This is a genomic window from Bordetella tumulicola (assembly GCF_054779135.1).
Genome location: NZ_BAAGYU010000007.1, coordinates 745,686 through 976,371, shown reverse-complemented (window position 1 = coordinate 976,371; position 230,686 = coordinate 745,686). Strand labels below are relative to the sequence as shown.

202 protein-coding genes, 1 tRNA gene, 2 pseudogenes and 1 riboswitch (2 of these 206 only partly in view) are annotated in these 230,686 nt (G+C 60.0%); of the genes and pseudogenes, 98 read left to right on the top strand and 107 right to left on the bottom strand.

Annotated elements, in window-relative coordinates; genetic code table 11:
• The 4 genes in view from ACYVDM_RS12855 to ACYVDM_RS12840 are tightly spaced (at most 14 nt apart) and all read right to left on the bottom strand, a layout consistent with a single transcriptional unit that may run on beyond the window.
• Positions 1 to 403 carry the 5' portion of a 3-oxoacid CoA-transferase subunit B gene (locus tag ACYVDM_RS12855; protein ID WP_415785205.1) on the bottom strand. Its footprint begins 281 nt before the window's first position, so the window shows 403 of its 684 coding nt (coding positions 1-403); it begins with the start codon at positions 401 to 403; its stop codon lies beyond the left edge, outside the window.
• Entirely contained in the window at positions 387 to 1,067 is a 681-nt protein-coding gene (locus ACYVDM_RS12850; protein ID WP_415785207.1) for a 3-oxoacid CoA-transferase subunit A, read from the bottom strand. The genes ACYVDM_RS12855 and ACYVDM_RS12850 overlap by 17 nt, the downstream gene beginning before the upstream one ends.
• Positions 1,068 to 1,081: 14 nt before the next feature.
• Complete coding sequence (locus ACYVDM_RS12845) at positions 1,082 to 1,981, bottom strand: SDR family oxidoreductase (protein ID WP_415785209.1); 900 nt, start codon at positions 1,979 to 1,981, stop codon at positions 1,082 to 1,084.
• A 9-nt stretch (positions 1,982 to 1,990) separates the two neighbouring features.
• Positions 1,991 to 2,749, bottom strand: coding sequence for an enoyl-CoA hydratase-related protein (locus tag ACYVDM_RS12840; protein ID WP_460475418.1), 759 nt, complete (start codon positions 2,747 to 2,749; stop codon positions 1,991 to 1,993).
• 247 nt (positions 2,750 to 2,996) lie between these two features.
• Between ACYVDM_RS12840 and ACYVDM_RS12835 the strand changes: the two genes are divergently transcribed.
• The 3 genes from ACYVDM_RS12835 (at position 2,997) to ACYVDM_RS12825 (ending at position 5,985) form a co-directional block, all read left to right on the top strand.
• Positions 2,997 to 3,839 carry an IclR family transcriptional regulator gene (locus tag ACYVDM_RS12835; RefSeq protein ID WP_415785213.1) on the top strand — a complete coding sequence of 281 codons (843 nt, stop codon included), beginning with the start codon at positions 2,997 to 2,999 and terminating at the stop codon, positions 3,837 to 3,839.
• A 255-nt stretch (positions 3,840 to 4,094) separates the two neighbouring features.
• Entirely contained in the window at positions 4,095 to 5,081 is a 987-nt protein-coding gene (locus ACYVDM_RS12830) for a Bug family tripartite tricarboxylate transporter substrate binding protein (protein ID WP_415785215.1), read from the top strand.
• Between the two features lie 109 nt (positions 5,082 to 5,190).
• Entirely contained in the window at positions 5,191 to 5,985 is a 795-nt protein-coding gene (locus tag ACYVDM_RS12825) for an SDR family NAD(P)-dependent oxidoreductase (protein ID WP_415785217.1), read from the top strand.
• Between the two features lie 59 nt (positions 5,986 to 6,044).
• Here the strand turns inward: ACYVDM_RS12825 and ACYVDM_RS12820 are convergent, their stop codons facing one another.
• Positions 6,045 to 8,294, bottom strand: a complete 2,250-nt coding sequence (locus ACYVDM_RS12820) for a DUF3604 domain-containing protein (protein ID WP_415785219.1) — start codon at positions 8,292 to 8,294, stop codon at positions 6,045 to 6,047.
• 113 nt (positions 8,295 to 8,407) lie between these two features.
• Between ACYVDM_RS12820 and ACYVDM_RS12815 the strand changes: the two genes are divergently transcribed.
• From ACYVDM_RS12815 to ACYVDM_RS12805, 3 genes are all read left to right on the top strand, one after another.
• Positions 8,408 to 9,331, top strand: coding sequence for a LysR family transcriptional regulator (locus ACYVDM_RS12815; RefSeq protein ID WP_415785221.1), 924 nt, complete (start codon positions 8,408 to 8,410; stop codon positions 9,329 to 9,331).
• Between the two features lie 100 nt (positions 9,332 to 9,431).
• A complete protein-coding gene (locus ACYVDM_RS12810) occupies positions 9,432 to 10,400 on the top strand; it encodes a Bug family tripartite tricarboxylate transporter substrate binding protein (protein WP_415785223.1) in 969 nt (322 codons plus the stop codon).
• A gap of 118 nt (positions 10,401 to 10,518) precedes the next feature.
• Complete coding sequence (locus ACYVDM_RS12805; RefSeq protein WP_415785225.1) at positions 10,519 to 11,664, top strand: alpha-hydroxy acid oxidase; 1,146 nt, start codon at positions 10,519 to 10,521, stop codon at positions 11,662 to 11,664.
• A 221-nt stretch (positions 11,665 to 11,885) separates the two neighbouring features.
• Here ACYVDM_RS12805 and ACYVDM_RS12800 read toward each other — a convergent pair whose 3' ends face one another.
• Positions 11,886 to 12,836 (bottom strand): dihydrodipicolinate synthase family protein, encoded by a 951-nt coding sequence (locus ACYVDM_RS12800; RefSeq protein WP_415785227.1) that lies wholly within the window; start codon positions 12,834 to 12,836, stop codon positions 11,886 to 11,888.
• A 41-nt stretch (positions 12,837 to 12,877) separates the two neighbouring features.
• Positions 12,878 to 14,002, bottom strand: a complete 1,125-nt coding sequence (locus ACYVDM_RS12795; RefSeq protein WP_415785229.1) for a mandelate racemase/muconate lactonizing enzyme family protein — start codon at positions 14,000 to 14,002, stop codon at positions 12,878 to 12,880.
• Between the two features lie 153 nt (positions 14,003 to 14,155).
• Between ACYVDM_RS12795 and ACYVDM_RS12790 the strand changes: the two genes are divergently transcribed.
• Positions 14,156 to 15,052: a LysR substrate-binding domain-containing protein gene (locus tag ACYVDM_RS12790; RefSeq protein WP_415785231.1), complete on the top strand. Its 897-nt coding sequence runs from the start codon at positions 14,156 to 14,158 to the stop codon at positions 15,050 to 15,052.
• A 65-nt stretch (positions 15,053 to 15,117) separates the two neighbouring features.
• Here ACYVDM_RS12790 and ACYVDM_RS12785 read toward each other — a convergent pair whose 3' ends face one another.
• Positions 15,118 to 18,681 carry an AAA family ATPase gene (locus tag ACYVDM_RS12785; protein WP_415785233.1) on the bottom strand — a complete coding sequence of 1,188 codons (3,564 nt, stop codon included), beginning with the start codon at positions 18,679 to 18,681 and terminating at the stop codon, positions 15,118 to 15,120.
• A 394-nt stretch (positions 18,682 to 19,075) separates the two neighbouring features.
• On the opposite strand from ACYVDM_RS12785, the gene tssA reads away from it, so the two are divergent.
• The 20 genes from tssA (at position 19,076) to ACYVDM_RS12685 (ending at position 46,216) form a co-directional block, all read left to right on the top strand.
• Positions 19,076 to 20,620 carry a TssA family type VI secretion system protein gene (gene tssA / locus ACYVDM_RS12780; protein ID WP_460475394.1) on the top strand — a complete coding sequence of 515 codons (1,545 nt, stop codon included), beginning with the start codon at positions 19,076 to 19,078 and terminating at the stop codon, positions 20,618 to 20,620.
• Between the two features lie 26 nt (positions 20,621 to 20,646).
• The gene (gene tssB, locus ACYVDM_RS12775) at positions 20,647 to 21,165 is read left to right on the top strand and encodes a type VI secretion system contractile sheath small subunit (RefSeq protein ID WP_415785235.1); all 519 of its coding nucleotides are present in this window, start codon (positions 20,647 to 20,649) and stop codon (positions 21,163 to 21,165) included.
• Positions 21,166 to 21,168: 3 nt separating this feature from the next.
• On the top strand, positions 21,169 to 22,656 hold the full coding sequence (tssC, locus tag ACYVDM_RS12770; protein ID WP_415785237.1) for a type VI secretion system contractile sheath large subunit: 1,488 nt from the start codon (positions 21,169 to 21,171) through the stop codon (positions 22,654 to 22,656).
• Between the two features lie 99 nt (positions 22,657 to 22,755).
• Positions 22,756 to 23,241, top strand: a complete 486-nt coding sequence (locus tag ACYVDM_RS12765; RefSeq protein WP_415786997.1) for an Hcp family type VI secretion system effector — start codon at positions 22,756 to 22,758, stop codon at positions 23,239 to 23,241.
• 48 nt (positions 23,242 to 23,289) lie between these two features.
• The gene (tssE, locus tag ACYVDM_RS12760) at positions 23,290 to 23,709 is read left to right on the top strand and encodes a type VI secretion system baseplate subunit TssE (protein WP_415785239.1); all 420 of its coding nucleotides are present in this window, start codon (positions 23,290 to 23,292) and stop codon (positions 23,707 to 23,709) included.
• Between the two features lie 2 nt (positions 23,710 to 23,711).
• A complete protein-coding gene (gene tssF / locus ACYVDM_RS12755) occupies positions 23,712 to 25,436 on the top strand; it encodes a type VI secretion system baseplate subunit TssF (protein WP_415785241.1) in 1,725 nt (574 codons plus the stop codon).
• Positions 25,400 to 26,449, top strand: coding sequence for a type VI secretion system baseplate subunit TssG (gene tssG / locus ACYVDM_RS12750; protein WP_415785243.1), 1,050 nt, complete (start codon positions 25,400 to 25,402; stop codon positions 26,447 to 26,449). Before tssF ends, tssG begins: the two co-directional genes overlap by 37 nt.
• On the top strand, positions 26,446 to 29,319 hold the full coding sequence (locus tag ACYVDM_RS12745; RefSeq protein WP_415785245.1) for an AAA family ATPase: 2,874 nt from the start codon (positions 26,446 to 26,448) through the stop codon (positions 29,317 to 29,319). The genes tssG and ACYVDM_RS12745 overlap by 4 nt, the downstream gene beginning before the upstream one ends.
• 4 nt (positions 29,320 to 29,323) lie before the next feature.
• The gene (locus ACYVDM_RS12740) at positions 29,324 to 31,792 is read left to right on the top strand and encodes a type VI secretion system Vgr family protein (protein ID WP_415785247.1); all 2,469 of its coding nucleotides are present in this window, start codon (positions 29,324 to 29,326) and stop codon (positions 31,790 to 31,792) included.
• 7 nt (positions 31,793 to 31,799) lie between these two features.
• The gene (locus ACYVDM_RS12735; protein ID WP_460475393.1) at positions 31,800 to 34,442 is read left to right on the top strand and encodes a DUF2169 family type VI secretion system accessory protein; all 2,643 of its coding nucleotides are present in this window, start codon (positions 31,800 to 31,802) and stop codon (positions 34,440 to 34,442) included.
• Positions 34,435 to 35,379 (top strand): pentapeptide repeat-containing protein, encoded by a 945-nt coding sequence (locus ACYVDM_RS12730; RefSeq protein WP_415785249.1) that lies wholly within the window; start codon positions 34,435 to 34,437, stop codon positions 35,377 to 35,379. Before ACYVDM_RS12735 ends, ACYVDM_RS12730 begins: the two co-directional genes overlap by 8 nt.
• A 21-nt stretch (positions 35,380 to 35,400) precedes the next feature.
• Positions 35,401 to 36,093: a DUF3540 domain-containing protein gene (locus tag ACYVDM_RS12725; protein WP_415785251.1), complete on the top strand. Its 693-nt coding sequence runs from the start codon at positions 35,401 to 35,403 to the stop codon at positions 36,091 to 36,093.
• 11 nt (positions 36,094 to 36,104) lie between these two features.
• Positions 36,105 to 36,506, top strand: a complete 402-nt coding sequence (locus ACYVDM_RS12720; protein ID WP_415785253.1) for a DUF4150 domain-containing protein — start codon at positions 36,105 to 36,107, stop codon at positions 36,504 to 36,506.
• An 11-nt stretch (positions 36,507 to 36,517) separates the two neighbouring features.
• Positions 36,518 to 37,342 (top strand): type VI secretion system lipoprotein TssJ, encoded by an 825-nt coding sequence (gene tssJ, locus ACYVDM_RS12715; protein WP_415785255.1) that lies wholly within the window; start codon positions 36,518 to 36,520, stop codon positions 37,340 to 37,342.
• Between the two features lie 21 nt (positions 37,343 to 37,363).
• Positions 37,364 to 38,758: a type VI secretion system baseplate subunit TssK gene (gene tssK / locus ACYVDM_RS12710; RefSeq protein WP_415785257.1), complete on the top strand. Its 1,395-nt coding sequence runs from the start codon at positions 37,364 to 37,366 to the stop codon at positions 38,756 to 38,758.
• A 3-nt stretch (positions 38,759 to 38,761) separates the two neighbouring features.
• Positions 38,762 to 39,433, top strand: coding sequence for a DotU family type IV/VI secretion system protein (locus tag ACYVDM_RS12705; RefSeq protein ID WP_415785259.1), 672 nt, complete (start codon positions 38,762 to 38,764; stop codon positions 39,431 to 39,433).
• A gap of 30 nt (positions 39,434 to 39,463) precedes the next feature.
• A complete protein-coding gene (locus ACYVDM_RS12700) occupies positions 39,464 to 43,357 on the top strand; it encodes a type VI secretion protein IcmF/TssM N-terminal domain-containing protein (RefSeq protein ID WP_415785261.1) in 3,894 nt (1,297 codons plus the stop codon).
• A gap of 64 nt (positions 43,358 to 43,421) precedes the next feature.
• A complete protein-coding gene (locus tag ACYVDM_RS12695) occupies positions 43,422 to 44,315 on the top strand; it encodes a LysR family transcriptional regulator (RefSeq protein ID WP_415785263.1) in 894 nt (297 codons plus the stop codon).
• A gap of 180 nt (positions 44,316 to 44,495) precedes the next feature.
• Positions 44,496 to 45,476 carry a Bug family tripartite tricarboxylate transporter substrate binding protein gene (locus tag ACYVDM_RS12690; protein ID WP_415785265.1) on the top strand — a complete coding sequence of 327 codons (981 nt, stop codon included), beginning with the start codon at positions 44,496 to 44,498 and terminating at the stop codon, positions 45,474 to 45,476.
• 68 nt (positions 45,477 to 45,544) lie between these two features.
• Positions 45,545 to 46,216, top strand: coding sequence for an isochorismatase family protein (locus ACYVDM_RS12685; protein ID WP_415785267.1), 672 nt, complete (start codon positions 45,545 to 45,547; stop codon positions 46,214 to 46,216).
• Positions 46,217 to 46,383: 167 nt separating this feature from the next.
• Here ACYVDM_RS12685 and ACYVDM_RS12680 read toward each other — a convergent pair whose 3' ends face one another.
• Positions 46,384 to 47,361 (bottom strand): Bug family tripartite tricarboxylate transporter substrate binding protein, encoded by a 978-nt coding sequence (locus tag ACYVDM_RS12680; protein WP_415785269.1) that lies wholly within the window; start codon positions 47,359 to 47,361, stop codon positions 46,384 to 46,386.
• A gap of 64 nt (positions 47,362 to 47,425) precedes the next feature.
• Positions 47,426 to 48,868, bottom strand: a complete 1,443-nt coding sequence (locus tag ACYVDM_RS12675) for an amidase (protein ID WP_415785271.1) — start codon at positions 48,866 to 48,868, stop codon at positions 47,426 to 47,428.
• Between the two features lie 133 nt (positions 48,869 to 49,001).
• Here ACYVDM_RS12675 and ACYVDM_RS12670 point away from each other — a divergent pair, with 133 nt between their 5' ends.
• On the top strand, positions 49,002 to 49,685 hold the full coding sequence (locus ACYVDM_RS12670) for a TetR/AcrR family transcriptional regulator (protein ID WP_415785273.1): 684 nt from the start codon (positions 49,002 to 49,004) through the stop codon (positions 49,683 to 49,685).
• Positions 49,686 to 49,731: 46 nt separating this feature from the next.
• Here the strand turns inward: ACYVDM_RS12670 and ACYVDM_RS12665 are convergent, their stop codons facing one another.
• A complete protein-coding gene (locus ACYVDM_RS12665; protein ID WP_415785275.1) occupies positions 49,732 to 50,496 on the bottom strand; it encodes an IclR family transcriptional regulator in 765 nt (254 codons plus the stop codon).
• A gap of 226 nt (positions 50,497 to 50,722) precedes the next feature.
• On the opposite strand from ACYVDM_RS12665, the gene ACYVDM_RS12660 reads away from it, so the two are divergent.
• From ACYVDM_RS12660 to ACYVDM_RS12620, 9 genes are all read left to right on the top strand, one after another.
• The gene (locus tag ACYVDM_RS12660) at positions 50,723 to 52,051 is read left to right on the top strand and encodes an NAD(P)/FAD-dependent oxidoreductase (protein WP_415785277.1); all 1,329 of its coding nucleotides are present in this window, start codon (positions 50,723 to 50,725) and stop codon (positions 52,049 to 52,051) included.
• 84 nt (positions 52,052 to 52,135) lie between these two features.
• Positions 52,136 to 53,158: a membrane dipeptidase gene (locus tag ACYVDM_RS12655; RefSeq protein WP_415785279.1), complete on the top strand. Its 1,023-nt coding sequence runs from the start codon at positions 52,136 to 52,138 to the stop codon at positions 53,156 to 53,158.
• 17 nt (positions 53,159 to 53,175) lie between these two features.
• A complete protein-coding gene (locus ACYVDM_RS12650; RefSeq protein ID WP_415785281.1) occupies positions 53,176 to 54,201 on the top strand; it encodes a Bug family tripartite tricarboxylate transporter substrate binding protein in 1,026 nt (341 codons plus the stop codon).
• A gap of 38 nt (positions 54,202 to 54,239) precedes the next feature.
• The gene (locus ACYVDM_RS12645) at positions 54,240 to 55,259 is read left to right on the top strand and encodes a Bug family tripartite tricarboxylate transporter substrate binding protein (protein WP_415785283.1); all 1,020 of its coding nucleotides are present in this window, start codon (positions 54,240 to 54,242) and stop codon (positions 55,257 to 55,259) included.
• A gap of 63 nt (positions 55,260 to 55,322) precedes the next feature.
• Positions 55,323 to 57,086, top strand: coding sequence for a gamma-glutamyltransferase family protein (locus ACYVDM_RS12640; RefSeq protein WP_415785285.1), 1,764 nt, complete (start codon positions 55,323 to 55,325; stop codon positions 57,084 to 57,086).
• 106 nt (positions 57,087 to 57,192) lie between these two features.
• Positions 57,193 to 58,374, top strand: coding sequence for a hypothetical protein (locus ACYVDM_RS12635; protein ID WP_415785287.1), 1,182 nt, complete (start codon positions 57,193 to 57,195; stop codon positions 58,372 to 58,374).
• Positions 58,375 to 58,399: 25 nt separating this feature from the next.
• On the top strand, positions 58,400 to 59,992 hold the full coding sequence (locus ACYVDM_RS12630; RefSeq protein ID WP_415785289.1) for a serine hydrolase: 1,593 nt from the start codon (positions 58,400 to 58,402) through the stop codon (positions 59,990 to 59,992).
• A gap of 271 nt (positions 59,993 to 60,263) precedes the next feature.
• Positions 60,264 to 60,668, top strand: a complete 405-nt coding sequence (locus tag ACYVDM_RS12625; protein ID WP_415785291.1) for a DoxX family protein — start codon at positions 60,264 to 60,266, stop codon at positions 60,666 to 60,668.
• 24 nt (positions 60,669 to 60,692) lie between these two features.
• Positions 60,693 to 61,259 (top strand): peroxiredoxin, encoded by a 567-nt coding sequence (locus tag ACYVDM_RS12620; protein ID WP_415785294.1) that lies wholly within the window; start codon positions 60,693 to 60,695, stop codon positions 61,257 to 61,259.
• 54 nt (positions 61,260 to 61,313) lie between these two features.
• Here the strand turns inward: ACYVDM_RS12620 and arsC are convergent, their stop codons facing one another.
• The 3 genes from arsC to ACYVDM_RS12605 all read right to left on the bottom strand — a co-directional run bounded on the left by arsC (position 61,314) and on the right by ACYVDM_RS12605 (position 63,641).
• The gene (gene arsC / locus ACYVDM_RS12615) at positions 61,314 to 61,667 is read right to left on the bottom strand and encodes an arsenate reductase (glutaredoxin) (RefSeq protein WP_415785296.1); all 354 of its coding nucleotides are present in this window, start codon (positions 61,665 to 61,667) and stop codon (positions 61,314 to 61,316) included.
• 81 nt (positions 61,668 to 61,748) lie between these two features.
• Positions 61,749 to 63,197, bottom strand: coding sequence for a CoA transferase (locus ACYVDM_RS12610; RefSeq protein WP_415785298.1), 1,449 nt, complete (start codon positions 63,195 to 63,197; stop codon positions 61,749 to 61,751).
• 117 nt (positions 63,198 to 63,314) lie between these two features.
• The gene (locus ACYVDM_RS12605; protein ID WP_415785300.1) at positions 63,315 to 63,641 is read right to left on the bottom strand and encodes a tetratricopeptide repeat protein; all 327 of its coding nucleotides are present in this window, start codon (positions 63,639 to 63,641) and stop codon (positions 63,315 to 63,317) included.
• Between the two features lie 175 nt (positions 63,642 to 63,816).
• Here ACYVDM_RS12605 and ACYVDM_RS12600 point away from each other — a divergent pair, with 175 nt between their 5' ends.
• Positions 63,817 to 64,308: a glutathione peroxidase gene (locus tag ACYVDM_RS12600; RefSeq protein WP_415785302.1), complete on the top strand. Its 492-nt coding sequence runs from the start codon at positions 63,817 to 63,819 to the stop codon at positions 64,306 to 64,308.
• 11 nt (positions 64,309 to 64,319) lie between these two features.
• Here the strand turns inward: ACYVDM_RS12600 and ACYVDM_RS12595 are convergent, their stop codons facing one another.
• On the bottom strand, positions 64,320 to 64,799 hold the full coding sequence (locus ACYVDM_RS12595; RefSeq protein WP_415785304.1) for an Lrp/AsnC family transcriptional regulator: 480 nt from the start codon (positions 64,797 to 64,799) through the stop codon (positions 64,320 to 64,322).
• Positions 64,800 to 64,928: 129 nt separating this feature from the next.
• Here ACYVDM_RS12595 and ACYVDM_RS12590 point away from each other — a divergent pair, with 129 nt between their 5' ends.
• From ACYVDM_RS12590 to ACYVDM_RS12565, 6 genes are all read left to right on the top strand, one after another.
• Positions 64,929 to 65,840, top strand: a complete 912-nt coding sequence (locus ACYVDM_RS12590) for a DMT family transporter (protein ID WP_415785306.1) — start codon at positions 64,929 to 64,931, stop codon at positions 65,838 to 65,840.
• 106 nt (positions 65,841 to 65,946) lie between these two features.
• Positions 65,947 to 66,642: a glutathione binding-like protein gene (locus tag ACYVDM_RS12585; RefSeq protein ID WP_415787003.1), complete on the top strand. Its 696-nt coding sequence runs from the start codon at positions 65,947 to 65,949 to the stop codon at positions 66,640 to 66,642.
• A 137-nt stretch (positions 66,643 to 66,779) separates the two neighbouring features.
• Positions 66,780 to 67,277, top strand: a complete 498-nt coding sequence (locus tag ACYVDM_RS12580; RefSeq protein ID WP_415785308.1) for a GNAT family N-acetyltransferase — start codon at positions 66,780 to 66,782, stop codon at positions 67,275 to 67,277.
• A gap of 17 nt (positions 67,278 to 67,294) precedes the next feature.
• Complete coding sequence (locus tag ACYVDM_RS12575) at positions 67,295 to 67,570, top strand: biotin--protein ligase (protein ID WP_415785310.1); 276 nt, start codon at positions 67,295 to 67,297, stop codon at positions 67,568 to 67,570.
• Positions 67,567 to 68,346, top strand: coding sequence for a lipoate--protein ligase family protein (locus tag ACYVDM_RS12570; RefSeq protein ID WP_415785312.1), 780 nt, complete (start codon positions 67,567 to 67,569; stop codon positions 68,344 to 68,346). The genes ACYVDM_RS12575 and ACYVDM_RS12570 overlap by 4 nt, the downstream gene beginning before the upstream one ends.
• A gap of 31 nt (positions 68,347 to 68,377) precedes the next feature.
• Positions 68,378 to 69,208, top strand: a complete 831-nt coding sequence (locus ACYVDM_RS12565) for an RsiV family protein (protein WP_415785314.1) — start codon at positions 68,378 to 68,380, stop codon at positions 69,206 to 69,208.
• A gap of 121 nt (positions 69,209 to 69,329) precedes the next feature.
• On the opposite strand, the gene ACYVDM_RS12560 is transcribed toward ACYVDM_RS12565, so the two are convergent.
• The 6 genes from ACYVDM_RS12560 to mltG all read right to left on the bottom strand — a co-directional run bounded on the left by ACYVDM_RS12560 (position 69,330) and on the right by mltG (position 75,341).
• Positions 69,330 to 70,619, bottom strand: coding sequence for a Glu/Leu/Phe/Val family dehydrogenase (locus ACYVDM_RS12560; RefSeq protein WP_415785316.1), 1,290 nt, complete (start codon positions 70,617 to 70,619; stop codon positions 69,330 to 69,332).
• A 265-nt stretch (positions 70,620 to 70,884) separates the two neighbouring features.
• On the bottom strand, positions 70,885 to 71,787 hold the full coding sequence (locus tag ACYVDM_RS12555; RefSeq protein WP_415785318.1) for an ankyrin repeat domain-containing protein: 903 nt from the start codon (positions 71,785 to 71,787) through the stop codon (positions 70,885 to 70,887).
• Between the two features lie 85 nt (positions 71,788 to 71,872).
• Positions 71,873 to 72,643 carry a TatD family hydrolase gene (locus tag ACYVDM_RS12550; RefSeq protein WP_415785320.1) on the bottom strand — a complete coding sequence of 257 codons (771 nt, stop codon included), beginning with the start codon at positions 72,641 to 72,643 and terminating at the stop codon, positions 71,873 to 71,875.
• Between the two features lie 9 nt (positions 72,644 to 72,652).
• Positions 72,653 to 73,705: a DNA polymerase III subunit delta' gene (gene holB / locus ACYVDM_RS12545; protein WP_415785322.1), complete on the bottom strand. Its 1,053-nt coding sequence runs from the start codon at positions 73,703 to 73,705 to the stop codon at positions 72,653 to 72,655.
• Positions 73,702 to 74,334: a dTMP kinase gene (gene tmk, locus ACYVDM_RS12540; protein WP_415785324.1), complete on the bottom strand. Its 633-nt coding sequence runs from the start codon at positions 74,332 to 74,334 to the stop codon at positions 73,702 to 73,704. The genes holB and tmk overlap by 4 nt, the downstream gene beginning before the upstream one ends.
• The gene (gene mltG / locus ACYVDM_RS12535) at positions 74,331 to 75,341 is read right to left on the bottom strand and encodes an endolytic transglycosylase MltG (RefSeq protein WP_415785326.1); all 1,011 of its coding nucleotides are present in this window, start codon (positions 75,339 to 75,341) and stop codon (positions 74,331 to 74,333) included. Before mltG ends, tmk begins: the two co-directional genes overlap by 4 nt.
• Positions 75,342 to 75,516: 175 nt before the next feature.
• On the opposite strand from mltG, the gene ygfZ reads away from it, so the two are divergent.
• Positions 75,517 to 76,524: a CAF17-like 4Fe-4S cluster assembly/insertion protein YgfZ gene (gene ygfZ, locus ACYVDM_RS12530; protein WP_415785328.1), complete on the top strand. Its 1,008-nt coding sequence runs from the start codon at positions 75,517 to 75,519 to the stop codon at positions 76,522 to 76,524.
• Here ygfZ and ACYVDM_RS12525 read toward each other — a convergent pair.
• The 6 genes from ACYVDM_RS12525 to ACYVDM_RS12500 form a co-directional block, all read right to left on the bottom strand.
• Positions 76,521 to 76,889, bottom strand: a complete 369-nt coding sequence (locus tag ACYVDM_RS12525; RefSeq protein WP_460475417.1) for a PaaI family thioesterase — start codon at positions 76,887 to 76,889, stop codon at positions 76,521 to 76,523. The two genes, ygfZ and ACYVDM_RS12525, sit on opposite strands and share 4 nt — an antisense overlap.
• Before the next feature lie 110 nt (positions 76,890 to 76,999).
• On the bottom strand, positions 77,000 to 77,890 hold the full coding sequence (gene mmsB, locus ACYVDM_RS12520; RefSeq protein WP_415785330.1) for a 3-hydroxyisobutyrate dehydrogenase: 891 nt from the start codon (positions 77,888 to 77,890) through the stop codon (positions 77,000 to 77,002).
• A 57-nt stretch (positions 77,891 to 77,947) separates the two neighbouring features.
• Entirely contained in the window at positions 77,948 to 79,108 is a 1,161-nt protein-coding gene (locus ACYVDM_RS12515; RefSeq protein ID WP_415785332.1) for an enoyl-CoA hydratase/isomerase family protein, read from the bottom strand.
• Entirely contained in the window at positions 79,105 to 80,259 is a 1,155-nt protein-coding gene (locus tag ACYVDM_RS12510) for an acyl-CoA dehydrogenase family protein (RefSeq protein WP_415785334.1), read from the bottom strand. The genes ACYVDM_RS12515 and ACYVDM_RS12510 overlap by 4 nt, the downstream gene beginning before the upstream one ends.
• A gap of 159 nt (positions 80,260 to 80,418) precedes the next feature.
• Positions 80,419 to 80,763, bottom strand: a complete 345-nt coding sequence (locus ACYVDM_RS12505; RefSeq protein ID WP_415785336.1) for an RnfH family protein — start codon at positions 80,761 to 80,763, stop codon at positions 80,419 to 80,421.
• A complete protein-coding gene (locus tag ACYVDM_RS12500) occupies positions 80,753 to 81,187 on the bottom strand; it encodes a type II toxin-antitoxin system RatA family toxin (RefSeq protein WP_415785338.1) in 435 nt (144 codons plus the stop codon). The genes ACYVDM_RS12505 and ACYVDM_RS12500 overlap by 11 nt, the downstream gene beginning before the upstream one ends.
• Positions 81,188 to 81,277: 90 nt before the next feature.
• Here ACYVDM_RS12500 and smpB point away from each other — a divergent pair, with 90 nt between their 5' ends.
• Positions 81,278 to 81,745, top strand: coding sequence for an SsrA-binding protein SmpB (gene smpB, locus ACYVDM_RS12495; protein WP_415785340.1), 468 nt, complete (start codon positions 81,278 to 81,280; stop codon positions 81,743 to 81,745).
• Positions 81,746 to 81,793: 48 nt separating this feature from the next.
• Here the strand turns inward: smpB and ACYVDM_RS12490 are convergent, their stop codons facing one another.
• Both ACYVDM_RS12490 and ACYVDM_RS12485 read right to left on the bottom strand, forming a co-directional pair.
• Complete coding sequence (locus ACYVDM_RS12490; protein WP_415785342.1) at positions 81,794 to 82,723, bottom strand: SPFH domain-containing protein; 930 nt, start codon at positions 82,721 to 82,723, stop codon at positions 81,794 to 81,796.
• A gap of 203 nt (positions 82,724 to 82,926) precedes the next feature.
• The gene (locus ACYVDM_RS12485) at positions 82,927 to 83,346 is read right to left on the bottom strand and encodes an NfeD family protein (RefSeq protein ID WP_415787007.1); all 420 of its coding nucleotides are present in this window, start codon (positions 83,344 to 83,346) and stop codon (positions 82,927 to 82,929) included.
• Between the two features lie 76 nt (positions 83,347 to 83,422).
• On the opposite strand from ACYVDM_RS12485, the gene ACYVDM_RS12480 reads away from it, so the two are divergent.
• Positions 83,423 to 84,187: a glutamine amidotransferase gene (locus ACYVDM_RS12480; protein WP_415785344.1), complete on the top strand. Its 765-nt coding sequence runs from the start codon at positions 83,423 to 83,425 to the stop codon at positions 84,185 to 84,187.
• A 375-nt stretch (positions 84,188 to 84,562) separates the two neighbouring features.
• Here the strand turns inward: ACYVDM_RS12480 and ppsA are convergent, their stop codons facing one another.
• Positions 84,563 to 86,926 carry a phosphoenolpyruvate synthase gene (ppsA, locus tag ACYVDM_RS12475; protein ID WP_415785346.1) on the bottom strand — a complete coding sequence of 788 codons (2,364 nt, stop codon included), beginning with the start codon at positions 86,924 to 86,926 and terminating at the stop codon, positions 84,563 to 84,565.
• A gap of 159 nt (positions 86,927 to 87,085) precedes the next feature.
• On the opposite strand from ppsA, the gene ppsR reads away from it, so the two are divergent.
• Positions 87,086 to 87,916 (top strand): posphoenolpyruvate synthetase regulatory kinase/phosphorylase PpsR, encoded by an 831-nt coding sequence (ppsR, locus tag ACYVDM_RS12470; RefSeq protein WP_415785348.1) that lies wholly within the window; start codon positions 87,086 to 87,088, stop codon positions 87,914 to 87,916.
• Between the two features lie 20 nt (positions 87,917 to 87,936).
• Here ppsR and ACYVDM_RS12465 read toward each other — a convergent pair whose 3' ends face one another.
• The 16 genes from ACYVDM_RS12465 to rpsB all read right to left on the bottom strand — a co-directional run bounded on the left by ACYVDM_RS12465 (position 87,937) and on the right by rpsB (position 103,577).
• Positions 87,937 to 88,725 (bottom strand): TrmH family RNA methyltransferase, encoded by a 789-nt coding sequence (locus tag ACYVDM_RS12465; RefSeq protein ID WP_415785350.1) that lies wholly within the window; start codon positions 88,723 to 88,725, stop codon positions 87,937 to 87,939.
• Positions 88,726 to 88,731: 6 nt separating this feature from the next.
• Complete coding sequence (rnhB, locus tag ACYVDM_RS12460) at positions 88,732 to 89,337, bottom strand: ribonuclease HII (protein WP_415785352.1); 606 nt, start codon at positions 89,335 to 89,337, stop codon at positions 88,732 to 88,734.
• Positions 89,324 to 90,511 carry a lipid-A-disaccharide synthase gene (lpxB, locus tag ACYVDM_RS12455; RefSeq protein ID WP_415785354.1) on the bottom strand — a complete coding sequence of 396 codons (1,188 nt, stop codon included), beginning with the start codon at positions 90,509 to 90,511 and terminating at the stop codon, positions 89,324 to 89,326. The genes rnhB and lpxB overlap by 14 nt, the downstream gene beginning before the upstream one ends.
• Positions 90,508 to 91,302, bottom strand: a complete 795-nt coding sequence (gene lpxA, locus ACYVDM_RS12450; RefSeq protein ID WP_415785356.1) for an acyl-ACP--UDP-N-acetylglucosamine O-acyltransferase — start codon at positions 91,300 to 91,302, stop codon at positions 90,508 to 90,510. The genes lpxB and lpxA overlap by 4 nt, the downstream gene beginning before the upstream one ends.
• On the bottom strand, positions 91,303 to 91,758 hold the full coding sequence (gene fabZ, locus ACYVDM_RS12445; protein ID WP_415785358.1) for a 3-hydroxyacyl-ACP dehydratase FabZ: 456 nt from the start codon (positions 91,756 to 91,758) through the stop codon (positions 91,303 to 91,305). It abuts the gene before it with no gap.
• 60 nt (positions 91,759 to 91,818) lie between these two features.
• Positions 91,819 to 92,970 (bottom strand): UDP-3-O-(3-hydroxymyristoyl)glucosamine N-acyltransferase, encoded by a 1,152-nt coding sequence (gene lpxD, locus ACYVDM_RS12440; protein WP_415785361.1) that lies wholly within the window; start codon positions 92,968 to 92,970, stop codon positions 91,819 to 91,821.
• Between the two features lie 13 nt (positions 92,971 to 92,983).
• Complete coding sequence (locus tag ACYVDM_RS12435; RefSeq protein ID WP_415785366.1) at positions 92,984 to 93,544, bottom strand: OmpH/Skp family outer membrane protein; 561 nt, start codon at positions 93,542 to 93,544, stop codon at positions 92,984 to 92,986.
• 120 nt (positions 93,545 to 93,664) lie between these two features.
• Complete coding sequence (bamA, locus tag ACYVDM_RS12430) at positions 93,665 to 95,995, bottom strand: outer membrane protein assembly factor BamA (protein WP_415785368.1); 2,331 nt, start codon at positions 95,993 to 95,995, stop codon at positions 93,665 to 93,667.
• Positions 95,996 to 96,050: 55 nt separating this feature from the next.
• Positions 96,051 to 97,382 (bottom strand): RIP metalloprotease RseP, encoded by a 1,332-nt coding sequence (gene rseP, locus ACYVDM_RS12425; protein WP_415785370.1) that lies wholly within the window; start codon positions 97,380 to 97,382, stop codon positions 96,051 to 96,053.
• A 24-nt stretch (positions 97,383 to 97,406) separates the two neighbouring features.
• Positions 97,407 to 98,606 (bottom strand): 1-deoxy-D-xylulose-5-phosphate reductoisomerase, encoded by a 1,200-nt coding sequence (locus ACYVDM_RS12420; RefSeq protein ID WP_415785372.1) that lies wholly within the window; start codon positions 98,604 to 98,606, stop codon positions 97,407 to 97,409.
• Positions 98,603 to 99,460: a phosphatidate cytidylyltransferase gene (locus tag ACYVDM_RS12415; protein WP_415785374.1), complete on the bottom strand. Its 858-nt coding sequence runs from the start codon at positions 99,458 to 99,460 to the stop codon at positions 98,603 to 98,605. Before ACYVDM_RS12415 ends, ACYVDM_RS12420 begins: the two co-directional genes overlap by 4 nt.
• Positions 99,461 to 99,478: 18 nt before the next feature.
• Entirely contained in the window at positions 99,479 to 100,243 is a 765-nt protein-coding gene (gene uppS / locus ACYVDM_RS12410; RefSeq protein ID WP_415785376.1) for a polyprenyl diphosphate synthase, read from the bottom strand.
• 157 nt (positions 100,244 to 100,400) lie between these two features.
• On the bottom strand, positions 100,401 to 100,961 hold the full coding sequence (gene frr, locus ACYVDM_RS12405; protein WP_415785378.1) for a ribosome recycling factor: 561 nt from the start codon (positions 100,959 to 100,961) through the stop codon (positions 100,401 to 100,403).
• Between the two features lie 14 nt (positions 100,962 to 100,975).
• Positions 100,976 to 101,692, bottom strand: coding sequence for a UMP kinase (gene pyrH, locus ACYVDM_RS12400; protein ID WP_415785380.1), 717 nt, complete (start codon positions 101,690 to 101,692; stop codon positions 100,976 to 100,978).
• 95 nt (positions 101,693 to 101,787) lie between these two features.
• Positions 101,788 to 102,663 (bottom strand): translation elongation factor Ts, encoded by an 876-nt coding sequence (gene tsf, locus ACYVDM_RS12395; protein ID WP_415785382.1) that lies wholly within the window; start codon positions 102,661 to 102,663, stop codon positions 101,788 to 101,790.
• A gap of 164 nt (positions 102,664 to 102,827) precedes the next feature.
• Entirely contained in the window at positions 102,828 to 103,577 is a 750-nt protein-coding gene (gene rpsB / locus ACYVDM_RS12390; RefSeq protein WP_415785384.1) for a 30S ribosomal protein S2, read from the bottom strand.
• A 423-nt stretch (positions 103,578 to 104,000) separates the two neighbouring features.
• Between rpsB and map the strand changes: the two genes are divergently transcribed.
• The 3 genes from map to ACYVDM_RS12375 are packed head-to-tail and all read left to right on the top strand — an operon-like array spanning position 104,001 to position 107,601.
• The gene (gene map / locus ACYVDM_RS12385; RefSeq protein ID WP_415785386.1) at positions 104,001 to 104,822 is read left to right on the top strand and encodes a type I methionyl aminopeptidase; all 822 of its coding nucleotides are present in this window, start codon (positions 104,001 to 104,003) and stop codon (positions 104,820 to 104,822) included.
• 21 nt (positions 104,823 to 104,843) lie between these two features.
• Complete coding sequence (locus tag ACYVDM_RS12380) at positions 104,844 to 104,969, top strand: hypothetical protein (RefSeq protein ID WP_415785388.1); 126 nt, start codon at positions 104,844 to 104,846, stop codon at positions 104,967 to 104,969.
• 19 nt (positions 104,970 to 104,988) lie between these two features.
• Positions 104,989 to 107,601, top strand: coding sequence for a [protein-PII] uridylyltransferase (locus ACYVDM_RS12375; protein WP_415785390.1), 2,613 nt, complete (start codon positions 104,989 to 104,991; stop codon positions 107,599 to 107,601).
• A gap of 117 nt (positions 107,602 to 107,718) precedes the next feature.
• Here ACYVDM_RS12375 and ACYVDM_RS12370 read toward each other — a convergent pair whose 3' ends face one another.
• The 7 genes from ACYVDM_RS12370 to ACYVDM_RS12340 all read right to left on the bottom strand — a co-directional run bounded on the left by ACYVDM_RS12370 (position 107,719) and on the right by ACYVDM_RS12340 (position 114,962).
• A complete protein-coding gene (locus tag ACYVDM_RS12370; RefSeq protein WP_415785392.1) occupies positions 107,719 to 108,513 on the bottom strand; it encodes a putative hydro-lyase in 795 nt (264 codons plus the stop codon).
• A 25-nt stretch (positions 108,514 to 108,538) separates the two neighbouring features.
• Complete coding sequence (locus tag ACYVDM_RS12365) at positions 108,539 to 109,897, bottom strand: amidase (protein WP_415785394.1); 1,359 nt, start codon at positions 109,895 to 109,897, stop codon at positions 108,539 to 108,541.
• A gap of 63 nt (positions 109,898 to 109,960) precedes the next feature.
• Positions 109,961 to 110,647 (bottom strand): DUF2848 domain-containing protein, encoded by a 687-nt coding sequence (locus ACYVDM_RS12360; RefSeq protein ID WP_415785396.1) that lies wholly within the window; start codon positions 110,645 to 110,647, stop codon positions 109,961 to 109,963.
• A gap of 34 nt (positions 110,648 to 110,681) precedes the next feature.
• Complete coding sequence (locus ACYVDM_RS12355) at positions 110,682 to 111,965, bottom strand: TRAP transporter large permease (protein ID WP_415785398.1); 1,284 nt, start codon at positions 111,963 to 111,965, stop codon at positions 110,682 to 110,684.
• The gene (locus ACYVDM_RS12350) at positions 111,962 to 112,582 is read right to left on the bottom strand and encodes a TRAP transporter small permease subunit (RefSeq protein WP_415785400.1); all 621 of its coding nucleotides are present in this window, start codon (positions 112,580 to 112,582) and stop codon (positions 111,962 to 111,964) included. The genes ACYVDM_RS12355 and ACYVDM_RS12350 overlap by 4 nt, the downstream gene beginning before the upstream one ends.
• Positions 112,583 to 112,684: 102 nt before the next feature.
• Positions 112,685 to 113,731, bottom strand: a complete 1,047-nt coding sequence (locus ACYVDM_RS12345; protein WP_415785402.1) for a TRAP transporter substrate-binding protein — start codon at positions 113,729 to 113,731, stop codon at positions 112,685 to 112,687.
• A gap of 328 nt (positions 113,732 to 114,059) precedes the next feature.
• Positions 114,060 to 114,962 carry a LysR family transcriptional regulator gene (locus ACYVDM_RS12340; RefSeq protein ID WP_415785404.1) on the bottom strand — a complete coding sequence of 301 codons (903 nt, stop codon included), beginning with the start codon at positions 114,960 to 114,962 and terminating at the stop codon, positions 114,060 to 114,062.
• A gap of 103 nt (positions 114,963 to 115,065) precedes the next feature.
• Between ACYVDM_RS12340 and ACYVDM_RS12335 the strand changes: the two genes are divergently transcribed.
• Positions 115,066 to 116,040 (top strand): DMT family transporter, encoded by a 975-nt coding sequence (locus ACYVDM_RS12335; protein ID WP_415785406.1) that lies wholly within the window; start codon positions 115,066 to 115,068, stop codon positions 116,038 to 116,040.
• A gap of 46 nt (positions 116,041 to 116,086) precedes the next feature.
• Here ACYVDM_RS12335 and ACYVDM_RS12330 read toward each other — a convergent pair whose 3' ends face one another.
• On the bottom strand, positions 116,087 to 116,755 hold the full coding sequence (locus tag ACYVDM_RS12330) for an ABC transporter ATP-binding protein (RefSeq protein ID WP_415785408.1): 669 nt from the start codon (positions 116,753 to 116,755) through the stop codon (positions 116,087 to 116,089).
• Between ACYVDM_RS12330 and ACYVDM_RS12325 the strand changes: the two genes are divergently transcribed.
• Complete coding sequence (locus ACYVDM_RS12325) at positions 116,754 to 117,440, top strand: arylesterase (RefSeq protein WP_415785410.1); 687 nt, start codon at positions 116,754 to 116,756, stop codon at positions 117,438 to 117,440. The two genes, ACYVDM_RS12330 and ACYVDM_RS12325, sit on opposite strands and share 2 nt — an antisense overlap.
• Here the strand turns inward: ACYVDM_RS12325 and ACYVDM_RS12320 are convergent.
• A complete protein-coding gene (locus tag ACYVDM_RS12320; protein WP_415785412.1) occupies positions 117,437 to 119,410 on the bottom strand; it encodes a SurA N-terminal domain-containing protein in 1,974 nt (657 codons plus the stop codon). The two genes, ACYVDM_RS12325 and ACYVDM_RS12320, sit on opposite strands and share 4 nt — an antisense overlap.
• Positions 119,411 to 119,710: 300 nt before the next feature.
• Positions 119,711 to 119,890: riboswitch (yybP-ykoY riboswitch) on the top strand.
• A 3-nt stretch (positions 119,891 to 119,893) separates the two neighbouring features.
• On the opposite strand from ACYVDM_RS12320, the gene mntP reads away from it, so the two are divergent.
• A complete protein-coding gene (gene mntP, locus ACYVDM_RS12315) occupies positions 119,894 to 120,466 on the top strand; it encodes a manganese efflux pump MntP (protein ID WP_415785414.1) in 573 nt (190 codons plus the stop codon).
• Between the two features lie 28 nt (positions 120,467 to 120,494).
• Here mntP and ACYVDM_RS12310 read toward each other — a convergent pair whose 3' ends face one another.
• The 5 genes and pseudogenes from ACYVDM_RS12310 to ACYVDM_RS12290 all read right to left on the bottom strand — a co-directional run.
• Positions 120,495 to 120,974, bottom strand: coding sequence for a VOC family protein (locus ACYVDM_RS12310; RefSeq protein ID WP_415785416.1), 480 nt, complete (start codon positions 120,972 to 120,974; stop codon positions 120,495 to 120,497).
• Positions 120,975 to 121,290: 316 nt separating this feature from the next.
• Entirely contained in the window at positions 121,291 to 122,415 is a 1,125-nt protein-coding gene (locus tag ACYVDM_RS12305) for a zinc-dependent alcohol dehydrogenase family protein (RefSeq protein WP_415785418.1), read from the bottom strand.
• A 16-nt stretch (positions 122,416 to 122,431) separates the two neighbouring features.
• Positions 122,432 to 123,184 (bottom strand): SDR family oxidoreductase, encoded by a 753-nt coding sequence (locus tag ACYVDM_RS12300; RefSeq protein ID WP_415785420.1) that lies wholly within the window; start codon positions 123,182 to 123,184, stop codon positions 122,432 to 122,434.
• A 25-nt stretch (positions 123,185 to 123,209) separates the two neighbouring features.
• A pseudogene (locus ACYVDM_RS12295) lies at positions 123,210 to 124,569 on the bottom strand (aldehyde dehydrogenase family protein).
• 227 nt (positions 124,570 to 124,796) lie between these two features.
• Positions 124,797 to 124,979 (bottom strand): annotated as a pseudogene (locus ACYVDM_RS12290) (ABC transporter permease subunit); the annotation flags it as partial.
• Between the two features lie 259 nt (positions 124,980 to 125,238).
• Here ACYVDM_RS12290 and ugpQ point away from each other — a divergent pair.
• Both ugpQ and ACYVDM_RS12280 read left to right on the top strand, forming a co-directional pair.
• Complete coding sequence (gene ugpQ / locus ACYVDM_RS12285; RefSeq protein ID WP_415785422.1) at positions 125,239 to 125,985, top strand: glycerophosphodiester phosphodiesterase; 747 nt, start codon at positions 125,239 to 125,241, stop codon at positions 125,983 to 125,985.
• A gap of 15 nt (positions 125,986 to 126,000) precedes the next feature.
• Positions 126,001 to 126,858, top strand: coding sequence for a 23S rRNA (adenine(2030)-N(6))-methyltransferase RlmJ (locus ACYVDM_RS12280; RefSeq protein WP_415785424.1), 858 nt, complete (start codon positions 126,001 to 126,003; stop codon positions 126,856 to 126,858).
• Between the two features lie 21 nt (positions 126,859 to 126,879).
• Here the strand turns inward: ACYVDM_RS12280 and ACYVDM_RS12275 are convergent, their stop codons facing one another.
• The 6 genes from ACYVDM_RS12275 to argC form a co-directional block, all read right to left on the bottom strand.
• Complete coding sequence (locus ACYVDM_RS12275) at positions 126,880 to 127,347, bottom strand: disulfide bond formation protein B (RefSeq protein WP_415785426.1); 468 nt, start codon at positions 127,345 to 127,347, stop codon at positions 126,880 to 126,882.
• 96 nt (positions 127,348 to 127,443) lie between these two features.
• The gene (purF, locus tag ACYVDM_RS12270; RefSeq protein WP_415785428.1) at positions 127,444 to 128,964 is read right to left on the bottom strand and encodes an amidophosphoribosyltransferase; all 1,521 of its coding nucleotides are present in this window, start codon (positions 128,962 to 128,964) and stop codon (positions 127,444 to 127,446) included.
• Between the two features lie 25 nt (positions 128,965 to 128,989).
• The gene (locus ACYVDM_RS12265; RefSeq protein ID WP_415785430.1) at positions 128,990 to 129,478 is read right to left on the bottom strand and encodes a CvpA family protein; all 489 of its coding nucleotides are present in this window, start codon (positions 129,476 to 129,478) and stop codon (positions 128,990 to 128,992) included.
• On the bottom strand, positions 129,475 to 130,302 hold the full coding sequence (locus ACYVDM_RS12260) for an SPOR domain-containing protein (RefSeq protein ID WP_415785432.1): 828 nt from the start codon (positions 130,300 to 130,302) through the stop codon (positions 129,475 to 129,477). Before ACYVDM_RS12260 ends, ACYVDM_RS12265 begins: the two co-directional genes overlap by 4 nt.
• Before the next feature lie 51 nt (positions 130,303 to 130,353).
• Entirely contained in the window at positions 130,354 to 131,661 is a 1,308-nt protein-coding gene (folC, locus tag ACYVDM_RS12255; RefSeq protein WP_415785434.1) for a bifunctional tetrahydrofolate synthase/dihydrofolate synthase, read from the bottom strand.
• A gap of 43 nt (positions 131,662 to 131,704) precedes the next feature.
• Positions 131,705 to 132,682, bottom strand: coding sequence for an N-acetyl-gamma-glutamyl-phosphate reductase (gene argC, locus ACYVDM_RS12250; protein ID WP_415785436.1), 978 nt, complete (start codon positions 132,680 to 132,682; stop codon positions 131,705 to 131,707).
• A gap of 109 nt (positions 132,683 to 132,791) precedes the next feature.
• On the opposite strand from argC, the gene ACYVDM_RS12245 reads away from it, so the two are divergent.
• The 3 genes from ACYVDM_RS12245 (at position 132,792) to ACYVDM_RS12235 (ending at position 135,289) form a co-directional block, all read left to right on the top strand.
• A complete protein-coding gene (locus tag ACYVDM_RS12245; protein WP_415785438.1) occupies positions 132,792 to 133,676 on the top strand; it encodes a LysR family transcriptional regulator in 885 nt (294 codons plus the stop codon).
• Between the two features lie 129 nt (positions 133,677 to 133,805).
• Complete coding sequence (locus ACYVDM_RS12240) at positions 133,806 to 134,225, top strand: cupin domain-containing protein (RefSeq protein WP_415785440.1); 420 nt, start codon at positions 133,806 to 133,808, stop codon at positions 134,223 to 134,225.
• Between the two features lie 92 nt (positions 134,226 to 134,317).
• Positions 134,318 to 135,289 carry a Bug family tripartite tricarboxylate transporter substrate binding protein gene (locus tag ACYVDM_RS12235; protein WP_415785442.1) on the top strand — a complete coding sequence of 324 codons (972 nt, stop codon included), beginning with the start codon at positions 134,318 to 134,320 and terminating at the stop codon, positions 135,287 to 135,289.
• Between the two features lie 196 nt (positions 135,290 to 135,485).
• Here ACYVDM_RS12235 and lpdA read toward each other — a convergent pair whose 3' ends face one another.
• From lpdA to aceE, 3 genes are read right to left on the bottom strand one after another with little or no spacing between them, the layout of a single operon-like run.
• Positions 135,486 to 137,282: a dihydrolipoyl dehydrogenase gene (gene lpdA / locus ACYVDM_RS12230; RefSeq protein ID WP_415785444.1), complete on the bottom strand. Its 1,797-nt coding sequence runs from the start codon at positions 137,280 to 137,282 to the stop codon at positions 135,486 to 135,488.
• A gap of 10 nt (positions 137,283 to 137,292) precedes the next feature.
• On the bottom strand, positions 137,293 to 138,993 hold the full coding sequence (aceF, locus tag ACYVDM_RS12225) for a dihydrolipoyllysine-residue acetyltransferase (RefSeq protein WP_415785446.1): 1,701 nt from the start codon (positions 138,991 to 138,993) through the stop codon (positions 137,293 to 137,295).
• A 12-nt stretch (positions 138,994 to 139,005) separates the two neighbouring features.
• A complete protein-coding gene (aceE, locus tag ACYVDM_RS12220) occupies positions 139,006 to 141,714 on the bottom strand; it encodes a pyruvate dehydrogenase (acetyl-transferring), homodimeric type (RefSeq protein WP_415785448.1) in 2,709 nt (902 codons plus the stop codon).
• Positions 141,715 to 142,027: 313 nt separating this feature from the next.
• On the opposite strand from aceE, the gene ACYVDM_RS12215 reads away from it, so the two are divergent.
• The 5 genes from ACYVDM_RS12215 to ACYVDM_RS12195 all read left to right on the top strand — a co-directional run bounded on the left by ACYVDM_RS12215 (position 142,028) and on the right by ACYVDM_RS12195 (position 148,595).
• Positions 142,028 to 143,782, top strand: a complete 1,755-nt coding sequence (locus ACYVDM_RS12215; protein WP_415785450.1) for a PAS domain-containing sensor histidine kinase — start codon at positions 142,028 to 142,030, stop codon at positions 143,780 to 143,782.
• On the top strand, positions 143,779 to 144,405 hold the full coding sequence (locus tag ACYVDM_RS12210; protein ID WP_415785452.1) for a response regulator transcription factor: 627 nt from the start codon (positions 143,779 to 143,781) through the stop codon (positions 144,403 to 144,405). The genes ACYVDM_RS12215 and ACYVDM_RS12210 overlap by 4 nt, the downstream gene beginning before the upstream one ends.
• On the top strand, positions 144,402 to 145,289 hold the full coding sequence (gene folD, locus ACYVDM_RS12205; protein ID WP_415785454.1) for a bifunctional methylenetetrahydrofolate dehydrogenase/methenyltetrahydrofolate cyclohydrolase FolD: 888 nt from the start codon (positions 144,402 to 144,404) through the stop codon (positions 145,287 to 145,289). The genes ACYVDM_RS12210 and folD overlap by 4 nt, the downstream gene beginning before the upstream one ends.
• Positions 145,290 to 145,700: 411 nt before the next feature.
• A complete protein-coding gene (locus tag ACYVDM_RS12200) occupies positions 145,701 to 147,767 on the top strand; it encodes a M3 family metallopeptidase (protein ID WP_415785456.1) in 2,067 nt (688 codons plus the stop codon).
• Between the two features lie 213 nt (positions 147,768 to 147,980).
• Positions 147,981 to 148,595: an SCO family protein gene (locus ACYVDM_RS12195; protein ID WP_415785458.1), complete on the top strand. Its 615-nt coding sequence runs from the start codon at positions 147,981 to 147,983 to the stop codon at positions 148,593 to 148,595.
• 65 nt (positions 148,596 to 148,660) lie between these two features.
• On the opposite strand, the gene ACYVDM_RS12190 is transcribed toward ACYVDM_RS12195, so the two are convergent.
• Positions 148,661 to 149,134 (bottom strand): Lrp/AsnC family transcriptional regulator, encoded by a 474-nt coding sequence (locus ACYVDM_RS12190; RefSeq protein WP_415785460.1) that lies wholly within the window; start codon positions 149,132 to 149,134, stop codon positions 148,661 to 148,663.
• Between the two features lie 116 nt (positions 149,135 to 149,250).
• On the opposite strand from ACYVDM_RS12190, the gene ACYVDM_RS12185 reads away from it, so the two are divergent.
• From ACYVDM_RS12185 to ACYVDM_RS12170, 4 genes are all read left to right on the top strand, one after another.
• Positions 149,251 to 150,717 carry an aminotransferase class V-fold PLP-dependent enzyme gene (locus ACYVDM_RS12185; protein ID WP_415785462.1) on the top strand — a complete coding sequence of 489 codons (1,467 nt, stop codon included), beginning with the start codon at positions 149,251 to 149,253 and terminating at the stop codon, positions 150,715 to 150,717.
• 342 nt (positions 150,718 to 151,059) lie between these two features.
• The gene (locus tag ACYVDM_RS12180) at positions 151,060 to 151,311 is read left to right on the top strand and encodes a GlsB/YeaQ/YmgE family stress response membrane protein (RefSeq protein ID WP_415785464.1); all 252 of its coding nucleotides are present in this window, start codon (positions 151,060 to 151,062) and stop codon (positions 151,309 to 151,311) included.
• A 409-nt stretch (positions 151,312 to 151,720) separates the two neighbouring features.
• Positions 151,721 to 154,111, top strand: a complete 2,391-nt coding sequence (locus tag ACYVDM_RS12175; RefSeq protein WP_415785466.1) for a catalase — start codon at positions 151,721 to 151,723, stop codon at positions 154,109 to 154,111.
• 54 nt (positions 154,112 to 154,165) lie between these two features.
• Entirely contained in the window at positions 154,166 to 154,624 is a 459-nt protein-coding gene (locus tag ACYVDM_RS12170; RefSeq protein ID WP_415785468.1) for a hemerythrin domain-containing protein, read from the top strand.
• A gap of 52 nt (positions 154,625 to 154,676) precedes the next feature.
• Here the strand turns inward: ACYVDM_RS12170 and adeC are convergent, their stop codons facing one another.
• From adeC to ACYVDM_RS12155, 3 genes are all read right to left on the bottom strand, one after another.
• Complete coding sequence (gene adeC / locus ACYVDM_RS12165) at positions 154,677 to 156,158, bottom strand: AdeC/AdeK/OprM family multidrug efflux complex outer membrane factor (RefSeq protein WP_415787009.1); 1,482 nt, start codon at positions 156,156 to 156,158, stop codon at positions 154,677 to 154,679.
• Between the two features lie 182 nt (positions 156,159 to 156,340).
• Complete coding sequence (locus tag ACYVDM_RS12160; protein WP_415785470.1) at positions 156,341 to 159,544, bottom strand: efflux RND transporter permease subunit; 3,204 nt, start codon at positions 159,542 to 159,544, stop codon at positions 156,341 to 156,343.
• A gap of 9 nt (positions 159,545 to 159,553) precedes the next feature.
• Positions 159,554 to 160,735 (bottom strand): efflux RND transporter periplasmic adaptor subunit, encoded by a 1,182-nt coding sequence (locus ACYVDM_RS12155; protein WP_415787011.1) that lies wholly within the window; start codon positions 160,733 to 160,735, stop codon positions 159,554 to 159,556.
• A 236-nt stretch (positions 160,736 to 160,971) separates the two neighbouring features.
• Between ACYVDM_RS12155 and ACYVDM_RS12150 the strand changes: the two genes are divergently transcribed.
• On the top strand, positions 160,972 to 161,886 hold the full coding sequence (locus ACYVDM_RS12150) for a LysR family transcriptional regulator (protein WP_415785472.1): 915 nt from the start codon (positions 160,972 to 160,974) through the stop codon (positions 161,884 to 161,886).
• A 147-nt stretch (positions 161,887 to 162,033) separates the two neighbouring features.
• Here ACYVDM_RS12150 and ACYVDM_RS12145 read toward each other — a convergent pair whose 3' ends face one another.
• Positions 162,034 to 162,765, bottom strand: a complete 732-nt coding sequence (locus ACYVDM_RS12145; RefSeq protein WP_415785474.1) for a pseudouridine synthase — start codon at positions 162,763 to 162,765, stop codon at positions 162,034 to 162,036.
• 196 nt (positions 162,766 to 162,961) lie between these two features.
• On the opposite strand from ACYVDM_RS12145, the gene ACYVDM_RS12140 reads away from it, so the two are divergent.
• Positions 162,962 to 163,537, top strand: a complete 576-nt coding sequence (locus ACYVDM_RS12140; protein WP_415785476.1) for a chorismate--pyruvate lyase family protein — start codon at positions 162,962 to 162,964, stop codon at positions 163,535 to 163,537.
• A gap of 130 nt (positions 163,538 to 163,667) precedes the next feature.
• Here ACYVDM_RS12140 and ACYVDM_RS12135 read toward each other — a convergent pair whose 3' ends face one another.
• The 6 genes from ACYVDM_RS12135 to ggt all read right to left on the bottom strand — a co-directional run bounded on the left by ACYVDM_RS12135 (position 163,668) and on the right by ggt (position 171,693).
• The gene (locus ACYVDM_RS12135; RefSeq protein WP_415785478.1) at positions 163,668 to 164,204 is read right to left on the bottom strand and encodes a YaeQ family protein; all 537 of its coding nucleotides are present in this window, start codon (positions 164,202 to 164,204) and stop codon (positions 163,668 to 163,670) included.
• A 438-nt stretch (positions 164,205 to 164,642) separates the two neighbouring features.
• Entirely contained in the window at positions 164,643 to 166,535 is a 1,893-nt protein-coding gene (locus tag ACYVDM_RS12130) for a dipeptide ABC transporter ATP-binding protein (RefSeq protein WP_460475392.1), read from the bottom strand.
• 5 nt (positions 166,536 to 166,540) lie between these two features.
• On the bottom strand, positions 166,541 to 167,419 hold the full coding sequence (locus ACYVDM_RS12125) for an ABC transporter permease (RefSeq protein WP_415785480.1): 879 nt from the start codon (positions 167,417 to 167,419) through the stop codon (positions 166,541 to 166,543).
• The gene (locus ACYVDM_RS12120) at positions 167,416 to 168,360 is read right to left on the bottom strand and encodes an ABC transporter permease (RefSeq protein ID WP_415785482.1); all 945 of its coding nucleotides are present in this window, start codon (positions 168,358 to 168,360) and stop codon (positions 167,416 to 167,418) included. The genes ACYVDM_RS12125 and ACYVDM_RS12120 overlap by 4 nt, the downstream gene beginning before the upstream one ends.
• Positions 168,361 to 168,461: 101 nt before the next feature.
• The gene (locus ACYVDM_RS12115) at positions 168,462 to 169,976 is read right to left on the bottom strand and encodes an ABC transporter substrate-binding protein (protein ID WP_415787015.1); all 1,515 of its coding nucleotides are present in this window, start codon (positions 169,974 to 169,976) and stop codon (positions 168,462 to 168,464) included.
• An 88-nt stretch (positions 169,977 to 170,064) separates the two neighbouring features.
• Positions 170,065 to 171,693 carry a gamma-glutamyltransferase gene (gene ggt / locus ACYVDM_RS12110; protein ID WP_415785484.1) on the bottom strand — a complete coding sequence of 543 codons (1,629 nt, stop codon included), beginning with the start codon at positions 171,691 to 171,693 and terminating at the stop codon, positions 170,065 to 170,067.
• Between the two features lie 107 nt (positions 171,694 to 171,800).
• Here ggt and ACYVDM_RS12105 point away from each other — a divergent pair, with 107 nt between their 5' ends.
• The 10 genes from ACYVDM_RS12105 (at position 171,801) to gspN (ending at position 178,874) form a co-directional block, all read left to right on the top strand.
• Positions 171,801 to 172,703, top strand: coding sequence for a LysR family transcriptional regulator (locus ACYVDM_RS12105; protein WP_415785486.1), 903 nt, complete (start codon positions 171,801 to 171,803; stop codon positions 172,701 to 172,703).
• Positions 172,704 to 172,791: 88 nt separating this feature from the next.
• Positions 172,792 to 173,235 carry a hypothetical protein gene (locus tag ACYVDM_RS12100; protein WP_415785488.1) on the top strand — a complete coding sequence of 148 codons (444 nt, stop codon included), beginning with the start codon at positions 172,792 to 172,794 and terminating at the stop codon, positions 173,233 to 173,235.
• Positions 173,236 to 173,329: 94 nt separating this feature from the next.
• Positions 173,330 to 173,773 carry a type II secretion system major pseudopilin GspG gene (gspG, locus tag ACYVDM_RS12095; protein ID WP_415785490.1) on the top strand — a complete coding sequence of 148 codons (444 nt, stop codon included), beginning with the start codon at positions 173,330 to 173,332 and terminating at the stop codon, positions 173,771 to 173,773.
• Complete coding sequence (locus tag ACYVDM_RS12090; RefSeq protein ID WP_415785492.1) at positions 173,745 to 174,236, top strand: GspH/FimT family pseudopilin; 492 nt, start codon at positions 173,745 to 173,747, stop codon at positions 174,234 to 174,236. Before gspG ends, ACYVDM_RS12090 begins: the two co-directional genes overlap by 29 nt.
• Positions 174,223 to 174,669, top strand: a complete 447-nt coding sequence (gspI, locus tag ACYVDM_RS12085) for a type II secretion system minor pseudopilin GspI (RefSeq protein WP_415785494.1) — start codon at positions 174,223 to 174,225, stop codon at positions 174,667 to 174,669. Before ACYVDM_RS12090 ends, gspI begins: the two co-directional genes overlap by 14 nt.
• Entirely contained in the window at positions 174,669 to 175,391 is a 723-nt protein-coding gene (locus ACYVDM_RS12080; protein ID WP_415785496.1) for a prepilin-type N-terminal cleavage/methylation domain-containing protein, read from the top strand. Before gspI ends, ACYVDM_RS12080 begins: the two co-directional genes overlap by 1 nt.
• A complete protein-coding gene (gspK, locus tag ACYVDM_RS12075; protein WP_415785498.1) occupies positions 175,388 to 176,341 on the top strand; it encodes a type II secretion system minor pseudopilin GspK in 954 nt (317 codons plus the stop codon). The genes ACYVDM_RS12080 and gspK overlap by 4 nt, the downstream gene beginning before the upstream one ends.
• The gene (gene gspL, locus ACYVDM_RS12070) at positions 176,320 to 177,417 is read left to right on the top strand and encodes a type II secretion system protein GspL (RefSeq protein ID WP_415785500.1); all 1,098 of its coding nucleotides are present in this window, start codon (positions 176,320 to 176,322) and stop codon (positions 177,415 to 177,417) included. Before gspK ends, gspL begins: the two co-directional genes overlap by 22 nt.
• A gap of 42 nt (positions 177,418 to 177,459) precedes the next feature.
• Entirely contained in the window at positions 177,460 to 178,128 is a 669-nt protein-coding gene (gene gspM, locus ACYVDM_RS12065) for a type II secretion system protein GspM (RefSeq protein WP_415785502.1), read from the top strand.
• Positions 178,125 to 178,874, top strand: coding sequence for a type II secretion system protein N (gspN, locus tag ACYVDM_RS12060; RefSeq protein ID WP_415785504.1), 750 nt, complete (start codon positions 178,125 to 178,127; stop codon positions 178,872 to 178,874). Before gspM ends, gspN begins: the two co-directional genes overlap by 4 nt.
• A gap of 176 nt (positions 178,875 to 179,050) precedes the next feature.
• Here gspN and gspE read toward each other — a convergent pair whose 3' ends face one another.
• Complete coding sequence (gspE, locus tag ACYVDM_RS12055) at positions 179,051 to 180,481, bottom strand: type II secretion system ATPase GspE (protein ID WP_415785506.1); 1,431 nt, start codon at positions 180,479 to 180,481, stop codon at positions 179,051 to 179,053.
• Positions 180,478 to 183,102: a type II secretion system secretin GspD gene (gene gspD, locus ACYVDM_RS12050; RefSeq protein WP_415785508.1), complete on the bottom strand. Its 2,625-nt coding sequence runs from the start codon at positions 183,100 to 183,102 to the stop codon at positions 180,478 to 180,480. The genes gspE and gspD overlap by 4 nt, the downstream gene beginning before the upstream one ends.
• 247 nt (positions 183,103 to 183,349) lie before the next feature.
• On the opposite strand from gspD, the gene gspF reads away from it, so the two are divergent.
• Entirely contained in the window at positions 183,350 to 184,558 is a 1,209-nt protein-coding gene (gspF, locus tag ACYVDM_RS12045) for a type II secretion system inner membrane protein GspF (protein WP_415785510.1), read from the top strand.
• 3 nt (positions 184,559 to 184,561) lie between these two features.
• Here gspF and ACYVDM_RS12040 read toward each other — a convergent pair whose 3' ends face one another.
• The 3 genes from ACYVDM_RS12040 to ACYVDM_RS12030 all read right to left on the bottom strand — a co-directional run bounded on the left by ACYVDM_RS12040 (position 184,562) and on the right by ACYVDM_RS12030 (position 188,006).
• A complete protein-coding gene (locus ACYVDM_RS12040; RefSeq protein ID WP_415785512.1) occupies positions 184,562 to 184,900 on the bottom strand; it encodes a P-II family nitrogen regulator in 339 nt (112 codons plus the stop codon).
• Between the two features lie 64 nt (positions 184,901 to 184,964).
• Positions 184,965 to 186,614, bottom strand: coding sequence for an NAD+ synthase (locus ACYVDM_RS12035; protein WP_415785514.1), 1,650 nt, complete (start codon positions 186,612 to 186,614; stop codon positions 184,965 to 184,967).
• A gap of 36 nt (positions 186,615 to 186,650) precedes the next feature.
• A complete protein-coding gene (locus ACYVDM_RS12030; RefSeq protein ID WP_415785516.1) occupies positions 186,651 to 188,006 on the bottom strand; it encodes a mechanosensitive ion channel family protein in 1,356 nt (451 codons plus the stop codon).
• 152 nt (positions 188,007 to 188,158) lie between these two features.
• On the opposite strand from ACYVDM_RS12030, the gene argH reads away from it, so the two are divergent.
• On the top strand, positions 188,159 to 189,580 hold the full coding sequence (gene argH, locus ACYVDM_RS12025; RefSeq protein ID WP_415785518.1) for an argininosuccinate lyase: 1,422 nt from the start codon (positions 188,159 to 188,161) through the stop codon (positions 189,578 to 189,580).
• Positions 189,581 to 189,585: 5 nt separating this feature from the next.
• On the opposite strand, the gene ACYVDM_RS12020 is transcribed toward argH, so the two are convergent.
• Complete coding sequence (locus ACYVDM_RS12020; protein WP_415785520.1) at positions 189,586 to 190,170, bottom strand: nitroreductase family protein; 585 nt, start codon at positions 190,168 to 190,170, stop codon at positions 189,586 to 189,588.
• A gap of 77 nt (positions 190,171 to 190,247) precedes the next feature.
• Positions 190,248 to 190,682 carry a Cd(II)/Pb(II)-responsive transcriptional regulator gene (cadR, locus tag ACYVDM_RS12015; protein ID WP_415785522.1) on the bottom strand — a complete coding sequence of 145 codons (435 nt, stop codon included), beginning with the start codon at positions 190,680 to 190,682 and terminating at the stop codon, positions 190,248 to 190,250.
• A 155-nt stretch (positions 190,683 to 190,837) separates the two neighbouring features.
• Here cadR and ACYVDM_RS12010 point away from each other — a divergent pair, with 155 nt between their 5' ends.
• The 4 genes from ACYVDM_RS12010 (at position 190,838) to ACYVDM_RS11995 (ending at position 195,676) form a co-directional block, all read left to right on the top strand.
• Complete coding sequence (locus ACYVDM_RS12010) at positions 190,838 to 193,240, top strand: heavy metal translocating P-type ATPase (RefSeq protein ID WP_415785524.1); 2,403 nt, start codon at positions 190,838 to 190,840, stop codon at positions 193,238 to 193,240.
• A 175-nt stretch (positions 193,241 to 193,415) separates the two neighbouring features.
• A complete protein-coding gene (locus ACYVDM_RS12005; protein WP_415785526.1) occupies positions 193,416 to 194,195 on the top strand; it encodes an amino acid ABC transporter substrate-binding protein in 780 nt (259 codons plus the stop codon).
• Positions 194,196 to 194,252: 57 nt separating this feature from the next.
• Positions 194,253 to 194,933: an amino acid ABC transporter permease gene (locus ACYVDM_RS12000; RefSeq protein ID WP_415787017.1), complete on the top strand. Its 681-nt coding sequence runs from the start codon at positions 194,253 to 194,255 to the stop codon at positions 194,931 to 194,933.
• A complete protein-coding gene (locus ACYVDM_RS11995) occupies positions 194,933 to 195,676 on the top strand; it encodes an amino acid ABC transporter ATP-binding protein (RefSeq protein ID WP_415785528.1) in 744 nt (247 codons plus the stop codon). The genes ACYVDM_RS12000 and ACYVDM_RS11995 overlap by 1 nt, the downstream gene beginning before the upstream one ends.
• Positions 195,677 to 195,768: 92 nt before the next feature.
• Here the strand turns inward: ACYVDM_RS11995 and ACYVDM_RS11990 are convergent, their stop codons facing one another.
• The 9 genes from ACYVDM_RS11990 to ACYVDM_RS11950 form a co-directional block, all read right to left on the bottom strand.
• Positions 195,769 to 196,398, bottom strand: a complete 630-nt coding sequence (locus tag ACYVDM_RS11990) for a flavin reductase family protein (RefSeq protein WP_415785530.1) — start codon at positions 196,396 to 196,398, stop codon at positions 195,769 to 195,771.
• A gap of 83 nt (positions 196,399 to 196,481) precedes the next feature.
• Entirely contained in the window at positions 196,482 to 197,450 is a 969-nt protein-coding gene (locus tag ACYVDM_RS11985; protein ID WP_415785532.1) for a Bug family tripartite tricarboxylate transporter substrate binding protein, read from the bottom strand.
• Positions 197,451 to 197,514: 64 nt separating this feature from the next.
• On the bottom strand, positions 197,515 to 198,600 hold the full coding sequence (locus ACYVDM_RS11980; RefSeq protein WP_415785534.1) for an iron-containing alcohol dehydrogenase: 1,086 nt from the start codon (positions 198,598 to 198,600) through the stop codon (positions 197,515 to 197,517).
• Positions 198,601 to 198,701: 101 nt separating this feature from the next.
• A complete protein-coding gene (locus ACYVDM_RS11975) occupies positions 198,702 to 199,781 on the bottom strand; it encodes a CaiB/BaiF CoA transferase family protein (RefSeq protein ID WP_415785536.1) in 1,080 nt (359 codons plus the stop codon).
• 5 nt (positions 199,782 to 199,786) lie between these two features.
• Positions 199,787 to 200,572: a citryl-CoA lyase gene (locus ACYVDM_RS11970; protein ID WP_415785538.1), complete on the bottom strand. Its 786-nt coding sequence runs from the start codon at positions 200,570 to 200,572 to the stop codon at positions 199,787 to 199,789.
• Positions 200,573 to 200,578: 6 nt separating this feature from the next.
• Positions 200,579 to 202,729, bottom strand: a complete 2,151-nt coding sequence (locus tag ACYVDM_RS11965) for an acetate--CoA ligase family protein (protein ID WP_415785540.1) — start codon at positions 202,727 to 202,729, stop codon at positions 200,579 to 200,581.
• Positions 202,726 to 203,238 (bottom strand): MaoC family dehydratase, encoded by a 513-nt coding sequence (locus ACYVDM_RS11960; protein WP_415785542.1) that lies wholly within the window; start codon positions 203,236 to 203,238, stop codon positions 202,726 to 202,728. The genes ACYVDM_RS11965 and ACYVDM_RS11960 overlap by 4 nt, the downstream gene beginning before the upstream one ends.
• 8 nt (positions 203,239 to 203,246) lie before the next feature.
• Positions 203,247 to 204,392, bottom strand: a complete 1,146-nt coding sequence (locus ACYVDM_RS11955) for an acyl-CoA dehydrogenase family protein (protein WP_415785544.1) — start codon at positions 204,390 to 204,392, stop codon at positions 203,247 to 203,249.
• A gap of 39 nt (positions 204,393 to 204,431) precedes the next feature.
• Positions 204,432 to 205,181, bottom strand: coding sequence for an SDR family oxidoreductase (locus ACYVDM_RS11950; RefSeq protein WP_415785546.1), 750 nt, complete (start codon positions 205,179 to 205,181; stop codon positions 204,432 to 204,434).
• A 252-nt stretch (positions 205,182 to 205,433) separates the two neighbouring features.
• On the opposite strand from ACYVDM_RS11950, the gene ACYVDM_RS11945 reads away from it, so the two are divergent.
• Positions 205,434 to 206,201, top strand: coding sequence for an IclR family transcriptional regulator (locus ACYVDM_RS11945; RefSeq protein WP_415785548.1), 768 nt, complete (start codon positions 205,434 to 205,436; stop codon positions 206,199 to 206,201).
• Positions 206,202 to 206,271: 70 nt separating this feature from the next.
• Here the strand turns inward: ACYVDM_RS11945 and ACYVDM_RS11940 are convergent, their stop codons facing one another.
• The 6 genes from ACYVDM_RS11940 to ACYVDM_RS11915 are packed head-to-tail and all read right to left on the bottom strand — an operon-like array spanning position 206,272 to position 212,096.
• Positions 206,272 to 206,994, bottom strand: a complete 723-nt coding sequence (locus tag ACYVDM_RS11940) for an ABC transporter ATP-binding protein (protein WP_415785550.1) — start codon at positions 206,992 to 206,994, stop codon at positions 206,272 to 206,274.
• Positions 206,991 to 207,746, bottom strand: coding sequence for an ABC transporter ATP-binding protein (locus ACYVDM_RS11935; protein WP_415785552.1), 756 nt, complete (start codon positions 207,744 to 207,746; stop codon positions 206,991 to 206,993). Before ACYVDM_RS11935 ends, ACYVDM_RS11940 begins: the two co-directional genes overlap by 4 nt.
• Entirely contained in the window at positions 207,743 to 209,023 is a 1,281-nt protein-coding gene (locus ACYVDM_RS11930) for a branched-chain amino acid ABC transporter permease (RefSeq protein ID WP_415785554.1), read from the bottom strand. Before ACYVDM_RS11930 ends, ACYVDM_RS11935 begins: the two co-directional genes overlap by 4 nt.
• A gap of 4 nt (positions 209,024 to 209,027) precedes the next feature.
• Complete coding sequence (locus ACYVDM_RS11925) at positions 209,028 to 209,969, bottom strand: branched-chain amino acid ABC transporter permease (RefSeq protein ID WP_415785556.1); 942 nt, start codon at positions 209,967 to 209,969, stop codon at positions 209,028 to 209,030.
• A 28-nt stretch (positions 209,970 to 209,997) separates the two neighbouring features.
• On the bottom strand, positions 209,998 to 211,245 hold the full coding sequence (locus tag ACYVDM_RS11920; RefSeq protein WP_415785558.1) for a branched-chain amino acid ABC transporter substrate-binding protein: 1,248 nt from the start codon (positions 211,243 to 211,245) through the stop codon (positions 209,998 to 210,000).
• Between the two features lie 53 nt (positions 211,246 to 211,298).
• A complete protein-coding gene (locus tag ACYVDM_RS11915; RefSeq protein WP_415785560.1) occupies positions 211,299 to 212,096 on the bottom strand; it encodes an SDR family oxidoreductase in 798 nt (265 codons plus the stop codon).
• 273 nt (positions 212,097 to 212,369) lie between these two features.
• On the opposite strand from ACYVDM_RS11915, the gene ACYVDM_RS11910 reads away from it, so the two are divergent.
• The 7 genes from ACYVDM_RS11910 (at position 212,370) to ACYVDM_RS11880 (ending at position 220,135) form a co-directional block, all read left to right on the top strand.
• A complete protein-coding gene (locus ACYVDM_RS11910) occupies positions 212,370 to 214,385 on the top strand; it encodes a helix-turn-helix domain-containing protein (RefSeq protein WP_415785562.1) in 2,016 nt (671 codons plus the stop codon).
• 46 nt (positions 214,386 to 214,431) lie between these two features.
• Complete coding sequence (locus ACYVDM_RS11905; protein WP_415785564.1) at positions 214,432 to 215,280, top strand: NADPH-dependent oxidoreductase; 849 nt, start codon at positions 214,432 to 214,434, stop codon at positions 215,278 to 215,280.
• A 277-nt stretch (positions 215,281 to 215,557) separates the two neighbouring features.
• Entirely contained in the window at positions 215,558 to 216,340 is a 783-nt protein-coding gene (gene xth / locus ACYVDM_RS11900; RefSeq protein ID WP_415785566.1) for an exodeoxyribonuclease III, read from the top strand.
• A 79-nt stretch (positions 216,341 to 216,419) separates the two neighbouring features.
• Positions 216,420 to 216,495: transfer RNA gene (locus ACYVDM_RS11895), tRNA-Ala, on the top strand.
• A gap of 182 nt (positions 216,496 to 216,677) precedes the next feature.
• Entirely contained in the window at positions 216,678 to 217,892 is a 1,215-nt protein-coding gene (locus tag ACYVDM_RS11890; protein ID WP_415785568.1) for a tyrosine-type recombinase/integrase, read from the top strand.
• A 97-nt stretch (positions 217,893 to 217,989) separates the two neighbouring features.
• Positions 217,990 to 218,697 carry a hypothetical protein gene (locus ACYVDM_RS11885; protein WP_415785570.1) on the top strand — a complete coding sequence of 236 codons (708 nt, stop codon included), beginning with the start codon at positions 217,990 to 217,992 and terminating at the stop codon, positions 218,695 to 218,697.
• Positions 218,698 to 219,070: 373 nt separating this feature from the next.
• The gene (locus ACYVDM_RS11880; protein WP_460475391.1) at positions 219,071 to 220,135 is read left to right on the top strand and encodes a replication initiation factor domain-containing protein; all 1,065 of its coding nucleotides are present in this window, start codon (positions 219,071 to 219,073) and stop codon (positions 220,133 to 220,135) included.
• 247 nt (positions 220,136 to 220,382) lie between these two features.
• On the opposite strand, the gene ACYVDM_RS11875 is transcribed toward ACYVDM_RS11880, so the two are convergent.
• The 3 genes from ACYVDM_RS11875 to ACYVDM_RS11865 form a co-directional block, all read right to left on the bottom strand.
• Complete coding sequence (locus ACYVDM_RS11875) at positions 220,383 to 221,687, bottom strand: tetratricopeptide repeat protein (protein ID WP_415785572.1); 1,305 nt, start codon at positions 221,685 to 221,687, stop codon at positions 220,383 to 220,385.
• 142 nt (positions 221,688 to 221,829) lie between these two features.
• Complete coding sequence (locus ACYVDM_RS11870; protein WP_415785574.1) at positions 221,830 to 222,720, bottom strand: ankyrin repeat domain-containing protein; 891 nt, start codon at positions 222,718 to 222,720, stop codon at positions 221,830 to 221,832.
• Positions 222,721 to 223,028: 308 nt separating this feature from the next.
• Positions 223,029 to 223,919, bottom strand: coding sequence for a LysR family transcriptional regulator (locus ACYVDM_RS11865; protein WP_415785576.1), 891 nt, complete (start codon positions 223,917 to 223,919; stop codon positions 223,029 to 223,031).
• Between the two features lie 97 nt (positions 223,920 to 224,016).
• On the opposite strand from ACYVDM_RS11865, the gene ACYVDM_RS11860 reads away from it, so the two are divergent.
• Genes ACYVDM_RS11860 through ACYVDM_RS11845 form a run of 4 tightly spaced genes read left to right on the top strand, consistent with a single transcriptional unit; the run spans position 224,017 to position 227,772 of the window.
• On the top strand, positions 224,017 to 224,955 hold the full coding sequence (locus ACYVDM_RS11860; protein WP_415785578.1) for an alpha/beta fold hydrolase: 939 nt from the start codon (positions 224,017 to 224,019) through the stop codon (positions 224,953 to 224,955).
• A 19-nt stretch (positions 224,956 to 224,974) separates the two neighbouring features.
• Positions 224,975 to 225,856, top strand: a complete 882-nt coding sequence (locus ACYVDM_RS11855; RefSeq protein ID WP_415785580.1) for an alpha/beta fold hydrolase — start codon at positions 224,975 to 224,977, stop codon at positions 225,854 to 225,856.
• Between the two features lie 39 nt (positions 225,857 to 225,895).
• On the top strand, positions 225,896 to 226,870 hold the full coding sequence (locus ACYVDM_RS11850) for a Bug family tripartite tricarboxylate transporter substrate binding protein (protein ID WP_415785582.1): 975 nt from the start codon (positions 225,896 to 225,898) through the stop codon (positions 226,868 to 226,870).
• Between the two features lie 53 nt (positions 226,871 to 226,923).
• On the top strand, positions 226,924 to 227,772 hold the full coding sequence (locus ACYVDM_RS11845) for a polysaccharide deacetylase family protein (RefSeq protein ID WP_415785584.1): 849 nt from the start codon (positions 226,924 to 226,926) through the stop codon (positions 227,770 to 227,772).
• A gap of 85 nt (positions 227,773 to 227,857) precedes the next feature.
• On the opposite strand, the gene ACYVDM_RS11840 is transcribed toward ACYVDM_RS11845, so the two are convergent.
• The gene (locus ACYVDM_RS11840) at positions 227,858 to 229,927 is read right to left on the bottom strand and encodes an ABC transporter permease (protein WP_415785586.1); all 2,070 of its coding nucleotides are present in this window, start codon (positions 229,925 to 229,927) and stop codon (positions 227,858 to 227,860) included.
• A protein-coding gene (locus ACYVDM_RS11835; RefSeq protein ID WP_415785588.1) for a quaternary amine ABC transporter ATP-binding protein crosses the window boundary here: on the bottom strand, positions 229,924 to 230,686 show its 3' portion. Its footprint extends 266 nt past the window's final position; only the last 763 of its 1,029 coding nucleotides appear in the window; its start codon lies beyond the right edge, outside the window; the stop codon is at positions 229,924 to 229,926. Before ACYVDM_RS11835 ends, ACYVDM_RS11840 begins: the two co-directional genes overlap by 4 nt.

Below are 230,686 nucleotides of genomic sequence, written 5' to 3'. Positions count from 1 at the left end.
GATCCATGGCGCCACCTACGCCGGGAATTTGGCCTGGCGCGTCAACCGTCCAGTTAGCCATGTCGCCGTTCTCCGCCACCTGAAAGGCCCCCAGGCAGGCGATCTGAATATGGCCGCCACGTATCATCAGGAACGAGTCGCTGTGACTGAATACGGATGCGCCTGGCAGGAGCGTGACCGGGGATTTGCCGGCGTTGATGACGTCGTAGTCTTCCTCGCCCGGTGCGGGCACGGGGCCCAGGCCCAACAGGCCCTGTTCGCTATGCAGCATCAACTCACGGTCGGCCGGCACATAGTCGGCGATGAGCGTGGGCAATCCAATCCCCAGATTGACGCACGCGCCATCCGGGATATCGTGGGCCGCGACGCAGGCAATGTCCTGACGACTAAGCTTTACGTTCATTGGACACCTCCACTAGACGATCCACAAAAACACCCGGCGTAATGATGTGTTCGGGGTCGAGCGCCCCTAACGGTACGATCTCTCGCACTTGTGCGACGACCAGTTTGGCCGCGCCCGCCATGACGGGGTTGTTGATACGCGCGCCACGGTGATAGACCAGGTTGCCCCAGCGATCGCCGCGCAGCCCCTTGATTAACGCGACATCGCCCTTGATGGGTTTTTCCAGGACATAAGTCTGGCCGTCAATGACGCGCGTTTCCTTGCCCTCGGCCAGGCGCGTGCCGGCTGCCGTGCGCGTGAAAAACCCGCCGATGCCTGCCGCGCCGGCGCGGATGCGCTCGGCCAATGTGCCCTGTGGCACCAGTTCGAGCTCGATCTTGCCGGTACGGTGCAATTCGTCAAATACCGTACGGCCTTTCAGGCCGCGCGGGAATGAGCACACCACTTTGCGAATGCGGCCAGCGCTCATCAATTCGCTGACGACGTCGTCGCCCACGGTGGCGTTGTTGGCCACAATCGTCAGGTCTTTGACGCCGCGGTCCAACAGTCCTTCCATGAGGTCTGCCGGGCGTCCGGATGATCCGAAGCCCCCGACCAGAATGACGGCCCCATCCTCAATGCCGGCGACGGCATCGGCCAATGAACTTACACGCTTATCTATCACGACACGTCCTCGGTTCAGTCAAGATCATGGCCTTTCATATCGACATTGCGACGCGCCTTGTGGGCGAGATCGCGCATGACCGGGCCGATGGCGGTGACGTCATCCATCGGTTCGGCCGACGGGCCACGGCGCCACCCTTCCATGGCCGCCAAATGGCCACCACCTAGCTCAAATATACGGCCGGTCACGTCCTGGCTGTCCGCGCTGGCCAGCCAGACGACAGCGGGTGCGATCCAGCGAGGGTGACGCGACGCGATTTCCTCGGCGGAGCGTTCGCGTATGCCCTCGGTCATCCGTGTCTGCGCGTGCGGATTGATGGCGTTGACTGTCACGCCATAGCGCTTGAGTTCGCGTGCGGCGATGATCGTCATGGCGGCGATGCCGGCTTTAGCCGCGCCGTAGTTGATCTGGCCGATGTTGCCGTACAGGCCCGACGATGACGAGGTGTTGATGATGCGGGCGTTAGTGGATTCACCCGTCAGTTTGTGCTGATTACGCCAATAGGCGGCGGCATGATGGGTAGGGGCGAAGGCACCCTTCAGGTGGACATTGATGACAGCGTCCCACTCTTGTTCGGTCATATTGCAAAGCGTGCGATCGCGCAGAATGCCGGCGTTGTTGATCAGGCCATGCAAGGCACCGAAGTGCTCGATCGCCGCGTCAACCATACGCTTGGCGCCCGCGAAATCGGCCACGTTTTCGTGATTGGCAATGGCCTGCCCTCCTTCGTCGATGATCTCGCGCACGACCGATTCGGCCGTACTTTCGTCGGTGTCTTCGCCGGAGCGCGACACACTCAGATCATTGACGACGACACGAGCGCCCTCACGGGCCAACTGCAACGCGTATTCGCGGCCAATCCCACGGCCCGCGCCCGTCACGATGATGACGCGGCCTTCACATAGTGTAGACATGACACTCCTTTATGTGTGTTGAAAGTTGGGAGGACGTTTTTCCACAAATGCGCGTGCGGCTTCCTTGTGATCAGGACTGTCGACGCACTGGACATGACGCACGCACTCTCGATCGAGCATGTCGGCCAGACTCAATGTCAGGCCGTCGTTCAAGTTGGCTTTGATATGGGCAATGGCGGGTTGTGGGCCTCGGGCCAGGGCCTGCGCAATGTCGGTGACCTCGGAGGCCAGTTGCTCAGGGTCGAACGCCTGATGCAACAGCCCCAGCTCGGTGGCTTGTGCCGCTGACAACATGGGAGAACGTAGGTACAGCTCCCGCGCCTTGGCCGGGCCAACGATGCGGGGCAGAAAGTAATGGCCGCCAAAATCGCCCGGCACCCCGACGTTCGCAAAACCGGTGCGCATGCGCACGGACGTGTCGCCGTAGCGCAGGTCGCACGCCAATGCCAATGAAAGCCCTGCACCCACGGCGGCCCCACGCATCATCGCGATGGTGGGTTTGGGCATGCTGTGCAGGATCTCAACGATGCCGGTACGCCGGCGTAGCGCCGCCACCCGTTCGGCTTCGGAGGCTTTCTGTGCCTCAGATGACCGACTCATGCGTGCCACGTCGCCCCCCGCGCAAAAGCTCGCACCCGCGCCGGTCAGTACGACCGCGCCAATGGCCGTATTGGTCGCCGCGGCCGCCAAGGTCTCCAGCAACGCCTCGTAGAGCGTCGGACTAAGGGCGTTGTGCCGAGCCGGGCGGTTGAGCGTTAGCCACAGCACCCCGGCCTCTGTCTGCGTAATCAGTTCCTGATCATCCACGACGGCGTTTCCGTACAAGGTTCGAAGGCTTGTATGTTGCGGGGTTTTAGTCCTGGGCTGGGCGCGGGTCGATTCGATGAGAGAGAAAACGAGTCCGTATTATGAACTCTTGATATATTCCTATAGGAAACAAGGGCACAATTTGGCAGACAGATATGTCCATTATGTAGACTATTGATGGATGTCGCAGAACGACAAGGAGACCCTCGTGACGGATTCGAAGCAAAAAATCGTGCAGCCCGCCGCAGGCACGCAATCGCTGCAACGCGCCATCGCGCTGCTACGCATCATTGCTGGGAACAATCGTGCGGGCAGTCGTCTGGTCGAACTGTACCGTCGCACCGGGCTGGAGCGGCCCACCGTGCACCGGTTGCTGCAGGGCATGGTTGCGGAAAAGATGGTCCACCAAGATGCCCAAAGCAAACGTTACTACTTGGGGACGTTCGCCTACGAGCTCGGCCTGGCCGCTGCGCCTAAAGTCGCCATGCGTGATATCTGTTTGCCCCATCTGGACGCCATCGCCGAACACACGGGCGATACGGTGTTCCTGACGGTACGGTCGGGGTTTGACGGCATTTGTGTCGCCCGCTCGGATGGCTCGTTTCCGATCAAGATGTTTGTGCATGACGTCGGACGGCATCGTCCGTTGAATGTGGGGGCCAGTGGTCTGGCCCTGCTCAGTGCGTTACCCGACGACGAAATAGATCGCGTCTGCCGCATCAATGTCGAGCGCACCCGCCGCAAGAACCCACGTTTCACCGAGGCAGCCTTGCGCGCCAGTATCGAAAGCACGCGTCGCCGTGGCTACGCGACGACCAAGGTCATGGACGAACCGCCCGTGCATTCGGTGGGCATGGTGATCCGCTCGCCGGATGGCACGCCCGCAGCGGGGGTCAGCGTCTCGACCCTGGCATCGCGTCTGGGCAACAATCGCCTGGAGATGGTGGTGCATTGTCTCAGCGATGCCATCGCCTTGATCGAAGCCGAGTTGCGCAAATACGTGGATCAAGACCGCGTCCCCTATGCCATGCCCACCCTGGCGGTGATTTAACGGGCGGTGGCACGCACACATAGTGTCCAACACCGGGCGTCCAATATGCGGACTTACAGTGGATAATTTTCACGCGTGCCTCAGGGAAAGTGCGACCTTTCCCAGGTATTCCATAACGTGGACTTGAAACTGCGCATCCTGTGCGTGAAGTGATCCGGGGGTATGGACCCCCGCTTAGACTGCGGTCAACACGAGTCGAATCATGCACGACTCAGAACAACAATGATGATGCGCACTATTTAAGGAGACACGCTCATGCTGCACTTCCGCCCTCTCAGGAATCAACTCGTTCGCGGTCTTGGAATCGCAATGCTCGCCGTCGGCATTTGCCAGCCGTCGATGGCGCAATATCCCAACGACCGTCCTATCGAGTTCATCTCGCCGTATGCCGCTGGCGGCGCTAACGATTACCTGACGCGCCTGATGGCACGCTATATGGGCGAGGAGCTCAAAGCCAATATCGTTGTCGACAACAAGAGCGGCGCCAATGGCATGATCGGCGCGGCTTATGTTGCCAAGGCCAAGCCGGACGGCTATACGTTGCTGATGGGTAATAGCGCGACGCACGGCACAAATGCCACGCTGTACAAGAAGCAGCCCTACAACGCCAGCAAGGACTTCAGCCCCGTCGCCATGGTGGGCTCCGTACCCATCGTGATGGTGGTCAATAGCAGCCTGGGGATCAATAGCGTCGATGAACTGCGCGAATACGGCAAAACGCACCGTTTGTCGTTCGGCAGCAGCGGCGTCGGCGGAACCGGTCATCTGACGGGCGAGGCGTTTAAAGCCGAGAGCGGCCTGGACATGGTGCATGTCCCCTACAAGGGCGACAGCCCCGCGGTCGTCGACGCCATGGGGGGTCAGGTCGATCTCGCCTTTGTCGGCACGGCGTCAGCGACCTCGCAACAAGCCTCCGGCCGGATCAAGATCCTGGCCGTTGCACACCCCAAACGCACGCGGGCACTGCCTGATGTGCCGACGATGGCAGAGGTCGGTTTTCCGGGAATTGAGTTTTCACAGTGGTATGCCCTCTTCGCCCCTGCCGGCACGCCCGAGCCTGTGATTCAGCAACTGAACGCGGCAAACAAAGCAGCGCTGGCTAATCCCGCCGTGCAAAAGAGCCTGGATGCACAGTCGGCCGAGGGCACCTATCGCACCCCCGAGGAGCTGGAAGCGTTCTATCAGTCCGAGATCAAGCGCTTTGGCGAATGGATCAAGAAGCTGAATCTGTCTGTCGATTGAGGGAGTCCGGCCGCAGACCGAAAATGACCGACCATTTTGGTTAGCGTGAATTTATCGTTTACCCGACTTGAGAGTAATCTTGTGCCCTGTCTCAGGAAAAGGTGAAAACATGTTCAGGCTGGATGGCAAAGTCGCTTTGGTAACGGGCTGCGGCACGATAGAAAGTGGTTGGGGAAACGGCAAAGCCACGGCAGTGATGTTGGCACGACAGGGAGCGACCGTTTATGGCTGCGACCTCAGCCTGGATGCCGCACAAGGAACGCGCGACATCATTGACGAGGAAGGCGGAACGGCGACCGTGCAGTCATGCGATGTCACGCGTTCGGCCGATATCGCTGACATGGTCGCCAATTGTCTGGCAACGTACGGACGCATTGATGTGCTGGTCAACAACGTAGGCAGATCGGAACCCGGCGATCCCGTCACGATGGATGAAGACGTCTGGAACGAGCAGTTGCAGGTAAATCTCACGTCGGCGTTTCTCTGTTGCAAACACGTCATTCCGGTCATGGAAAGCCAGGGCGGCGGCTCGATCATCAATGTATCGTCCGTCGCCGGTCTGCGTTATATCGGCAAACCCCAGGTCGCCTACGCTTCGGCAAAAGCGGCCCTGATGCAAATGACGGCGACCACGGGCGTGATCTACGCCGAAAAGAATATCCGTTTGAACTCGGTCGTGCCCGGCCTGATTTTTACGCCACTCGTTGAGCGGCTGGCGAACAAATATGCCGGTGGCGATTTGGATAACTTTGTCGCGCATCGCCACCGCCAGGTTCCCATGGGCAGAATGGGAGATGCGTGGGACGTTGCGCATGCGGTGCTGTTTCTGGCCAGCGACGAAGCTCGCTACATTACCGCACAGCAAATCGTGGTGGATGGCGGTTTCACCATGGCGACGCGTTAAACGGGACAGAAATGATGGCGGTGCGTCTTTACCTACTGTCCTTATGCTGAGATCAACGGCTATTTGTTCTTCTCGATGTAGATCGGGCTTGAATAGATAAAGAAGCCGTCTTCGGTTGTCACTCTCACATAGATCGCATTGTCCTTGCCTGTGTGCAGGGGCACGCGCACGCGTTGGCGTATATGAGTGACCTTGTTTTCATTAGGCAGGCGGTAAATATGGAGGCGTCGTTTAATCCCGCCATTTTCATGGACGATGGGCTCCAGGCCGATCTCTTTCACGGACACGGCAACATCGATCAACGGCGTCTTCACCTTTAACACGCCGGCCTGTGCGTCTTTTAGCTTGACGTCGATCCCGCTGAAGCCGCCTGTCGTCAGGGATTTCCACTGAAGATGTTCGGGCGTCAGTTGATCCAGTGTTTTGTCCAGGTTCCAGAAGTTGATGGGCCGAGGATCAATAAACGTATTGTCTTCTAGTGTGGCGTCGCCGTCCCAAACGGTCTGTCGCCCTCGCCCACGATAACCCGACCCTTCCCAAATCATGCGAATGCGGTTTCCAAGATCTGCTTGACCATATGGACGTATCGTCGTCACGACTTCCATGAGATTGCGGATCTCGATGCTTTCGATGGCCCCATGGGTTGCCACATCGAACTCGAACTCAACGGTATCGCCGTCATAGGACAGAATGGATCCCATATCGGCGCTATTCACGGTGCGCTGGGTGACGGGCAGACCCATCTTAGGATCGTCAGACCATTGGGAGGCCGGCGTATCAAAATGCGCTTTGACATCTAGATAGGCACGACACCCGGTGGTCGCGTAATGGCGGCGCTGCCGCAGGCACTCCGCAATAGACGAGCGGGTGAGTTCGTCCGCGATCAGGCAACTGAGTCCGCCGTAGGCGCCAAAGAGCGACGCGCCTGGGTGGCTGGCGCCATGTCTACCCTTGTGCCCATCACTATTGGCGAGAATCCCTACCCGGTAACCTAGCTTGAATGCGTCCTCTAATAGCCATTCGAATGTGCCCCAGTCGGAATGGATTTCTACCGATCGTTCAATTCGTGCATCGTGCGACAAGGTAATGTCGGCGTAGCGGCCACCGATGTGGGCGAAGACAACGACCTCTTCGTCCGACAGCGCGTCAAAGAGTTGCGCGGCACTATTACAATCGCTATCGATGTCCGTCAGATCATCGATCAATGCGTGCGACGAGCGATGTATTTGTCGGCCTTCTTTCAAGTACATCACATTACGGTCACCACCTAGGCCGGTATTGCCTGACCATTCGTACCCGGGAAAAATAATGAAGCGACCGTCTTCGTTATATTTCGCCGTCAGCGTATTTAAATGCTCCCAGAATTCTGTCGTGATTTGGAAATCATTGCCCTGATGGCTCATGACATCAAGGAAGGCTCGGTCGCGTGCAAAAGTGATCAGATCTTCAGCTGAGTTGGTGCCGATCGTTTCTTCGGATTGGCCGTGAAGGTCCGCCCAGTAGTGGCGGCGTTGAAGTTGACTCACGACGCGGCATGGCGTGCTGCGTGCAACGACAACGCCGTTCAGAAGCACCTGAATTTCCAGATCACCCTCCTCTACTGGAGTTAGCCCATCGATGGCTGTTGCGTACTCGCCGTCCTTCATGGAGAAGGATTCCGGTAGTCCGGTGACCGCGAGATTCGCCCGCAGATTGTAGTTACCGGCGGCGCGATGCGAGGGGTTGCCCCATTTGTCTTCGCCCTTAAATCCCAGGCGTATGGGTTCGCCTTGCTTGGCCAGGCTTGGCAACAGGGCTTTATAGGCGACCGGTGGCCCAGCGATAACGGAGATGGTGGGTGACGATTCCAGTTCTACGTAGTGGTAGGTCGCGAAGGCGTCCACCAGCACCCGGAACTCAAAGCTGGGCTCGTGAAACGTCTGTACGCGCATGCCGGGAGACCCCTGGCGGGTGTCTCCAAAACGAACGACGATTTGGTCGCCCTCTTCCAGATAGCCGCGCACGACGCGAATAAACAAGGTCTTGTCCCACGGGCGGATGTTGCGCTTACCGTCGTATTCGATTTGCAAAATGGCGCCGTTGCTGGCTTCTACGGTTGTATAGTTCCAGCCCTTGGGATCGTCGAACTGGGGCTTTCCCATGTCGCTCGCAAAACGATGGACGATTTTGAGCGAACCTGTGTCGTCAATACCGAAGTAGCCCGCCGTATAGGTCAGGGTAAAGCAACCGAAACTCCCCGCCTCGAACTCTCCGGTCGGGGTGATGGTGGCGGAACCCATGAGGTGGCGGGCGTACTGGGAATGCGGCATGGCGGCCTCGCAAAGAGAAGACGGTTTTACGGTAACGATGATTACCTCCAATGCTATCGCCCGCCTACTCATGCTCCTATGGTATATAGGCTATTTCGGTATGACATCACGTTATGCAAGATCCTGTTGATATCGTTTCGCTACGGCAGCTTCGTGCACTGGTATCGGTCGCCGAGACGGCAAGCTTTACAGGCGCGGCCGAGCAATTGGGTATGTCACAGCCATCCATCAGTCATCTGATCCGACGGCTGGAGGCCGAGGTCGGCCAGACGCTGGTGGTACGCGGACGTGAGATCCAGTTGACGGCGCAGGGCCAGTCGGTGGCCGACGTTGCAAGGCGCGCAATTCTATCGATCGACAATGTCCTGCGCGAATGCCGGGACTTGGCCACATTGAAGGCGGGTTCCGTCAGCATTGCCGTAGGCCATGTCAGCGCCGCGACCTTATTGCCGCAGATCTTGTATCGATTTCAGAAAAAACATCCCGAGATCGAGTTGAGCGTGATGGACTGTATGGCGGAGCAGATTCGGATCAAGCTGCTATCACAAGAAGCAGATATCGGAATAGGCGCTGTCCTGGTGCCCGAAGATTCAAAAATCCTCGTAGAAACCGTCTGGGACAGCGGTGTCTCGTTGTTCATGCGCGAGGATCATCCGTTGGCTCGCCGCAGCAGCGTTGAGGCGAAAGTGCTTGCCGAGTTGCCCTGTATTCAACTCAATCCCAATTCGCCGGCGTGGTTGGCGATCAGCCGCAAGTTAATTGCGGCCAATATCTATCCCTGTGTCGAGCAGCGGGTCGTTCTGGTTTCAACGGCGGTCGGCATGATTCAGGCGGGGATGGGCGTTGCAATGATGCCGCGGATCGCTGCTAGTCATATGCCAGCCGGCATTCGGGGTATTCCCCTACGCAATCCCGAGCTGGAGTGGCCGATCTCGATCGTGAGACTGGCCAATTTCCCCTTGTCGCCCGCGGCGCGGGCGTTCGCGGGCGTGGTGCGGGCCACGATTGCAGAGATGCGCCAAGCACAAGGCGTATAACGCGACGTCATGATGGTATAGGTTGAGCGCTCTATGGTCGACGCTCGCCAATGAATACGCTTAAGTGTATTTCCCATCAGCACCAACCGTCGGAGCCATTATGAAAAAAATATTAGGGGTATGCCTGGCCGCTTTGGCCGGGGGTGTATTTTCGGCGCATGCACAGACCTATCCGTCTCGCCCAATCACACTTGTTATTCCACTCGCTGCAGGCAGTACCGCGGACATTCTTGCCCGCGCTATTCAACCCGGATTGTCCAAGCAGCTTGGGCAAACCGTGATTGTAGATAATAAGGCAGGTGGCAGCGGGTTGATCGCCATGCAATATGTGGCGAACGCGAATCCGGATGGTTATACGCTGGTGATGGGGTCGAATAATACGTGGGCAATCAATAAGGGATTGTTCAAATCCCTTCCCTATGATCCTCAGAAGGACTTTAAGCCGGTGGCGTATCTTGCCGGCGCTTCCAACGTCCTGATTGTTAAGCCGGATAGTCCATACGATTCGGTGAAGGCTTTGGTCGCGGCCATGAAGGCACAGCCGGAAAAATTGACGTTTTCGTCTGGCGGCAACGGTACGACCCATCATTTGTCCTCCGAGTACTTAAAAGCGTTGGCGGACACCAAGGCTACGCATATTCCGTATCGTGGCGCGCCTCAGGGGGTGACGGCGGTCATGGCCGGTGAGACCAATTTCGGTTTTTACAATACGCCCAGTGTGTCCGGACTGGTCAACGACGGGAAGCTGAAAGCACTTGCCACGACGGGCGAGGCACGATCATCGCTATTGCCGAACGTCCCCACCATGGCTGAAGCAGGCGTGGCGGGATACGTGATTTCGGTCGACCTCGGGATTCTGGCGCCGGCGGGTACCCCAGACGCAGTCGTAGAACGTTTGAATCAAGCGGTGCGCACGGTCATGAACGAGCCCGCATTTCACCGCAAACTGCAAGGGCTGGGGTATGAAGTGTTCAGGGATGACAGTCCGGCCCAGTTCGGTCAATTTATCCAGACGGATATCGATAAGTGGGTGCCGTTGGTTGTGCAGTCCGGTGCGCGGGTAGACTAACGATAAGTAGCGTGGTTCCCGCGCCCTACCTTGCGTCAGGCCAGGGTTATCGAGGCGCGGGATTGAGTTTCAGGCACAATATAAAAAGAACAAACCCGTTACCCTGGGACTTGAGAACATGCGCCTGAAAGACTGCCACAATTTTCATGATTTTCGCGCGTTGGCCAAACGCCGGCTGCCCGGCCCGATTTTTAATTACATCGATGGTGCGGCTGACGATGAGGTCACGCTGCGGCGCAACGCGGCAAGCTTCGAGCAGTGTGACCTGGTGCCCAATGTGTTGCGCGGCGTGCGGGATGTGGATCTTTCGGTGACGGTGATGGGGCAAAAGCTGGCGCTGCCGGTGTATTGCTCACCCACCGCGCTGCAGCGCTTGTTTCATCACAGAGGCGAACACGCAGTCGCCGAGGCGGCCTCGAAGTTTGGCACCATGTTCGGCGTATCGTCGCTGGGCACGGTCAGCCTGGAAGAGATCCGCAAGACATACAGCGGTCCGCAGGTCTACCAGTTCTATTTTCACAAGGATCGTGGCCTGAACCAGGCCATGATGCAACGCGCCAAAGAGGCCGGCGTCAATATCATGATGTTGACTGTCGACAGCATTACGGGCGGCAACCGTGAGCGTGATCTGCGCACCGGGTTTTCGATTCCCTTCAAACTGAATCTCGCAGGGTTGTCCCAATTCGCCATGAAACCGGCCTGGGGATTCAACTATGTGACCCACGAGCGCTTTCAGTTGCCCCAGTTGCAGGAGCATGTCGACATGAGTGGCGGCGCCATGTCTATCGGTCGATATTTCACTGAAATGCTTGACCCCGCGATGACATGGACGGATGTGGCCGATATGGTTCAACGCTGGGATGGTCAGTTTTGCCTTAAGGGCATCATGTCTGTCGAGGACGCCAGGCGCGCCGTCGACATTGGCTGCACGGGCATCGTTTTGTCCAATCATGGTGGACGTCAATTGGATGGATCCCGTTCGGGTTTTGACCAACTGGCCGAGATCGTCGACGCGGTCGGCGACAGGATCGACGTCATGATGGACGGCGGGATACAGCGTGGCACGCATGTACTGAAAGCGTTGTCCCTGGGCGCCAAGGCGGTCGGTGTCGGTCGATACTATCTCTACCCGCTGGCCGCGGCCGGACAGGCGGGTGTCGAGCGTGCCTTGGGCCAACTGCGCACCGAGATCGAACGGGATATGAAGCTCATGGGCTGCACTTCCGTATCGCAGCTGACAAGAGAAAATTTACGATTTCGTTGATACCCGCGTTAAGCCAGGAAGGAACCGTGCCGCAAGACAGCATCGCCAGCGCAAGCCTGCTGCTGTTTGACCCTTTCTGGCCCTGACGCGCCGCCCGGGAGTTGACCGGGAAACTGCAGATCCCACGGCAGTACTTGCGTTCGCTGCCATCCGGGACGGACATCGCCAGGGGGGTGATTATTCCGAGTGATTCCCTATGACCTTTATTTGAGGCCCGTGACTCACTTGGGCAAGGCCAGGGATTGGACCCCGGGGATGTCGAATTGCGCGGCGGTCAGGCCGGTTTCCAACGCATCGCGCTGTGCGGCCGTCAGCTCAACGAGTGGCGGGCGCACAGTGGCCCATCCTTCATCGCCCGAGCGCTGTGCGATGGCTGCTTTCATGGCGGGGATCATCGGGAATTGCTGGAAGATCGCCCGTACGGCATCCAGGCCCTGTTGCAGGTCGTCGGCCTGGCCGCTTTGCCATTCGCGATACAGCGCGGCAATCGGACCGGGGTTCACGTTGCCCGTGGCAGTGATGCACCCTGCTCCGCCGCCCCGCAGCGTCTGCAGCAAGAACGTTTCGCTACCGGCAAATACGTCAAAGCCCTGAGGTTGAAACTGCTTGAGCATGGCGTCGGTATTCGTCCAGTCCCCAGAGCTATCCTTGATACCGGCGACGTTGTTGGGATAGGCCTTTAATAGGCGCTCGATCAGCGCCAGGCTGATCCCGACCTGGGCGACGGGTGGTATGTGATACAGGTACACGCGCAACCGATCGTCGGCGACTTGTTCGATGACTTGAGAGTACGCGCGGTACAGTCCCTCATCGCTGACGCCCTTGTAGTAGAACGGCGGCAGCATGAGTACGCCGGCGCAGCCCGCCGACACGGCATGGCGCGTTAGCTCAATGGCATCCGGCAACGCGCAGGCGCCCGTGCCGGGCATCATGCGGGCGGCAGGCAGGCCGGCTTCCAGCAAGGCGTCCAACAATGCGCGTTTTTCCGCCACACTGAGTGAATTCGCCTCGGAGTTGGTGCCGAACACGGCCAGGCCGACGCCCTGCTCTACCAGGTTTCGACAATGCGCCACGAACCGCGGCGCCGACGGCGTGTAGTCGGCGTTGAACGGCGTAAGAACGGGGGAAAGCACGCCACGCAGGCGCGGCATATCGGGGGGTAAGGAGGACATAGTGAGGTGGACTCCAGATAAAGGCGAGGAAAAACCGGGTGTCAACGTACGGTGCGCCATTGCCCATAGCGTTCGACGGCGGATTTGTCGAAGTCGAATCCCAGGCCCGGATCCTGCCGCAGCAGGACGCGACCGTCCTTGTGTTCCAGTTGACGATCAACCAGTTTGCGAAAATTCAGCACTTGATCATCCCAAAAGAACTCGACATAACGGGCGTTGGGTGTGGCCGCCACGAGGGGCGCATGCAGATCGTGGAACCAATGCGGACACACTACCACCCCATAACTGGCCGCAGTAGCGGAAATTCGTCTCCATTCGGTGATGCCACCGCAAACCGCGGCGTCGTGCTGCAGAATAGCGGCCGCATTCTTGTCCAGCAATTCCTTGTGATACCAACGGCCATAGCCGATCTCGGCCGTGGCGATGGGAATGCGCGTCAGTTTTGCGAGCTTTGCGTGGCTGTCCACGTCGTCCGGTGAAAACGGTTCTTCCAGGAAGTAAGGGTCGTATTGTTCAAAGCGGCGCACGTACTGCATCGCCTGCGTGGTATCGACCCAGGCGTTATTCAGATCCATCATGATTTCAATATCCGGCCCCACAGCCTCGCGGGCCGCACGCAGGCGTGCTTCTTCTTCTGCCGGCGACAGGCGGCCGGATTTCATTTTGACGGCGTTGAAGCCCTTGGCGACGTAGCTGGCCATTTCCTCGCCCAGCATTTCCGGGGTTTTGCCATCCAGGTAGTAACCGCCACTGGCATAGGCCGGCACGGAATCCAGTTCGTAGGCGCCCAGGAATCGATGTAGGGGCAGCTTTGCCGTGCGCGCATTCAGATCCCACAGTGCGGTGTCCAACGCGCTGAGCGCTCGCATGACCGTACCCGCACGCCCTTGCAGCAAGGACTCCTGATACATGGTTTCCCACAGGCGCTCAACGGCATGAGAATCCTGGCCGATCAACACGGGCGCCAGCAGTTGTTCGACCGCGTTGACGAACAGATCGCCCGCTGCGCTACCCACATAGCAAAACCCGATACCTTCGACACCATCAGTCGAGCGCACTTTGACCAAGCCGTAATAGCGGGTACTGACCGTGCGGGTGGAAAAGGAAGTGACCTTATCCAGCGGTACCGCGGCGGCGCAAACGTCGACGGAAAGAATCTTGGGCACGTGGATCTCCTTGTATGCCGTGTGGTTGATTATGAAGTAAGAAGCGGATGATCGTATTCTGAGCCGATAAAACAAAAAGAAAAATAATGTTCTGGCTTCTTGTGAAGTTATAAAATCCATCTTTTAAAGGGGATGGCCCAAGGCTCCAACACCATGGATACACGGTTTCTACAAAGCTTTATTTATGTCGTGGAAACGGGATCAATCGCCGCCGCCGCGCGCCGGCTGGACCTGACGCCGGCATCGGTCGCACAACGGATCAAAGCCCTGGAAACCGACGTCGGCAGCCAGTTGATCGTGCGTGCCGGCCGCACGGTCAAACCCACACTGGCCGGCAATCGCATTCTGCAGCACGCACATACCGTGCTGAACGAAGTCCGCGACCTGCGTTCTGTCGCGTCTGAAACCAGCTTGCCAGCAGGTCCCCTGCGCCTGGGCGCCACGCCCACGGGATTGACGCAAATCTTGCCTGGCGTGCTAAAGCAGTGGGTGTTGGCTCACGCGCATATCGAGATTTATATCGAACCGGCACCCAGCACGGTGCTGTATCAACGCCTGCTCAACGGCCATTTAGACGCCGCTGTGATGGTGCATCCTCTATTCGATTTGCCTAAAAGCTGCGCGTGGCATGGCTTGCGCAAAGAGCCGCTGACGCTGGTCACCCCGTCCACGATGCTTGTGAGCGATCCGATCAAAACGCTGGCAACCGAGCCCTTTATTCGATATGACCGTCAGGTGGTGGCTGGAAAGTTGGCTGACGACTACCTGCGTCATCACGGGGTGCGGCCGCGTGTTCGCTTTGAGTTGGACGGCATCGAATCCATTGGAAAACTCGTGGCCGAAGGTCTGGGGATCTCTGTGCTGCCGGACTGGAACGTCGGTGGTCCGCCCGATTTCGCGATCAAGCGCTGGGCGTTGCCACCGCCCCATATGGAACGAGAAGTCGGCATCGTGTGGACTCGCGCGGGCGTGCGTGCACAATTGGCGCAAACGCTGGTGGCGTTGGCCGCACCGTTATTCAAGTTGGAAAGCGTTACCGGGCCTTCATGATGGTGAACCGTTGTGACCGGATCCGGCCGCTTACCTGCCTTACAGGGCAATTGTCATTGCTTTGCTCAGGCGGCACGTTGCGGCGATTCACTGTTTAACCGCGCTTCGGCCTTGCGCGCTGCCAGCGTCAGGCCCAGTCGTCGGCTTTCGGTGATGGCGGTCTGCCAGTGTTCGCGTGCCTTGGCATGTTGGCCTTGACGATCGGCGACGTTGCCTAGCAGGCAGAGATATTCGCCCCGCATGAAGTGGCTGCCGAATTTATCCATTTGCACTGCGGCCCGGCGTACGGCGCACGAGGCCCGCTCTGTTTGATTGTGCTCCAGGTAGGCGCTGGCCAGAAAGAGTTCCAGCGCGGATTGCAGCACGGGCATACCTTCGCGTGATGCATCGATGGCTCGCTGGATCTCGTCGAGTCCGGTGGGTTCCCCGCGGCACGCGTGTACCCAGCCGGACAGGCCTTCAGCCAGCCCATACCACAGCGCAAAATCGCCACTGGTGGCGGCCGAGCGCAAGGTGTTGGCGGCGTGCAGGGCTTCGTCGTCGTCGCCGCGTTGGCGGTGGATTTCGGCGAGCATGGCCAGGCATAGTACCCGGCTGGCCAAATGGTCCAGGCTATTGGCGTCGTCCAGACCGGCCTGGGCAAACGCCAGCCCCTCTTCTTCGCGGCCCTGTAGTGTGAGCGCCCAACCCAGGACGGCTTTTGCGGCGCAGACGCCGTCGGCACCCCAGCGGGCCAGCCGCATACTGTAATCCGGTTGACCATTCAGGCTGGTGATGCTGTGGCGCAGCCAGCGTTCGGCGGCCACCATGTCGCCGGTCAGCAGATAGCTGAAACCGCAAGCGTACTGCGCCCAACCGAGCAAGACGCTGTCACCGTTTTGCTCGGCGTAGCGATAAAGCCCGTCTGCCAGTTGCAGGCTTTCGGTATGCGTGCGAGTGCTCAGGGCCACACTCCAGGCGCCCCAGAGCATGAGAAACTGCGTGCTCGGGTCGTCGTCATCGTTGATCTGCAATTCGGCGATGCGCGCGTAGGCCTCGAAGGTCTCGGTCGCGCCGCCGCCTTTGAGCGACGTGAATACCGCGCCGCGCAGCAATTGCACATCGAGCTCGGTTCTGCGGCGCACGGCGACATCGTCGATATGGCGCAGCGCGCGCAAGGCGCGTTCGGTCAGCATCTGCGCCTCGGTCACTGCCGACTGGGCCAAGGCGTCGCGGGCTGCCAGGCACCACCAGTGCGAAGCGTTGGCGTGCAGCGCAATATCGAAGTGGCGCGCGATGTAGGCGGACTCTACGGACTCGGCGCGCGACTCTTGCTCGATCAGATAATTGGCGACTTTCTCGTGCGTGATGCGGCGCTGGCCCGGGCTGAGCGTTTGATAAATCGCGTCACGCACCAGCGCATGGCGAAAATTTGCGGGAATGCCATCCTCGATCAGACCGCGCTGGCGCAGTTCAAGCAGGATCTCGGGCATCCTGTGGGGAGACATCCCCATGTCCTGGGCGGCCCGATGCATCAATATGTCGTCCACCTGCCCTACGACGGCGGCGAACTGCACGAGCTTGCGAGCAGCGGGCTCCAGATCCGACAGTCGGGCGGCTATCAGATCGGCAATGACGGGCGTCACGCCGATATCCGCGCCCAGCGTGACCTGACGCACCATTTCTTCGGCATAGAGCGGGATACCATCCGCGTCGTCCACGATCCTGGCGCGCAGCTTCGGCGAGAGGCGCTGCCCCTTGGCTCGATGCGCAACGAGCTCCGCGATGACCTGGCGTTCCAGGGGTTTGAGTTGCAGTTCATGGGCAGACCAAGGGCAATGAAACTCGTCACGCACCGTCATCAGCATCATGGTCGCTGCGGACTGCTCGTGCTGCATCAGCATTTCGATCAATGCCAGGCTGGAGTGGTCCGCCCAGTGCAGGTCTTCCCAGACTAGCAACAGCGGGCGATTGGGTTGACTTCGATGCGTCAGGATGGTCGCCAGCGCCTGGATTAGCGACTCGCGTGGCAGATCGCCAGCGGCTGCGCGTTCGCTTTCTGGGAACAGGACGCGTCGCAGGCTGGCACAGACGGAGGCGTCCAGTCCCACGCGACGGCAGACCGTGTCGATCAGCTGATTCTGGGAGCTGGGGGATTCGAGGATATCCTCTACGCCCCCCCACTCCAGGGATAGACGCCGCATGACGAATTCGCGTACGGCATAAAACGGTGTGTGATCGTGACCCTCTTGGCTGGCCAGCAGACAGACGTCGCCGCCGGTATGGCGCACGTATTCCGCCATGACGCCTGCCAACAGCGACTTGCCGATGCCGGCTTCGCCACGCACGGTCATAGCGGTGGGCCGTTGAACCACGGGCAGATGCGCCCACAGACGGACCAGACTGTCGAACTCGCGCACGCGGCCAAACATCCGTCGCACGACTTTGGCCTCGAGCGGAGAGTCCAGCACGCACAAATGTCTACCGTGGCGTTTTTCGGCATGTACGGCGAACTCGCCCACGACGCGATCGCGGGTGGCCGCACTGATCAGGACTTCTCCGGTATCGGCCAGATAAGCCAGTCGCATGGCACTCTGACTCACGAGTGCACCCGCGTCGGGGCGCGTTTCCGATTGCACCAGGGAAATCTCGGCGTGAATACCCTGGCCCAGCCGTACCCCTGTCGGTAGAGGCAGGGCGCGGATGGCACACGCGAGTTTGCAGGCGATATGGGCCGGGCGTTCGGTCAGCTTTGGATAGCCGAAGACAATCGCCAGGCTGCTGTCTACGCCGACCAGGACGTGTCCGCCTTCGTTGCGCGCAAGTTTCAGCAGGCGCTTGCGCGCCATTTGCAGGCTTTGCAATGATTGTTCGGGATAGTCTTCGGATTCCTCTAGCGACAACGCAACCGCGAGTACCGCCAGCGGATGATAGTGACGCTGTTCGATCGGTCGCAGTACGTCCAGATCCAACGCGGACTGCCCCTGTTCGATCAGCGTGCGCGTTTGCTCCGAGGGCTCGGAGTCAAAGCGTTCGCGCATGATGCCGACACAGTGCTCGTAGGCCAGCATGGCGGCCTCGCGATTGCCACTATTGAGCAGCAGGCGGATCAGGTGGCGATGCGCGCCCTCGTCTTCGGGATGTTGGTGAACCCATTTTTTGGCCGTATCCAGCGCCTGATCCTGCAGGCCCTGGTCCATTAACTGGGCCAGTACCGTTTTGCGGGTGCCGGAAATATCGCGCTCGATACGCGACTGCCAGCTCGTTTTCCATGCGGTGAATGCTCCGCTTTCGGGCAGATCGGTGTACTCCAGCAACTTGCCGCGGTCGTACTCCAGCCGCTGTTCGAGCGTCAAGGATTCGTAGCCAGGGGCGCCAATGATGGCCAGCGCGTCAACCATGATGACGTCGGGATTCAGGGCCAAAGTGCCGGCCGTGGCTATCCAGGCATCGGGAACCGGCTCAAACAATCGGCGTAACACGAATAGCGAGTGGCGCAGGTTGGCGCGTCCATCTTGTAGATCAGCGGGCCAGAGGGTGTTGGCCAATTCTGCGCGGGTATAGGGTTTTCCTTGTGCTAGCGCCAACATGGCGAGCAACAGTTTGGGTTTGCTATAGCTGAATGCCCGACGACCGCTGACATTGGACACGGTGATATCGAATTCACCGAGTAAACGAAGTTGAACTGGTCGTATCAGGCTTAGGTGCATAGGGATAGATGGCGAGAACAATATGACCCGCCAGGACGACATGCGGAAATGCACATCGGAACTGCCCTGCCTCGTACCTTGGTTAGGTCTTTGCTCTCAATTGATATCGATTCGATACAGAAATAGCGTTGTAGCGCAAAAAGCGTTGAACAAACGTTAAATCGATTACAGACAATGACGACATTTTTGCGCTTTGCATCAACGCTTGATAAACGTCCGATCCATAACATGCATCAATACGCGGCGAAACACCACTTTCTTCGTAAAACAAGATAGTACGAATGTATGCAAATTATTTCGAACATGCGCCGCGTCCGCATAGGAATCGTCGACAGTGCCAATCAACGGGTTCGATCGCAACGTGGGCGCCAGCCCAATCCGCGCCGACCAGCCGGCGGGTGAAAACCCGCGTGACGGCGAGGCCTATACGGCCATGCGCAGCCAGATCGACCTGTTGACAGATATCCATGCCAGTACGGTGGCAGTGGACTGGAAGGCCATCATACGCCTGGGCGCACAGGTGCTCGGCCAGGAAGGCAAGGACCTGGCGGCCGGTGCGTGGCTGACCGTCGCGCTGTTTCATACGCACGCGTTGGTGGGTCTGGCCGAAGGCATTCACGTATTACGCGATTTAGTCGCGACTTATTGGGACGAAATGTCTCCACCTGCTGCACGATTGCGGGGGCGTCGTAACCAGATCCAGTGGATGCTGGACCACTTGAGCGAAGGCCTGCAAGACTCAAGCGCCGAATTCACGCCGCTGCAACCCGACGTGCATAGCGAGTTGCTCGCTGACTGGGAAGCGCTGGATGCCGCCTGGCAGGCGCACGACGATGAGGCCCCTGCTTTCTATGGCCTGCGTGCGATCTTGGCGAGTCTGCCCGTCGAGCGGCCGGCAGAGCCCAAACCCGAAGCATCGACGTCAGGTGCCGCGCCCGCCGCAGGCACAGCCGCCGCGGGCGCGGTCGCCGTGCCTGCGGCGGGCAGTGATCCGGAGACCGTTGCCGAGAACGCGCTGGCGGGGCTGCGTCCGCTGATCGATTGGTATTTGCAAGAGCACACTACCCTGCCCTTGCTGTATCGGTTGAATCGGATCTGCGCCTGGAGCACGCTGGAGCACGCGCCGCCGGCCCAGAACGGCGCGACGCGTCTGCCCGCGCCCCCTGATCAAGTCGTGGTGGGTTTCGAAAAAATCGCACAAGGTGGCGATCCGCAAGCGGTGATTCACTTTGCCGAATCGCGTCTGATCGGGCTGCGCTACTGGCTGGATCTGAATCGTGCCAGCCACGCTGCCCTGAGCCGCCTGGGGGCCACGGATGCCGCGACGACCGTCGCATTTGAGACGGGGCGCCTGCTTTCGCGCTTGCCTGAACTGGCGCAGATGCGATTCAGTGATGGCCGTCCATTTGCCGATCCCGACACCCAGGCGTGGCTGGAGGCCCTGGCCAGTGACGGGCCACATGCATCGGGTGGCGCGGGTGCGGCGGACGCCGTCTCCGAGCTCACAAAGGCCGCCGATGCCGATGCCGTCGCCGGCAAGCTCAATGACGCCCTGGATAACCTGCAGGCCGCCGCGCGCCATGCCGGCAGCCAACGCGACAATTTTCGCTTACGACTGGCGCAATGCGCCCTGCTTCAACGTTTTGATGCGCGTGCCGACATGCGTCCGCTGCTGGCCACGCTGATTAAAGAACTCGACGCCCACCGCCTGGCCACATGGGAGCCCGATCTAGCGCGGCAAGCCCTGAAGTTGGCAGCGGCCGTCGAACTGCGATACGGCGCGCCTGACGCCGGGTCCAACGAGTCCATGCTGGCCCGCCTGGCCAGCCTGGATCTGCGGGCCGCTTGGCAACTTTCGCAGTCTACTGCCGCCGCTTAACCCATCCGTTACCAAGGAGAACCGCAATGGCCAATGATGGATCCGTAGCCCCAAAGGAACGTGTCAACATCGTCTACAAACCGGCTACCGGCGATGCTAAAGAGCAGGTCGAGCTACCGCTTAAGCAACTCGTGTTGGGCGATTTCACGCTGCAGGAGTCCGATACGCCCCTGGATGAGCGCAAGCCCATCCAAGTCGACAAGGACAACTTCAATGACGTGCTCAAAGCTCAAGGCCTGAACGTCACGATGGCGGTGCCTAATCGCCTGTCCGAAGGCGAGACCGACGAGTCGCTGCCCGTCACGCTCAAGTTCGAAAACATCCGCGATTTCGAGCCGGATGCCCTCGTCGAGCAAGTACCGGAGTTGCGCCAGTTGATCGAGCTGCGCGAGGCGCTGAAATCCCTGAAAGGCCCGTTGGGCAATCTTCCCGAATTCCGCAAGAAACTGCAGGCGCTGATTCAAGACGAAGGCGCACGCGAACGCTTGCTGGGCGAATTGGGCGTGCAATCGGCGGACGCTGAGTCCGACAAATCCAAGGAGTAATCGATGAGCCAGGAATCCCCCCAGCAACAGGCCGCGGCGCAGGCCGCCGAACAGGCCGGCGGATCGCTGATCGACCAACTGATCGAGTCGACTCGCGTCAAGCCTGGCGACGATGCTTACTCGATTACCCGCCAGGGGCTGGAAGCCTTTGTGGCGGAGTTGCTCGAGCCCAGTCGCGCAACACAAAAGGTCAGCCAGGGTCTGATCGACGAAATGATCGCGGGCCTGGACAGCAAGCTATGCCGCCAGGTCGACGCCATCATGCACCAGGATCAATTCCAAAAGCTGGAATCGGCTTGGCGCTCGTTGAAGTTCCTGGTCGATCGCACGGATTTTCGCGAGAACAATCGCATCGAAATCCTCAATGTCTCTAAAGAGGCGTTGCTGGAGGATTTCGAGGACGCCTCGGACATCACGCGCTCGGGCTTGTACAAGGCGGTCTACACGGCGGAATTCGGCCAGTTTGGCGGTGAACCATTCGGCACGATCATCGGCAATTATGAGTTCACCCCGGGTGGGCAGGACATCAAGCTGCTGCAGTCTGTGGCCAGCGTTGCCGCGATGGCGCACACGCCATTCATCGCATCGGCCGGCCCGCAGTTTTTCGGCATGGATTCGTTCGCAGGTTTGCCAAATCTGAAAGACCTGGGCGCGGTCTTCGAAGGCCCTCAATACACCAAGTGGAATGCGTTTCGGCAGACCGAGGACGCGCGCTTCGTGGGGCTGACGCTGCCGAACTTCTTGCTGCGCGTACCGTACGGCGACGATACCGTTCCCACCAAGCAGTTCCGTTACAACGAAGACGTGTCCAATGGCAGCCGCGAGTTCCTGTGGGGCAATGCAGCGTTTGCGTTTGCCAGCCGTCTGTCGGAAAGCTTCGCCCAATACCGCTGGTGCGCCAACATCATTGGCCCTCAAGGCGGCGGCACGGTCAATGATCTGCCCGTCTACAACTACGAGGCGATGGGCGAGACGCAGAGCAAGATCCCCACCGAAGTCTTGATCTCGGAACGTCGCGAGTTCGAGCTGGCCGAACAGGGCTTTATTGCGCTGACCATGCGCAAGAACACGGACAACGCGGCGTTCTTCTCTGCAAATTCGGTCCAGAAGCCCAAGTTCTTCGGCAACAACAAGGAAGGCAAAGAGGCTGAGCTGAACTACAAGCTCGGCACCCAACTGCCGTACATCTTTGTCGTGAGCCGGCTGGCGCACTACATCAAGGTAATCCAGCGGGAAAACATCGGCACCTGGAAAGAACGCAACGATCTGGAAACCGAGTTGAACAACTGGATCCGCCAGTACGTCGCGGACATGGACAGTCCGGCGCCAGGCGTGCGCGGCCGCCGTCCGCTGCGTCAGGCTGAAATTACTGTGTCGGATGTCGAAGGTGATCCGGGATGGTATCGCGTGGGCCTGAAGGTACGTCCGCATTTCAAGTACATGGGGGCGTCTTTCACGCTGTCTCTGGTGGGCAAGCTCGAAAAGAGCTGATCCGCCGGTTAGCGGAATGGGCGTGCCGGCTGCCACCGGCACGCCACAGGGTCTGCATGTCGTGCAGACCGTCACTTCAACAACAAGGAGCAATTTACCATGGCTATGCCGTGCTACCTGACCTTGGTAGGTCAAAACCAAGGCAATATCGAAGGATCGTGCGAAGTCAGCGGACATGAGGGCAAGATCCTCATCCAGGCGGTCGATCATTCCATCGAGCTGCCCAAGAACCCGCAAACCGGCCTGCCTTCGGGCAAGCGCCAGCATTTGGGCATCACGCTGGTTAAAGAAATCGACAAATCCTCGCCGAAGCTATACCAGGCGCTGTGCTCGGGCGAGCAGCTCAAGAGTGTCTTGCTGGAGTTCTACCGCATCAGCCCAAAGGGGATGGAAGAAAAGTACTACACCATCCAATTGGAAAAGGCGGTGATCGTGGGAACCCATCTGTGGGTACCCAATTGTCTGCAGCCTGACAACCGTCAACTCGGACACATGGAAGACGTCGCCATGACCTACGAGAAAATCGTATGGACATGGGAACCGGACGGCATCGAATCGGAAGATTCGTGGCTGGCGCCGAAGTAATAGCGAGAGAGAGAGCGGGTCCGCACGGGCCCGCCCTCCCCGTGTCTCATGAGAGAGCGTCGCCTACTGGAACGCATTGCCGGCCTGGGTACCGACGATCAGCGTTCACACGTTACCCGCGCCGAGATCCTGGTTGACTCGATCCTTAGCCACTTGCGGCGGATCCTGAATACGCGCCAGGGCAGCGTGCCTATAGACCCCCTGTTCGGCGTGCCCGATTTCACCAACCTGGCGGGGTCGTTCGCCGCCGGCACCACGGGACAGATTATCGAAGACATGAATCGCATGATCCTGCGCTATGAGCCGCGTCTACGCCAATCGCAGATCATTTTTGCCGAGTCCCAGGACGAGGTGCTGTCGCTGGCATTTTCCATCACCGGCCTGATCGCCGTGGATGACCAGGAAATACCGATACGTTTGACTTCGCATGTGGCCGCGAACGGCCGCGTGTCCTTAAAAAGGCAGTAGACATGCTGAATCGCTACTACGAACAGGAACTGGGCTATCTGCGCACGCTTGCGGCTGAATTCGCCGCAAGCAATCCCGCGCTGGCTCCGCTTCTGGGGTCGGGTAACGCCAGCGATCCTGACGTGGAACGCCTGCTGGAAGGCGTCGCGTTCATGACCGGCCTCATGCGCCATCGGCTGGACGACGATTTTCCGGAGTTCATCCAGAATCTGGCGCAGTTGTTGTTTCCACACATGCTGCGTCCCCTGCCTTGCATGACGATCATGCGCTATCAGCCTCGTGCGGCGCTGGAAGCCCCCGTCACGATCCCGGCCGGCACCGAGTTTGCCTCCGTGCCGGTGGATGGATTGCGGGCAATCTTTCGGGCCTCGTTTGCGGTCACCTTGGAGCCCGTGACATTGAAGGGAGTGCAATGGGAAGGCGGCGGGACGCAGCCCCGGTCACTGCGCCTGCAGTTCACGCTCGCCGGCGTGGCCGGTGCGGATTGGACGAGTGACCGTCTGCGGTTTTTCCTCGGTGATGCGCACGCGGATGCGGCGCGCCTGTATCTGCTGTTGTTGCGTCACGTGCGCGAGGTTCGCATCAGCGCCGAAGGCGGCCCGATAACGGTGTTGCCGGCCAGCAGTATCCAGCCGGCCGGCCTGCGCCCTGATCTGGAGTTGTTGCCGTGGCCGCGCGGCGCGCACCCCGCCTGGCGTGTGTTGTACGAGTATTTCGCCCTCCCGGAAAAGCTGCTCTTCCTGGACTTTACCGGTATTTCGCAATGGATCTCGCGCGGTAAGGGCGGCGAATTCTCGGTGCAGATCATGTTCGACGAGGTGCCAAGCTGGGCGCCCTCGGTCGACCCCTCGAGCTTCATCCTGAATGCGACGCCGGCCGTCAATTTATTCAGCCATGATGCGCATCCGATTCGGGTGGATCATCTCCAGCCGGATTACCGCATCCGTCCGATCACGCGTGGTAATCGAGCCGTGGAGCAGATTTTTTCGGTCGACAGCGTGAGTGCGCGCACGGCCGCCGGCGCCGAAGAGGAATATCACGCGTTTTCGGCGATGCACGACGAGAGCGCCGCGGCGTACAACCTCAGCATACGCGCGTCGGCCCTGCATCGTGGCTATGATCATTTTCTGAGCCTGCCCTATGCCACCGGCGAAACGCCCGAGCCCCTGACGCTTTCCACGCGATTGACCTGCACGCATGGTGATCTGCCGCAAGGCCTGCGGCTGGGTGACATCAGCGAGCCGACTGACAGTTCGCCGGCCCGGGTGGCCTTCACCAATATCCATGGCATTACGCCGCATAGTCCGCCGGTTGTCGATAGCGCCCTGCTGTGGCGGGTGCTGTCGCATTTGAATGCCAACCATCTGGCGCTGGCCAACGAAGGGCAGTTGCGCGACCTGTTGTCGCTATACGTCCCGGCACGTCAGGCGGATGCTCAGCGTCATGCCACGGCACGCCGCAGTGTCGAGTCGATTGGCAATGTGACAGTGGAGCCGGCACGACGCATCGTGCAGGGTATGTCTGTCCTCGGCAGCGACGTGCGCATCGAGTGTCGTGGTGACCATTTCCCGGGTCGTGGCAGCTTGTTTCTGTTTGGCACGGTGCTCGATGAGTTCCTGGCCGGTACGACCGCCCTCAACACCTTCAGCGCCCTGACGCTGGTGGACATCGTTAACGGAGATACCTTGCAATGGCCCGCGAAGATCGGTCGCTATCGCCTGCTATAGCCCAGCCATCGCTCGACGACCCGCTGTTGGCGCAGGGGCATCGCTACGCCTTTTTTCAGGCGCTGCGATTGCTGCGGCTGCGCAGTGCGGACATTCAGGCGTTTTCGCAGAACGTGCGGGTGCGCCCGTCTGTCACGCTGTCGTTTCCGGATCGGGATATCGAGCAAATCGAACGCGATGCCGAAGGCAAGTACCGGATCACCGCGAATTTCTTTGGCTTGTATGGCGTCACGTCGCCCCTGCCGACGTTTTACACCGAAGACCTAATCGAAGAGCACTTGCAAGGTGGCTCGACGGCGCGCGATTTCATCGACATCCTGCACGCCGCGCTATACCCATTGCTGTTTCGTGCCTGGGAGAAAAATCGTATCTGGCTGGCCGTAGCCGAACGGCAGGATTCCACTCGCATGGAGCACCTGTATGCGCTGGTGGGCATGGCCGGCGGCGCGGCGGCGCACCATCCGAAGGCGCGCGGGCTGCTGCCGCATGCGGGCAATTTCAACCAGTTTCCGCGTTCGGCGCTGGGCCTGGAGTCGCTGGTCGAAGGCTTGCTGGAGGCGCTGCCGGTAGACGTGGAACCCTGCGTCGCCGAAATCGTATCGATTCCCGAACCGGCCCGCTGCCTGCTGTCGGAGCAGGCCTGCGTATTGGGCGAAGACGCGATGCTGGGCAGTCAGATCGCAGAGCGGGCCGGTGGCCTGGTCGTGCATATCGGTCCGATTCCGGGCGATCGTTTGCACGATCTGTTACCGGGCGCGGCGCTGCATGATCGCCTGGTGCGCGCCGTAGCCCTGTATTTGCGTGCGCCGTTGCGTTGTGTGCTGGGCTTGCGTGTCGAGCCCGAGCAGCGTCTGGGCGCTTGTCTGGGCGAAGGCTGGTGCCAGTTGGGCCTGAACACCTGGTTGCCCGAAATAAAACCCGGAGATCTGGCCAATCCCTGGCCCCGTTACGACGAAATATTCCTGCCGATCGATACCGATCCCACACGTATTTCCAAAGAGGTCCTGCAATGATGCTGGTAGAACTGAAACCGCTGTTCGCGCGCTTGAATCCGTATTGTTCGGCCGCCCTGGAGGGCGCCGCGGGCTTGACTTTGGCCCGCAATCATTACGAGATCGCGGTTGAGCACATGTTGCGCCGCCTGATCGAGTCGCCCGACGGCGACGCGGCACGCATCCTGGCGTTTTTCGATATCGATGCATTGCGCTTGACGGCCCAATTGGATGACGCGCTGGGGCAACTGAAGAACGGCAATCCCGGGCGTCCGGTATTCGCCGGCCTGTTGACCGAATGGGTCCAGGAATCGTGGCTGATGGCCTCGATCACGCTGGGGCAGAGTCGCGTGCGTAGCGGCGCCCTGCTGCTGGCGCTGATTGCGCGCCTCAGCTATTACGGCGCGGGCACGCGCTACGCCGAAACGCTGCGCGCGATCTCGCGCGACAAGCTAGTGGCCGAGTTCGACACTATCGTCGACGGCTCCAGTGAAACGGATTTGCGAGTGTCCGAGGGCGGTGGTGCGGGGACTGGAGCAACTGCCGGTGCGCCAGCGGGCGATTCGGCCATTGGGCGATTCTGCGAGGACTTCACCGCCAAGGCCCGGGCCGGCAAGATCGATCCGGTGTTTGGTCGTGATAATGAAATCCGCCAGATGATCGATATTCTCGCGCGTCGTCGCAAGAACAACCCCATTTGCGTGGGTGAGCCCGGCGTGGGCAAGACGGCCGTGGTCGAGGGCCTGGCCCTGCGCATCGTCAACGGAGATGTGCCCGAGTTTTTGCGTGATACGCGACTGGTGGGCCTGGACCTGGGGTTGCTCGAGGCGGGCGCAAGCGTCAAGGGTGAATTCGAGAACCGGTTGCGCGGCGTCATTGACGAGATCAAGGGCTCGGTGCAACCGATGATCCTGTTTATCGACGAGGCGCACATGCTGATCGGCGCGGGCGGTCAGGCGGGCGGATCAGACGCTGCCAACTTGCTCAAGCCCGCCCTGGCACGTGGCGAGCTGCGTACCGTGGCGGCGACGACGTGGTCCGAGTACAAAAAGTACTTCGAGAAAGACCCAGCACTGGCACGTCGCTTTCAGTTGGTGAAGCTGGACGAACCCGATTTGCCGACCGCAGTGCAGATTCTGCGCGGTCTGAAGGACCGGTATGAGGCCGCTCATGGCGTGACGGTGCGCGACGATGCCATCGTGGCCGCCGCAGAGTTGTCCAATCGCTACATCACAGGGCGTCTGCTGCCGGATAAGGCGGTCGATCTGCTGGATACGGCTGCGGCGCGGGTGCGTATTGGCTTGGGCATCAAGCCGGCCGAGCTCGAAAATCTGGAAAGCGGTCTGGCAGGTCTGGAGCGCGAACGCGTGGCGCTAGCGCGTGACGTGCAGTTCCAACCGGGTGCGTATAGCGATCGACTAAGTGAGATCGAGGTCGAGCGCGCGGACCTGGAGGCGCGGCATGCCGACCTGGAGGGGCGCTGGAAGGCCGAAAAGGAAGCCGCCGAGGCTGTGTTAGCGTTGCGACGCCAACTTGGCGCCGCGCAGAATACGCCGACGGAACTGCCGATTGAAACACCGACTGAGGACGCGTCGGCACAGGAAACGCCGGCTCAGCAAACATCGGCTCAGTCGTCGGACGACACGCCGGCGAAGACGGCGGACGAAGCATTGGTCAAGGCACGGACCGAGGCCGCAGCGTCGACTAGTGTGGCCGCATTTGAAGCGCCGATTGCGCCGGCACCTGTCGCCGCATCGGCTGCCGCGCCCGTCGATGCCGGCACTGACGTCGTGGCCACACCCGAGGCCCTCGCCGCGCAGTTGGCCGAGGCACGCGACAAGCTCAAGAGTCTGCAGGGTCAATCGCCGTTAGTCTTCATTGAAACCGATCCCGACGCCGTGGCGCGCGTGGTGTCCGATTGGACCGGCGTGCCTCTGGGCAAGATGCAGCGCGATGCCGTCAGTGGCGTGCTGGCGTTGGCCGATCGCATCAAGGAACGCATTCGCGGGCAGGATCATGCGGTGGATCAGATTGCCGCCACGGTCAAGGCTGCGCAATCGGGGCTGCGGGATCCACAGCAACCCTTGGGTGTCTTCTTGCTGGTAGGCCCCTCCGGCGTGGGCAAAACCGAAACCGGTCTGGCGGTGGCCGATCAATTGTTCGGTGGCGAACATGCGCTTGTGTCGATCAACATGAGCGAGTTCCAGGAAAAGCATACCGTCAGCCGCCTGGTGGGTTCGCCGCCGGGCTATGTGGGATATGGCGAAGGCGGCGTGCTGACCGAAGCGGTGCGCAAGCGCCCCTACTCCGTGGTGTTGCTGGACGAGGTCGAAAAAGCCCACTTGGATGTCGTGAATCTTTTCTATCAAGTCTTTGACAAGGGTACCCTGGCCGATGGCGAAGGTCGGGCTATTAATTTCAGCAATACGGTGGTGTTTCTGACCAGCAATCTGGCGACGGAGGAAATCACCCGCCTGTCGCGTGACGGTCGGCCCGATGTCGAATCCCTGACCGCCGCGATTCATCCGGTCCTGGCCAAGCACTTCAAGCCGGCGCTGCTGGCGCGCATGACAGTGGTGCCCTTCTATACCCTGCCGCCGTCCGAGTTAGCTGGCATCGCCGATCTGAAGCTGAACAAGTTAGCGCAACGCCTGGAGACCGCCAATCGCATCAAGCTGAGCTTCGAGCCCTCGGTGCGTGACACCATCGCCGCGCGGTGCACCGAGGTCGATAGTGGTGCCCGCAATATTGATTTCATTTTGCGCAAGAGCCTCACGCCGCTGCTGTCGGATACGGTGCTGTCGTCGTTGGCCGATGGCCGCACGCTGAGTGCTATCCACGTGGCGCCGGACGACAGTAATGGCTGGGCCGTCACCACCACCGAGGGCTGACCGTATGTCGAATGCCGCCTACGACTTCCAGATTGTGTGTCCGACGCTGCAGGGACTGGTGCCAGGCCAGGACATCCATGTCACGTATTGGAAAGGGACCGAGGCTGTCTCGCAACTTTATCAATTCGAGATCAAGTTCGCGGTTCGCCAGGCGAACCTGGCCCTGGAAAAACTACTGAACGAGCCCGCCACGTTTATTGCCCATAAACCGGATGGTTCCGTACTGTGCTGGCACGGCATCGTCACGGGCGGCTCGCAGCAGGGGCGTGATGAAACGTTTGACTACTATCAGGTCATATTGGAACCGCGTTTGGCGAAACTGCGAACCCAGTTTTGGTCGGATATCTATCTGGATAAACAACTCGACGACATCATTCGACAGTTGCTGCGATCGATTGGTCTGGACGAGCCTTACAGTGTGCCGGGCGCGCCCTACGATTACCATATCGCGGCGAGCAAAATGGTCAACACCAAGCGGCCATTTGTCTGCCAGTTTGAGGAAACCTGCCTGGCTTTCCTGATGCGCAAGCTCGAGTTCTATGGTGTGTACTTCTGGTTCGAGCAAGGAAAAGACCACGAGTCAATCGTCTTTGCCAACAGCGTCGATCAGCAGCCATCCGACCCGGATATTGCGGTTTATTACCCCAAAGGCGTCATCGACCCCGACGCCCAGGAAGTGGTCATCACACAATTGAATCGGTCCGTGAACATGCTTCCCGGCAGCGTCACCCTGCACGATTCCACCACCTGGCAAAATACGGTGATGTCGCTGGACAGCAGCGCTACGGCGCCGGGGCCGATCCCAGCATTTGGCGACGAGCATCGCTACAGAAATCATTATGAGACGGTGACCGACGAGGACGCTGCCGGCAATCCCGTGGTTGGCGGGGAAACCCTGGCAACCTGGCGCAGCCAGGAAATGGCTTGCGAACGCGAGCGCATTTGGGGTGAGGCGCAAACGCCTGGTGTGCGTGCGGGCCGCATGCTAGAGGTGTCGGAGTACTTGCGCGGCGCGTCTCCCAACCAGTATTACGTGATTGAGGTGACCCATAAGGGCCAGCAGCCGCTAGAAACCGCACCCGACGCGGAAGGAAGCGCCTATTTTTCGCAATTCGTGGCGTTGCCGCGCTGGCTTGACGCGAGCGACGAGAATCCTCAGCCGCTGCAATTCAGGCCAGCACGCTCGACTCCTGTGCCGGTCATATCGCAGATGGTCAATGGCTTTGTGGACATCGTCGACCCAAAGAAACCGCAACTGTATGCACAGATGGACGCAGAGGGCCGATACATGGTGAGGTTGCCCTTTGCCAAGAAGCGCTACCCAGGCGACCAAAACTCTGCTCACTTGCGTATGGCCACTCCCTACGCGGCCGGTACTTCCACGTCGGACATGAAACTGCAAAACGCCGGCATGCATTTCCCGTTGCGCGAAGGCACCGAAGTGATCATTGCCTTTTTGAATGGCGATCCAGACCGGCCGGTCATCATGGCCGCCTTGCCCAACACGGAAGCTCCCAGCGTGGTGACCTCGGCGAACCCGGGTGACCATATTGTCCGGACCCCGTCAGGCAACTTGTTCGCCATGCTGGATAACGCCCCAAATCCCAAGAATTACGAGCTCGACGAAAAATCGTCCATTCTGTTGAATACGACATCGCCGAGTGCAATGTTGAGTTTGGGACAATGCGGTTCAGCGAATCCAGGCTTTTACCTGACGACAGAGGAAAACGGCACTGTCTACGCTGGACAAAGCATGAAGATGGAAGTGCCAGGTCACTGGCGCATGTCGGCGGGTACCGCGCCTGATGCTAATTCGACCACAAGTAACTTTATCAGCAGCCAGGCCACCGGCTTGGATCAAGGGATCAACGTAAGTCAAACTGGCGGAATCGTCGTCTCGAACTTCTTGGGTATGAAGATAGAGGCGGTGGAGAGCGTATCGCTGAGCCAGTTTTTCGGCGCGAAGATTAACTTGGCCGAAGCCGCTGAGTTTTCCATGACATTGGGCCTCAAGTACAACGTGAGTTCGGTGAAGACATGGAACGTCGATCCTGTCCAGTGGGTAAGTACCGCGCTCAAGCGTGCGTTTACAGCCGCGGAGGTGGTCAATGTCGCAGAAAGCGTGGAGAGCACGTACGTGGATAAAACCGAGAACGTGGGGGACTATTCAATTACGGCCGTAGGCTCCTTTGATTTAGAAACAGTCGGCCCGTGCCAAATTGATGCGACTGCGGCTTTGGCAGTTTCGAGCGGGGCGACCATCGATATGGATGCACCCGCCATTGAGCTAGCGGCTGAAGCGACGCTAGACCTAACCGCGCCGGACGTGAGTATCGCGGGTGAGGCCATTGAACTGGACAGCACAGCGACCATAGCCCTCACGGCCCCGACCATAGAGATAACTGCCGAGGCGACTCTCGATCTTGACGGGGCCGAGATATACATGAACAGCGCACTGATCAGCTTAGCGTGACTCAGCCATGAAAATTGCTAAGCCCGCCGACGTCATGGTGCTACTGGGCCGCCAGTCTCGTGGTGGACAACCCAGTTTAACCATCACCGTTGGTTACGCGTGCGCCATCGACGGCACACGCTTGACAGACCGACAAGCCTGGGCCTGGCTGGCGCCTATGTTCAACAAAGAACCCTTCGATCTGGGCGAAAAAAAAGAGCGAGGGTGTTTTGCGGTCGGGGGTATGGCGTGCGCGCCAGCCGGCCAGACCGTGACGGGCTTGACGGTGCGTGCGGGCGTGGGCGATCTGCAAAAAAGCGTGCTGGTGCAAGGTGATCGAACCTGGACGCGCGGGATCACCGGCTGGCAGACCAGCGCGCCACAGCCATTCGAACGGATGCCACTGAGCTTGGCTCATGCCTATGGCGCCGCGGGGTGGCCACACAACCCGCACGGTCGGGGGCATTGCGCCGATCCGAATCAGGCCGATGCGATAGCGCTGCCGAATATCGAGCATCCTCGGCATCCGGTACTCAAGCCCGCGGACGTTCCCCCACTGGCGACCCTGGGCCCGCTGCCTCAAGGCAGTCCGGAACGTGCCCGCTGGCTGGGGACGCTGGACGGACACTGGCAGCGTCACCGGCTGCCCTGGTTACCCGACGATACGGATCCACGCTGGTTTGACCGCGTGCAGCAGGATCAATGTCAGGATGGCTATTGGCGGGGCGACGAGCCGTGGTTTGCCGAGCACATGCATCCGAAACACGCGGTCTTGCGAGGCAAGCTACCCGGCTTGCGCCCTCGCCTGTTGCTGCGCGGCGATCGTGCGCCGGAGCATCGCGCCGAGGTGCCGCTGGACCTGGATACCGTGTGGCTGTTTCCCACCGATGAGCGCGTCCTGGTGTTATATCGAGCCAGCGTGGCGGTCAGGCGCGAGGACGCTGTCGACATACTGGGCCTGGCCGTATTTACGGAAACGCAGGATCAAGCGGCGCAGTCTACGGAACACTGGGCGGAGGTATGGCGTCAACAACAAGAAAAAAAGGCGAAGCCCGCTATCCGTGCGACACCCGTTGCCGCGCAAGCAGACGCCGCTCGTGCAGCCGTCACCGCCGCTGCGGCTGAAGCCGCAGCGCAAGCGGCGAGCGCGCACAAGCAGACCGTCCTAAAAACGATCGCCGAGGCTAGGCAAGCGGGCATAGACGAGGCCGATCGCGTCCTGACTCAGTTGAGGCAGCCGACACTGAGCAGTCGTCTTGCGCAAGCCGAAGCATCTGCCGCGGACGACGCGCCTTTGGCGCCCGCAACTTGGCCACGAGAACCTGCGGCATTCGCGCTAGCCGTACGGAATTATGTCAAAGCGCAATTAGCCGCCGGCGAAGCACACGCCCGCGCGACATTAAAGCAATATGGTCAAGATTTTGATGAAATAGTTGCAAGGTCTCAGACCCATTCCCCCAATCAGGTCGACGATCCGGCGGCTATATTGGCAAGTTTGCCTTTGACACCTGAGAAAAAACAGGCGGTGCTGCAGGAGTATCAGGCATTCCAGTCCAAAATGAGCGCCTTGGAGGCCAAGGCCGCCGATCTGCGGCAACGCGCCGAAGCCGTGCGTTCCGCGAACGCGCCACCCGCCCCGCCCACCATCAACGAGCCTCTCCCTTCCGGGGCGCGCACCCTGCTGGATCGCGAGACATTGCTGGCACGCCACGCGGTGGGCCAATCCTGTGCATGGGCGTTGCTGCAAGATCTGGATTTGACCGGGGTATCGCTACGCGGCGTGGACCTTTCACGGGCACTCATGCAGCGCTGCATCTTGCGCAATGCTGATCTGGAAAACGCGAACTTTCAGGAAACCGAGTTGCAGCAATGCGATTTCGTCGGAGCTCGGCTCGACCAATCGAGATTTAGCCGAGCCCAGTTGACGGAGTGCATGATGGATGGTGCGTCGGCGTCAGGCGCCGACTTTACGCAGGCGCGACTCAAGGCCGTCAGCTTGGCCAACGCGGGATTGACCAAGACCCAATGGCGCCATGCGCAGGTCGAGCAATGCGGTTTTGACCATGCGTTCATGCAGGGCGCGCAGGCGGAGCGCGCGACATTCAAGGCCTGCCGCCTGTCAGGTGTCAACGCGGCACGGGCGCAGCTTCAATGGGTCATCTTCAATCAGTGCGAGTTGACCAATGCGGTATTTGATGAGGCCATATTGGCCAAGACAACGTTGTTCGCCAGTCAGGCCGCCGGCGCGAGCTTTGTGAACGCTCGTATGCCGGGCCTGCGCACCCAGAAAGGCGCGGACCTGAGCCGCGCACGTCTGGATCGCGCGCAGATGGACGGCGCGAGCCTGCAAGACAGTTGCTTCGTAGATGCCTCGTTGCGTGAAACAAGACTGGATCGCGGCCTGATCAAGAACTGCGATTTAAGCGGTAGCGATGCTTGGCATCTGGTGGCGCGTGGGACGAACTTCGTCGGCAGCCGCGTCGCCCAGGCGAGTTGGCGCGGCGCCAACCTGATGAAGTCGCGCTGGAGCGAAGCCGTACTGGAGGACGTCGATATGACTGGCGTCAATTTACATGCGGCCGACACGCGCCGGGTGCAAGCACAAGGGGTACAACTGGAACAGGCTCTGCTGACCCGTTGCCGTCTGATCGAGGACTACGCTCGTGACTGACGCCACCTTGAACGCCACGCTGGAGTTGCTACGGGCCGGTAAAAAAATCCCGGCGAATGCGCTGGCGGGTGCCGACCTGCGTGGCGTAGATCTGAGCAACGTTCGACTACAGAACCTAGACCTGCGCGGGGCGCGCCTGGATGGTGCCAACCTGACACGCACTACGTGGAGTGCATGTCATCTGAACGAGGTTCGATTCGATAAGGCAGTCTTGAGCCGTGCATCGTTTACCGCGTGCCAGGGGCGCGGTCTGTCGTTGCGTAGTAGCCAGGCAGACTGGGTACGGATGAAACAATGCGCCTGGGAGGATGGCGATTTTCAGCAGGTGAATCTGACCCGGCTGTCGGCCAGCGGCGTCACGTTTGTGGGCTGCCGTCTGCAAGGATCCACCCTGTTCCAGTCCCGCTTGTCGGAATGTGACCTGTCGGATCTGGATTTACGTGGTGTGGCGTGGGCGCAGTGTCATTTTCCGGACTCGCGGTTGCGCGGTACGCGCTTTACCGGCGCCACGTTGACCCAATGCACGTTCAACCGCGTCGACGCCAGCAACGCCGATTTCAGTGGGGCTCAGGCCCCCGCCGCCTCGTTTTACGCAGCACAACTAGCGGGCGCAAGGTTCGAGGCAGCGCTACTGGATCGTGCCATTTTTGATCAGGCTCGACTCGATAAAACCAATTTTGCGCGGGCTTCGTTGAATGGTGCTCGACTGTATGGCGTTCGTTCGCTAGGCGTGACATTCACGGGTGGCAAGCTCGTCAGAGCGGACTTATCGCACCTGCAGGCCACTCATGCGGATTTTTCACATGCCGACTTAACGGGTGCACTACTGCATGCCGTGCAATTGCCCGATGCCTCGTGGCACCAAACGGTGCTGGCTGATGTGCGCCGCGATGATCCCGAACTGCGTGCCGCCGAATTGTGGCGCCCCCCTGTGTAACTGGATAGGAATTTCTGAACCATGTCTCAACTACTAGCCGCCCCCCTACCCGATGACACCGAGACGTCGCTATCTGCCGACGCAAAAGCGCATCAAGAGGCCAGCCTGCAGCATGCCCGCCTGGTCATGAGCGACGGCAAGCGCTACGCGGCATCGACCCGTCAGGGAACCCAATGGGTCACACCGGCCGCTGGATGCCTGTTGCAGCCCGCAGTGGGTGATCTGGCGCTGGTCAGCCTGATGGACGGCCAGGGCTATATCTTGACCGTTCTTGAACGCGGCGCGCCGGACTCCCCGGCCGAAGTCGCGTTGCCGGGCGACTTGCAGCTCTCGCTGCCACAAGGCCGCCTGGCGTTGACGGCCGCGCACGGAATCGCACTGAATGCCGGCCCGATGTTGAATCTCGCCGCTCAGCAATTGACCACCGTGCTGCAAGACGCTGATGTCGCCTGCCAGACGTTGAACCTGACGGGCGATGAAGCGTACACACAATGGAATAGCCGAACCGATGTATCGGGTAGCCACCTGGATATTGCCACGCGTAGCGAAAGCCATGCCGAACACAGCGTGCGTCGTGTCGCGGGCCACGAAGAGGTCAGCGCGCAATCAATGCGACAGATCGTGGAACACGATTGGTCGGTCCAGGCGGACACGGCCGATCTGCAAGCAGACGATCGCGTGGCGGTGAATGCCGCGTCAGTGCAACTGGGCTAAGGAGCGCAATCATGTTTATGCTGAATATTGGAGGCGCTATGACCTCCGCCACCGTGCCCGATGTCTGCTGGACACCGGCCGCGCCGTCTCCGATCCCGATGCCCTACCCCAACTTTGCCATGAGCGATATGGCCGACCCGGCCAGCATCGTTGAGAACGTACTGGTGGTGGCTATGCCCGCCCTGAACATGGGCAGCATGCTGTTGCTGAGCCAGGGGGACGAAGCCGGCACGGCCGGCGGTGGTGTGGCCTGCGCTGAGATCATGGGCATGGCGGAGTTCGTCGATGGCAGCCCCAACGTGATGGTGGGCGGCATGCCGGGCGTATCCCTGACCGGCATGACGACCCAGAATGCCAACAACACCATCGGCCTGGTAGTCAGCCCCAGTCAGGTCATCGTGATGCTGATGTGATGAGAGATGCCATGTCGATTGCACCTTCCTTCATGACAGGCCGCCCGGCCGCTCTGCGTCTGCTGCCGGCGGCACTGTGCGTCGGCATGCTGGCCTCGTGTAGTTCATTGAACAGCATGATGGGTGGCTCATCCGAACAATCGGCGCTGAAGGATCTGAAATGGACCTATGCCGCCAATGGCGTGCAGATCGAGGTCACCGCCGATCCACAGTTGAACCGCTCTACCAATCAGCCGCATATGCTGGCACTGACCGTGGTGCAGTTGGCAGATCCCAATGCCTTTACCGCTGCCACGGCGAACACGGCCAAGCTGACCGCGTTGCTGTTGGCCGATAGCCCGCCGCCCGGCATGCTGGCCCTGAATCGCGTGTTCGTATCGCCGAGTGAGAAGCGCACAGTGACGCTGCCGCGCGTCGAAAAGGCCCAATATGTGGGCTTGGCCGCTGGCTATTACCACCTGGATCCTGCCCGCAGTGTCCGCCTGTATCGTATCGGCGTGGAGGTGGATTCCTCCGGCATCATCGTCACCAGTCGCAGCGCTTCGCCAGAGCCGTTGCAGATTGACCTGCGCCTGGGGACGAGCGGCATACAGGAGTCGCCCGGTGTCGGCGCGCCACCCGTCACATTGACCAAGCCCAAGGCGGGACCCGTCCCTCCGCCAGCCTCGACGCCTGCGCCTGCGACAACACCGGCACCTGCCACGACTACTCCCGTCCCCTCGACGCCCCCACCTGCGTCAACGCCGTCGTCCGCCACACCCGCACCGGCGACGACACCACCACCGACCACGACGCCCGCCACGGCACCGACCTCCACACCGGCGCCTGCCCAATAACCTCGACCAGCCTCACCGGACATGACACAGCCACTTAACCAACCCCTGTTCTGGCACCAAGGCCTGTTTCTGCAGCCGCATCATTTCCAGTACCAGGATGCCTGGACGGTACGGAATCTGGCGCGACAGCTGGACATGATCATGCCCTGGGGATGGGGCTTCGGCGCCCTGCAGATTGACGATGCCGCACTGGCGGCCCGCCATCTGGTGATCAATCAACTCGCGCTGCGCTGGCCCGACGGTACGTTGACAGAGGTTCCCGGCAATGCGCGCATTGAATCCATGCGTTTTGAGTTGGCGGACTTTTCTCAGGGGCCTCGCACGCTCTATGTCGGGCTGCGCCGCCATGTCGAGGGACAGCCTAACGTGCAGAAATTCGCCAATCTGGATGACGCGGCCCGAGCGGATACACGGCTGGCGGTACCAGCGGATCCGCAGCAGGTCCCTGACCGTTATACCCCTGGACCCTCCGGCCGCGTCACGCTCATGACCTATGTGTTGCGCTTGTTTTGGGAAGAAGAGCTGGACCACCTGGGAGACTACGACCTGATGCCCATCGCGCGCCTGGAACAAGACGGCGAAGTGGTGCGCCTGATGCCGCGCTTTGTGCCTCCTTGCCTGAATCTGGCGGCGTCCCCCCCCTTGCAGCAAATGCTGCGCGAATTGCGCGACGAGATTATCGGGCGGGCCCGTCAGTTGGAGGTCTTCAAACAATCGGTCACCAGCCGTGCCGACGACACGCAATTTTCACCTGTCCTGGCACTGTCGGTGTTGAATCGCTACGGCCCGCAGATCAACCATCTGGCTGAATCTCTGCAAACGCATCCGTGGACGGTGTATGGGGTGCTGCGGCAATTAGCGGGCGAACTGAGCACGTTCTCGGAGTATTGCGATTTGCTGGGCGAAACGCGCGACAACCAGCAATTGCTTCCCCCTTACAAGCACACCGACATCGGTGCGGCCTATACGACGGTGACCGACCTGATACGCCGATTGCTCAATGAAATCACCATCGGGCCTGAAATGATGGTGCATTTCGAGCAGGACGGTACCGCCGCCACGCTGTATCGCGCCGAAATGCCGGATACCTTCTTTGGCCCACGCCACCGCTACTACCTGATGGCGCGCAGCGCCGCGACCGAGCCCAAAGAACTGGGCGAACTGATGGCGCTAGAGGCCAAGCTGGGTACGCCAGAGCAAATCGATACCCTGGTTACGCGGTCTCTGCCCGGAATCGAAATGCTGCCGCTGCAAACCATGCCCCTGGGTATGCCGCGTCGCGCAGGGGCGGCGTATTTCCGACTGGAGAGCCTGTCGGATTCGTGGGACGAGGTGGTGCGCGATGGGCGGCTGGCGTTTTTCATGCCCGATGCACCGGCTGATTTGCGGCTGGAACTCATTGTGATCAAAGGATAAGCCGTGCGCCTGAGCAATTTCTGGATTCCGGTAATCGACTCGGTCCGAGTGGCCACGGCGCAAGCCGACCAGGACGCGTCGTCGTTATCGGAACAGCTGAAAGTCACGCTGGATGCGGCAGTCTCGCGCGCACTCGGTAGTGGATCGGATCCCAACGACGTGCAACTGGCGCTGTTTGCGGTGGTCGCGTGGATCGATGAGCGCGCCATGTCTCGCGACTGGCCCGGTGCGGCAGCCTGGCGACTCGCACCCTTGCAGCGCCACTACTTCGGGACAACGCGCGCCGGGGTCGCCTTCTTTGAAAAACTCGAGGCGTTGCCCGACGAGGCCACGGAGGTCCGAGAGGTCTATGCCCTGATGCTGCTGGCCGGTTTTCATGGGCGATATGCCCATCGGCCAGTCGGCGAGGTGGCCGAGTATCGCCGGGCGTTGCTTGAACGCGTAGCCCAGGAACGCCAGATGGATCCGCTGAGCGCGGATCAACCCTTGTTTCCAGAGTCGGGCGCAGGCGCTCGACGACCCTTGCGTCGTGCGCGCGGCCTGATGCCCTCATTGGCCAGTCTGCTGTTGATCGTATTGCCCCTGTGCGTGCTGCTGGGCCTTTATCTGTTTCTGGATTTCCGTCTGGCGCAGACCGCGACAGCCTTGCTCGCGCCGCTGGCCGGTCGTCTTTGAACTTAATTGGGCTATGCCCCTGATTCCACGATGTTCAAGAAATTACTGATATTCATCGCTTGGCTGTTGGTCCTGATCCTGCTGGCGTTGGGATGCTGGCTGGTGGGCCTGTATAACCAATGGCCACTATGGCAATCGGCGGCCTTGTTTGCAGGCGTGATTGTGGGTGCGTTTGTGCTGGCCTGGCTGCGTCGTCGCTGGCTGGCGTGGCGACTGCGCCGGCGGTTGGCGCGCCCGGTCAATGACGAAACGTTCAATACGCGCCGTCTGGACGCGGACTGGCGCGCGGGACTTAGCGCGCTGAAGCACTCGCGCTTGTCGCGCTTTGGTTCACCGCTCTATGTGCTGCCATGGTATCTGGTCCTGGGCCCGCAAGGGACAAGTCAATCGGAACTGATGCATCGCGTGGCCGGGGCGGACCCCGTGCAAGCACGCGGTGACGAGCCTCCCGTGCTGCAGTGGTGGTTGTTGCGTCAATGCGTGATACTGGCCCCCACCGCCGCCATGGGAGACGAGTCGCTGGTGCCGATATCAGGCAACTGGCGACGTCTGCTGCACTGGATGATGCGTACGCGTCGGCGTGAACCGCTCAATGGGTTGGTTCTGGCCTTTAGCGCCAACTGGTTGATGCAAACTGACGAGGGGGAGCGCGGCGTGGCCGGGCAGCATTTGCGCAAGCGCCTGGATGAGCTCGCGCGCGTCTACGATGCCCGCATTCCGGTCTATATCGTCCTGACGGACTGTCATACCCTGCCCGGCTTTGCGTCATGGGCCGCGAATCTGGGCCCGGATGTCAACCAGCAGCCGATGGGCTATCTGAATCCGTCGTCGGGCACCGGTGTGGGTGAGTTCATCAGCGATGCCTTCAACAGCATCGTGCATCGCATGTTCGACCTGCGTGTCCTGCAAGGTGCTTACGCGCGTCCGGACGGTGAAGCCTTTGCCCTGCCCGAACGCATGGCGCCATTGGCGTTGCGACTGGCGAATGTCTTGCGGCCGGCCTTTCAGGCGACGCCCTATGCCGAGACGCCGCTGCTGCGCGGCCTGTATCTGACGGGTAATGCCGGGCCTGCCGAGCGCGGCGAGCCGGACTGGTTCAGCACGGGCCTGTTCGAGCAGGCCCTGCCGGCGCAGCGGCACGCCTGGCAACCGCTGGAGCGCTGGCGCCATTGGCGTCGTCTGTTGCGTCACGCCACGGTCGTTGCCTGGTTGGTCATTTGCGTGGGCATCGGTGTATTCCTGCTACATGCCAGCAACGTTGCCGAGCGACAACTGCACGCGGCGAATCTGCCGGGGTTGGACAAACAGTTGGATCTTTCCGGATCGGTATCCGCTAGTCTGCACAGCCTGCAAGCCGTACGCGGCGCGGTGCATGGCCTGATGGCGCGCCCGTACTGGGAACAGCATTGGATGCCGTATCAACGCCGAGTGAACGAGGTTCAGCAAAAACTGGCGGACAGCTATGTCCGCGACTTTCACCAGGCGATCATTGTCGGCAAGGTGGATCCCTTGCTCACCGCCAGCCTGCCGGCGCTGAATGGCGACCCGGACAAGAAAGTACTGGCTGCGTGGGTGCAGACACTGGTGCGTCGCATCAACTTGCTCAATGCCATCCTGGACGGGAAGAATATCTACCCGCTTCCCGCGCCTGGCAACGAAATGACCTATTTGTTCGCCCACACCAAGAACGGGGTCGCCAACCCCGTCGATGGGGCGTTGTTGGGGGGTGCATACCAAGACTATCTAGCTTGGCAACCTAATCGCGAAGTCCTGGTCTCCGAGCGGCGCGCGCTGCAGCAGGTATTGGCCAATCTGGAGTTGGACAAGCGATCACGTGACTGGATGTATGCCTGGGTAGCGCTGCAGGGCAATCTGATGCCGGTGCGATTGACGGATTTTTGGAACATTCCCGCGCTACCCGATCAACCCTTTATCCCTGCCGCACTGACGCCGGCTGGCGAACAGGCTGTGGGTAATTTTATGCGTGAACTAGGTCAAGCGTCGGGCGACAGTGCGCTATGGGAGCAGCGTAGCCGGGAGTTGCGTCAGCGCTTTCAACAAGCCGGTCTGGACGCCTGGTACGCCTTTGCGGATGCCTTTTCGTCGGCGCCCACGCAGTTGGCCACCGGCACGGCACGCCGTGCGGCGATGACGACGCTATTCACCGTCGATGATCCGTACCGTCGTTTGATAGGCCAACTGTCCCAGGTGGGACAACGCTGGTCGGCCGCCTCCCGTCCTGACTGGATGCAACAGGCCATTCAGGCCGATGCGCTGCTGACGCTGGCCGACAAACAGAGCCAGCAGCAGAGCACGGGTGCTGCATCAAGCGTAAAGAAACAAATCGACGTGGTGCAGGAATTCGGCAGCAACATGATTCGGCACCTGCCTGATGGCGGCTCGATCTCGGACGGGCTGGCTCAGCTACGCACAGACAACGACGCCTTGACGCTGCTGAACACCTATCGCCAGGGCGTGCTGGCGACCATCGTGCCCCTGCAACAAGGCGACGGCAACGCCATGAAGGCCGCCATTGATATCTGGTCATTCGGGCATGATCCCAATGTCAAGGCAGTGCCGCTGATTGATGCCAATACGGCGTTGACCAAGCTGAAAGCGAAATTGGGCAGCAAAGTCGGACCTCGCAGCAACGTCGTCTGGCAACTGCTCTCTGGGCCGCTGGATTTCACGCTGGACTACGCGAGCCGCAGTGTCGCTTGCCAACTGGAACAAGGCTGGCAAAACTCGGTACTCAGCGCAGTCCAGGGCGTCAACGATGCCGAGCTGGCCAACGAGATGCTGTTTGGCGATCGGGGACAAGTGAAGGCATTCATGGGAGGCGATGTTAAAAACTTCATCGATCAAGACGGCACACGCTATCAGGGTCGCGCCGCGCTCGCACGCACAGTGCCATTGAATGGTCAGTTTTACGCCTTTGCCAGCCTGGCTCAACTGCGTCAAGTCACACTGGCCGGCCATCAAATGCAATCCAAGCGGTCGCAGGACGAGGCGCAGGCCCTGACCAAGCAACAGCAAGACTTAAGCACTCAGATCGCCAAGCTTGAGACCACCACGGCCAGCGTGACACTCAGTACGGTGCCGCCCCAGACCAATCCCGGCGCAAACCTGTTGCCCGAGAGTGTGACCCTCAGTCTGCAATGCGCCAGCGGCCGCATCACCCTGGAAAACCTCAATTTTCCGAACAAGGCCGTGTTCCCATGGTCGCTGACACAGTGCGGCGACACGGCGCTCAGCATCCGTTTTGCGGATTTTGAGTTGAATCGTCAATGGAGCGGCGCGCGGGGCTTCATCGACTTTTTGAGGGAGTTTTCCAGCGGACAGCGGCGCTATACGGCTGCCGATTTTGGCGATCAGGCCGCATCGTTGCAGCAGGCTGGCGTGCAGTGGATCATCGTCACGTACCAGCAGCAAGGACAGGCCGGCCTGCTCTCGGCCTTTGCCGAGGCCGACAAGCTGACCGAGCAAGCCACCGAGGTTCAGAAACGCACGGAGCAGTTGCAACCCGGCACCGCGCCCGGTTCGAGCGTGCCGGCGGTCGGGCCGGCTCCGCCGCTGCCGCAGCACATCATCTCGGTCTGCATGGGGCCGACCGCGCTGCCCACGCCCCAGCCCGCACCCGCGCCGAACCCTAAGGCCAAGCCGGCGCCCGTTCCCGTGCCATCGGCACCCGGCAGCTACGATGTGCAAGTGGGCATCTTTTCGCATCCCGATCCGGTCCGTGCGCAACTGGCGCTCAACGGCTATGAGGCCGCCGAAGACAGCATCACCCTGAAAAACCGTCCCTACACGCGTATCCGGATTCATGGGTTTGCCACCCGGGCACAAGCCGAGGTGGCGGCCAAGAAAATCGGCCAGTTACTCAAGCTCAAGCCTGAGGTGCTACGCGACGGAAAGCGGGAATGACAACGGGATAAAATAAGGATCTCCCTGTCGGACCTTGAGCCACCCAACGCGTGGCCGTGATCGCATGAATCTGGCTTTCTTTGTCACCTTGAACGCCGTGATCAAACACGGCAGCTTTGCGCGCGCCGCGGTCGAGGTGAATGTGTCGCCCAGTACGGTCAGTTTGCAAATGAAGCGGCTGGAGGAGTATTACGGCCAGCCGCTGTTTGACCGCAGCACGTCGACAGTCAAGCCCACGCCTTTTGCCTACGACGTCGCCGGATTGATCAGCGGCACGCTCGAGCAAATGGAATCATTGCGACGGCGCGGCTCCAGTGTCATCGAAGGCCGCGTTGCCTTGGGGGCCATCGAAAGCATGCAGGCGTATATCCTGCCGGAGGCCATGCGCTATCTGCGCCAGCACACGCCCCGGCTTGAAGTGCGGCCAGTGCGCGACACCAGCCATGGCCTGCTCAATGCCCTGAAAGAAGGCACCATCGACGCGGCCATCGTGGCGCTGGCCGACGAGGAGCGCAATAAAAGGCTGGATTGGCATCCCCTCTTTCAGGAGGAGATGTTCATGATCGCGCCCAAAGACGCCACGCAAGACAACGCCAAGAACCTGCTTGATGCGCACGATCTCATCCGTTTTGGGCGTGGCTCCAATCTGGCCATTGCCATCGATCGCTATTTGGCGACAACCGGCCATACCGTACGCGGTACCGTGGAAATGGACTCGACGCTGGCGATATTGTCGATGGTGTCGGCGGGACTGGGTGTGTCCATTCTGGCGTGGCCCGACCGTCGCTCATTGGTGGGCTATCCCGTACGCGAAGTTCGTCTGGGTTCGCACGCCCCGCATATGTATGTCTCGCTGGTGACGCGACGCGACGACGGCTCTGATCGCGTGCTGGCGGTCGTCAAGGACGCCGTGATGCGCGCGGCCAATGTGGCGGCCGGCCGTAATCGCTGGCTATAGGGCGCACGGCGGGACGTGCGGCGCAATACCAGGCCCAGCACGTTCGCATTCGATTTTCCTCGTTTGGACGTTTGAAATACTCGCTGCAGGGTCGACCACCTCGTGCCTAGAATGCAGGTGCAGTGTCAAGAATACGGGTGGCGTAACCCATCCATTGCACAAAACGCACAAGGGAAAACCATGACTGTTCTGTTCAAACGGGCGGCGATCGCCGCTTTTGGCGTAACGATGCTCGCCGCCGCAGTACCTGCGATGAGTGCAGACGCTTACCCCAGCAAACCGATTACGTTCATCATCGGCTTTCCGCCTGGCGGCGCCAGCGATGTCATCACGCGCCTGATCGCCGGCCACATGCAGACGGCGTTAAAACAGCCCGTCGTGGTCAAGAACCAACCGGGCGTGAACGGCAACATCGCCAGCGAAGAAGTCGCCAAAGCACCCGCCAACGGCTATACGCTCTTGCTGGGCACGATTGCTAACACCATCAACGCGAGCTTGCTGAAGAATATCCGCCACGACGTGAATAAGGACTTCATACCCGTCGTCCAATTCATGTCGTCACCCAGCGTCTTGGTCGTGACGTCGTCGCTGCCGGTCAAAACGGTGGACGAGCTGGTTGCCGCGGCGAAGGCCTCGCCGGGCAAGCTGACCTATGCCTCGTCGGGCTCGGGCAGTTCGCCGCACCTGGCTGGCGAGTTGTTCAAGCTGCGCACGGGCACGGATTTGCTGCATGTTCCCTACAAGGGGGCGGCGCCCGCGCTGACTGACGTGATCGCCGGCCATGTGCAGACGGGATTCAAGACCGCGCTGTCCGCCCTGCCCAGCATGAAGGATGGCAGTCTGCGGCCGCTAGCCGTCGCTGACAAGGAACGTCTGCCCGATCTGCCCGACGTTCCTACGATGGCAGAGGCGGGATATCCCGATTTTGAAGTGCTGTCCTGGAATGGCATCTTTGTTCCCGCCGGTACGCCGCCCGAGGTGGTTCAGCGCCTGAATGCCACGGTCAATCAAATCTTGACCGATCCGGAGATCAGCCAACGCATCCGGGCCATGGCGGGCCGTCCCGGTGGCGGCACCCCCGAGGAATTTCGTGCACTGGTCCAGTCCGAGACCGAAAAATGGGGCGAAGTAATCCGTAAAAACGGCATCACACAACAATGACGTGCACCGCGGCGCTGATGCCGCGGTCTCGCTATGCAACAAACCTTGCAGTAAGGAGCAACGCTTTGATGGACAAGCTGGAAAAGTGGCGCGGCTACGTGCCCGACGAAGAACTCGAAACCTACCGTAAAGGGGGGTTCGCTAATCGCATCGGTATCGGCAAACGTCCGGCGCTGGTGAATATCGACACCACGCATATGTTTGTGGATCCGTCCTATTCGTTCTGCGGCGCGGCCATGCCCGAATTGATCAGCGCCCTGGATCGCATCACCGCCCTCTTTCGCAAACTCAACCTGCCGGTCTATTACAGCCGTCGCGACGATCGTTCCCTGCCCGCTTATCGCGGCGCGTGGAATCTAAAGCTGGCCAAGCCCGACGATGTGGAGTTTGTCGCCGATCCGAAAGCGGACGAATGGCCGGCATCATATGGCCCGCAACTCGGCGACCGCGTCATCATGAAAAACAAGCCGTCGGCCTTTTTCGGCACGATGCTGGCTGATTTTTTACGTTACGACGAAGTCGACACGGTGATCATGGTCGGCATTTCGACCTCGGGCTGCGTACGCGCATCGGCCGTCGACGCGTTCTCGCATAACTTCCGCATCGTGCTCGTCGAAGAGGCCTGCGGCGATCGCAGCGCGCAGGCTCATAAGGCCAATCTGTTCGACCTGGATATGAAATTTGCAGACGTGGAGTCGCTGGACGATATCTGCGAGGAATTGCAGAAGAAATTTGGCTGAGTGTGTGTGCGTGACACAGCCTATTCAGGCGTGGTCACGCGGCAATCCATTTGGATCGCATCATGTGACGATCACGACGTAAAAAACGCTGGCCCGGTCACCCCGGCCAGCGTTTTTTATGTAGTTTTCAGATCGAGATTACTCAGCGATCTGGATCTTGCAACGCCTTATTTTTCGACTTTTTTGCGAGCCGACGCAGCGAGTTTTTCGTACAGCTTGAGTTCTTTGTCGATCGTCTTGGCAAACTGCTCTGGCGAGTCTTTCAAGACCGGCGTCATGCCGATCTCGTGCACCTGCTTTTCAAATTTCGGCGATACCACGAGTTTGTCGAGCGAGACTTTCAGCTTTTCGATCACGGCCGGCGGCGTGCCGGCGGGCATCACCAGCCCCGTCCAGGAATCAAAGCTGAAGTCCGGCAGACCGGATTCGGCAAAGGTCGGCGTGTCGGGCAGCAGGACATAGCGCTCGGGCGACGCCACGGCCAGTACGCGCACTTTGCCGCTGCGGATGTGCGGCAGCACCGAGCCCAGCGTGGCAAAAGACATGTCGACGTGACCAGCGATCAAATCCACCATGGCCGGCGCGGCGCCCTTATAAGGAATCGGCGTGATTTTGGTGCCGGTCAATTCCGTAAACAATTCCGCCGCGAGCAAGGGCGATGAACCTTGTGCCGACGCGTTGTATTTATCGGGTGACTGGCGAACGGCTTCCAGGAATTCCTTGACGTTTTTCGCCGGGAAATCATTGTTCACCACCAATACCGTCGGGGCGATCGCCACCGTGCGCACGGGCATGAAATCCTTGCGGGTGTCGACGTCGATGTCGGCGGTCATCCACGGGTTGATGGTGAGGTTCAAGCTCGCGACCATCCCTGTATAGCCGTCGGGCTTGCTGCGGGCGGCGGCTTTGGTGGCAATATTTCCGCCTGCGCCAGCCCTGTTTTCCACAATGAATTTCTCGCCCAGATCCGTACCGAGATGCTCGGCGATCAGGCGCGCGATCAGGTCCGTCGGTCCGCCAGCCGAGAAGCCGACGATTAGATTGACGGGTTGGCTGGGATACGGATCGGCGGCCATCGCCGCCGGCGTCGTCAGCAGGCCCAGGCACAGCGGAATGGCACAGCGTAAAAACTTCGAAATTTTCATCTTTAGGCTTCCTTAGGCAATCGTTGAATGGAAATTTGATTTCGCGTGACGTCCTCTCGCGATCTCAAGGTTGGCGTGCGGCCCCCGGCAGGACCTTGGCGCGCAGTGGCTCGGGCGTAAAGTGGCATTCCAGAACGCGTGCGCAACGCATCAGGCGTGCCTCTTGCAAAAATCCCGCTACCAGTTGGACGGCGACTGGCAATCCCTTATCGTTAAAGCCCGCGGGCACGGATACGGCGGGATGGCCCGTCAAGGAAAACGGACTACCTGCCGAGCGCGTGGTGAAGGCAATGACGGACTGTTCATCCGACAACAAGGGCGCCACTCGATCCGTCATGGGCAGCAGCAAAACGTCCACGTCCGCAAACACAGCGTCCGTGCGCGCGATCAGGTCCTGGCGCTGGCGTAGCGCCCCGAGATAGATCGACGCGCGCATGTCTTTGCCCACGTCCAGTTTTTCCCGCAAGGCGCGGCCCATCAGGTCGCGATGTTCCAGATAGTCCCGCTCATTCGCGGCGTAACTCTCACTGCGGTTAATCGGCGCGGCTACGGACCGATACTCGGCCGCCGCGATGGGCAGGCTGATCTCGGCGACGTGTGCGCCTTGGGCGCGCAGCGCCTCGCAGGCCTGGTCGAGCGCCTGGGCAATCGCAGGCTCTACATCATCGACGGGATCCAGACGACGAACCAGACCGACACGCAGCCCCTTGACGCCGTCGCGCAGGGTCGGCAACACAGGTTCCACAGAATGGTTCAGCGTCGTCGGGTCGGCCGGGTCGTGGCCCGCGATGGCCTCGTAGACCAGGCAGGCGTCTTCGACGGTCACGGTCAGCGGCCCCGCGATATCAAAGCTCGGGCAGTTCGGCATGATGCCGTGACGGCTGACGCGGCCAAAGGTGGGCTTGAGCCCGACCACGCCGCACGCGGCGGCGGGCAATCGTACCGAGCCGCCGGTATCGGTCCCGATCGCAAAGTACGCCGTACCGGCAGCCACCGCGGCGCCCGAGCCGCTAGACGACCCGCCGGTGAAATGATCGGGATGCCAGGGGTTATGAGCCGGTGGCGCGTCCAGGTCGAAATGCACGGCGCCGGTGCCGGTGCCATATTCCCAGGTGTTCAGCTTGCCCACGAGAATGGCGCCCGCAGCCTGCAGACGTGCCACCAGCGTCGCGTGCAGCGCGGGATCATGGTGCTGCGGTACCCGCGACCCGCCCGTGGTAGCCAATCCACTGGTATAGATATTGTCCTTGACCGCGAACGGGATGCCATCCAGCGCGCCCAGGCGCGTGCCCTGCTCGGCACGCAAGTCCGCTTGGCCGGCTGCCGCCAGGGCTGCCTCGCGATCCGTGCGCAAATAGGAGTGGATCACGCCGTCGACCGCATCCAGCCGGTCGAATATCGCCTGCAACAAATCAGTGGGTCGCCAATCCCCACTGGCTATCCCGCGGCTAGCCTCGGCAATGGACAATGCGGCGAGATCTGTCGAGGGGAGAGAATTCAAGCTCATATGGATGTATAAAACAAATGTTTGAAATTAACGTTTGAATTATCATATCGAGCAGGCCATCAATGCAAGTCTCTTTCCCCCATGAAAACCCGGATACGCCGGATTGAATCACCCGAGGCAGAATCAGCGCACGATGCAAGAATTCGAAACGAGCGACACCCGAAATAGCCCCCGGCGCCAGGCCATTCTGGCGGCGGCCAAGGAACTCGTCGCCCGGAAAGGCCCCAGTGGCACGACCGTGCGGGACATTACGGCGGCATCGGGCGCTAACGGGGCGGCGGTGAATTATTACTTCCAGTCCAAGGACGGACTGATCAGCCTCGCCCACCGCGAAATCACCGGGGACGTCAATCGCGAGCGCTTGGTTCGACTGGATGCGCTGGAACAGGACGCCGCCGGGCAAGCGCTGGCGCCGCGCCAGATTCTCGCCGCCCTGATCGAACCCGTACTGACGATGTCACGCTCTGCCGACGGCGGTAGCCTCTATGTGCGCAGCGTGTTTCAGATGCGGGTGGACGTGCGGGCGGGCTATCACAACTTTGACTTGAACCAGCATGCGGCCCGGCGTTTCATCGATGCCATGGCGAAGACGTTTCCGGCGCTTAGCCGCGAGGAAGTCATTTGGCATTACGAGTTTGCGCGCGGTGCGTCCATTCATATGCTGGCCAACCTGGATCCGGTGTCACGGCGCTTTGAGCTGCTGGCCAAGGATCCCGATCAGGCCCTACCCGCGCAACCCGCCTACGAGCTCGATCAAAAGCAGGTCGATCGGGTGATCGGGATGGTGCTGACGGGATTTGGGCAGCCGTCAGCGTAGCCTGTCATTGCCATAGCGGTATCGGGGCTGTCAGTGCCCCGCCCGTTTAGCGATGCGTGCTGATCGCGCGCGCCGCCCGGATGACGAGCGGCCCGAGTTCCTGCCGCGCACGTTCCAATGACCAGCGTGGCTTGGGTACCGAGATATTGACGGCGCCAATGGGCGTGCCGGCCTCATTGTGGACGACAGCGGCAACGTTCAGGTCGCCGGCATAAAACTCCTCGTCCGCGTAGCCATACTGGTCGCGCCGCGCCTCATCAATCAGGGCACGCAGTATCTTGGGGTCGGTTGTCGTGCGCGGGTTGTGCTTGATACGCGCCACGGTACGAAGTTTGCGATCAAGCTCGGCCGGCGGGAGTTGCGCCCATAGCGCCCGGCCAGAGGCCGTCGCGATGCACGGGATGCGCGAGCCGACCGGCATGTATTCGGGGATATGCCGCGCGGGCGCCACCCGCATCACAAAGACGATGTTGTCCTCGTTATCCGGGACGCCTAGGTTGACGATCTCGCCGCACTCCTGGTTGAGCTGGTGCAGTACGGCGTGCGCATGTTGGAACAAGGGCTGTCGATACAAGTAGCTGTAACCCAGGCCCACGCTCTTGACCGTGGTGCTGTAGCGCTTGCTACGCGGGTCTTTGAACAGGTAGCCGGTTTGCTCCAGCGTGTGCGCCACGCGCTGCGCAGAGCCCATCGTAATGCCATTGACTCGCGCAATCTCCTGCAAGCTCAGCGACGCGTGAGCGCGAAAAGACTCGAGCACGGACAGACCTTTCTCCAATGACTGGATCATCAGGGCGGAAGTGTCAGACATGCGGGCTCCAAAGATGGCCGGGATACGGACCTGGTCGTGCGATGCGGCGGCCATGCGCAGGTGCCCTAGGGAAACCCTTACGTTGTTGGGCCGACGGACATGCAGTATAAAAGCACAATTAATTATCGCTATACACTTTTAATTATCGCATATCGATAATTCAAGGTGAGCATTCCCTAGCAATCCTTCATTGAGGTCCGTGTTGGTCTTCTCTCATTTGGCCCAGATGTCCGCTTTTCAAGACGCTGCGACGATTCGCGGATCCGCCCCAAATCGCCAGCTCTTCGGCGCTGCTGGCGCGTTGCCGGACGCCGTGGATGTGGCGGTCATTGGCGGCGGGATTATCGGTGTCAGCGCAGCCTATGCCCTCGCCCGCGCGGGCGTGCGGGTCGCGTTATTCGAAAAAGGCGCCGTGGCGTGCGAGCAATCGTCGCGCAACTGGGGCTGGGTTCGGACCTTGGGTCGCGACCTGCCCGAAGTCCCGCTGGCGCAACGCGCCAACGTATTGTGGGGCGACATCCAGAACAAGATAGACGTCGGTTTTCGTCGCAGCGGCATGCTGTATTTGCAAGAGGACGACGCAGATGCGTCCGGGCATCACGCCTGGATGGATAGTGCGCGCGCTTACGGCGTGGATGCCCGGCAATTGAGTCGTCACGAGGCACGGCAAATGTTGCCGCAAACCGCCCGGGCCTGGACGGGCGCGATGTATAGCGCGACAGATGGCGTCGCCGAGCCGCAATTGGCCGCGCCGGCCATTGCCGCGCTGGCGCGCGCGGCGGGCGCACTCCTATTCGAAGACTGCGCGGTGCGCGGGATCGAGCGTAGCGCCGGTCGGATCTGCGCCGTGCTGACCGAGCATGGCCGCGTTGCCACGTCTTCTGTCCTGGTCGCCGCCGGCGCCTGGTCCCGCTTGTTTTGCGGCAATCTGGGCGCCGATTTTCCGCAGCTGAAAGTACGGGGTTCCGTTCTGCGCACAGCACCCATTGACGCGGGCCTGGCCGCGGCCGTCAACGGCAAGGACTTTACCTGCCGCAAGCGCGCTGACGGTGGCTATACCGTGTCGCAGTTCGGGGCGTCGATGGCCGACGTCGTGCCCGACAGCTTTCGTTTAATGCGCCATTTTGGCCGCGCCTGGCTGGCGAATCGCAATTTTGTCAGGCTGAGATTCGGCAAGCGCTTTTTTGAAGAGCTGTCCATCCCGCGTCATTTCTCGACAGATGACGTGTCGCCGTTCGAGCGGCACCGCGTGCTGGATCCCCTGCCCTCCGAACGTGGCATCGACCAGGCGTGGCGGCGGCTGACACACGCTTTTCCGGTCTTTCGCGACGCCCGTGTCGCGCAGTCCTGGGCCGGCTATATCGATGTCACGCCGGATGCGATGCCGGTGATGGATGCCGTGCCTGACCTGCCTGGCTTGTATCTCGCATCGGGGTTCTCGGGCCATGGCTTCGGCATCGGCCCGGCGGCCGGCGAAGCCATGGCGCAATTGATTCAGGGGCAACGGCCCACCGTCGATCTTCAGCCGTTCCGTTTCGACCGCTATGGAACGTAGCCCGCGCGGATCGCATCTCTCGTTTCCCCGTTTTCGCTGATTCTTTCGTCTCCCATCATGACCCTATTACAAGAGAAGCCACTTATGGATAGCCACAGCGCCGATTTGCACCATCGCGCCACCATCATCGACGGATTAGTTTTCTTTAGCGACGGGAGCACGCGCGACATGCTCGAGGGCGGCGTCAGCGCCATCAACGTCACTGTCAGCGACATGAGTGCGGACTTTGAACAGGCGATCAAGGATGCGATGGCCTGGCGTCAACGCTGCGCCGAACCGGACAGCGCCTGGGTCCTGATCGAAAAGCCCGAGGATATTGTGCGCGCTAAAGAGACCGGCAAATTGGGCTTGATCATGGGCTGGCAAAACGGCAAGCCGTTGGGCGACCAGATTGACCGCGTCGCCCTCTTTCACACGCTCGGCATTCGCGTTATCCAATTGACCTACAACGAGGCAAACCTGTTGGGCGATGGCTGCCTGGAAAAGCGTAACGCGGGCTTGAGCGATCTCGGCCTGAATATGATCGACGAAATGAACCGCGTCGGCATGGCGATCGACCTGAGTCATTGCGCGCCTCAGACCTGCCTCGATGCCGCGCATCGTAGCAGCAAGCCCGTGTTCCTGACGCACGCCAATGCCAATGCCGTGATCAAGCGCCCGCGCAATAAATCGGACGACGTCATCAAGGCGGTAGCCGCGACAGGCGGCGTGGTGGGCTGCAGCATCCATGCTTATCTGAGTTGGCGTGGCGACCCTCGGCAGCAACCGCTGCTATCGGATTTTGTCGCCAATGTGAAGTACATCGGCGAACTGGTCGGCTATGACCACGTGGGCATCGGGACGGACTTTCCCTCTGTCGACACCTACGAGGCCGTGCGCCACGTGATGGTGATGTCGCGCACTAAATATGCCAAATCGGGCGGTGATTTTTCTGATGCGTTTGGCGATGTGATGCAAGCCCGCTACCCCGTCGAGACGCCGACGCCGGCACAGTTCCCTGCCTTTACCCAAGCACTGCATCAAGCGGGGCTGACCGACAGTCAGATTCTGGGCGTGGTGGGCGGCAATTTCCAGCGCGCATTGGCGCAAGCTTGGGCAGCGGCCTGAATCGAGTGGAGTTCACCATGACAACGTTTCTTTCGAATACCCTCGTTAAGGCGAGACCCGCGACAACTGGGCACCCTATAGCCGCCATGCTCGCCGTCGCCGTGCTGAGCAGCACCGCCGCGCTGGCGTCGACGCCAGCACAGGCTGCCGATGCATTCCCGACTCATCCTCTGCATATTGTGGTGCCTTATCAGCCAGGGGGTTCCACGGACACCGTGATTCGCCGATTTGCAGAGCTGGTCGCGCCCAAGCTGGGCCAGTCCATCGTCATCGAAAACCGCGGTGGCGCAGGCGCCACGCTGGGCGCGCGCGCGATCAAGTCGGCCGAGCCCAATGGCTATACACTGGCCGTGCTGCCTAGTCCGGTCTACCGCATGCCCCATATTCAAAATATGGGCTATGACCCCACGAAAGACTTTACCTACATCATGATGCTCAGCGGTTATACGCTCGGTGTCGCAGTACCCGCGGATTCGCCCTATAAAACGTGGGGCGATTTCATCAGCTATGCCAAGAAAAATCCCGACGAGGTCACCTACGGGACGGCCAGCGTAGGTAGTGCGTCCAATGTGATGATGGAGGAAATCGCTACACGCAATGGCGTCACCTGGCGCCATATTCCGTACAAAGGCGAATCAGACGTGCTGACGGCTGTCGTCGGCGGCCAGGTCACCGCCTATGCGGGCTCGACCACGGTGCAGCCGTTGGTGAAAGCCGGAAAAATGCGCATGCTTGTGACCTGGGGCGCAGACCGCAGCGCGCAGTATCCCGAGACGCCTACGCTGCATGAGCTGGACGGTACCCCTCCCGCTAACGCGCCTTTCGGTATTGCCGGCCCCAAAGACATGCCGCCCGACGTCGTGGCGACATTGCATGATGTGTTCAAAGAGGTCGCTGAGTCAGAGGCTTTTCAGCAGATATTGACGCAGTATGGTCAAGAGCTCGTTTATATGAATGGCAAAGACTACGAGGCCTATGCTGCGCAACAGTATCAGTTGGAAGCCGAGATCGTGCGCAAATTAGGTTTGGCAGCGAATAAGTAGTTTGATTTTTCAGACCGGGAAGCACTCAGGAGATTTTTATGATGACGCGTGCATTTGTCTTCTTGCGTTCCACCCCCCGCATCAGCCGGGCCATCGGGTTATCAGGACTCATCGGTTTGCTCGGGTTGCTGCAACCCGCGACGACATTCGCAGCGGATCCCTGGCCTGACAAGCCGATACGCATGCTTGTCGGTTATCCGCCCGGTGGTGGAACGGACACCGTGGCGCGCGTGCTGGCGCAGGAGTTGGGCAAGGAGCTCAAACAATCCGTTGTCGTCGAAAATCGCGGTGGCGCCAGTGGCACCATCGCGGCCCAGCAGGTGGCCCGGTCTCAGCCAGACGGCTATACGGTGATGTTTGCCACCGCGTCGCCATTGACGGGCGCACCGCTGACGATCAAGGGCCTGACCTATGACCCCATGAATGATCTGGTCCCCGTAACCCGGATCGGCGGCGGACCATTCATCCTGGTGGCGAATCCGGCGTTTCCGCCCAACACCTTGCCCGAGCTGGTGGACTATGCGCGCGCTCGTCCCAATGAGGTCAACTACGCCTCGCCAGGTGTCATGACCGCCAATTACTTTTTCATTGAACAACTGAACATGGACACCGGCATCAAGACGGTGCACATTCCCTACAAGGGAAGCTCGGCACTGCTAAACGACGTCATGGCGGGCCAAGTGGAGTACACGCTAGACACCCCGGGGACGACCCTCCCCTTGTTGCGCGCCGGCAAGCTCAAGGCATTGGCTGTCTTTAGTGAAGAACGCCTGGCGCGTCTGCCGGACGTGCCGACGGCCAAAGAAAGCGGCTTTCCCGCCATGGTCGGCGGCTCGTGGTACGGGCTGCTGGTGGCGCGCGGTACACCGACGGAGATCGTCGACGCCTTGTATCAGGCCACTAAAGTTGCGCTCGGCACCCTCGAAGTCCGCCGTGCCATGGAAGAACGCGACGTGATTATCGAGGGCAGTTCACCCGCAGAATTCAAGCGCTATCTACAGGCCGAATTCAAGCGGTGGAAAGGGGTGACGAGCAAACTGGGACTCTCGCCGCAATAATGTAGCCAATCTCGCACGCGGTGTTCTTTGCCGCGCGAGCACAGCATTTATCCGGAGGCATTCTTGTCCACCACGACCTACGCACCTGACCTGACCAGCGGCAGCGCCCCGACCTCGATGCGGCCCGCGCTGGCGGGCCTGAACCACATGATTTCGGCGGGCCATTATCTGGCGACCCAGGCCGGCATGGATATTTTGCAGGCCGGCGGCAACGCCGTGGACGCTGGCGTGGCGGCGGGTATCGCACTCGGCGTTGTGCAAAGCGACATCGTCAACTTTGGCGGTGTCGCCCCCATCCTGGTTTATCAAGCGCAGACAGGCAAAGTCTGGAGCATTTCGGGTTTGGGCTACTGGCCCCGCGCCACTCGGCTGGAAACCTTTCTGGAAAAGCACGGCGGCACCATCCCGGCCGGCGTGCTGCGCACCGTGATTCCCGCGGCGCCCGATGCGTGGATTACCGCGCTCGAGCGTTTCGGCACCATGAGTTTTGGCGAGGTGGCCGCCGGCGCTATCCAATTGGCGCGTGATGGCTTCGTCATGTATCCGTTGATGGCCGAAGTGCTTGCCGACAACGCCAAGAACTATGCCCGCTGGGCGTCCAATGCCGCCATTTATCTGCCTGGCGGCAAGCCTCCCGCCGCAGGATCGCTGTTTCGTCAGACCGATCTGGCCGCCAGTATCCAGTACATGGCGGATGAGGAGCGTACGTGCCAGGGCGACGGTCGACTGGCGGGCCTGGCGGCGGCGCGACGCGCGTTCTACGAGGGCGATATCGCAGCGGCGATCGTCAACTATCACAAGCAAGAAGGCGGGCTGATCACGCACGAAGATTTACGCGACTTTTCCGTTGAGGTCGATCCCGCGCTTGTCACCGATTTTCGTGGCACGCAGGTGCACAGCTGCGGCTTTTGGTGCCAGGGACCGTCGCTGTTGCAGATGCTCAACATCCTGGAGCCGCGCGACTTGCGCGCGCTGGGCCATAACTCCGCGGCCTATGTGCATTTGTTGACCGAAGCCATCAAGCTCGCCTTTGCCGATCGCGAAGTGCACTATGCCGATCCGCGCCACACGCAAATCCCGCAAGGGGATCTGCTGTCCAAGGAATATGCACGTCAACGCCTGGCCATGATTGCGGCAGATCGCGCCGGTCCCGACATGCCCCCGGCCGGTAGTCTGCCGTATAGACGCGATATCGACCTGCGCCCCACCGGGCCCGATGATACGGCGCGCACGGATCCCCGATTGGATACCTCTTATGTGGCGGTCGTGGACAAGGACGGCAACGCGTTTTCGGCAACCCCCAGCGACGGCTCCTACAACATTCCGGTTATTCCGGGCACCGGCATCTGCGCCTCGGGGCGCGGCAGCCAATCGTGGGCCGAGGCCGGGCATCCTTGCCGGGTCGGCCCTGGGCGACGTCCCCGATTGACCCCCAACCCCTCGATGGCGATACGGCCCGGGGAATATGTCATGCCCTTTGGTACGCCGGGCGGCGATGTTCAATGCCAGGCCATGTTGCAGACATTTTTGAATATCGAGGTCTTCGGCATGGATGTGCAGCAGGCGATCGAAGCACCGCGCTTTGCGACCTTTAGTTTTCCCTCTTCGTTCGAGCCCCACAATGCCATGCCGGGCCGGCTCATGATCGAGGATTTGGTCGCCCGCGGCGTGGGTGACGAGCTTGCCGCCATGGGGCATGCGGTGCATTGGTGGAAAGACCGCAGTTGGCGTGCTGGCGCGCTGTGCGCCGTCAGGCACGAGCTGCAAAGCGGTATCCGCTGGGGTGGAGCGGACCCTCGGCGACCCGCTTACGCGGCGGGCTGGTGAATAAAGCAGGGTTTGCAGATCGTTAACAAACAAAAATAATTTGTCGCGTTATGGCGCTTATTGCTAATATCGACGCACTTTTTGTTGCTTTCAGCAAACCCTGCTCATGTCGATCTTACGAAGACGGCGGTCCCTTTCTGGCACGGCCGTTCTTTCGGTGGTGCTGAGCAGCCTCTTAGGGATTCGTCCGGCGTGGGCCTCGCAATCCGAGATTTTTCTGGATCCCGCGATTGATCCCACGATCGCCCCTGACGAAAGCTATCCGCAGATATCGGGCCGGCTCATCGGCTATATCGAAAACGCCCATTTCTTTGACGTAAAGGGACCGGAGGGTGCCGGCCTGCCGTCGACTTGGCATACGTTGGACCCGTTCCTGCAGGGCGCCGCCGTCGCCAAACTGTCGCCCAATCTGGCGCTATCGGGGCTGGTCGAGTTTCGCTCGTTTGCCAATGGGCCTAATGACCGGGCTTTTGAGGATCTGGACGGCCAACTGCGCAATCTCTTTGTGACCTACGACGCGGGTCATGCGACCTATTTCGCGGGCAAATTCGAGGTGGGGTACGGAGAGGCCTGGCAAACGATTGACGGAATATACAGCGGGTTTTCGGGGGACTACAGTTATCCCGGATCGCTGGGACTGGGTGGGCGCTGGACGTGGCAAGGCGCCTCGGCACGCCATACGATCACGTCCATCCTGTTCAAGCGCGACAACACGATTTTTAGCCAGACCTGGGCCCACGACTATCCCGCCTTGCCTCGTATCGAGGATGGCGGCCCGGGCAATACCAATGGGCTGCAATCGGGCGGCATTTCGTACGACATTTCCGATATCCCTTCCCTGCCCGGCTTGCGCGGTGGATTTACGGTGGCCCGGCTGGCTCAAGGCAAAGGCGACAACGATCAGCGCGCCGAGACCGGTGTCGAAGCCCACGTCAACTACGAGACCCAACTCTCGGACAAGTGGGGGCTGCGCCTGTTTGGCGAGGCTGTCCATCTACGTGGCTTTATGGGTACCCAGACCGCCGCGACGGATTTGGTGGCATCGGCAACGCTATCCAAGGGGCCCATGATGTATACGGTCACGGCGGCTCGCCGAGGGCTTCATGCCTTGCAAGGCAGTCTGGCCGACCAGGGTTTTGTCGATAACCAGGATTGGGGCCTGTCGGCCACGGTGGCGTATGTCACGGACATCGGACTGATCGTGCAGGCGGGATTCTTGCGGCAGCAGGAGCAAGGTGTGTCGTTCAACCAGGGATTGCTGCGCCTGATTTATCAGACCGGCTTTTGACGTGTCCAAAAACAGGAGAACCAACATGCACAGCAAAGTTCAACGCGACAGACGGTCATGGACATCGTTGCGACGCTTGAGCGTAGCGACCGTCGCAGCCGCGGCGCTCGCGGTCGCCAGCCTGGGCGGCGTGGTCTACGCCTACAACCTGGATACGGCCGGCGCGTCCCGCCAGCAGGCACTCACGCTCGAGCAGGTGCAACGCGTACTGCCCGCCTTTGAAACCTATCTGCGCGACGTGATGGAGCGCAGCGGCTTGCCGGGCCTGGCGATGGGGATTTTGATCGATGGCCAGCCTGTACTCGCCCGTGGCTATGGCGTGCGCGATACGCGCAGCGGCAAGCCGGTGGATGCCGATACGCTATTCCCGTTGGCCTCGGTGTCCAAAGTTTTCGCGGGTGCCTCGGTCGCCGCGCTGGTCGGCGAAGGCACGGTGCAGTGGGATAGCAGAGTCTCGGACTTAGTGCCCGATATCCGTTTTCGGGACCCGTATGTCACGAGCGAAATGTCTCTGCGTGATTTGATGTCGCAACGCACGGGATATGCCGCGTTTTATGGCGAAGACCTGGAAGTCATCTTTGGCTATTCGCGGGACGAGGTCTTTCGGCGATTGCGCTATCTGCCGCCGGCTACCCCCTTTCGTACGCAATATGCCTATTCGAACTGGAACTTGACTCTGGCGGGCGAAGTGGCCGCGCGTACGGCACACCTGTCATGGGAAGATCTGGTGCGCAGCCGAATCATAACGCCACTGGGAATGAGCCAAACCGTTGTCACGCACGAGGAATTTCTGAAAGTCGACAATCGCTCGGCCGCACATGAGCTCGTCAATGGACGCGCGGTCGCGACCGATGTGAACCCCCATAACGCGCAAGCCCCCGCTGGTGGCGTGTATTCCACGCTGAACGACATGCTGCGCTTTATCGCGTTTGAAATGGATGAAGGAAAGTATCAGGGCAAACCCATCGTCGCCGAAGACGCGATGCGCGAAACGCAGACGGCTCAGACCATCATCAACCCGGCTTTTCCGACACTGCATTATGGATTGGGGCTAGAGGTCCGCGATGACCGAGGCCGCAAGGTACTGGAGCATAACGGCGCCTTTGAAGAAGGCATCAATACCCGTATTTCCTTTATGCCGGCGCAACGCCTGGGCATCGTGATATTGACCAACACACCGCCCATGGGCGTGCCCGATGCGCTGGAATACAAGTTGATGACGCTGCTATTTGCCGACCGGCCCGACGAGGATATCTGGCCGGATCTGCGGGACAAGTGGCATGAGGCCCTGACCGGCCTGCTCGATCGCCCCGGTCGTCTGCACGGGACGCCTCCCGCAGGCGCCGGGTCGAACATCGACGCCAAACGCTACGTCGGACGATATACGCACGAGTACTACGGCGATATCGTGATTGAACAGGACGCGACGGGCTTGCGAATGGTGGCGGGCGTATCCCCCGCGCTGCCTATCGAGCACTGGCAAGGCAATACATTTCGCGTACCACTGCTCGCCGACGCAGCCCTGAATTTCATCCCGGGCGCCAATCAGGTTAGCGACGCGTTGACCCTGTCGGAGATTGACGATATTCCCGACGCGTTATTTCTGCGTAAACCTTGAGTTTGCGCCGCCCGTCTTGCTGCGTGACGACTGGATTAAGGCGCCGAGCGCCGTATAGCCAACCACGCCGCGGTAGGCGGGCCGCAACCCTCGTCAACGTTCGAACAGAACGAGGAATTTCCACACATTTTGCTGTATATCCAACGAATCCTTGCCATTGCCCAAAGATTTGTAATAATGAGCGCATTCACCATGGCGCGTGAGTCCTGCCAAGGGTGGTGACCCGGATCGTTTATTGACCGACCGTACGACTTTGACGAAGAGAGACAACATGATCAAGTGTGATGACACGGGCAAGCTTATTTTGCGCCTCGCGGTAGGTATTTTGATCTTGCTGCATGGCTTGATGAAGATCTCCAGCGGCGTAGGGGGCATCGAGGGTATGCTGACCTCGCATGGCTTGCCTGCCTTTATCGCGTATGGCGCTTATCTTGGTGAAGTCGTGGGTCCGTTGCTGGTCATCGTGGGTTTGTATAGCCGCGTGGGCGCCTTGTTGATGACGGGCAGCATGGTGGTGGCAATCTTGCTGGCGCATATGGGGCAAATCGGTAGCCTGAACGCCCAGGGCGGTTGGGCGCTGGAATTGCAAGGCATGTTCCTGTTCAGCTCACTGGCTGTCCTCTTTTTGGGCGCCGGCCGCTTCAGCCTGGGGGGTTCCGGCGGTCGCTGGAACTAATTTTTGACCAAACCCGAGCGATCAATGATCAAACGTTGCTTGCCCCTGTTGACCTTGGCTGCGGCCTTGGTCAACCCCTGGCCGGCGTTCGCCGAGCTATCCGTTGGTGCGCCCGCGCCCGATTTTTCGGCGCCAGCCTCTCTGGGGGGTGAAGTCTTCACGTTCCAGCTCAACGAGGCGCTCAAGCAAGGGCCGGTGGTGCTGTACTTTTATCCGGCGGCCTTTACGCAAGGTTGCACGATCGAGGCTCGCAATTTTGCTGAGGCCACCGACGATTACAAGGCGCTGGGCGCGACGGTCATCGGCGTCTCTGCCGATGATATCGAGACCTTGAAAAAATTCTCGGTCAGCGAATGCCGCAGTAAGTTTGCGGTGGCGGCCGACGGCGATCAGACCGTCATCAAAGCCTATGACGCCGCGCATGACCGTCGCCCCGAGACCGCGACGCGGGTGTCGTACGTCATATCGCCGGATCACAAAATTCTGTATGCCTATACCGACATGAGCCCCGACCGCCATGTCGCCAATACACTGCAGGCGCTGCGAGACTGGCGCGCCAGCCAGCCGCAATCACAGCCACCGCAACGTTAGCGTTAGCCGTCGTCGTTGCGACGACGGCACTTCTATCTTTTCGCCGATAAAGGCTCAGGGCAAAATCTCGCTGACCAACTCGGTCGGGCGACATAGCCGGGCGCCCTGCTCCGTCACGACGAACGGACGATTGATCAGGATGGGATTCTCGATCATGGCGTCGAGCAATTCGTCGTCAGTCACATCGGACGCGGCCAGGCCGAGCTCTTGATAGAGCGGCTCTTTGGCGCGCACGGCGTCGCGCACCGTCAGACCCGACTGCTCAATCAGGCCTGCCAAGGTCTGACGCGACGGCGGCGACTTGAGATATTCGATGATCGTAGGCTCGATGCCGGCGTCGCGGATCATCTGCAATACGTTACGCGACGTGCTGCAGCGCGGGTTGTGATAGATGGTGGCAGAAGACATGCGAGCTCCTTGGAAAAACGAGAGTCTACCCAATTGCGGCGTATTGCCCAATGCGCCTGATCGACGCACTTACTCAACATGCTAACTGAACGGCCACACCGTCGGATCGGTGCCGGGTGGCACCGACGGCCTGGACCAGCGCGCCGGCGTCAATGAAAACTGGGCCGCGTGCTTGACTGCCGTCAATTGTCCATATCCCGATGGACTGGATTCCAGATAGCTCTCGATCGGCGGCATGGGACGTCGCAAGCCACCGCTCACCCGGCCCAGCGACCGCAGCCAGCGCGCCGTTTGCGCCAGCGACACCCGCACGTGCCAACTGCCGCCCTCGGTCGCCTGACGTGTCAGGGCGACTTGCGCGCCAAACGCCATCAGATAACCCGACGCATGATCCAGGATCTGCATGGGCATGGGCTTAGGTTCCTTGATGCCTGCCGCTTCTGCTTCGGCATGATTGAAGCCGGTGGCCGTCTGTACCAGCGAATCAAAGCCACGCCGCTGCGCCCACGGACCACTGTCGCCATAGGCCGACAGCGATACATACACAATGCCCGGTCGCATATTGGCCACCTCTTGCGGACCGAAACCCAACGACTGCAGCGCGCCCGGTCGGTAGCCCTGCACAAACACATGCGCGCTGCGCAGCAGGTTCGCCAGGGCGATCCGGCCATCCGCCGTTTCCAGGTCGGCATGCACCGATAGCTTGCCCCGGCTCGTTTCCGCAATCGTCTCGATATTGGGCAGATGGGGCGAGTTGATCAACATAACATCGGCGCCGTAGGCGGCTAGCGCGCGTCCACAGACGGGACCGGCGATGATGCGGGTCAGATCCAGTACGCGGACGTCTTTCAAGGGGCGGGCATCGTGTAAATATTTCGGCAACGGACGCGGATCCGCATCGCCAATGCGCGTCACGCTCAGCGCGGGCTGGCCTGCGATAGCCATGCCCTGCGGATGGTGGTCCCAGTCGGCAAAACGGCGCATTGCGGCCACCACCAATCCCGCATCGGCGGCCTCTTGTTCGAACTCGAGGGCGCTGCGCTGCGACAGCGCCTGCTCGACCATGGCTCGCGTCGTCTCGGGCCCCGTGGGGCAGCCCAACAGGGCCAGCGCGCCATCTCGATGATGCGCAAAGTTGGCATGAATACGCACCCAGCCGCCGTCGCCGCAGCGATAGGTGCCCGTCAACTTGTCTTGAATCTCGTGTTCCACGCCATCCAGCGTGAAATAACTGCGGCATTCTTGCGCAGCATGCAGCATATCGATGGCCACGCGTTGCCGAGTCCCGCCGCGCAGATGCCAGATCTCCGCCGCGGCCAGCGCGGCGGCGCCCATACTGGCCTGTGCTGCGGTGCCCACGGCAAACGATGAGGGAAACACAGGTTCCCCGCCCGAAAGGTCGATGTAGTCCATGGACTCATCGGGCATATTCAAGCCGCGCCATAACGACTGCAATGCATCGCGAGCCGTTTTGCTGTTGCGGTCCTGGCCGCCGGGATATGGCGGAAGTAAATCGATGAGTCTGCCCATAATTGCTATTGCATCAGTGATCGGTGGCGTATACCTCCGATTACAGAGCGCACGGCCAAGGGCGTCAACATCCGCCAAGTGCCGCGCCCCGGGGAGGGATACATCTGCTTGTGGGTTTTACAACGGGCTGGCGCGATCAAGGCGTTTCAGGAAAACCTGCAGCTCTTTGATGACCTGTTGATCGCCGCGGGATTGCGCGGCCTCGATGCCGCTTTGCCACGCCTGCCGGGCACCGGCGAGATCGCCCTGCCCTTGCAGCGCCTTGCCTAGCCATTTCCAGGCAACAGAATATTGCCCGTCCAGCTCCAGCGCGGCCTGTAAGTGCGGGACGGCAATGTCGTACTGTTCCTGCTCGACATACGCCTTGCCCAGGGAAAAACGCAACAACGTGTTGTTTTGACCTTTAGCGAGCATCGCTTCGAGTCGTTTGACCAAATCATCCATGGGGACTCCTTTACCTGCCTTTTCTCCATGATAGGCGGATCACGTCCTAAAACACGGTGAAACCGTAAGCTTGGCAAGGACAAACCAATTGTGTCTGGGTATGCCCAAGAGCGGATCAATGCCGCGAGGGCGTGGTAGCCTGTTGATTGTGTAAAGCGTCGGTTGAGAGGCCATTATGAGCACAATCTACGATTTTTCCGTGAAAGACATCCAGGGTAACGAGCAATCACTCGAGGCCTATCGCGGCCGGGTGCTGCTCGTGGTCAACGTGGCGTCGAAATGTGGATTCACGCCGCAGTACGCTGGACTCGAAACGCTGTATCAGGATTGTCAGTCGGCTGGGCTGACCGTACTGGGTTTTCCGTGCAATCAGTTTGGCCATCAAGAGCCGGGCGACGAGGCCGAGATTCAGCAATTTTGCGCTACCAACTACGGCGTGACCTTCCCCATGTTTGCCAAGATCGACGTCAATGGCGACGACGCTCACCCCTTGTATCGTTGGCTCAAGGGTGAAAAACCCGGCGTGCTGGGCACCGAGGGTATCAAATGGAATTTCACCAAATTCCTCGTGGGCCGCGATGGCCAAGTCATCAAGCGCTATGCGCCGACGGATAAGCCTACCTCGCTCAAGGACGATATTCTGCGCGCCTGCGACACGCAGGTCTAGCGATCCCAGGTCTAAGCGCGCGGCGACTGCAGCGGTGGCAGGCGACGGCGCACGGTGCAGGACTTGACGATCGCGGTGTTCGTTTCGGCGTACTCGGTGATGCGATCGAGTACGCCATCCAAGTGCTCGATCGATTTCAGCACCAGGCGCGCGATGAAGCAATCCTCGCCCGTGACTTTGTCGCACTCCACCACCTCGCCGATCTCGGCGATGAGGGTCTCTACCTTGCGCAACTGCCCCGGCAAAGGCCGGATACGCGCGATGGCGGTCAGCGTGTATCCCAGCGCAACGGGATCGACGTCCAGGGTATAGCCCCGCACGACCCCTGATTCCTCGAGCCGGCGCAGCCGGTCTGTGACGCTGGGCGCCGACATGCCGACGTGGCGCGCCAGGTCGGCGGTCGTGGTACGCGCATTGGCCGTCAACTGCTGCACGAGACGACGATCAATGCCGTCGAGGATGTCGTTTTCGATTTTTAGGTCACTGTTCATAATTATCTCCAAAACAAAGGCAGATGATTCGAATCTTCTATTTTTTCCCCTATTATGCATCCAATTCGGCTGGGATAATTTCTCCATGGACGACGCGGCATTCCCGCCGCACGTACAAGGAGTTTTCCCATGAAGACAAGCAATGACAATGTCGGCCTCATTCAAATGGCCGTCGCCATGATGATTTCCGGAACGGTCGGGGTATTTGTGCTGGAGTCCGGGCAAAGCGCCTGGAATGTAGTGTTTTTCCGTTGCGTGTTTGGGGCCCTGGGGCTGTTGGCCTATTGCCTGGCGCGTGGCCTGCTGCGTCCCGGCATCTTTACCCGCAAGACGCTCGCCTGGACGATGGTGGCGGGTGTCGCCATTGTCTTGAACTGGGTATTGCTGTTTTCCGCGTATCGCCTGGCGTCGATTTCCTTGTCAACGGCCGTCTATAACTTTCAGCCGTTTTTCCTGATCGCCCTCGGTGCGATTTTCCTGGGTGAACGCCCCTCCATGGGAAAGCTGGGCTGGTCCGTGCTGGCGTTTGGTGGATTATTACTCGTGCTGCAAATCGAGCCCACTGAATTGGCCGAAGCCGGCGGGTACTTGCATGGCCTGGCTCTGGCATTGGGCGCCGGGGCGCTATATGCCGTGACGTCCATTATCGTCAAACGGCTTAAGCCTATTGCACCTCACGTGCTGGCCTTGGTGCAAGTCACGCTGGGCGCCCTGCTGTTGCTGCCCATGGTGGATTTCACGGCGTTGCCCACCGGACCCACGCAATGGGGATTGGTCGTGATGATCGGCCTGCTGCATACCAGCCTGACCTATATCCTGTTGTACTCGGCTATTCAGAAACTGCCCACGACCTCGACCGCCGCGCTCGCGTTCATCTATCCGGCGATGGCCATTTTGCTGGATTATGTCGTTTATGGTCAGCAACTGGCGTTGTCGCAAATCGCGGGTGTCAGTCTGATTTTCCTGGCGGCGGCCGGCGTCAGCCTGAATTGGCAGTTCAAATGGCGTGCCGCGCCCAAGGCGCAAAGCCCCACTTGCTAGTGGGGCTTGCGGCGCGACGGCCCGGATACCCGCTATCATGAATGCCATCGCGCCGCCCCTGTTCCCTCTACCTGATCGGGTGGCCCTCGCACAAGGATCCTCCCCCATGATTGATCTTTATTACTGGACCACACCCAACGGACACAAGATCACCCTCTTTCTCGAAGAGGCCGGTCTGGATTATCAAATCTTTCCGATCAACATCAGCAAGGGCGATCAGTTTCAACCCGAATTCCTCAAGATTGCACCCAATAACCGCATCCCGGCCATTGTGGATCAGGCACCCGCCGATGGCGGCGAGCCGATTGCGTTGTTCGAGTCGGGCGCAATCTTGCTGTATCTGGCCGAGAAAATCGGCAAGTTTTTGCCGCAAGATGTGCGCGGCCGCGCCGACACCCTTCAATGGCTATTCTGGCAGATGGGCGGCCTTGGCCCCATGGCCGGCCAAAATCATCACTTTGGAACGTTTGCCCAAGAGCGTATCCCCTACGCCATTGATCGCTACGTCAAGGAAACCAATCGCCTGTACGGGGTGCTCAACAAACGCCTGGCAGATCGTGAATTCATCACCGGCGAGTACTCGATTGCGGACATGGCCGCTTATCCCTGGATCGTGCCGTACGAACGGCAAAGCCAGGATCTGAACGACTTCCCGCATCTGAAACGCTGGTTTGAGGCGATCGGAGCCCGTCCCGCGACGCAGCGCGCCTACGAGAAAGCCAAGGCCATCAATACCGCACCGACGGTCAAGACCGACGAGTCGCGTCGCATCCTGTATGGTCAAACGGCTCAAAACGTGTAGCAGGCTGTGCGTAGTCGGGCTCGCTGAGCTTGCCCCGCTAAGTAAGGCCCGCTCAGTACGCCTACACTGAGCAAGCCTCGCTACGTGAGCCTTCTTTAGGGGCCATGCTGAATAAACCTAGTCGCGTAAACCGTCTTATGTCTACGACTGAAAACATTCCGCCGCCTCATCTGGGGGCGCTGCAGTTCCGTCGCGCTCTCAGGGAGGACCTGGACGCGATTGTCACCCTGCTTGCCGACGATGTCCTGGGCAATCGTCGCGAGGATGCCACCCTGCCCGCGCGGCCGTGCTATGTGCAGGCCTTTGAGGCCATTGACCGGGACCCTAATCAATTTCTGACGGTGGTGTCGCGTGGCGACGAGGTGGTTGGTTGCCTGCAGCTTAGTTTCATTCCAGGCTTGTCGCGTCAGGGCCTGTGGCGCGGCCAGATCGAAAGCGTGCGCATCGCCGCCTCGGAACGCGGCGCCGGTACCGGTCATGCGTTGTTCGAATGGGCCATTGGGCAATGCCGTGAGCGCGGTTGTGGCCTGGTTCAATTGACGACTGACAAAACGCGCAGTGATGCCCAGCGGTTTTATCAGTCGTTGGGATTTACGGCCACGCACGATGGGATGAAGCTGGAACTCGCCCCTTAAACTGGAACCCGATATTTATGCACGGTGAATACAAAGTCCCCGGCGGCAAACTGGTTGTCGTCGACCTGGATGTCAAAGACGGCGCGCTGGCCGATGTGCGCGTAAGCGGTGATTTTTTCCTGGAGCCACCCGAGGCGCTGGACGTCATCAATGCAGCGTTATGCGGGTTGCCGGCCGACGCGGATGAGGCCCGCATGGCCGCTGCCGTCGCGGCGGCGCTGCCTGACGACGCCGAGCTGTTTGGGTTTTCCGCCGAGGCCGTCGCCGTCACGGTACGGAGGGCACTGGCATGAGCGAGCGCGCACAATGGAATGACTATCCCTGGGAACTGATCCGCGAGGGTCCGCAGGCTCCGGAATTGCATATGGCGCTGGACGCGGTCATTACCGACGAAGTCGGCGCCGGCCTGCGCCCGCCGACGCTGCGCATCTGGGAATGGTCTGAGCCCGCTGTGATCATCGGGCGCTTTCAGTCGCTGAAGAACGAGGTCGACCCCGAGGGCGCGCAACGCTACGGCGTCAAGGTCGTGCGCCGAGTCAGCGGCGGCGGCGCGATGTTTGTCGAGCCGGGCAACACCATCACCTATTCGCTCAGCGTGCCTCAGGCGCTGGTGCAAGGCATGACCTTTCAGCAATCGTATGAGTACCTTGATGCATGGGTGCTGCGCGCGTTGCAGGATTTGGGCATCACGGCCTGGTACCAGCCGCTCAACGATATCGCTTCGGATATCGGCAAGATCGGCGGCGCGGCACAAGCCCGTCGTGGCGGCGCCGTCCTGCATCACGTGACGATGTCGTACGATATCGACGTCGACAAGATGGTGCAGGTGCTGCGTATCGGTCGTGAAAAGCTCTCTGACAAGGGCACCACCAGCGCTAAAAAACGCGTGGACCCCCTGCGTAGTCAGACTGGCCTGGAACGCGACGTGATCATTGATCGTATGCTACAAACCTTTCAAAGCCTGGCGTCATTGACGCAGGTGCCGCTCGGCGAGGCCACCCTGGATAAAGCGCGCATCCAGGCACAGGAAAAATTTTCGAGCTCCGAGTGGACGTCTCAAGTCCCTTGAAATAACGGGTTGCTCACGTCTCAGGAAATCTATGCAACATACCTCAACCCAGACTCCCCGCACACGTTCATGGGTCCCGGCCGGCGCGCTGGCTATCCTGGCCCTGCTGGCCGGCTGCGCGAGTTCGCCATCGGATATCAGCCTGCCCTCGTCCGTGCCGCAGCCCGACAAATCGGAAGCCCAGGTCGCGGGATTGAATGTCCAGAAAATTCAATGGAAAGGCACCAAGCCCGGCTGTCAGGGGCAGTGTCCCCTTATCGAGATCGACAGCGTCGGCTTTCCGGATATCGCGAAGCTGACGGAGCTTGTCGATCACGTCCTGGCCTATATGACGGGCGTGGATCCCGATCGCCCTCGCCCCTACGGCACGCTATCGGAATACACCCAATATTTCTGGCAAACGGCGCAGTCCCGTGACGCCACGTACTTCAACGCCAGCGTCGTCGGTGTAACGAGCAAGATCATCGCGATTGAATTGAACACCAACCAGTACCTCACCGGCGCCGCGCACGGCATTCCCGCGACCCAATATCTGAATTGGCAGCGAGATCGCTCACGCGTTCTGGCGCTGGACGAGGCGCTGGAGCCCAATCAGCACGCCGCGTACGTGGATGCCTTGCGTCGCGCGCATAAAACCTGGCTGACTCAAAACGAAGACGCCAAACGCGATCCGGCGGCCTACGACAAAATGTGGCCGTTCCAGGAAAGCGATAACTTTGCGCTGACACCCCAGGGCATGCTCGTCAAATACGACGCCTATTCGATTGCGCCGTACTCGCATGGCGAGCCGGAATTGCTGATTCCGTATAGCGAACTCAAGGGCACGCTACGCCCGGAGTTCATCCCGGCTGCGGGCGGCTGACACACGGATGTCGTCCGCCTGAAGCCGATCAGCGATGGGGCTCGCGCGCGTTGCTCGGGCCGCGCAAGCACCGTCGCTGCACCACCCCCGGTGTCCCGGGGTGGCAGGCCTTTTCAATCGATCACGGATACAGACCGCGCACCTGACGAGCTTGCAGGATGCGCGTGCAGGCCACAATAAACGCGGCGGTACGCAGCGTGATCTTGTGCTCCTTGGCCGTCTGTGAGACCGCCGCATAGGCTTCACGCATCAGGCGTTCGAGGCGCTGGTTGATTTCCTCTTCGCTCCAGAAGAAGCTCGAGAAATCCTGCACCCATTCGAAGTAGCTCACCGTCACGCCGCCGGCGTTGGCCAGCACGTCGGGCACGACTAGAATCCCGTTCTCGCGCAGGATGTCATCGGCCTCAGGTGTCGTCGGGCCGTTCGCCCCTTCGACCACGATCTTGGCGCGCACCTTGTTGGCGTTGGTAATGTTGATCTGGCTTTCCAGGGCGGCGGGGATCAGGAAATCGGTTTCCAGCTCCCAGAATTGCGCGTTGTCGAGGACTTGGCCGTCGCTAAAGCCGCTGACGCCCCCCGTTTGCGAGACATGCGACAGCAACTTATGCACGTCCAGCCCCGCGGGGTTGTAAACCGTGCCGGTGTGATCTTGCACGGCAAGGACCTTGGCGCCGAGCTCGTGGAACAGGCGCGCCGCGGTGCCACCCACATTCCCAAACCCCTGCACGATTACGCGCGCCTTGCTGACGTCGATATTGCAATCGCGTGCCGCCTCGCAAGCAGTGACGAACACACCGCGGCCCGTGGCCTCGACCCGCCCGAGGCTGCCGCCCAGAGAGATCGGCTTGCCGGTAACCACGCCGGTCGCCGTAGAGCCTTCGTTCATAGAGTACGTGTCCATCATCCACGCCATGGTTTGCGCGTTGGTGTTCACGTCAGGGGCCGGAATGTCTTTCGTGGGGCCGATGATGACGCCGATCTCCGACGTATAGCGACGCGTCATGCGTTCGAGTTCGGACTGCGACAACAAACGCGGATCAACCCGGATGCCGCCTTTGGCGCCACCGTACGGCAGGTTGACCGCGGCGTTCTTGACCGACATCCACGCAGCCAGCGCCATGACTTCGGAGAGCGTCACGTCCTGGTGAAAACGCACCCCGCCTTTGCCGGGCCCGCGCGACGTGTTGTGCTGGACTCGATAACCTTCAAAGTGGGCCACAGTACCATTGTCGAGCTCGATGGGGACATCAACAATCAGCGCGCGCTTGGGTCGTTTGAGCGTTTCGACCCAGCGGGCCAGCGGGCCAAGATACGGGGTAACACGATCTACTTGTTGCAAATACACGCCCCAGGGGCCGAGGTGTTCGGCATCCAGGTACGACGGCAAAGCGTGGGCGGGTTTATCCGACATGAAGGTCTCCAGGCTAGGAACTCGTGTCATTGTAACGACGCTTTTTATAGCGTCCCCATTTAAATTCATAAAATTTAAATGGGGACGCTATAAATCAATGCGTTGTGGGGAACGTACCCGCCCATCTTAAGGCGCAAGCAAGTGCCAGGCTAGCCTAGTCAGCATACACGGCGTGCATGGATTCTATGCAGTAGCCTGCATCGCACTGCGCCAGACCTGCCCGCCGGATCTCAATGATCGAGGGGAATCCTGGTGACATTAAAAATTAGTCGTAGCTATTGAGCTTCACGCCAGACACGCCTCCCAGATCAGCACCACCGTCCCCGGATGGAGTGGGCGCGTCGGCGGATTTGGGTGCGGTTGGACTGGATTGCACTGCCTGCGGGATTTCCTGCGGCTGGACGGGCGTCGCCTGAGGTTGTCGGGGTGCCTGGGACGCCGGTGCGGCCTTGGCACTCCCCGATTTGCCGCGCTGGATATCGCGTTGTTGCTCGGCCTTGGCAATGATCTGGGCCAACTCGGCGCCTAGTTCGCCTCGTTTGGCGACATAGGCCCAGTCAGACGCGTTCTGGCCCTTGAGGTTGCGAGTGGTGATGTCAGCGCCCGCGTCGAGGAGCAAATCCACCATGTATTTGCGACCGGAAAACCCGGCCATCATGATCGGGGTGGTGCCTTCGGGCGACGGCGCATTCACCATGGCCTTGTTCGCGAGCAGCAGCTTGGCCACGTCCATCTGGGCCTTGGAGGCCGCATAGTGCAGCGGCGTCCAGCCCAGGCGGTTGACCTGGGCGCCCCGTTTGATCAGAGATCGGGCGCGATCCGTCTCCCCTGCCACTGCCAGGTACATCAAGGCGGTTTCGTTGGCGGGATTGACCGCATTGACGTCGGTGCGCGGATCGGCGGCCAGCACGTCAAATACCTCCCAGGCGCCGTCGACGACGGCCCGCATCAGGGCGGGTTGGCCGTTTTTATAGCGCACATTCGGATCTGCCCCCTTGGCGAGCAGTGTTTTTACCTCCGAGGCCTTGTCGTTATGGATGTAGACCCACCAGTTGTCGGGCGTGGCATCCGCGTGAGCGATAGGCGCGAGAGCCGCCGTCGCAGCGGTCAGGGCGATCGCCGCCAGCAATGAACGAGTGCGCAGAGGGAAAAAAGGAGAATATTTCATCGAAAATACTTTAATTAATTTACTTTAAATAAAGTGCTTTTAAAGTATTAATTTAAATAAATTACTTTAAATATTTTAGATTAGATTACCGATCTATCTTGTTGAATAATTTAAAGAAATTTTCTGTTGATGCACGCGCAACGTCAGCCACCGGGATGCCTTTCAGGTCCGCAATCTTCTCTGCGACGTGGATGACTTTCGATGGATCGTTGATCTTGCCTCGATATGGCACGGGTGCCAAGTACGGGGAATCGGTCTCGATCAATAGCCGATCCAGCGGGATGTTGGTAGCCACCTCATGCACGACACCCGCATTCTTGAACGTGACGATGCCCGAGAGGGAAATATAGAAATTCAGATCAATGGCCGCCTGGGCCATCTCCCAGGACTCGGTAAAACAGTGCATGACACCCCCTACTTCGGCGGCGTTTTCCTCGCGCAAGATGCGCAGCGTGTCCTGAACGGAGTCCCGGGTATGGATGATGAGCGGCAGATTCGTCTGCCGCGCCACGCGGATATGGCGGCGAAAACGCTCGCGTTGCCAGTCCAGGGGTTCGCTCAGGCGATAGTAATCCAGCCCGGATTCACCGATCGCCACGACTTTCGGATGCTGGGCCAATTGAACCAGCTCGGCTTCTGTGGGATCGGGGGTCTCTTCGTAGTCAGGATGCACACCGACGGACGCCCAGAGATTTCGGTGCGGCTCGACCAACTGAATCAAGCCCGGCCAATCGGGCATATCCACGCTGACGACCAGGGCGTGGGTGACCTGATTGGCTTGCATGCGCTGCAGGATGTCGGGCAAGTCCTGGGCTAGCTTGGGGAAATTGAGATGGCAGTGCGAATCAACGTACATGGGGAGACTTCAAACTTGGCAAGAAAGCACCACGCGCTGCAGAGTCGCGTGTGCAAATAATTTAGGACTGAGGGGGTGAGTCGCCACGCGACGCTGCTGCGTCAGCCAACGGGCACCCTCCGCCAAGCGTACCGCATCGGCACGCGAGGCCGTCAGGCCCACCCATTTTGCCAATGACGGGAAATAACGCACCGGCGCCCCTACCCCGGCCAGCATCAGGTCAGCATACAGGCGCTGCAGGGTATCGATCCAGTCGGTCGGCGGGGTTTTATCCAGGCTCTCGGCCAAGGTGCCGATATCGGGCGCCTGTCCCTGGGCCAGAGGCTCGATCAGCGACGATAGCCAGGTGGGACACGGCTGGTCGGTATTTTGCGATAGCTGGAGCGCCGCCAGAGGGGCGCCACCTGCGGCTGCCAACCATTCCTGGGCGGACTTGACGCCTTGTGCCTGCAGCCAGTGCAGCGTCTCTTCGGGTCCGGGCGCAGGCAGTGGCAGGCGGCGGCAACGCGACACCAGGGTCGGCAGCAGCCGATCGGGGGCGTCGGCCACCAGCAGGAAAACCGTGTTGGTGGGCGGCTCCTCCAGCACCTTGAGCAGAGCATTGGCGGAAATGACGTTCAATGCTTGCGCCGGATACAGCAGTGCGACGCGCCAGCCGCCCCGGTGAGTCGCGGTGTTGAACCACGATTCCAGGGCCCGGATTTGATCGATACGGATTTCTTTTGAGGGCGCGCGCTTGGTCCTGCCGGTCGCCCCGGCGGACTCCGCCTCGTCAGCGCCTTCGGCGGCGCCGCCCTCTTGCAACGCGATGGCTTCGGGACGTATGCGTCGCAGATCGGGGTGATTGCCGCTCGCGACCCACGTACAGGCGGGGCATTCGCCGCAGGCGAGCTGGTTGCGCGGCGACTCACACAGCAAGCTGGCGGCGGCAGCAAAGGCAAACTCTTTTTTACCTATTCCCGCGACACCGTGAATCAGCCAGGCGTGCGCAAAACGATCGCGCCCGGCCAACCACGTCTGGGCAATATCTTGCTGCCACGGCAGGAACTGGGCGCTGCTCATGCGCTGCGCGCCGCCTGCACGACGGCTTGTAATTGGGCCTGCAACTGTGTGCGGACCTGCTCCATCGGCTGACTGGAGTCCACGATGCGAAAGCGTTCGGGTTGTGCGGCGGCGCGCGCGTGATAGGCGGACCGGGTGCGCTCAAAGAATGCGGCTTCTTCGCGCTCGAAACGATCGGGTTGACGCGCATCAGCCAGGCGGGCTCTCGCCAGCTCGAGCGGCACGTCAAACAACCACGTGCAATCGGGCCGCAGCGACGGTTGCATCCATTGTTCCAATACGGCGACGCGTTCCATGCCCAGTTGCCGGCCTCCGCCCTGATAGGCGTAGGTTGCATCGGTATAACGATCGCAGACGACCCAGTCGCCGCGCGCCAGGGCGGGCTCGATGACCTGGGCGACGTGCTCGCAGCGCGCCGCAAACATCAGCAGGGTTTCGGTATCGAGCGTCATGGATTCGGACAGGACCAGGCCCCGGAGTTTTTCGCCCAGGGGGGTGCCCCCCGGCTCCCGTGTCGCCACGACGGTGTGCCCCAGCGCGCGCAGCGTATCGGCGATCCAGGCTGCATGGGTGCTTTTCCCCGCACCATCTACGCCCTCGAGGGTAAGAAAACATCCACGTGCTGTCATTGATTCCGGCCCAGAATATAGCGCGCCACATTGCGATTGTGCTCGGACAGGTTAGCCGAAAACTCGCTGGTGCCATTGCCGCGCGAAACAAAGTACAAATATTTATGGCGCTCGGGTTGCACCGCAGCCAACAGCGCTGCCCGCCCGGCCGCCGCAATCGGCGTCGGCGGCAATCCGGCGCGAGTGTAGGTATTCCAGGGCGTGTCGGCCTGCAGATCGGCGCGCCGAATGCGCCCCTGGTAACGATCGCCCATGCCGTAGATCACGGTCGGGTCGGTTTGCAACATCATCCCGATCCGCAAGCGGTTCACAAAGACGCCGGCCACGCGCGTGCGCTCGGGGCCATGGCCCGTTTCCTTTTCAACGATCGAGGCCAGCACCAGGGCCTCGTAGGGCGTTTTCAGGGGCAGATCGTCTTGCCGTTTGGCCCAGACGGCGGCCAACACCTGTCGGCCTTGTTGATAGGCCTGGCGCAATATCTCGAAATCCGTGGTCCCGGGGGTAAAGACATAGGTGTCCGGAAAGAATAATCCCTCGGGCGCTTTGATATCCGAGCCCAGTTTTTCCATCAAGGCGTCGTCGCTGATGTCGCCCAGGGTCTGCTTCACGTCGGGATTGGCGCGCAGGGCGGCACGCATTTGCTGATAGGTCCAGCCCTCCAGAAAGGTGAGCTGGCGCTGCACCATTTCGCCGCGCGCCAGACGTTCCAGCAGCGTCCAGGGGGAATCCCCGCGCCGCGCCTCGTAGCCACCAGCCTTGATCAATTTGTCGCGTTCGGACAGGCGCGCCAGCCAGGTGAAGCCGTCTTCCCAAATGGGAATGCCCGCCTCGTTCATGGCACGCGCCATCGCCCGCGGCGTATTGCCGGGCGACACGATGAATTCGACTTTATCGGCCGGCAAGTCGATGTCGCGGTTCATCCAGACCCACGCGCCACCGACTGCGGCCCCCGCGAGCACCAGCATCAACAGGCACAGCGACAAAAAATATTGGAAGAGCTTTTTCATAAGTTTGCGCAGTTTAATGGATCGCAGCCATTTTTCATGGATTGCGGCTTTTTGACCGAGGCCTGTGCACCCCTATTAAAAGCGGGGTATTGCTGCGACTTACAAGGGCGGGCGGGTATTATGGCTGTCTATATCGGCGCCGTCTTGGTGCCCTACTCTGTTGACCGCCTCTGCCATGTCCGCTTTTTTTGATTCGATTTCATCCACCTCGTCCGGTTCCGTCTATGCGACACCCTTGACCGACTATGCGGTCATTGCCGCGACGGGCGCCGATGCGCTGGCTTTTCTGCACGGGCAACTGACCCACGATGTGACCGGGCTCTCGCCCGACGTGGCCCGACTGTCCGGATACTGCACGGCCAAGGGCCGTTTGCTCGCCACCATGGTCCTGTGGCGCGCGCAGCCTGCGGCCGACGAGGCCGCCGATGCGCCCCAGCTTTATGCGTTGGTGCGGCGCGATCTGGCCGATGCCCTGGTCAAGCGGCTGTCGATGTTCGTGCTGCGGGCCAAGGCCAAACTGGCCGTCACCGCGTTGCAGGTCACCGGCGTGTGGGGCGAGCCCGCGGACGTTGATGCCCTGCAAACGGCGGCTGGCGGCGCATTGCCCGCCACGCCCTGGCAACGCGTCGATCTGCCCAGCGGCACCTGGATCGCGGCGCCCTTGGTCAGTGGCGGTTTGCGCTGGTGGTGGATCGCCAGCCAAGCCCAGCAAGACCAGGCGTCCACCTTGGCGACACAGGTCCAACGCGGCGATGCCGATCACTGGCAAGCGGCCGATCTGGCCACCGGTTTGCCCTGGGTCGCGGCCGCCACGCAGGATGTCTTCATTCCCCAGACGCTTAATCTGGACCTGATCGACGGCGTGAGCTTTACCAAGGGCTGTTACCCTGGGCAAGAAGTCGTGGCGCGCAGTCACTATCGCGGTACCGTCAAGCGCCGCACGGCCTATGGCCAGTGGGACACAATGGATACTGTCCCGGCCCCCGGCACCGACATTTACGACGCCCGCCAGCCACAAGAGCCTTGTGGTCGTATCGTTGACGCATCGCGCAGCGGCGCGCTCTTCGAAATCACCTTGGCGGCGCTGGACGACGGCGATTTGCGTATCGGTGCGCCCGACGGCGCAAAGATCACCGTCGCCCCCCTGCCCTATGACTTGGCCGACGGCGGATTCAAAGGCTAGCGCGGCGTGACCCGTACCGCCGTCATCAAGCCCACCAGGCATAACGCGGACTGCTCGCCACGATAAGCGTGGACCTCTACCTGGCAAATCGTCAAACGCCGGCCGGGCTTGAGCACACGGCCCGTCGCCACAAAACGATGGCCGTCGGCGGGCGCCAAAAAGTTCATTTTGAACTCGGACGTCAGGACTTCCTCGCCTGCGTCAAACAGTGATAGCGCGGCATAGCCACCCGCACTATCCGCAATAGTAGTGGATACCCCCGCATGCAGAAACCCGTTTTGCTGGCAGAGATCCGCCCGATAAGGCAGCGCGATGTCGACCTGCCCCGGCTCAACGCGCGACAACTGTGCGCCCAAGAGCGTCATGATCGATTGCCTGGCAAAACTGTCCCGCACCCGTTGCGCCGCGACCGCCGTATCGGCGTCGTCCGCGGCCGCAGCATACGCTGCTGAGCCTGTCGTCACGGCGCCGTCACTCACGAGGGTTTATGCACGTAGAGATTCACGATGCTGGAGAAATCCAGCTTGCCGTGGCCCTGCCCACTGTGCAGAGAATACATGTTGCGCGCCAATTCGCCCAAGGGCGTAGACGAGCGCGTCGATAGCGCGGCCTCGGCAGCCAGCCCCAGGTCTTTGAGCATCAGATCGACGCCAAAACCACCGGCGTAGCCCTTGGAGGCCGGCGCGTTTTCCATCACACCCGGCCAGGGGTTGTACAGCTCTGTGGCCCAATTGCGCCCGGAGCTCTTGGCGATGATGTCCGACAGAACTTTGGGGTCCAGACCGTTGGCCACGCCCAACGCTAGCGCTTCGGAGGTGCCGGCCATCAAGATGCCCAGCAGCATGTTGTTGCAGATTTTGGCGACTTGCCCGGCGCCTGCTGGTCCGGCGTGAAAAATGTTTTTGCCCATGTTTTGCAGGATGGGTTGGGCGCGCGCAAAGTCGGCGGCTTCGCCACCCACAATAAAGGTCAGCGTGCCCGCTGCGGCCCCGCCGGTACCGCCGGAAACGGGCGCGTCGATCATGGCCAGACCGCGAGTTTGCGCCACCATCGCGACCTTGCGCGACGAGTCGGGGGCGATCGTGCTGCACTCAATGATCAGCGCGGCGGGATCGATCGCCGACAACAGATCCGAATCCAGGTATAGCGCCTCAACATGTTTGCTGGCAGGCAGCATCGTGATCACCACTTCGGCGCCTTTCACGGCGTCAGTGGCCGATGTGGCCGGGCGCGCGCCGGCATCGGCCAAACTGTTGACGGCGCCAGGCACCAGATCGTATACGGCCAGGCTGTGGCCGGCTTTAATCAGGTTGTTTGCCATGGGCGCGCCCATATTGCCCAAGCCAATAAACGCGATGCTACTCATGTCGGGGTCTCCTCGTATTTGTCGTCGTATCGTGTCGAAATCAGAGTACTACTGAATTCAGCGTGCGCCCAGATCCGCCAAAGGGTGCGCTTGCCCGGCGGGCCAGGGGGCCTCGAAAAACCGCTGCACCCAGGCCTCGGAGGCCTGCTCAATGGTGGCGGGATTCCATTTGGGTTGCTTGTCTTTGTCGATCAACAGCGCACGGATGCCTTCGGCGAAATCGCCTTCGGCTGCGCAGGCCAGGGCCGCCACATATTCGGTGCGAAAGACATCGGCCAGCGAACTGAGCCGCGTATGACGCAACAGGGCAAACGCCAATCGGGCCGAGCCTGGCGATCCGGCCAACATCGTCGATGCGGCACGCGCGAGCCAGGGATCCTCGTGTGTTTTCAAGGCCCCAATAGCATCAACGATCATGCCCAGGTCCTCGCCGCCACACAGGGCGTCAATCATCGCCGCATGTTGGCGCAATGGTCCCGGTGCGAGCGCCGTCGACGGCGCATGCGCCAAGAGGGCCTGACGCAACAATCCATCGTTGATGAGCCGCGCCGTGCGGCCATCGTCGGCATCCTTCGCGGCCCAGTCGGGTTGCAGCAGCGCCTCGGTAACGCGCGGCCAGTCGGTCGAGTCCAGACGAAAGTCGGCCAGCCCGGCATAAAAAATATCTGACGTCGTGAGCTGTGCGCCCGTCAGCGCTAAAAATAGTCCGATACGACCCGTCATGTGGTTCAGCATCCAGCTGCCGCCGACATCGGGAAACAAGCCGATGGATATCTCCGGCATGGCCAGGCGCGTGGTCTCGCTGACGACCCGATGACTAGCACCCATCATCAGGCCGACGCCACCGCCCATGACGATACCGTGGCCCCAGCACAAAATGGGCTTCGGGTAGGTGTGAATTTGATAATCCAGCCGATACTCGCGTTCGAAAAAATCGCGCGCGAGCGGATTGGCCCACGCCCCCTGCCCGCGATGCGCTTGCATGCTGTGATAGAGGCCGTGCAGATCGCCGCCCGCGCTAAAGGCCTTGCCGCCCGCACCTTGCAGCACCACCATCGCCACCCCGGTGTCGCGCGACCACGCGTCCAGGCGCTGGGCCAGCAAATCGACCATTTCCAGCGACAGACCATTGAGCGTTTGCGGCGCATTCAGCGTGGCAAAGCCCAGGCGCATGCCATTGGCGGTGGTTTTTTCTTCGAACAACACGGGGGCATTCATCGGACGTCGGCTCCTTTTTCCAACAATTGGCGGGCCACGATCACACGCATGATCTCGTTGGTGCCCTCAAGAATCTGATGGACACGCGTATCGCGCACCAGACGCTCTAGCGGATAATCACGCAGGTATCCATAGCCCCCATGGATTTGTTGCGCATCCAGGCAGATCTGAAAACCCATGTCAGTCGCAAAGCGCTTGGCCATCGCGCAATAGGTGACCGCGTCGGGTGAGCCCGAGTCGAGCTTGCAGGCCGCCAGGCGCACCATTTGGCGGGCCGCCACCAAGTGGGTGGCCATGTCCGCGAGCTTGAATTGCAGCGCCTGAAACTCCGCCAGGCGACGGCCGAACTGCTTGCGTTCGTCCATATAACGCCGGGCCGCGTCCAGGGCGCCTTGCGCGGCGCCTACCGAGCAGGTTCCGATATTGATGCGACCGCCGTCCAGGCCCTTCATGGCGATCTTGAAGCCCTCGCCCTCCTGACCCAGCATATTGGCTGCCGGCACACGGACGTTTTCGAAGGTGATCGGCCGGGTGGACTGGCTGTTCCAGCCCATTTTTTCTTCTTTGCGGCCGTAGGTGATACCAGGGCTATCGGCCGGCACCGCGAAGGCGCTGACGCCGCCGGGACCGTCGCCGCCGCTGCGGGCCATGACGATCAGCAGATCCGTGTCGCCGCCGCCCGAGATAAACGCCTTGGCGCCATTCAGGACAAAATCATCCCCGTCGCGCTGCGCCCGGGTAGACAGCGATCCCGCGTCCGAGCCCGCGCCGGGCTCGGTCAGGCAATACGACGCCAGCTTTTCGCCGCTGGCCAGCAACGGCCCCCAGGCTTCGCGCAAGGTCGGTTGCCCCCACTGCCCGACCATCCAGGTCGCCATGTTGTGTATGGTCAGAAACGCGGTGGTCGATGGGTCCACGGCGGCCATTTCCTCGAACACCAGGGTGGCATCCAGGCGCGGCAACCCCAACCCGCCTATGTCTTCGGCGGCGTAGATCGCGCAAAACCCCAGCTCGCCCGCTCGCGCAAAGGCCTCGCGGGGGAAAATGCCTTCGGCATCCCAGCGCGCGGCATGGGGGGCCAACTCGCCTTGGGCATAATCACGCGCAGCCTGCGCAAATGCACGCTGCTCGTCAGAGAGTTCCAGATCCACAGCTTGTCTCCTGTTGGTTGGTCTAGTCGGCGTCATCGCAGCCTCGTGAACCGCGGCGCCGCCATTCGTCAATTTTGCATGACGTTAACGTAAACGTAAATCCGTAATGGCTATCTTAACCAGATTAGCAGGAGAAAATTGTCACTCTGATGACGAGACTTACAACAATCCCGCGGGGCGTGCCCGGCCGTTGCGAGCGGCCGTGGCCTTGGCGCGACGGTGTTCGGCGCGGCGACGGCGCGACACCATGGGGTCAAAGCTCAGCGGCCGATAGACTTCGATCCGATCCCCGTCGGCCAATGCGGTCTCAGCCTGACAGAGCTTGCCAAACACGCCCACGCCCTGCCCCCAGGGATCGAGATCGGGAAACGCCGCTTGCAACCCGCTTTCACGCAGGGCGTCCTGCACGGTGGCGCCCGTCGGCAGCGTGAGCGCGCGCTGCCACACGGCCGACGGCTCGGCATAGCAAACGCTGATATGCAAGTTGCCGGAGTTATTCGCCATAAATGGCCTGCGCGCGCTTGGTAAAGGAATCAATGAAACTGGACGCGATGCGATTAAAAACCGGGCCTACCACCATCTCGAGGGCCCGGTTGGAAAACGCGTACTCCATGGTGAACAGTACCTTGCAGGCGTCCTCGGCCAGGGCCTGGAATTCCCAGTTGCCGACCAGCATGGAGAACGGCCCGTCCACCAATTCCAACTGGATGTGGGTCGGGTACTCGTGCGTGTTGCGGGTGGTAAAGCGCTGCTTCATGCCCGCAAAGCTGATCATGACCGACGCTTGCATCCCGTGCTCGTTGCGCGAATGGACCTCGGTCCCGCCGCACCAGGGCATAAATTCCGGATACTTTTCTACATCGGCAACCAGCTCGAACATCTGTGCGGCGCTGTAGGGAACGAGGACAGATCGCTGTACTTTATGCATGGACTATCGCAAATGGCTAGAATGAGTGGATTTTACCGGTAGCGCCGCTGCCGCCGCATTTTTCGCCTGATTCCTGCCTTATTCGCCCTTATGAGCATTATCGACAACCGCAAGGCCTCCCACGATTATTTCATCGAAGACCGCTACGAGGCGGGCCTGGTCCTGCAAGGCTGGGAGGTCAAGGCGATCCGTGACAACCGCGTCCAACTCAAGGAAAGCTACGTTATCGTGCGCGATGGCGAGCTGTACTTGCTGGGCATGCACGTCAGCCCCTTGCCCACCGCCTCGACGCACGTCCACCCCGATGCTATGCGTACGCGCAAACTACTGCTCAAAGCCGAGGAAATCAGCAAGCTGATTGGCAAGGTCGAGCAGCGTGGCTACGCCTTGGTCCCGCTGAACCTGCACTACAAAAACGGCCGAATCAAGCTGGACTTCGCGCTAGGTCGAGGCAAAAAACTCTACGACAAGCGCGACACCGCCCGTGAAAAAGACTGGGAGCGCGAGAAAGAACGCATGATGAAGCACGACACCCGCAGCACGCGCCGCGACGACTGAGTCGCCGCTGTGGCGCCGCGTCGGTCAGTCGCGACGCCAGTCCCAGCCTTAGGCGGGTTTGTTCGACTTGACGATGGCCATGGCCGACGCGATCAGGCCGCCCACATCCGCCAGATTGGACGGCAGAATCAGGGTGTTGCCTTCCTTGGCGAGATTGGCAAACGCATCCACGTAGCGCTCGGCCACCTTGAGGTTCACGGCTTCCATGCCGCCGGGTTGACGCACGGCCTCGCCCACCTGGGTCACGGCCTTGGCCGTTGCTTCGGCAACCGCCAGCAAGGCGGCAGCCTCACCCTGGGCTTGGTTGATCTGCGCCTGCTTTTCACCCTCGGAACGGGCAATGGCGGCCTCGCGCTCGCCGGTGGCGATGTTGATCTGCTCTTGGCGCCGGCCCTCTGAAGCAGCGATCAGGGCGCGTTTTTCACGCTCGGCGGTGATCTGCGCCTGCATGGCGCGCAAAATCTCGTTCGGCGGCGTCAGATCCTTGATTTCATAGCGCAGGACCTTGACGCCCCAGTTCAACGCGGCCTCATCCAGCGAGGACACAATGGTGCTATTGATGATCTCGCGCTCTTCAAAGGTGCGATCCAATTCCATTTTGCCGATCACCGAACGCAACGTGGTTTGGGACAATTGCGTAATCGCCGAGATATAGTTCGACGAGCCGTACGAGGCGCGCATCGGGTCGGTGACCTGAAAGTACAGCACGCCGTCGACCTGCAACTGTGTGTTGTCGCGCGTAATGCAGACCTGGCTCGGCACATCCAGCGGGATTTCCTTGAGCGAGTGCTTATAGGCTACCCGTTCGATGAACGGAATCACAAATCCCGCGCCCGGCGAGAGGACGCGGTCGAACTTCCCTAACCGCTCGATCACCCAGGCATGTTGCTGCGGCACAATGGCAATGGCCTTGATAATGATCAGCAACGCCAGGACGACCAAGACGATCAGGACGATGGTAGAAGTTTCGAACGCCATGAAAGTATTCCTGCATAGAAGGGGAAAAAACCGCCGTCGTCGAACGATAGCGGAATAAAGACTTAGCCTTGACTGTAACGTATTCGATGCATTGATCTACGACGTATTCGCACCGTGGGGCAAACTAAGGTGTATTGGGTGTAGCTGGTATAGCCAACCTGGCGTCCACATGCCTGAGCGCCAGCACCTCGGAACGCTAAGCGTCACGATTTGCGGGTCAGTATCAGCCGTGTACCGCGCATTTCGGAAATCACGTGTGCACCGGGCGCGCGCGTTTGTCCCGCGGCCAGTTCAGCCTGCCAGTGCGCCCCGCGATACCAGACGCGTGCCACTCCGTTATCCGGCCAGCTTTCGACCTCGACGACCTGGCCGATATCGAGATGCACGTCGGCATTACGCGTGGCGTCGACCTCGCGCTTTTTCAGCACACCGGTGCGACGCAAGACAAGCAGCCCCACTAGCGCAATGGCCGCGCAAACCACTAGCTGCCATTGAAAATCCACGGCAAACCAAGCGGCAACGCCCCCGGCTGCCAAGCCCAGCGCCACCAGCAACAAGTAGAACGTACCGCTGGCGATCTCGCCGATCAATGCGACAAATGCCAAGCCGAACCATATCCACATCATTGTTAGCCTTGTTTTAAGCAGAGTAGCGGTTGATTGTACGGATTTCTGGGCGATGGCGATTATGATGATGGTTATGACTACGCCCGCCCGCCCCACTGATGCCGCGTTGCCGGTTCTAATTCTGCATACCGGAGACCCTGACGAGTTTCTGCGCCAATCTCATGGCAGCTATGCGGATATGACGCGCCATGCCGCCGGACTGGCGCCTGGCGAGACGCACATCGTGCGCGTGTATGAGGGCGAACGACCGTTGGCGCCCTCGGCCTACCGTGCCGTGCTGATCACGGGATCTCCAGCCATGGTGACGGATCGAGAGCCCTGGAGCGAGCAGACTGCCGAATGGATACGGCAGGCGGCCGCCAAGGGCTTACCCATGTTTGGCGTGTGCTACGGGCACCAGTTGCTCGCGCATGCTTTCGGTGGCGTCGTGGACTACAACCCGAAAGGCCGCGAACTCGGTACGCAGATCATCGAATGCCTGCCCGAAGCGACAGGCGATGCGTTGCTGTCCGGATTGCCGGCGCAATTCCCTGCCCAGCTCCTGCATGCCCAGACCATCGCGCAGCTCCCGGAGGGTGCAGTGGCCTTGGCGCGCTCGGAGAAAGACGATCATCAATTGGTACGCATGGCGTCCAATATCTATTCCACCCAATTCCACCCGGAATTCGGGCCGGAATTCATGCACGATCATTTGATGCGACACCAGGCCGAGTATGCACGCCAAGGCCTGAACGCTACGACCCTGGCCCACGCCTTGGGACCCACGCCCACGGCGGCAAACTTGCTGCGGCGCTTTCTGGGCCTGTTTCAACGCAGCGCCACGTCCTCGGCAAACTAGTGATCGGCTAGACATCTCGCCGTCATAAAAAGCCCCCACGCCGCGCCTTCGGCTTGCTGCCCCCCAAGGGGGCGTTTTGCCTTGGGGCGGCCCGGCGGCAAAAAAAGCCCCCACGCCGCGCCTTCGGCTTGCTGCCCCCCAAGGGGGCCTTTTTGCCTTGGGGCGGCCCGGCGGCAAAAAAAGCCCCCACGCCGCGCCTTCGGCTTGCTGCCCCCCAAGGGGGCCTTTTTGCCTTGGGGCGGCCCGGCGGCAAAAAAAACCTGCAATCCTTGACGGAAATGCAGGTTTTTTGCCTTGGGCGGATCAAGCCAAAATCGCAGCCTGGAGGCTCTGTTTGCCTTGGGGTGTCCCAAGGCAAACAGAGCTCCTTGCGGATTATTTAGCCAAACGCTGCCACGTATCGACCACCGTGTCCGGGTTCAGCGACATGGACAGGATGCCTTCATCCTTGAGCCATTGTGCAAAATCGGGGTGATCGCTGGGGCCTTGGCCGCAGATACCTACGTACTTGTTGGCGGCCAGGCATGCCTTGATGGCACGGCTCAGCATGAACTTCACGGCCTCGTCGCGCTCGTCGAAATCGGCAGCGAGCAGTTCCATGCCCGAATCACGATCCAGACCCAGGGTCAGTTGCGTCATGTCGTTCGAGCCGATCGAAAATCCATCGAAATGCTCGAGGAATTGCTCGGCCAGAATGGCATTGGACGGGACTTCGCACATCATGATGAGCTTCAGGCCGTTTTCGCCGCGAACCAGGCCGCGCGTCGCCAACAACTCGACCACACGCTTGGCCTGGCTGACCGTGCGCACGAACGGGACCATGATCTCGACGTTGGTCAGGCCCATTTCGTCACGGACCTTTTTCAGGGCCTCGCATTCCATGCGGAAGCACTCGGCGAAGTCCTCGGAGATATAACGTGACGCGCCGCGAAAGCCCAGCATCGGGTTTTCTTCCTCGGGCTCGTAGCGCGAGCCGCCCACCAGCTTGCGGTACTCGTTGGACTTGAAGTCCGACATACGCACGATGACCGACTTGGGCCAGAACGCCGCGCCGATCGTGGCGATCCCTTCGGCTAATTTCTCGACGAAGAACGCACGCGGGCTGGCGTAACCGCGAGCGGCGGATTCGACGGCCTTTTTCAGCTCGCTATCAACATTGGGATAGTCCAACACGGCCTTCGGGTGAATGCCGATGTTGTTGTTGATGATGAATTCCAGGCGAGCCAGACCGACACCTGCGTTGGGGATCTGGGCAAAGTCGAACGCCAATTGCGGGTTGCCGACGTTCATCATGATCTTGACATCGAGCGGCGGCATTTCGCCACGGCGGACTTCTTCGACTTCGGTCTCGATCAAGCCGTCATAGATGCGGCCTTCGTCGCCTTCGGCGCACGAAACGGTAACGGCCTGGCCTTCTTTGAGGAGGTCGGTGGCATCACCGCAGCCCACGACGGCCGGGATGCCCAGTTCACGCGCGATGATCGCGGCATGGCAGGTACGGCCGCCACGGTTGGTGACGATCGCCGAGGCGCGCTTCATGACGGGTTCCCAGTTGGGGTCGGTCATGTCGGTAACCAGCACATCGCCAGGCTGCACACGATCCATCTCGGAAATGTCGCCCACGACCCGTACCGGGCCCGAACCGATCTTCTGGCCAATCGCACGGCCGGTAATCAGCACCTGGCCGGTGGCGTTCAGGCGATAGCGCAACTGGACGTCGTTGGCGCCCTGCTGCGATTTCACCGTCTCGGGGCGGGCTTGCAGAATGTAGATCTTGCCATCGATGCCATCACGGCCCCACTCGATGTCCATGGGACGACCGTAGTGTTTCTCGATGATCACGGCATAGCGCGCGAGCTCGGAGACTTCTTCGTCGTTCAATGAATAACGGTTGCGCTCGGACACGGGCACATCCACCGTACGGACAGCGCGACCTTCGGGACGCTCGGGATCGAATTCCATCTTGAGGAGTTTCGAGCCGATGCGGCGGCTGACGATGGGATAGTGACCGGTTTCGAGTGCGGGCTTGAAGACGTAGAATTCGTCCGGGTTGACCGCACCCTGCACCACTGTTTCGCCCAGGCCGTAGGACGAGGTGATGAACACCACATCCTGAAAGCCCGATTCGGTATCGATGGTGAACATCACGCCGGCGCTGCCTTTGTCGGAACGCACCATGCGCTGCACGCCGGCCGACAAGGCGACCTCGGCGTGGGCATAGCCCTTGTGCACGCGATAGGAGATCGCGCGATCGTTGTACAACGAGGCGAACACGTGGCGGATCTTGTCCAGCACGTCATCAACACCGACGACATTCAGGAAGGTTTCTTGCTGGCCGGCAAACGACGCATCAGGCAGGTCTTCGGCGGTGGCCGACGAGCGCACGGCGAACGAACCCTTGCCGTCGGCATCAAGCGCGGCAAAGGAAGTGCGGATTTGCGTTTCGAATTCAGATGAAAACGGCGCCTCGACGATCCACTGACGAATCTCGGCGCCAGCCGCGGCCAGCTCGCGAACGTCTTCGGGGTTCAGCGTGGTGAGGCGTTCTGCGATGCGCGTATCCAGGCCCGATGCCTTGAGAAAGTCTCGAAAGGCGTCGGCAGTCGTGGCAAAACCACCCGGTACGCGTACCCCTGCGCCGGACAGCTGACTGATCATTTCACCCAGTGATGCGTTCTTACCTCCTACCGAGTCCACATCCGTCATGCGGAGCTGCTCGAACGAAACAACGTACGACATTGAAGTCACCTTTTACAATGGAAAGAAAGCGAGTTTGGTCAATGCATCACGATGCGCTGACCAAACCAGCCTTGGACCGCACTTGGGGTGACTGATTCGGGGTCAAATTGTACTCGTTCGGGCACTCAAGCCCTCCCCTCTGGTTGGAATATTTTACATATGGCTTCGCCTCTTCTTGAACGTACTGTCTACATCGTCTCGGACAGTACCGGCATTACGGCAGAAACATTTAGTCACTCAGTGCTGTCCCAATTTGAGGAGGTCCACTTCAGGCCGATACGTGTGCCCTTTGTCGACACGCTAGACAAGGCCAAAGACGTCGTCCAACGGATCAATCGCAATGCTGCCGACACGGGTGTGCCGCCCATTGTGTTCAGCACGCTGGTCGATCCTCTGAGCATGGAGTGCGTGCGTAGTGCCAATGGCGTTTTTCTGGATCTTTTTGGCACGTTTGTGGGGCATATCGAGCAAGCCCTGGGCCTGAAATCCAATCATTCGGTGGGTCGTTCACACATGGCGGCCAACTCGGAGCAATACCGAAACCGTATCGATGCCATCAATTTCAGCCTGGCGCACGACGATGGCCAGTTTATCCATCAACTGGACCAGGCCGACGTGATTTTGGTGGGGGTATCGCGTTGCGGCAAAACGCCAACCAGCTTGTATCTGGCCATGCAGTACGCCATCAAGGCGGCTAATTTTCCGTTGACGCCCGACGATTTCGAACGGGGCACCCTGCCCTCTACGGTGGCGCCGCACCGGGCCAAGCTGTTTGGCTTGTCGATCCAGCCCGAACGTCTGTCCGAGGTGCGTAATGAGCGCCGGCCCAAAAGCCAGTACGCCAAACTGACGCAGTGTCGCTACGAGGTGGCCGAGGCCGAGCGAATGATGCGTCGCGAGGGGATTTCGTGGTTATCTACGACGACCAAGTCGATCGAAGAAATCGCGACGACGGTGTTGCAGGAAGTAGGGCTAGAACGCTCAAATTGAACGCGCCGTTAAGCAACGCGTCAATGTGCTCCGATCTGGCGGCGCTGTTCGAACAGGCACAGGGCCGCCGCGATCCCGACATTGAGCGACTCTACGGCCGGAGCATGATCAATGCGCACACGCAGCGTGGCGGCCCGTTGCAGGTCGACCGCGACCCCTTGTCCCTCATGACCAAACACCCAGGCACAGGCCCGCGGCAAGGCGGTCGCATACAAGTCCTGCGCGTCTTCCAGGGTCGTGACCGCCAGCGGCACGTCCAGCCGATCGACGCAGGCGGCCAGATCGACCTGCTCGTGCACGGTCAGCGCGAAATGCGCGCCTTGCCCACCGCGCAGGACCTTGGGTGACCACGCGGCCGCACACCCGGCGGACATCACCACGCGACGGATGCCGACGGCGGCGCAACTACGCAGGATCGTGCCCACATTGCCCGGATCCTGAACGCGATCCAGCCATACCATGGGTTCGGCCAATCGTTCGGGTAGTTCAGGCGACGGAGGGTCCACGACAAACAACACGCCCTGTCCAGTTTCGACGGTCTCGAGATAATGCAGCAACTGTGGCGTCAACGTCAGCACCTGATGCGCCGGCAATACATCCGTCACCGCCGCCAACAACGCGGCCAGCTCGGGACGATCTAGCCGCTCGGTGTCGAATACCGCCAATGCCGGCGCCTCGGCGCACGCCAGCCAGGCCTGGCACAGATGCACGCCCTCGAGGATCGCGCGCTCGTGACGACGACCCGCATGCTGGGCCAAGCGATGCAATTGCTTGAACTGAGGGTTTTCGCGAGACGCGACGTGTTTCATCGTGAATTACGGCAGCAATTTGCGGACCGGCGCAAAGCTGCGCCGATGTGCGTCACACGGGCCGTGTTGGCGCAATCGATCCAGATGCAATGCGGTGCCATAGCCTTTGTGCTGAGCAAAACCATACTGCGGGTACAACTGATCCAGTCGCAGCAGATCGGCGTCACGGGCGGTTTTAGCCAGAATAGAGGCCGCCGAGATCGCCGGCACCAGCGCATCGCCCTTGATGATGGTTTGCACCGTACAGCGCAGCTTGGGCGCCTGATTGCCATCGATCATGGCGACCTGGGGAGCATGGATCAAGCCCTCGACCGCGCGTTGCATCGCCAACAGGGTGGCTCGCAGAATATTCAGGGTATCGATTTCCTCGACGCTGGCGCTGGCGATATGCCAGCTCAGGGCACGTTCTTGAATCTGGAAGGCCAAGCTATCGCGTCGCGTCGCCGTCAGCACCTTCGAGTCGGCCAGACCCACGATCGGGCGATCCGGGTCGAGGATGACCGCCGCGGCGTAAACGGCGCCCGCCAGGGGGCCGCGTCCCGCCTCGTCGACGCCCGCTGTCAATACGGCCGCGAAATCCAGGGCCTCGGTAAAAAGACTATGTTGCGCCATGGGCTAGATTGAGAATGACGCGTGCTGCCAGCGTTGCCGTGTCGCGGGTCAAATCCTGGTGCATGGCCGTAAAGCGCGATTGCACACGGGCCGCGTGCGCCTCGTCGGTCAAGGCGACCCAGGTCGCCTCGGCGAGCTTGTCGGGCGTGGCATCGTCCTGGAGCAACTCCGGAACGGCGAAATCGCGCAGCAAGACATTCGGCAGCCCGACCCAAGGCAGATACGGCCGCTGCTGACCGGACTTCCAGCTCATGATGCGACGCATCCAAGGGGACAAGTAATACGAAATCACCATCGGCCGCTTGAACAACGCGGCCTCCAGTGTCGCAGTCCCGCTCGCCACCAAGACGGCGTCACTGGCCTCGAGCGCGGCCCAGGCAACCGGCAGGCCGTCCGCATCGGACAGGTCTTGTGCCGTCAAACAACGCAGCCCGGGCACCGGATACTGCGCCAGAATGGCTTCGAATTCCTGGCGTCGCTGGGCACTGACCATGGGCACGACGCACACCAGCCCCGGATCGCGCTGGCGCAACTGCTGCGCCGCCTGCAAAAAGCGCGGCGCAAGAATACGGATTTCCGATGAACGGCTGCCCGGCAAGATCGCCAGGACGCGGGCGTTGTCATCCAGCCCCAGGCGCCGGCGCGCCGTGGCGCGATCAGGCTGCATCGGAATGGCGTCGGCCAGTGGATGCCCGACGTAGGTCACGGGGATGCCCTCCTTGCGATACAGGTCTTCCTCAAAGGGAAACAGTACCAGCATGTGGGACACGGCTTCACGAATTTTGTGAATACGCTCATAGCGCCAGGCCCAGATGGACGGCCCGACAAAATGCACCGTGGGAATGCCGGCCTGACGCAGTTGAAGCTCCAGCTTCAGGTTGAAATCCGGCGCATCTATGCCTACGAATACCGACGGGGGTTGAGCCAGCCAGCGACGCTTGACGTCGCCGTACGTGCGCAACAGGCTGGGCAGGCGCTTGAGCGCGTCGACGTAGCCGAACACCGTCAGGGCATGCATGGGATGCCACGCCTCAAAGCCCGCGGCATCCATGGCGGGCCCGCCAATCCCCTGGCACGGCAGCGCAGGCTCAGCCTGGTGCAAGCCACCAATCACCCGGCTGGCGAGCAGGTCGCCTGACGGCTCGCCTGCCACCATGCCGATGGGGGCGATCATGGACGGATAATGCCGCGAGTCGAGGCATCGAAGAAGTCCAGCAACGTCTGCAGTGCCTCTGCCGCATCGGGATGCGATTGCTGGCGCGCACGCAATTCGGCGCGCGCCTCGTCCAGCGGCAGACCGCGCCGGAAAACGATCTTGTATGCCTCGCGCAGGCTGGAAATCACCGACACGCTAAAGCCGCGGCGGCGCAAACCTTCGACGTTGACGCCGACCGGCCGGCAAGGATTGCCCGCGCCCAGCACAAAAGGCGGCATGTCCTGCATCAGGGAGCTATTGCCGCCTGTCATGCTGTGTGCGCCGATTTTGCTGAACTGGTGTACCCCTGTCAGCCCGCCCACGATGGCCCAGTCGCCGACGTGTACGTGACCGCCGAGTTGCACCGAGTTGGCCAGGATCGTGTTGTTGCCGATATGGCAATCGTGCGCGATGTGCACGTAGGCCATAATCCAGTTGTCGCTGCCCAGGGTAGTCTCGCCACCGTCCTGGGTCGTGCCGGTGTTGAACGTCGTGAATTCGCGAACCGTGTTGCGGTCACCGATCACCAGACGCGTGGGCTCGCCGGCATACTTTTTGTCTTGCGGCATGCCGCCAATGGAGCAAAACCGGTAAAACCGATTATCCTGACCGATCGTCGTCACACCGTCGATCACGCAATGCGGGCCGATTTCCGTCCCGGCGCCGATAGTGACACCTGGGCCGACAACGCTATACGGGCCAATACGTGCGCTGCCATCGATCTGGGCACCCGGATCGATCACGGCGGTGGGATGGATATTTCCTGACATTTATCCTTCCAGGCTACGGATCGCGCACATGAGCTTGGCCTCGGCCACCACTTGGCCGTCGACCAGTGCACGCCCCTGATATTTGCAAATGGCACGACTCAGTCGTTCGGCCTGCACTTCGAGACGCAACTGATCGCCCGGCACTACGGGGCGACGGAATCGCGCCTCGTCGACACCAACCAGGTAATAGGCCGTCTTGGCGCTATCGCACTTCAGGCCGCCTTCGTCGTCCGTAAACGAAAACAGCGCCGCGGCCTGGGCCATGGCTTCGACGATCAATACCCCCGGCATCACGGGGTGATGGGGGAAATGGCCCTCGAAGAAAGGCTCGTTGATCGACACATTCTTGATCGCAATGATGGATTTGCCCGGCACAATTTCCAGAACGCGGTCAATGAGCAGCATCGGATAGCGATGCGGCAAGCGCTCCATGATCGCTTTAATGTCGAGTTCCATTTTCTAATAGTTCCTACCGTTTTTTGAGTAATTGCGCCGTCCTGCGCTTCGCGGGACGGGTCAGGCTTTTTCGATGGCTCGCAGACGACGGCGCAGCTGCGACAGTTGTTGTATCACGGCGGCGTTGCGTTGCCATTGACCGTGCTCGGCATAAGGATACACGCCAGTGTAACGGCCCGGTTGCGAAATGCTGGACGTGATCGCGGTGCCGCCGGAAACATGGACATCGTCGGCCAGCGTCAGATGCCCCGACAGCATGGCCGCGCCCGCAATGGTGCAACGCGAACCGATCACAGTAGAGCCCGCAATGCCCACGCAGGCGGCCACTGCCGTGTGCGCCCCTATCCGGACATTATGCGCGATCATGATTTGATTATCGAGTTTGACCCCGTCGCCGATCTCGGTGTCTTCGAGGGCACCTCGATCGATGGTGGTATTGGCGCCGATCTCGACGTCATCGCCGATACGCACGCCGCCGAGTTGGGCGATTTTGCCCCAGGCACCCTGCCCCAGCGTAGGATCTGGCGCAAAGCCAAACCCATCCGCGCCGAGCACCACACCGCTGTGCACAATGGCGCGTGCGCCTATGCGCACATTGGCGTACAGCGTAACGCGGGCGTACAGCATACAGTCGGCCCCCACGCTGGAGCCCTCTCCGATCACGCAGCCCGGCCCGAGCGTAGTACCACGGCCAATCCGGGCGCCGGCCTCGACGACACAATGCGGCCCGATGCGGACATCGTCCTCGATAACCGCATCAGGGGCGACGACAGCCAGGGGATGCACGCTGGCAGGCTGCTTGGGATGACGTGCGGCGTCAAACCATTGTGCCAGCCTGGCATAGAGTAAATATGGATGTGCACACACTACCCGGATACACGTCGGTGAATCGGGGTTGGTCTCCATGGCCTGGGCGACCTCTGGCGTGACAATGACCGCAGCGGCTCTCGTGCCTGCCAATTGGCTCTGGTAACGAGGATTGCTCAGGAAGGTGATTTCCTCGGGGCCGGCGGACGCCAGCGTACCGATGCCGCGAATACGGGGTAAATCCCCCCCGGCACTAGAAGCGGTTTGCCTGGCGGGCTGGTCGCCGACGACTGGATCGACCGATCCACAGGCCGCCTCAATGCGCAGATCCAGCCCTTGGGTATTGACCGCAGCCAGTAGCGCATCAAGGATCGGCGCGCGGCCGGTATCCAGCAGGATAGGCATGCGTACCTGGTACTTATTTGCCGAGAACCTGAATCACCCGGTCGGTGATATCGATACGCGGGTTCACCGTCACGGCGTCTTGCACGATCAAGTCGTAGTTTTCCTTTTCCGCGATGTTCTTGATGGCTTGGTTAGCCTTGGTCACGATCGAGGAAAACTCTTCGTTGCGGCGACGGTTGAAGTCCTCTTGGAACTCACGGCGCTTGCGCTGCAGATCGGTATCCAGGCGAGCCAGGTCACGCTGACGGCTCACGCGGTCCGATTCCGACAAGACAGGCGCGTCCTTGTCGAATTTCTCGGCTTGTGAACGCAGGGAGTTGCTCAGGCGCTGAAGTTCGTCGTCACGCTTTTTGAATTCGGACTCGATCTTGCTCTGGGCTGCCTTGGCCGGCCCAGACTCACGCAAGATGCGCTCGGTGTTCACGAAGCCAATTTTGGTGCCTTGGGCATGAGCAGGCAGGGTCACGACCGAACCGAGGAACAGTGCACCCGCCAGGGCCAGCGTGCCGCGCAGTTTGCCGACGCGTTGGACACGCGACGGGCTCAAGGTGTTGAGTGCGGAATCAGACATCATGAAAATCTCACCTTCCAATGAGGTAAAGCAAAACCAATATTGTGCCACTAAACCAGCAAGCGCCGGGTTGCAGCGTCTTGCTGGCGTGAACAGGCGTAACCGTAATGGTCACGAGAAACCTTAGAATCCGGTACCAATCTGGAACTGGAACGACTGGAGATCGTCACCCGATTTCGAGTTGAGCGGACGAGCATACGACAATTGCAGCGGTCCCAACGGCGACTGCCACGATAGGCCGATACCAGCCGAATAGCGCCAGCCGCAAGGATCTTCGACCCCGTCGCCAGGTTCGCCAGTTGAGCAAGGCATGCCGCTGCCGGCCGATACCTGACCGGCGTCGGCGAACAGGAACCAACGCAAGGTGCGGTCTTTTGTTGCACCGGGGAATGGCAGATACAACTGGGCGTTGGCCACAATACGGCGCGAGCCACCGATGTAATCGCCCGTCAGCGTATCGCGCGGGCCCAGCGATGAACCGTCGTAACCCCGTACCGTGCCAATACCGCCAGCATAAACGTTCTTGATGACGGGGAAGTCTTTACTGCCGTAGCTACGACCATAATCCACCATGCCATTCAGGGCAAACGTGTAGTTGCGACCCAGCGGGAAATAGTACTGCTGCTGTGCCGACAGCATGTAGTACTGGAGATCCACGGTAGAGATGTCGGACTTCAGGCGGGTATATGAGCCCTTGGTCGGCGCCAATGCGCTGTCGCGCGTGTCCTTGGACCAGCCTACGTTAAAGATCAGCGCGTTGGTGCTGTCACCGTATTGATCCACGAAGTCGCGGTAGGATTGCGGCGAGTTCGTATATAGATCGATCTTGTTGTGCTCGAACGTGGCGCCGAGGAAGACACGGTCGTACTCGGAGATCGGCACACCGAAGTTCATGCCCAGACCCATGGCCTTGACGCGGTAGTCGCCGTCGTTGTTGTTCCAGGGTTCCGTCACGCGATAGTAAGCAGACGTGGTGCGGCTGATACCGTCCTTGGTGAAATAGGGATCGGTGTGCGACAGCACGACAGCGCGATTGCTCTCGCTGGTATTGAGTTGCAGCGTCAGGTTGGTGCCGCTGCCGAACACGTTGTCTTCACTGATACCAGCCGACAAGATCGCCTTTTCAGATGAGCCGTAACCCACCCCGAGGTTGATCATGCCGGTGGGTTTTTCCTTGACGTCCACATTGACGTCGACTTGGTCGGGCGAGCCCGGCACCGGGTCCGTCGACACGTTGACCTCGTTGAAATACCCCAAGCGGTCGATACGATCGCGCGAGATCTTCAGGTCGCCCGAATCGTACCAGGCGGCTTCTTCTTGGCGCATTTCGCGGCGGACCACGGCGTCGCGCGTGCGGGTGTTGCCGCCAATCTGGATGCGGCGCACATAAACGCGGCGGCTGGGATCCACGTAAAACGTGATGTCGGCCTCGTGCTTGGCGCGATCCAGTGTCGGATTGGGGTTGACGTTGGCAAACGCGTAGCCCAGATCGCCCAGGTAGTCTGTAATGGCCTTGGAAGAGTCGTTGGCCTGTGCCGCCGAGAAGGTCTCGCCCTCTTTGACTTGCACTAGCTTACGAATTTCCGAGTCCAGGCCCAGCAAATTGCCGGCCAGCTTGACGTTGCGGACCTTGTAGGGCTCGCCTTCGTGGAGGGTGATCGTAATGTAGATGTCTTTGCGATCGGGCGAAATCGTGACCTGCGGCGGCTCGACCGAGAACTCTAGATAGCCCTGATCCAGGTAGAACGAGCGTAGCGATTCGATATCGCCTTCGAGTTTTTCGCGGGAATACTTGTCGGTATTCGTATACCAGGTCAGCCAACCCGGTGTCGACAGCTGGAACAGGTCCTGCAGGTCGCCTTCGGAAAAGGCCTTATTGCCCACAATATTGATTTCGCGGATCTTGGCGACCTCGCCCTCGAACACGTCAAAGCTCACGCCCACGCGATTACGCGGCAGCGGGGTCACGGTCGAGGTGACCTCGACACCGTACTTGCCTTTGCCGAGATACTGTTCTTTGAGCTCAAACTCGGCGCGCTCCAGCATGGACTGGTCGAATACCCGCCCTTCCCCAAAGCCCACCTGCATGAGCGACTTGGTAATTGCAGCGGAATCGAACTCGCGCATGCCGGCAAACGTCACGGAGGCAATGGTCGGACGTTCCTGGACCGCGACAACGACCACATTGTTGTCGGTTCGTATGTTGACGTCGCTGAAATAGCCTGTGCCATACAGGCGGCGCACCGCCTCGGTAGCCTCGGCTTCGGTGAACTCTTCGCCGACCTTGACTGGCAAATACCCGAATACGGTGCCGGCATCAGTACGCTGAATACCTTCGACGCGGATATCCCGCACGACAAAAGGTTCGAACGCATGGGCTATCGCCGGCAAAAGCAGCGCGGCAATCAGGCCCGGCATCAAGCCCTTTTTGTGATGAAACATCCGAGATGACATGTCCTTGACTATCCTAGGTCGAGCAAACGGCGACAGATTTTATTCCATTGCCTGTTCAGGTGAACAGGCGAGCGAAATCGTTAAATAAAGCCAAGCACATCAGCCCGGCCAGTAAACCGATACCCGCACGCTGTCCAATATCTATCCAGCGATCAGGCGGCGGACTACCTCTTACAATTTCGACGAAATAGTACAGCAGATGACCGCCGTCCAGCATGGGGATCGGCAACAAATTCAATACACCCAGGCTGATACTGATCAGCGCCAGGTATGCAATATACGCGGCCAGGCCAATGCGAGCAGTCTGGCCTGCATAGTCGGCGATGGTGACCGGGCCACTGATATTGCGCCATGAAACCTCGCCTATCACCATACGTCCCAGCATACGCAACGACAGCCAGGCCGTGTCCCAGGTACGTACCGTGGCGTGGCCGATACTTGCAAACAGACCGTAACGTACCGTCACCATCGGAATGTCGCCGCCCAACTGCACGCCGATGCGTCCGATGGTCTTGCCCTCGACCGTTTCGGCACGCGGCATGATCGTCACCGACAGTTGGTCTCCATCACGCTGTAACGTCAGCGGCAAGGATTGGCCGGCGTGCTGCTGAATGATTTGCACCAGTTGGGCGGTATCGGGCTCGGCGACATCACCGACACGGATAATACGGTCACCATCGCGCAATCCCGCGCGCTCGCCCTCACCGCCCGCCACCAGACCGCGCACGATAGGTTTGGGTTGCGCCAGCCGCAGTCCCGCGTCGGCCAGCGGATCGCCCTGCTCCGGATCCATGCTGCTGCCGGGTACCTGCAGTGTGCGTTGCTGCGTCGCACCATCGACCGTACGCACCTCGACATGAGCCTCGCCTCCCGTCGACAAGACCTCGATCAAGTGCCAGCGCGCATCGTTCCAGGAAGTGACCGCATTGCCATCAATAGCGAGGATCTGATCGCCCTTTTGAAAACCCGCTTGGGCGGCCGGTGTGCTGGCGGCTGGCGGCCCGATCAGGGGTGCGGGCTCTTCCGTGCCGGCGAGATTGAGGCCGGTATAGAGGAAAATCGCCAGGGCCAAATTAAATAACGGCCCTGCCGCCACAATGGCGATGCGACGACTCACGGGCTGGGTATTGAATGATTGCGCCGCCTCGGCGCGCGATGCGCCCGCTGGCGGATCGTCCTGCATTTTGACGTAGCCGCCCAGCGGAATCGCCGACACTGCCCATTCGGTGCCGTGCTTGTCCGTGCGGCGCAGCAGTACGCGGCCAAATCCGACCGAAAATCGCAGCACACGTACCCCGCACAAGCGAGCCACCCAATAGTGGCCCAACTCGTGAAACGTAATGAGGATGCCCAGGGCAACGATGAAGGCGAGCAGGGTAAAAAGCATGTGTCAGTATTTGAGGGCCGAGAGTCAGGCCAGGCCGAGATTGCCCGCGAAAGCACGCGTCTCGGCGTCGAGCGCCAAAACGTCGGCCAGGCTGTTGAGCGTAACAGAAGACTGACGCTGTTGCCATTCCAGCGCCGCCGTAATGACCTTTGGAATCCAGGTATAACGCAGGCGCCCCGAGAGAAACGCCTCAACGGCGACCTCGTTAGCCGCATTTAGCGCGATACAGGCCCCCTGCCCGCTGCGCAGCGCGGCAAAAGCCAGTCCCAGGCACGGAAAACGCTCGAGATCGGGTGTTTCGAAGTCCAGCCGCCCGCAACGCGCCAGGTCGAGTGGCCCGACACCGCTGGCCAGACGGTCCGGAAAGCCCAAACCGTACGCAATCGGCGTGCGCATATCGGGTTGCCCCAGTTGCGCCAGCACCGAGCCGTCATCGTATTCCACCATCGAGTGCACCACGCTTTGCGGATGGATCAAGACCTCGATGCGATCCGCGGGCATCGCAAACAGCCAATGCGCCTCGATGACCTCCAATCCCTTGTTCAGCATGCTGGCCGAATCGACCGAGATCTTGCGACCCATGCTCCAGTTGGGATGCGCGCACGCCTGGTCCGGCGTGACATCGTGCAAATCCTGGGGGTCGAGGCGACGAAAGGGCCCCCCCGACGCGGTCAGCAACAAGCGCCGCACGCCCTTCGCGGGCTCGGTCGGCGCACCGGCACGCGTGCCTTGGGGGAGGCATTGGAAAATCGCATTGTGCTCGCTGTCGATGGGCAACAGCTCGGCGCCATGGTCGCGCACGGCCTGCATAAATAGTCCACCGGCAGCTACCAAGGCCTCTTTGTTGGCCAGCAACACGCGCTTGCCCGACTGCGCCGCCGCCAGGGCAGCCGGCAGCCCCGCAGCCCCGACGATCGCGGCCATCACCGTATCGCACCCCGCATCCGCGGCCGTATCGGCTAGCGCCTGGGCGCCGACCCGAATCTCGGGCGCGGTGCGTCCGGCCGGCCAGACCGCCTGGAAACGTGCCCGCGCCGCCTCATCGGGCACGACCACAACGGCGGCCCGGCAGGCGGCGGCCTGCTCGGCCAAGCGTTCGATCCGGCTATGCGCGGACAGCGCATAGACGGCCAACTGATCAGGGTGACGGGCAATCACATCCAGGGTGCTCTCACCGATAGATCCCGTAGCGCCCAAAATGGCGACGCGTTGAAAACGGCTCAAGACAACACTCCCGACAACAACAAAGCAAACGGCGCCACGGGCAGGATAGCGTCAAGACGATCATAGACCCCGCCGTGCCCTGGCAATAGCGCACTGGAATCCTTGCGGCCGGCGCGACGCTTGAGCAAGGATTCAAACAAATCACCCACAATCGATATGGCGCCCAACAGGGCTGCGGCGGGCAAGGCCAGCGTGATGCCCAGGCGTTCAATCAGTGCCTGGCCAAAACTGCCGTCCCAGAAGCTGGATGCCCAGACCCACAGCACCACCGCGACAATACCCGCCACCGCGCCCTCGATGGTCTTGCCCGGGCTGACCCTGGGAGCGAGTTTATGTTTGCCAAATGCCCGCCCCGCGAAATAGGCGGCAATATCGGCCACCCAGACCAGCGCCAGCAACGAAATGACAAACCACGCGCCCCGTACCATGAACGTCAACGACAGCACCGACCAGGCCGCGAAAATGGCAGGCACGCTGAACAGAGACCACACCAGACTGGCCGGTGGCGCATCGGCGCGCCCGCGCACCACTGCCGCGGTCACGCCCAGCAACCATATCAATGCGACGGCAGGCACGAGGAACTGCAGTACCACGGCAGCCAAATCCATGCCTGCCGGCTGGCCAACCAGCCAGGCCCATCCGGCCCACAACATTACGGCCAGCAACATCGCCGCCACTCCGACACACAGCACGCGTGCCGGCGGCTGCGCAACCGTCAGCCTGAGCCATTCCCAGCAGGTGCAGGCCGCACCCACCGCCAGCAAGGCCACAAACCACCAGGGATTGTGTAACGCCAGCGTCGCGGCCAGGACAGCCAGCAGCACGATCGCGGTAAGAACTCGTTGACCGAGCATGAAAAATCTCCGGTGACCTTAGCCTGTCGTGCTTTCGCGCAACTGAGCGCTCGTACGACCAAAACGGCGCTCGCGGTTCCGATACCACTCAAAAGCGGCGTCAAGCTCATCGGCACCAAAATCAGGCCAGTACTGGTCGGTGAAATACAGTTCGGTATAGGCCAACTGCCAGATCAGAAAGTTGGAAATACGTTGTTCGCCACCCGTACGAATGAACAAATCCGGCTCCGGTGCCCAGGCCATCGACAAATGGCTGCTGAGGTGGCTCTCGTTGATTTGCCGCGGGTCGCGGGCCAGTTCAGGATGCTGGCTGAGCATGGCGCGCGTGGCCTGCAGCACATCCCAACGGCCCCCGTAGTTGGCCGCGACCGTCAGATGCAGTCTGTCGTTATGGGCGGTACGCGCTTGCGCGTCGACAATCAGGGACTGCAGACGCGCCTCGAAAGGCGACAAATCGCCCACAACGTGCAGCCGAACGCCCTGCTCATTGAGTTTGTCGACCTCGCGCTCCAGCGCCTGCACAAACAAGCGCATCAACAGCGAAACCTCTTCGGCGGGGCGGCGCCAATTTTCGGAGCTGAAGGCAAACAGCGTCAGGTATCGCACCCCGCGTCGTCCACACGCCTCGACCACGCGCCGCACGGCCTGTACGCCTTTTGCGTGCCCAGCTTTGCGTGGCAAGTGTCGGCGCGTCGCCCAACGACCATTGCCATCCATGATGATGGCGACGTGTTGAGGAACTGCCTGCGCGGCGGGAATCGCCTGGGTAGAGCTGATGGCCATGAAGGGGAAGTATCCGGCCGAAAAGGCCCGGTGAAAAGCTGAAATTGAAAAACGAAAGATCAAAAAAACTCGCGCCGCCCCACCAATACCGTGGCGGCGAGGCAGCTACGGTACGGCGCAAGCGGCGCGCGAGCGAGCGGACAATACCTGACCTTGATTATACGGTCATGATCTCCGCTTCTTTCTGGGTGACCAGCTTGTCGATCTCGGTGACGTGACGATCGGTGAGCTTTTGTATGTCATCCTGGGCACGACGCTCGTCATCTTCGGAGATATCCTTGTCTTTGACGAGCTTCTTGAGCGATTCGTTGGCCTCGCGACGCAAGTTGCGCACGGCAACCTTGGCGTCCTCGCCCTCGCTTTTGACGACCTTGGTCAGGTCGCGGCGGCGCTCTTCGGTCAGGGCCGGCATGGGCACGCGAATGGTGTCACCCATCGACATCGGGTTCAGACCCAGGTCGGAGTCGCGAATCGCCTTTTCGATCACCGATGCCATCGGCTTTTCGTAAGGCTGCACACTGATCGTGCGCGCATCGACCAAGTTCACGTTGGCGACTTGGCCCACGGGCACGGGCGAACCGTAATAGTCGACCAGGACGTGATCCAGAATGCCGGTATGGGCACGCCCGGTGCGGATTTTGGACAAGCTGACTTTCAGCGCATCCAGCGACTTGATCATGCGTGATTCAGTCGATTTGCGGACTTCTGCGACGCTCATGAAATTTCCTTTGCTTAAACGTGTACCAAAGTGCCTTCGTCTTCGCCACTGACTACGCGTTTGAGCGCGCCGGACTTATTGATCGAAAACACCTTCAGGGGCAGCTTTTGGTCGCGGCAAAGCGCAAACGCCGTCGCATCCATGACTTCGAGGCGACGCACGATGGCCTCGTCGAAGCTAATGCGACTGTAGCGCGTTGCCGTGGGGTCTTTGTTGGGATCGGCACTGTAGATCCCGTCGACCTTGGTGGCCTTGAGCACGATTTCGGCGCCGATTTCGGCGCCGCGCAACGCGGCTGCCGTATCGGTCGTAAAGAACGGGTTACCCGTACCGGCCGCGAAAATGACGACCTTGCCCTCTTCGAGGTAGCGCAACGCCTTGGGACGGATATAGGGCTCGACCACCTGGTCGATATTCAGGGCAGACTGCACACGCGTGTCAACGCCTTTGTGCTTGAGCGCATCCTGCAGTGCCAGCGCGTTCATGATGGTTGCCATCATGCCCATGTAATCCGCTGTCGCGCGATCCATGCCCTGGGCGCCAGGGGCGACGCCACGGAAAATATTGCCACCGCCAATGACGATGGCCAGTTCGACGCCTAGCGCCGAGACTTCTGCAATTTCATCGGTCATGCGCACAATGGTGCCGCGATTGATGCCAAAAGCATCATCGCCCATCAGCGCTTCGCCGGAAAGTTTGAGAAGAACCCGTTTGTATGCTCTGCTGCTCATAGGTGATGTCCCAGGGAACGATCCGACGAAAGTGTAAGACAAGAAATAGGGCCGGACTAGATGTTTATCTAGCCGGCCCCTGATACTACGACAACTTAGGCGCGGCCAGCGGCGGCAGCCACTTCGGCGGCGAAGTCCTCGGACTTCTTCTCGATGCCTTCGCCGACGACGAACAGCACGAATTGGGTGATCGAGGCGCTCTTTTCTTTGAGCATCTGTTCAACCGACTGCTTGTCATTCTTCACGAAAGGCTGCGACAGCAGCGTGACTTCCTTGAGGAACTTTTGCACCGACCCTTCGACCATCTTGGTGACGATTTCGGCGGGCTTGCCCGACTCGGCGGCCTTTTGTTCGGCGACCGAACGCTCGGCAGCGATGTCTTCGGCGGACACGCCGTCGGCATTCAGGGCCTTGGGCTTGGTTGCAGCGATGTGCATGGCCAGGTCTTTGCCGACTTCGTCGGCGCCAGCGTACTCAACCAGCACGCCGATCTTGCCACCGTGCACGTAGCTGGCCAGGGCGTTCGGCGTCTCGATGCGCTGAAAGCGGCGTACAGAGATATTTTCGCCGATCTTGCCGATCAGTGCGGTGCGAGTGGTTTCGACCGTGCCCTCGCCCATCGGCAGCGCCGACAAGGCGGCCACATCTGCCGGATTTTGGGTGGTGACCTGTTCGGCCAGCGTATTCACGAAGCCGATGAAGTCTTCGTTCTTGGCCACAAAGTCGGTTTCGCAGTTGACTTCGATGACGGCGCCTTGCTTGGCGTCGGCCGAGATGAACAGGCCGATCAGGCCTTCGGCGGTCACGCGTGCAGCGGCCTTGCTGGCTTTGTTGCCCAGCTTGACGCGCAGGATTTCCTCGGCACGGGCCAGATCGCCTTCGGCTTCGGTCAGGGCTTTTTTGCACTCCATCATGGGCGCGTCGGTTTTCTCGCGCAGTTCCTTGACGAGGGCGGCGGTAATAACAGCCATGATTGCTCCAATTTCGCTAAGACGTGCCCCGGTCACACCGGGACACATAGATTGATTCGACTGGACGCCCGCTGTTGCACGGGCATGAGACGGGAGCCCGTCTCGGGACCCTGACCGGGGTTGTAACAGACCAGGCTGTCACAAACCACCGGTCAGATCAGGTATCAGGCCTGGTTGTCCTGCACTTCGACGAACTCTTCCGAACCTTCGCCGGCTTCTTCGACCGGACCGTTACGGTTTTGCTCGCGGCCTTCGAGGACGGCGTCAGCCATGCCCTTGACGTACAACGCGATGGCCTTGGCCGAGTCGTCGTTACCGGGGATGACATAGTCCACGCCGTCGGGCGAGTGGTTGGTATCAACCACGGCCACAACCGGGATACCCAGCGTGCGGGCTTCGGCGATGGCGATCTTGTGGTAGCCGACGTCGACCACGAACAGCGCGTCAGGCAGGCCGTTCATGTCTTTGATGCCGCCGATGGACTTGTTCAGCTTGTCCAGTTCGCGTTGGAACAGCAGGCCTTCTTTCTTGATCATGCGCTCGGCGCCGCCTTCGGCGACAACGACTTCCATGTCTTTCAGGCGCTTGACCGACGACTTGACCGTCTTGAAGTTGGTCAGCATGCCACCCAACCAGCGGGCGTCAACGAAAGGCATGCCGCAGCGGGCGGCTTCGACAGCGATCAGTTCACGGGCGGCGCGCTTGGTGCCGACGAACAGGACGTTGCCGCCACGAGCCGTCAATTGCTTCACGAACTTGGTGGCTTCCTGGTACTTGGCCACGGTTTGTTCGAGGTTGATAATGTGAATCTTGTTGCGATGGCCGAAGATATACGGGGCCATCTTGGGATTCCAGTAGCGGGTCTGGTGACCAAAGTGGACACCAGCTTCCAGCATTTCGCGCATAAGGGACATAATATTCTCCGAGGGTTGAGTCTTGCGTTACACCTGCACCGGCCTGTGCGTGACACGGCTGGCACCCTGGGTGGCATAACGCGCGATTTTTCGGCCGCCACCATTGGCCACCGAAATAAGTCTAGCCCTGAACCCGGCCGGCCGATCACCACAGCAAAACCACCACTGCAACGAACAAACCCAGACGACCGTAGCCGCGAAAGGCCTACAATGACACCACGGTAGGCCCCGCCGCCGGCAACGTTTGAGGGGTACCTAAGACTACCCCGCCGCTAGCGCCCCAGATACGTCCACAGACCAGATTTACTGATCCACGGACAACAACCTACGGGTACCAGCCTCAACATTGCCCCCGGTTTTCAGGCAAGCCTATAATTCTACTATCTTTCCACCTACTAACTCAAGCCAAGCTAAATCACCTACATGGGACTCGTTACCAACCCCGCCGATCTGGACAAAATGCGTGCCGCCTGCCAGGACGCCGCCAAAATCCTCGACTTCATTACTCCCCACGTCAAACCAGGTGTCACCACGGGTGAACTCGACCGTTTGTGTCTGGAGTACCTGACCGATGAACTCAAGGTAAAGTCGGCCACGGTCGGTTACGCGCCCCCCGGTTATCCGCCCTTTCCCGGCGCCATCTGTACCTCAGTCAATCACCAGATCTGCCACGGCGTCCCCGGCGACAAGGTCCTGAAAAACGGCGATTCGCTGAATATCGACGTCACCATCATCAAAGATGGCTGGTTCGGTGACACCAGCCGCATGTATCACGCCGGCGAACCGTCGATTCAGTCACGCCGCCTCGCGGAGGTCACATTCGAGTGCATGTGGAAAGGCATCCAGCAGGTGCGCAACGGCGCGACCCTGGGCGATGTCGGCCACGCTATTCAAAAGCACGCCGAGTCCAACGGCTATTCTGTGGTGCGTGAATACTGCGGCCATGGCGTGGGCCGCCGCTTTCACGAAGACCCACAGGTTCTCCACTACGGCAAGCCGGGCACGGGCGTTCCGCTGGTTACCGGCATGATCTTCACGATCGAGCCCATGATCAACGCCGGTCGACGCGAAATCCGCCAGCTTTCCGACGGCTGGACGGTGGTCACGCGTGACCACAGCCTGTCGGCTCAGTGGGAGCACGCCATCCTGGTCACCGATACTGGCTACGAGGTCCTGACGCTGTCGCCCGGTGTACGCCAACCGCCCGACTTTGTCGCCGAAAAACTGATTTTGCCGACTGCCTGATACCGGCCAGGCCCCTGACCGATGGTGTGGTCAGCCATCGACACGGGTCTGGCCGATTTTGCCGGCGACGTGATGCCGGTTTTGCAACGGCCCTTGCGGCCCGCCCTCTTGGCAGGCCGCATTACCGAGCTTTATTCTGAACGCTGACGCCGCCCCTTACGTAGCCATGAATACCGCCATCTCCAGGCTGTCCAAGCTGCGGGAGCAGCTCCAAACCGCTCGCCTTGCCGCGATTGCGCAATTCCGCAAGCACCGGCGCCCCGACACCGTTTTAGCCGAGCTGCGGCGACTGGTCGATCAGGCGCTGCGCGATCTCCTGAAGCTGCACCCGCTGCCCGCGGGCGCCACGTTGGCCGCCGTGGGCGGATATGGCCGCGGCGAGTTATATCCGCACTCCGACGTCGATCTGCTGATTCTGCTGCCCCAGGCGCCCTTGCCTGCGGACGCCGAGAAAATCGAAACACTCGTGGCTGCCCTGTGGGATCTGGGCCTCGAACCTGGCCATAGCGTACGCACTCTTGACGATTGCGTCCGGGAATCCCGGGCCGACATCACAGTCGAGACCTCGCTGCTCGAGTCCCGTTGGCTTGCTGGCAGCCGCTCGCTGATGAAGCAGTTCGAGGCGACCATCCAGCAGCAGCTCGATGCCCCCGCCTTTTTTCAGGCCAAGCGCGTTGAAATGCAGCAGCGCCACGCGCGCTACCAGGACACGCCGTACGCCTTAGAGCCCAATTGCAAAGAATCGCCGGGCGGCCTGCGCGACCTGCAAGTCATCTTGTGGATGGCCCGCGCCGCGGGCTTTGGCTGCAGTTGGCGCGAGGTCGCCCAGGCGGGCCTGCTAACCCCCTCCGAGGCCCGCGACCTGCGCCGTGCCGAACAAGCCTTCAAGCGCCTGCGCATCGAATTGCACTTAATGACAGGACGCCGCGAAGACCGCGTCTTGTTTGACCTGCAACCCGGCCTGGCCGAGGTCTATGGCATTCAGTCCACGGCCACGCGGCGCGGCAGCGAACTGCTGATGCAACGGTACTACTGGGCCGCGCGCCTGGTGACGCAACTTAACGCGATTCTGGTGCCCAGCATCGAAGAGCGTCTATATCCCAGTCCCGATACCGACGCACAAGAGATAGACGAAGATTTTCGCAATGTGCGCAACCGCCTGGATATCGTTCGCGACGATGGCTTTGAACGCAAGCCCACCCTGTTACTACGCGCCTTTTTAGTCATGCAGCAGCACACCGAACTGACCGGCATGTCGCCGCGCACACTGCGCGCCATCTGGCATTCGCGTGATCGCATCGACGCGCAGTTCCGGCGCAATCCGGTTCACCGCAAGCTGTTCCTGCAGATCCTGCAGCAGCCGCGCGGCATCGTGCATGAGCTACGTCGCATGACGATGCTCAATATTTTGCCCCGCTATTTACCGGTATTTCGCCGCATCGTCGGGCAAATGCAGCATGACCTGTTTCATGTTTACACGGTTGACCAGCATACGCTGGCCGTCGTGCGTAACATCCGCCGGTTTACCATGCCGGAACACGCTCAGGAGTATCCGTTCGCCAGCCAACTGATCGCCGATCTGGAACACCATTGGCTGCTGTATATCGCCGCGCTATTTCACGATATTGCCAAAGGCCGTGGCGGCGATCATTCCGAGCTGGGCGCCCGCGAGGTCCGCCGTTTTGCCCACGATCACGGCTTGGATCCCGAGGACGCGGAACTGGTCGAGTTCTTGGTGCGCCAGCACTTGCTGATGTCCGCCGTTGCACAAAAGCGCGATCTTTCCGATCCCAATGTTATCGCCGAGTTTGCAGCCACGGTCCGTGACGAGCGCCGCCTGACGGCGCTCTATTTGCTGACGGTTGCCGATATCCGCGGCACGAGCCCCAAGGTCTGGAATGCCTGGAAAGGCAAACTGCTCGAAGACCTCTATCGCTTAACGCTGGCGGCGCTGGGCGGCTCGCCCGCCGACACGAACACGGTGCTCAAGGAACGCAAGAACGAAGCGGCCCGCCTGACCCGTTTGGTGGGCCTGCGCGACGATGCGCGCGAGGCGTTCTGGAAGCAACTGGACGTGGCCTATTTCCTGCGCCACGATGCCTCGGATATCGCCTGGCATACACGCCATTTGTATTACCAGGTTGCCCCCGACACGCCGGTCGTCCGCGCACGCCCCACCGACCACGGCGAAGGCCTGCAAATCATGGTGTATCTGCGCGATGTCCCCGAACTGGTCGTTGCGATCTGCGCCTATTTCGATGCGAAGGCCCTCGGCATTCAGGACGCCCGCATTCATACCACGCGCCACGGTTGGGCCCTGGATAGCTTCATTGTGCTTTCCCCGGAGGGCAGCACGGATATGCGAGCCCAGGCGACGCTGGTGGAACACGAACTCACGCAACGCTTACGCCAGTTGCAAGACGGCACGATGGCTACCAGCCCAATTCACGGGGTTGCCCCGCGCCGCCGACAGTCACGCATTTCAAAGGTCTTCCCAGTCCTGCCACAAGCGGAATTACAGCCCGACGAACGCAGCCAATCGTGGCGTCTGTCGGTCACGGCGACGGATCGCCCTGGCTTGCTGCATGCGCTGGCTCGCGTCTTTTCGCAGCACAAGGTCGAGGTCAGCATGGCCAAGATCATGACACTGGGCGATCGCGTCGAAGACGTTTTCATCCTCACGGGCGCGACTTTGGAACGCCCACGCAGCCAAATGCAATTCGAACGTGCGGTATTGGATGCGCTCGCGGGAGAGGTGTTGGAAAAGCGGGTGGCTTAGGTTTCTTGTGGGCGGTGCGGGGTTCTTTTAACGCCTTCGTCCGGTGTGCGTAGGCGCGGCTGGCCATATCGCACCGGCTCGGCGACATCAAAAGAAAACCCACCCGCAACGCAAGACCTACAACACCGCCATCCGACTATTCAGCAAATCCGTCACCAACATATGCCCTGGCGCATGCGTGATGCAAAACGCCGGTTGTACTGCTGCCACAACGGATTGCGGCGTCACGCCGCAGGCCCAGAAAACAGGGACTTCTCCGGGTCGAATCTCGACCGCATCGCCGTAATCCGGACGATTGATATCAGCAATACCGATCTCTGCCGGATCACCGAAATGAACCGGTGCGCCGTGTACCGATGGAAAGCGTGACGTCACCTGGATCGCCCGGATCGCATCGGCGGCTTTCAATGGGCGCATCGACACCACCAACGGGCCGTGAAAAAGTCCCGCCGGCTGCGTTGGGATCGATGTTCGGTACATCGGGACATTGCACCCCTGCTCGATGTGGCGTACCGGTAGACCGTTATCCAGCATCGCTTCCTCGAACGAAAACGAGCAGCCAATCAAAAAAGAAACCAGATCATCGCGCCAGACGTCTTTCACATCCGCTGGCTCTGATGCCAACTCGCCGTTGTGCCATACCCGATAGCGCGGGATATCGCTGCGGATATCAATGTCGTGGCCCAGGTCTGGCAGCGCCGGATCACCGGGCTCTGACATCGCCAGTAGCGGGCACGGTTTGGGATTGCGTTGGCAAAAGCGCAGAAAATCCGCCGCCAGGTCCGCCGGCAAAATTGCCAGATTGGCCTGGACATAGCCCGGGGCGATATTGGCCGTCGGGCCGATAAGGACGCCCGTGCGTGCATCCAAACGGGCTTGATACGCAGGGTTGGTAGCTGCGGCTTGTGTCATCGTGGTCTCCGGTGCTGTCGTTGCGTTATGCCTGCAACAGGTCTTCCACCGCCATCCCGATCGACAGGATGCGCGAATCCGTGCCGTTGGCGCCCGCGATCATCAGGCCGACTGGTGCTGTGCCTGCCGTGTGGCAAGGGACAGACACGGCGCAACCATCCAGGAAGTTAATCAGTGTCGGGTTGCGCAAGATCAAACCGTTCGTCGCGTAATACACGGCGTCATCGGCTGAGACCTCGGCAACGGTGGGGGCCGTGACGGGCACCGTGGGCAGGATCAGGGCGTCGTAGCCGGCGATGCGGTGATCGACGGCGGCGACCCAGGCTTCGCGGGCATCGAGCAGGTCCAGATAATCAGCGGCGGACATCTCCGCGCCTCGACGAATGCGCGAGACGACACGCGGATCGTAGCGGTCGCCGGCGCGTGCGATCAGGTCTCGGTGCCAGGCCCAGGCTTCAGCGGCCGTGAAGCCGCCCGTTTTGTTGATGGCCGCCAGTTGAGCGAACTCGGGAACGTCGATTTCATCGACTTGGGCGCCTGCGGCAGAGAGTTCGCTGATCGCGGCGGCAAAGGTCGCCGCCACGTGTTCGTCCATGCCGTCCAACGCCAACGTCGTCGGCACAGCCAGCCGCAAGCCACGCAAGGGAGCGGCTTGCCAGACCGGCGATGCGCGGGTGATGTCGTCGCCGGCCAAAATCGCGTCCAGCGTGGCGCAGCAGCGCACGCTGGGCGCAAGCGGGCCGATGGAATCCAGGTTGGCGGACAAGGGCAGCACGCCCGCCATCGACACACGCCAGGCGCTGGGTTTGAAGCCGGCAATACCGCACAGGGCGGCGGGAATGCGCACCGAGCCGCCGGTATCCGAACCGATAGCACCCAGGGCCATGCGGTCGGTCACCGACACGCCGGCGCCGGATGAGGAGCCACCGGGGATGCGGCCGCTGGCCCGGTCCCAGGGGTTCAGGGGGGTGCCGTAATGGGGGTTGACGCCCAGGCCCGAGTACGCGAACTCGACCATGTTGGTACGACCGACGATGACCGCACCGGCGGCCAGCAGGCGTTGCACGACCACGGCGTGGTCGTCGGCGACGGGCGCGCCCTCCAGGGCGACCGAGCCAGCCAGCGTCGTCTCACCAGCGACATCGAACAGATCTTTGATGGAAATCGGCAGGCCGTCGATGGGCGAACGCGACAGACCGGCGGCACGCAGCGTGTCGGAGGCTTGCGCAGCGGCGCGAGCCCGCTCGGCATAGACCTTGGTAAACACACGGGCGCCCTCGCCTGCCGGATCGGTCGCGCGTGCCAGCGCGTCCTCGGTTAACGCAACGGCGCTCAGGCGCCCTTCTTGTAAGGCGACGGCGGTGTCATGCAAAGTGGAAAGCATAAATTCCTCGTGCCGCCTCGGCGGCGTAACTATCGTTTATTGCCCGGTGACGACCGGATGCCCTCAGGCGATTTCCGGCAGAACGTCGACCTCATAGCGATGTTTCAACGAGCGCTGACGGCGCGGGTCAAAGAGTTCCATGATGAATGTCGTCGAGGCACGGATGCCGCCGATGGCCCCTACGGTGCCGCAGGTCATGCCGGTGCCGTCGGGCAAGGCTTTACCGTCAGTGTAGCCAGCAATCAGGTCCTGTGGCGTGCGCAGCGAATCGAGTGTTCCTTCTTGATACAGGACCTCAGCGCCGCCCTCGACGATATAGGAGCGGATCACGAGCTCGTCCCAGTACGCGGCGACATCGTCCATGCGCCAGGCGGTGGTGCCGACGGGCTTGGCGCACACTTGCTTGGACAAGGCCACGCTATGAGACTCAAGCTTGCGGTCGGTGTGGTCAGACGCGATGCTGACGTAGAGCTCGCCTTCAACGGCAAAGACGAAAGTCTCGATCTCGCCGGACGAGGCATCGCCGACGGCCTGGATACACGCGGCCTGCGTCAGTTGATTATCGGCGATGCGGTAGTACAACGGCACACTGCTGGGGCGCGGCACGCCAATGGCGGCAAGCTCTTCGATGTGATGTTCGATGGCCGCGCGATCACGGCCGGCCCACCCTGCCACGACCAGCGTGCGAATGTCGGTTTCAAGGGTGCGCGAGGCACCGTCTGCGGACTCGATTTGGAATACGGCTTTCATGAAAATTCCTGCCTAAGTCTAAATAATTGAAATATCAACCAAACACGCGCGGTAGCCACAAGGCTAGATCAGGGATCAAGGCCAACAGCAACAGCATGACAAACATCGCCAGAACGAATGGCAGGCTGCCGACGATGACGGCACCCATGTCGCCGCTCTTGCGCAGGCTTTGCACAACAAACAGGTTCAGGCCAACGGGCGGCGTAATCAGGGCGGCTTCGACGAGCACGATGATGACGATGCCGAGCCAGATCGGGTCGTAACCCAATGCGATCATGATGGGGGCCACGATGGGGATCGTGGTGATCATCATGGACAGCGTTTCCATGAAGCAGCCCAGCACCAGGTAGAACAACACCAGGATCAGCAGCATCCAGCCGGGCGACAGGCCCAGGCCCGTGATCGATTGTGTCAACGCATCGGTCAAGCCGGTCGCGGCCATGACAAAGTTCAAAAAGCTGGCGGCGATCACGATCAACATGATCATGGCGGTCGAGCGCATCGTGCCTTCGATGGCGTCGCGCAGCATGACCCAGTTCAAACGGCCAAAGCACGCGGCCAGAATCAGGGCACCCAACACGCCCAGCGCGGCGGCCTCGGTCGGCGTGGCCAATCCGGCGTAGATGGAGCCCACTACCAAGAAGAAGATTCCCATCGGTGGCGCCAGGTGCACCAGGCTGGCCAATCGCTGTCTCCAGGTGGCCTGGATCTTATGGCCGCCCCACTGCGGCTTGAGAATGCAGGCGACGATCACGGTCAGCATGAACAGGGCCGCCAGACCGAACCCTGGCAAAATCCCGGCCAAATACAGCTTGGGCACCGACGAATTGGTCAGTACGCCGTAGATCACCAGATTGATCGATGGCGGAATCAGAATCCCCAATGTCCCGCCGGCAGCCAGGCTACCTAGAAACAGCGGCTCGTTGTAGCCATATTTTTTAATCTGCGGGAGCGCGACCGTGCCGACGGTGGCGGCCGTTGCCACGCTGGACCCCGACGTAGCGGAAAACAGCGTTGATGCACCAATGTTGGCGTGCATCAAGCCGCCCGGCAGCCACGATAACCACAGGCTCATCGCGCTGTACATCTTTTCCGCAAAGCCGGAACGCAGCAGTATCTCGCCCAGCATGATGAACAGCGGGATCGCCACCAACAGAAACTCGTTATTCGTGCTCCACGATACTTCACCCAGGGCGCGGGTCAGCGGCAACATGGAATACAACGGGTCCAGGATCAGCCCCAGCACCCCCAAGGCGGCGCCAACGGGAATCGAGATCCCGATCAACACCAACAATAAAATCAGAGCGGTCGCGATCATGCTGCGTCTCCCTTGACCATGCGTTCGCCGGCGATGGCTTCTTCTTCGGCCTCTTCCTGCGTGGAACGCACGCCGCAAATTTCTTTGACCAATTCCAGATCACCGGTGACCAGCGCCAGCGAGGCGCGCACCAGCATCAATGCCACCGTAATGCACATCCACGCCAGTCCCAGCAACCACAGGCCCTGGGGAATCCACAAGGGGGTGGCCAGCGGTGTATTGGCGGTCGAATTGCTCCCCCACGAGGTCTGCACCATCTCCATGGCGAAGTACGTCAGATAGACCATGAAGATGCCTAGGGCCACGAGTGCGATCCAGTCCATCACGGCCGACACGCGCACCGGGAAATACTGATACAGCACGTCCACGCGCACGTTGGCGCGCTGCAGGGTCGCAAACGCCAGGGCCCACGCGGTGCTGATGGCAAAGGCATAGCTGGACAGTTCATCCGCGCCGCCGGTGGTGAATCCCAAGAACTTGCGCGCCAGCACGTCGAACGAGATCAGCAGCACGCTGGCCAAGGTCAGCGCGCCACCCACCCAGACGGCGATGCGCGAAAAGGTCTCTGCGCAGCGCAAGAGCTTGCCCAGTACCCGGAAATTTTCAGATGGAGTCATGACGACTGCCCCCATAGCCGCGCACCGCGGTGCGCCTGGAGTCACTCCAGGCGTGCGGTACGGGCGGTTAATGCTGGAAAAATGCGATGACGAGAGTGCGGCTTACTTTTTGGCGACCAGACCGAGTTCTTTGCCGATGGTCGCGTTGAAATCCTGCACGCATTGTGCCGAACAACGTTCCGCCCACTTCGGCAGCACGGCATCATTCAAGACCTTCTTGAGCAATTCGCGATCGGCTGCGGTGGGCTCAACCAGTACCATCTTGCCTTTGACGGGATACGGGCATGCGGCGGCGCCGGTGTTGCAGTCATAGCCTTCTTGCGTCTGACGGGCGGCGGCGTCCCAGATATCGTCGACTAGCTTGTCGATGTTGGTTTGCAGGAACGTTTGCACCTTGGGATCCAGCTTGTCCCAGGCCTTTTGGTTCACGGCGTGAATCTGTTGGTTCCAGTTGATCGGCAAGGCATACAGGTGGGTAGACACCTCGTACCATTTGGCCGAATAACCCGACAGCGAACCGGTGATCGCGCAGTCCACGACCTTGTTTTGCAGGGCCGGCACGACTTCGCCAAACGCCATGGTTACGCTGGAGCCACCGAGGGCCTGCACGAATTCTGCCGTGGTGCGGCTGCTCGTGCGAACTTTCTTGCCCTTGACGTCCGCCAGGCTCTTGATGTCGGCGTTGCAGAACAAGACTTGGGCGGGATAGGTCGAGATACCCAGCAGCTTGACGTTGGCGCCCTCGCCGTAGAGCTTGGCATATACCGGCTCAAAGGCATTAGTCACGGCGCGCGCGGTCTTGACGTCAGGCGCCAGACCCGCTAGATCGATGGCTTCGTTGATGGGGTTGTCGCTGGCAAAGTAAGCGAGGGTGGCGGTGCCGAACTCGATGACGCCTTGCGACATCAAACGCAGCAGCTCGGGGCCTTTGAGGCCCATTTCGTTAAAGCCCTTGATATCCGCCGTGACCTGGCCCTTGGAGAGTTCAGGGATGGTTTTGGTCCAGAACGGTTTTTCGTAATCGTTATACGCCGTCAGGTTGCTCAAGCCGCCGACCACTTTTAAATGGGTCTTGGGCAAATCTTGAGCCAGTGCAGCAGTCGCCAGCAGTGACGCAGCGATAGCGACAGTGATCAATGGCTTCTTCATGAGAACTTTCTCCTTGCACGCGGGATTCGATACGCGTCTGGCCCCGTTACCGCATGACGCGCTGCCATCGGCAAAACGATTGCCACAGACAGTCTGTATGCAACCTTGCCAGGCGACCATTGCACCGGTCGGTGGTATTTGCTGTCCAATCGTATGTTGCGATGCCGAGGTATAAATATTATTTATATCTTTATTTCTCTAGGTAGTAAAAATGACGAAACCCCAACAAGGACGTGGGTTTACAGGCGATGAGGGCGCGCCGCAATGCACGTCTGTCCGCGGGCTTTTGAGTGCCTGCTATAGGGAAAGCCCTAGGCGCGGCCCTGCTCTATTTTTTCTGTAACTGCCCGCGTGCCGCCTGCTGGGCCAACATGGCAATGGTGCGGGCAATGTGGCTGTCGGGCCCCTGCACCCAGGTCGCGGTAAAGGCGAGGTCGGGCAGTGAATCCGTCTGTTGCACGTCGAGCAGACGCAATTCGCCGCTGGCAAGTTCTTTATCCAGGAACACGGGCGCGATGACGGCCGTGCCGATGCAATCCTGCGTCATACGCACGACCATGGACAATGAGGCGCTGCCATACATGCGCGGCTCTTGCACGCCCGCGCGTGTCAGCATGTCGCGCACCATTTGATAGGGACGGCTGCTGGAAGGATAGGTAATCACCGGCAGCTTGCCCAGACGCTCTAGCGTCAGGGGCTGCGGCCCCAATGCCAGCCGAGGGCTGGCGACCCAAGCCAGCGGATAGGCGCACAGCGGCAGGTTTTCAAAACGAGGTTCGAGCACGGGGCCCATCAAAAAAGCCAGATCAATCTGACGCGACGTGAGGTGGCTGCGCATCACCTGGCTCGTTTCCACCTCGATCTGCAGCACCAGCGCGGGATAGGCCGCGTGCAGATACTCGATGAGCACCGGCAACCAGGTCTGCACGATCGTTTCGGCCACGCCCAGGCGGAACGGCCCGCGCATCACGTTTTCCGCGCGCGCTGCCTGGAGCATGTCGCGGCGCAGTTGCAGCATGCGCTCGGCATGCGACAAGAGCTCGTGGCCCTTGGCCGTCAGGGTCACCCCCCGCGCATCCCGCTCGAACAGGCGCACGTCCAGGTCGCGCTCCAGCGAGGCGATGCGCTGCGAGATCGCCGGTTGCGTGGTGTTGAGTTTTTCCGCGGCCGCACGAAAGCTGCCCAGCGTCGATACCCAAAAGAAAGTTTCGATATTCCGTAGATCGATCATGCGCGTTCCTGTTCGGGGATGAGCGTATCATGTGCGACGTCAATCAGCCGGCCCTGGGCCGGCTGGTGCTTTTGCCCTGCGCCCGCGAACCAAGGAGATCTTGATGCACCGGCCTGCCACCGGCTCCAGACCGGCACCCTCGTCACCACGGCCCACGCCGCAAATTCCCGCAACCAAGCCCTTGGTCGGCATTGTGCTGCTGATTTTGTCGGCATGGATTCTGTCTTGTCTGGATGCCAGCGGCAAATGGGTGATGGCGGCGGGCGTGCCGCTGTGGTTTCTGTGCTGGGTGCGCTATTGCGTGCATCTGGTGCTTGTCTTGGGCCTCTTGTTGCCCAAGCGGGGCTTGAGTGTGTTGCGCAGCGTACGCCCTCGCGAACAACTCATCCGCGGCGGGGCGATGTTATTCGCCACGATGAGCTTTTTTACGACGCTGAGCTACATGCCGCAGGCAGAGGCGACGGCGATCAACTTCCTGGCTCCGCTCATCGTCCTGGCGTTGGCGCCTTGGGTACTCAAAGAACCGCCACGTCTATCGCGTTGGGTAGCGACTGCCTTCGCCTTTATCGGCGTCCTGATCATCATTCGCCCTGGTGCAGGCCTGCACCCGTTAGGGATCATGTTCGGCCTGATCACGGCCTGCCTCTTTGCCGCCCAATTTATTGCGACCCGTCGCGTCGCCGGCGACGACCCGTATACCTCGCTCATCTGGAGTGGCGCCGTCGGTACGATCTGCCTGACCCTGGCATTGCCGTTCATTCTACCAACGGCGCTGCCGATCATGCGTGAACTCAGCATCGGCAACTGGATCGTCCTGATTTCCACGGGTGTCTCGGGTGCGCTGGGACATTTGCTGCAGATCGGGGCCTATCGCAATGCCCCGGCCTCCACGCTAGCGCCGTTCGTCTACCTGCAAATCGTCAGCGCGACCGCCATCGGCTGGATGTTCTGGGGACATTTTCCCGATGCGTTGACTTGGCTCGGAATCGCCATAATCTGCGGCAGCGGGATCGTGATCGGCTTGATGGAATGGAGACGCAGTCAGCGGTCCACCCCGGCGTTTCAGGCGCGCGCGTAGCAGGCGCGATCACGCTGGTGCCGAGCAGCCGATAAGTGCCAGGGGATCAGGCCATACGCCCCGCTGACAGCACCAACTGCTGGCCACAGCGCGCGGCCAGCTCCGCGTCATGTGTCACCAGCACCAGCGTCGTGCCGTGCTCGCGAAGCAGATCAAACATAAGATCAATCACGGTCTCGCCAGTCGCCGCATCCAGGCTACCGGTGGGCTCATCGGCAAAGAGCAGATCGGGCTGCACGACAAACGCCCGCGCCAGCGAAACGCGCTGCTGTTCGCCACCCGAGAGCGTGCGCGGATAGTGATGCAGTCGCTCGCCGAGGCCGACACGCCGCAGCATGCTCTCGGCGACGTCACGAGCAGGCTCACCGGCCAACTCGAGGGGCAACATGACGTTTTCCAGCGCTGTCAGGTTGGGCAATAGCTGAAACGACTGGAAAACAAAGCCCACGTGACGGGCGCGCAACTGTGCGCGGCCATCTTCGTCCAGGGAAAACAAGTCCTGTCCCGCCAAGCGCACGGTACCGGTGGAGGGAACATCCAGCCCCGCCATCAGTCCCAATAGCGTAGATTTACCGGAACCGGAGCTGCCGGTGATCGCCAGAGCGCTACCGGCGTCCACCGTAAAATCGATATTTTCCAGGATCGACAGCGTGCCCCCTGCGTCGGAAACCTGCTTGCCCAACCCTGACACTTCGATCGAGACCCTACTATCCATGCGCTTGTTCTCCCGCTTGTTTGTTACCGTCACACTGGCCTTTAGCACTGCTGCCGGTCTGGCCTTGTCCGCCGCTCACGCGCAATCCCCTGCCCCCGAGCCCGATGCCGCTGACCAGACCTTACTGGTCGTCGGTGACAGTTTGTCTGCCGAATATGGACTGAAGCGCGGATCTGGCTGGGTCGACTTGCTCGCCAAGCGGCTGTCCGAACAATACCCTAACTTTCAGGTGGCCAATGCCAGTATTAGCGGCGACACCACCAGTGGCGGCATGGCGCGCCTGCCTGCGCTGCTGGAACGCCACCACCCCGACATCGTGGTGATCGAGCTGGGCTCGAATGATGCCCTGCGCGGATTGTCCCTGCAAATGACGGAAAAGAACCTGCGCGGTATGACGCAACGTGCGCAACAGGCCGGCGCCCAGGTGCTGGTGGTGGGCATGCAAATCCCGCCAAACTACGGGCGAGACTACACCCAGCGCTTTGCCGCCGTGTTTCCTGCGGTGGCAAAGTCCGAAAACGCGCAATTGGTGCCTTTTTTCATGGATGGCATCGCCGCGGACCGTGATCAGTTTCAGGCCGACGGCATTCACCCCAACGAACAGGCGCAACCCGCCCTGCTCAATAACGTATGGGCCGCATTGCGGCCCATACTGGAAAACGCCTCGACCGCGAAAAAGCCTTAGCCGACCGGCGCGTCGGGGTTATCGGCCCCCTGGATGACGGTGGCGGCCTCGGGCAGAACCTTGACCTCGTACTGAGTCCGAAGGGTTTTCATGATGGCGGCGTTTTCGGCGCCACCCCAGGCGGCCCCCAGTTGACGTGACAGGAGCTCGACACCCGAAGCATCGACCTTGCCGCTCTCGATTTTGTCCAGGCGCGCGACCACATAGTCGTCGCCATCGGCCACGCCGATATACGACGGCAGGGGTTGCGCCGGCTGACGCATCACAGCCTGCAATACTGGCTGAGGCAAGTCCTGCGGTTGGCTGCGAGACACCACCGTGCTGGCGCCGAATCCTTCGGGCAGGCTGGCGGCGTCCGCGGACCACGTCTTGAGGGCCTCGTCGCCAGCCTTGCGGGCCGCCTCGGCGGCCCGTTCGTTGGTCAGGCGATCGCGGATCGAGTCGGTAACCTTGTCCAGCGGAGATACGTGCTGAGGCTTGACCTCTGCCACGCGCACGACCAGCAGCTTGTCAGATGCCAGTTCGATCACACCGGAATTCAACTTGTCACGCAAGCCTTCGGACGAGAACAGCGCCTGACGCACGCGCGGATTGTCCAGCGCCTCGGCGTCGCTGCTCTTGGATGCCGGGTCGGCGCCGATGGCCTGATCGGCCGGCAACAAGCCCTGACGCGTAATACCGCTGGCGCTGCGGATCTTCAGGCCCAGGGCATCGGCCGCGGGCTGCAGGCTGTCGCGTTGCTCATAGACGATCTCGGTCAGCTTGGTGGCCATTTCGGCAAATCGCGTCGCGGCAATCTGCTTGCGAATCTCGGTCACGATCTGGTCACGCACCTCGGCAAGCGGCTTGACGGCCGGCGGCTGAATATCCGTGACCTTGATGATGTGCAGGCCCGAGGGGCTTTCGACAACACCGGACACCTGGTCCTTCTTCAGGGAAAGGATCGTTTTTTCCAATTCACCGGTCAGCATGCCCTGCGCCAGCCAGCCCAGATCTCCGCCCTTTTGGGCGGAGCCGGCATCTTGCGAATTGGCCTTGGCCAGCTCGGCGAACCCCGCCGGATTGGCCGCTGCCTGCTGCGCCAGCGATTCGGCCTTGGCACGGGCGGCCTGGCGGTCCGCATCCGACGCGCCTGCAGGCACCTGGATCATGATGTGGCTGGCACGGCGGCGTTCAGTTTGGCCGAAGCGGCTCTGGTTTTGCTCGTAGTAGCTGGTGATGTCCTCGTCTTTCACCTGGATATCTTTCGAGGCAGCGGCCTCGTCCAGCAAGAGATATTGGGCACTGACCTGCTCCGGCACCGTCAGTTGCTGCTGATTGGCGTCGTACCAGGCTTTGATGTCCTCCGGTGATATCGATACTTGCGAACGGTAGTTGGCCGCATCAAAGCGACGTAATTGCACCGTACGCTCTTGTGTCAGGGCCGTTTCGATGGCGGTCGCCACCGTGCTCGGCACCCGAGCCGACTCGGTCACGGGCTGCAGGACGCGTCCAATCGCCAGATCGCGACGCAAGCCGGCCTCGAACATGGTGGGCGTCATTCCCTGCGCGGCCAATACCTGGCGATAACGCTCGGGTGAAAAACGGCCGTTGTCCTGAACCTGGGGAATCGAGGCGATCGTATTGCGCAGCGTCTCGTCCGACACCGAAAAACGATTATCGGCGGCGACCCGAGCCAGCAGGCGCTGGTCGATCAATTGGTTCAACAACTGCTCACGCATCGCCGGAGTGTCGACCAGCGCCGGGTCATAGCGCGTGCCGAGCTGCTGGCGGAACTCCTCGAGCTGATTACGGTACGCATTATCAAATTCGCCACGCGTAATGGGTTGCCCGGCTACGGTGGCCAACTCTGGCTCACTACTGACGAAACTGTCATATCCCTGGATGCCGACCAGGAAAAACGACGGCACGATCAGTACCAGCAGAATAAACTGCATCCAGCGACGGTGACTGCGTATTAGTTCGAACATGGAATCCTTCAGTGAATGGCGTGGCCCCAAAGCACATGTTTTGCCCGGAGATAGCTGGCGATAAAAAGGGCGAACCGATTCGCCCTTGTCGCCCATTGCCACTGCGAAAACCGTACTAGGTTAGCCGCCGGAGTTTACCATTGTCACCCTGATATTCGGCAAGTACCGGCCCGCGCGCCGCAGTCGCGGCCGCTAACCGCGAAGGCCGGCTAGCACACGATGGCCCTAGCGGGCGAAATATGGGGAACAAGAAGCATCCCGGCCGCATCACGGTTGTCGAGGGGCCATCGTGATAAAATACGCCCGCTCTCTGGGGAGTAGCTGCCTTTCAGGATCGTCTGAAAGAGGCTTGCGTCAACATTCTTGGCCACGCTGGCCATGGCGCAAGCGGCCTTGATGGCTTGGCGAGACCATGGATCTTTCACATTTTGCTGGGCATGTGAAGGATTTATGCTGTCCTCGCCCGGTTGATCACAGGTCACAATGAACGCGCTTTCCACGCTTGTCCTCGCTCTGGCGATGTCCACCGACGCTTTCGCCGCCGCTGTCAGCAAAGGCACTACCCTAAAAAACCCCAGATTCGGCGAGGCGCTGCGAGCCGGTGTCATCTTTGGTGTCATCGAAGCCATCACCCCTCTCATCGGCTGGGCGCTCGGCTCTGTCGCGGCCAAATATGCCGAAGACTGGGACCACTGGATCGCATTTACCATGCTCTGTATTCTGGGGCTGATGATGATCCGCAATGCGTTCAAGCAAGAGGATCAGGAAACAGCCCCCGTGAACCGGCACTCTTTCTGGCTATTGGCCGCCACCGGCTTTGCGACAAGCATCGACGCCATGGCCGTTGGCGTCAGTCTGGCTTTCATCGACAACAACATCATCGTCACCGCCATCGCGATCGGCCTGGCCACCACATTAATGGTAACGATCGGCGTGTTGTTGGGGCGTCTCTTGGGCAACATCGCCGGCAAGCGAGCCGAGATCGTAGGCGGGCTCGCGCTGATCGGTATAGGCTCCACGATTCTCTACGAACACCTGAGCACCGCCGTGGTCTAGACGACGGGTTACAACGCCGTATCGGCCCTTAACCCCGCCGTGCCGCCTCGATCGTCGCCACGTCGATCTTTTGCATGGCCATCATTGCATCGAAAGCGCGCTTGGCAACAGTCGGGTCGGGGTCGGATATGGCTTCGAGAAGAACCCGCGGAGTGATCTGCCACGACAGACCCCACCGGTCTTTACACCATCCGCAATCGCTTTCCTGACCACCGTTATTCACCACCGCATTCCACAACCGATCCGTCTCCGCTTGGTCCTCTGTCGCGATCTGAAACGAAAAGGCCTCGCTCTGTTTGAAATGCGGGCCGCCATTCAGTCCGATGCATGGAATGCCGGCAACGGTGAAGCGCACCGTCAAAATATCCCCCTTCTGGCCGTCGGGATAGTCCCCCGGCGCGTGAAAAATCTCGCCTACCGCACTGTCTGGAAACGTGTCGGCATAAAAATTTGCGGCATCCAGGGCATCGCGGTCATACCATAAACAGATCGTGTTCTTACTGATCATTTGGCGCCTCCTGAGCGTTGAGCACGGACATCTATCGTTATCAAAGTAACGCCGATAGACGGCACAGCGAAACCCCATGCCGAGCATTTGCTACTAATGCTCACAAAGTTGTTCGGGTCGCATTCGTCAGCCGATTGTATTCGGCAGCCGCCGCCGGCCGCCCTGCCAGCGAACCCCTACAAGCCAAAAAATCCGGGATAATCGTGATATCGCTGAGCACCTTGAACAGATACTTGTCACTTTTCTTGGTGACACCAAACAGTTAGGCTTCGATGCTTTGCCCAGATCGGCGGCCCAGCCTACACATTTCCCGCCGTTAAAAAACAATCGCGTCGCGCAAGTTGCTCCCCGTGGCAAGCTCGTCGAACCCTTCGTTGATTTGATCCAGCGTGAATGATTTGCCCATCATCTTGTCCACGGGCAGGTGGCCCGCCTTGTACAGATCGATATAGCGGCCAATATCAATGGCAGGCACACCCGATCCCAAATAGCTGCCCCGGATCTCGCGCTCCTCGCCCACCATCTGCGACAGCGACAAGGAAAAGCTCAGCTTCGGATTGGGCAAGCCCGAGGTAATCGTGGCGCCACCACGACGCGTCAGCTTGTAGGCCGTCTCAAACGCCGGCACGGCCCCGGCCATATCCAGCCCATAGTGCACCCGGCCACCAGACAAGTCGTAGAGATCGTCATCGCTTTTGACTTGTTTGGGATTCACCGTATGCGTGGCGCCCAGTTCGCGCGCCAACGCCAATTTTTCATCGGACAAATCCACGGCCACCACACGGCGCGCCCCGGCCGCCACCGCAGCGAGCAAGGCGCTCAAGCCCACGCCGCCCAGTCCGACAATCGCCACGTCATCACCGGCCTTGACGCGCGCCCGATTCAATACCGCGCCCGCTCCGGTCAACACTGCGCACCCAAAGAGCGCCGCCTCGCGGTGCGACAGCTCGATATTGACCTTGACGCACGAACGACGAGACACCACCGCGTATTCTGCAAAACAAGACACACCGGTATGGTGATTCAGATATTCCTGACCCACACGCAAACGACGCTCGCCACCCAGCAAGGTGCCCTGCGTATTGGCGGCAGCCCCCGGCTCGCACAGCGCGGGCCGACCCTCCAGGCACGGATGGCAGCACCCGCAGCTCGGCACAAACACCATCGCTACATGGTCGCCCGGTTTCAGATCGGTGACGCCCGCCCCGACCTCGACCACTTCGCCCGATGATTCGTGGCCCAACACCATCGGTAATACGCGGGGCCGATCGCCATTGATGACAGACAGATCCGAATGGCAAAGCCCCGCGGCCTTGATTTGCACCAACACTTCGCCAAACCCCGGCGGATCCAGATCAACGTCGGTAATTTGCAAGGGGCGACTGTCTGCATAAGGCGCAGCCAGTCCCATGTCGCGCAACACCGCAGCTTTAATTTTCATGCTAGCGTCCTGTGTATCAGATGGTGCGGCCACCATCGACCGGGAACTCGACCCCGGTGATGAACTCAGCCGCATCGCTGGCCAGATAAAGCGCGGCCGCCGCGACGTCCGAGGGTTGGCAAAAACGACCCAACGGAATCGTCGAGACAAACTTCGCGCGATTTTCGGGCGTGTCCGGCATACCCATGAACAGCTCAAACATCCCCGTCACCCCCATCACCGGACAAATCGCATTGACGCGAATGTTGTCCGGCCCGAGTTCAACGGCCATGGATTTCGAAAGCAGGTTGACTGCGCCCTTGGACGCGTTATACCAGCTCAGACCCGGGCGCGGACGGATCCCGGCAGTCGAACCGATATTGAGGATCACGCCGCGTTTTTGCTGCCGCATGTGCGGAATCACGGCTTGCGCCATGTGATAAATGGACTTCACGTTGACGGCGAACATGCGGTCGAACATTTCTTCGTCCACGTCCAGCATAGGTTGGTTTTTGTGCGTGATGGCTGCGTTATTCACGACGATATCCAATCCGCCGAACGCCGCGAGGGTGTCTTTCACCATCGCGTCGATATCCGCGCGACTTGACACATCTACCTGCAAAGACAGCGCGACGCTGCCGATCTCGCCGGCCACGCGATCGGCGGCCTTTTTGTTGATATCGGCAATCACGACTTGCGCGCCCTCTTTGGCATAGAGCTTGGCAATCCCTTCACCAAAGCCACTGCCCGCCCCGGTCACAATGGCGACCTTATCTTGCAATTGACCCATGTCTGTCTCCGTCTCCGTAGGGGATTTACTTGCCGTAGTACTGAATGATGGTTTTGGTCGTGCTCATTTCCTCGAGCGCAACAAAGCCTTTTTCGCGGCCATGCCCGCTCTTTTTGACGCCACCGAAGGGCAACTCAATACCGCCGCCCGCACCAAAGCCGTTGATATACGCCTGGCCGACCTTGATGCCGCGCGCGACGCGTTGCTGACGCCCGCCGTTCTCGGTCCAGGACGGGGCCAAAGATTTCCTGCGTAAAGAGATCGCTCTCATGCGCGGCGGCGCTAAACAGCGTGGGCTTGACGTAGTAGCCATCGGCGGGCACGCCATCGGCAATCGTGCCCTCGGCCACGATTTTCAGGCCGTCGGCCAAGCCACGCGCGATGTAGCGGTTGACCCGATCGAACTGCGAACGATTGACGACGGGGCCGCAGGTCAGATCCATCTCGGGGGTCCCGACACGCGTCTTGGCGAACGCTTCGGCGACGGCTTTCATGAATGCCTCGTAAATGGATTTCTGCACCAACAGGCGACTGCCCGCCGTGCAGGTCTGGCCGGCGTTATGCACGATGCCTTTCACAATAGCCGGGACCGCGCGCTTGAAACTCGCATCCTCAAAGACAATGTGCGCGGACTTTCCACCCAGCTCCAGCACGCACTTGACGGCGTTGCGCGCGGCCGCCTGCTGCACCAATACGCCCACCTCGTTCGAGCCGGTAAAGGTCACGAAGTTGATATCGGAGTGACCGGACAAGGCCGCACCGGCCTCTTCGCCCAACCCCGTGACGACATTCAGGGCGCCCGGCGGAAAACCCACCTCGAGGGCCAACTCGGCGGTGCTCACGATCGACAAACATGCATCTTCGGCGGGCTTGACCACAGCCGCGTTGCCCATTGCCAACGCGGGCGCCACGCTGCGACCGAACATCTGGGCGGGATAATTCCAGGGAATGATGTGCGCCGTCACACCCAACGGCTCGCGAATCACCTGAACGGAATAATCTTCTTGATAAGGAATGGTTTGGCCGTGCACTTTGTCGGCCGCGCCGCCATAAAACTCAAAATAGCGCGCCAGTGCAGTGATGTCCGCGCGCGCCGTCGACAGCGGTTTGCCCGTATCGCGCGACTCCAGCAGCGATAGTTCTTCGTGGTGTTCCAGCACGCTTTCGCCCAGACGCACCAGCAGACGGCCGCGATCCAGTGCCGTGGTCTTGCCCCACGCGCCACTATCCAGTGCGGCACGCGCCGCCTTGACGGCCAAATCGACATCGGCCGCCTGGCCGCGGGGCAGCGTGGTGAATGACTTCCCATCTACCGGCGAGATGACATCCAGTGTTCCGCCGTTTTGTGCAGCAACGCTTTGTCCGTTGATGACCATATTCGCCATACTTCTACTCCATTGGGTTAAGGGGGATATTCAGTTCAACGTGATCGCGCCGCGTTCAATCGTCCAGATCTGATCGGGGATATCCCCCAGCAGTTTTACGTTTGATTCCGTGATCACGATGTACAGATTGGGTTGCATGTCCTTCAGACGCGCGAGCGAACAATCCGTGCGGGCAAATAATGAGCACGAGCCCATGATGATGTCGGGGACAGCGACCTCCCGCTCATGGGCGCCAGCACCATGACCAGGCTGGCCGCGGCATAGCCGCCATACGCATAAAACGCGCCGTGTGCGACGTTCAGTATTCCCATGACGCCAAATACCAGCGTCAATCCCATTGAGACCAAAAATAGCAGGCTGGCATACGCCACGCCGTCTACCAGGGCTAAATACAGCAGATCCCAGGTCAAACGTTGTCTCCCTTGTTGTCGAGGTACCGCTGTCGTGTGACGACCCTTGGACTCGTGCCCATTCGGATTACACATGCACGGCGATAGGACTGATTGCCCGAGCGCATGACACTCCCTCCCTATGTTTGTTGGGAGCCAGTATAGGGACGGGTCTATCAACGACGGTATTTCATTTTGTGGAAACCACGCTTAATAAGCGGCTAAGGGGGTATCCTTGCGGGCTCGGCCTTTTTCCGTTGTTTTCGCCTATTCTGCTGCCATGTCTACGTCCAACCCCTGGCCATATCCCACCCACATTGCGCACCGCGGCGGTGGCCGCCTGGCCCCCGAAAATACGCTGGCGGCTATGCGGGTGGGCGCCGATCACGGCTATCGCATGGTGGAGTTTGACGTCAAACTCAGCCGCGACGATATTGCCTTTTTGTTGCATGACGACACCCTCGATCGCACCACCAATGGGCACGGCCCGGCAGGCGCCTTGCCCTATGGCGAACTAGCGCTGCTGGATGCCGGCAGCTGGCATTCGCCGGCCTATGCCGGAGAGCCGGTCGCCAGCTTTCAGGCGGTGGCTCGCTATGCCATCGCCAACGGCATCGCATGCAATGTCGAGATCAAGCCCAGTACGGGCCGCGAAGCCGAGACCGGCACCGCCGTCGCGCGGGCGGCGCGCGCCTACTGGCAAGGCGCGGCCGTTGCGCCGCTGTTGTCGTCTTTTTCCGAAGTCGCGCTGGCCGCAGCCCAGGCGGCCGCACCCGAACTGCCCCGGGCGCTGCTGGTCGAACAGGTGCCCGTCGACTGGCGCGAACGCCTGGCCAAATATGCGTGCGTGGCCCTTAATATCAATCAGCGCGACGCGACGCCCGCGCTCATTGCCGACGTACGCGCGGCTGGCTACCGAATCGCCGCCTGGACCGTCAACGACCCGCTGCGCGCACAACTGCTGCTATCGTGGGGGCTGGACGCGCTGTTTACGGACGAGCTCGCCGCCATTCTCCCCTCTGCCTGAGACCAGGATCTTATTTTGTTTAGTTATCGACACGCCTTCCATGCCGGCAATCACGCCGATGTGCTAAAGCACGCCCTGCTGGTTCATACGCTGGACTACCTGAACCGCAAAGACAATCCCTATTGGGTGATTGATACGCACGCGGGCGCGGGCCTGTATGCGCTGGATGGCGAGTGGGCCAACAAAAACGCCGAGTTTGCCGACGGTATTGGCCGATTGTGGGACCGCAAGGATTTGCCGCCGCTATTGGCGGATTATGTCGCACAAGTACGAAGCTATAACTCCAACGGTCACCTGCGCTACTACCCCGGTTCGCCCTGGTTGACGCTGGATGCACTGCGCGATCGTGATCGTCTGCGCCTGTTTGAGATGCATCCGACCGAGTCAGAGGTGCTGGTGGGCAATCTCGAAAAACTCGATCGCACCGCGCTACGCCAGACTACGATTTTCGCGACGGATGGTTTCGAAGGGATGAAATCCCTGCTGCCGCCGCCACCGCGACGCGGGCTGGTGCTGATAGATCCCTCGTACGAAGACAAACGGGATTACCGATCCACCGTCAACGCGGTCAAAGAAGGCATCAAGCGTTTTGCCACCGGCACATACGCGGTGTGGTACCCCTTGGTGCAGCGGCGCGAAGCGACCGAAATGGTTCGGCACCTGGAAAACCTGCAAGTCAAAAACTGGCTGCACGTCTCGCTGACCGTCAAGCGTCCTGTCGCGGAGGGCTTTGGGCTGCACGGCAGCGGCATGTTCATTGTCAATCCGCCGTGGACCTTGCATGCCGCACTAAAAGACGCCATGCCCGTGCTGACACGCCTGCTGGCACAGGATGATCGGGCCAGCTATACGTTGCAACACCGGACAGATTGACGGGCGGCCAGCGCGCCGTCGTTAGCGTTTGACGGCGGCGATCAGGCTAGTGATCAGGATAATCGCAAACAGGGCCAGGCTCCATAAGGCGTACTCAATGCCCAGGACCTCTACGGTGGCGTCCATGCAACTGGCGAAGATACCGAAGACCCAGGGAATACTCCCGTCCAGGCCGGACGCGCTCATGAAACGATCGGCGAAGGTCAGGTCGCAGGAGAACATGTGCGCCGCGACGTCGTATTGGTACCAGGCCGCCGCGATGCCACACAGGCTGAGGATACCGGTCAAAGCGGCGCCAAGGCGAGCCAGCGCGTTGGCACTAGCGCCAATCAGCGCAATCAGGCCGATCACCAGATAGATCAAGCGTTGCAATACGCACCATGCGCAAGGCGGCATGTTGAATACGTGTTGCGATACCAGTGCCACGCCGAGGGCAGCGAAGCTGAGAAAGGCGATCAGCCACAAAAGACGCTGGCGAGATGCTTGCATTATTGTCGTCCGGGAAGGTCAAGGAAAATAGCGGCCGGGCCCTGTTGAGGCCCGGCGGGATCGTCGCGCGGCGTGATTGAGATCAGTCGTGAATGGTCAGTCGTTGAGTCCGTGGCCCATATTGAACTGCAACCCCCCCGTGGACTCTTCGTCGTCGGCGTTGCTGCGTGCCAGGCTCAGGCGCTCGAGGTATTCCGGGGTGATGTCGCCGGTGACGTAGTCGCCGTTGAAGCACGACGATTCGAAACGCTTGAGGGCCGGGTTGATGTCGGAGACGGATCTTTCCATGTCGGCCAGGTCTTGGTAGATCAGACCGTCGGCACCGATGGTGGCGGCGATTTCCTCGTCCGAACGACCCGTGGCGATGAGTTCGCTTTGCGTCGGCATATCAATGCCGTAGACGTTCGGAAAGCGTACCGGTGGCGCGGCCGAGGCAAAGTAGACTTTGTTGGCACCCGCCGCGCGTGCCATGTCAACGATCTCACGGCTGGTGGTGCCACGTACGATGGAGTCGTCGACGAGCAAGACGTTTTTGCCTTTAAATTCGCTGCCGATGGCGTTGAGCTTTTGGCGCACAGATTTACGGCGTACGGCTTGGCCGGGCATGATAAAAGTGCGGCCCACGTAGCGGTTTTTGATCAGGCCTTCGCGGTAGTCGAGATTCAGGCGGGCGGCCAGTTGCATGGCGGCGGGCCGCGACGAATCCGGAATGGGCATGACGACGTCGATGTCGCCCAGACGCATATTACGTGCGACTTTGTCGGCCAGGTATTCGCCCATGCGCAAACGCGCGTCGTAGACAGATACGCCGTTAATCATCGAATCGGGACGCGCGAAATACACGTACTCGAATATGCAGGGTACGAGTTCGGGGTTGTCGGCGCATTGGCGGCTGACCATGCGGCCATCCAGGTCGACAAAGATGGCTTCGCCGGGCTCAACGTCGCGGAAAAAGGCAAAGCCACTGCCTTCCAGCGCCACGGATTCCGAGGCGACCATCCACTCAACGCCCTCTTCTGTTTCTTGGCGGCCAATACAGAGCGGACGGATCCCGTAAGGGTCGCGAAACGCCAGCATGCCGTAGCCGGAAATCTGCGAGACGACGGCATAGGCGCCGCGTGCCCGCTTGTGCAGGCCGACAACCGCCTGAAAGATCGTATCGTCATCGAGCGACATGCCTTTGGCGGCCACCTGCAGTTCGTGCGCCAGCACATTAAGCAGGACTTCCGAGTCAGAGTCGGTATTGATATGACGGCGATCCACCCGATACAGCGACTCGCGCAGTTCGCGCCAGTTTGTCAGGTTGCCGTTGTGGGCAAAGGTGATGCCATACGGGGCATTGACATAAAAAGGCTGCGCTTCTTCTTCGCTGACGCTGGAGCCGGCGGTCGGGTAGCGAACATGACCGATACCTGTCGTACCCGGCAGCGAGCGCATGTTGCGGGTGCGGAAAACGTCACGCACCAGGCCATGCGCCTTGAACATGTTGAAGTGGCTGCCCTGTGACGCCGTCGCAATACCGGCCGCGTCCTGGCCACGATGCTGCAGCAGCAGCAAACCGTCATAGAGCAGCTGGTTGACCGGCCCGCGCCCAATGACCCCGATGATTCCACACATGGTGAGATTTCCCGTTAAACGAAACTTAGTAGGGCAGCCACGTCGCCAATGACGGGGGCAACCACAACTTGATATGCCTGACGGCCTCTGTGGCCGAATGTGAAAACATGGCGTTCTGCCACCAGGGCTCTTGCGGCAGTGGCGTATAGCCACCCAACGCCACCAATATCAATACAAACAACAAACCGCGCGCCAGACCGAATACCGCGCCCAGGCCGTGATCCGCCGGCGTCAGGCCGGTGGTACGAATCAGGGCCCCCAGCGTCATGTTGATCAATCCGACGCCCAATAACACCAAAATGAAGACGGCCGCGTACGCGATCCCCATGCGTAGCATCGCGGTTTCGATATAGGGTTCGAGCCAGCCATACACGGTGGGCCCCCACCAGATCGCGGCTATGAACGCCAGCAAAAACGCCATCAACGACAAGACTTCTTTGAGCAGGCCGCGAATCAACCCCAGCAACCCCGAGGCCGCCAGAATTGCCAGAACGACGAAGTCGAAGCCGGTCACTGGCCGGTAATGAAACCGTTGTCGTAACCCAGCGTGCGCAAGCGAGCCTGAGCGGCCTGGGCGGCCTCACGCGAGGGGAATGGTCCCACACGCAGACGATATTGCTGTTTACCCCCTACCGAGGCCTCTTCGACAAACGCGTTGGTGACACCTGCCTGATGCAACTTGGTGCGTCGTGACTGTGCATCGGCCTGTGCGCCATACGACGCGATCTGCAGGACGAAATTACCCTTAGTGGCAGGCTTCGGGGCGGCACGGGCCGGCGCCTCGGGAGCCGCGCGACCCTCGAGCAGCGCCAGGGCACGTGCGCCATCGTCATCGCGCGCGGTTTTGGGCGGCGTCGCGGGTGGCTTGGGCGGTGTGACGGGCGGCTTGGTGACCGGCGGCGGCACGGCAGGTGGCTTGGAGAGCTCTGTCTCGGCGATCGAGGTCGTTGGCTCGGGCGGCTGCACGCTGGACAGGTCAGGTGGCGTCGACGGCGTGGCCGGCGACTGCGTGGCGGGCGTCTGGCCTGATGCATCGCCGGGCGTCGTGCCCGTTGCGGCACTGCCTGCATCGGCGACAGCCGGTGGCGACACCTGCGGCTGATAAGGCGCATTGCGATCCGGGATACGGATCGGGATGTCGTTGGCGACGGGGACGGGCTCGGAGTCAAGCACCATCGGCAGCACGATGACTGCGGCGAGTACCAGCGCGACCGCCCCGGCGAGCCGTCGGCGAGCACGCCCACGGAGTTCCGCGGCTTGGGCCTCACTGGAAACCGACGGACGCGGTCTGGAGGGAGATGCCTGCGAGGCGGAGTCTTTGCGAGTGAACAATCCCATGGACAGGAATTCCTTGCGACCTGATCGGAGCATGCCCCGACTGCCGAAACCTTAGGCTGTACGGCCCAATGACTGCAAAACCGAGGCTACGGTGAGAAACGAGCCAAACACCACGATTCTATCACCCTCGCCCGCCCGTTCGCGGGCGGCGGCAAACGCGGCCGCAGGGTCGGGATAGGCTTGTACCGTGGGCGCCTCGGACGCCGTCGGCGCGGCCGTCAGGGCGGACGAAACATGACTCGCCAAATCGTCACCCGTACCACCGCGAGGCCCCGGCAAGCCCGCGCAATACCAATGATCGATGCGGCCAAGCAGCTTGGCAATGACACCGTCGACGTCTTTATCGCTCAGCATGCCCACCACCGCATGGGTGTAGGGATGAAAACCCATGTTGTCGAGATTCTGCGCCAACACCGCTGCCGCATGCGGGTTGTGCGCCACATCCAGAATGATCGACGGTTGCCCCGGCAAAATCTGAAACCGCCCCGGCAACGAAGCCTGCAACAGCCCGACGCGTACGGCTTGCTGTGGCACGGCCAGCCGATCACGCACTGACTCGAGAGCGGCCAAGGCCGCCGCCGCATTCAGCAACTGGTTTGCGCCGCGCAACGCGGGGTATGCCAAAGCGTTGCGACGCTGCCCACGGCCACCATAGGCCCACTGCTGGCGATCGCCCGAGTAGTTGAAATCCTTGCGAAACAGCCACAGATCGGCGCCGATCTCTTGTGCATGGTCCAATAAAGACTGCGGCGGCTGCGGATCGCTGCAAATGGCCGGCCGACCGCCGCGATAAATGTGGGCCTTTTCGGCGCCGATTTCCTCGCGCGTATCACCCAGCCAATCCGTGTGATCCAGGTCGACGCTGGTAATGATGGCGCAGTCGGCATCCACGATATTGACGGCGTCCAGTCGTCCACCAAGGCCAACCTCAAGCACGATCGCGTCCAGCTTCGTCTGCGAGAACAACCGCAAAATAGCGAGCGTCGTAAATTCGAAATACGTCAGCGTGACCTCGCCACGCGCGGCCTCGACCGCGGCAAACTGCTCGGTCAGCGCGGCATCACTGGCGATCTCGCCATTGATGCGTGCCCGCTCATTGAAATCGATCAAATGCGGCGACGTGTAGGTGCCTACCCGGTAACCCGCAGCCAGCAAAATGGCCTCGAGCATGGCACAGGTAGAGCCCTTGCCATTGGTGCCACCGACGACGAACTTGATGCCGTCGAGCTGCAACGCCAGGCGATCAGCCACCTGCCTAACCCGGTCCAGCCCCAGATCGATAGCCTTGCTGTGAATGGACTCGAGATACTGCAGCCACTGGGGCAACGGTGTGGCGGCGTCAAGACGGGGGGCGGGCATGAAGATACACAAAAATAGCGAAGATCGACAGTTTAACAGTCGCTCAGCCCGCGCCCAACATCAGGTTCAGATTCTGCACCGCCGCGCCCGAGGCGCCTTTGCCCAGGTTATCGAAAACGGCGCTCAACAAAATCTGGCCCCGTTCCGGATTGGCAAAAACGGCGAGCTCCATATTGTTCGTGTCATTGAGGCGTTGCGGGTCGAGCCCCTGTAATCCTGACGACTCGGCCAACGACAGCACGCGCACGTGCGCCGCGCCTGCATAGTGATTGGCGAGGCAGGCGTGTAGCGTCTCCGCCTGCGCTCCCGCGGGCAACAAGCGTTGCTGCAGCGCAATCGTAAGCACAATCCCCTGGCGATAAGCGCCATAGGCGGGCACGAAAACAGGAGGATGCGCCAACCCGGCGTAATACTGGATCTCTGGCACGTGCTTGTGTTGCAGGCCTAGACCGTAAACCTGGAATGCGGACGGTTGCGTGCGCCCGCCGGGTCCGCTTGCCCCCGGCTCAGCATGGTCTGGCGGCTGCGCTTCGGTATTTTCGTACTTCTGGACGGCGCTACGCCCTCCCCCTGAATAGCCCGACACCGCATGAATCGCCAGCGGATAGTCCCGCGGCACCAGGCCGGCGTCCACAAGGGGATGCAATAGGCCAATGGCGCCCGTTGGATAGCAACCCGGATTGGTGACGCGCTTTGATTGAGCGATCAGGCGCGGCTGATCCGGACCCAGCTCCGCCAAGCCATAGGTCCAGCCATCCTGAACCCGATGCGCGGAGCTTGCGTCGATGACGCGTACGTCGGCGTTCGTCAGCAGACCTACGGCATCGCGTGCCGCGTCGTCGGGCAGGCACAAAATAGCGATATCGCAAGCATTCAGTGCCTCGGCACGGCGTTGCGGATCCTTGCGGTGGGCCAACGGCAAGGTGTTGACGACGATATCGCTGCGTCCCTGTAAACGCGCATGGATCTGCAGGCCCGTCGTGCCCTGATCGCCATCAATAAAAACGTGAGGAGTCGTCATCGCAAAAACCCGGTGATAGATTGATAGCGCTATGCTCGCTCACCCCATAAAATTAGAAAAGTTGAATTTCATGATCGTTATATTCATAAATTCTGAGGCTTGAAGCATCATGCGGGAAATCAATCTCGATCAATTGCGCACCCTGATCACCATTGCAGATCAACGATCGTTTGCCAAAGCAGCAGCGCTGCTTCATCTGGCACCGCCCACGGTCAGCCTGCACGTCAGCGAGTTGGAAAGCCGTGTCGGCGCCCAGTTGCTTTCCCGGACCAAGGGCCAGGTTCGACCGACCGCCATCGGTGAAAGCCTGATCGAGCACGCCCGGAAATTGCTCGGCGACGTGAGTCATGCCCTCGACGATGTGTCGCGCCAGGCCCAGGGGCTCGCCGGGCGCGTGCGTCTGGGCGCCTCTACGGGGGTCATTGCTCACCTGTTGCCCCGCGCCCTGGCATCGTTGACGCAATCGCATCCGACGATAGACGTGCAAATCGCGGTCCTGACGTCTCAGCAAACCCAGGCGCGTTTGATCGAGGGATCACTCGATATCGGCGTCGTGGCGCTGCCTCAGCCCAAAGTGCCCGGTCTGACGATTCAACCGTGGCGACGCGATCCCATCGTGGCGTTCCTGCCCGCCGCATGGTCCGTACCCGCGCAGGTCACACCCCGCTGGATGGCCGGACAGCCTCTTATCCTGAACGACCCGGGTACCCACCTGTCGCGACTGACCAGCCAGTGGTTTGCCGACGCCGGTCAGCGTCCGGCACCGCGCATCGCGTTGAACTACAACGATGCCATCAAGAGCCTGGTCGGCGCAGGATACGGCGCCACCCTGCTTCCCCACGAGGATGGCGCACCACCTCCTGATGAACGCATTGTCATGCGGCCGTTGCGGCCGGCATTGTGGCGACAACTGGGTATTGCCTATCGCGAAGACACAGCCGACCCCGCGACCGGCCACATGTTGACCGCGTTGTGGGGACTGCAGCAAAAATAATGAAGTGGGCGCCGCGGTTCGCGCGCAAATGATGCCCATTCGCTACGTTTTTGATTTTCCGGGGGAACGTCTGCTGTCCATTTTTGTGTTATCAATAATTCCCATAAACAGACAACATTGAGACATCCGATGCCCCACACCCCTAGCTGGCTCGTGCGCGAAGCCGAGGTTCCCGGTTACCACCCCGCCAATCACACCGGTACGCTGAACCGCCGCTTGATCGGTGCTGAAAACGTCGGTGCCCGCCATGTCGAGGTCTTGCTGGGCGTGATCGAAAAAGGCAAGGGCGCCCTGCCCCACGCCCATCCGGGAATTGAGCAAGTGTGTTATTTGCTCGAGGGAACGGCGCGTGCGCAAGTCGGCGACGAGTCCGCCGATATGGTGGCGGGGGACTGCTGTTATTTTCCGCCCGACATTCCTCACGTCTTTACCGTCACCAGCGAAACGCCGGTGCGGTTGCTGGTCATTTACTCGCCGCCCTACGAAGAGTCGCCCGATCGCGTGATTCGCGATTTTTCGACGCCGGCGGCTGATGGTTCAGCCACGTAGGACGACGACGCTTAGATTCCCCCGCTAGCGGCCACGACGGAATCCTTTCGTCACCCAAGAGCCGCGACCATCCAAGAAAGGAGATACCCCAAATGTGGTTACGTACCCTACGCGCCGCGGCGCTGTGTAGCACTGCCCTTGCGTCCGTACTGTGCGCGCCCGCGCAGGCCGCCTATCCGGAAAAACCCATCAACCTGGTTGTGCCCTTCCCTGCGGGATCCGGCACCGATGCGGTCGGTCGAATTTTTGCCGCGGAACTGGGCAAGATTCTGGGCCAGCAGGTGGTCGTGGAAAACAAACCCGGGGCGAACGCCACCATTGCCGCCCAATACGTCGCGCGCGCCAAGCCCGATGGTTACACCCTGTTCGTCACGACCAATACGTCGCATTCGGCGGCGCCGTTCCTGATGAAGAACGTGTCGTACGACCCGATCAAGGATTTCACGCCTATCGCGCGTGGCGGGAATTTGCCTTTTCTGCTGGTCACCAATCCCAAGCAACCCTACACCACGGTCGCCGAGCTGATCGATTACGCCCGCAAAAACCCCGGCAAGGTCACTTACGCCACCGGCAATAGCACGGGCATCGTGGCAGGCGCCACGCTGGCGCGCCGAGCGGATATCGACATTCTGCATGTGCCTTACAAAGGCACGCCGCAAGCGCTGACGGATCTGATTGGCGGACAGGTCAACATCATGTTTACCGACTTGGCATCGGGGCTGCCGTTTGTACAGTCCGGCCAATTGCGCGCCATGGCCGTGTCGACCGCCGAACGTAGTGAGATCGTGCCCGACCTGCCCTCTATGCGCGAAGCGGGCGTCGACAATTTCGACCTGAACTCATGGAACGGCTACTTTGGCCCCGCCGGATTACCCCCTGAAATCGTGACCAAACTCAATGCCGCCATCAATCAGGTTGTGAATGATCCCGACGTGCGCAAACGTCTAGCGAGCCTCGGTTTTGATGCCTTTAGCGGGACGCCCGAAAGCTTCGCTACCTTTGTCAGCGAACAACGCGACCTCTGGGGCAGCCTGATCAAGGACGCTGGCATTCAGGCGCAATAAGTCCGGTTGAGCCGCTAATCTGCCCGAGCAATCGGAGGCAGCTTCGCCTGAAATCGCAACCCCCGACGCTTACGCGAAACCGATACGCGGTCTCAGCGCCTTTCAAACAAAACAGCCCTGTACGTCATCGATATTTTGACGTACAGGGCTGTTTGTCTTGACGCCCGTAGGGCGAGCAAGCTCAGGTCGACAGAGGTTACTTCTTGCGCATCGGCGGCAAGTCGGTGCACACCCCTTCGGCGACCTCCGCCGCCATCCCGACCGATTCACCCAGCGTGGGGTGCGGATGGATGGTTTTGGCGATGTCCACGACGTCTGCGCCCATTTCGACAGCCAGGACAACCTCGCTGATCAAATCGCCCGCATGGGTGCCGACGATACCGCCGCCCAGGATGCGATGCGTTTCCGCGTCAAACAGCAGCTTGGTAAAGCCCTCGTCGCGGCCATTGGCGATAGCGCGGCCAGAGGCAGCCCAGGGGAACACGCCCTTTTCGACCTTGATGCCCTGCTTCTTGGCTTCGTCCTCGGTCAGACCGACCCAGGCGACTTCCGGATCGGTGTAGGCCACCGATGGAATGACACGCGCGTCGAAGAAAGACTTTTGACCCGCGGCGGCTTCGGCGGCGACATGGCCCTCGTGCACGGCTTTATGCGCCAACATGGGCTGGCCCACGATGTCGCCAATCGCGTAGATGTGCGGCACATTGGTACGCATCTGGCGATCGACTTCGATAAAACCCCGGTCCGTCACAGCCACGCCGGCCTTGTCCGCACCGATCTTCTTGCCGTTGGGACTGCGACCCACGGCTTGCAACACCAAGTCGTAGCGCTGCGGTTCTTTGGGAGCCCCCTCGCCTTCGAAGCTCACGTAGATGCCGTCTTTCTTTGCCTCGGCACCGACCGTCTTGGTCTTGAGCATGATGTTGTCAAAGCGATCGGCATTCATTTTTTGCCAGACTTTGACCAGGTCGCGATCCGCGCCCTGCATCAGGCCGTCGAGCATTTCGACCACATCCAGGCGCGCGCCCAGCGTGGAATACACCGTGCCCATTTCCAGACCGATGATCCCGCCACCGACGATCAGCATCTTTTTGGGGATGCTGCGCAGGTGCAGCGCGCCGGTGGAGTCGACGATCCGCTCGTCATCGGGCAGGAACGGCAATTTGACCGATTGGCTGCCCGCCGCAATGATGGCGTTCTTGAAGCGAATGGTCTGCGTCTTGTCGTCGGCGCCCTTGACCGACAAATGATTCGGATCGGCAAACTCGCCGACGCCCGTCACGACCTTGACCTTGCGCGCCTTGGCCATACCGGCCAGGCCGCCCGTGAGCTTCGCGACGACGCTGTCTTTGTAGCCGCGCAGCTTGTCCAGATCGATCTTGGGTTCGCCGAAACTAATGCCGTGTGCCGCCAGCGCACGCGCTTCGTCGACGACGGCAGCGTTATGCAACAAGGCTTTGGACGGGATGCAACCCACGTTCAGGCAAACACCGCCCAACGTGTCATAGCGCTCGACCAGCACCACAGACAAGCCCAGGTCGGCTGCGCGGAACGCCGCCGAATAACCGCCGGGGCCTGCACCCAGCACCAGTACGTCGCATTCCAGATCGGCCGAGCCGCTGTACGAGGCTGCAGTCGGCGCCGCGGCCTGGCTGGCCTGCGTCGCAGGCGCGGCTGCGGATGGTGCCGCAGGCTTGCTGTCGGCAGCGGCAGGCTGTGGGGCCGTCTTGGTGTCGGCGGCCGGTGCGGCGTCGGTGGCTTCGATCTGGAAAATCACCGTGCCTTCGGCGACCTTGTCACCGACCTTGACTTTGACCGACTTGACGACGCCGCCAGCGGACGCAGGGATTTCCATCGAGGCCTTGTCGGACTCGACGGTGATCAGGCTCTGTTCGGCCTTGATCGTGTCGCCCTCGGCTACCAGCACCTCGATGACTTCGACCTCCTTGAAGTCACCGATGTCGGGTACTTTGATATCAACAAGTTTGCTCATGCGGCCCCCGTTACAGCGCGATGCGGCGGAAGTCCGCCAGCAATTGGCCGAGGTATGCGTTGAAACGCGCAGCGGCGGCGCCGTCGATGACACGATGGTCGTACGACAGCGACAGCGGCACGATCAAGCGCGGCACGAATTGCTTGCCGTCCCACACCGGCTTGTGAGCCGAACGCGAGACACCCAGGATGGCGACTTCAGGTGCGTTGATGATGGGCGTGAAGTGCGTGCCTCCGATACCACCCAACGACGAGATCGAGAAACAACCACCCTGCATGTCGGCCGGCGAAATCTTGCCGTCGCGGGCTTTCTTGGAAAGCTCGCCCATTTCCTTGGCAATCTCAAGGATGCCTTTTTTGTCGGCATCACGGATCACCGGCACCACCAGGCCATTGGGCGTGTCGGCCGCGAAACCAATGTGGTAGTACTGCTTGTAGATCAGTTGATCGCCGTCGAGCGAGGCGTTGAACTCGGGGAATTTCTTCAAGCCCGCGACCACGGCTTTGATCAGGAAGGCCAGCATGGTGACCTTGACACCGGACTTTTCGTTTTCGTTGTTCAACGTGACGCGCAGCGCCTCCAGGTCGGTGATATCGGCTTCGTCATTGTTGGTGACGTGCGGGATCATGACCCAGTTGCGATGCAGGTTCGCGCCGGAGATTTTCTTGATGCGCGACAGCGGCTTGGCGTCGATCGGCCCAAACTTGGTGAAATCGATCTTGGGCCAAGGCAGCAAGCCCAGCGCGGCGCCATCGGCACCGCCTGCACCTGATGCGGCGGGCGCCGCCAAGGCCTGCTTCACAAAGGCACGGACGTCGTCGGCCGTGATGCGGTCCTTGGGACCCGAGCCCTTGACCTTGCTGAGATTCACGCCAAGTTCGCGCGCGAATTTGCGTACCGACGGCGAAGCATGCGGCAGTTGGCCGGGCTTGAGGTTCGGGTCTTCGAGCACTGCCGTGGGTGATGCCTTGGCAGTGGGCGCGACTTCCGGGGCAGGTGTTGCAGCTTGCGAGGCAGGCGCTGCGGCTTGCGCAGGTTTGGCGCCTTGGTCGGCAGCGGCGGGTTTGGCGGGCGCGGGCGCCTCGCCGGCGCCGCCTTCCACGATGGCGATGACCGAGCCCTTGGCGACCTTGTCGCCGACCTTGACCTTCAGTTCCTTGACAACGCCGCCAGCCGATGCCGGGATCTCCATCGAGGCCTTGTCGGACTCGACAGTGATCAGGCTTTGTTCAGCCTTGATAGTGTCGCCGACAGCGACCATGACTTCGATGACTTCGACTTCCTTGAAGTCGCCGATATCCGGCACGGCAATTTCCGATGGACCACCGCTCTGTTGGCTTTCACCCTTATCGGCGGCAGGCGCGGCTTTGTCTGATTTTGCTTCGTCGGACTTCGATTCAGCGGGCTTCGACTCAGCCGCAGCCGACTTCGATTCGCCGGCGGGCGCTGCGGCACTGTCTTTCTGCTCGTCAGCGGCCTCGATCTCGAAGATCACCGTGCCTTCGGCGACCTTGTCTCCGACCTTGACTTTGACCGACTTGACGACGCCGCCAGCGGACGCAGGAATTTCCATCGAGGCCTTGTCGGACTCGACGGTGATCAGGCTTTGTTCGGCCTTGATCGTGTCTCCCGCTGCAACCAGCACCTCGATGACTTCGACTTCTTTGAAGTCACCGATGTCGGGTACCTTAATTTCCACGAGTTTGCTCATGTCTGTTTACCTTCAAGCGTGGTGCGGGTTGGCTTTTTCCGGGTTGATGCCGTATTTCTTGATGGCCTCAGCCACCTTGGCGACGGGGACCTTGCCTTCGTCGGCCAGCGCGCGCAAGGCGGCCAGCACAACGAAATGGCGATCGATCTCGAAGTGCTCGCGCAGCTTGTAGCGGAAGTCCGAACGGCCAAAGCCATCGGTACCCAGGACGCGGTACGTGCGATCCTTGGGGACGAACGGACGGATCTGATCGGCGAACAACTTCATGTAGTCGGTCGATGCGATGATCGGCCCTTCGGTCTTTTCGAGCTGTTGCGTCACATAAGGCACCAGCGGTTTTTTCTGCTCGGGGTTGAGCAGGTTGTGGCGATCAGCGTCCAGGCCATCGCGACGCAGCTCGGTAAAGCTGGTCACGCTCCAGAGATCCGAGGCTACGCCCCAGTCGGCTTCGAGCAATTCCTGGGCCGCCATGACTTCGCGCAGAATGGTGCCGGAACCCATCAGTTGTACACGTTGCTTGCCCTTGCCGTGCGACTTGAGCTTGTACATCCCCTTGATGATGCCTTCCTCGTCGCCTTTGGTCAGACCCGGCTGCGGGTAGTTTTCGTTCATCACGGTCAGGTAGTAGTACACGTTCTCCTGATTTTCGACCATGCGCTTCAGACCATGCTGAATGATCACGGCCAGCTCATGCCCAAAGGTCGGGTCGTAGGACACGCAGTTCGGGATCGTCGAGGCCAGGATGTGGCTATGGCCGTCTTCGTGCTGCAGGCCTTCGCCGTTGAGCGTCGTGCGCCCGGCAGTACCGCCCAGCAAGAAGCCGCGCGCCTGCATGTCGCCTGCCGCCCAGGCCAGGTCACCAATGCGCTGGAATCCGAACATCGAGTAATAGATGTAGAACGGCACCATGATGCGGTTATTCGTCGAATACGACGTGGCCGCCGCCATCCACGAGCTCATCGCGCCCGCCTCGTTGATCCCCTCTTGCAGGAGTTGACCATCGGCGGACTCTTTGTAGTACATGACCTGGTCCTTATCGACCGGCACGTATTTTTGCCCTTCGGGCGCATAGATACCGATCTGGCGGAACAGGCCTTCCATACCGAACGTGCGCGATTCATCGGCCAGGATAGGCACGACACGCGAACCCAGGTCTTTGTCTCGCAGAATCTGGTTCAGGACGCGAACGAATGCCTGGGTGGTCGAGATTTCGCGGCCCTCGGAGGTGGGCTCCAGCACAGCCTTGAAAGCCTCGAGTTCAGGCGCCTTGAGCTGTTCGTCGGCTTTGGCGCGACGCTTGGGCAGATAACCACCGAGCGCCTTGCGGCGTTCGTGCAGGTACTTCATTTCGGCGGAATCTTCTGCCGGTTTGAAGTACGGCAGTTTCTCGAGTTGATCGTCCGGAATGGGGATCGCAAAACGATCGCGGAATTCGCGGATCGATTCGAGTTCCATTTTCTTTTGCTGGTGGGTCGGATTTTTGGCCTGGCCCACATGACCCATACCATAGCCCTTGATGGTCTTGGCCAGGATCACCGTCGGCTGGCCCTCGTGGGTCGCGGCCGCCTTGAAGGCCGAGTAGACCTTGTGGGGGTCATGGCCGCCACGGTTCAGGCGCCAGATGTCCTCGTCGCTCATGCGCGACACGGCTTCCAGTAGCTTGGGGTGTTTGCCAAAGAAATGTTCGCGCACGAACTTGCCGTCATTGGCCTTGTACGCCTGGTATTCGCCATCGACGGTGTCTTCCATGATCTGGCGCAGGATGCCTTCCTTGTCGTGCGCCAGAAGTGGATCCCAGTAGCCGCCCCAGATCAGCTTGATGACGTTCCAGCCCGAGCCTCGGAAGTCGCCTTCGAGCTCCTGGATGATCTTGCCGTTGCCACGTACCGGCCCGTCCAGGCGCTGCAGGTTGCAGTTGACGACAAAGATCAGGTTGTCGAGTTTTTCACGCGCGGCCAGGGCGATGGCGCCCAGCGATTCGGGTTCGTCCATCTCGCCGTCGCCGCAGAATACCCATACCTTGCGCTGGCTGGTGTCGGCCAGGCCGCGGGCGTGTAGATACTTCAGGAAACGGGCCTGATAAATCGCCATCAGCGGGCCAAGGCCCATCGACACTGTCGGGAATTGCCAGAATTCCGGCATCAGCTTCGGGTGCGGATAGGACGATAAGCCCTTGCCATCGACCTCCTGGCGGAAATGATCGAGCTGCTCGGCGGTCAGGCGGCCTTCGAGGTAAGCACGACCATACATACCGGGCGAGGTGTGCCCCTGGAAGTACACCAGGTCACCACCGTGATCTTCGCTTTCGGCGTGCCAGAAGTGATTTTGACCGCAGCCGATCATGGTGGCCAGCGACGCAAACGAGGCGATATGACCGCCCAGGTCGCCGCCATCGGGCGGATTGTGCTTGTTGGCCTTGACCACCATGGCCATGGCATTCCAGCGCACATACGAGCGAATACGCGACTCAAGCTCGAGGTTGCCGGGATGTGCCGTCTCTAGCCCGGGCGGAATGGTATTGACATAGGCCGTATTGGGCGAAAATGGGATATGCGCGCCGGAGCGACGAGCCTCGTCAATCAGGCGTTCCAGCAAATAATGGGCACGCTCGGGACCTTCGCGCTCGAGTACGGCAGCCAGGGCTTCAAGCCACTCTTGTGTCTCTAGAGAGTCTTCGTCGTTGGCGGCCGGTAGCGCGTTAGCCTGGGCATTAGAGGACATCGTTTGTCTCCTGTGGGAGTTCTGAGCAGGCCCATCCCCCACGATCATAGGGTCGGGCAATCCAATAGATTCCGGCTTGCGCCGGTGTTTCTGCCACTGCTGCGATCAATGCTATCGCAGTCAGGTTGCAGTACGGTACGCGAAGAGTAACCCGTCCAGATAAAAATTTCATGTTGCGGTACGGAATTTCATAATATGGAATATTGACAAATATCTGAACGTCTTTGTCCCTTTCCGATCTGCACGAAATCGGTACGCTGCGCAATAAAGCGCAACACACTTTAAAATGCCGAGTCTATCTGCATTGACTGTCATGTCCAGTTCTCATAAATCCAGTATCCCGAACTCGTTTCACGACCACGCCCGCAAACGCCGGCGCGGCGTGTACTGGCTGACGCCAGCAGTCGTACTGGTCCTGTACCTGTGCGTGATGGGCGTGTTTTTCTGGTTGCAACGCCTGCGCGACGACAGCGTGATGTTCGTCACGATCGACCAGGAGCTCCGTCAACAGCGCCTGATCTGGGTGGTGCTGGCGCTCTCGTGCGTGATCATCATCAGTTTGCTGATGCTTTGGCGTTACACCCGGTTCCGCTCGACGGCCGAGTCCGCCCTCATCGCCGAGACCGGCTTTCGGCGCGCCATGGAAAACTCCATGTCCACCGGCATGCGCGTGCTCGACATGGAGGGCCGCATCGCCTACGTCAATCCGGCGTTTTGCCGCATGATCGGCTGGAACGAGGCCGACCTGATCGGGCGCAGCCCCCCCTTCCCTTATTGGGTACCGGGGCGGCACGACCAGCATCAGCACACCCTGGATGTCCTGACTTCCGGCAAAACCCCCAGCAGCGGCCTCGAAATCGAAGCCCAGCGCCGGGACGGGTCGCGTTTTACCGCGCGCATGTATGTCTCGCCACTGTTGGACCCCAACGGTACGCAGATCGGCTGGATGACCTCGATGACGGACATCACCGAGCCCAAGCGAATTCGCGAGGCGCTGACGGCCGCGCATGAACGCTTCATGACGGTGCTCGAGGGTCTGGACGACGCGATCTCCGTGACAGCCGATACCCATGACGGCCTGGAACTGCTGTTTGCCAACCGCACCTATCGCCGGGTATTTGGCGCGCAGACGGGCGGCCATAATGAGCTGCTGGCCAGACGGCGCGGCCGTTTTACTGACGAGGCGGTCGAGGTCTTTGCGCCGTCGGTACAACGCTGGTTCGAGGTGCATCACCGCATGCTGGCCTGGACCGATGGTCGCCGCGTGCGCATGCAAGTCGCCCGCGACATCACGGAACGGCGTAATCACGAAGAAGCCTCGCGCCTCCAGCAAGAAAAAATCCAGATCACCAGCCGCCTCACCACCATGGGCGAAATGGCCTCGTCGCTGGCTCACGAACTCAACCAGCCCCTCACCGCCATTGCCAACTACAGCATGGGCGCCGTTGCGCTGGTCAAGGCGGGGCACACCAGTCCAACCATGTTGTTGCCCGCCCTGGAAAAGGCCGCTTCGCAGGCCGAACGCGCCGGCAAGATCATCAGCCGCATTCGCGAGTTCGTTAAGCGCAGCGAGCCGCGTCGCCAGCGTGTGCCCATCAGCCGGATCGTGGATAATGCCATTGGCTTTGCCGACATCGACGCCCGTAAGCGCCGCATTCGCATCGAGGCGTTCGTGCCCTCGAATGCGCCCGACGTACTGGCCGACCCGATCCTGATCGAACAAGTACTGCTCAACCTCCTGAAAAACGGCCTCGAGGCCATGGACAGCAGCGAGTCCGACGAGCTCAAGGTGGCCGTCATCCTGCATGAGCAGCATATCGAAGTTGCGGTGGTCGATCGCGGGCATGGCCTGAGCGACCCCGAACGTCTGTTCGAGCCCTTCTTCAGCACCAAGTCGCAAGGCCTGGGCATGGGGCTGAACATCTGCCGTACCATTATCGAATCACACCACGGTCGCCTCTGGGCGGACCCCAATCCCGCCGGCGGTACTATCTTTCGTTTTACACTGCCCTGCGCGGCGCCTGAACAGCCCGCACAGAGTGATCAGCCCGAGGAGTTGCACGCATGAACACCCCCCCCCAGTCGAGCACGGTATTCATTGTCGATGATGACGAAGCGGTACGCGATTCACTGCGCTGGCTGCTCGAAGCCAACGGCTATCGCGTACGCGCGTTCGCCAGCGGAGAGACCTTTCTCGAAGAGTACGATCCCGGCCAGGTCGGCGTACTGATCGCCGACGTACGGATGCCGGGCATGAGCGGTCTTGAGCTACAAGAGCAATTGCTGGCCCGTAACGCCCCGCTGCCCATCGTCTTCATCACCGGCCACGGTGACGTGCCGATGGCCGTGTCCACCATGAAGAAAGGTGCGGTCGATTTTCTGGAAAAGCCGTTCAACGAGTCCGATTTGCGCGAAATCGTTGCCCGCATGCTCGAGCAAGCCACGCAGCGTATCAGCCAGTTCCAGGCCCAAAAAGACCACGAAGCCATGCTGGCTCGCCTGACGGCGCGCGAACAGCAAGTGCTCGAGCGCATCGTCGCCGGCCGCCTGAACAAACAAATCGCCGATGACCTCGGCATCAGCATCAAAACGGTGGAAGCGCATCGCGCCAACATCATGGAAAAACTCGAAGTCACCACGGTCGCCGATTTGATGAAAGTCGCGTTGGCCAAACCTGAGGCACATGCATGACCCTGCAGGACACCCCTGCTTCCGTCCACGAAGCACGCATTATTGATGGTACCGCCCTGGCGCAGCGCATCCGCGAAGACGTCGCTCAACGTGTCCAGGTGCTGGTCGCCAAAGGCGCCCGACCCGGTTTGGCGGTGGTGCTGGTTGGCGAAGACCCCGCCTCGCAGGTCTATGTGCGCAACAAAGTCGCTGCCTGCGAAAAGGCCGGACTGCACTCGGTAAAAGAACAATACCCGGCCGACATGACCGAGGCCGAGTTGCTGACCCGCATCGACGCCCTGAACCGCGATCCGTCCATACACGGCATTCTGGTTCAACTGCCGTTGCCGCCGCACATGAATAGCCACAAGGTCATCGAGGCCATCTCGGCCGAAAAGGACGTCGATGGTTTTCATATCAGCAACGCGGGCCTGCTGATGACGGGCCAACCCCTGTTTCGTCCGTGCACGCCCTACGGCATTATGAAAATGCTCGAGTCCGAAGGGGTCGCGTTGCGCGGCGCCGAAGCCGTGATCGTGGGTGCCAGCAACATCGTGGGCAAGCCCATGGCCATGCTGCTGCTGCAGGCCGGCGCCACCATCACCATTTGCAATTCCAAAACGCGTGACCTGGGCGCCCAAACGCGCCGCGCGGACGTGCTGGTCGTCGCGACCGGTAAGCCGGGCATGATCGACGGCAGCATGATCAAAGCCGGCGCGATTGTCATCGATGTCGGCATCAATCGAGGCGCGGACGGCAAACTGTGCGGCGATGTCGATTTTGCCTCGGCCCGCCAAGTCGCTGGTGCCATCACGCCCGTGCCTGGTGGCGTCGGTCCCATGACCATCGCCATGCTGCTGGTCAATACTGTCGAGGCAGCGGAGCGGGCGGCAGCGGGTTCTTAGTTCTTAAGCCGTCCGTCGTAGCGGGCAGGCCGTCGCAGTCAGGCCGTGACACCAAGCCTGGTCGGCTCACTCGCCCCTTGACGGGGCTCGGCCTTCGTCCGCAGACCATCGGCGGGCCCTGGGCCAAACTCGCTCCGCTACGCTGCGCTCAAACATGGCCCAGGGACATCTCCCGCCGATGGTCTGCGGACTCGGCAGCCTCCGACAGACTTGGTGTCACGGCCTGACTGCGACGGCCTACCCACTACGACAGACTCAGGTTCGAGAATACTTGGCCGCTCTACCCACCCTCGGCCCATCTGTATCCACCACTCAGCCTATCTGCCTACCTGCGCTGCCTGCGCTCTTGTTTTCCAGGCAACCGCCCTCATCTCTAAAGCCTGTTCGTCTCCCATTTGCAGCGATACGCCCATGACTCAGAATCCCCTGCTTGCTCCCGTCTCCGGTCTCATCGACTATGCCGCCGTGCAACCCGCACACATTGTGCCCGCCATCCAGGAACTGCTGGCTGGTGCACGGCAGGCCGTCGACGTCGCGGCCGACCCGGGCCTGCCAGCCGATTGGGAATCCGTTGTACAGCCGCTGGACAACGCTTCGGAACAACTCTGGCGTGCCTGGTCGGTCGCCGGACATCTGAATGCCGTGGTCAATACCCCCGAGCTGCGCGAGGCCTATAACGCGGCCCTGCCGCTGGTCACCGAGTTTTCCACGTGGGTAGGCCTGCACGAGGGCCTGTATCGCCAATATCAACGCCTGCGCGCCGCCAGCGATTTCGATAGCTGGGATCCGGTGCGTCGCCGCGTCATCGAGTTGGCTCTGCGTGACTTCCGCTTGAGCGGCGTTGAGCTGCAAGGCGAGGCCCGCGAGCGTTATGCCGCGAATGCCGAGCGCGAGGCGCAAGCGTCGCAAAAATTCTCGGAAAACGTGCTTGACGCCATTGACGCCTGGTCGATTCTCATCGAGGACGAAGCCCGACTGGCCGGCTTGCCTGCTGATGTGCTGCAGGCCACGCGCCAGGCCGCCCAGGACGATGGCCAGGCGGGCTGGAAGCTCACGCTGAAAATGCCGTGCTACCTGCCCGTCATGCAGTATGCACGTGATCGTGCGCTGCGAGAGCAACTGTACCGTGCCTACGGTACGGTGGCCTCCGAACAAGGCGATGCGCGCTTCGACAACTCGTCGTTGATCGAGGAACTGTTGTCGTTGCGCGCCGAAGAGTCCTCCTTGCTAGGCTATGGCACCTTTGCCGCCCTGCGTCTGCAAACTCGCATGGCCCGCGATGCGGCTGAGGTGACCGGTTTTCTGCGTGACCTCGCGTCGCGCGCCCGCCCCTATGCCGAACGCGACCTCGCCGAGCTCAAGGCCTTTGCCGCCAGCGAATTGGGATTGGACACGCTGGAGCCCTGGGACATCGCCTACGCCTCGGAGCGTTTGCGCGAAACCCGCTACGCCTATTCCGAAGACGAGATCAAACAATACTTTACCGAGCCTCGCGTCTTGCAGGGCCTGTTCCAGGTCATCGAGTCGCTGTTCGACGTCCGCTTGCGCGAAACCGACGTCTCGCGCTGGCATGCCGATGTGCGCGGCGTACGCGTCGAGACGCACGATGGCGCACTGATCGGCCATCTCTATCTGGACCTGTATGCACGCGCGGGCAAGCAAAGCGGCGCCTGGGTAGACAGCGAGCGCAATCGTCGCCGTCTGGGCGATCAAGTACAAACTCCCGTCGTCTATCTCACCTGCAATTTTGCGCGCCCTGGTGATGGCAAGCCCGCGTTGCTGACCCACGACGATGTCATCACGTTATTCCACGAAACCGGCCACGCCCTGCACGCCCTGCTGTCCGAGGTCGACGAGCCCGGTGCGTCCGCCTTTGCCAGCGTCGAATGGGACGCTATCGAACTGCCCTCGCAGTTCATGGAAAACTTCTGTTGGGAGTGGCCGGTCGTGCAACGCCTGTCGGCCCATGTCGCTACCGGCGAAGCGTTGCCTCGCGCGCTGTACGACAAGCTGCTGGCCGCTCGCAATTACCAGAGCGGCATGCAAACGGTGCGTCAAATCGAATTCGCGCTGTTCGACATGCTGCTGCATAGCCGCAGCGAAGGCACGAGCATCGCGGATACGCTCGCGCTGCTGCAACAAGTTCGCGACGAAGTCGCCGTGCTGTTTCCGCCCGCTTGGCACCGACTGCCACATGCCTTTTCACATTTGTTCGCGGGTGGCTATGGTGCGGGCTACTACAGCTACAAGTGGGCCGAGGTGTTGTCCGCCGATGCCTATGAGGCCTTCGAAGAAGCCGCCGCGGCAACGGCGTCGCAAAGCACTTCTGGCACGCTGGACGCCGCCACGGGCTCACGCTTTCGCAAGGAAGTGCTCGCCGTCGGTGGCGCTCGCCCGGCAGCGGAGTCGTTCGAAGCCTTCCGCGGTCGCGCCCCACGTATCGATGCGTTGCTGCGGCACAGCGGCATGACCGCGTAGTTCCAAGCGCAAGCGTATTTCCCCAAACACGGCGGCTCGAGCACAGCCGCCTGAGCACAGCCGCCCGAGCGCGACGACGCGCAGCCAAATGTCGCCTCGTCAGATCGCTCACATCAGACCGACCCACGTCGGTCGGCTCACGTTTGCCGCGGGCACGCTAGAATCGAATGCATCCCTGCAACCCTTTCAATCCGCGTGCCCCGCTACTCCTCTATGTTTGCTTTTCTCAATGGTCGTGTGTGTCGCGCCCTGCTGCTTGCCCTCTGCACTCTGATCGCCGCCTGTGGTGATAAAGCTGTCAACTGGACGCTTTACGATATCAAGGGCCACTTGCCCGACCTGACCTTTCAGTTGCCGGGCGCTGGCGGCAAGACCGTCACCAATGATGATCTCAAAGGCAAAACCGTCTTGCTGTTCTTCGGTTACGCCAGTTGCCCCGATATCTGCCCCACGACCATGGCGCAGCTCACCGCGGTTTTGCAGCAACTCGGCGACGATGCCCGCGACGTACGCATTCTGTTTGTCAGTGTCGATCCTCATCGCGACACGCCCGACAAGCTCCAGGCCTACGTAGATGCCTTCAACAATCAGGCGATCGGTGTGACTGGCACCGAAAAACAAATCGCCGACCTGGCCCGCCGCTATCGCGTGGCCTATCAAATCGAAAAGCCGCGCCCCGGCGATGCCGCCGATCTCTATGACGTCACGCATAGCCGCGGCGTCTACATTTTTGATAACGAGGGCAAGGCTCGTCTGCTGGCCTCGGATACAGATAGCACCGATGCTATCGTCAAAGACTTGCGTCAGTTGATTAACATCACGCAGTAAAAAGAAAACGCGCGCCCTAAACGCGCGTCAGCGCAAGCGCGCCGGTATATCGTTGTCCGGCGTGCTCAGTCATCCAATACACGCAGATCCGGCGGCCGGTTTTCGATGATGGCTTCCATACTGAAAAAGCCGGTCACGGTCGACAGCTCAAACCCCGTAATCAATTTTTGATAAAAGCGGTCGTATCCGGCGATGCCGCGACAGACCACCTTGATCAGGTAATCCCAATCGCCACCAATGCGATAAAAGTCCGTCACCTCGGGCAACTGATCCACATGCTGGCGAAATGCATCAGCCCAGTCCTTGACGTGATGGCTCGTCCGGATCATGACGAACACCGTCAAGTCCAGCCCCAACGCGACCAAGTCCACCTCGGCTCGCGTGCCACGAATGATCCCGCATGCGTTCAAACGCTGCAGTCGGCGCCAGCAGGCGTTTTGCGACAAACCCACGCGATCGGCCAGCTCGCGCTGCGACAACGCACCCTCTCTTTGTAGACAAGAGATGATGCTCATATCAAATTTATCTATTTTTTCCATAATTCAGATCAATTGACCCATTACTGGCAAATAATCGAGAAATTTCGGTGATGTTTCAATTTTTGTTCCATCGTATGATAGTTGGACATTTCAGAATCACCTATTCATTGACTCCGATGGACACGCACACCCCCGCGACGCTCGCCACGCTCGGCCCGTTGCAACAATTTCAAGCAGACCTGAATACCGGCGATATCGTCACGGCGCTCGCCGATGGACTCATCGGCAAAGACGCCGTCGTGCAGGGCCCCTATGGGCCCAAAGCGCTGGTGTATGCCGACTACGTGGCCTCCGGCCGCGCACTGACGCAGGTCGAACGCTTCATCCTTGAGCAGGTGTTGCCCTACTACGCCAACTCGCACACCGAGGCCTCGTATTGCGGCGGGTTCATCACCCGATTGCGCCGCGAAGCGCGCGCCGTCATCGCTCGATGTTGTGGCGCCGATGCCGCGCATGCGGTGATCTTCGCCGGATCGGGCGCGACCGCAGGAATCAACCGCCTGGTGCATCTCTTTGGCGTGGATACGGCCATCTCGGCCGGTCGAAAAGTCCGCGTGATCCTCGGGCCTTACGAGCATCACTCCAACATATTGCCGTGGCGCGAATGCGGTGCGGAGATCATCGTGGTGCCCGAGGCCTCGCACGGCGGTCCGGATCTCGCCGCCCTGGACGCCGCCCTGCGCACTGACGACACCACCCTGGTGATCTGCGCGCTGTCTGCTGCCTCTAACATCACCGGCATCATTGCGGATGTGCCCGCGATCACGCGGCGCGTCAAAAAGACTGGCGCAAAAATGCTCTGGGATTACGCCGGCGGCGCCCCTTATCTGCCCATCCAGATGTCGCCCGCCGCGGATACAGCGATCGACGCCATCGTTTTTTCACCGCATAAATTCATCGGCGGCCCTGGCGCCTCGGGCGTGCTGATCGTGCGCCGCGACGCCGTCGTGACCATCACACCGACTTGGCCCGGGGGCGGCACGGTGAAGTTCGTCTCGCCCACCGGCCATGACTATAGCGACAGCCTGGAGTCCCGTGAAGAAGCTGGTACGCCGAATGTACTCGGCGATATTCGCGCCGCGCTGGTCCTGTTGGTGAAAGAAGCCCTGGGCGATGCCTTCCTGCAACAGCGCCACGCCCAGTTTGTTCAACGTGCACTGGCCAAATGGAAAGACGCGCCGCGGCTCGAGCTACTGGGCTCGCTGACCGCCGATCGTTTACCGATCTTTTCGTTCCGGGTACATAACGGCCAAGGTGATCTGGTGCACCAACAACTCATCACCCGGATGCTGAGTGATCGATTCGGGATTCAGGCACGTGGGGGATGCGCATGCGCCGGCCCTTATGTGCACGGTCTGCTGGACATTGATGCCGAGCAATCTGCGCAAATGCGTCAGGCGATCCTCGAGGGCCGCGAAATTGAAAAGCCTGGCTTTGTCAGACTGAATTTCAGCGCCCTGCTGTCGGACGCCAAGGCGGATTTCATTCTGGACTCCGTCCTGACACTGGCCGCCGATGCGACGCAGTTTGAACATCACTACACGTTCGACCCGGAGCGTGCCATTTTCAGTCCACTTGCCTGAAAAATCGGGGTTGTCGACCCTTGTGATGCAGGGCCTGCGGCGTTGTTGAATGCCGGTCGGTAGTCGTTCGTACGCCGATCGGCACTCGTTCATCTTGAGGATCCCGAGCCGTCGTCGACTCTAGCGTCGCTTATTTAATAATATTGCTTATAGGTCCAGTATGACAGGACAGTTACCCCGCGGATGCTATCTCTCCCTGGGCTAAATCCGACGTCTGCTGCACTGCGACAATAAACAGGCAGTGTTGCGGATATACCCCAAATACGAGTTGTTACACCCACGGGTTCGCTAGCGTGAGTATTATCCAGTCGTCTATCCGTCGCCTAAAAAAGGAGCAAGCGCATGAGCATCATCATTATGATCATCGTCGGTTTTATCGTGGGTCTGATCGCCCGCGCCATCATGCCGGGTAACCAGTCCCTAGGTATCATCATGACGACGATTCTCGGTATCGTCGGCTCGGTGGTCGCGGGCTTTCTGGGCCAATCGCTGGGCTGGTATACGCCGGGCGAGCCCGCCGGTTGGATCGGCTCAGTCGTCGGTGCCATCATCGTGCTGTTCGTGGTTGGCTTGGTGACCAAAAAGCGCGCCTGATCCTGATCAGATCGAATAAAAAAAGCGGCCTTTGCGGGCCGCTTTTTTTATTGCCGGGCCGCCCCAAAATAAAAAAGCCCCCTTTTGGGGGCAACAAGGCCACGCAGTAGCTGCCGCGTGAGGGCTTTTTTTGACATATCAACGCTGAATAGATAGCCAGCGCCCAGCCGGAGCATGCGGACGCTATGATTGATGAGCCAAAACTGGCCTGCATGCTATAAGAACTTGAAGGTGTGGCCATCCACGGGCCCATCGCGGAGTCTAGAGCGAAGCAACCGTATCAGCGAACTCAAGCGCACTTCGGGTGGTCAGGCGGTTTCAACTCAAATTCCGTCCTTTCTATTTTTCGTGTATCAATGTGCAGTGGTCAAGGTCGATGTCATAACCGCAGAGCTAAAAGGAGCCAACCATGGCGACAGGCAAAAGCAAGCAGACACAAACCCAACAGACCGCGGTCGACACCGCTTATCTCAATACAGATAGTGGACCGGCATTGCCTCCAGCGAGCGATGCGACTCAGCCCGCCCTGAAAAAGGCCCGTGCGGTTGGCGATCTCGTCGCTAGCCAGTCTCATAACGTGAATAAGCCTGCCGAATACGGTATCTCATCGGCTCGCCCCCCGACCGGGAATACCGCAGCACCTCGCGACAAATCTGCTACGGCGAGCACGCTATCAGAGAAAAACACCTCGGCCAAGACCGGCGCAAAGGCTACATCCGGCGTCAATGCGGCGGGTGGTGAGCTACCGCGCGTCCGTGCGGACAGCGGCGGTCAGGCCATGACGACGAATCAAGGCGTTCCGGTGGCCGACAACCAAAGCTCGCTGAAAGCAGGATTGCGCGGCCCAGCGTTGTTGAAAGATTTCATCTTGCGGGAAAAAATTACCCACTTTGATCACGAACGAATTCCTGAACGCATCGTTCATGCACGCGGCTCGGCGGCACACGGCTATTTTGAATGCTACGACGCCCAGACCGACCTGACCTGTGCCTCGCTGTTTGCCAAGGCAGGTAAAAAAACGCCTGTGTTTGTGCGGTTTTCCACGGTGGCCGGTGAACGGGGCTCTAAAGACACGGCGCGAGACGTGCGCGGATTTGCCGTCAAGTTTTATACGGATCAGGGCAACTGGGACCTGGTTGGCAACAACATTCCGGTCTTCTTTATTCAAGACGCGATGAAGTTCCCCGATCTGGTGCACGCCGTCAAACCCGAGCCACACAATGGCATGCCTCAGGCGGCATCGGCACATGATACGTTCTGGGATTTTATTTCGTTGATGCCTGAGTCCATCCACACGGTCATGTGGGCGATGTCGGACCGAGGAATACCGCGTAGCCTGCGCATGATGCAGGGGTTTGGGGTACACACCTTTCGCTTCGTCAATGCGCAAGGCAACGCCAAACTGGTTAAGTTTCACTGGGATCCTAAGTTCGGCACCCACTCCCATGTTTGGGAGGAAGCCGTCAAGATCTCTGGCGCCGATCCCGACTACCATCGCCGAGACTTGTGGGAAGCGATTGAGGCCGGTGAGTATCCGGAATGGGAGCTAGGCGTACAGATATTCGATGAGGCGCAGGCCGACGCATTTAGCTTCGATGTGCTGGACGCAACCAAGCTTATCCCCGAGGAGCTTGTGCCAGTCACGCCCATCGGACGGATGGTGCTCAATCGAAACCCGGATAATTTCTTTGCAGAAACTGAGCAAGTCGCATTTTGTACGGCGCACGTCGTTCCGGGCATCGACTTTACGAACGATCCGCTCTTGGCCGGGCGTATTCATTCCTATGTGGATACACAACTGTCACGTCTGGGCGGGCCGAATTTTCATGAAATTCCCATTAATGCGCCATTGGCGCCCATCCACAATAATCAACGCGACGGCATGCATCGCCAAGCCATCCATCATGGCCGGGTCGCCTACGAGCCAAACTCCCTGGCAGGTGGTTGTCCCTTTCAGTCGGGCAGCGCGGGATTCATCCCCTTTCCTGAACCTGTCTCCGACGTGGAACTGCGAGGCAAGCCAGAAAAGTTCGCAGAGCACTACAACCAGGCCAGTTTGTTTTATGAAAGCCAGGCCGAACATGAACAGCGCCACATCGCCGATGCGTTCTCGTTTGAACTGAGCAAAGTCACCGTGCCGGGTATTCGACGGCGCATGGTGGCGATGCTGCGCAATGTTTCGGACAATCTGGCCAAGACCGTCGCCAAGAATCTGGGCATGCCCGATTTGCCCGATGCGCTACCTAAAGCCAACGCGCGGAAGGTAAAGCCGGAGCTCACCCAATCCAAGTTTCTGTCCTTGCTGGCCAGGCCCGGCGAAGTGGGAATCCGTACTCGCAAGATTGCCGTGCTGGTGGCCGATGGCGTCAGTGCTAAGACGGTCGATCAAGTTGCCAACGCCTTGATCGCCAAAGGCGCGGTCGTGCGGCTGGTAGGCCAGCATATAGGCCTGCTGCGTACGGACGCGAAAACGCCGCTGGATGCCGATGCTTCGTCTCAGAATAGCCCCTCCGCCTTGTTCGATGCGGTGGTTATCCCGGATGGCGACGAATGCGTGAGCGCGTTGTGCAGCGATGGACTGGCGCTGGAGTATGTGCGCGATCAGTTTCGTCATGGCAAAGCGTTGCTAGCGATTGGCACCGGAGTTCGCGTGCTTGAGCGAGCGGGTGTGCCGACCAATCCGGCCGATAAAGGTTTGATTGTGGTGAAAACGGTGGAGAAGAAAGGTATCGCTACCTTTATTAAGGCCGTGGAGCAACACCGCCATCCTGAACGAGAAACCAAACCGCCTGTCGTGTAGCTTTGGATCGGGTATCTAAAGTCGCGCTTGAACCATAAATCAAAGGATGGGACTATGTCTGAAACTATTTATGAGGCGCTTCGAGCAAGCCATGAAACACAACGGTCGCTCTGTCGAAAATTGATGCGTGCAACGCCTCAGAGTGGTCGGCGCGGCGAAGTGTTCCGGGAATTGCGCATTGAATTGGCGGCACACGCCGCCGCCGAAGAAAGATTCCTGTATGCGCCTATTCTGATGGACGACATGGGCTTGAGCCCGTCTCGCCATGCCCTGGCAGAGCATCATGAGATCGATGAGTGCGTGGAAGAACTAAGCAAGGTGGACGAACAGGGCGACGCTTGGAGCAATCACGCCAAGAAACTGTCCCATAAGGTCCATCATCATCTGCGCGAGGAAGAGACAAAGTTTTTTCAGACGTCCGGCAAGATACTGACCGAGGCGCAAAAGACATCCTTGGCAAAGCGCTATGTGAAAGACTTCGAGCGCATGAAGCGCGTTCTATCTGAGCAATAGCTCATTGCACCAGGATGTCGTTAATCAAGTACTAGCCGATGCAGCGAGCCCACTATTGGGCTTGTTGCGTAGCGCCACCCTGAACGGTCGCGTCCTCAGGCGTTGCAGCCGCGACCGTCGTTTCGGTCCAGCCGCCGCCCAGTACCTGATACAAGGTGACCAGGTTGGACAGTCGGGCCAGACGCGTCTCGACGAGCACTTGTTGTGCCGAATACAACGATCGCTGCGAATCGAGTACGGTTAGATAGCCATCGATACCCTGATCAAAGCGTTGCCTCGACAAATCATAGGCGCGTTGATACGAATCTACGAGCTGCTGTTGCGCCACAATTTGCGTTTGCAACGTACCCTGTCCCGCCAATGCGTCCGAGACCTCGCGAAAGGCCGTCTGGATGGTTCGCTCGTAGGTGGCAATCTCGATGTTCTTGCGCACCTTCGCGACGTCCAGGCCCGCTTGCAACGAGCCGCCGGCAAAGATCGGCGCGGAAATCGACGGCATAAAGCTCCATGCCCCCGAGCCTGCGTCAAACAAGCCGCCCAGGCTGGAGCTCGCCGTCCCCGCGTTGCCCGTCAGACTAATCGTCGGAAAGAATGCTGCACGTGCCGCGCCGATATAGGCATTGGCGCCCTTGAGCTGATGTTCCGCGGCGCGGATATCCGGACGACGCACCAGCAAATCGGACGGCAAACCGGCCGGCAAAGCCCTCGGCACGACGTTATCCGGCAATGTCTTTGCCTGATCCAACTGCGCAATGACACCCTCGGGCAACGGTTGCCCGACTAACAGCACGAGCGCGTTGCGTGCCTGCGCGACCAGTCGCGTATATTGCGATAAATTGCGTTGCGCCGTGCGCAAAGAGACCTCGGCCTGACTCAGGTCGAGCTCTGTCGCCACGCCCAGATCGTAGCTTTGTTTGGTCAGCTTGTAGGAATCCTCCTGCGACGCCAGCGTCGATTTCGTCAGATCCAACAACTCCTGATCGGCACGCAACAACAGATAGGCCGTTGCCGTCTCGGAAATCAATGCGAGCTGCGTGGCGATACGGGTTTCGTCAAGCGCCAGGTACGTTTCCAGTGCCTGATCGCTCAGGCTGCGAATCCGACCAAACAGATCCAACTCCCAAGCCGACACCGCGCCGCCGACCTGGTAGGAACGGCTGATGGTGCTGCTGCCCGTGTTACTCAGGTCAGCAGGCAAACGCTGCACCGTGCCCTGCCCCGCCACGCCTATGCTGGGTAGCAGGTCAGCTCGCTGGATACGATACTGTGCACGCGCCTCTTCCACGTTCAGCGCCGCCACTCGCAGATCACGGTTGGCCGTCAACGCCATCGAGATCAATTGCTGCAGGAGCGGATCCGAATAAAAGTCACGCCAGCCGATATCGGCGACCGGCGCCTGGGCAGTAGCCCCCTGCGCTTGACCGGGCTGCGCATAGGCGTCTCCCGTAGGATAGTTCGCGCTCACCGGCGCCTCGGGCCGTTCGTAGGTAGGCGCGAGCGAGCATCCTGCCAAGGCCGCGGCCAATGTCACCATGAGGAAAAGGCCCCCACGCCGCGCCTGCGGCTTGCTGCCCCCCGTGGGGGCGTTTTTGCCTTGGGACGGCCCGGCGGCAAAAGGGCCCCCACGCCACGCCTGCGGCTCGCTTCCCATCAAGGGGGCGCTTCTTGCCTTGAGGCGGCTCGGCGTCACAAAAGATCGATACATACTCGGATTCATCATTGCGGTTGCTCCCCAGGCTGCGTCGATGCCGTATGTGGCAAGGCGCGAGTTTCGTCCTGCGGATCGTCATCGTCATCATCGTGGCGTTCGCTCAGGCGCTTGATCTTGAACAAACGCATCACCACCACGAAGAATGCCGGCACAAAGAAAATAGCCAGGAAGGTGCCCGCCAGCATGCCACCGATCACCCCCGTACCTATCGCATGCTGGCTGCCCGAGCCCGCGCCATTCGAAATGGCAAGCGGCGTGACACCCAGGATGAACGCCAAAGACGTCATCAAGATGGGACGCAGACGCTGGCGGGCGGCATGGACGGCGGCTTCGATCAAACTGGCGCCTTCTTCGTAGTGAGCCTTGGCGAACTCCACAATCAAAATAGCGTTCTTCGCGGTTAGACCCACGGTGGTCAATAGTCCCACCTGGAAGTACACGTCATTAGACAAGCCGCGCAACATCGTCGCGAGCAGCACACCGATCACGCCCAGCGGCACCGTCATCATCACCGCGGTAGGAATGGCCCAGCTTTCGTACAACGCCGCCAGACACAGGAACACCACCAGCAGCGAGATCATGTACAAGGCCGGTGCCTGCGATCCAGACAACCGCTCTTCGTACGACAGGCCCGTCCACTGGTAGCCCACGCCCGTTGGCATGGTCGACGCAATGCGCTCCATCTCCAGCATGGCTTCGCCCGAGCTATAACCCGGCGCGGCCTGACCCTGGATGTTGAATGACTGCACCCCGTTAAAGCGATCCAGACGCGGCGGACCGTAGACCCATGTCGCCGATGCAAAAGACGCGAAAGGCACCATTTCGCCGCTTTGATTGCGCACGTACCATTTGTTCAGATCCTCGGGCAGCATGCGCGAATCAGCTTGACCCTGCACATAGACGCGCTTCACACGGCCACGATCCAGAAAGTCATTCACATAGGAACTTCCCCACGCCGTGGACAACGTGGTGTTGATGTCGGAAATTGCGACACCCAAGGCGCGGGCTTTTTCGCGGTCGATGTCCAACTGATACTGTGGCTGATCAACCATGCCGTTCAGACGGGCGCCCACCAACACGGGACTCTTGGCGGCCTCTGCCAGGAATTGATCTCTCGCCGCGGACAGTTTTTCGTGGCCCAGACCGGCCTGGTCCATCAACTGGAAGTCAAAACCCGATGCGTTACCCAACTCCATCACCGCGGGCGGGGCAAATGCGGCCACGCGAGCATCGTGTAAATGCGTCGCAAAATACCCATTGGCACGCTGCGCCAGCGCCGCTACCTTTTGCTCGGCATCGGGACGGGAATCCCAGTCACGCAACTTGACGAACATGATGGCCGAGTTTTGACCGCGACCGCCAAAGCTGAAACCATGGACCGCAAACACCGACTCGACAACGTCTTTTTCGTCTTCGAGGAAGTAGCGTGTCGCCTGACGCACCATTTCGCTCGTGCGCTCAGTCGTAGAGCCAGTAGGCGCCTGAACCTGGGCAAACAAAACTCCCTGGTCTTCTTCAGGCAGGAACGAGGTCGGAATGCGCGTAAACATCCAGCCCATCACCAGCAGTAGCACCAGATAAATCAGCATCAGACGCTTGGTGCGTCCCAGGCCTCGCGCTACGGAATTGGCGTAACCGTGACTGGAACGATCGAACGTCCGGTTAAACCAGCCGAAAAAGCCGGTTTTGGCGCCGTGGTCCCCCTTGGGAACCCGTTTGAGCATCGTCGCGCACAGCGCGGGCGTAAAGACAATCGCGACCAGCACGGACAAGGTCATCGCCGCCACGATCGTGATCGAGAACTGGCGATAGATCACACCCGTCGATCCGCCAAAGAACGCCATCGGCACAAACACCGCCGACAATACCAGCCCGATCCCGACCAACGCCCCCGTGATTTCTTTCATCGACTTGCGGGTCGCCTGCTTGGGAGACAAGCCTTCTTCGGCCATCAGACGCTCGACGTTCTCGACTACCACGATGGCATCGTCGACCAGCAGGCCGATAGCCAGCACCATGGCAAACATGGTCAATGTATTGATCGTATAGCCGAACATCGCCAACACGGCAAAGGTACCCAGCAACACCACCGGCACGGCCAACGTCGGAATCAAGGTTGCCCGGAAGTTCTGCAGGAACAGATACATCACCAGGAACACGAGAATAATGGCTTCGATCAGCGTATGAATCACACTCTCGATCGACAACGACACAAACGGCGAGGTGTCATAGGGATACACGACGGCCATGCCCGGCGGGAAATACCGCTCCAGACCACTGATCGTCGCTTTAACGGCTGCTACCGTGTCCAGTGCGTTAGCCCCGGGCGCCAGCTTGACAGCAAGACCTGTCGCGGGCTGGCCGTTGTAGTAGCTGTCAATGGAATAGTTCTGTGCGCCCAGCGACACTGTCGCCACGTCACGCAAGCGCACTTGCGAACCATTGGTGTTGACCTTGAGAAGAATCTCTTCGAACTCCTGCGCGGTTTCTAACCGCGTAGGGCCGATGATCGTCGCGTTCAACTGCTGACCGCGCACCGATGGCAAGCCGCCCAGCGCGCCGGAGGACACCTGCACGTTCTGCTCTTCGATCGCCGCAATCACATCATTGGGCGTCAGGCTGTACGTCAACAACTTGGCCGGATCCAGCCAAATGCGCATCGCGTACTGTGAGCCGAACAACTGAAAGTCACCGACACCTTCCGTACGGCTAACCGGGTCCTGAACGTTGGCCGCCACATAGTTGGCCAAGTCTTCTTTGGTCATCGAGCCATCGGTCGAGATGAACCCGGCAAAAACCAGGAAGTTCTTGGTCGCCTTGGTGACCCGAATCCCCTGCTGCTGCACTTCCAGGGGCAGCAACGGCTGCGCGACAGCCAGCTTGTTCTGTACCTGCACCTGCGCCGTATCCGGATCAGTGCCCTGGGCGAACGTCAGCGTAATGCTCATGCTGCCGTCGGCGTTACTTTCCGACGTCATGTAGTTCAGGTTATCGATGCCGTTCATCTGCTGCTCGATGACCTGCACCACACTGTCTTGCACCGTCTGCGCCGACGCACCTGGGTACGTCACCTGAATACCAATGGCGGGCGGCGCAATATTGGGGTACTGCGCAACTGGCAGCGCCGTAATCGACAGGATCCCCGCCAGCATCAAAACGATAGCGATGACCCAGGCAAAGACTGGCCGATCAATAAAAAACTTGGCCATGCGAACTCCTTACTTGGCCGCGGCAGAAGCCGCAGCTGGCTGGATCGCAGGGGCCGCCGGCGTCGCCACGAAATCTTTGACCGTCACCTCGGTGCCGGGCTGCACACTCTGCAGGCCTTCGACAATGACCTTGTCACCCGCCTTGAGCCCATCCGTCACGAGCCATTGATCGCCAACCGTGCGATCCGTTTTCAAGATGCGCAGTTCCACCTTGTTTTCGGCATTGACGATCAGGGCGGTGGGCTGGCCACGCTGGTTACGCGTCACGCCACGCTGCGGCACCAGCAAAGCCTGCTGTGCGGTACCTTCGAGAATGCGGGCACGCACAAACATACCCGGCAGCAATTTGTGATCGGGGTTGGGGAATACCGCACGCAAGGTCACCGAATCTGTCCCTTCGTCGACCGTGACCTCCGAGAACGCCAGCGTTCCCTCCAGCGCGTACTCCTGCCCGTTAGACAACGTCAGCGTCGCGCGCGCGGAATCCTTGTCCGTACCGCGCTGCAGCAATCCACTATCCAGCGCACCGCGCAAACGCAGCAATTCGTTGCTGGATTGTGTGACATCCACGTAAATCGGATCGATCTGCTGCACCCGCGCCAGCGCATCGGCCTGATTCGCCGTGACCAGGGCGCCCTCGGTTACCGATGAACGGCCAATAATCCCTTCGATCGGCGACAGCACCTTGGTGTACACGAGATTAATGCGCGCGGTCTCGAGCGCGGCCTTCGCCGACTGCACATCCGCAGCGGCCTGGTCGCGACTCGCCACCGCATCGTCATAGGTCTGACGGCTGACTGCACGCGTTTGCGTCAGCGGCTTGTAGCGTTGCACCAATACAGATGCCGTCTTTAATTGTGCCTGCGCACGCGCCAACGCCGCTTTGGCGCTGTCGAGGCTGGTTTCATATAACGCGGGATCAATCTGATAGAGCTGCTCGTTGGCGGACACCTCGCCACCCTCGGTAAACAGGCGCTTCTTGATGATGCCACTGACCTGCGGGCGGACTTCCGCCACCCGATAAGCCGACGTGCGACCCGGTAACTCGGTCGTCAAAACAACAGGGCGAGTCGCCAGGGTCACCACGCTGACTTGCGGCTTACTCGCCGATGGTGCCTCTGTACTCTCGCCGCAAGCCGCCAACACCAACGCTGTTGCCGCGAAGGTCAAAACGGCGGCGCCACGCCGCATTCCGTTGTAGTTCATACGATCCTTTTTGAGCGATACTGCGCCCGCATCACGCCTGTTGGCGTGCATGGGCTGCCCTGTTCCATTAATTCACTTGTCGTCGCGCGCAAGCATTCCATGTTGCGCTGCGCAATCCCGCATTTTGCTTTATCCCAATTCAGAAACAAATAGGGAATAAGCGAAAACATCATCCCAAATATGGGATAATTCACCCGTCGCATATCACGGATGACATCACCATGAAACGCCTGCACGGCATGGAGCTCTTTGTCGAAGTCGCCAAAACCCGCAACTTTGGCCGCGCCGCCGACAACCTGGGCATCCCCAAATCGACCGTCTCGCGTCAAGTCGCCGAGCTCGAACGCTCGCTGGGCCTGCAACTGTTCATCCGCACCACCCGCAAAGTCCAGCTGACAGAAGCCGGCGAACTGTATTTTGTTCGCTGCCAGCGCATCGTCGCCGAAGCCCAGATCGCTCACGAAGAGCTGCAAAAACTGGCCCAAACGCCTTCCGGCCCGCTGCGAGTCAACATGCCAGCGGATTTTGGCACGGACTTTCTGGCCGAAGCCTTCCTCGAATTCTCTCAACGCTATCCTGAAGTTACTTTTTACCTGGATCTGGCTAGCCCCGACCACGCCGAACGCGTCTTCCAGACCTGCGACATCTCTATCGAGATCGGCGACCTGCCCAACTCAAGCCAGATCGCCCGCCAACTCGGCCACCTGTCTGCCCATTTCTACGCCTCGCCCGACTACCTCAGGCGTCACGGTACCCCGCAACACCCCAGCGATCTGACCCAACACGAATGCCTGGAGTTCCGCGCCAACAACGCCCGCGTCACGCGCTGGCCCGTGTCCCGCGGCGACGAACGCATGGAGATCACGCCCGGCAAACGGTTCTCTGTCAACAGTATCGCCATGGTTCGCAGCTTGGCCTCGTTAGGCGCCGGCATCGCCATCCTGAGCCCTTCGACCAACGTGCTCCAGGAAGTCGAAGAACAACACCTGCAACGCGTCCTGCCCGACTGGAGCGCCGGCCCCTTTCCCGTCTACGCCGTCACCAATACGCGCCTCGTACCCGCCAAAACCCGAATCTTCATCGAGTTTCTGATAGAACGACTGCGCACTGGCAAACTCGTATCGAGAATAGCCTAGGCGTATTAAGTCTTAATTAAGAAAATGGGATCCCGAAATCGACTGAAATGGATCGTTTGTCGACATCGGCATCTGATGAATACCGGCACGCGGCCTGATATCACGTGTTGAGCGTCCTCGTACCGAGCACCGCCACGTCACACACAATCAAAAGCGCTCGTCTTCCCGCAAATAGCGCCATTGCCCCACGGGCAAATCACCGAGCCTGACCCGGCCAATACGCACCCGTTTCAGACCCACGACCCTCAGGCCCACCAATTCGCACATCCGGCGAATCTGGCGTTTCTTGCCCTCGCGCAACACAAAACACAGTTGATCCGCATTCTGCCAACTCACCTGTGCCGGCCGCAACGCCTTGCCATCCAGCGACAACCCGTGATTCAGCAACGCCAGGCCACGCTCATCCAGGCGCCCCTGCACGCGCACCAGGTATTCCTTATCGACACTCGAATCCTCGCCAATCAACTGGCGCGCAACCCGACCATCTTGCGTCAGCACCAACAACCCCTGCGAATCAATATCCAATCGCCCCGCCACCGCCAGCCCGCGCAAATGTCCACGCGAAAAACGCAACGACGATCGATCATTCCTGTCGCGAGAACCCGCATCAATCAGCGCGACCGCCGGCGTATAGCCGTCCTCCGCCTGACCCGACACATAACCTACCGGCTTATTAATCAAAATCGTCACACGAGACGTCTGCTGCGCCTGCGCCGCACGCTCCAGCGTAATCACCTGATCAGGAAACGCACGTGCGCCCAACTCAGACACCACCACGCCATCGACCTTGACCCAGCCGCGCTCAATATAAGCATCCGCCTCACGCCGCGAACACAGCCCGCGCTCAGACATCAACTTCGAAATTCGTATCTTTTCCATAATCCCAATCCACCAGCCGCGCTGGCCCATCCCATACCCCGAGGCGACCTCGCATTTTAGGCCCAGGCACCCATCACACCTACTCCGCCAAGATCAGATCATGCCTAGCTCATCCCCATCTGCTTGTCCCAGCCAGTACCCAACTATCCCAAGCGTCCACCTCGCAAACCACCGCCGGCTTGGCATAATAGACACCATGACAGCACTTCCCCCACTCGCCCCAGGCTGGCGGACCACACTCCCGCCCTCACTGCCCCCCGACCACAAACACTGGCTACTGCGGCCCGGCGCTCTCACCGCGGGACTACGCCAACTCGGCACCGTCACCCTGCGCGTCCTGGACGAATACCCCCAGGGCATCCCGCCAGATGAAGCCCACGCTATGGCGCTCACCCCCAACAGCCCCGTCTGGGTACGCGAAATCCTCATGTCCATCGACGGCATAGACAGCGTCACCGCCCGCAGCCTCACCCCCCTGAACGCCTCTCACGGCGTCTGGCAAGGCATACGGCGTCTGCGCACACGTCCCTTGGCCGACATGCTCTATCACGATCGCACCATCCAGCGCTCCGTCTTCGCCTGCCGCAAACTCGCCTCGCCCGTCCCCTTTCACCGCAGCGCCCTCGCCATCCAAAGCCCCGACGATCCAGGCCCTCTATGGGCCCGCCGTTCAGTCTTCTGGCGCTACCGGCAACCCCTGCTCGTCGCCGAATGCTTCCTGCCCGCCTTCTGGAAAATCGTCGAACAACACCGCCAGTCCAGTACCCGCTAGCACCTGGCGACTTCGGCACCCGCTAGCTAGCCCCCCTGCCCAGTCCGGCGCCCGCTAGCTCTCCGATATTCCAACACGGGCTAACGTCCCGCCGACCCAGCGCACACTAGCGTCCTGTCGACCCAGCCCACTAACGCCAAATCTCTGGCTCCACCGTCACCGACCCCTGGTCCGCAGACACAAACGCCGCCGCATCCTGCACATTCACATGCACATCCATCGTCCGCTCAGCCAACTCGCTGAGCTGACGCGTCTGCCCATCCGGCAAATACACCACCCGCAAATTCCGGGCGCGCTCCAGCCTGCCGCGCACACCATCCCACCACACCTTGCTGGCATGGCCTCCATAGCAATACACCACCACCTGTCCCGCACGCCCACAAGCCTTCAAAATCCGCCGCTCATCAGGCTGCCCCACCTCCACCCACAAATCGATCGCGCCCGTCAAATCCTTCAACCAGACATCCGGCTCATCCGTATCACTCAAACCCTTCGTAAACGCCAGCCCGTCCTGCGCATGCAACGCAAACGCCAATAAACGCACCATCATGCGCTCATCCGTCTCCGAAGGATGCCGCGCAATCGTCAACGAATGGCTCCCGTAATAATGCCGATCCGTATCCGCCACATGCAGATCCGCCTTATAAATCGTCGCCCGCAAAGCCATAAAAATTCCACGCCAAGGCAAAAAAAGACCGCCCATAATACAAGACGGCCACCAAGACCCCATTCCACAAAACAGTGCAATGCAAACCCCGTCCCGACGCGCGCAACGCCAAGCGGACAACGGATAACGCGGCCCCTTTGAATGCAGAGAAGCCCCTACAGAAAACATCCGCCCCTTGGTGTACACCCGCGAGCCGACACAACAGTGCAGCCCCGTCCCGACGCGCGCAGCGTCAGGCGGGCAATGGGTGGCGCTGGCCCTTTGAGTGGAGGGAAGTCCCCGCAGGGCACATCAGGCGCATGGTTTGCGCCTGAGCCGACACGATGGGCCAGCGCCACCCATTGCCCGCCTGGCGCTGCGCGCGAGGACGGGGCGCCAAAAGAACTACGCCCTCCACCCGCAACCGCCCTAAATCCCCCGCCATCACCGGTACCTACGTTACTGATAAACCCCCACCCCATGCCGAGCCACAAAATGCCCCTCTCCCACCTGCACTAAAGGCGCCACAACAGGCTCATCCCCCACCTTGCGCATAGGACTAGGAATCTCATCGACCAGCAATGATCGCTGACGATGCCGACGCTGGGGATCCGCAATAGGTACCGCATCCATCAACTTGCGCGTATACGGATGCTGCGGATTTTCAAAAATAGCCCGACGAGGACCGATCTCCACGATCTGGCCCAAATACATCACCGCCACACGATGACTCACCCGCTCCACCACCGCCATATCATGCGAAATAAACAGCAGTGACACACTAAACTCGCGCTGCAGATCCAACAACAGATTCACAATCTGCGCCTGAATCGACACATCCAGCGCCGACACCGACTCATCCGCCACAATCACCTTCGGATTCAACGCCAACGCCCTCGCAATACAAATACGCTGACGCTGTCCACCCGAAAACTCATGCGGATAACGACCGATCATATCCGGTACCAACCCGCACTTATCCATTAGCCAGCGCACCCGATCCTCAGCCGCCCGGCCCTTGGCCACCCCGTGGATCAGCAGCGGCTCCATAATCGAATAGCCCACCGTCATCCGCGGATCCAGCGACGCAAACGGATCCTGGAAAATAAACTGAATATGGCGACGCAACGACTGCATCGCAGCCCCCCGCAAACTGCCAATATCCTGGCCATCAAACTCAATGCGGCCGCCCTGGCTCTTGACCAACTGCAGCAAAGATCGACCCGTCGTCGTCTTCCCGCAGCCAGACTCACCCACCAACGCCAGCGTCTCACCCGGATACAGATCAAAGCTCACACGTTCCACCGCGTGGACACGCTTCTGTACCCGACCCAAAATGCCGCCCGTAATATCGAATCGCGTCACCAGGTCCTTGACCCGCAACACCGGACCCTCATTCCGACGCACCGTACTCGGCAGCCCATCACCTGCCGCCTCTGATACAGCCGAGTCCTCATCCGCAATCCCATCCTTGGCCGTATCCGTCACCCGCAACAACGGGAACGGAATGGGCTCATCCGTCCCATGCATCGCGCCCAAACGCGGCACCGCCGACAACAACGCCCGCGTATAAGCATGCTGAGGAGAACCAAAAATCTCATCCGCTCCTCCCTCCTCCACCTTATCGCCCCGGTACATCACCAGCACACGATCCGCGACCTCCGCCACCACACCCATATCGTGGGTAATAAAGATCACCCCCATATCCATTTCCTCTTGCAACTGGCGGATCAGTTGCAAGATCTGGGCCTGAATCGTCACATCCAGCGCCGTCGTCGGCTCGTCCGCAATCAGCAACTGCGGCTTGCACGACAACGCCATCGCAATCATCACGCGCTGACGCATCCCGCCCGACAATTGATGCGGATAACGATCCAGAATCGAACGCGCCTCCGGAATACGTACCCGCTCCAGCATCCGTAACGCCTCTGCCCGGGCGCCCGTCGCATCTAGCCCCTGATGCAACTGCAGCGCCTCCGCAATCTGCGTCCCCGCCGTAAAGCTCGGATTCAGCGACGTCATCGGTTCTTGAAAAATCATGGCCACATCGGCGCCACGCACCCGCTGCAACACCGTCTCATTGGCGCGCGTCAGATCCAGCACCTCGCCATGACGACGCCGCAAACGCATATCGCCGCCGACGATGCGCCCGCCGCCGTACTCCACCAAGCGCATCAACGCCAACGACGTCACCGACTTGCCCGACCCTGACTCCCCCACAATGGCCAGCGTTTCCCCGCGGTCCACATGAAACGACACATCGCGTACCGCCTCGACCAGTCGGTCCGGCGTCTTGAAATGCACCGTCAAGCCGTCGACCTGAACTACCCGTTTTTCTTCCATGATTGTCATCCCGCCTACTTCTCTTGCCGTGGATCAAGCGCATCGCGCAAGCCATCGCCCAGCAGGTTAAAACCCAACACCGCCAGGAAAATCGCCGAGCCCGGAAAAATCGACATCCACGGCGCCTGCGTCATAAAGTTCTTCGCAGTATTCAGCATCGAGCCCCACGATGGATTCGGCGGCTGCAAGCCCAACCCCAGAAACGACAGACTAGCCTCGGCAATAATGGCCGTTGCAATCGTGATCGTCGCCTGCACAATCAACGGCGGCATGATGTTCGGCAGAATATGACGCACCACGATACGTGTGTCCGATGCGCCCAGCGCCCGCGAGCTTTGCACATAATCCTCGCTCTTTACCGCCAACACCTGACCACGCGCCAGACGCACGAACTTCGGTGCGGCGGAAATCCCGATCGCAATCATCGCATTGGTTAGACTAGGTCCGAGGAAAGCCGCCAGCGCAATGGCCAGGATCAAAAACGGAATGGCCAACAGCGCTTCCGTGCAGCGCGACACGATACTGTCGATCCACCCGCCGAAATAGCCCGAGACCAATCCAAACGGCACGCCGATGATCAGCGCGATCACGACGGACACCAAGCCCGCCATCAGCGACGCCCGCGCCCCATACAGCATGCGGCTATAGATATCACGGCCCAACTCGTCCGATCCCAGCCAGAACGTCGCGGACGGCGCCTTGCGAATCGTCATAAAACTGGTCTGCATCGGGTCGTGCGTCGCCAGCAGCGGCGCGAACACCGCCAACAGGACCATCGCCAGAACGATCACTGCGCCCAGCAAGGCAATACGATTACGTTTGAATTTTCCCCACGCGCGATTGCGGCTGCGGGGAGGCGTGACGGCGGCAGCCGTAGCAGTCGTTGCGCTCATGCGTGCCTCAATCGGGGATTAACCAGGATATAAAGAATGTCGGCCAGTAGGTTCATCACGATGAAACCCACTGCGACACACAGCACGACGCCCTGCACCACGGCATAATCGCGCGTAAAAACGGCATCGACAATCAGCTTGCCAAAACCGGGAATGGTAAACACCTGCTCGGTCAGCACCGCGCCCGCCATCAACTCACCGAACAACAGCGTCACGAGCGTCACGATAGGCATCAGGGCATTGCGTAACGCATGGCGCAGCACCACTTTGCGCGGCGACACGCCCTTGGCGCGGGCGGTGCGCACATAATCCGCACTGAGCGCCTCCAGCATGGCCGAACGTGTGTGTCTCATCAGGTAGGCCGCAATCGCGGTGGACAACACAAATGCCGGCATCAGCATTGTTTTCATCGACAGCCAAAAGTCATCAAAAGGCGAGACATAGCCCGACGCCGGTAATAGCCGCCATTTCACTGACACCAGCATGATGAGCAAAATACCGAGCCAGAAATTGGGGATAGACATCCCCGATAAGGCCGCGACATTGGCCCCCATCTCGGTCGCGGTGCCCTTGCGCACCGCGGCGAGAATGCCCATGGGAATACCGATCAATATCGCAAAAAACATCGCCATCGCTGCCAGTTGCAGCGTGACGGGTAATTTCTGGGCAATCAAGTGACTCACCGGCACATCGGTACGCAATGAGTTACCCAGGTCACCCTGCAAAACCTGCATGACCCACACACCGTACTGCACGGGCAAGGGATCATTCAAATGATATTTTTCGCGCAGGAAATCCAGGACAACGGGATCGCGCTCTTCGCCCGCCATGGTAAGCACGGGGTCGCCGGGCAGTAGTTTCTGTAGCATGAATACGATCACCGATACCAAAATCAGGGTTGGGATCGCAACGAGCACGCGGCGCAGGATAATTCTGAACATAAAGGAAACCTGAGACGTTGGGTTGCAGACGATGGGCTGCTAAATGCACGGGCCGTGCGCACAGCACGGCCCGATCGTCAGTCTGGCTGGATGCCCCGCGTTTATTGCGCGAACGTCACGCCTTTCAGGCGAATCATGCCGTCGGGATAGGCCTTGAAACCCTGAACTTTCTTGGCCAGCACAAAAGGCCATGGTTGATAGTAGAGGTAGACCGACTGTGTGTCATTTTGCAGAATAGTCTGCGCCTGATCATAGATCGCTTTGCGCTTGGCTTCATCAGGAACCCGGCGCGCTTCGTTCAACAGCTTGTCGACCTCTGGATTGCAATAACCACCGTCGTTCAGCGCACCCTTGCACGTCACGAACTGATGGATGTTGCCATCCGGATCTACGCGACCCGACCAGCCGCGCATCATGACTTCGAAGTTTCCGCTTTTCGCCTCGCTCAACATCGCTGCGTACTCAGTCGGGCGCAGGCTCAATTGAAAACCGGCCTCGGCAGACATGGCCTGTACCATTTCGGCAATCGCCGAGGTCGTGGTGTTGTTGCCGAAAGACAATTCCGCCTTGACCTGCTCCACGCCTGCTTCTTTCAACAGCGCTTTCGCCTTCTCGACGTCACGCGCCGGAATCGGGAATTTATCGCTGAAATACGGGCTCGCCGGGGGGAACGGTTGATTGGCGGGGTCGAAAATACCGCCGCCCACGACCTCGTTAATGATATTGCGATCCAGCGTCAACTCAAACGCCTTGCGTACACGCGCATCTTTAAAAGGATTGGCTTCGCTGCGCTTGCCATTACCGGTGTTGAAATAGAACTGCTGATAGCCCAGTCCCGACACGTGCACAAACTGCAACGACGTATCGCTCTTGACCTGTTGCGCGTCGGACGGATTCATCCGCTCCAGGATATCCAGCCCGCCCGCCCGTAGATTCGACAAACGCACGGTCGTATCGGGGATCGGCAGGAACGTCACGCGTTTAAAAGCGAAATCCTTGGCACCGTAGTATTTATCGAATTTCTCCAGCACGATACGGTCGTTCTGGACCCGTTCGACAAACTTGTACGGTCCCGAGCAAATCGGCTTGCGGCCCACCGCGGCAGCGTCTTCCGAGAACGTACTGGGCGCCAACATCATGCCCGAGCGATCCGACAGCGCGGCCAACAACGTCGCGTCGGGTTGCTTCAGTTTCAGCACCAGCGTCTGCGCGTCCGGTGCTTCGATCGTATCGATGGAGCCCAGCTCGCCCTTGCGCATGCTGTCCTTCAGTGTCCTGGCACGCTCAAGGTTGGCTTTGGCCGCCGCGGCATCAAACTTGGTCCCGTCGTGGAACAGTGCATCGCCACGCAGCTTAAAGGTCAGCACGGTGTTGTCGTCATTCCATGACCATGACTCGGCCAACTGCGGCACGAACTGCAGTTTTTGGTTGACGTCGACCAACTTGTCGCACAGCGAGGTGAAGACAATGCGACCCACATAGGTACGAGCGCGATGGGGATCCAACACATCGGGGTCTTCTTGCAATCCGATACGCAAATCCTGCGCCATGGCGGTGCCCGAGGCCGCCGCCAACAATGTCGCGCATAGTCCCAGTTTGAAAGCCTTCAGCTTCATCATTTTTTTTCCCTTGTTCAGCGTTGTAGGCATTAAACCGGCGCTCGCAAGAACGCCGGTTTATGTCGTATATAGCTTCTTATTTTGCTTAAAAACCGACGGCTTGGCCATCGCGACGGGGATCGCTCGCCGCCACATAGCCGAGTTCGTTGTCGCTTTCGTGCATGCGCCAAATAAACTGACCCGCACCAAAATCCATATAGGGATCATCCACCGACTTCAGCTTGTGCCCCAGGGCCTGCAAGCCATCGACTGTCGCGCGATTCATCGTGGACTCAATGTCCAGCGTGAAATCGCGGTTGACCTTCCAGCGCGGCGCATCGCACGCGGCCTGGGGCTGCTGGTGGTAATCCAGCATGCGGATCACGGTTTGCAGATGACCCTGCGGTTGCATATCGCCACCCATTACGCCAAAGCTCATCACGGGCTTGCCGCCCCGCGTCAGAAAGCCGGGAATAATCGTGTGGAAAGGACGCTTGCCGCCTTCGACCACATTGGCCGACTTGGGATCCATCGAAAAACCCACGCCGCGGTTCTGCAGACTGATGCCCGTGCCCGGCACGACCACGCCCGACCCAAAGCCCATGTAGTTCGACTGGATGAACGAGATCATCATCCCGCTTTCGTCGGCGGCGGTCAGGTAGATCGTCCCGCCAGCGTGCGGACGGCCCGGTTCGAAATCGGTGGCGCCATCCAGACGAATCAACTTGGCGCGGCTTTGCAGATACGCATCCGACAACATTTGCTCGGGCGTGACTTCCATACTGCGCGGGTCGCTCACATAGCGGTACAGATCCGAGAAGGCCAGCTTCATGGCCTCGATCTGAATGTGCTGCGACGCCACCGAATCCACTGGCATGTTGGCCAAATCGAACTGTTCGCAGATGCCCAGCGCCATCAGGGCCGCAATCCCCTGCCCGTTCGGTGGGATCTCGTGCAACTCGTAGCCACGGTACGACTTGGAAATCGGCTTGACCCAGTCGGGGCGATAGTTGCGCAAATCGTCGAGCGTCATCGCGCCGCCGCACTCTTTACTGAAGGCCGCGATTTTCTCGGCGATCTCGCCTTCGTAGTAATCGCGTCCGCCGCTGGCCGCGATACGACGCAAGGTGTAGGCGGCATCCGGAATGCGGAAATGTTCGCCCGGCTTGGGTGCGCGGCCATTGGGCAGGAACGTCTGTGCGTAGCCAGGCTGATCACACAATTCGTCGACCGCGGCGGCCCACTTGTGTGCCACGACCGGCGGCACGGCGTAACCGCGTTCGGCCACCTCGATAGCGGGTTCAAACAAGTCAGCAAACGGCAATTTGCCCATTTTCTCGTGCAGCGCGGCCCAACCCGCGACGACGCCCGGCACGGTCACGGCATCCCAGCCGCGCTTAGGCTGGATCGCCAGGCCATTGGCATCGGTGCCGTACTTGCGCTTGAAGTACTCCACATTCCAGGCGGCAGGCGCCACACCCGAGGAATTCAGGCCGTGAAGCTCTTTGCCGTCCCACACGATGGCAAAACAATCGCTGCCCAGGCCGCAGGAAACCGGCTCGACGAGCGTGATCGTGGCAGCCGCCGCAATCGCCGCGTCAACCGCGTTTCCGCCCTTGAGCAACATCCGCAACCCGGCCTGCGCGGCCAGAGGATGCGAGGTAGACACCATGTTGCGGGCAAACTGAGGAATACGGAACGACGGATAGGGGTTGTTCCAATCGAAATTTTTCATGGGCGCACGAGCTCAAGGATTACAACAGTTAGACAAGACTATTGAACTTACTCTTGTGATTTGATTAAATCAATTTGAATAATTTTTATCACGCACAAAATATTTTTATGAGTAGCATCCGCTTTCTGCGCAGTTTTCTGGCCGTCGCCCATCACGGCTCGTTTTCCGAGGCGGCCGAACAAGTCGCCTTGACCCAGGCGGCGATCAGTTTTCAGATGCGTGCCATCGAGAGCGAGTTCGGCCGGGAGCTCTTCGACCGCAGTGGTCGGCTAGCCATCTTGAACGCGGCCGGGCGCGAGCTACTGCCTGATATCCGGCATCTGGTCGACCTTTACGATCGCCTCAAACTGCCCCGCTCGGCGCCCGGAAAGCTCGCCGGCGCCGTCTCCATCGGCGCAATCGTCTCGTGCATGGGGACCCTGTCGAAGGTCGTCTCCCAACTGAAACGAGAGCATCCGGCGCTGGATGTCCGCGTGCTCTCGGGCAAGGCCAGCGAATTGGCCAGCAAGGTCGACGCGGGCGAGCTCGACGCCGCCTTTGTCGTAGAAAGCAGCCGCAAAGTTGCCAGCATCGACTGGACGCCGCTCTACGAAGAGCCGCTGGTTGTCGTCGCACCCGCGTCGATCGAGGGGCAGACTGCCCACGCGGTGTTGGCTGCCAACCCATTTCTGCGCTTTGATCGCACGCAGCGCACCGGCCGGCAGATCGATCGCGTCCTGCGGCGCTTAGGCGTACCCGTGGACGAATTCCTGGAGCTCAACGCGATTGAAACTCTGGTGGAACTGGTACGACAGGAAGTCGGCGTCACCGTGCTGCCTCTGCTCAATGGATCCAACTGGTCAAGCAGCCCCGATCTGCGCATCCTGTCCCTTCCCGATGAGTTAGGTCGGCCCACTCGTAATATCGGGATGCTGGAGCGCCGCGGCCATGTCCGCCAACACGTCACCCGTGAAATCTGCGCACAATGCCAGGAAATATTCCTGCTGAAGGCCCAAGCCCAGGCCGCGTAGGCATCAGGCATGATGGGCTCCGAACACGTATTGCTGCCATGAAACTCTGTTAGAGTCCACGATTTCGCTATCACTGACGTCCTATCCCATGCGTCTGCGTCCCATGTTTTCCCTGCCCACCGGCCCGCGTGCGGTACGCGTCTTGGCAATCCTGGCCACTGCGACGGGCGTAGGCCTATGGAGCGCGATTCTGCTGGCGCCTGCCCCTTCGAACCTGCCCCCAGCCCTCAATACAAGCAACGACGCCGGCTCCGACACACGGGCCGTCGCGAGATTGTTCGGCACGGATGGCGTCCTTGACACCCAGATTTCCGTATTGGGCCTGATTTCCGCGGGGCCACAAGGCTCCGCCGTGCTAAGCATCGACGGCGCTCCGGCCCAAGCCTATCGCGTCGGCACAGAGATTGCCCCCGGCCTGGCGCTTGTCGAGGTCTCTCCCACGGGGATTGAAGTCGATCGCAACGGCACCCGGCTGCGCTCGGCCGCCCCGACTCGCGCAGTGGCACCCAATGGGTTTGTGCCAGCGCCATAACGCCGCCTGAGCCACCGATTCATTCGTGTAACATTAATATTATTATTGTCATATTTCTGACGTATCATCCCGCTTTTGTCGCAATTTCTAGAGAATGCGGAGAGAATTCGTGCATCAGTTTCAGCGCCCGCGTGCCCGCCAGCAAGGTTTCACCCTGATTGAAATCATGGTGGTGATTGTGATCATGGGTATTCTTGCAGCACTCGTGGTTCCCCGCGTATTGGATCGCCCCGATCAGGCACGCCGTGTCGCCGCCCAGCAAGACATCAGCGGCCTGATGCAGGCATTGAAGCTCTATCGCCTGGACAACGGCCGCTACCCTTCCACGGCACAAGGTCTGCAAGCCCTGGTGCAGCGCCCCGAAGGCGCGCGCAACTGGCGTCCCTATCTGGATCGCATGCCCAACGACCCGTGGGGCCAGCCCTATCAATACCTGAACCCTGGCGTCAAAGGCGAAATCGACGTGTTCTCGTTCGGCCCCGACAACAAGCCCGGCGGGGAGCAAGACGATGCCGACATCGGTTCGTGGGAACTCTGAGCGCGGTTTCACCCTAATCGAAATGCTGATCGTGGTGGTGATCATTGCCATCGCCGCGTCCATGGTCAGCTTGTCAGTTTCTGCCTCGTCGGACCGTGTACTGGTGGCTGATGCCGAGCGCCTCGTCGACGCGTTCACCGTCGCACAAAGCGAAGCACGCAGCGACGGTCGCACGATCCGCTGGTACGGCGATGAGCGGGGCTGGTCATTCGAACGCCCAGGCAGATCCGAGCGTCTGTCGGCGCAGGACGAAGGGCCGCAGACTCCCGATCGTTTTGAAGACGACCCCAGCCTACGCGCCCAGACGTGGCGCGCGACACCCGTCACGCTCATCCTGTCGCCGAATCGGCCCGTGTTCTTTGGAACCGAATGGGTTTCCGATCCCTTGGTACTGGAGTTGGCCGCCGACGGAAACACCGTACGCATCGAACGCGACGCGGCGGGTGGTTATGCGATTCATTAATTCCCGCGCGGCGCAACCACCTGTTGCCCCGGCATCGCATTCCGGGCAATCCGGCGTCGGACGACGTCGCCTACAAGAGGGTTTTACGCTGATCGAGGTACTCGTTGCCCTGGCAATTATCGCGGTCGCCATGGGTGCCGCGCTGCGGGCGACGCACGTCATGCTGGACAACAGTCGCGCCATTCGTCACAAGACACTCGCCCTGGTCGCGGCGGAAAATACACTGGCCCTGCTACGGCTCGAAGGTGCTTTTCCCCGCGCCGGCACCCAGACCCGGACCTGCCCGCAAGGCACGCTGGCGCTACGGTGCGAGATCGAAATCCGCAATTCGTTAAATCGCAATTTTCGCCAAGTCACGGTGCGGGTGCACGACACGGACCGCCCCGACACCTCGCTGGCCGAGTTGACGGGCCTGTTGTCGCAGGTCCGATAATGCGTACGCACGCAACCCCGATAGCCCGTCGTTCCTGTCAACGCCTCGCGCCTCGCACCCGCCAACAGGGCTTTACGCTGATCGAAGTACTGATCGCCATTGCCCTGATGGCGTTGGTGAGCCTGATGTCCTGGAAGGGACTGGAACGCGTGTCGGCGGCGCGCGAATGGCTCGGCGATCAGGCCGTCGACCAAGCCATCGTGTTACGCACGCTAGGTCAGATCGAACGCGACCTCAACCGGGCGTATAGCGGTGTGGCTGCCGAAGACACCACAACCGAGAGTCGTGGCGTAAGCGGCGGGACGAGCGAGGGATCCACGGGCGGCACGACCGGTGCAGCCGGCAACGCCGACGATGACGACAGCACCCTGTTTCCCCCCGGCATCAGCGTCACCCAGTCAGCGGGCGCGGTCTTGCTGGATATCACGCGCGCCACGCCGGACAGCGGCTTGTGGCAGCGCGTGACATGGCGTCTACGGCCCGATGGCCTATGGCGCTACAGCGGCGCGCCCGCCGCAAACTATCCTCTGCCCGAACCCACCGAGGGCATTCTCATCATGCCCGACTGCACCAGCCTGCAAGTGCGTGCCTGGGTGTTCGGTCAGGGCTGGCGCGATCCGCTGCGTCCGGCAACAACGCGCGCGTCGGGGCTCGAGGTCGTCATGGAACGACGTCACAACAGTCAATTGGAACGCTACACCCGCGTGGTGATCTTGCCATGATCCGGCGCACTGCTACGACCCAACAAGGCGGGATGGCCGTCGTCAGCGCGCTGATCGTCGTCGCCATTGTCGCGGCCCTGACCAGTGGCCTGTTCCTGCGTCAAACCTCGGCGATTCGCCAGATCGAAAACGAACAGGCCCGCATTCAGGCCCGCTGGCTGTTGCTGGGCGGCATCGACTGGTCTCGCCTGCTGTTGCGTGACAACGCCCGTCAAGAGGCCACGGTGAGAGGCGACCAGCTTTGGGCAACGCCGGTGCTCGATACCCGCATCGAAGGCGATCAAAGCGGCCAAGAGGCTGTCTTTGCGGGCGACATCAGCGACGAGCAAGGCAAATACAATCTGTACAACCTCGCGTCGCGCGGCGTGGTCGACGAAACACAAGTCGCTGTGCTGACGCGCCTGCTCAGCATGCTCGGCCTGCCCGAGCGACTGGCGCCCCAGTTCGCGGGCCATATTGCCATGACACAAAGCCGTCGGCCCCCAGGCACGGAAACGGCACAGGGCGCGCAGACGGACATCCAGGGCGGCGTTCGCGCGCCTCAGCCACGCGGCATCGATGATATGGCCTCGCTCATGAACGTCGACGAGCGCGCCCGTGAATCCCTGCGCCGCACGATGACTGTGCTACCCCAGCCCAGCGAGGTCAACGTCAACACAGCCCAACCCGAGGTGATCGCTGCCCTGGTGCCCGGGTTGACCCTTTCCCAGGCCCGCAGCGTCACGGGCGAACGAGACCGTGGCCGCTGGTTCAACGACAGTGGAGACTTTTCCAATCGTTTAAGCAGCTACGGCGAGGACCTGGAAATTCCCGAGGTTGCCACCGGGAGCAAATGGTTCCTGGCCAATGGCACCGTCGCCTATCGGCGCAGCCGCGTTAGCATGCAAGCACTGCTATCAATGTCAGACCCCCGCACTCCAAAAACAATATGGATAAAAGAAACTCCGTAAAAAACGTTCTGCGTATCGCGTTACCGCCGCTGGCCGAGTGGACGGATAGCACGCCCCTGCCCTATGCCTGGCTGGATCGCCAGGGACGCGTTGCGCGTGGCGGTGAACTGGCGGCCGGCGCGCTAGCCGCCGCCTTTCCACAAGCTCGCGTGCAGGCCGTCCTGCATCCCGACGACGTGATCGTCGCAACCATCAAGGTACCCGCGGTTCCGAACAATCGCTATGCCGCCGCCGTACAGAGCACGCTCGAGGGCCTCGTCCTGGGTGATCTGGACGACCTGGCGGTCGGCTACAGCAAGCGTACGGAAGACGGCACGGCGACAGCTGCGTGGATCTCGCGCGAAGCCCTGCGCAACGCTTGGCAACGCCTGTCGACGGCCGGTTTGGCCGTCCAGGCGTTCTACCCGCTGCAGGTCTGGTCTGAGGCCGGCGCGACAGCAGCACCGGCCGCATTGCACGATCTCCAGGACCCTCGCTGGCAAGCAACCAACCCGGCCTGGTCTCTGACCCTCCCCCAATTAGCGCCACGCCAGCCCTCTCGCTGGCGCGGCGCCGCCGGATGGGCCGCGATCGCTGCCTGCGTGTGGATCATCGGTCTGAATATTTACGCCAGCCAACTCGATCGCGAAGTGCAGCAACTGCGCGAACGCATGGAGCGCGATGTACGGGACGCTTTTCCGGACATTCCCGTCATCCTGGATCCCCTGCGTCAGGCCCAGCAGGGTCGCGACGCCCTGCGCACCGGCCAGGGTGACGTCTCCGGAAAAGACCTGCTCTCGCTGGCACGCACGGCCGCGCAAGTCCTGCCCTTTGCCGCTGATGCGGTGGATGTCATGAGCTATCGCGACGACGTGCTGACGCTGAGACTGTACGACGGGACGCAGGACAGCAACACGCCGAGTCTGTCCGCCGCTGGGGCGACCGCAACCCCCACGGCAACGGCCAGCGCTCCGTCCAGCGACAAAGCGGATCGGCTTGCCGACACCGCCGCCATTTTGCAAAGCGCCGCCGCACTCGGCGCACGCGTCGAGCGCGACGACAACGGCGATTGGCGTATTTCCCGGGCGGAACCTTGATCGCACCTCGGCACGACTGTCGACGTGTATGGAGTATTTTTGATGCGTCTTTCTGAATCTCTACAAACTACGCTGGCTCCCTGGCGGCGTCGCGGCGCCGACGGGTGGCAACATGCGCAAAACTGGTATCGCCAGCGCCCGCCTCGCGAACAACGCTTGCTCGCCATCGCGGGCGCCATCATCGGTATCGCCCTGGTCTTTTTGATCCTGATTGATCCCGCCTGGTCCACCATGACCCGCGCGCAGCGCGAATTACCTGAACTGCGTGCCCAGGCAGCCACCGTCGCCGACCTGACCGCCCAAGTGCGCGCTCTGCGTCGCCAGGGCTCCCCGGCTGCGGGCAACGCCGCGCCATCGACCGACGAACTGGCCACCAGCCTGCAGCGCGAGGGGCTGACCGCAGAAAGCTGGTCCATCGCTCACGGTGACACCGCATCGAAACGCAACGGCGATGCAGAAAATAGCAGGGCTCGTCGTGGCAGTATCGGTGGGGATCGTGTCGGGGGGTCGTCGCAGGCCACCCAAGCCATCACGCTGACGTTGCATGAGGCCTCCGCCGCCTCGTTATTTCGTTGGCTCGACATCGCCGCTCGAGATTGGCGACTGTCCGTCATCGATGCCGAACTGACCCGTGCCATGCACGCCACTGGCAAGCGTCTGCCCGGTCGTCTGAGCGGCACCTTGACCTTAATACCCGCCATGCAACCATGAGTCGTTCCCGGTTTCTCTCGCTGTCGCTTGCCGTCTTTTGTCTGATCTTTGCCCTGATCGCCGCCCTCATCGTCCTGCCCGCACGCTGGCTCATGCTGGCCCTGCCCGACAACGCCATGGCGAGCATCGCTGACGCCAGCGGCACCGTCTGGCAAGGCAGCGCACAGCTCGCCCTTGGACCGCGGGGCGCGCGCTATCTCCTGCCCGAGCCCATTCGCTGGCAATGGAATAAAGGCGCGCTCGAAGTCTCACACACCTGGCTGCGGGGTCCCGTTCGTATCGAACCCGGCCTGTCTGGCGTCAAAGTCTCGGGACAACATCTACAGGCCCCCGCCGGCATCCTGACGGCCTTTGGCGCGCCCCTGAACACGATCGCGCCGGGCGGCCAGATCAGCCTCAATTGGCAAGCCTTTGTCGTGGGACATCTTCCCGACAGCGGCACCCTGGCCACGGGCCGCTGGACCCAGGCCAGCTCAGCCCTATCGCACGTGCGCCCCTTGGGCGACTACCGTCTACAAGTCAGTGCAAAAAACGGGGTGGCACAACTCGCGTTCAGCACCGAGGCTGGCCTACTCACTGCCAAGGGGCAAGGGCAATGGGAAAAAGGCCGCCTGCAATTCAGCGGCACGGCGCAAGCGTCGGACACGGCCAGCGATGCGCAACGGGCCGCGCTCACCGGCATCCTGACCGCGCTGGGACCCGTCTCCGACGGTACGGCCAAATTTGGCACGCCGCCGCGACGATAAGTCCAGATCACGTGCATAGCGCCACCACGGCTTAGCGTGGTGGGGCGTCAGCATATTGGGACTGTATCGTGAGCGTCGATACGCTGCGCGCAGACATGCTAGGTGCTGGCATGCTGGGCGTAGATATGCCTGCCCCAGACACGCCGGGTGCAAACATGCTAGGCAGTGTGCTTGCCTCAGGTGTCCCGCGTCACGCGCACGATTTCCTCGGGTGAAGTCGCGCCCTGCTCCACCCAGCGTTGCCCGTCGTCGCGCAGCGTCCGCATTCCGTTGTGCAAGGCCTGCGTACGCAGTGCCTGCTCGTCGCGCCCTTCGTGTATCAAACGACGGGCGTCTTCATCAACTCTGAAGAGCTCATGAATCCCCGAACGACCGCTATAACCCGTGTGATTGCACGCCTCGCATCCCACTGGCCGATACACGAGTCGACCATCGGGCAATGTCTCGGGTACGCGGCACGCTACACAGAGCTTACGGACCAGACGTTGCGCCAGCACGCCCAATAGCGACGATGCCAATAAAAATGGCTCTACCCCCATATCCACCAGACGCGTCACCGCCGAGGTCGCATCATTGGTGTGCAACGTTGCCAACACCAAGTGACCCGTCAACGACGCTTGTACCGCAATTTGCGCAGTTTCCAGATCCCGGATTTCACCGATCATGATCACATCCGGATCCTGGCGCAAAATCGCGCGCAGCGCCAACGCAAAGGTCATATCGATCTTGGAATTGACCTGCGTCTGGCTGATCCCGGGCAAGTCATACTCGATGGGATCCTCAACCGTCAGGATATTGCTCGTCGATGCGTCCAGTCGCGCCAACGCGGCATACAGGGTCGTGGTCTTGCCACTGCCCGTCGGCCCCGTCACCAGGACAATGCCGTGCGGTTGCCGGATCAGCGTATCCAACTGCTTCAGGACCCCTTGGCTCATGCCCAGCTTTTCCAACTGCAACCGCCCGGCTTCTTTGTCCAGCAAACGCAGCACGGCGCGCTCGCCATGGCCGGTCGGCAACGTCGAAACCCGCACATCAATGGCGCGCCCGCCCACGCGCAAGGCGATACGGCCATCCTGAGGCATACGCTTTTCGGCGATATCCAGATTGGCCATGATCTTGATACGCGAAATCAACGCGGCATGCAGCGCTTTACGCGGACTGACCACATCTCGCAGCACGCCGTCAACGCGATACCGCACCACCGAATGCGTCTCGTACGCCTCGATATGCATATCGCTTGCGCCGTCGCGCGCGGCCTGCGCGAACAGGGCGTTGATCATGCGGATAACAGGCGCATCGTCCTGCGTTTCAAGCAGGTCGGCGACCTCGGGAATATCTTGCAGCAGGCGATCCAGATCGATTTCGTTTTCGGCCACGCCCATCACCACCGCCGCGTCCGCCGTATCACTATAGGCCGCATTCAGCAGGGTCTCTAGCGCCTCGTCCGACACCTGCGTGATCGGAACCTCACCGTGACAACGCAAAATCTCTCGCACCGCCCAGGCCGGCGTACGCGGGCTCGTCGTCAACTGCGACGCTCCGGGCCGCAGCAACAGCACCGCACGCTGCGCGCGCGCCCAACGATAGGGCAACGGATAGGCGTTCACAGATGCGTCACCAGCTCGGCGCGATAGCCCAGTTCTTTCAACAAGGCCACCGCCGTGTCTACCGTCGTTGCGTCACGCGAGATATCCGCACGCACCACATAGCCCTGCCCGCCCGGGCCCACCTGCGAATACGCATTCAGGCCGCTGATGCGCACGGTCCTGACAATGCGATCCGCCGTCGCTTGATCTGGCGCCGAAGCAAACTGCAAAATCGTCGTGTCCGAACGGGTCTCCGCATACAGCGCCGACGGATCGGTCGCGATACTTACCCCACGAGGCAAATTGGCCCGTATCGGCAAACTGGGATCGGACGCCCCGGGAGGCTGCGGCAATTGACGCACCTGAAAGGTCTGCGTCGTCGTAGGTGGCGGACGCCGCATAGTGGCGTTGATCGCCTCGGGTCGCATGTCGTAGCTCCCGTTGCGTTCGTTCGACCCCACGGTATCCACGTTTGAAGGCGGCAAAATGGGCGCCTGCATATCGGGCAGCAACCAGTGTTTCCCCGGCTGCGCCGCGCTCTGGGTGCGCCGCATATAGTCGTAGCGATTGATCGTGACATTGGCGCTATCGTGCGCGTTGCGCACCACGTAAGGTCTCAAGAACACCATCAAATTACTCTTGGTGCGTCTGCGCGTGTCATAACGGAACAAGGCGCCCAAGATCGGAATCGAACTCAGACCCGGCACCCCTTCCGTGGTGGTTCCCACGCTGTCCTCGAGCAAACCGCCTAACACGATAATCTGACCGTCATCGACCAACACGCTGGTATCAATGGCCCGCTTGTTCGTCACAATGCCCATGGTCTCCGACGAGCTGGTCTCGTCGATGCTGCTGACCTCCTGATAGATATCCAACTTGACCGAGCCGCCCTCGGAAATCTGCGGACGGATATTCAGTTTGAGACCGACATCTTCACGTTCAATGGTCTGAAACGGATTGCCACTACCGTCGCTGCCGGAGGTCACATACTGACCCGTCACAAACGGCACGGTCTTGCCCACCAGAATACTGGCCGACTCGTTATCCAGCGTCAGCAAGTTCGGGGTGGACAGGATATTCGCCTCGCCCGTGGCATTCAGGGCGCGTGCCAAGACGCCGAGGTTAATGATTTCAGTACCCAGCACGTCGACCGTGCCCTTGACCACGCCCAACGACAAGCCGCTGCCCAACATATCCAGCGTCGTCGCGCCCGTGCCCGCGCTACCGATCCCGCTTCCGCCCAGATTGGTACCGCCAACAAAACCACTGCCGTCGGCCAAGTTACCGCTGCCCGTCATCCACTGAATGCCGAATTCCGCCGCTGTTTCCTGGCTGACCTCAACGATCAGACTTTCCACCAACACTTGAGCGCGGCGTTGATCCAGTTGGTCGATCACCTCGCGCAGGCTACGATACAGCGGCTCAGGTGCGGAAATGATCAAGGTGTTCGTCGTGGGGTCGGCTTGTATCGTCGCGCCGCCGCCCGAATACGACACCGCGTCCGCCGAACTCGTATCGCGCTCAATCTGCTGCAGCCCCAGCGTACTATCGCCCGACGAACTACCCATCATGCTGCCGGACGATGAGCGGTTGCTGTTGCTGTTGCTGTTGCTGCGCGGCGTGGTGCTGCGATTGCTGCCGGTCGCATTCGAAATGGCCGCACCGCCACCTATCCCGCCAGTACCATTCATTGCGCTGGCGCTATTCAAGGCCTGGCTGTTCAGCAGGCCGCCCAGCACTTCGGCCAACCGCGATGCTTGCGCGTTGCGCAAATACACAACATGCAGATTGCCAGGACGTGATTGGGCGGTGTCCAGCTTGGCAATCAAATCACGAGCCAGCTTGGTGCGCGCCGGGCTGCCCGAGCGAATCAACACGCTGTTGGTGCGTGGGTCAGCCACCATGGACATGCGCTGCGTGGCGTCATTACCCTGGGCATCCAGCAATTGCGTAGCCAACGCCGCAAGATCACTTGCCACGCCATAGCGAACGGGCACCACGTCAGTATCAATCGCGCTGGGCACGTCCACGCGCGCAATCACACTCGCAATGCGATCCAGGTTATCCGCATAGTCCGTGACGACCAGGGTGTTATTACCGGGATACGCATTGATGGGATTATTGGGGGGCACCAATGGCCGCAACACAGGCAGCAGATTAGCCGCGTTCTCATATTTCAACGAAAACACGCGCGTGATGATTTCGCTGCGCTGTGTGCCCCGTGCGAACTGCTCCATCGACACTGGTGCCGGTGCACCCGCGCGCGATGGTGGATCGACGACCACCGAGCTCCCCTGCAACTTGGCATCGGACTCGGGCACTACGCGCGTCACTCCGTCGACGTCGACGATGGCGTAGCCCTGCATGCGCAACGCCCCCGCCAACATGTTGACGGCCGTGTCCCGATCAACAGGTCGCTCTGATACCAACGTCAACTTGCCCTTTACCCGTGGATCAACCAAGTAGTTGCGTTGCGTGAACAACGACAATGCACGCAATACGGCTGGAATATCTGTATCGACAAAATTCAGACTGACTTTGTCGCTCGCCGACTGCGCTTGTGCATAGACAACCGGCAAGGGCATCGTCAGTTGGGCGATCGCAAGCAAACAGGCCAGGGTAGTTTTTCTAACGCGACGCATGAAATCTCGGTGACTAAAAACGGGAAAAGGGACAACGACCAACAATCACAAACAAGTAACAAATCACAGGGAAAACCCCAATCAAAACGGTGCGCGTTCAACACTCGAATCGCGCTGCACGCATGCGGAAAACACCGTCGGATACGCACAATGTGCGCCGAGTATACTGGTTACCGCTGCAACACTACTGTCACAATCCAACGTCACGCTGGCGTGTTTTAAATCAAAGACATTCCAGGCTTTTTGCATGCCCACCTTTCGCTACGAAGCCACCGATTTGGTGGGAAAAATTGTTCACGGCACGCTTGATGCCGAAACCGAGCGCAGCGCGCGCAATCAGTTGCGCGCGCGCGGCCTCCTGCCGCTTTCAACCGTCGCGGCCGCGTCACGTCAGGGGGGCCGCGGCAGTTTCTTGCAACGCCGTCTTTCGGATACAGAACTGGCCTGGCTGACGCGGCAGTTGTCGAGCCTGCTCGCGGCCCGTCTGCCACTAGATGCCGCCCTGAGCGCCACGCTCGAACAGGCCGAGAGCAAACATGTCGCAGGCGCCCTGACCGGCGTGCGCGACGAGGTCCGCGCCGGTTTCCGCCTGGCCGACGCGCTGGCCACACGACCTCGGGATTTTCCGGAGATTTATCGCGCATTGGTCGCCGCCGGCGAAGAGTCCGGCGACCTGTCACAGGTCATGGAAAAGCTCGCCGACTACATCGAGGAACGCAATGCACTGCGCGGCAAGGTGATGACCGCGTTCATCTATCCCGGCGTCGTCTGCTGTGTATCGGTCGTCATCGTGGCTTTTTTGCTGGGCTATGTGGTCCCGCAGGTCATAACCGCCTTTAATCACGCGCATCAACAACTCCCCCTGCTGACACGCGTCATGCTGGTGCTAAGTGATTTCGTACGTCACTGGGGTTGGGCGACGGCGTTGGGCGGCGTGGCCCTCTTCGCACTCTGGCGCATGGCGCTGCGGGACCCCGGCAGACGCATAGCGTGGCACGCTCGCCTGTTGCGTTTACCGTTGATCGGGCGTTTTGTGCTGGGTGTCGACGTGGCGCGCTTTGCATCCACGCTGGCAATCTTGAGCGGCAGCGGTGTCAGTCTGCTGGGCGCATTGAACGCTGCCCGCCGCACGCTGGGTAATGATCGCCTACGCGGCGCGGTCGACGAAGCCACCGAGCGTGTGCGCGAAGGCACGCCCCTGGCGTCCGCGCTGGCGGCCCAAAAGGTGTTTCCGTCATTATTGATTCACCTGATCGCCAGTGGCGAGAAAACCGGCCGCCTGCCGGAACTGCTGGAGCGCGGTGCACAAAACCTGTCTCGCGACCTCGAACGGCGCGCCATGGCGATGACTGCCCTGCTGGAACCGTTGCTGATCTTGCTGATGGGCGGCTTTGTGCTGTTGATCGTGTTGGCGGTGATGATGCCGATCCTGGAGATGAATCAGCTGGTGCGCTAGGCGCTACAGCGCCTGCTCGCCACTTTCACCGGTCCGAATACGGATGGCCTGATCGACCGGCGACACGAAAATCTTGCCATCGCCGATTTTGCCCGTCCGGGCGGCCTTGATCACCGCCTCGATCGCCTGTTCGACCATATCGTCGGCCAGCACGACCTCGACGCGGATTTTCGGCAGAAAGTCCACCACATACTCGGCGCCCCGGTACAGCTCGGTATGCCCCTTTTGGCGGCCGAATCCCTTGACCTCGGTGACCGTCAGCCCACTGACGCCGACCTCGGCCAGCGCCTCGCGCACTTCGTCGAGCTTGAAGGGTTTGATAATGGCAGTGACTTGTTTCACGTTGTTCTTGTCCTGAAGAAAATTCGACTCTGGGCAAATCATGCCCCGCACTCGGCACACAGGTTCAGACGGTTTCCCGGAACCCGTTTGTGACAGGATAGCGCCAATCCCGCCCAAACGCGCGTGGCGTGATGCGCGGACCGGGCGGCGCCTGACGACGCTTGTATTCGTTAATGCGAATCAGGCGCACGACCTGCTCGACGGCGGATTTCGGGAAACCAGCCGCGACAATATCGGCCGCGGACTCGTTGCCCTCCATATAGCGCTCCATGATGCCGTCCAGGATTTCGTAGGGCGGCAGGCTGTCCTGGTCGGTCTGATCCGGTCGTAGCTCGGCCGACGGCGGGCGCGTGATGATGCGGCGCGGAATGACCTCTTGCGCTTGATTGCGCCACTCCGCCAGACGGTACACCAGCGTCTTGGGCACGTCCTTGATCACGGCAAACCCGCCCGCCATATCGCCGTACAGCGTGCAATACCCCGTCGTAAGCTCGGATTTATTGCCCGTCGTCAGCACCAGATGGCCGGTCTTGTTGGACAACGCCATCAACAGCGTCCCGCGTACGCGAGCCTGGATGTTTTCTTCTGTCGCGTCGAGCGGCAGGCCCGCGAACTGCGGCGCCAGCATGGTTTCAAATGCCTCGAACGCCGGGGCAATCGCGATATCGTCGTGCCGCACCCCCAGTCGCTGCGCCATATCCGTTGCGTCCGTCTGGGAAATATCGGCGGTATAGCGGGACGGCATCATTACCGTGCGCACATTCTCGGCGCCCAGCGCATCCACCGCGACGGCCAGCACCACGGCCGAATCAATCCCGCCCGAGAGGCCAATGATGGCGCCGGGAAAACCGTTCTTGCCCAGATAGTCACGCACACCCAGAACGAGGGCCTTCCAGACTTGCTCTTCGAGGCAGTACGGCGCCACATCGGCGTATTGGGACACGGGCCGCACCGCGCCGCGGGCGTCCACCTCAACCACATTGACGCCCTCGGTATAGTCCGGCAGGCGCGCGGTCGATTGACCCTGAGCGTCCAGGGCAAACGATGCCCCATCAAATACCAGCTCGTCCTGCCCACCGACCATGTTCGCGTAGATCACGGCACAACCGGTGTCCTGCGCGCAACGACGCGCAACCTGCAGCCGCTCGTCTTGCTTGCCCGTGTTGTAAGGCGACGCATTGGGGACCAGCAGCACCTGAGCACCGGCGTTGGCGGCGGCACGCGGCGCGGACTCGAACCAAATGTCTTCGCAGATATTGACGCCAAAACGCACGCCCTTGACCTCGAATACCAAGGGCTCCTGGGCCGAGGAGAAATAGCGCTGCTCGTCGAACACCGAATAATTCGGCAACTCGCGTTTGCGATACACGCCCACCACGCGCCCTTCGCACAATACCGTGGCCGCGTTATACAGGTGCTCGCCCTGGGCCAATACATGGCCGACGACCACATGCAGGTCAACCATATCGGCCATATCCTGGCGCAACTGGTCCAGCACCGCCTCTTGGCGCTCGACAAAATGCGGCCGCAGCAACAGGTCTTCGGGGGGATACCCCGTCAGCACCAGTTCTGGCGTGACCAGGACATCGGCGCCCTGCTCGTGCGCCGAACGGGCCGCCTTGAGTACGCGAGCCGCATTACCGGCGATATCGCCCACATAGGCGTTGATTTGCGCGATTCCAACGCGGGCAGCGCGGTTTGACGACGGTTCCAAATCAGGATTCCCAATCGGTTGAGGACGAAAGGAAAATTATCGCATGCCGACGCTATCGCTCGGCGCCAAGCGAGGCTCGGGCGCGCGGGCGTCTTCGTGCAGCGCACGTTCGCGCGCCATCTCTTGGCGCAGCGCCCGTCCCAACCCGTCGCCCATCGCTCCCACATCGGCTCCCGTAGGCTGTTGGTACAAGCGTAGGCCGAGCTCGGGCAAGATGGCCAGCAAATGATCAAAAACGTCACCCTGAATGCGTTCGTGCTCGACCCAGGCGGTCTGCGCCGTAAAGCAATACACTTCGACCGGAATGCCGTCGGATTGGGGCTCCATCATGCGCACCATCATCGACATATCCTGGCGAATTTCGGCGTGTTTCTTCAGGTAAGCCAGCGCATAGGCTCGAAAAGTGCCGATATTCGTCAAACGTCGACGATTGGCCGGTTCTAGCGCCAATTCTTCGCCCAGCTCGCTATTGGCCCGCAGCAAATCACTCTGCTTGGCCTCCAGATAGTCATGCAGCAGCAGGAAATGCGACAGTCGCCGCGCTTCGTCGTCCGTCAGAAAGCGCACGCTGGTCGCATCGACCCGCATCGTGCGCTTGATACGCCGCCCACCCGACTCGAACATGTGCCGGTAATTGCGGTAGCTTTCTGAAAACAGCTTATACGTGGGCACCGTCGTCACGGTGTTGTCCCAGTTTTGTACCTTGACGGTATGCAGGGCGATATCGCGCACAAAGCCATCAGCATTGGCCTGCGGCATCTCGATCCAGTCGCCGATACGCAGCATATCGTTAGACGTGAGCTGCGTGCTGGCGACAAACGACAACAACGTATCCTTGAACACCAGCAGCAAGACGGCGGACACCGCCCCCAGGCCGGAGATCATCCACAACGGCGAGCGCTGCAACAGAATAGACAGCACCAGCACGAAACAGATGGCGATCAGCGCCAGCTTGCCGATCTGGATATACCCCTTGATCGAGCGCGTCTTGGCCCGCGTGGTCGCGGAATACGTATCCTGCAAAGCGCTCAGCAACCCGGCGATGGCCAGAAACACGCAAATCCAGGCCGCCGCGTGCGCCAAGCGCCCGATGATGAGCACCAGCCCCTCCACGTGAGGCACCTGGTCAATCCCCAGCGACACCACGGCAAATGGCACGGCATACCAGATGTGGTGATACGCGCGGCGACGCCGCAGCGCCTTGTCCCAGTCGGCGCGGCCAGTCAAAATCAGCAGCCGATGCGCCCCAAGCAGGATAAGGCGTGCGCCGACCCATTGCGCGACCAGCGCCACCAGGACCAACACCACGACGCCCACCAGCGTCTGCGCCCAAGGGTGTTCAGGCACATATTGCGTCAGCCTGACTACCAATCGATCCCAATCCCAATCCATTAGCACGCCTTGATTCTGTCGTATGACTTGTTCGAATTATCCAACAAGTCGGGGCCTGCGTCGGTCAATCACCTCACAGATTCGGCGGCAATAGGCAACGCCCGCGCCGACACCCCGGCAAAGCCCCTCACCCTGGCTCTATAATCCCGCCCATGGCAAAAACTCCCCACTCCGACCAAAACCAGTTCGCCAACAAGGCGCAAGCCTGGTCCGCCCGGTTCTCTGAGCCGGTTTCCGATCTCGTCAAACGCTACACCGCGTCCGTGGACTTTGATAAGCGCATGGCGCGCTGCGACATCCAGGGTTCGCTGGCGCACGCTGACATGCTGGCCGCCCAGGGCATTATCAGCGCCCAGGATCTGGCCGATATCCAGCGCGGCATGACCCAAGTCCTGTCCGAAATTGACGCCGGCAGCTTCCAATGGCTGCTCGACCTCGAAGACGTCCACCTGAACATCGAAAAACGCCTGGTCGAACTCGTCGGCGACGCTGGCAAGCGCCTGCATACCGGCCGCTCGCGTAACGATCAGGTCGCCACCGACATCCGTTTGTGGTTGCGCGCGGAAATCGACAACCTGATCGACCTGCTGCGCCAACTGCGCCACGCGCTGGCCACCGTCGCCCTGGAACACGCCGGCACCATCATGCCCGGCTTTACCCACCTGCAAGTCGCCCAGCCCGTCACCTTTGGCCACCATCTCCTGGCCTACGCCGAGATGTTCGGCCGCGACGCCGAGCGTCTGGCCGACTGCCGGGGCCGCGTCAATCGCCTGCCGCTGGGCGCAGCCGCACTGGCCGGCACCTCGTTTCCGATCGACCGCGAGCGCGTCGCCAAAACCCTGGGTTTTGACGGCGTCTGCCGCAACTCGCTCGACGCCGTGTCCGATCGCGATTTCGCCATCGAATTCTGCGCCGCCGGCGCCCTGATCATGACGCACATATCGCGCCTGTCCGAAGAGCTTGTGCTCTGGATGAGCCCGCGCGTGGGTTTCATTGATCTGGCCGACCGTTTCTGCACCGGCAGCTCGATCATGCCCCAGAAAAAGAACCCCGACGTGCCCGAATTGGCGCGCGGCAAAACCGGCCGCGTCAATGGCCATCTGGTCGCCCTGTTGACTCTGATGAAGGGCCAGCCCCTGGCCTACAACAAGGACAACCAGGAAGACAAAGAAGGCCTGTTCGATACGGTCGATACCGTGCGCGACACGCTCACCATCTTTGCCGACATGGCCACCGGCATCAAGGTCAAGCCCGAGAACATGCGCGCGGCGGCTTTGCAGGGTTTTGCCACCGCCACCGACCTGGCCGACTATCTGGTCAAGCGCGGCTTGCCCTTCCGTGACGCCCACGAAGTCGTGGCCCACGCCGTACGCGACTGCGAACAACGCGGCTGCGACCTGGCCGACTTATCGACCGCCGATCTCAAGGCCTACCACGACAGCATCGACGAAGACGTCCATGAGGTCCTGACGCTCGAGGGCTCCGTGGCCGCACGCAAGCACATCGGCGGCACCGCCCCCGAGCGCGTGGCCGAAGAAGCCCAGCGCGTATTGACGGAAACGGCGCAGGGCTGATCCCGCTAGACCGGCCCGCTCCACTCCGTGACAAACTCACGGAAATCGGGCCGTTCTATCGTGGGTACGGCGCAAGCCGGCGTACCCACGGCCAAGAACCCCAAAAACCGGTGATCCAGCGAATCCAAGCCCAGGGCGTCCTGGACCTCTTCCAGGTACGTCCCCATCCCTGTGCTCCAGAACGCGCCATAGCCCAGCGCGTGGATGGCGTTCAGCATGTTCATCACCGCCGCGCCGGTCGCCAGCAACTGCTCTTGCTCGGGTACCTTGGGATTGTCGTGGTCAATCTTGTGCGCCAGGCCGACAAATAGCGGGACCTCGCTCATCCACTGGCGGACCGATTTTTCCTTTTCGGGCGTCATGCGCGGGTCGCCGCTGCGCTTGACCGCATCCAGGGCCAGATCCGCCAATCGGCCGATCGCCTCGCCACGGATCAATACAAAACGCCATGGACGCAGCTTGCCGTGGTCAGGCGCGCTCATCGCGGTCTGCAGAATCTGATCCAACTCGTCCTGTTTCGGTGCCGGCGCGCGCAGGAATTTCATCGACCGGCGGGAAGTTAAAGCATGCAAAGGGGAAACGGCTGTCATGAGATCGTTATCGCTAAAGTCATTCGAGAAACATTCTCATCATACTTGAGCGTACCGCCGCACAGGCGAGTCCCACTTCAACCCAAATGGGTATGACGTTCGCCACGCTCCTCCACCTGCATCTGCGCCAGGCCGTGCAAAATGCCGCAATCCTCCGCATCTGGCCGCGCCGACAGGCAACGCTGTCGTAGCTCGGCCAATTGCGTTTTCAACTGCTTCAACTCGGCAATCCGGGCGTCGACGTGCGCAATATGCTCGTCAAACAACGCATTAATCGGCTGGCAGCTCGTCTGATGATTGTCCGCCAGGCTCAGAATGGTCCGAATTTCATCCTGCGTCATATCCAAGGCGCGGCAGTTACGGATCAGTCGCAGCCGCTCCAGATGCGCCTCGCCATAGCTACGATAGTTGTTCAGACTACGCTCCGGCTTGGGTAATAATCCCTCTTTCTCGTAATAGCGCACGGTTTCGACCGTCGTACCGGCTGTCTTGGCCAGCTCACCGATTTTCATGATCCTCTCCTGTAACGCGGCGCCCTGCCCCCCACGGTGACCCGATGCAGTCGCGAGGCGGGAAATACGGGGTAGGAAACATTCAGGGCTTGACTCTATAGTAACTCCAAGGTGTGAAATACCCGCATCTCCTCTGAAATAGTCGGAAATCACCCATGTCCACGTCTTCAGCTTCGCAGTGCTGTTCCCAGGACCCCAGTCCCGACAAGCAGGACCACGATCACAAGCATGAACACGATCATGCCAACTCTCGCGACGTGGGCCAAAGCTGCTGCGCCACCGCCTCGGGACCGGCCACCGAGGCCGCTCTGCAGGCGGGTCCTGGCCAGCAACTGAGCCGGCTACGTATCGGTCAAATGGACTGCCCGACCGAAGAAACGCTGATCCGCAAAAAACTGGACAAGCTGCCGGGCATCCATGACGTGCACTTCAATCTGATGCAGCGCGAGCTGACCGTCGTCCACGCGCAAGACACACTTGATCCCATCGTCAGCGCCATCAAATCGCTAGGCATGACGCCCGAGCTGCTCGCCCAGGATGACACCAGCGCACCAGCGGCCACGGGCCCCTCGTCGCGCACTGGCTATCTGCTCGCCACGGGCGGGGTACTGGCCGCGCTCTCCGAGGCCGCGCATTTTGCCGCGCTACCCACGGCCGTCAGCGCCATCCTGGCTGTCGTCGCGATCCTTACGTGCGGGCTGGGTACCTATCGCAAAGGCTGGATTGCCCTGCGCAACGGCAATCTGAACATCAACGCCTTGATGAGCATCGCCGTCACCGGCGCCGTCCTCATCGGTCAGTGGCCCGAGGCCGCCATGGTGATGGTGCTGTTCAACATCGCCGAGCTCATCGAAGCCCGGGCCCTCGATCGCGCGCGCAACGCCGTTCGCGACCTGCTCGCGCTGACCCCCCAGGTCGCCACGGCCCGCCAGCCCGACGGGTCATGGAAGGAAATCCCCGTCGCCAACCTGAATCTTGAGGATTGGGTACGCGTGCGGCCCGGCGAACGCATCGCCGTGGACGGCATCATTGTCGAAGGGACTTCCGCCATCGACCAGGCCGCCATCACCGGCGAAAGCCTGCCCGTCGACAAAACCATCGGCGACACCGTCTATGCCGGCACGGTCAACACCACCGGCGCTTTTGACTACCGCGTCACCGCCGCGGCGGGCAATACCACGCTGGCCCGCATCATTCACGCCGTCGAGCAAGCCCAGGGCGCGCGTGCGCCCACCCAGCGCTTCATCGACCGGTTCTCGCGTATCTACACGCCTGCGGTCGTTATCCTGGCAATCCTGATCGCCGTCGTGCCGCCACTCGTCGCCGGCCAACCCTGGATGGACGCCATCTACCGCGCCCTCGCCTTGCTGATCATCGCCTGCCCCTGCGCGCTGGTCATTTCCACGCCCGTCAGCGTCGTCAGTGGCCTGACCGCCGCTGCGCGGCGCGGCATCCTGATCAAGGGCGGCATCTACCTTGAACAGGGCCGCAAACTGAACTGGTTGGCGCTAGACAAAACCGGCACGCTCACCCACGGCAAGCCCGTTTGCACAGACTTTATCGCGCTACAGGCTAGCGCGCCCTCCGGCAGCCAAGGTAATACCGCCGTGGCAGATTCAACCGCAGCCTCTGCGGACCACGCGCTCTCGACCGGCGACGCAACCACCCTCCTCGATTCATCGACCGACCGCATCGCCGACCTAGATTCCCCCACCGCCCTGATCGCGGCCAGCCTCGCGGCCCGTTCCGACCACCCCGTCTCGCGCGCGGTCGCACAGGCTTACCTCGCGGCACATCCCGACGCCGTGCTACGTGATGTGCAAGACTTCTCCGCCCTGCCCGGTCGGGGCGTGCGCGGTCGCATCGACGACCAGACCTGGCACCTGGGTAACCTGCGCCTGATGCGCGAACTGGGTATCGCCACCCCCGAAATACAAGGCCGCATCGAAGCCTATGAACAGCAAGGAAAAACCGCCATCGCCCTGACCGATGGCACGCAAACCCTCGCCCTGGCCGCCGTCGCCGACACGCTCAAACCCAGCAGCAAAGAAGCCATTGCCAGCCTGCATCAGCTTGGCGTACGCACCCTGATGCTGACCGGCGACAATCCTCGTGCCGCCCGCGCCATCGCCGAACAAGCCGGTATCGACGAAGCGCACGGCGAACTGCTGCCTGAAGACAAGCAACGCGCCGTCGAGGCCAAGCTCAGCGCGAGCCACACCGTCGGCATGGTCGGCGACGGTATCAACGATGCTCCCGCCCTGGCGCGCGCCGACATCGGCTTTGCCATGGGCGCGGCCGGCACCGGCACCGCCATCGAGACCGCCGACGTCGCCCTGATGGACGATGACCTGCGCAAGATATCCGCCTTTGTGCGGTTATCACGCGCCACCCACCAAGTCCTGATGCAAAACATCGGGATGGCCCTGGGTATCAAGGCAATCTTCCTCGTGCTGGCGGTCACCGGGCACGCCAGCCTGTGGATGGCCGTGTTTGCCGACGTGGGCGCCAGCCTACTGGTCGTGGCCAACGGATTGCGATTGTTACGGGCGCGTTAGCGCGTAAAGTCGTGGTAGCCACCCCTGGCGTTCCCCTGCCGCTTATAACTAATAGAAATATTTTCAATATTTTTTATAGGTTGTGGAAGAATAGACGGCTTGTTAGAGTCATCGTTTATGCGCGGTGGGGCTCATAAGGCCCCACAAGCCACACAACAACTCACCGGAGCGTGACATGAAGCCCCTGCGTTCGATCCTGTTGACTGGATTGCTATCTCTCGTCTCCGTTTGCGCCTACGCCCAAGATGGCCTGGCCGACATCAAATCGGCCGGCGTTATCAAAATCGGCACCGAGGGTACCTATGCCCCGTTCAGTTATCACGACGCGTCGGGCAAGCTCACCGGTTTCGACGTCGATATCGGTCGCGCCATCGCCGAACGCCTTGGCGTCAAGGCCGAGTTCGTCGAAGGCAAATGGGACGGCCTGATCGCCGGCCTCGACGTCAAGCGTTATGACGCTGTCATTAACCAAGTCGGTATCACCGATGCACGCAAAGCCAAATACGACTTTTCGGACCCGTACATCGCCTCCGAGGCCGTCCTGATCGTGCACGACGACGAAAAAAACATCAAAAGCTTCGAGGACATCAAAGGCAAGCGCTCGGCCAACACATTGACCAGCAACTTTGGCAAACTCGCCCAGAAATATGGCGCCGAAGTCATCGCCGTCCAAGGTTTTAACGAGGCCATCGACCTGCTGCTCTCCGGCCGCGTCGATGCCACCATCAACGACAACCTGTCCTTCCTGGACTTCAAAAAACAAAAACCCGACGCCAAGGTCAGCATTGTCGACAGTGACAAAAGCGCGGAATTCAGCGAGTCCGGAGTCTTGATCCGCAAAAACAACCCCGAACTGCGCGACGCCATTAACAAGGCACTGGCCGACATCAAGGCCGACGGTACCTACAAAACTATCTCGGTCCAGTACTTCGGCACAGACCTGTCCGCCCAGTAACGCCATCGCGACGTAAAGACCACCCGAGCATCGCCCCTCCCCATGGACGCCGCTATCGTGCCCGCATGGCTACAGTTAATGCTGGATTCATTCTGGCCCTTGCTGAAGGCGGGACTCGCCTTCACCGTACCCCTGACGCTATTGTCCTTTGCGGGCGGGCTGATACTGGCATTCATCGTCGCGCTGATCCGGCTATTTGGCCCTAAGCCACTGGTCCTGATCGTCCGCTTTTATGTCTGGCTGATACGAGGCACCCCACTGTTGGTGCAGTTGTTCATTATTTTCTATGGCCTGCCCAACGCCGGCATCGTACTGGATCCCCTGCCTGCGGCACTGATCGGCTTTATCCTCAACGTCGGTGCGTACAATTCCGAAGTCATACGCAGCGCCATCGAGTCCATTCCCAAAGGCCAATGGGAGGCCGCCTACTCGCTCAGCATGACCCGCGGCCAAGCCATGCGACGTACCGTATTGCCCCAGGCCGCCCGCGTCGCGGTCCCCCCGCTGGCCAACTCATTTATCTCGCTGGTCAAAGACACCTCGCTGGCCGCGGTGCTCACCGTACCCGAGATTTTCCAGGCCGCCCAGCGCATCGCCGCCGTCACCTACGAGCCGCTGATCCTCTACACAGAGGCCGCCCTGATCTATCTGATATTCAGTTCCGTGCTGTCGGCCGCCCAAACCCGCCTCGAGCGCCGTTACGGCCAGCATGCTGTCTTTACCGAGGGGCAACGCTGATGATCTCGCTCACGCAGATCAACAAATCCTTCGGCACGCACCACGTGCTGGACAACGTCGACGTCGCCCTTGCCGAAGGCAGCGTCACCGCACTGATCGGCCCGTCCGGCAGCGGTAAAAGCACACTGCTGCGCTGCGTCAACCTCCTTGAAATCCCCGAAGCGGGCACCCTGCGCATCGGCGATGAAACCCTGGAATTCAATCCCGTGCACAGGCCGCAGCGCGACGCAATCCAACGCATCCGCATGCAAACCGGCATGGTGTTCCAGAACTTTCAACTGTTCCCCCACCAGACCGTCATCGACAACGTCATGGAAGGCCTGGTCACCGTCCAAAAATGGCCCCAGGCCAGGGCTCGCGAACGTGCCGAGGCTCTCTTGACCAAAGTCGGCATGCTTGACAAGGCCAATGCCTGGCCGTTGAACTTATCCGGCGGACAACAACAACGCGTCGCCATTGCGCGCGCGCTGGCGCCTTCTCCCCGCGTCTTGCTCTGCGATGAGCCCACCTCCGCGCTGGACCCCGGCCTCGCCGCGGAAGTCGTGGACGTGCTCAAACAACTCGCCAGCGAAGGCATGACTATGCTGATGGCCACCCACGATCTGCGTCTGGCTGCGGCGATCTCACGCGAAGCCGTTTTTCTACAAGATGGCAAAGTAGTCGAATCGGGCGCGTCCGCCAAGTTATTTACGCAGCCCAGCGATCCGCGTACCGCAGCGTTTATTTCGACATTGACGCAGTGAGATTGACCCAGTGACATCGATGCAGCGATGTCAACGCATAACCCGCGCTGAATCTCAACGCGGGTTCGTCGCCAGTCGTTAAAGGACGGCGCTTACTGCCCCGACTCCCATTGCTCGACAGTCAATTGCGGTATCGCAAAACGATCCGTTGTCGTGGTGTACCATCCCGGACTCGCCATCCGTCCAATCGCCTCAAACTTCGAACTGTCGAGATGGCAACGGTCCACGTCGATGACGCACGAATCATCGATATGCATCGCGCTCACGGTGGCCATCACCATGACCGACGACGGCGGCACATCGATGATCTGCTGAAGCTTGCATTCCAGTGTCAACGGACTGCTCTTGATCCGGTGTCCGGCAATCTTGGTGCAAGGCACCGTCTCCAGCCCCGCCTTTTCCAGTTCGTTCACACCGACAGGGAAAGGCACTGCGGTGGTATTCATGGCCTGCACAAGAGGCTGCGTCACCATATTGATCGCGAACTCTCCCGTCGCCCGGATATTTGCCAGACTATCCTTATCGTTTCCCTTTGGCCGCCCCATACCGATACAGACAACGGGAGGATGTCCGCCAAAAAAGTTGAACAATGAATACGGTGCCGCATTCACAACACCATCGGCATCCTGACTCACCACCCATGCAATGGGACGAGGCAGAATTGAGGATGACATCAGTTTGTAGCTGCGGCCAACATCCAGGTCATCCATATCGAACATCATGGTGTGTTTCCGTCCCGTTATGAATCCATAGCGCCTCGCTGTGCGCACGCCGCGAATCGACGTGGCCGCTGAAGGCGCCAATCTTAGTTCGAACTGATTTTAATACGTTCGATTACCGGCTCCCAACGCACACGGTCTTCCTCGATCAACTTATCAAGCGCTTTACTATCCGCATGTAATGGAATGGCACCCATATCAGTGATCTTCTGCTGAACCTCCGGATCTTCCATCACAACAGTCATCTCGCGACTCAACCGCTCAATGATTGCATCAGGTGTTTTCGCCGGGGCAAAAAATCCCATCCAGCTCGATGACTCCGCGCCTTTTACACCCGCCTGTGCGGCGGTAGGTACATCCGGCAAGGACTTGACGCGCTCACCGTAGACGACCGCCAGCGCTTTCAAACGTCCGTTACTGATAAAACTGGCAGTTGTCGCCGGATAATCAAACGCGACGGGTACCACACCCCCTACAACATCTTGAACAGCAGGTGCACTACCCCGATACGGGATGTGAGTCATTTTGATGCCCGCGACGTCCTGAAACAGCTCGCCGGTCAGATTTGCGGCGGATCCATTACCTGCGGAGGCATAACTCAAATTACCCGGATTCGCTTTGGCATAAGCGACAAGCTCCAACAATGTGTTGTAAGGCGCATCCGCACGCACAACGATCACCGTCGCCGCATCGATAAATGCGTAGACTGAGGCAAAGTCACTTGCCGGCGGAATATTGACGTCCTTCTGAATCATGGCGTTCGTCACCTGTGTACCACGCGTACCCATAAACAGCGTGTATCCATCCGGCTTCGCTCTTGCGGCATACTCTGCCCCAATTGCCCCGCCCGCGCCCGGACGGTTATCAACGATAATCGGTTGCCCCAATCGCTCAGATAATTTTTTCGCCACCAAACGCCCGGATACATCGGTAATGCCCCCGGCCGTATAGGGAATCACGAGCGTGATGGGCTTTTCCGGATAGGCTTGGGCAGCATTCGCTTGCGATATACCCAGACCAAGGCACAACAGCGCAGCATAAGCAAAATTTTTCATTGAATTGTCTCCTTTGTTATTGATAGATAGGCAAGCGACAAGCTCAGCAAGATCGCCTGTTTACTCACCAGGCCATGCGTAGCATCTCCAGGGCATCGCCTGCACTTTGAACTGGGCGTGGGCTATTGCGCATACCAGGGTCATGCATGCTCTTTTGCGCAATGGACGGCAAGTCCACCTCCGGAACATTCAATTCACGCAACCGAGCAGGCAGTCCCAATGTCGCGACAAAGCGCTCAACCCACGAACCCAGATCCTCGCCCGGGCCGTCCAGCGCCGCTATCACGCGCCGTTGTTGGCGTTGATTGACGGTCACATTCCAACGCAAGACCGATGGCAGCAATACGCAGGAAGTCAATCCATGCGCGACACCGGCGTGTATACCCAGCGTGTGCCCCAACGCGTGGCTGGCTCCGGTCTTCACCCCCGCATTACCCCCCGTAATGGACAACCATGATGCCAATTGGCATTGCACTCTGGCCTCAAGATCGCCCGGTCGACGGTGCACAGCAGGAAGCGCCCACGCCAACATTTGCAAAGCGTGCAGACTCGTCGCGTCAGACACGGGATGGCTGCGTAATGCGACCAGGCGTTCAATGGCGTGATCCATCGCCTTGACCCCGCTGGCCAAAAAAATCGGCAAGGGAACGTCCATCGTTAACACCGGGTCAAGAATCACCGTACGAGGCGCCATTGCCGCATGCGCTACGATATTCTTGACTCGGGTGTCGGGGTCGCTAACGCCGGCAAACCACGTAAACTCCGCCGCCGATAATGTCTGCGGCACAACCGTGATGCGTAGCCAATCTGCTGCCTCCTGATCAGGATCACTCGAATCGACCTGGCTCAGGTCCTGAGGCTCCAATAACATCGCGGCGTCTGCGTCGACGCTTTTATGCAAAAGCAATGCGATCGCCTTGGCCGCGTCAATCACCGATCCTCCACCCAGTGCGACCAGATGATCAACGTTCAACTCACGTGCCAGCAGTGCACCTTGCCGAATACACCGTACCGGCACATGTGGCAATGCCTCACAGAACTCGCCGACGTACCGCTGTCCCAATGCAGCACTCAAGGTTTGCAGCGCGACCGAACCTCGTGCCTGGGGCGCCGCGATGACGAGAACGCGTTGTGCATTACAAACATGCATCTCCTCTACAACAGCCTTATCAAAAGGCTGCCCATGAACGACTCTCTCTAACAAAGTGTGGCGACAGATGCCTGCCGCAACTGACGATGTCTCAGGAGTAGTCATTGCCGTACGACTCTCGATTGCGCGTCCGCATCCGACTCCGGCATGCCAGAGAGCGACACCGGAAACCGCAGAAAAGACGTTCCATCACTTGCCTGTAGATCCCGGCCCGCGGCCAGGCTGGTATCCAGAAGATCAGAGGGTTTGACCAGCAACATCGCCGGCACATCGGCGGCCATCAACGCCACATGCAGTTCATTGCTTTCACGTTGCAGCACGTGTGCGGCGATGGCTTGGCGAATAGCACCCGCGGACTTTGCGCGATACTCATAGTCCATGAACGCTGCATCAGTGAATGTGTTCAGTTCAAGGCATTGCACAAGCCGCTGCCAGAAATGATTTTCCAGCGCGCAGATCGTGATTTCCTGACCGTCCCGGCAACGAAACACCCCGTATGCCGGTTTGTCCAGTACGTCCTGACGCTGTTGATTCAGGGCATCCAGGCCCTGGGCCTGAAAAGCGCCCAAGCGCGGGTTCATCCAATGAGCAAGACAATCCGCCAGGGCAATGTCCAGATACTGTCCCTTGCCTGATTGCACACGCTGAAAGAGCGCCGCCAGCACTGCGCTAAATCCATACATCGCACCACAAAGATCCGCCACCGGCAGGCCGAAGACATGCTCCGGTCTACCATCGGGCAATCCCGATAGCGCGAGCGCACCACTGACCGCTTGGTAATTGAGATCATGCCCTGGCAGCAAAGCACGCTCCCCTGTTTGGCCATAGCCACTGATAGAGGCATAGATCAATCGGGGATAGCGCGAACTAAGCGTTGCATAATCCAGTCCAAGCCGCTTCATCACGCCGGGACGATAGGCCTCCAACAACACGTCGGCCGTCTCAAGCAACTGTTCGATCTGCGCATGCCCCTGCGAAGATTTAAGGTCCACCTGAATACAGTCTTTGCCGCGGTTCGCCGCATGAAAGACCCCCGGTGCCATCAGGCGAGCGTTGTCGCCGTGCGGAGGTCGCTCGATCTTGGTCACGTGGGCCCCCAGTTCGACCAAATTTTGCGACAAAAACGGGCCCGGTAGCAGTTCAGTGAAATCCAAGACGCGGATCCCTTGTAGCGGTGTCATCTTGTTCACCGCGCGCGGACTGCCTTGACATTGCGGGGATCCTGATCGAGCACCAAATCCCACAACTCCTGTCCAGTCGGGTGTTCAGCTTCTTCGCGCACATGCGCGACCAGCCCCGCAGCGCGGCCGACAAGCATCAGGCCACGACCGAAGATCCCGTCCAATCCCATGTCCGCGACAATAGCGCCCAACGCTCCCGCTCCATTCATGGGCAAGCGCTTGCCATGATCTTGTTCCAGCACTTGCGGAATCGCCAATGCCAGCCGCCAATGCTTGCCAAAATACCCGTGCTGTTCCGAAATCTCCTGCAGCACCGGGACGCGCGGATCACCGTGGACATGAATATTGTGTCCAAGACCGGAAATGGGTGTACGTGTTTCGCGGTACTTTCGCACGAGTGTGCGTGCAGCCTCGGTCACCGCCTCGTCGGCCGCGTCGGGATCCAGCGTCGCCGCGCCCTTCTTCAACATATCCGCTACATTCAGCACGGTGCCGAGATAACGGCTACCAGCACCCAGCAAGCCTGACGCCACCGCGCCCTGAACCGATTCCGGCGCACCCAGAAATGTCAATCTCGTCGACAATGCACTCGGCGTTAGCCCATGATCAGCCGCGGCGACCAATATCAAGTTCGCCATGGCTTTTTCCCGTGGCTCTGGCATTCTTGAAAAATTCAACCAGTAAATCATGTCGATAAAATCGAATTTTCCAAAAATGTCCGTGGAAAGATTCTTGCCACGCACCATGATGACGTCCGGCGTGGTGTAGCCGATTTCAGTCTTGACTGCCATGTTTCTTTACTCCGATTCGTTCTTGGATAACGCTTCAACAATGACGACCGCGTCGAGCGCAATCGCGCCTTGGCCCGCTGCCCCGACCCAGACAGGATTCAGGTCGATTTCCCGTACTTGGGGATTGGCCAGCACAAACTGCGATATGCTGAGGAGCAGTTCCTCAAGCGCCCGCAGATCACACTTGGACTTACCCCGCGCACCGTCGAGCAACGGGAAGCATTGCACTTCTCGAACCATCGACTCACACGTCGCGCGCGTTAGCGGCAGCATTCGGCGACTGATGTCCTTAAAGACTTCCACGTAGATTCCGCCCAGGCCAAAGCTAAGGATCGGGCCAAAGACCGCGTCGCGCTGCACGCCGACAAACACCTCCACGCCACCGGCGCCGGCCATACGCTCAATCAACAGACCTTCGACAGAGGCAGAGGGCGCTTTCCCTGCGACAGATTTCAGAATGGCTTCACATGCGACACGAACCTCGTTCGCATTGGATAAGCCAATAGCGACGCCACCCACCTCGGACTTGTGCGCAATCTGCGGGCTAACGATCTTTGCCACCACGGGATAACCCAACTCATCGGCAAGCAGCACAGCCTGCTCTATCTCGACCGCCACACCACGCGCCATGAACGGAATGCCCGCACGACCAAGCATCTGCTTTGCCTCGACCTCAGATAGCGTTCTTGTCGGCGGTTCCTCCTGGCCTATTCGTGAGTGCGCGACGGGCTGGGGCTTAAAATCAGGATCGCGCTGCTTGATCCAACGTCCCCATTCAATCCAATGGCCTACCGCGCGCACGGCATTACTCAACGAGCGTGAAGGAACCAATCCGGCTTTTACAAGCGCGTGGTACCCATCACCCAGACGATCACTCATCCAGACAGGAAGAATGGGAACACTCGTACCCGCCTGCACTCGCACCGCGCTCTCTGCGTTATCGCGCATGACTTTTCCGTAGTCGAGTGGAAACGCGTAAAGCACCAATCCCACACCTGGGTCATCAACCACTGCCTGCAGTGTGTCATCGACCAGCCGAGAGTTCGTGAATATTTCCGTACCGACGTCCACCGGGTTCGCAATAGCGGCATAGTCAGGCAATAGCGATTTCAGTCGTTCGGTGGTGTGTGTTTCAAATTCAGCCAGTTTCAAACCCGCACTACCCACCTTGTCGGCGGCCAAGGTCACCGCCCCTCCTGAGGGGCCGTAGATAACCAGACTTTCTTTGCCTGTAGGCAGTTGACGGGCCAATAGCCAAGCGGTGTCGACAAGCTCATCCATATCGTCGACTTCGATCACGCCCAACTGCCGCAGCACCATGCTATTAATCTGCGCGGTGCCGGTAATAGAGGCGGTATGCGACTGTGCGGCCCGGATACCGTACTCTGATTTACCCACCTTCAGTGCAACAACTGGCTTACCCTTATCCGCCGCGTGCTGCACCGCCGCGACAAATTTCTCTCCGCTTTTAAAACCTTCAATGATGGTTGCAATTACCTTCACATCCGGCGCATCCGCCATATAGTGAATGAAATCGCTCACGTCCAGATCTGCCTGATTACCAGACGATGCCCAGGCGGCCACGCCTATCCCGCGCTCCATGGACTGCATGATCGTGCGTCCCAACCCACCGCCTTGCGTCGCCAGACCGATGGGACCAGGCGCCAGGTCCATGCGAAACGCGGGCGAGAATGACATACCCAATTTGGCATTGATGTTGTTGAGCCCAGGACAGTTAGGCCCATAAATGCGCATGCCGCTGCGCTGGGCAATCTCGCGCATGGTGTCCTCGTCGCGCCTGCCGGCTTCGCCCATTTCCCCAAAACCGGACGTCAGGACGATTGCAAACTTCGACCCCTTTTCCGCACATTCTTCTAGCACGGCAATAACGGACTTGGCCGGGACCGTGATGATCGAGACATCGGGCGGCTCTGGCAATGCACCGACAGAGGGATAGCACGGCAATCCTCGTATTTCCGATTTAGTTGGGTTGATCAGATAGAGCGGCCCCTTCAGATTGGAAAACTCCTGCAAGTTCTCCAGCGTTCGTCCGCCCACACTGTCATTTCGGCTGGAAGCGCCGACCAAAGCAATGGATCGTGGATTAAATAAAAGATGTAGATCTGAAAACAACCCCGACTTCTCCACTGAACTCATTCCGAACCCCTACGCTTGAACATCATGCTCACAATGCATTCGACGACGACCTCGCCGCGCTGTGATATCGCACTACGTCGAAACTTCACAATGCCGCGATCCGATTTGGAGGAAGGCCGTGTTTCGATGACCTCGATTTCTACGGAAATGGTGTCGCCAACGAATGTGGGCTTAAGAAAACGACATTCCGTACCGAGCAACGCCAGCATCGATGGCTCTAGCAACTGATTCACGATGGTTCGCGTATTCAGCCCGGCCATGTAGGACTCCACGAGTAATCCGTGTGCAATCCGTTTACCAAACAGCCCGCTACGTGCAGTCTCGTCGTCGACATGCGCGCGATTCATGTCACCGGTCAGCGCGGCGAACGAAACAATGTCCGACTCAGTAATCGTGCGCGATGATGTCTGATATTTGAAGCCGACCGGCAGGTCTTCCCAGAAATAGCGACCCGCCGCTATGCTGTCCAACGCCACCGCGGGCGTTCCTGTAGATGTTGTTTGCGACATGGGCGATCTTAATGAATGGCCGACATGCCCAGCAGGCTGCGACCGATGATGAGTGTCTGAATTTCAGTCGTCCCCTCGGGAATCGTTCCTCCACGCGTATCACGGAAGATCCGCTCAATGGGATAGCCCACCGCATAGCCTTGACCACCATGCACCTGCAGCGCCATGCTCGCCACTTCGTGGGCGGCCTCCGTGGCATACAACTTGGCGATCGCGCACTCCATCGTGGCTCGACCCTGCTGCAAAGCGCACGCAGCCTGATAAGACAACGCCCGCGCGGCATTGACCCGTATCGTCATATCAACGATATGTTTCTGTACTAACTGGAAACTGCCGATAGGCTTGCCGAACTGCTCGCGCGTCTTGGCAAAATCCGTGGCCAAGTCCAGTGCTGCCTGTGCCGCGCCCACCGCGCCGTGCGCAATATGCAGACGTCCGACATCCAAGCCTGCCAGCGTGATGCGCATGGCATCGCCTTCCGCACCCAAAAGGTTCTCGCGAGGGACCTTCACATCGTAAAAACCAAGTTCCGCTGTGCCCGTGCAACGCAACACCATTGTCTCCGCCGCGCGGCGCTCGAACGGGGACTCCTTTGCATCGACAATGAACAGAGATAGCTTGCCATCGCTATCCGCACTATAGGTCCGGGCAACCACAATACCGAAGTCGGCCCACAACCCGTTGCTGATCCACAGCTTTCGGCCACTGATGACGTAATGATCCCCCTTGAGTTCCGCGCGCGTCTGCACGGCTGCGGGATTGGATCCGACGTTTGGCTCCGTAATGGCAGTGAATATAGATGCCTTGCCCTCAATAAGCGGCTTTAGATACTTTTCCTTTTGCTCGGCCGTCCCCCGGCTCGCCAACATAAACATCGGCACATTCGTGCAGTTAAGCATGGTGCGAAGCGACAGCCAGTGATAGCCCAACTGCTCGAACATCATCGACCACGTCACATAATCGATGCCCAGCCCGCCTTCCGATTCTGGCAAGACGCCTCCCATATAGCCAAACTCCGCCAGTTTGGGAAACAGCTCGAACGGAAACTTCCGGCCGGCTTCGCTCTCATCGATCAACGGCACCACTTCGCGGCGCATGAAACGCCGTATCTGATCTTGCAATTCAATCTGTTCGGAGTTGAGATCAAAGTTCATGTTGATTCAGTTCACTTGAAGATAGGGAAATGAGCCCGATCAGCTCGAATAGCGGCCACCGGTCACAAACAATGTCGTCCCACTGATATAGCGCGCCACGTCTGAAGCCAAAAACGCAACTGCATTAGATATGTCGCGCGGCTCACCCAGAAAACCCACCGGAACCTTGGCGACGGCGGCCCCGTGCAACTTGGGGAAGTGCGGAAGATTGCGAATGCCCGGTGTCATGATGAAACCCGGCGCAATCGCGTTGACTGTTACGCCGAACTTGCCTTGTTCGAGCGCCAGCGCGCGAGTAAAGCCCACCAGGCCTGCCTTTCCTGCCGAATAGTTGACCTGCCCGGGATTACCAAACAGTGAGCGCGACGAGATATTGATCACGCGCCCCCACTTCTTTTCCATCATTTGTGGCAGCACTTCACGTGAACATAGAAAGGCTCCCTTCAGGATGATGTCAACGACGCTGTCCCAAGCCTGCTCAGTCATCTTGGTCAGATAGCCATCCTTCACGATGCCTGCGTTATTCACCAAAATGTCCACGCCCCCCAACTGCTGTGCTTGCGCAATCAGTTGCCTCACCTGGTCTTCGCTCGTGACATCACATACCACGGCAAGCGCCTCATGCCCCGCCTGGCGAAGTGCATCAGCCGTCTCTTGGGCATTGTCGGCATTGATATCGGAGACAACGACCTTGCACCCCTCCTCGGCCAACTTAAACACCGTATCGCGACCGATGCCGCTGCCCGCCCCCGTCACCAGGGCGACACGCCCCTCAAGATTGAGTTCCATAGCGCTCCTCAGATTTTCTTTTTCAACGAAATATCGTTTTATTCGACGAATGATCGTAATTTATAGATCAGACCACGCAATGTCAACACTCAGCTGTCGATAAATTCAACGATGCTGTAACTCTTGATTTTTCGCGATCTAGCCAATCTATCGTCCGAAATAGTCATTCTCCAGAGCTATTCTCGAACTCATTTAAGGAACCGGCGTGACGAAGTACAATACGACCTATCGTTATTACTTATTGGAGGCTGTGTGCCCGCAGACGTACCCGCTTGCGCCCGGACCCTGGCCGTCCTCGAAGTGTTTGCCCGTGAAAAACGCGAACTCTCCGTTTCCGAGGTCGCCCGGCTTCTGGACTTGGCTGACAGCAGTTGTTCAGACCTGCTGCATACGATGATGAAAGCCGGATACGTAATTCGTACGGCCAAAACCCGTCGCTTTTATCCGACGGGAAAGCTCTATTCCATTGCGCTGGATATTTCGCGCAATGATCCGCTCTACATGGCGAGCCTGGAGATGGTCGAGCTACTGAGTGAAAAAACGGGCGAATCCGCCTTCTGCGCCATGCTGGACGGCGGTGCCGTCAAAGTGCTCGCCACGGCTGAAGGCAAGCATCATTTGCGCTATGTGTTGCGCAACGGAGAGCGCATTGCACTACACGCATCAGCCCTTGGAAAGGCCGTACTCGGCAGTCTGGACGACGAGGAGATGCGCCGCCAATTGCGTCTCAAGCCATTGCGAAAGGTCACGACGGAGACCATCGTAGATCCCACCGAATTAGAAGAAAACGTCAAGGCACAACGCAAGCGTGGCTGGTATAGCGTCCAGGAAGAAGGCAACGAAGGTGTCCTGGCATTCGGTATTCCGCTAGAAATCGGCGATGCCAAGGCGGCGTTATCCATTGCGGGCCCCGTGGATCGAATGCTGAAGAATCGCGAGACCTATTTGGCGGAAATGAAGCAGATAGTCGCCGGACTGCCAGCCACTACCGATAACAAACCAGCCACGATCGACGCCTAAGCCTCTCATCGATTGGGGCCATCGAGTCCCAGATAGCCCCATGACGTTGAGTCAACAAGCGTCTGGCGACTCACACGGCCAGCCATTGGGATACCACCGCTTCGTTCGAGGCCAGTTCTTCGGGTTGGCCTTCGAACACGATGCGGCCATGGCCCATCACACAGACGCGCGTGGAGACTTTCAGCGCGATAGTCAATTTCTGTTCGACCAAAATGACCGAGACGCCCTTGCTGTTCATGTCCTGGATGCACTCGCCGACCTGGACGACGATCTTGGGGGCTAGTCCCTCGGTGGGCTCATCAATCAACATGACCAGCGGATTGCCAAGTAGTGAACGGCAGATCGTCAGCATCTGCTGTTCGCCTCCCGACAGGCTGCCGGCTTTGGTGTTGCGCCGTTCTTTCAGGCGCGGAAAATAGTCGAACATCTGCTCGACCGTCCATCGATGCGCGCCGGCTACGGGCGGCTGTTCCCCCATCTGCAGGTTTTCATCGACCGTCAGGTTTGCAAAGACCTCGCGTTCTTCTGGCACATAGGCGATACCGGCACGGCAGATCGTGTAGGGCCGCGAGCCGGCCAGATCACGCCCACGCAAGCAAATGCGACCAGATGTGGGCGGGACCAGCCCCATGATTGCCTTCATCGTGGTCGACCGCCCTGCTCCGTTTCGACCCACCAGGCTGACGACTTCGTTACGATGGATCTGCAAGTCCACACCGTACAGAACATGGCTTTTACCGTAATGCGCGTGCAGGTTTTCCACGGCGAGCAACGTGTCATTCAGCTCGTTCATGTTGTCGCCTCGTCGCCCAGGTACGCCTCGCGCACACCCGCATGCCCGCGGATTTCTTCGGGACTGCCCGTCGCAATGATTTCGCCATAGACCAGCACACTGATGCGGTCACTCAGTTTGAAGACGACGTCCATGTCGTGCTCGACGATCATGAGCGTGCGCCCCACCGAGATCTCCCGGATGAGCTGGGCCGTGTATTCGGTCTCATCGTGCGACATACCAGCCATGGGTTCGTCCAGCAAGATCAACGTGGGATCAGAGGCTAGCGTCATCGCGATCTCCAACGAGCGTTGCTCGGAATACGCCATTTCTCCTGCGATAGTCGATGCCTTTGGCGTTAGACGCACCAGCGCAAGCAACCGCTCCGTTTCGTCTCTAATGCGACGATCGTTGTCAATGAACTTCCAGAACACATACTGCAAACCATGCGCGCGCATCACGGCAAGCCGCACGTTCTCGAACGTGCTTAGCTTAGGAAAGATGTTGGTGATCTGAAACGAACGCGCCAGGCCGCGACGGTTGATCGCCTGGGGAGAACGGCCACCGATCTCGTGTCCCTTGAAGAGGATCGCACCGGAGCTCGGCGCCAGTTGGCCAGACATCAAGTGAAACAACGTGGACTTGCCGGCGCCGTTGGGGCCGATGAGCGCATGTCGTTCGCCTTCCTGCATACTCAGGTTTACACCACGAATGATGTCGGTCGCACCAAATGATTTGCGTAGCGACTGAATGTCGAGAATCGCGTCGCTCATGCTGCCTCCCTGCCTTGCGGCTCGGGCCCGGTAGTGGGCATCACCGACGGGTCGTCCCGCAGCGCGCGCATCTGTCTGCGGCAGCGCCGCACGAGCAGACCGCCGAGCGCCAGCATCAGTATCGGTACGCCCCAAGTCATCATGGATTGTGGCTGCCAAGCGTGGTCGAACAATGTTACGGCCGGCCAGGGATCGTCGGGTTTGAGCCGCGCCAACGAACGATATTCCAGTGAAAATAGGCGCTGAGCCAATTCGATGACAAACACAGCGCCAGCGCCAATCAATGCGGCCGAGGCAATCGCCTGCAAGAAAATCGGCATCAGCCTTCCCAGGCTATGATGCTCGCGCAGGCGGCCCGCGATGCCGATCAGCCCGGTCAGTCCAGTGGGCAGGAACATCATGACAAGGACGAATACGATGCCCTGGTACAGCAGCCAGGATCGCGTCAGGTCGGAGACGGCATACCCAAAAAAGGTCATCAGCGCCGCGCCGAATGCAGGCCCAAGGAACACCTGCACGCCACCGATATAAGTATTGAGCACGGCCGCCGCCGAGAGAGACGGATCGAAAACCACGTAATTCGCCGACTCGTTCGACATCACTTGCAAGCCCCCGGCCATGCCGGAAAACATCGCCGAGATAGCGAACGCCAATGTGCCCAATCCGTGAACGTTGTAGCCCAGGAACCTCAAGCGGTGGCTGTTCTCGCGCAATCCGTATGTCAACCGCCCGAGCGGCGTGCGCGTATACAGATACAGTAGCGCCACGCCAAACAACACCCAGGCTAGCGTCAAGTAGTACACCTGCGTGGTCGACCCAAAGTTGAATCCCCAGGCGGGCATGCGCATGGTTGAGATGCCCGCTTCACCGCCAAACACTCCCTTGAGATGCGGCGCGAGCGAATGGACAAGTTCTGCGATCGCCAGCGTGATCATCGCGAAATACGTGCCACTGCGCTGAGTAGCAAACCAGCCCGCGATGCCGCCGAATATCAAGCCCCCGACGGCACCGGCCAGCGGCATCAAGGGCGTAGGCAACAAACCCGCGCCGCCCACCGCATTCATCGCATGCACCGTCGCGAATGCGCCAACGCCGAAATATGCCGCATGCCCAAAAGACAGCATGCCGGCCTGCCCGCACAGTAAGTTATAGGCGCTGGCAAAGAGCGCGGCGATGAGCATCTGGATCGCAGCGTTTAACAACCCCTGCGACAACAGGAACGGGAGCACCACCAACACGGCGACGCCCATCAAACATGAAAGAAGGTGTTTTCTCATGGTGTCAGCCCTTTTCGCCCATGAGGCCACCGGGCCGCACCAACAGAATCAGCAACATGAGCGCAAAAGGCAGCGTGGCCGCCAGGCTAGATAGCTTGAGGGTCATCAGGCCTCCCATGTCGCGAGCCCAGTCTCCGGCACCAACCAAGGTCAAAAGATCGGCCAGGCTGCTGTCCACCGAGACGGCCAGCGAGGTGACGATGCCGATCAGCAACGACGCCAGCATGGCCCCCACCAGCGAGCCCAGGCCGCCGACCACGACGACCACGAAAACCACGACGCCGAGTTCGAGCGCCATGTTCGGATTGGTCGTATAGAAAGCGCCAGCCACGGCGCCAGCCAGTCCCGCCAACGCCGCGCCCGCACCAAAGACGCCCATGAAGACCAGCGGCACGTTGTGCCCGAGCGCTTCGGCCATGTTTGGCTTGTGGATCGCCGAACGCACCACAATCCCCACGCGGGTGCGCGTCAAAGTCAGGTAGATGACGACGAACATGACAATCGCGATACCCCCCATCAACAGCCGGTAAACGGGATACTGCGTCCCGCCGATACTGAAAGCCGAGAAATCCAGGAAGGCCGGTACCCGGTAGTCGACGGGATAATTGCCAAAAAACAGCTTGATCGACTCTGCGATGATGAACGATAGGCCAAAGGTCAACAGCAGTTCATGCGCATGGCCATAACGATGCACCCGGCGCAGAAAATAGCGTTCCACCACAACGCCGATCAGCCCGACCAGCACGGGCGACACGATCACCGCCGGCCAGAACCCGATCGCGCCCTGCAGCATATACGCGAAGTACGCGCCCAGCATGTAGAACGACGCATGGGCGAAGTTGAGTACGCCCATCATGCCAAAGATGAGCGTCAACCCGGCCGAGACCATGAACAACAACAGTCCATAGATGACGCCGTTCAGCAGAGAAAATAGAACTTGTTCCATGAGTGTCCGAAGGCAATCGACCCTGAACTTAGCTGGGCCGCTTCATCTGGCAACTGGATTGCGCGGGCGTCGAGGCTTCTTCGGCCGAGAGCAACAGTACGGGCTTGAATCCCATCTCCGTGCCATCCACCTTATATTTGGCGTCAGGCGTGACGGTGGACACCACCATGGGCAGTTGTCCCTGATGATCTGATGCGCGCATGCTCATTTCCCCCATCGGGGTCTGGATACGTGCCGTCTCCAGCGCCTTCGCGAAATCGTTCACGTTCAGCGCACCGTCCTGGGGCTGGCTGCGCTTGAGCGCATCTTCAATCATCTTCATGCCGTATACCGTTTGCGGCTCCACGAAGACCGGCAGATGGCCCGTTTTGGCTTTGTAGTCGTCGACAAACTTCGCCGCATCGTCGCCACCGGCTTCGGCGTTGAACGTGTGAACGACAAAGTTGCCTTCAGCCAAGTCTCCCGCGTTGGCCAGGTTGCCGGGCTGGTCCAGATATACCGTGCCGTATCGCGCCTTAAGACCGGCTGACTTGGATGCCTTCATCAGCAGCAGCAAATCATTGGACCAGTTTCCGGTCATGACGGTATCGGCGCCGGATGCCGCGATCTTTGCGACGTAAGGCGAGAAGTCCTGGATCTTGTTCACATCGTGCAAGGTCTTCTCAACGACGGTATAGCCGCCCTCCTTCTGGTTATCGACAATGGCTTGCTCCATGTCCTGGCCCCAGGAGTAGTTTTGATTGATGGAATAGACCTTGGTACCTAGTGCGCCGGCCTTCTTCATTCCTTCGATCAGGGATTTAGTACGGACCTGGGCATTACCTGCAAAACGGAAATGATAAAAATTGCATTTTTCACCCGTCAGATCCAGCGCCTCGGCACCCATGTTGATGTAGACCACCTCCTTGCCGGGGTTGCGCAGATTGTGTTTGCGCACGTCCTCGGTGATCTGTCCGCCGATGGCTGATGACGCCCCCTGCACGACGATCTGCACGCCATCGGCGATGGCGGCCTTGAGTTTGTCGGCAGCACCCGAGGGGCCACCTTGATTATCGTATTCCCGCAGTTGCACCGGCTCGCCGTTCCATCCACCTGCAGCGTTGATTTGATCAACGACATAGCGCACTGCCGTACGGTAGGCTTGCCCCGAAGAAGCCTGCGGGCCGGACAGCGTTTCCACCAGGCCGATCTGGACCGGTGCAGCCGATACGGACGCGGCGCAAAACGCGCCCATTCCGGATACGACCGCAAGAGCGTAAAGGTTTCGCTTGTTCATCTGTGTCTCCTTGTTTTCTAGTCTTAGTGCGGTAAATGGAGCGGATCAGGGATTCATAGATACTCCATGTTCCCGTCCACACTGATCGCCTGGCCTGTGATGTTGCGCGCCGCTGGCGAACAGAGAAACAGGGCCATGGCCGAGATATCATCCGTCGTGACCATGCGGCGCAGCGAGATCTTTTGCATGTATTCCTCGCGCATCGCCTCGACAGACACACCGGCCGCCGCGGCGCGCGCGCCGATCACGCCCGTCATCCGGTCGCCTTCGACCGTGCCGGGCAGAATCGCATTGACGCGTACACCATGGGGCCCAAGCTCAATCGCCAGTGATTTCATCAAACCGACGAGCGCCCATTTCGTACATGCATACGGCGTACGCAGCGCGTAGCCCAGTCGACCCGCGACCGAGCTCATGGTTATCAGCCCAGGATTGTTGCCGGACGCCTTCAGCAGCGGAATGGCACAGCGTGCGAAGTAAAAATGACTGTTCAGATTCACATCGACCGTGCGCTCCCAATCGGCATGCCGCAAGTCTTCCATCGGCCCGGTGGGCCCGGCGATACCGACGTTGCTGATCAACACGTCCAGGCCACCCAGACTATGCTTGACGTCATCGAACACCATATCCACGTCTTTAGCGATCGAGGCGTCCGCTGTACTGGTCGTGATGGCCGGCGTTTCGGCCGCCAACCCATCGAGCGCGACGCGGTCGACGTCGCATACATGTACGCGCGCGCCCGTCTCGCAGAAGGCACGTGCGATCGCGGCGCCGATACCCGAGGCGCCGCCCGTGACCAGAACACGCAGGCCCGGCACGGGCCTGAGCGAATCGATAATGCGGTTATGCACCTAGTAGTCTCCTGTCTCGGGGATAGGCAAAGTGTCAAGCACGCGCTGGTGCAAAGCTATATGCGATGTACACATGAAAACTGGTGTTTTGATATGATGTTCGCACAGCGTCTTTAAGGGAATATACCGACGAGCTCCTACGGACGTGTACTCCCCATGGGAGCTTGTCGTGACGAAATTCACCAAGCGGCCCTTCTGAACGCTTGCGCGTTTGGTCCGCCGCGTGCCTACCGCATATTGCCTACGACGCATTGCCCACCATTGTGAAAACCCATGCCCCGGCAACCCCTTGATCGCAGACTGCACACTCTTTCGCCCGCAAGCCTGCCAGGGGACGCCGGCGCCGAGACCATCGCCGCCGAACTGGTCGGATTGCTGCACAGCAATGCCCCGACAGAGGATTTCGCGGCACGATTGACCACGCTCGAGGCGTTGCCCGACGCGCTGACGCAAAAGAACAGCCTGATCGAACTGGTGCGCATGGCCATGGGGCTGCGCAACCGGCTTGAGCAACATGAACAGCGTGAGCGCGGTCTGCTCGCGGTGATCGAGTCCGCACAGGATTTGGCGGGTAGGCTTGATCGGTCCGAACTGCTCAATGCGATCGTGACCCGTGCCCGGGATCTGCTCCGAGCCCATCTTTGCTGGCTGACCATCTACGACGCCGAGGTCGGCGAATTCAAAGTGGTGGTCGCCGAAGGAGCGATCGCCGCGCGCACCGGAAAAATGACGGCAAAACGCACGCTGGGTGTCGCCGGCATCGTGATGTCCACACGCCTGCCTTTCGCCACGCCGGATTACCTGCACGACAATCGTTTTGCCCATGACTCTGTCCTGGATGACATATTCCGCGACGAAGGCGTCGCCGCGCTGGTGGGGGCTCCCCTCATCTGGGACAACAACGTGATTGGCCTGTTGTTCGTCGCCGATCGCTATCACCGTACCCACACGGCGGTGAATGTCTCTATTCTGTCCACGCTGGCGACCCACGCGGCCATAGCGATCAACAATGCCAAGGCCTTTGCAGATGCCCGGTCGGCCCTGGAAAAAGCCGACCAGGCACGTACCGAACTGGAGCAGCACGCGCGCGACGTACAGGGCGCCGTGGAAGCGCACGAACGCCTGACTTTGCTGTTGGCCAAGGGAGCGTCATTGGCCGAGCTATGTCAATCAATCGCGCAACTGCTCGAGGGCAGCATCGTGGTGCTGGACGAAAGCCATCACGTGATCGCGCGCGCTACGGCGTCCGGTTATGACGGCATCGCATCCGATGCTTACGAACCGTATGGTCCTCACAGCGCCGCGCTGACACAAGCTCTCCGAGACAGCCGGCGCGCCGGTCGCTCCACGATCGCCTACAAAACCCAGGGCGAGATTTGTCGAACGATTGCCGTGATTGGCGGTGGTGGCATCCTGGGCGCTATTCTGTTGTTTAGACGCGAGGACATGCGCGACACGTCGATCCGGACCTTCGAAAGAAGCTCCAGCATCATTGGTATCGTGCTGCTATCACAAGAGCGCATGGAAGCCAGCAAGCATCGTGACGTCTCCGAATTCCTGCAATCGCTGATATCGCCCCGACAGAGCGAGCCCACGCTGACCCCGGATCGCGCTGAACGTTTCGGACTGGATATCTCACAACCCCTGACGCTGATGCTGGTCGAATTGATCCAGCAGGAACCCAGCTTTCTAGCGCGGCGCCTGCGCGCCATCTTTACGCACCCGGCGTTGGTGGTCGATGAGGTCGATGGTGTGCTCGCCTTTGTGTGTAGCACGGCACACGTTCCTTACTTACGAGAGACCTTCGATGACTTCGCACGCCAAGAGTTGGGCGACGCCTATCGGGGGGTGCTGTCGCGACCCGCACAGAGCGCCGCAGAGATGCCCGCCCTCTATACATCGCTGCGGCGCGCATTATCCGTCGTGGGCCGCTTGGGCATGCGCGCACGTATCGTTGGTCAAAATGAACTGGCCCTGTATTCCGTACTATTTGAAACGCAGGACCGCACCAGCCTGAACACCTTTCTGGATGCCTCGATCGGTGCCATCATCAGGCACGACAACAAACGCGGATCCGCGCTGGCCACGACCTTGCTGGCCTATTTCGACCACGCCCAAAACGCCACGGTCACGGCATCGCACCTGGGAATTCATGTAAACACCATGCGGCAAAGGCTCACGAGTGTCGAGGAACTGATCGGCCAGTGGAGCGATACAGGGCGTGCCCTGGAAATTCACGTTGCCTTGCGCCTCTGGTACATCGGCGTGGCGACCATTATGCCTACTTAATCGGTTAAATTCCGACCTTGCCCCGGTCCGCCACTTTCAGACGCTTATGACACAATCCGCACCACCATTCTCATTGTCCAGTCCGATTGCGGAACTACTGACACAACGTTATGGCGAGGAAGTCGCCAGCGACTATCCCGTCATTGACAACCCGGCCATCCGGCTGGCGTTAGGTCACCGTTCGGTACGCGCCTTTTCCTCACGGCCGCTGGCACCCGAGGTACTGCCTACCCTGATCACTGCCGCGCAGTCGGCATCGACATCGTCGAATCTACAGGTCTGGAGCGTGGTAGCCATCCAGGACCCCGAGCACAAAGACCAAGTCGCCCACTGGGCACGCAACCAGGAATTCGTTAGGCAGGCACCCTTGTTTCTCGTCTGGCTAGCTGACTTCGGCCGAGCACGGCAGGTGGCCGAGCAGCACAGCCGGGAAATTGACGGTGGCGAATTCGTGGAGTCGGTGGTTCTGGCCTCGGTCGAAGCCGGTCTGGCCGCGCAGAACGCCGTGCTCGCCGCCGAGTCGCTCGGCCTGGGGGCAGTCTATGTCGGCGCCATTCGCAGCCACATCCGGCCGCTGGCGGCCAATCTGAAGTTGCCGCCCCAGGTGATCCCCGTATTCGGCACCGCCATCGGCTACGCCGACGAGGCTGTCGCGCATAGCATCAAGCCGCGCTTGCCTCAATCGGCGGTGTTACACCACGAATACTACGACGGCGCCACACAGTTACCGGCGGTCGACGTGTACAACCGCGCACTGGACGCGTTCTGGAAAAAGCAATCCATCGAACATCCGCTCTGGACAGCCCACATCCTGAACCGCCTGAAAGCCAACCCGGCGGATCAGCGCTATGAGCTGCGCAGCATCCTCAACGACTTGGGTTTCCTGTTGCGCTGAGATCCGCTGAATCCACATTTCGTGATTCGATGGCGTTAATCGAACGTGACGCCCGACACCGCTACGTGATCGTCAGCGAACATCCAGAGCCAGGAGTTAGTGCGCGGAGCCGTCCCCATAGAAAACGGCGTAGTCGTGCGCGGTATCATTCATCGTTCACCCGGAAGGCTTACGCTGGCCAGCCTCGCATGCATTTCGTCGCTGAATTTGCAGCTAGTGGCGATTTCCCGGAACGATATGGCTTAAGAGCCGCATAAACAAACGGTCTACAAAATTCATGAAATTAGCCACCTGGAATATCAACTCCCTCAAAGTCCGCTTGCCGCAAGTCCTGGACTGGCTGGCGGCCAACCCCGTCGACGCCCTGTGCCTACAAGAGCTGAAACTCACCGACGACAAGTTCCCGCTGGACGCCTTCACCGAGCTGGGTTATCAGGCCGCCTGGGCCGGTCAAAAAACCTATAACGGCGTGGCCATTATCTCGCGCGAGCCGGGCTCCGCTCTGGTGCGTAACATCCCCACCATGGACGACCCGCAACAACGTCTGATCGCCGTCACCCTGCCCGCCCCTGGCGGCGACGTGCGCATCATCTGTGCCTATTGCCCCAATGGACAGTCCCTGGATTCCGACAAGTACCCCTACAAGCTGGACTGGTACCAGCACCTTAACCGCTGGGTCGCCGAAGAGCTTAAAACCTATCCGCGTCTGGCTTTACTGGGTGACTACAACATCGCCCCCGCCGACGAAGATGTGCATGACCCCGCCAAATGGGTGGGCCAAGTGCTGGTCTCCGAACCCGAGCGCACGGCCTTTCGCGCCCTGCTCGACCTCGGGCTGACCGACTCGTTCCGACAGTTCGATCAACCCGAGAAATCGTTCAGTTGGTGGGACTACCGCATGCTCGGCTTTCGTCGCAACGCTGGCCTGCGTATCGATCATATTTTGCTATCTGAACCGCTGGCCAAGCAATGCACGGCCTGCGTCATCGACAAAGGCCCGCGCGGCAACGAACAGCCGTCTGACCATGCGCCCGTCGTGGCTACGCTCGACCTGACCTAAAGCGGAATTCGGGCGCCGTCACAAACTGGCGAAAGCCCGGCGCAAGGCTCTGGGAATATGCTATATTTTCGTGCTGATTGGGGCGGTAGCTCAGCTGGGAGAGCGTCGCGTTCGCAATGCGAAGGTCGGGAGTTCGATCCTCCTCCGCTCCACCAAAAAATCATCTAAAGTAGCCCAAGGAAGTCTAAAAATTCCTTAGCCTCAACGACTTAGGGATTTTTCTTTGCCTAGGGTGCTATACATCGGTATATGGACATACCGTACTTTAGAGCGGTATCTTTGACGGTATCCTGAGAAAATGACGACCCAACACCGTCAGATACCGTCAAGGCCTACTATGCCGCTTACCGATACCGCAGTCCGCCAAGCCAAGCCCATTAGCGGCAAGTCCCGCAAGATGTCCGACGGTAACGGTCTATACCTCCTAATCGAAGACATAGACAAAAAGTACTGGCGCTGGGACTATCGCTTTGCAGACAAAAGGAAAACGTATTCTATTGGCGTGTATCCTGAAACGACACTTGCCGAAGCTCGCAGGCTCCATCTAGAAGCTCGTAAACTGCTAAAGGAAGGGATAGACCCCAGCCAAGCCCGAAAAGCTGCCAAGCAAGCTAAAAAGCTAGCTGCAGCTTCCTCTTTTGAAGCTGTCGCCCGAGAGTGGTTTGCCAAACAGTCCCCATCTTGGGCGGCAAACCATTCAAGTAAGATCATCGGTAGGTTAGAGAAAGATGTTTTCCCATGGTTAGGAAAACGGCCCATCAGTGAAATCACGCCGCAAGAGTTGTTAACGCTCATACAACGGGTCGAAAGCCGTGGCGCAATAGATACCGCCCATCGCATTCTCCAAAACTGCGGTCAAATCTTCCGGTACGCGGTTGTCACTGGCCGAGCAGGGCGCGATATAGCTATAGACTTGCGTGGAGCCGTCGCACCCGCCAAACATACCCATTTCGCGGCCATCACCGACCCGAAGCAGGCAGGAGAGTTACTACGCGCTTTAGATGCTTTCCAGGGGACGTTTGTCGTACGGTGTGCGCTCCAGATAGCCCCCTTAGTTTTTGTACGTCCTGGCGAACTACGGACCGCCCAATGGCAAGATATAGATTTAGAAAAAGCCGAATGGCGTTACTTCATCACAAAGACCAAGACCGATCACTTGGTTAGCCTTTCTAAGCAGGCCGTTAAAATTCTGCAAGACCTACGTCCTCTTACCGGAAATCGTACCCACGTATTCCCCGGTCGTGACCCAAATAAACCGATGAGTGAAGCCGCGATCAACGCGGCGTTACGACGCCTAGGTTACGACACCAAAACTGAGTTTACCGCTCATGGATTTCGAGCAATGGCTCGTACTCTCCTAAGCGAACAACTCCGCTTCCCTAGCCATGTGATCGAACATCAGCTTGCTCACAAAGTCCCCGATGCGTTAGGTACAGCATACAACCGCACCAAGTTCCTCGAAGATCGCCGACAGATGATGCAAGCATGGGCCGACTATTTAGATGAACTCAAGGTCGGCGGCAACGTCATTCCGCTGACGCGCACAGCGTGACTTTAGTGCGCGAACATTTAGCCTTAACTCAATCAAACACCGAATCGCCCCGGTCGAGCGCTAGCGCTTTGTTTTGGGATGACTCAAAGGTAGTCGCATGGAACCCGCAAACCACTGCATTTACGACCAGAGAGAACAATTTAGTGCGTGGGAGACCGCATGCTTAATAGCAGGATTCGATCCTGCTGGCCTCGATCAAGGAGACCTGAGCAGCGCACCAAAGGTGAAAATCCTTTCTGCACTAATTGAAGATGCATACCAAAATGCTCTTTATTGCAGTCGAGCCCTGTGCCTTGGACAAACTGTTTACCGCGACGGTATTCCTGTTGAGTATTGCCCCTCAAACAGTAAAGGAACTCCCATTCAGTTTGGTGTATCAGCAACTCCTTCCACACTACCCAGCGTGGAGATATGGGAAGCGTGCGAACACGCAATCAAAAGTGGTAATGGCCTTGACGCATACGCGGAAAAACTTCTGAGTACGAAGCATGCTAGTTTCTGGCGGAACGATATCAAAAAGTGGTTGAAAGAAATAGACTGGAAAGAAGCACGATATTTCGCCAGCTCAGCAAGAAAGCTGCAGGAAAGCCCGATAGGAACTCGTGAGCGAGAAACCATGCTGAAGCTAATTATTGGGATGGCTATCAAAGGCTATGACTATGACCCTAATGCCAAAAAAAACGAAGCTACAGGGCAAATCGCAGCAAGCCTGCAGGGAATCGGCCTTCCTGTTTCCGACGAAACCATACGCAAATATCTAAAGGAAGCAGCAGAGTTGCTGCCAAGAAAATCACCTGCAAATTAGCCTAAAACCAACTTGGCTTTACCAAAACTCAATTTGGCCTGCGCAATGTCAAACGTCGTCAAACTGGCTTCCTCGTTCAACACACAGGAGCACATGGCGATGACTACCAATACATCAGTCCAAACAGCCAAAACAAAGAAGGCAGCAGCCTTACCCGCAGAAGGCTATTGCAGCATTAGAGCTTTAGCACAGCCCAATGGCGTAACCCCTTGGGCGGAAAGCACGATATGGCTACTCGTTCGGCAAAGGAGATTCCCTCAGCCAGAAAGATTTGGCCTGCGTTGCACTCGCTGGCGCGTGGAGCAGATTCGCGAGTACCTAGCCGATCCAAAGGCGTGGGAAGCGTCATACGCCCCGAACCTATCCTCCTACGATGAAAACTCTCGCAAGCAGAAAAGGGCTAGACGCACCTCCTAGAAGATTTTGCAATCAATTGCAGAATCCATCCTGCGCGGGGGGCGGTGGGAAACCTCTCACTGCTGCTCTATTAGAAGGTTTACTGAACATACAAACGAGAGCTGATATGGCTACTCTCAGTCATCTATTCATTGATAAGGTATCAGCGACACTACAAGTACAAACCGATCCACTCCAGCACGCCGTTACCGAAAGGCTTCAAACGTGCGCGGAGTGCGAATACATCATCCAAGTACTATCTGGACCGCTGCTACAGAATTACCATTTCGCCTACACGCTACCACTAGCCGGGGGGCGGCATCTAACGATACAAGCAGTCCCACGCTTTGATCGCATGAACTTCATAAGACTGGAATTCAATCCGAAAGTCCGGGGACAAAATGGAGAGCATCCTGTTGATCTGATCGGCAACGTTCTATGCCCCAGCTGGCCAAACTTTTTTGGGGACCTCGAACACGCCCGCTTTACTCGTCTGGATTTCGCTGTCGATATCCGGGGCGTGCACATTGAGCAACTAGGGCTATACCACAGCACACGCTCCGTATTTTCTCGAAAGTTTGAAGCCCAGTTTGATCGGGGGGGACAGACAACGGGCATCTACCTAGGAAAACGCACGAGCAACCGTTATATCGTGGCCTATGACAAGAGACGAGAATTCATAGAAAAGCAAGGAAAACGCCCCCGTCTGCGAGGAGCGTGGACAAGGATTGAATGCCGACATGCCGACCTAGGAAATCTCCGCACAATTTTCGATATGCCAAACCCGCTGCTATCGTTTACGTTAACCCGCTACCCGTCACAGCAGCTCGACGAAACGAGTGCCCTCTTTCTAGACTCATGCCGTTACCGGGGAGCGCAAGCTGCTCTATATCGCATCAAGAACCGACGAACACGAACCAGATACCGAGCGTGGTTATCAGAGCTTAGCCCCCCTTGGTGGAACCCGCACGACATTTGGGAACAGCGCGGGGAGGCTTTAGCCAATGCGTTGGGGTGTGCATTAGGTACTAATCCTCATTAAACATCGAAAAGGACTTTCCCCTGCAAATTCTTGCAATTTTCCAGACCGAAAAAAATCGAGCATAGAACCGTGTCAGCATCCCTACTACACGACTCTATGCTTTTCGTGTAGGACTGCGAGCCAATCCTAACCTACTCAAATTCTTAGAGCGATCGTTTGTTGAAAGTACTTAACTTGATATTGCCTTTCTCGCGGGACACTGCCTCATTCACGTCTAGTCCTGTCTCTCGACAGCCAACCATCCTCATCACTTGGACGAAGTTCTCGCCTGCTCTAGCAGAGCAGCAGCACGGCGGGGAGCCCATTTTTCTATCTGTTGTTGAATCACCTGCGAATCAGGTGGGTAACCTAGCATACTGAAAGCTCTTATCGCTTCCTGCTGGTATTTCTCTTCATCTAATACATCGCCAAATACCATCAACAAACTACGCATTCTTAATTCTTGATAAGGGCTTGGCCCTGGCGCCTCGTAACTTTGAGTCAGCACGCCTTTCCAATCCCCACACTCTCGACTAGGTATACTCGGCTTATCAACTAACCCCTCCTTCATGAGGATCACGCACCACGAGGTCATGGGCTCCATCGGAGAACGTAGAGGTAGTGGTTTTTCCACCTTGCCTGAAGTAACCGATGTTCCTAGCCCCATCTTAGATGCAATAGCCAAGCCATAGGCCACATATTGCCTTTCCCGAGAGCCTATTCGCTGCGCACCCCCATCATCTTTCAACTTCTCCCAAATCTGCACAGCAGCTTTCGGATTTTTAGTTAAACCTCCATCGCCTCGAAACAGCATCCAAGCATATAACGCCCTAGCCTGTGGATCTGACCGTTTTGAAAGCCGTTGAGCTGCGAAAGCAGCGTTTTCAGGGGTCCCAGAGCCATAATAAGATTGCTCATCAATGAGAAATGCCGCTGTGGTACGCATTTTTTCTTTCACCGTTGGGTCTGCCTCCACAGCCTTCCAATAACCCAAGGCTTTGGCCTGATTGCGCTCGAATGCGGGACCCCCATATCGATATGCCATTGCCAATTCCCAAGCAACGTTGGCCTGCTCTAAGTACTGGAGCCCCTTTAACGCCTTCTCTCTGTCGGGCAGCGATATGTAATATCTTCCAAGATCAGCCATAGCGGGTCGGTAACCTTGATCCTTGGCTTTGGTAAGCAACGCCAGTCCCTCCTCTACGCGCGAGGGAGAACCGCCCTCCACAAACACCATGAGATAGCCTCGCTCTTCCATTGCCTCGACGCATCCATCTATTGCTGCCTGCTCCAAATATTTAGTGGCCAGATGCTTATCCTTTTCGACACCTAGTCCGCCTGAATACATGCGATACAAATAGAATTTTGCTTCTGGATTCCCTTCATTTTTTTTGAAAATTTCAACGGCACGTCCGTAGTCTTTGTTGTTATATGCATTGATACCATCAACCACTTCTGCATTACTTTTGCATCCAGCACTCAAAAAGACGATTGCCCCTAAAATTGCCGACACTACCAACTTTCGCGACTTAACTTTCAGCATTCTTCCACCATGTTGTCTCGTCAATGCCATGGAACGCCCCTATCTCATGCTGTTTACGTTAAAAGAACGATGAACATTGATACACTCGTCCTACTTATTCACATGAACATCTATGCGTCTAAGGAATTGACGTTGAAAATTACGGATGTCCTGCACCGCAGAATTATCTAAGCTATTTGCTTAGCGCTTCACTTTGAACCCACACACGAGCAGAGTCCCCACTGGGAAACCTCAATAAAACTTCCGACCGTGTTAGTCCTTTCTTCAAAACAGCGCCGTCGAATGTGGCTAAGGTGGAATAGCAACCCACGCTACCTAACAGGCCCCTCTTCCCCTGAATGATTAGTTGTGTACCATCATTCAATGCTCGCTCACTCTCGCACATGATGTACCCATCCCTCAGAAGGCCCTTTGTGGAAGCATTCGAGGACGGCTTGGATGACGATGCCGCCGTCGTTGTCTTTCCGTTGGATTGAGACCGTATTCCTTTAGCAGAATCAACGCCGTTGAGATACGAAACAACCACTGAGTTTCCCAGGGTCTTGGCCGCAGATAGCGCATTGTCACCATCGCCGTTTCTTATTGTCTTACTAGCGCCAGCAGCGACGAGAAGCTTGACCACCTCTAAGTGTCCTTGATATGACGCCAGAATTAGCGGAGTGTCGCCGTCTGGAGCCGTCTTGACATCTATCCTAGGTCTTTTCTCAAGCAATGCCTGTACGCAGTCAGTCGCCCCTGACTGAGCTGCTAAGGTCAAGGGAGTAAAGCCGTACTTACTATTCGTGTCAGCTCGTGCCCCACCTTCCAGCAGGAGCCTCACTGCAGAGCATTGCTTATTGGCCGCAGCAGCACTTATCGGCGGACTTCCGTCTATGTTTATGGAAGGAACGCCCCCGCTCATTTTGTTTAGATCAAATTTAGCTGCTATGTACTGCCGTATTGTTGCCAAATCGCCAGACCTCGCCGCTTGACTAAGGCCCTCGGCAGTCAATGTTTCAGCCCTAGCGAAAGAGAACACAACGCACCCTGCCACCAATAAAGTCAAGCCAGTCAATTTGCGCATTCGTATTTATTTATACACAAAAGAAACGAAATATATACGAATCAGCAACACTTGTGTGACGGTATTTTTGACGGTATTTAGAAGCTTAAAAAATTCCAAATATAGTATTTATGCGGCTTTTAAGAGACACTTTGGTAGTCCTCCGCCCACCAAAATTCCCGATAGAAACAGGGCACTACATTTAGCGATGTAGTGCCCTGTTTTGCGTTGTACAGCGGGTCTTGCTACAACAGATCTGGCAAAATTATCCAAGTCTTTTAGGCGGCGTGTCAGGTGCTGGGTTTGACCAAGATGGCGGTTTCCTTTCATTAGCCGCGCTTGGGCGCGCTGCGGCCCGGGCAGCACGCCAGAAACGCCCGCAGGATGGGCGAACCATCGCCCTTGCGCCACGCGATGGCAATGTCGGCCGCGGCGTAGTATTCCTTGATCGGGCGATACGCAACCTTGCTGCCATACAGGTGCTCCATGGATTCGGGCACCACCGCCACCCCCGCGCCCGCGGCCACCATGCCCAGCACGGATTCCATAGGTTCGGCTTCTTGGACCACGTTGGGCACGAAGCCCGCGCGCCGGCAAGCTTGCATGGTCAAGCGCCCGAAACCGCGGCCTTTGGTCCAAGGCACCATAATGAAATCGTGGCTAGCCAGGTCGCGCAGCGACAGCTTGCGGCGCGTTGCCAGCCCATGTCCTGCCGGTAGCGCCGCTAGCAGGCGCATGCGTATCAGCTTGCGCGTTTCGAGTTCGTCGTTATCCATAGGCAGCACAACCAGACCCACGTCGATGCGGCCTTCAAGTAGCGCGGCATGGTGATACGCCAGGTTAAGTGGATTAAGCACCAGTTCCACTTCGGGATGGTGGCGACGGAATAGCGCCAGCGTGTCGGGAAATACATGCGCGGCCGTACCGCCCAGGCCAACGGATATCTTACCCACCTGCCCCGCCGCGACACGCCGCGTAGACACCACCGCGGCATTGGCCGCCGCGACCAGCGTACGCGCTTGGTCGTAGAAATGCTGGCCCGCACTGGTAAGCCGCACATACTGCTTGGAACGCTCGAACAATTGCGTGCCGATCTCGGCCTCGAGCAGCATGATCTGGCGGCTGACCGGCGGTTGCGACACATGCAGTAAAGCGGCGGCACGCGTGAAACTGAGCTCTTCGGCAACGGCCAGGAAATATCGAAGCTGGCGCAATTCCATGTAATACCTTTTTAGCATTACGGTGGTGCCAATTATATATTGGACGATTTACGGCACTGTTCTTAATCTTGCCTTGACTCGACACAGGACCGACGACATGACACAGTCAGATCCGCAACCCACCGTTGCCGCCACGCGCCACGCCATGCCCGAAGGACGTTGGGTAGATGTGGCCGGTGTACGTACCCGCTATTTTGAGGCAGGTACGGGCGAACCCGTAGTGTTCGTCTATGGCGGCAACTTCGGCATGGCCGATGGTGCCTCCAGTGCCTACACCTGGAGCCTGAACCTGCAGCCGTTGGCCCAGGCTGGCTATCGTGCCATCGCCTTCGACAAGCTGGGTCAGGGGGAAACCGGTAATCCCGAGCGTGACGAGCACTACACCATGCAGGCAGTGGTCGACCACGCCGCCGCCTTTCTGCGTGCCCTGGACCTGCCGCCGGTGCACTTGGTGGGCCATTCGCGCGGCGGCTATGCGGCCACCCGCATGACCCTGCAGCATCATGATGCGGTGCGCACACTCACCATCGTCAACAGCGGCACCCTGAGCCCGGGCGTAGGCACCAACGAGGTCGTGCTGTGCAACCCGCCGCATCGGCGCGGCAGCCGCGAGGCGGTGCGCTGGGTGTATGAAAACTACAGCCATAATCCCGGTGTGGTAACCGAAGAATGGATAGATGCTGTCATGCATATCCTGTCTTTGGAGAAGTACCGCCACACTGTGCAGAAGATGGCAACCGAAGGGTTGGCCGAACGCGTATTCCTGCCCGAGCTGGCGCACCAGAAAGGCCAGACCTTGCGCTGGCTGGACGAGGGGCGGCTACAGCGCCCGATGCAGATCATATGGGGCTACAACGACCGCACTGCGGTGCTAGAGCGCGGCATGGAACTGTTCCGCATGGTGTCGCGCCACCAGCACGATGCGCAGTTCCATGTCATCAACGAGTCTGGCCATTTTCCGTTCCGCGAGCATCCCGCGCAATTCAACGCCTTGCTCGCTCGTTTCTTTGCCCTGCAGCCTGCGCCGGGTAGGTGATTCCATGAATGGTGCATCCATGACTACCCTTGCCCTACATTCCCACACACTGGCCATCGACGGCCTGGCTGCCCGCATTTTGCGCGACCGCGAGGCCCACACCGCCACCGTGTTCGTGCATGGCGGCGCGCCAGGCTTGACGCCCTACAGCAGCGGTGCCCATATCTGGGGCGCGGCGCTCGGGCGCTTCGCCGAAGACAGCGCGGTACTGGCGCTGGATCTACCGGGCTTCGGCGGTAGCGACGCGCTGGATGCGCCATACACTATCGACGCCATGGCCGATCACATAGACGCCGTCGTGCGCGCCACCGGCATGCGCCGCTGTCACTTGGTGGCACACGATACCGGCGGCCTGGCCGCGCTGCTGCTAGCCTGCCGCCAACCGGGCTACATCGAAGCAGTCAGCGTGGTGTCTTCGGTAGCTGCGGCCCCCACCGGAGACGGCGTCGAGAACACAGCGCTGGCCTACCCGCCGCAACCACTGGGGTCGCGCACGTCCCAGCGCTGGGCGCTGGAGCGTCTGTCCTATTCGCCGCATCACGTACGGGGCATGCTTGACGATTGCGTGCAGGCCGCGCAGCAAGCCCCGCACCAAGTGGCCGCCGAGCGCATGGCCGATCCGATCACCCGGCAAGCCTGGAATACCTCGGTGGCCCGCGCTAAAGCCCGCCTGTTCGAATTCTGCCGCGGCCCCGGCGTACCCGTGCCGGTGCAGGTAGTGTGGGGCACGCACGATCCCACCGGGACCATAGACCAGGGGTTATGGCTATACCGCATCCTGGCGCAACACCAGCCCATAGCGCATTTCCATTTGATCAACCGGGCGGGCGCGCTGCCCTTCCGGGAACAACCCGAGGTCTTTCACGGCATCATTTCCGCGTTCTCGGACGCTGTGCGTTGAGCCAACGGCCACCAAACGCATACAACAGGGGAATACATCATGAAGCGATTACTGGCAGCCTGCCTTGCCCTGACGTCTGCCCTGCTTGCATCACCCGGCACGGCGGCAGACTTTCCCGATCGGCCGATACGCTTGGTCATGCCGTTCAGTCCGGGCGGTCCCACCGACATGGTGGCGCGCATTCTGGCCCAGCATGCGTCGGAACGCCTGGGCCAACCTATCGTGGTGGAAAATCGCGCCGGCGCCAATGGCATCATCGGCACTGGCGCGGTGGCCAGCGCACCGCCGGACGGCTACATGCTGCTGCTGGCTCCAACGTCCCACACTATCAATCCCAGTCTCTACAAGAAACTACCCTACGACACCGTGCACGATTTCGCTTCGGTGATTTACGTCGGCAACTCGCCCGGGCTGGTGCTGGTGGTGGGTAACCAAGTACCGGCCAAATCCGTGCAGGAATTGGTCGAACTGGCCAAGAAGCCCGGCAATTCGATCGCTTATGGATCGGCTGGCAATGGCAATCTGCTGCATCTGGCTGGGGAATACTTCAACCGTGCCACCGGCGCGCGCATGTTGCACGTGCCATACAAAGGGGCCGGCGCAATCATCGCGGGCTTGTACTCGGGCGAAATCCAGGCCGCCTTCCTCGGTCCCCCACAGGCTGCCGAACTGATCAAGGGGGGCAAGCTGCGAGGCCTGGCCGTGACCAGCCCCAAGCGCATCCCGCAATTGTCCGACCTGCCCAGCATCGCCGAGTCCGGCTATCCGGGCTACGACTTCGACGGCGGCATCCAAGCGGCCATCTACGCCCCGGCGGGCACGCCGCCCGCCGTGATCGCCAAGCTGAACGAGGCATTCAACGCCGTGCTGCAAGAGCCGGAAATCCGCGAGCGCTTTGCCACGCTGGCGCTGGACATCGGTGGCGGCCCGCCGTCCGTACTGGACAAACAAGTGACCAACCGGATGGAGCTTTACGCCGGGCTGCTGCGCCAGGCCGGTATCCAACCCGAGTAAGCGTCTTCTCAACAACGACCGCCGCGCATACGGCGGCCGATACAGGGCATACCATGAGCAAACCTGCTTCTCGCTACCCCCGTGACTGGCAATGGCCGGGCGGCGAACACATCGCGGTCTCGGTCTCGCTGGCGTTCGAATCCTTTGTGAACCACAGCCAGATCACGCTGGAGAAGACCGCCAACAAGACCGACCATTTCTCGCTGAGCTACGCCGAGTACGGCGCCAAGTCCGGCATCTGGCGCCTGATGGACTTGCTGGACGAGTTCGGCATCAAGAGCAATGTCTCGACCAACGGCTTGGCGGCCGAGCGTCACCCGAACGTGATCCGCGCCCTGGTCGAGTCCGGCCACGAAGTAGCGGGGCATGCCTGGGCCAACGACGTGCTGATGCGCGATGACGACCCTGCGGCCGAATTGGAAGAAATCCGCCGCTGCACACGCGTACTGACCGAGACCGCCGGCCGCGCGCCGCTGGGGTGGACCAGCCCAGGCAGTGCCGGCTCGGCCAATACCCTGGACTTCCTGAAGCAGGAAGGCTACCTGTGGAACGCCGACGATGCCAGCGACGACCTGCCGTTCGTTCGGCAGACTGCGCACGGCCCTCTTGTCATCATGCCGCGCACCAACTTGCCGCACAACGATTTGTGGATGTGGATCTGGGGCCGAAATCCGCCCGGCATCATCTGGGATGGTTTCAAGGACACCTTCGATGAGTTGTATCGCGAAGGCCAGGCAGGTCGGCCCAAATGGACCGAGATCACCCTGCACGCCCACATGGCGGGCCGTCCTACGCTGATCCCCACGTTGCGGCGCTGCCTAGAATATGCGCGCGGGCACGAAGGGGTATGGTGGGCGACCAAATCGGAAATCGCAGCGTGGACACAACAGCGCGAGGGCTGAGAGCTTGCCTTCCTGGCAATTACCAGACAACGTATGGCGCATCCGCCGAAAGTCAGCACGCCATACCTTGCTGTCCTGCCCTGCCTCAGGCCAATCCCAACGCCTTTTTCTTGCGTTTGACCCACGCGCCAATCAAGCGGTCAGCGGCAATTCCCAGGAACGCGATACACAAGCCGGCGATCAGCGCCTTGCCTATTTCGTTGCCCGAACGCGCCGCGTTGATTTCAGATCCCAAATCCTGGGTTCCGATCAAGGCGGTGATCGCGACCATGAACAAGGCCATGAAAATGACCTGATTCACGCCCAGCATGATTTCAGGCAGCGCGATGGGCAGCTCTACCTTTACCAACCGCTGCAATCGCGTCGCGCCTTGCTGCGTCGCCGCCTCGATAATGGGGGTAGGCACGCCACGCAACCCCAGTATCGTGTAGCGGATCATCGGCACCACCGCGAACAGCAGCACCGCAATGATGGCAGACAGATCACTGACCTTGAATAGCATCACGACCGGGATCAGATAAATAAACGACGGGAAGGTTTGAAAGAAATCGCACACACCCGCCGCCACGCGAGACCAGCCCGCGGTACGTGATGCAATCAGCCCGATCACGAAACCCACGCTGATACACACCACGGCCGCTGAACCGATCATATACAGCGTCGTCATCGTCTCGTGCCAAAGACCCGTGACCGCGGGAAACAAAATAAGCAGGCCGGCGGTCAGCGCCACCGACCAGCCACCCAGTCGGTATCCCAGCAAAGCGATCAGGGCGACAAACGTCACCCAGGGAATCGCCTGGAAAAAATTGCGGGTGGGAATCAGGATCTGAAGCAGCGTGAAATTACGAAATGCCTGGACCGATTCGTACAAATGCACGTTGATCCAGTCGATTCCGGCATTCCAGTATGGTGCCGTGGTGATGCTGTGCTTATCAGTCAATAACACCAGATCCGGCACAATGCGAGCGAGCAGGATGCTGACCACCAAAAACGCGAAAGCCAGCACCAAGTACGGATGGCGCCGGCCCCAGCCGAGGTTGGGATCGGTATATACGGGTTGCTTCAATGCATAGGCGCGGCTAAAGCGGTCGAGTACCACGGCGATCACAACAATCGCGATCCCCTGTTCCAGCGCTTCGCCCAAGCGCAGCGACTGCAATGACGTCAACAACTGGCTGCCGAGCCCCGATGCGCCGATAAGCGCGGCCAAGACAATCATGGCCAACGTCTGCATGATGCCCTGATTCAGGCCCACCAATAGCACGGATCGTGCGGCCGGCATCTGCACGCGCCACAATAGTTGCCAACGTGTGCAGCCCATCATCCGGCCTGCCTCGAGCACGCCATGGCGCACGCTGTCCAGCCCAAGCGCGATGCAACGTGCAACGGGTGGCACGGCGAATAAAGCGGTCGCGATCATGGCTGGCACGTCGCCCACGCCATACAGCACCACAATGGGTACCAGATACGCAAAGGGCGGCATGCTCTGCAAAATATCGAATAGCGGGGTAACCGTGCTCCTAAAGCGCGGACTCTTGCTCATCAATATCCCGGCCACCAATCCGATCAAAAAGACCAGAGGCACCGTCACGAGCACCAGCGCAAACGTCTGCATGGACGGCTTCCACACGCCGAACAATGCCAGATAGGTAAACGAGGCGGCCCCCAGCAATGCACTGCGCCAGCCGCCCAGCCAATGCCCCAGCAGCGCAGCCAAACCGGCAACCGTAATCCATGGCAAGGCGGGCACTTGCTTAGAGAAGCCCGAAAAAAACAGTGAATCTGAAAATGCCAACGGATATGCCAGCAAGCCCGAGAGCCCGCGGGTCACATCGCGCGGCTTGAACTCCAGCGCGGTGCCTTCAAAGAAGCGGGCCCCGTACACTAGCCACTCAAAAAACGAATCGATCCAGTCTTTCAGAGGCAAGATCCATTCGGAGGGATAGCGTGCGACCCAATCCAGTCGGCTCACTGCGAATTGGCCCAGCACAATGATGGCGATCGCGGCGATCCAATACAAAGGCCGGTTGCTGACGGTTCGGATACGCTCATTTACGGGTTGTGTCGCAACGCCGGTGGTGGTCACGGCAGGTCGGCGTTCGATATGGTCAGCGGCGTTACCGGCGTTATCGGTCAAAGTGGCGGTATGACTCATTGGAACAACGCCCGTGCAAGATGTTCACGGCCGACCTGCCCTACCAGCACACCCGCCGCATTGACGACAGGCAAATCGCGATCAGCTTCGATCACCCGGCGCGCGATGTTCTCGAGTACGTCTGTGCCTTTGATGGCGTTTTGGCCCACCGTCAGATTCGATTCGCCGGGGCCTATCGGCACCATGATTTTCTGTGCCGTAATCAATTTACCGCGCGGCGCATGTTGTACGAATTTTTTCACATAGTTATCGGCTGGCGCCATCAACAGGTCTTCGGCCGTGCCGATCTGCGCCAGGCGGCCGTCCTTCATGATGGCAATGCGGTTACCCAACCGGACGGCTTCGTCAAAGTCATGTGTGACGAACACAATGGTTTTGTTCAAGCGGGACTGCAGGCTGATAAATTCGTCTTGCATCTCTCGCCGGATCAACGGATCAAGCGCCGAGAACGGCTCGTCCAGGAACCACACATCACACTCGCCGATCAGACTGCGCGCAATACCGACACGCTGTTGTTGGCCACCCGATAGTTCACGCGGAAAATTGTGTTCGCGCCCTTGCAGACCGACCGTCGCCAGCAACTCACTTGCTTTGGCCAAGCGGTCCGCTTTAGGTACGTTTTGGATCTCGAGCGGAAAAGCGATATTTTCCAGTACGGTGCGATGCGGCAATAGACCAAAGTGCTGGAACACCATGCCCATTTTGCGGCGACGAATATCGGTCAGACTGCTGCGCGACGCTTGTAATAGGTCAACGCCG

What these genes read in the sequence shown, in the direction of transcription:
- tssF (WP_415785241.1), top strand. Translation starts at nt 23,712, where the DNA reads ATGCTGAATCGCTACTACGAACAGGAACTGGGCTATCTGCGCACGCTT.
- ACYVDM_RS12645 (WP_415785283.1), top strand. Translation starts at nt 54,240, where the DNA reads ATGATGACGCGTGCATTTGTCTTCTTGCGTTCCACCCCCCGCATCAGC.
- purF (WP_415785428.1), bottom strand. Translation starts at nt 128,964, where the DNA reads ATGTGTGGAATCATCGGGGTCATTGGGCGCGGGCCGGTCAACCAGCTG.
- gspL (WP_415785500.1), top strand. Translation starts at nt 176,320, where the DNA reads ATGGATAAAAGAAACTCCGTAAAAAACGTTCTGCGTATCGCGTTACCG.
- ACYVDM_RS12345 (WP_415785402.1), bottom strand. Translation starts at nt 113,731, where the DNA reads ATGAAGAAGCCATTGATCACTGTCGCTATCGCTGCGTCACTGCTGGCG.
- ACYVDM_RS11925 (WP_415785556.1), bottom strand. Translation starts at nt 209,969, where the DNA reads ATGGAACAAGTTCTATTTTCTCTGCTGAACGGCGTCATCTATGGACTG.
- ACYVDM_RS12565 (WP_415785314.1), top strand. Translation starts at nt 68,378, where the DNA reads ATGCAACATACCTCAACCCAGACTCCCCGCACACGTTCATGGGTCCCG.
- ppsR (WP_415785348.1), top strand. Translation starts at nt 87,086, where the DNA reads ATGGCTTCGCCTCTTCTTGAACGTACTGTCTACATCGTCTCGGACAGT.
- rseP (WP_415785370.1), bottom strand. Translation starts at nt 97,382, where the DNA reads ATGCTTTTTACCCTGCTCGCCTTCATCGTTGCCCTGGGCATCCTCATT.
- ACYVDM_RS12595 (WP_415785304.1), bottom strand. Translation starts at nt 64,799, where the DNA reads ATGAACAGTGACCTAAAAATCGAAAACGACATCCTCGACGGCATTGAT.
- ACYVDM_RS12415 (WP_415785374.1), bottom strand. Translation starts at nt 99,460, where the DNA reads ATGCTCGGTCAACGAGTTCTTACCGCGATCGTGCTGCTGGCTGTCCTG.
- ACYVDM_RS12100 (WP_415785488.1), top strand. Translation starts at nt 172,792, where the DNA reads ATGCGTCTGCGTCCCATGTTTTCCCTGCCCACCGGCCCGCGTGCGGTA.
- ACYVDM_RS11955 (WP_415785544.1), bottom strand. Translation starts at nt 204,392, where the DNA reads ATGAACTTTGATCTCAACTCCGAACAGATTGAATTGCAAGATCAGATA.
- ACYVDM_RS12765 (WP_415786997.1), top strand. Translation starts at nt 22,756, where the DNA reads ATGGCTATGCCGTGCTACCTGACCTTGGTAGGTCAAAACCAAGGCAAT.
- ACYVDM_RS12305 (WP_415785418.1), bottom strand. Translation starts at nt 122,415, where the DNA reads ATGAAAATTAAAGCTGCGGTGTTGCGCGACATGGGACTGGCTGCGCCT.
- folD (WP_415785454.1), top strand. Translation starts at nt 144,402, where the DNA reads ATGACCCTGCAGGACACCCCTGCTTCCGTCCACGAAGCACGCATTATT.
- ACYVDM_RS12005 (WP_415785526.1), top strand. Translation starts at nt 193,416, where the DNA reads ATGAAGCCCCTGCGTTCGATCCTGTTGACTGGATTGCTATCTCTCGTC.
- argH (WP_415785518.1), top strand. Translation starts at nt 188,159, where the DNA reads ATGGCAAAAACTCCCCACTCCGACCAAAACCAGTTCGCCAACAAGGCG.
- holB (WP_415785322.1), bottom strand. Translation starts at nt 73,705, where the DNA reads ATGAGCAGCGCCCAGTTCCTGCCGTGGCAGCAAGATATTGCCCAGACG.
- ACYVDM_RS11870 (WP_415785574.1), bottom strand. Translation starts at nt 222,720, where the DNA reads ATGCGCAAATTGACTGGCTTGACTTTATTGGTGGCAGGGTGCGTTGTG.
- mntP (WP_415785414.1), top strand. Translation starts at nt 119,894, where the DNA reads ATGAACGCGCTTTCCACGCTTGTCCTCGCTCTGGCGATGTCCACCGAC.
- ACYVDM_RS11995 (WP_415785528.1), top strand. Translation starts at nt 194,933, where the DNA reads ATGATCTCGCTCACGCAGATCAACAAATCCTTCGGCACGCACCACGTG.
- ACYVDM_RS11840 (WP_415785586.1), bottom strand. Translation starts at nt 229,927, where the DNA reads ATGAGTCATACCGCCACTTTGACCGATAACGCCGGTAACGCCGCTGAC.
- gspG (WP_415785490.1), top strand. Translation starts at nt 173,330, where the DNA reads ATGCGGAGAGAATTCGTGCATCAGTTTCAGCGCCCGCGTGCCCGCCAG.
- ACYVDM_RS12600 (WP_415785302.1), top strand. Translation starts at nt 63,817, where the DNA reads ATGAGCACAATCTACGATTTTTCCGTGAAAGACATCCAGGGTAACGAG.
- ACYVDM_RS12725 (WP_415785251.1), top strand. Translation starts at nt 35,401, where the DNA reads ATGTCTCAACTACTAGCCGCCCCCCTACCCGATGACACCGAGACGTCG.
- ACYVDM_RS12560 (WP_415785316.1), bottom strand. Translation starts at nt 70,619, where the DNA reads ATGTCGGATAAACCCGCCCACGCTTTGCCGTCGTACCTGGATGCCGAA.
- ACYVDM_RS12505 (WP_415785336.1), bottom strand. Translation starts at nt 80,763, where the DNA reads ATGGCGAATAACTCCGGCAACTTGCATATCAGCGTTTGCTATGCCGAG.
- tssG (WP_415785243.1), top strand. Translation starts at nt 25,400, where the DNA reads ATGGCCCGCGAAGATCGGTCGCTATCGCCTGCTATAGCCCAGCCATCG.
- ACYVDM_RS12575 (WP_415785310.1), top strand. Translation starts at nt 67,295, where the DNA reads ATGCACGGTGAATACAAAGTCCCCGGCGGCAAACTGGTTGTCGTCGAC.
- ACYVDM_RS12355 (WP_415785398.1), bottom strand. Translation starts at nt 111,965, where the DNA reads ATGATCGCGACCGCTCTGATTTTATTGTTGGTGTTGATCGGGATCTCG.
- ACYVDM_RS12435 (WP_415785366.1), bottom strand. Translation starts at nt 93,544, where the DNA reads ATGATGTCTGATTCCGCACTCAACACCTTGAGCCCGTCGCGTGTCCAA.
- ACYVDM_RS12200 (WP_415785456.1), top strand. Translation starts at nt 145,701, where the DNA reads ATGACTCAGAATCCCCTGCTTGCTCCCGTCTCCGGTCTCATCGACTAT.
- ACYVDM_RS11950 (WP_415785546.1), bottom strand. Translation starts at nt 205,181, where the DNA reads ATGGAACTCAATCTTGAGGGGCGTGTCGCCCTGGTGACGGGGGCGGGC.
- ACYVDM_RS11985 (WP_415785532.1), bottom strand. Translation starts at nt 197,450, where the DNA reads ATGAAAAATTTTGCTTATGCTGCGCTGTTGTGCCTTGGTCTGGGTATA.
- ACYVDM_RS12695 (WP_415785263.1), top strand. Translation starts at nt 43,422, where the DNA reads ATGAATCTGGCTTTCTTTGTCACCTTGAACGCCGTGATCAAACACGGC.
- ACYVDM_RS12740 (WP_415785247.1), top strand. Translation starts at nt 29,324, where the DNA reads ATGTCGAATGCCGCCTACGACTTCCAGATTGTGTGTCCGACGCTGCAG.
- ACYVDM_RS12300 (WP_415785420.1), bottom strand. Translation starts at nt 123,184, where the DNA reads ATGGGTCAATTGCAAGATAAGGTCGCCATTGTGACCGGGGCGGGCAGT.
- ACYVDM_RS12170 (WP_415785468.1), top strand. Translation starts at nt 154,166, where the DNA reads ATGTCTGAAACTATTTATGAGGCGCTTCGAGCAAGCCATGAAACACAA.
- ACYVDM_RS12215 (WP_415785450.1), top strand. Translation starts at nt 142,028, where the DNA reads ATGTCCAGTTCTCATAAATCCAGTATCCCGAACTCGTTTCACGACCAC.
- ACYVDM_RS12665 (WP_415785275.1), bottom strand. Translation starts at nt 50,496, where the DNA reads ATGTCTGACACTTCCGCCCTGATGATCCAGTCATTGGAGAAAGGTCTG.
- ACYVDM_RS11890 (WP_415785568.1), top strand. Translation starts at nt 216,678, where the DNA reads ATGCCGCTTACCGATACCGCAGTCCGCCAAGCCAAGCCCATTAGCGGC.
- tsf (WP_415785382.1), bottom strand. Translation starts at nt 102,663, where the DNA reads ATGGCTGTTATTACCGCCGCCCTCGTCAAGGAACTGCGCGAGAAAACC.
- tssC (WP_415785237.1), top strand. Translation starts at nt 21,169, where the DNA reads ATGAGCCAGGAATCCCCCCAGCAACAGGCCGCGGCGCAGGCCGCCGAA.
- ACYVDM_RS12605 (WP_415785300.1), bottom strand. Translation starts at nt 63,641, where the DNA reads ATGGATGATTTGGTCAAACGACTCGAAGCGATGCTCGCTAAAGGTCAA.
- ACYVDM_RS11930 (WP_415785554.1), bottom strand. Translation starts at nt 209,023, where the DNA reads ATGAGAAAACACCTTCTTTCATGTTTGATGGGCGTCGCCGTGTTGGTG.
- pyrH (WP_415785380.1), bottom strand. Translation starts at nt 101,692, where the DNA reads ATGAGCAGCAGAGCATACAAACGGGTTCTTCTCAAACTTTCCGGCGAA.
- ACYVDM_RS12115 (WP_415787015.1), bottom strand. Translation starts at nt 169,976, where the DNA reads ATGAAGCTGAAGGCTTTCAAACTGGGACTATGCGCGACATTGTTGGCG.
- gspD (WP_415785508.1), bottom strand. Translation starts at nt 183,102, where the DNA reads ATGCGTCGCGTTAGAAAAACTACCCTGGCCTGTTTGCTTGCGATCGCC.
- gspI (WP_415785494.1), top strand. Translation starts at nt 174,223, where the DNA reads ATGCGATTCATTAATTCCCGCGCGGCGCAACCACCTGTTGCCCCGGCA.
- ACYVDM_RS12820 (WP_415785219.1), bottom strand. Translation starts at nt 8,294, where the DNA reads ATGCCGCATTCCCAGTACGCCCGCCACCTCATGGGTTCCGCCACCATC.
- ACYVDM_RS12670 (WP_415785273.1), top strand. Translation starts at nt 49,002, where the DNA reads ATGCAAGAATTCGAAACGAGCGACACCCGAAATAGCCCCCGGCGCCAG.
- ACYVDM_RS12635 (WP_415785287.1), top strand. Translation starts at nt 57,193, where the DNA reads ATGTCGATCTTACGAAGACGGCGGTCCCTTTCTGGCACGGCCGTTCTT.
- gspM (WP_415785502.1), top strand. Translation starts at nt 177,460, where the DNA reads ATGCGTCTTTCTGAATCTCTACAAACTACGCTGGCTCCCTGGCGGCGT.
- ACYVDM_RS12480 (WP_415785344.1), top strand. Translation starts at nt 83,423, where the DNA reads ATGACTACGCCCGCCCGCCCCACTGATGCCGCGTTGCCGGTTCTAATT.
- ACYVDM_RS12720 (WP_415785253.1), top strand. Translation starts at nt 36,105, where the DNA reads ATGTTTATGCTGAATATTGGAGGCGCTATGACCTCCGCCACCGTGCCC.
- ygfZ (WP_415785328.1), top strand. Translation starts at nt 75,517, where the DNA reads ATGTCCGCTTTTTTTGATTCGATTTCATCCACCTCGTCCGGTTCCGTC.
- ACYVDM_RS12380 (WP_415785388.1), top strand. Translation starts at nt 104,844, where the DNA reads ATGGTGTGGTCAGCCATCGACACGGGTCTGGCCGATTTTGCCGGCGAC.
- ACYVDM_RS12490 (WP_415785342.1), bottom strand. Translation starts at nt 82,723, where the DNA reads ATGGCGTTCGAAACTTCTACCATCGTCCTGATCGTCTTGGTCGTCCTG.
- ACYVDM_RS12805 (WP_415785225.1), top strand. Translation starts at nt 10,519, where the DNA reads ATGCGCCTGAAAGACTGCCACAATTTTCATGATTTTCGCGCGTTGGCC.
- ACYVDM_RS12660 (WP_415785277.1), top strand. Translation starts at nt 50,723, where the DNA reads ATGTCCGCTTTTCAAGACGCTGCGACGATTCGCGGATCCGCCCCAAAT.
- ACYVDM_RS12810 (WP_415785223.1), top strand. Translation starts at nt 9,432, where the DNA reads ATGAAAAAAATATTAGGGGTATGCCTGGCCGCTTTGGCCGGGGGTGTA.
- ACYVDM_RS12655 (WP_415785279.1), top strand. Translation starts at nt 52,136, where the DNA reads ATGGATAGCCACAGCGCCGATTTGCACCATCGCGCCACCATCATCGAC.
- ACYVDM_RS12180 (WP_415785464.1), top strand. Translation starts at nt 151,060, where the DNA reads ATGAGCATCATCATTATGATCATCGTCGGTTTTATCGTGGGTCTGATC.
- ACYVDM_RS12485 (WP_415787007.1), bottom strand. Translation starts at nt 83,346, where the DNA reads ATGTGGATATGGTTCGGCTTGGCATTTGTCGCATTGATCGGCGAGATC.
- ACYVDM_RS11920 (WP_415785558.1), bottom strand. Translation starts at nt 211,245, where the DNA reads ATGAACAAGCGAAACCTTTACGCTCTTGCGGTCGTATCCGGAATGGGC.
- ACYVDM_RS12650 (WP_415785281.1), top strand. Translation starts at nt 53,176, where the DNA reads ATGACAACGTTTCTTTCGAATACCCTCGTTAAGGCGAGACCCGCGACA.
- ACYVDM_RS12690 (WP_415785265.1), top strand. Translation starts at nt 44,496, where the DNA reads ATGACTGTTCTGTTCAAACGGGCGGCGATCGCCGCTTTTGGCGTAACG.
- ACYVDM_RS12610 (WP_415785298.1), bottom strand. Translation starts at nt 63,197, where the DNA reads ATGGGCAGACTCATCGATTTACTTCCGCCATATCCCGGCGGCCAGGAC.
- ACYVDM_RS11975 (WP_415785536.1), bottom strand. Translation starts at nt 199,781, where the DNA reads ATGACACCGCTACAAGGGATCCGCGTCTTGGATTTCACTGAACTGCTA.
- ACYVDM_RS12325 (WP_415785410.1), top strand. Translation starts at nt 116,754, where the DNA reads ATGCGCTTGTTCTCCCGCTTGTTTGTTACCGTCACACTGGCCTTTAGC.
- ACYVDM_RS11905 (WP_415785564.1), top strand. Translation starts at nt 214,432, where the DNA reads ATGACACAATCCGCACCACCATTCTCATTGTCCAGTCCGATTGCGGAA.
- ACYVDM_RS12570 (WP_415785312.1), top strand. Translation starts at nt 67,567, where the DNA reads ATGAGCGAGCGCGCACAATGGAATGACTATCCCTGGGAACTGATCCGC.
- ACYVDM_RS12585 (WP_415787003.1), top strand. Translation starts at nt 65,947, where the DNA reads ATGATTGATCTTTATTACTGGACCACACCCAACGGACACAAGATCACC.
- ACYVDM_RS12790 (WP_415785231.1), top strand. Translation starts at nt 14,156, where the DNA reads ATGGATACACGGTTTCTACAAAGCTTTATTTATGTCGTGGAAACGGGA.
- ACYVDM_RS12130 (WP_460475392.1), bottom strand. Translation starts at nt 166,535, where the DNA reads ATGACAATCATGGAAGAAAAACGGGTAGTTCAGGTCGACGGCTTGACG.
- ACYVDM_RS11940 (WP_415785550.1), bottom strand. Translation starts at nt 206,994, where the DNA reads ATGAACGAGCTGAATGACACGTTGCTCGCCGTGGAAAACCTGCACGCG.
- ACYVDM_RS12160 (WP_415785470.1), bottom strand. Translation starts at nt 159,544, where the DNA reads ATGGCCAAGTTTTTTATTGATCGGCCAGTCTTTGCCTGGGTCATCGCT.
- ACYVDM_RS11850 (WP_415785582.1), top strand. Translation starts at nt 225,896, where the DNA reads ATGAAGCGATTACTGGCAGCCTGCCTTGCCCTGACGTCTGCCCTGCTT.
- tssE (WP_415785239.1), top strand. Translation starts at nt 23,290, where the DNA reads ATGAGAGAGCGTCGCCTACTGGAACGCATTGCCGGCCTGGGTACCGAC.
- mltG (WP_415785326.1), bottom strand. Translation starts at nt 75,341, where the DNA reads ATGAAAAAGCTCTTCCAATATTTTTTGTCGCTGTGCCTGTTGATGCTG.
- ACYVDM_RS12500 (WP_415785338.1), bottom strand. Translation starts at nt 81,187, where the DNA reads ATGCATAAAGTACAGCGATCTGTCCTCGTTCCCTACAGCGCCGCACAG.
- ACYVDM_RS12365 (WP_415785394.1), bottom strand. Translation starts at nt 109,897, where the DNA reads ATGCTTTCCACTTTGCATGACACCGCCGTCGCCTTACAAGAAGGGCGC.
- ACYVDM_RS11965 (WP_415785540.1), bottom strand. Translation starts at nt 202,729, where the DNA reads ATGAGTTCAGTGGAGAAGTCGGGGTTGTTTTCAGATCTACATCTTTTA.
- map (WP_415785386.1), top strand. Translation starts at nt 104,001, where the DNA reads ATGGGACTCGTTACCAACCCCGCCGATCTGGACAAAATGCGTGCCGCC.
- ACYVDM_RS11875 (WP_415785572.1), bottom strand. Translation starts at nt 221,687, where the DNA reads ATGGCATTGACGAGACAACATGGTGGAAGAATGCTGAAAGTTAAGTCG.
- ACYVDM_RS12735 (WP_460475393.1), top strand. Translation starts at nt 31,800, where the DNA reads ATGAAAATTGCTAAGCCCGCCGACGTCATGGTGCTACTGGGCCGCCAG.
- ppsA (WP_415785346.1), bottom strand. Translation starts at nt 86,926, where the DNA reads ATGTCGTACGTTGTTTCGTTCGAGCAGCTCCGCATGACGGATGTGGAC.
- ACYVDM_RS12685 (WP_415785267.1), top strand. Translation starts at nt 45,545, where the DNA reads ATGGACAAGCTGGAAAAGTGGCGCGGCTACGTGCCCGACGAAGAACTC.
- mmsB (WP_415785330.1), bottom strand. Translation starts at nt 77,890, where the DNA reads ATGAGTAGCATCGCGTTTATTGGCTTGGGCAATATGGGCGCGCCCATG.
- ACYVDM_RS12090 (WP_415785492.1), top strand. Translation starts at nt 173,745, where the DNA reads ATGCCGACATCGGTTCGTGGGAACTCTGAGCGCGGTTTCACCCTAATC.
- fabZ (WP_415785358.1), bottom strand. Translation starts at nt 91,758, where the DNA reads ATGGAACTCGACATTAAAGCGATCATGGAGCGCTTGCCGCATCGCTAT.
- ACYVDM_RS12125 (WP_415785480.1), bottom strand. Translation starts at nt 167,419, where the DNA reads ATGAGCGCAACGACTGCTACGGCTGCCGCCGTCACGCCTCCCCGCAGC.
- ACYVDM_RS12275 (WP_415785426.1), bottom strand. Translation starts at nt 127,347, where the DNA reads ATGCAAGCATCTCGCCAGCGTCTTTTGTGGCTGATCGCCTTTCTCAGC.
- ugpQ (WP_415785422.1), top strand. Translation starts at nt 125,239, where the DNA reads ATGTCTACGTCCAACCCCTGGCCATATCCCACCCACATTGCGCACCGC.
- ACYVDM_RS12680 (WP_415785269.1), bottom strand. Translation starts at nt 47,361, where the DNA reads ATGAAAATTTCGAAGTTTTTACGCTGTGCCATTCCGCTGTGCCTGGGC.
- smpB (WP_415785340.1), top strand. Translation starts at nt 81,278, where the DNA reads ATGAGCATTATCGACAACCGCAAGGCCTCCCACGATTATTTCATCGAA.
- ACYVDM_RS12155 (WP_415787011.1), bottom strand. Translation starts at nt 160,735, where the DNA reads ATGCGGCGTGGCGCCGCCGTTTTGACCTTCGCGGCAACAGCGTTGGTG.
- cadR (WP_415785522.1), bottom strand. Translation starts at nt 190,682, where the DNA reads ATGAAAATCGGTGAGCTGGCCAAGACAGCCGGTACGACGGTCGAAACC.
- uppS (WP_415785376.1), bottom strand. Translation starts at nt 100,243, where the DNA reads ATGGCCATCAGCTCTACCCAGGCGATTCCCGCCGCGCAGGCAGTTCCT.
- ACYVDM_RS12150 (WP_415785472.1), top strand. Translation starts at nt 160,972, where the DNA reads ATGAAACGCCTGCACGGCATGGAGCTCTTTGTCGAAGTCGCCAAAACC.
- ACYVDM_RS11845 (WP_415785584.1), top strand. Translation starts at nt 226,924, where the DNA reads ATGAGCAAACCTGCTTCTCGCTACCCCCGTGACTGGCAATGGCCGGGC.
- ACYVDM_RS12815 (WP_415785221.1), top strand. Translation starts at nt 8,408, where the DNA reads ATGCAAGATCCTGTTGATATCGTTTCGCTACGGCAGCTTCGTGCACTG.
- tssB (WP_415785235.1), top strand. Translation starts at nt 20,647, where the DNA reads ATGGCCAATGATGGATCCGTAGCCCCAAAGGAACGTGTCAACATCGTC.
- ACYVDM_RS12240 (WP_415785440.1), top strand. Translation starts at nt 133,806, where the DNA reads ATGCCCCACACCCCTAGCTGGCTCGTGCGCGAAGCCGAGGTTCCCGGT.
- ACYVDM_RS11855 (WP_415785580.1), top strand. Translation starts at nt 224,975, where the DNA reads ATGACTACCCTTGCCCTACATTCCCACACACTGGCCATCGACGGCCTG.
- ACYVDM_RS11865 (WP_415785576.1), bottom strand. Translation starts at nt 223,919, where the DNA reads ATGGAATTGCGCCAGCTTCGATATTTCCTGGCCGTTGCCGAAGAGCTC.
- gspN (WP_415785504.1), top strand. Translation starts at nt 178,125, where the DNA reads ATGAGTCGTTCCCGGTTTCTCTCGCTGTCGCTTGCCGTCTTTTGTCTG.
- ACYVDM_RS12190 (WP_415785460.1), bottom strand. Translation starts at nt 149,134, where the DNA reads ATGGAAAAAATAGATAAATTTGATATGAGCATCATCTCTTGTCTACAA.
- ACYVDM_RS12800 (WP_415785227.1), bottom strand. Translation starts at nt 12,836, where the DNA reads ATGTCCTCCTTACCCCCCGATATGCCGCGCCTGCGTGGCGTGCTTTCC.
- ACYVDM_RS12350 (WP_415785400.1), bottom strand. Translation starts at nt 112,582, where the DNA reads ATGACTCCATCTGAAAATTTCCGGGTACTGGGCAAGCTCTTGCGCTGC.
- ACYVDM_RS12335 (WP_415785406.1), top strand. Translation starts at nt 115,066, where the DNA reads ATGCACCGGCCTGCCACCGGCTCCAGACCGGCACCCTCGTCACCACGG.
- ACYVDM_RS12625 (WP_415785291.1), top strand. Translation starts at nt 60,264, where the DNA reads ATGATCAAGTGTGATGACACGGGCAAGCTTATTTTGCGCCTCGCGGTA.
- ACYVDM_RS11910 (WP_415785562.1), top strand. Translation starts at nt 212,370, where the DNA reads ATGCCCCGGCAACCCCTTGATCGCAGACTGCACACTCTTTCGCCCGCA.
- ACYVDM_RS12145 (WP_415785474.1), bottom strand. Translation starts at nt 162,765, where the DNA reads ATGGAAAAGATACGAATTTCGAAGTTGATGTCTGAGCGCGGGCTGTGT.
- ACYVDM_RS11860 (WP_415785578.1), top strand. Translation starts at nt 224,017, where the DNA reads ATGACACAGTCAGATCCGCAACCCACCGTTGCCGCCACGCGCCACGCC.
- ACYVDM_RS12360 (WP_415785396.1), bottom strand. Translation starts at nt 110,647, where the DNA reads ATGAAAGCCGTATTCCAAATCGAGTCCGCAGACGGTGCCTCGCGCACC.
- ACYVDM_RS12825 (WP_415785217.1), top strand. Translation starts at nt 5,191, where the DNA reads ATGTTCAGGCTGGATGGCAAAGTCGCTTTGGTAACGGGCTGCGGCACG.
- ACYVDM_RS12550 (WP_415785320.1), bottom strand. Translation starts at nt 72,643, where the DNA reads ATGTACGTTGATTCGCACTGCCATCTCAATTTCCCCAAGCTAGCCCAG.
- aceE (WP_415785448.1), bottom strand. Translation starts at nt 141,714, where the DNA reads ATGTCCTCTAATGCCCAGGCTAACGCGCTACCGGCCGCCAACGACGAA.
- ACYVDM_RS11880 (WP_460475391.1), top strand. Translation starts at nt 219,071, where the DNA reads ATGAAAACTCTCGCAAGCAGAAAAGGGCTAGACGCACCTCCTAGAAGA.
- ACYVDM_RS12030 (WP_415785516.1), bottom strand. Translation starts at nt 188,006, where the DNA reads ATGGATTGGGATTGGGATCGATTGGTAGTCAGGCTGACGCAATATGTG.
- ACYVDM_RS12235 (WP_415785442.1), top strand. Translation starts at nt 134,318, where the DNA reads ATGTGGTTACGTACCCTACGCGCCGCGGCGCTGTGTAGCACTGCCCTT.
- ACYVDM_RS12630 (WP_415785289.1), top strand. Translation starts at nt 58,400, where the DNA reads ATGCACAGCAAAGTTCAACGCGACAGACGGTCATGGACATCGTTGCGA.
- ACYVDM_RS12370 (WP_415785392.1), bottom strand. Translation starts at nt 108,513, where the DNA reads ATGACACAAGCCGCAGCTACCAACCCTGCGTATCAAGCCCGTTTGGAT.
- ACYVDM_RS12260 (WP_415785432.1), bottom strand. Translation starts at nt 130,302, where the DNA reads ATGGGATTGTTCACTCGCAAAGACTCCGCCTCGCAGGCATCTCCCTCC.
- ACYVDM_RS12830 (WP_415785215.1), top strand. Translation starts at nt 4,095, where the DNA reads ATGCTGCACTTCCGCCCTCTCAGGAATCAACTCGTTCGCGGTCTTGGA.
- ACYVDM_RS12340 (WP_415785404.1), bottom strand. Translation starts at nt 114,962, where the DNA reads ATGATCGATCTACGGAATATCGAAACTTTCTTTTGGGTATCGACGCTG.
- aceF (WP_415785446.1), bottom strand. Translation starts at nt 138,993, where the DNA reads ATGAGCAAACTCGTGGAAATTAAGGTACCCGACATCGGTGACTTCAAA.
- ACYVDM_RS12210 (WP_415785452.1), top strand. Translation starts at nt 143,779, where the DNA reads ATGAACACCCCCCCCCAGTCGAGCACGGTATTCATTGTCGATGATGAC.
- tssK (WP_415785257.1), top strand. Translation starts at nt 37,364, where the DNA reads ATGACACAGCCACTTAACCAACCCCTGTTCTGGCACCAAGGCCTGTTT.
- lpxA (WP_415785356.1), bottom strand. Translation starts at nt 91,302, where the DNA reads ATGTCAGGAAATATCCATCCCACCGCCGTGATCGATCCGGGTGCCCAG.
- ACYVDM_RS12525 (WP_460475417.1), bottom strand. Translation starts at nt 76,889, where the DNA reads ATGACGCTCTTGGGCGCACAGTTGTCGCGCGTTGAGCCGGGGCAGGTC.
- lpdA (WP_415785444.1), bottom strand. Translation starts at nt 137,282, where the DNA reads ATGAGCAAACTTGTTGATATCAAAGTACCCGACATCGGTGACTTCAAG.
- ACYVDM_RS12675 (WP_415785271.1), bottom strand. Translation starts at nt 48,868, where the DNA reads ATGAGCTTGAATTCTCTCCCCTCGACAGATCTCGCCGCATTGTCCATT.
- ACYVDM_RS12375 (WP_415785390.1), top strand. Translation starts at nt 104,989, where the DNA reads ATGAATACCGCCATCTCCAGGCTGTCCAAGCTGCGGGAGCAGCTCCAA.
- ACYVDM_RS12140 (WP_415785476.1), top strand. Translation starts at nt 162,962, where the DNA reads ATGACAGCACTTCCCCCACTCGCCCCAGGCTGGCGGACCACACTCCCG.
- tmk (WP_415785324.1), bottom strand. Translation starts at nt 74,334, where the DNA reads ATGACAGCACGTGGATGTTTTCTTACCCTCGAGGGCGTAGATGGTGCG.
- ACYVDM_RS12105 (WP_415785486.1), top strand. Translation starts at nt 171,801, where the DNA reads ATGAGTAGCATCCGCTTTCTGCGCAGTTTTCTGGCCGTCGCCCATCAC.
- gspK (WP_415785498.1), top strand. Translation starts at nt 175,388, where the DNA reads ATGATCCGGCGCACTGCTACGACCCAACAAGGCGGGATGGCCGTCGTC.
- ACYVDM_RS12175 (WP_415785466.1), top strand. Translation starts at nt 151,721, where the DNA reads ATGGCGACAGGCAAAAGCAAGCAGACACAAACCCAACAGACCGCGGTC.
- ACYVDM_RS12580 (WP_415785308.1), top strand. Translation starts at nt 66,780, where the DNA reads ATGTCTACGACTGAAAACATTCCGCCGCCTCATCTGGGGGCGCTGCAG.
- lpxD (WP_415785361.1), bottom strand. Translation starts at nt 92,970, where the DNA reads ATGCCTATCCTGCTGGATACCGGCCGCGCGCCGATCCTTGATGCGCTA.
- ACYVDM_RS12465 (WP_415785350.1), bottom strand. Translation starts at nt 88,725, where the DNA reads ATGAAACACGTCGCGTCTCGCGAAAACCCTCAGTTCAAGCAATTGCAT.
- ACYVDM_RS12845 (WP_415785209.1), bottom strand. Translation starts at nt 1,981, where the DNA reads ATGTCTACACTATGTGAAGGCCGCGTCATCATCGTGACGGGCGCGGGC.
- folC (WP_415785434.1), bottom strand. Translation starts at nt 131,661, where the DNA reads ATGCCCGCCCCCCGTCTTGACGCCGCCACACCGTTGCCCCAGTGGCTG.
- ACYVDM_RS12620 (WP_415785294.1), top strand. Translation starts at nt 60,693, where the DNA reads ATGATCAAACGTTGCTTGCCCCTGTTGACCTTGGCTGCGGCCTTGGTC.
- rpsB (WP_415785384.1), bottom strand. Translation starts at nt 103,577, where the DNA reads ATGTCCCTTATGCGCGAAATGCTGGAAGCTGGTGTCCACTTTGGTCAC.
- ACYVDM_RS12320 (WP_415785412.1), bottom strand. Translation starts at nt 119,410, where the DNA reads ATGTTCGAACTAATACGCAGTCACCGTCGCTGGATGCAGTTTATTCTG.
- ACYVDM_RS12185 (WP_415785462.1), top strand. Translation starts at nt 149,251, where the DNA reads ATGGACACGCACACCCCCGCGACGCTCGCCACGCTCGGCCCGTTGCAA.
- ACYVDM_RS12135 (WP_415785478.1), bottom strand. Translation starts at nt 164,204, where the DNA reads ATGGCTTTGCGGGCGACGATTTATAAGGCGGATCTGCATGTGGCGGAT.
- ACYVDM_RS11970 (WP_415785538.1), bottom strand. Translation starts at nt 200,572, where the DNA reads ATGGCAGTCAAGACTGAAATCGGCTACACCACGCCGGACGTCATCATG.
- ACYVDM_RS12080 (WP_415785496.1), top strand. Translation starts at nt 174,669, where the DNA reads ATGCGTACGCACGCAACCCCGATAGCCCGTCGTTCCTGTCAACGCCTC.
- adeC (WP_415787009.1), bottom strand. Translation starts at nt 156,158, where the DNA reads ATGGTGACATTGGCCGCGGCCTTGGCAGGATGCTCGCTCGCGCCTACC.
- ACYVDM_RS12555 (WP_415785318.1), bottom strand. Translation starts at nt 71,787, where the DNA reads ATGAAATATTCTCCTTTTTTCCCTCTGCGCACTCGTTCATTGCTGGCG.
- ACYVDM_RS12245 (WP_415785438.1), top strand. Translation starts at nt 132,792, where the DNA reads ATGCGGGAAATCAATCTCGATCAATTGCGCACCCTGATCACCATTGCA.
- ACYVDM_RS12700 (WP_415785261.1), top strand. Translation starts at nt 39,464, where the DNA reads ATGTTCAAGAAATTACTGATATTCATCGCTTGGCTGTTGGTCCTGATC.
- frr (WP_415785378.1), bottom strand. Translation starts at nt 100,961, where the DNA reads ATGAGCGTCGCAGAAGTCCGCAAATCGACTGAATCACGCATGATCAAG.
- bamA (WP_415785368.1), bottom strand. Translation starts at nt 95,995, where the DNA reads ATGTCATCTCGGATGTTTCATCACAAAAAGGGCTTGATGCCGGGCCTG.
- rnhB (WP_415785352.1), bottom strand. Translation starts at nt 89,337, where the DNA reads ATGGCGCAACATAGTCTTTTTACCGAGGCCCTGGATTTCGCGGCCGTA.
- ACYVDM_RS11935 (WP_415785552.1), bottom strand. Translation starts at nt 207,746, where the DNA reads ATGAGCGACGCGATTCTCGACATTCAGTCGCTACGCAAATCATTTGGT.
- argC (WP_415785436.1), bottom strand. Translation starts at nt 132,682, where the DNA reads ATGACGACTCCTCACGTTTTTATTGATGGCGATCAGGGCACGACGGGC.
- ACYVDM_RS12330 (WP_415785408.1), bottom strand. Translation starts at nt 116,755, where the DNA reads ATGGATAGTAGGGTCTCGATCGAAGTGTCAGGGTTGGGCAAGCAGGTT.
- ACYVDM_RS11990 (WP_415785530.1), bottom strand. Translation starts at nt 196,398, where the DNA reads ATGATGTTCGATATGGATGACCTGGATGTTGGCCGCAGCTACAAACTG.
- ACYVDM_RS12310 (WP_415785416.1), bottom strand. Translation starts at nt 120,974, where the DNA reads ATGATCAGTAAGAACACGATCTGTTTATGGTATGACCGCGATGCCCTG.
- ACYVDM_RS11980 (WP_415785534.1), bottom strand. Translation starts at nt 198,600, where the DNA reads ATGCATGTTTGTAATGCACAACGCGTTCTCGTCATCGCGGCGCCCCAG.
- lpxB (WP_415785354.1), bottom strand. Translation starts at nt 90,511, where the DNA reads ATGATCGCCCCCATCGGCATGGTGGCAGGCGAGCCGTCAGGCGACCTG.
- ACYVDM_RS11885 (WP_415785570.1), top strand. Translation starts at nt 217,990, where the DNA reads ATGGAACCCGCAAACCACTGCATTTACGACCAGAGAGAACAATTTAGT.
- ggt (WP_415785484.1), bottom strand. Translation starts at nt 171,693, where the DNA reads ATGAAAAATTTCGATTGGAACAACCCCTATCCGTCGTTCCGTATTCCT.
- ACYVDM_RS11960 (WP_415785542.1), bottom strand. Translation starts at nt 203,238, where the DNA reads ATGTCGCAAACAACATCTACAGGAACGCCCGCGGTGGCGTTGGACAGC.
- ACYVDM_RS12020 (WP_415785520.1), bottom strand. Translation starts at nt 190,170, where the DNA reads ATGACAGCCGTTTCCCCTTTGCATGCTTTAACTTCCCGCCGGTCGATG.
- ACYVDM_RS12745 (WP_415785245.1), top strand. Translation starts at nt 26,446, where the DNA reads ATGATGCTGGTAGAACTGAAACCGCTGTTCGCGCGCTTGAATCCGTAT.
- xth (WP_415785566.1), top strand. Translation starts at nt 215,558, where the DNA reads ATGAAATTAGCCACCTGGAATATCAACTCCCTCAAAGTCCGCTTGCCG.
- arsC (WP_415785296.1), bottom strand. Translation starts at nt 61,667, where the DNA reads ATGTCTTCTGCCACCATCTATCACAACCCGCGCTGCAGCACGTCGCGT.
- ACYVDM_RS12195 (WP_415785458.1), top strand. Translation starts at nt 147,981, where the DNA reads ATGTTTGCTTTTCTCAATGGTCGTGTGTGTCGCGCCCTGCTGCTTGCC.
- ACYVDM_RS12120 (WP_415785482.1), bottom strand. Translation starts at nt 168,360, where the DNA reads ATGTTCAGAATTATCCTGCGCCGCGTGCTCGTTGCGATCCCAACCCTG.
- ACYVDM_RS12590 (WP_415785306.1), top strand. Translation starts at nt 64,929, where the DNA reads ATGAAGACAAGCAATGACAATGTCGGCCTCATTCAAATGGCCGTCGCC.
- tssJ (WP_415785255.1), top strand. Translation starts at nt 36,518, where the DNA reads ATGTCGATTGCACCTTCCTTCATGACAGGCCGCCCGGCCGCTCTGCGT.
- ACYVDM_RS12515 (WP_415785332.1), bottom strand. Translation starts at nt 79,108, where the DNA reads ATGAATGCCCCCGTGTTGTTCGAAGAAAAAACCACCGCCAATGGCATG.
- gspF (WP_415785510.1), top strand. Translation starts at nt 183,350, where the DNA reads ATGCCCACCTTTCGCTACGAAGCCACCGATTTGGTGGGAAAAATTGTT.
- ACYVDM_RS12010 (WP_415785524.1), top strand. Translation starts at nt 190,838, where the DNA reads ATGTCCACGTCTTCAGCTTCGCAGTGCTGTTCCCAGGACCCCAGTCCC.